Annotated in this window: 184 protein-coding genes, 3 tRNA genes and 3 pseudogenes (1 of these 190 cut by a window edge); 70 read left to right on the top strand and 120 right to left on the bottom strand. The window is 59.0% G+C overall.

The genetic code is table 11. The features are described 5' to 3' along the window. From HU743_RS05195 to HU743_RS05180, 4 genes are all read right to left on the bottom strand, one after another. A protein-coding gene (locus tag HU743_RS05195; RefSeq protein WP_186619076.1) for a microcin C ABC transporter permease YejB crosses the window boundary here: on the bottom strand, positions 1 to 16 show its start. Its footprint begins 1052 nt before the window's first position; 16 of the gene's 1068 nt are visible here — the first part of the coding sequence; its start codon is at positions 14 to 16; its stop codon lies off the left edge, out of view. Then, positions 16 to 1884, bottom strand: a complete 1869-nt coding sequence (locus HU743_RS05190) for an extracellular solute-binding protein (protein ID WP_186647361.1) — start codon at positions 1882 to 1884, stop codon at positions 16 to 18. The genes HU743_RS05195 and HU743_RS05190 overlap by 1 nt, the downstream gene beginning before the upstream one ends. 131 nt (positions 1885 to 2015) lie before the next feature. After that, positions 2016 to 2297 carry a peptidylprolyl isomerase gene (locus tag HU743_RS05185; protein ID WP_186546400.1) on the bottom strand — a complete coding sequence of 94 codons (282 nt, stop codon included), beginning with the start codon at positions 2295 to 2297 and terminating at the stop codon, positions 2016 to 2018. A gap of 89 nt (positions 2298 to 2386) precedes the next feature. Then, positions 2387 to 3256, bottom strand: a complete 870-nt coding sequence (locus HU743_RS05180) for a triacylglycerol lipase (protein WP_186647359.1) — start codon at positions 3254 to 3256, stop codon at positions 2387 to 2389. Between the two features lie 336 nt (positions 3257 to 3592). On the opposite strand from HU743_RS05180, the gene HU743_RS05175 reads away from it, so the two are divergent. Further along, a complete protein-coding gene (locus HU743_RS05175) occupies positions 3593 to 4672 on the top strand; it encodes a hypothetical protein (RefSeq protein WP_186647357.1) in 1080 nt (359 codons plus the stop codon). Between the two features lie 57 nt (positions 4673 to 4729). Here the strand turns inward: HU743_RS05175 and HU743_RS05170 are convergent, their stop codons facing one another. After that, positions 4730 to 5800, bottom strand: coding sequence for a 3-deoxy-7-phosphoheptulonate synthase (locus tag HU743_RS05170; RefSeq protein WP_186647355.1), 1071 nt, complete (start codon positions 5798 to 5800; stop codon positions 4730 to 4732). A 613-nt stretch (positions 5801 to 6413) separates the two neighbouring features. On the opposite strand from HU743_RS05170, the gene HU743_RS05165 reads away from it, so the two are divergent. From HU743_RS05165 to HU743_RS05130, 8 genes are all read left to right on the top strand, one after another. After that, the gene (locus tag HU743_RS05165; protein WP_186647353.1) at positions 6414 to 6857 is read left to right on the top strand and encodes a GNAT family N-acetyltransferase; all 444 of its coding nucleotides are present in this window, start codon (positions 6414 to 6416) and stop codon (positions 6855 to 6857) included. Positions 6858 to 6984: 127 nt separating this feature from the next. Beyond that, the gene (gene uvrY / locus HU743_RS05160) at positions 6985 to 7626 is read left to right on the top strand and encodes a UvrY/SirA/GacA family response regulator transcription factor (RefSeq protein ID WP_024012761.1); all 642 of its coding nucleotides are present in this window, start codon (positions 6985 to 6987) and stop codon (positions 7624 to 7626) included. 2 nt (positions 7627 to 7628) lie between these two features. Continuing rightward, positions 7629 to 9452, top strand: coding sequence for an excinuclease ABC subunit UvrC (gene uvrC, locus HU743_RS05155; protein ID WP_186647351.1), 1824 nt, complete (start codon positions 7629 to 7631; stop codon positions 9450 to 9452). Between the two features lie 32 nt (positions 9453 to 9484). Beyond that, positions 9485 to 10045 (top strand): CDP-diacylglycerol--glycerol-3-phosphate 3-phosphatidyltransferase, encoded by a 561-nt coding sequence (gene pgsA / locus HU743_RS05150; RefSeq protein ID WP_007950102.1) that lies wholly within the window; start codon positions 9485 to 9487, stop codon positions 10043 to 10045. Between the two features lie 60 nt (positions 10046 to 10105). Continuing rightward, a tRNA-Gly gene (locus HU743_RS05145) sits at positions 10106 to 10181 on the top strand. Between the two features lie 45 nt (positions 10182 to 10226). Then, positions 10227 to 10300, top strand: a tRNA-Cys gene (locus HU743_RS05140). A gap of 193 nt (positions 10301 to 10493) precedes the next feature. After that, positions 10494 to 10580 (top strand) — tRNA-Leu (locus tag HU743_RS05135). 278 nt (positions 10581 to 10858) lie between these two features. After that, the gene (locus HU743_RS05130) at positions 10859 to 11455 is read left to right on the top strand and encodes a trypsin-like peptidase domain-containing protein (RefSeq protein ID WP_186647349.1); all 597 of its coding nucleotides are present in this window, start codon (positions 10859 to 10861) and stop codon (positions 11453 to 11455) included. On the opposite strand, the gene HU743_RS05125 is transcribed toward HU743_RS05130, so the two are convergent. The 12 genes from HU743_RS05125 to cyoA form a co-directional block, all read right to left on the bottom strand. After that, positions 11456 to 12640, bottom strand: a complete 1185-nt coding sequence (locus HU743_RS05125) for an HlyD family type I secretion periplasmic adaptor subunit (RefSeq protein WP_186647427.1) — start codon at positions 12638 to 12640, stop codon at positions 11456 to 11458. Between the two features lie 8 nt (positions 12641 to 12648). Continuing rightward, positions 12649 to 14811, bottom strand: coding sequence for a type I secretion system permease/ATPase (locus tag HU743_RS05120; protein ID WP_186647347.1), 2163 nt, complete (start codon positions 14809 to 14811; stop codon positions 12649 to 12651). Further along, positions 14808 to 16244, bottom strand: coding sequence for a TolC family outer membrane protein (locus HU743_RS05115; protein WP_186647345.1), 1437 nt, complete (start codon positions 16242 to 16244; stop codon positions 14808 to 14810). The genes HU743_RS05120 and HU743_RS05115 overlap by 4 nt, the downstream gene beginning before the upstream one ends. A gap of 46 nt (positions 16245 to 16290) precedes the next feature. Beyond that, positions 16291 to 28014, bottom strand: coding sequence for a BapA/Bap/LapF family large adhesin (locus HU743_RS05110; RefSeq protein WP_186647343.1), 11724 nt, complete (start codon positions 28012 to 28014; stop codon positions 16291 to 16293). Between the two features lie 480 nt (positions 28015 to 28494). Next, complete coding sequence (locus tag HU743_RS05105) at positions 28495 to 29169, bottom strand: polysaccharide lyase family 7 protein (RefSeq protein ID WP_186647341.1); 675 nt, start codon at positions 29167 to 29169, stop codon at positions 28495 to 28497. Between the two features lie 25 nt (positions 29170 to 29194). Further along, entirely contained in the window at positions 29195 to 30343 is a 1149-nt protein-coding gene (locus HU743_RS05100; RefSeq protein WP_186647339.1) for an MFS transporter, read from the bottom strand. Between the two features lie 30 nt (positions 30344 to 30373). After that, entirely contained in the window at positions 30374 to 30616 is a 243-nt protein-coding gene (locus HU743_RS05095) for a DUF2934 domain-containing protein (RefSeq protein ID WP_186647337.1), read from the bottom strand. A gap of 45 nt (positions 30617 to 30661) precedes the next feature. Further along, positions 30662 to 31555 carry a heme o synthase gene (cyoE, locus tag HU743_RS05090; protein ID WP_186647335.1) on the bottom strand — a complete coding sequence of 298 codons (894 nt, stop codon included), beginning with the start codon at positions 31553 to 31555 and terminating at the stop codon, positions 30662 to 30664. Beyond that, complete coding sequence (gene cyoD, locus HU743_RS05085; RefSeq protein ID WP_186647333.1) at positions 31513 to 31851, bottom strand: cytochrome o ubiquinol oxidase subunit IV; 339 nt, start codon at positions 31849 to 31851, stop codon at positions 31513 to 31515. The genes cyoE and cyoD overlap by 43 nt, the downstream gene beginning before the upstream one ends. A gap of 1 nt (position 31852) precedes the next feature. Beyond that, positions 31853 to 32467: a cytochrome o ubiquinol oxidase subunit III gene (gene cyoC, locus HU743_RS05080; protein WP_186546385.1), complete on the bottom strand. Its 615-nt coding sequence runs from the start codon at positions 32465 to 32467 to the stop codon at positions 31853 to 31855. A 2-nt stretch (positions 32468 to 32469) separates the two neighbouring features. Further along, the gene (gene cyoB / locus HU743_RS05075) at positions 32470 to 34443 is read right to left on the bottom strand and encodes a cytochrome o ubiquinol oxidase subunit I (RefSeq protein ID WP_186630160.1); all 1974 of its coding nucleotides are present in this window, start codon (positions 34441 to 34443) and stop codon (positions 32470 to 32472) included. A gap of 2 nt (positions 34444 to 34445) precedes the next feature. Further along, a complete protein-coding gene (gene cyoA, locus HU743_RS05070; protein WP_186647330.1) occupies positions 34446 to 35375 on the bottom strand; it encodes a ubiquinol oxidase subunit II in 930 nt (309 codons plus the stop codon). Positions 35376 to 35777: 402 nt separating this feature from the next. Here cyoA and HU743_RS05065 point away from each other — a divergent pair, with 402 nt between their 5' ends. Beyond that, complete coding sequence (locus tag HU743_RS05065; protein ID WP_186619058.1) at positions 35778 to 36092, top strand: hypothetical protein; 315 nt, start codon at positions 35778 to 35780, stop codon at positions 36090 to 36092. A gap of 54 nt (positions 36093 to 36146) precedes the next feature. Here HU743_RS05065 and HU743_RS05060 read toward each other — a convergent pair whose 3' ends face one another. Together HU743_RS05060 and HU743_RS05055 are read right to left on the bottom strand one after the other, a co-directional pair. Then, the gene (locus HU743_RS05060; protein ID WP_186647328.1) at positions 36147 to 37316 is read right to left on the bottom strand and encodes a zinc-dependent alcohol dehydrogenase; all 1170 of its coding nucleotides are present in this window, start codon (positions 37314 to 37316) and stop codon (positions 36147 to 36149) included. Next, on the bottom strand, positions 37316 to 38146 hold the full coding sequence (locus tag HU743_RS05055; protein ID WP_186647326.1) for an SRPBCC family protein: 831 nt from the start codon (positions 38144 to 38146) through the stop codon (positions 37316 to 37318). The genes HU743_RS05060 and HU743_RS05055 overlap by 1 nt, the downstream gene beginning before the upstream one ends. A 710-nt stretch (positions 38147 to 38856) precedes the next feature. On the opposite strand from HU743_RS05055, the gene HU743_RS05050 reads away from it, so the two are divergent. Beyond that, on the top strand, positions 38857 to 39603 hold the full coding sequence (locus HU743_RS05050) for a gamma-glutamyl-gamma-aminobutyrate hydrolase family protein (protein ID WP_186647324.1): 747 nt from the start codon (positions 38857 to 38859) through the stop codon (positions 39601 to 39603). An 18-nt stretch (positions 39604 to 39621) separates the two neighbouring features. Here the strand turns inward: HU743_RS05050 and HU743_RS05045 are convergent, their stop codons facing one another. From HU743_RS05045 to xylA, 4 genes are all read right to left on the bottom strand, one after another. Continuing rightward, positions 39622 to 40758, bottom strand: a complete 1137-nt coding sequence (locus HU743_RS05045) for a sugar ABC transporter permease (RefSeq protein ID WP_186546379.1) — start codon at positions 40756 to 40758, stop codon at positions 39622 to 39624. Beyond that, on the bottom strand, positions 40759 to 42315 hold the full coding sequence (gene xylG, locus HU743_RS05040) for a D-xylose ABC transporter ATP-binding protein (protein ID WP_186647321.1): 1557 nt from the start codon (positions 42313 to 42315) through the stop codon (positions 40759 to 40761). Positions 42316 to 42474: 159 nt separating this feature from the next. Beyond that, a complete protein-coding gene (gene xylF / locus HU743_RS05035; protein ID WP_186546377.1) occupies positions 42475 to 43476 on the bottom strand; it encodes a D-xylose ABC transporter substrate-binding protein in 1002 nt (333 codons plus the stop codon). Between the two features lie 134 nt (positions 43477 to 43610). Continuing rightward, a complete protein-coding gene (gene xylA / locus HU743_RS05030; protein ID WP_186647319.1) occupies positions 43611 to 44927 on the bottom strand; it encodes a xylose isomerase in 1317 nt (438 codons plus the stop codon). A gap of 165 nt (positions 44928 to 45092) precedes the next feature. Between xylA and HU743_RS05025 the strand changes: the two genes are divergently transcribed. Further along, on the top strand, positions 45093 to 46274 hold the full coding sequence (locus HU743_RS05025; protein WP_186619051.1) for a XylR family transcriptional regulator: 1182 nt from the start codon (positions 45093 to 45095) through the stop codon (positions 46272 to 46274). On the opposite strand, the gene HU743_RS05020 is transcribed toward HU743_RS05025, so the two are convergent. From HU743_RS05020 to HU743_RS04985, 8 genes are all read right to left on the bottom strand, one after another. Beyond that, positions 46267 to 46497 (bottom strand): hypothetical protein, encoded by a 231-nt coding sequence (locus tag HU743_RS05020; protein ID WP_186546374.1) that lies wholly within the window; start codon positions 46495 to 46497, stop codon positions 46267 to 46269. The two genes, HU743_RS05025 and HU743_RS05020, sit on opposite strands and share 8 nt — an antisense overlap. A gap of 77 nt (positions 46498 to 46574) precedes the next feature. Then, positions 46575 to 46817, bottom strand: coding sequence for a hypothetical protein (locus HU743_RS05015; RefSeq protein WP_186546373.1), 243 nt, complete (start codon positions 46815 to 46817; stop codon positions 46575 to 46577). A gap of 87 nt (positions 46818 to 46904) precedes the next feature. Further along, positions 46905 to 47942, bottom strand: coding sequence for a DNA topoisomerase IB (locus HU743_RS05010; RefSeq protein ID WP_186647317.1), 1038 nt, complete (start codon positions 47940 to 47942; stop codon positions 46905 to 46907). Between the two features lie 68 nt (positions 47943 to 48010). Continuing rightward, positions 48011 to 49090, bottom strand: coding sequence for a molybdenum ABC transporter ATP-binding protein (gene modC / locus HU743_RS05005; RefSeq protein ID WP_186647315.1), 1080 nt, complete (start codon positions 49088 to 49090; stop codon positions 48011 to 48013). 3 nt (positions 49091 to 49093) lie between these two features. Further along, positions 49094 to 49774, bottom strand: coding sequence for a molybdate ABC transporter permease subunit (modB, locus tag HU743_RS05000; protein ID WP_186647313.1), 681 nt, complete (start codon positions 49772 to 49774; stop codon positions 49094 to 49096). Then, a complete protein-coding gene (gene modA, locus HU743_RS04995) occupies positions 49774 to 50544 on the bottom strand; it encodes a molybdate ABC transporter substrate-binding protein (RefSeq protein ID WP_186647311.1) in 771 nt (256 codons plus the stop codon). Before modA ends, modB begins: the two co-directional genes overlap by 1 nt. Positions 50545 to 50688: 144 nt before the next feature. Continuing rightward, a complete protein-coding gene (locus tag HU743_RS04990) occupies positions 50689 to 51753 on the bottom strand; it encodes a nitronate monooxygenase (RefSeq protein ID WP_186647309.1) in 1065 nt (354 codons plus the stop codon). 106 nt (positions 51754 to 51859) lie between these two features. Next, a complete protein-coding gene (locus tag HU743_RS04985; protein WP_186647307.1) occupies positions 51860 to 54304 on the bottom strand; it encodes an autotransporter in 2445 nt (814 codons plus the stop codon). Between the two features lie 176 nt (positions 54305 to 54480). Here HU743_RS04985 and HU743_RS04980 point away from each other — a divergent pair, with 176 nt between their 5' ends. Further along, positions 54481 to 55464 carry an MDR family oxidoreductase gene (locus tag HU743_RS04980; RefSeq protein WP_186647305.1) on the top strand — a complete coding sequence of 328 codons (984 nt, stop codon included), beginning with the start codon at positions 54481 to 54483 and terminating at the stop codon, positions 55462 to 55464. Here HU743_RS04980 and ada read toward each other — a convergent pair. The 5 genes from ada to HU743_RS04955 form a co-directional block, all read right to left on the bottom strand. Next, a complete protein-coding gene (gene ada, locus HU743_RS04975; RefSeq protein ID WP_186647303.1) occupies positions 55454 to 56521 on the bottom strand; it encodes a bifunctional DNA-binding transcriptional regulator/O6-methylguanine-DNA methyltransferase Ada in 1068 nt (355 codons plus the stop codon). The genes HU743_RS04980 and ada overlap by 11 nt on opposite strands. 86 nt (positions 56522 to 56607) lie before the next feature. After that, a complete protein-coding gene (gene alkB / locus HU743_RS04970) occupies positions 56608 to 57273 on the bottom strand; it encodes a DNA oxidative demethylase AlkB (RefSeq protein ID WP_186647425.1) in 666 nt (221 codons plus the stop codon). 5 nt (positions 57274 to 57278) lie between these two features. After that, positions 57279 to 57989: a 2OG-Fe(II) oxygenase gene (locus HU743_RS04965; RefSeq protein ID WP_186647300.1), complete on the bottom strand. Its 711-nt coding sequence runs from the start codon at positions 57987 to 57989 to the stop codon at positions 57279 to 57281. Between the two features lie 94 nt (positions 57990 to 58083). Further along, positions 58084 to 58254, bottom strand: a complete 171-nt coding sequence (locus HU743_RS04960; protein ID WP_186647298.1) for a hypothetical protein — start codon at positions 58252 to 58254, stop codon at positions 58084 to 58086. A 28-nt stretch (positions 58255 to 58282) separates the two neighbouring features. Then, positions 58283 to 58585 carry a DUF1883 domain-containing protein gene (locus HU743_RS04955; RefSeq protein ID WP_007912251.1) on the bottom strand — a complete coding sequence of 101 codons (303 nt, stop codon included), beginning with the start codon at positions 58583 to 58585 and terminating at the stop codon, positions 58283 to 58285. A gap of 210 nt (positions 58586 to 58795) precedes the next feature. On the opposite strand from HU743_RS04955, the gene HU743_RS04950 reads away from it, so the two are divergent. After that, positions 58796 to 59152 carry a hypothetical protein gene (locus tag HU743_RS04950; RefSeq protein ID WP_186546362.1) on the top strand — a complete coding sequence of 119 codons (357 nt, stop codon included), beginning with the start codon at positions 58796 to 58798 and terminating at the stop codon, positions 59150 to 59152. Positions 59153 to 59224: 72 nt separating this feature from the next. Then, positions 59225 to 59455, top strand: a complete 231-nt coding sequence (locus tag HU743_RS04945) for a hypothetical protein (RefSeq protein WP_186546361.1) — start codon at positions 59225 to 59227, stop codon at positions 59453 to 59455. A 4-nt stretch (positions 59456 to 59459) separates the two neighbouring features. Here HU743_RS04945 and HU743_RS04940 read toward each other — a convergent pair whose 3' ends face one another. Beyond that, the gene (locus HU743_RS04940) at positions 59460 to 59747 is read right to left on the bottom strand and encodes a hypothetical protein (RefSeq protein WP_186546360.1); all 288 of its coding nucleotides are present in this window, start codon (positions 59745 to 59747) and stop codon (positions 59460 to 59462) included. Positions 59748 to 59881: 134 nt separating this feature from the next. Beyond that, positions 59882 to 60067 (bottom strand): hypothetical protein, encoded by a 186-nt coding sequence (locus HU743_RS04935; RefSeq protein ID WP_016774922.1) that lies wholly within the window; start codon positions 60065 to 60067, stop codon positions 59882 to 59884. 258 nt (positions 60068 to 60325) lie between these two features. On the opposite strand from HU743_RS04935, the gene galU reads away from it, so the two are divergent. Continuing rightward, positions 60326 to 61165, top strand: a complete 840-nt coding sequence (gene galU, locus HU743_RS04930; protein WP_007912230.1) for a UTP--glucose-1-phosphate uridylyltransferase GalU — start codon at positions 60326 to 60328, stop codon at positions 61163 to 61165. A gap of 129 nt (positions 61166 to 61294) precedes the next feature. Next, positions 61295 to 62653 carry a glutathione-disulfide reductase gene (gene gorA, locus HU743_RS04925; RefSeq protein ID WP_186647296.1) on the top strand — a complete coding sequence of 453 codons (1359 nt, stop codon included), beginning with the start codon at positions 61295 to 61297 and terminating at the stop codon, positions 62651 to 62653. Here the strand turns inward: gorA and HU743_RS04920 are convergent. Further along, positions 62650 to 63666 (bottom strand): DNA-binding protein, encoded by a 1017-nt coding sequence (locus HU743_RS04920; RefSeq protein ID WP_186647294.1) that lies wholly within the window; start codon positions 63664 to 63666, stop codon positions 62650 to 62652. The genes gorA and HU743_RS04920 overlap by 4 nt on opposite strands. A gap of 176 nt (positions 63667 to 63842) precedes the next feature. Here HU743_RS04920 and HU743_RS04915 point away from each other — a divergent pair, with 176 nt between their 5' ends. The 3 genes from HU743_RS04915 to ahpF all read left to right on the top strand — a co-directional run bounded on the left by HU743_RS04915 (position 63843) and on the right by ahpF (position 67169). Further along, positions 63843 to 64781 carry a site-specific integrase gene (locus HU743_RS04915; RefSeq protein ID WP_186647292.1) on the top strand — a complete coding sequence of 313 codons (939 nt, stop codon included), beginning with the start codon at positions 63843 to 63845 and terminating at the stop codon, positions 64779 to 64781. A 137-nt stretch (positions 64782 to 64918) separates the two neighbouring features. Further along, positions 64919 to 65482 (top strand): alkyl hydroperoxide reductase subunit C, encoded by a 564-nt coding sequence (gene ahpC, locus HU743_RS04910; protein WP_186546356.1) that lies wholly within the window; start codon positions 64919 to 64921, stop codon positions 65480 to 65482. A gap of 124 nt (positions 65483 to 65606) precedes the next feature. Further along, positions 65607 to 67169 carry an alkyl hydroperoxide reductase subunit F gene (gene ahpF, locus HU743_RS04905; protein ID WP_186546355.1) on the top strand — a complete coding sequence of 521 codons (1563 nt, stop codon included), beginning with the start codon at positions 65607 to 65609 and terminating at the stop codon, positions 67167 to 67169. A 174-nt stretch (positions 67170 to 67343) separates the two neighbouring features. Here ahpF and gloA read toward each other — a convergent pair whose 3' ends face one another. After that, a complete protein-coding gene (gene gloA, locus HU743_RS04900) occupies positions 67344 to 67865 on the bottom strand; it encodes a lactoylglutathione lyase (protein ID WP_186546354.1) in 522 nt (173 codons plus the stop codon). A gap of 140 nt (positions 67866 to 68005) precedes the next feature. On the opposite strand from gloA, the gene HU743_RS04895 reads away from it, so the two are divergent. Beyond that, positions 68006 to 68524 (top strand): DUF4946 domain-containing protein, encoded by a 519-nt coding sequence (locus tag HU743_RS04895; RefSeq protein WP_186647290.1) that lies wholly within the window; start codon positions 68006 to 68008, stop codon positions 68522 to 68524. Between the two features lie 217 nt (positions 68525 to 68741). Here the strand turns inward: HU743_RS04895 and HU743_RS04890 are convergent, their stop codons facing one another. The 3 genes from HU743_RS04890 to HU743_RS04880 all read right to left on the bottom strand — a co-directional run bounded on the left by HU743_RS04890 (position 68742) and on the right by HU743_RS04880 (position 71857). Beyond that, positions 68742 to 69107 carry a histone-like nucleoid-structuring protein, MvaT/MvaU family gene (locus tag HU743_RS04890; RefSeq protein ID WP_123468398.1) on the bottom strand — a complete coding sequence of 122 codons (366 nt, stop codon included), beginning with the start codon at positions 69105 to 69107 and terminating at the stop codon, positions 68742 to 68744. Positions 69108 to 69333: 226 nt separating this feature from the next. Beyond that, positions 69334 to 70869: an EAL domain-containing protein gene (locus tag HU743_RS04885; protein ID WP_186647289.1), complete on the bottom strand. Its 1536-nt coding sequence runs from the start codon at positions 70867 to 70869 to the stop codon at positions 69334 to 69336. Positions 70870 to 70984: 115 nt separating this feature from the next. After that, entirely contained in the window at positions 70985 to 71857 is an 873-nt protein-coding gene (locus HU743_RS04880; protein ID WP_186647287.1) for a LysR family transcriptional regulator, read from the bottom strand. Between the two features lie 78 nt (positions 71858 to 71935). On the opposite strand from HU743_RS04880, the gene HU743_RS04875 reads away from it, so the two are divergent. Both HU743_RS04875 and hppD read left to right on the top strand, forming a co-directional pair. Then, complete coding sequence (locus tag HU743_RS04875; protein ID WP_186647285.1) at positions 71936 to 72883, top strand: DMT family transporter; 948 nt, start codon at positions 71936 to 71938, stop codon at positions 72881 to 72883. A 244-nt stretch (positions 72884 to 73127) separates the two neighbouring features. Continuing rightward, entirely contained in the window at positions 73128 to 74204 is a 1077-nt protein-coding gene (gene hppD, locus HU743_RS04870) for a 4-hydroxyphenylpyruvate dioxygenase (protein ID WP_186647283.1), read from the top strand. A gap of 144 nt (positions 74205 to 74348) precedes the next feature. Here hppD and rarD read toward each other — a convergent pair whose 3' ends face one another. Then, positions 74349 to 75230, bottom strand: a complete 882-nt coding sequence (gene rarD / locus HU743_RS04865; RefSeq protein WP_186647281.1) for an EamA family transporter RarD — start codon at positions 75228 to 75230, stop codon at positions 74349 to 74351. Between the two features lie 96 nt (positions 75231 to 75326). Next, positions 75327 to 77447, bottom strand: a complete 2121-nt coding sequence (locus HU743_RS04860) for an acyltransferase family protein (protein WP_186647279.1) — start codon at positions 77445 to 77447, stop codon at positions 75327 to 75329. 293 nt (positions 77448 to 77740) lie between these two features. Between HU743_RS04860 and HU743_RS04855 the strand changes: the two genes are divergently transcribed. Next, the gene (locus HU743_RS04855; RefSeq protein WP_186647277.1) at positions 77741 to 79687 is read left to right on the top strand and encodes an Ig-like domain-containing protein; all 1947 of its coding nucleotides are present in this window, start codon (positions 77741 to 77743) and stop codon (positions 79685 to 79687) included. 187 nt (positions 79688 to 79874) lie between these two features. On the opposite strand, the gene HU743_RS04850 is transcribed toward HU743_RS04855, so the two are convergent. Then, positions 79875 to 81185 carry an MFS transporter gene (locus tag HU743_RS04850; protein WP_186647275.1) on the bottom strand — a complete coding sequence of 437 codons (1311 nt, stop codon included), beginning with the start codon at positions 81183 to 81185 and terminating at the stop codon, positions 79875 to 79877. A 170-nt stretch (positions 81186 to 81355) separates the two neighbouring features. Between HU743_RS04850 and HU743_RS04845 the strand changes: the two genes are divergently transcribed. The 4 genes from HU743_RS04845 to HU743_RS04830 all read left to right on the top strand — a co-directional run bounded on the left by HU743_RS04845 (position 81356) and on the right by HU743_RS04830 (position 86863). Further along, entirely contained in the window at positions 81356 to 82474 is a 1119-nt protein-coding gene (locus HU743_RS04845) for a sugar diacid recognition domain-containing protein (protein ID WP_186647273.1), read from the top strand. A 217-nt stretch (positions 82475 to 82691) separates the two neighbouring features. After that, positions 82692 to 83831 carry a glycerate kinase gene (locus tag HU743_RS04840; protein WP_186647272.1) on the top strand — a complete coding sequence of 380 codons (1140 nt, stop codon included), beginning with the start codon at positions 82692 to 82694 and terminating at the stop codon, positions 83829 to 83831. 177 nt (positions 83832 to 84008) lie between these two features. Continuing rightward, positions 84009 to 85634, top strand: a complete 1626-nt coding sequence (locus tag HU743_RS04835) for a methyl-accepting chemotaxis protein (protein WP_186647270.1) — start codon at positions 84009 to 84011, stop codon at positions 85632 to 85634. Between the two features lie 41 nt (positions 85635 to 85675). After that, positions 85676 to 86863, top strand: a complete 1188-nt coding sequence (locus HU743_RS04830; RefSeq protein WP_186647268.1) for an aminotransferase class I/II-fold pyridoxal phosphate-dependent enzyme — start codon at positions 85676 to 85678, stop codon at positions 86861 to 86863. A 197-nt stretch (positions 86864 to 87060) separates the two neighbouring features. On the opposite strand, the gene HU743_RS04825 is transcribed toward HU743_RS04830, so the two are convergent. The 5 genes from HU743_RS04825 to HU743_RS04805 all read right to left on the bottom strand — a co-directional run bounded on the left by HU743_RS04825 (position 87061) and on the right by HU743_RS04805 (position 92379). Further along, positions 87061 to 88038, bottom strand: a complete 978-nt coding sequence (locus tag HU743_RS04825; RefSeq protein WP_186647266.1) for a D-glycerate dehydrogenase — start codon at positions 88036 to 88038, stop codon at positions 87061 to 87063. A gap of 11 nt (positions 88039 to 88049) precedes the next feature. Next, positions 88050 to 89348, bottom strand: a complete 1299-nt coding sequence (locus tag HU743_RS04820) for an MFS transporter (protein ID WP_186647264.1) — start codon at positions 89346 to 89348, stop codon at positions 88050 to 88052. Between the two features lie 56 nt (positions 89349 to 89404). Beyond that, on the bottom strand, positions 89405 to 90424 hold the full coding sequence (locus tag HU743_RS04815) for a sugar kinase (RefSeq protein WP_186647262.1): 1020 nt from the start codon (positions 90422 to 90424) through the stop codon (positions 89405 to 89407). Further along, positions 90417 to 91199: a TIM barrel protein gene (locus HU743_RS04810; RefSeq protein ID WP_186647260.1), complete on the bottom strand. Its 783-nt coding sequence runs from the start codon at positions 91197 to 91199 to the stop codon at positions 90417 to 90419. Before HU743_RS04810 ends, HU743_RS04815 begins: the two co-directional genes overlap by 8 nt. 151 nt (positions 91200 to 91350) lie before the next feature. Beyond that, positions 91351 to 92379 (bottom strand): LacI family DNA-binding transcriptional regulator, encoded by a 1029-nt coding sequence (locus HU743_RS04805; protein ID WP_186647258.1) that lies wholly within the window; start codon positions 92377 to 92379, stop codon positions 91351 to 91353. A gap of 212 nt (positions 92380 to 92591) precedes the next feature. Here HU743_RS04805 and HU743_RS04800 point away from each other — a divergent pair, with 212 nt between their 5' ends. From HU743_RS04800 to HU743_RS04790, 3 genes are all read left to right on the top strand, one after another. After that, positions 92592 to 93395 (top strand): hypothetical protein, encoded by an 804-nt coding sequence (locus HU743_RS04800; RefSeq protein ID WP_186647256.1) that lies wholly within the window; start codon positions 92592 to 92594, stop codon positions 93393 to 93395. A gap of 75 nt (positions 93396 to 93470) precedes the next feature. Then, positions 93471 to 95420: a hypothetical protein gene (locus tag HU743_RS04795; RefSeq protein WP_186647255.1), complete on the top strand. Its 1950-nt coding sequence runs from the start codon at positions 93471 to 93473 to the stop codon at positions 95418 to 95420. 299 nt (positions 95421 to 95719) lie between these two features. Next, positions 95720 to 97969 (top strand): autotransporter outer membrane beta-barrel domain-containing protein, encoded by a 2250-nt coding sequence (locus tag HU743_RS04790; protein WP_186647253.1) that lies wholly within the window; start codon positions 95720 to 95722, stop codon positions 97967 to 97969. A 42-nt stretch (positions 97970 to 98011) separates the two neighbouring features. Here the strand turns inward: HU743_RS04790 and HU743_RS04785 are convergent, their stop codons facing one another. The 4 genes from HU743_RS04785 to HU743_RS04770 form a co-directional block, all read right to left on the bottom strand. After that, positions 98012 to 98500, bottom strand: a complete 489-nt coding sequence (locus tag HU743_RS04785) for a hypothetical protein (RefSeq protein WP_186647251.1) — start codon at positions 98498 to 98500, stop codon at positions 98012 to 98014. 207 nt (positions 98501 to 98707) lie between these two features. Continuing rightward, positions 98708 to 99349, bottom strand: a complete 642-nt coding sequence (locus HU743_RS04780; RefSeq protein WP_186647249.1) for a DUF1345 domain-containing protein — start codon at positions 99347 to 99349, stop codon at positions 98708 to 98710. Between the two features lie 141 nt (positions 99350 to 99490). Beyond that, the gene (locus HU743_RS04775; RefSeq protein ID WP_186647247.1) at positions 99491 to 102589 is read right to left on the bottom strand and encodes an efflux RND transporter permease subunit; all 3099 of its coding nucleotides are present in this window, start codon (positions 102587 to 102589) and stop codon (positions 99491 to 99493) included. A 15-nt stretch (positions 102590 to 102604) separates the two neighbouring features. Further along, on the bottom strand, positions 102605 to 103762 hold the full coding sequence (locus HU743_RS04770; RefSeq protein ID WP_186551401.1) for an efflux RND transporter periplasmic adaptor subunit: 1158 nt from the start codon (positions 103760 to 103762) through the stop codon (positions 102605 to 102607). A 263-nt stretch (positions 103763 to 104025) separates the two neighbouring features. On the opposite strand from HU743_RS04770, the gene HU743_RS04765 reads away from it, so the two are divergent. Continuing rightward, positions 104026 to 104727: a response regulator transcription factor gene (locus HU743_RS04765; protein WP_186619020.1), complete on the top strand. Its 702-nt coding sequence runs from the start codon at positions 104026 to 104028 to the stop codon at positions 104725 to 104727. Positions 104728 to 104731: 4 nt separating this feature from the next. Continuing rightward, positions 104732 to 106033, top strand: coding sequence for an ATP-binding protein (locus HU743_RS04760; RefSeq protein WP_186647245.1), 1302 nt, complete (start codon positions 104732 to 104734; stop codon positions 106031 to 106033). 15 nt (positions 106034 to 106048) lie between these two features. On the opposite strand, the gene pncA is transcribed toward HU743_RS04760, so the two are convergent. The 3 genes from pncA to HU743_RS04745 all read right to left on the bottom strand — a co-directional run bounded on the left by pncA (position 106049) and on the right by HU743_RS04745 (position 107343). Beyond that, positions 106049 to 106678 carry a bifunctional nicotinamidase/pyrazinamidase gene (pncA, locus tag HU743_RS04755; protein ID WP_186647243.1) on the bottom strand — a complete coding sequence of 210 codons (630 nt, stop codon included), beginning with the start codon at positions 106676 to 106678 and terminating at the stop codon, positions 106049 to 106051. Positions 106679 to 106728: 50 nt separating this feature from the next. After that, positions 106729 to 106896, bottom strand: a complete 168-nt coding sequence (locus HU743_RS04750) for a hypothetical protein (protein WP_186647241.1) — start codon at positions 106894 to 106896, stop codon at positions 106729 to 106731. Between the two features lie 111 nt (positions 106897 to 107007). Next, positions 107008 to 107343, bottom strand: a complete 336-nt coding sequence (locus HU743_RS04745; protein WP_186647238.1) for a DUF2834 domain-containing protein — start codon at positions 107341 to 107343, stop codon at positions 107008 to 107010. Positions 107344 to 107592: 249 nt separating this feature from the next. Here HU743_RS04745 and ilvA point away from each other — a divergent pair. Continuing rightward, a pseudogene (ilvA, locus tag HU743_RS04740) lies at positions 107593 to 108582 on the top strand (threonine ammonia-lyase, biosynthetic); the annotation flags it as partial. Positions 108583 to 108624: 42 nt separating this feature from the next. Here the strand turns inward: ilvA and eco are convergent. Next, entirely contained in the window at positions 108625 to 109110 is a 486-nt protein-coding gene (gene eco / locus HU743_RS04735; RefSeq protein WP_186647234.1) for a serine protease inhibitor ecotin, read from the bottom strand. 366 nt (positions 109111 to 109476) lie between these two features. Here eco and HU743_RS04730 point away from each other — a divergent pair, with 366 nt between their 5' ends. Next, positions 109477 to 109746, top strand: a complete 270-nt coding sequence (locus HU743_RS04730; RefSeq protein WP_186551408.1) for a DUF1652 domain-containing protein — start codon at positions 109477 to 109479, stop codon at positions 109744 to 109746. Here HU743_RS04730 and HU743_RS04725 read toward each other — a convergent pair. From HU743_RS04725 to HU743_RS04630, 20 genes are all read right to left on the bottom strand, one after another. Continuing rightward, positions 109743 to 110141: a hypothetical protein gene (locus HU743_RS04725; protein ID WP_186647423.1), complete on the bottom strand. Its 399-nt coding sequence runs from the start codon at positions 110139 to 110141 to the stop codon at positions 109743 to 109745. The two genes, HU743_RS04730 and HU743_RS04725, sit on opposite strands and share 4 nt — an antisense overlap. An 89-nt stretch (positions 110142 to 110230) precedes the next feature. Continuing rightward, on the bottom strand, positions 110231 to 110500 hold the full coding sequence (locus HU743_RS04720; RefSeq protein WP_186647232.1) for a DUF2790 domain-containing protein: 270 nt from the start codon (positions 110498 to 110500) through the stop codon (positions 110231 to 110233). A gap of 350 nt (positions 110501 to 110850) precedes the next feature. After that, positions 110851 to 111822 carry a sel1 repeat family protein gene (locus HU743_RS04715; protein ID WP_186647230.1) on the bottom strand — a complete coding sequence of 324 codons (972 nt, stop codon included), beginning with the start codon at positions 111820 to 111822 and terminating at the stop codon, positions 110851 to 110853. A 137-nt stretch (positions 111823 to 111959) separates the two neighbouring features. Beyond that, a complete protein-coding gene (locus HU743_RS04710; protein WP_238351689.1) occupies positions 111960 to 112949 on the bottom strand; it encodes a sel1 repeat family protein in 990 nt (329 codons plus the stop codon). Then, positions 112946 to 116506 (bottom strand): LysM domain-containing protein, encoded by a 3561-nt coding sequence (locus tag HU743_RS04705; protein WP_186647228.1) that lies wholly within the window; start codon positions 116504 to 116506, stop codon positions 112946 to 112948. Before HU743_RS04705 ends, HU743_RS04710 begins: the two co-directional genes overlap by 4 nt. 28 nt (positions 116507 to 116534) lie before the next feature. After that, positions 116535 to 117392 carry a DUF4123 domain-containing protein gene (locus tag HU743_RS04700; RefSeq protein WP_186647225.1) on the bottom strand — a complete coding sequence of 286 codons (858 nt, stop codon included), beginning with the start codon at positions 117390 to 117392 and terminating at the stop codon, positions 116535 to 116537. Then, a complete protein-coding gene (locus HU743_RS04695; protein WP_186647223.1) occupies positions 117383 to 119431 on the bottom strand; it encodes a type VI secretion system tip protein VgrG in 2049 nt (682 codons plus the stop codon). The genes HU743_RS04700 and HU743_RS04695 overlap by 10 nt, the downstream gene beginning before the upstream one ends. Before the next feature lie 363 nt (positions 119432 to 119794). Next, the gene (locus HU743_RS04690; RefSeq protein ID WP_186647221.1) at positions 119795 to 120415 is read right to left on the bottom strand and encodes a hypothetical protein; all 621 of its coding nucleotides are present in this window, start codon (positions 120413 to 120415) and stop codon (positions 119795 to 119797) included. Between the two features lie 45 nt (positions 120416 to 120460). Then, positions 120461 to 121399, bottom strand: coding sequence for a carbohydrate kinase (locus tag HU743_RS04685; RefSeq protein ID WP_186647219.1), 939 nt, complete (start codon positions 121397 to 121399; stop codon positions 120461 to 120463). A gap of 13 nt (positions 121400 to 121412) precedes the next feature. After that, a complete protein-coding gene (xylB, locus tag HU743_RS04680; RefSeq protein ID WP_186647217.1) occupies positions 121413 to 122909 on the bottom strand; it encodes a xylulokinase in 1497 nt (498 codons plus the stop codon). A gap of 127 nt (positions 122910 to 123036) precedes the next feature. Next, entirely contained in the window at positions 123037 to 124509 is a 1473-nt protein-coding gene (locus tag HU743_RS04675; RefSeq protein WP_186647215.1) for a mannitol dehydrogenase family protein, read from the bottom strand. Between the two features lie 10 nt (positions 124510 to 124519). Beyond that, on the bottom strand, positions 124520 to 125623 hold the full coding sequence (gene ugpC, locus HU743_RS04670) for a sn-glycerol-3-phosphate ABC transporter ATP-binding protein UgpC (protein ID WP_186630219.1): 1104 nt from the start codon (positions 125621 to 125623) through the stop codon (positions 124520 to 124522). A gap of 165 nt (positions 125624 to 125788) precedes the next feature. Next, positions 125789 to 126619, bottom strand: coding sequence for a carbohydrate ABC transporter permease (locus tag HU743_RS04665; RefSeq protein ID WP_186630220.1), 831 nt, complete (start codon positions 126617 to 126619; stop codon positions 125789 to 125791). Positions 126620 to 126627: 8 nt separating this feature from the next. Continuing rightward, positions 126628 to 127554 carry a sugar ABC transporter permease gene (locus HU743_RS04660; RefSeq protein ID WP_186647213.1) on the bottom strand — a complete coding sequence of 309 codons (927 nt, stop codon included), beginning with the start codon at positions 127552 to 127554 and terminating at the stop codon, positions 126628 to 126630. A gap of 150 nt (positions 127555 to 127704) precedes the next feature. After that, entirely contained in the window at positions 127705 to 129015 is a 1311-nt protein-coding gene (locus HU743_RS04655; RefSeq protein ID WP_186647211.1) for a sugar ABC transporter substrate-binding protein, read from the bottom strand. Positions 129016 to 129397: 382 nt separating this feature from the next. Then, complete coding sequence (locus HU743_RS04650; RefSeq protein WP_186647209.1) at positions 129398 to 130303, bottom strand: AraC family transcriptional regulator; 906 nt, start codon at positions 130301 to 130303, stop codon at positions 129398 to 129400. A 75-nt stretch (positions 130304 to 130378) separates the two neighbouring features. Then, the gene (locus HU743_RS04645; protein ID WP_186647207.1) at positions 130379 to 131266 is read right to left on the bottom strand and encodes a phospholipase; all 888 of its coding nucleotides are present in this window, start codon (positions 131264 to 131266) and stop codon (positions 130379 to 130381) included. A gap of 134 nt (positions 131267 to 131400) precedes the next feature. Continuing rightward, positions 131401 to 132693 (bottom strand): glycosyltransferase, encoded by a 1293-nt coding sequence (locus HU743_RS04640; protein WP_186647205.1) that lies wholly within the window; start codon positions 132691 to 132693, stop codon positions 131401 to 131403. 85 nt (positions 132694 to 132778) lie between these two features. Then, positions 132779 to 136657 carry a hypothetical protein gene (locus HU743_RS04635; RefSeq protein ID WP_186647203.1) on the bottom strand — a complete coding sequence of 1293 codons (3879 nt, stop codon included), beginning with the start codon at positions 136655 to 136657 and terminating at the stop codon, positions 132779 to 132781. Positions 136658 to 136825: 168 nt separating this feature from the next. Continuing rightward, entirely contained in the window at positions 136826 to 137197 is a 372-nt protein-coding gene (locus HU743_RS04630; RefSeq protein ID WP_186618996.1) for a response regulator, read from the bottom strand. A 266-nt stretch (positions 137198 to 137463) separates the two neighbouring features. Between HU743_RS04630 and HU743_RS04625 the strand changes: the two genes are divergently transcribed. From HU743_RS04625 to HU743_RS04600, 6 genes are all read left to right on the top strand, one after another. After that, entirely contained in the window at positions 137464 to 140961 is a 3498-nt protein-coding gene (locus HU743_RS04625; RefSeq protein WP_186647201.1) for a response regulator, read from the top strand. After that, on the top strand, positions 140961 to 141785 hold the full coding sequence (locus HU743_RS04620; protein WP_186551427.1) for a protein-glutamate O-methyltransferase CheR: 825 nt from the start codon (positions 140961 to 140963) through the stop codon (positions 141783 to 141785). Before HU743_RS04625 ends, HU743_RS04620 begins: the two co-directional genes overlap by 1 nt. Further along, positions 141782 to 142375 (top strand): chemotaxis protein CheB, encoded by a 594-nt coding sequence (locus HU743_RS04615; RefSeq protein ID WP_186618994.1) that lies wholly within the window; start codon positions 141782 to 141784, stop codon positions 142373 to 142375. Before HU743_RS04620 ends, HU743_RS04615 begins: the two co-directional genes overlap by 4 nt. Next, on the top strand, positions 142369 to 143583 hold the full coding sequence (locus HU743_RS04610; protein ID WP_186647199.1) for a hybrid sensor histidine kinase/response regulator: 1215 nt from the start codon (positions 142369 to 142371) through the stop codon (positions 143581 to 143583). Before HU743_RS04615 ends, HU743_RS04610 begins: the two co-directional genes overlap by 7 nt. 44 nt (positions 143584 to 143627) lie before the next feature. Beyond that, positions 143628 to 144005, top strand: coding sequence for a response regulator (locus HU743_RS04605; protein WP_186618993.1), 378 nt, complete (start codon positions 143628 to 143630; stop codon positions 144003 to 144005). Positions 144006 to 144103: 98 nt separating this feature from the next. Further along, positions 144104 to 146992 carry an RHS repeat protein gene (locus HU743_RS04600; RefSeq protein WP_186647197.1) on the top strand — a complete coding sequence of 963 codons (2889 nt, stop codon included), beginning with the start codon at positions 144104 to 144106 and terminating at the stop codon, positions 146990 to 146992. Positions 146993 to 147123: 131 nt separating this feature from the next. Here HU743_RS04600 and HU743_RS04595 read toward each other — a convergent pair whose 3' ends face one another. The 3 genes from HU743_RS04595 to HU743_RS04585 form a co-directional block, all read right to left on the bottom strand. Further along, a complete protein-coding gene (locus tag HU743_RS04595) occupies positions 147124 to 148794 on the bottom strand; it encodes an ATP-binding protein (protein WP_186647195.1) in 1671 nt (556 codons plus the stop codon). Continuing rightward, complete coding sequence (locus HU743_RS04590) at positions 148791 to 150293, bottom strand: ATPase domain-containing protein (protein WP_186551433.1); 1503 nt, start codon at positions 150291 to 150293, stop codon at positions 148791 to 148793. Before HU743_RS04590 ends, HU743_RS04595 begins: the two co-directional genes overlap by 4 nt. Positions 150294 to 150425: 132 nt before the next feature. Then, positions 150426 to 151481 (bottom strand): tetratricopeptide repeat protein, encoded by a 1056-nt coding sequence (locus HU743_RS04585; protein ID WP_186647193.1) that lies wholly within the window; start codon positions 151479 to 151481, stop codon positions 150426 to 150428. A gap of 170 nt (positions 151482 to 151651) precedes the next feature. Here HU743_RS04585 and HU743_RS04580 point away from each other — a divergent pair, with 170 nt between their 5' ends. Genes HU743_RS04580 through HU743_RS04570 form a run of 3 tightly spaced genes read left to right on the top strand, consistent with a single transcriptional unit; the run spans position 151652 to position 154947 of the window. After that, positions 151652 to 153787, top strand: a complete 2136-nt coding sequence (locus HU743_RS04580; protein WP_186647191.1) for an FUSC family protein — start codon at positions 151652 to 151654, stop codon at positions 153785 to 153787. Further along, positions 153777 to 153977 carry a DUF1656 domain-containing protein gene (locus HU743_RS04575; RefSeq protein WP_186551436.1) on the top strand — a complete coding sequence of 67 codons (201 nt, stop codon included), beginning with the start codon at positions 153777 to 153779 and terminating at the stop codon, positions 153975 to 153977. Before HU743_RS04580 ends, HU743_RS04575 begins: the two co-directional genes overlap by 11 nt. Before the next feature lie 4 nt (positions 153978 to 153981). Continuing rightward, positions 153982 to 154947 carry an HlyD family secretion protein gene (locus tag HU743_RS04570; RefSeq protein ID WP_186647189.1) on the top strand — a complete coding sequence of 322 codons (966 nt, stop codon included), beginning with the start codon at positions 153982 to 153984 and terminating at the stop codon, positions 154945 to 154947. 200 nt (positions 154948 to 155147) lie between these two features. Here HU743_RS04570 and HU743_RS04565 read toward each other — a convergent pair whose 3' ends face one another. The 6 genes from HU743_RS04565 to HU743_RS04540 form a co-directional block, all read right to left on the bottom strand. Then, positions 155148 to 156569, bottom strand: a complete 1422-nt coding sequence (locus HU743_RS04565; RefSeq protein WP_186647187.1) for a TolC family protein — start codon at positions 156567 to 156569, stop codon at positions 155148 to 155150. Further along, positions 156566 to 159745: an efflux RND transporter permease subunit gene (locus HU743_RS04560; protein ID WP_186551439.1), complete on the bottom strand. Its 3180-nt coding sequence runs from the start codon at positions 159743 to 159745 to the stop codon at positions 156566 to 156568. Before HU743_RS04560 ends, HU743_RS04565 begins: the two co-directional genes overlap by 4 nt. A 15-nt stretch (positions 159746 to 159760) precedes the next feature. Beyond that, positions 159761 to 161014 (bottom strand): multidrug efflux RND transporter periplasmic adaptor subunit MexE, encoded by a 1254-nt coding sequence (gene mexE, locus HU743_RS04555; protein WP_186551440.1) that lies wholly within the window; start codon positions 161012 to 161014, stop codon positions 159761 to 159763. Between the two features lie 274 nt (positions 161015 to 161288). Further along, positions 161289 to 161741, bottom strand: coding sequence for a DUF805 domain-containing protein (locus HU743_RS04550; RefSeq protein ID WP_186647185.1), 453 nt, complete (start codon positions 161739 to 161741; stop codon positions 161289 to 161291). Positions 161742 to 161758: 17 nt separating this feature from the next. After that, on the bottom strand, positions 161759 to 162106 hold the full coding sequence (locus HU743_RS04545) for a DUF4190 domain-containing protein (RefSeq protein ID WP_186551442.1): 348 nt from the start codon (positions 162104 to 162106) through the stop codon (positions 161759 to 161761). A 178-nt stretch (positions 162107 to 162284) separates the two neighbouring features. Continuing rightward, a complete protein-coding gene (locus HU743_RS04540; protein ID WP_186647183.1) occupies positions 162285 to 163298 on the bottom strand; it encodes an aldo/keto reductase in 1014 nt (337 codons plus the stop codon). 100 nt (positions 163299 to 163398) lie between these two features. Here HU743_RS04540 and HU743_RS04535 point away from each other — a divergent pair, with 100 nt between their 5' ends. Next, positions 163399 to 164280, top strand: a complete 882-nt coding sequence (locus tag HU743_RS04535; protein ID WP_186647180.1) for a LysR family transcriptional regulator — start codon at positions 163399 to 163401, stop codon at positions 164278 to 164280. 91 nt (positions 164281 to 164371) lie between these two features. Here HU743_RS04535 and HU743_RS04530 read toward each other — a convergent pair whose 3' ends face one another. The 8 genes from HU743_RS04530 to HU743_RS04495 all read right to left on the bottom strand — a co-directional run bounded on the left by HU743_RS04530 (position 164372) and on the right by HU743_RS04495 (position 171371). After that, positions 164372 to 165187 carry a CoA ester lyase gene (locus HU743_RS04530; RefSeq protein ID WP_186647178.1) on the bottom strand — a complete coding sequence of 272 codons (816 nt, stop codon included), beginning with the start codon at positions 165185 to 165187 and terminating at the stop codon, positions 164372 to 164374. Further along, a complete protein-coding gene (locus HU743_RS04525) occupies positions 165184 to 166026 on the bottom strand; it encodes a MaoC family dehydratase N-terminal domain-containing protein (RefSeq protein ID WP_186647176.1) in 843 nt (280 codons plus the stop codon). Before HU743_RS04525 ends, HU743_RS04530 begins: the two co-directional genes overlap by 4 nt. Positions 166027 to 166051: 25 nt before the next feature. Beyond that, entirely contained in the window at positions 166052 to 167008 is a 957-nt protein-coding gene (locus HU743_RS04520) for an FAD-binding protein (protein WP_186647174.1), read from the bottom strand. After that, positions 167009 to 167758, bottom strand: coding sequence for an electron transfer flavoprotein subunit beta/FixA family protein (locus HU743_RS04515; protein ID WP_186647172.1), 750 nt, complete (start codon positions 167756 to 167758; stop codon positions 167009 to 167011). Between the two features lie 37 nt (positions 167759 to 167795). After that, positions 167796 to 168998: a CaiB/BaiF CoA-transferase family protein gene (locus HU743_RS04510; protein ID WP_186647170.1), complete on the bottom strand. Its 1203-nt coding sequence runs from the start codon at positions 168996 to 168998 to the stop codon at positions 167796 to 167798. A gap of 19 nt (positions 168999 to 169017) precedes the next feature. Further along, entirely contained in the window at positions 169018 to 170181 is a 1164-nt protein-coding gene (locus HU743_RS04505) for an acyl-CoA dehydrogenase family protein (protein WP_186647168.1), read from the bottom strand. Between the two features lie 66 nt (positions 170182 to 170247). Next, on the bottom strand, positions 170248 to 170844 hold the full coding sequence (locus HU743_RS04500) for a thiamine pyrophosphate-dependent enzyme (protein ID WP_008146637.1): 597 nt from the start codon (positions 170842 to 170844) through the stop codon (positions 170248 to 170250). Next, positions 170832 to 171371, bottom strand: coding sequence for a thiamine pyrophosphate-binding protein (locus tag HU743_RS04495; protein ID WP_053128405.1), 540 nt, complete (start codon positions 171369 to 171371; stop codon positions 170832 to 170834). The genes HU743_RS04500 and HU743_RS04495 overlap by 13 nt, the downstream gene beginning before the upstream one ends. Positions 171372 to 171701: 330 nt before the next feature. On the opposite strand from HU743_RS04495, the gene HU743_RS04490 reads away from it, so the two are divergent. Then, positions 171702 to 172703 carry a threonine/serine dehydratase gene (locus HU743_RS04490; protein ID WP_186647166.1) on the top strand — a complete coding sequence of 334 codons (1002 nt, stop codon included), beginning with the start codon at positions 171702 to 171704 and terminating at the stop codon, positions 172701 to 172703. A 26-nt stretch (positions 172704 to 172729) separates the two neighbouring features. Then, a complete protein-coding gene (locus tag HU743_RS04485) occupies positions 172730 to 173194 on the top strand; it encodes a RidA family protein (RefSeq protein ID WP_186647164.1) in 465 nt (154 codons plus the stop codon). 52 nt (positions 173195 to 173246) lie between these two features. On the opposite strand, the gene HU743_RS04480 is transcribed toward HU743_RS04485, so the two are convergent. From HU743_RS04480 to HU743_RS04435, 10 genes are all read right to left on the bottom strand, one after another. Next, entirely contained in the window at positions 173247 to 173981 is a 735-nt protein-coding gene (locus HU743_RS04480) for an amino acid ABC transporter ATP-binding protein (protein ID WP_186647162.1), read from the bottom strand. After that, a complete protein-coding gene (locus tag HU743_RS04475; protein ID WP_186647160.1) occupies positions 173978 to 174649 on the bottom strand; it encodes an amino acid ABC transporter permease in 672 nt (223 codons plus the stop codon). The genes HU743_RS04480 and HU743_RS04475 overlap by 4 nt, the downstream gene beginning before the upstream one ends. After that, the gene (locus tag HU743_RS04470; RefSeq protein WP_186647158.1) at positions 174649 to 175395 is read right to left on the bottom strand and encodes an amino acid ABC transporter permease; all 747 of its coding nucleotides are present in this window, start codon (positions 175393 to 175395) and stop codon (positions 174649 to 174651) included. The genes HU743_RS04475 and HU743_RS04470 overlap by 1 nt, the downstream gene beginning before the upstream one ends. A gap of 82 nt (positions 175396 to 175477) precedes the next feature. Next, entirely contained in the window at positions 175478 to 176392 is a 915-nt protein-coding gene (locus HU743_RS04465; protein ID WP_186647156.1) for a glutamate/aspartate ABC transporter substrate-binding protein, read from the bottom strand. 405 nt (positions 176393 to 176797) lie between these two features. Then, on the bottom strand, positions 176798 to 177460 hold the full coding sequence (locus tag HU743_RS04460; RefSeq protein ID WP_186647154.1) for an RraA family protein: 663 nt from the start codon (positions 177458 to 177460) through the stop codon (positions 176798 to 176800). 65 nt (positions 177461 to 177525) lie between these two features. After that, positions 177526 to 178875, bottom strand: a complete 1350-nt coding sequence (locus HU743_RS04455) for an MFS transporter (protein WP_238351688.1) — start codon at positions 178873 to 178875, stop codon at positions 177526 to 177528. A gap of 87 nt (positions 178876 to 178962) precedes the next feature. Continuing rightward, positions 178963 to 179628, bottom strand: coding sequence for an RraA family protein (locus tag HU743_RS04450; protein ID WP_186647152.1), 666 nt, complete (start codon positions 179626 to 179628; stop codon positions 178963 to 178965). A 123-nt stretch (positions 179629 to 179751) separates the two neighbouring features. After that, complete coding sequence (locus HU743_RS04445) at positions 179752 to 180648, bottom strand: LysR family transcriptional regulator (RefSeq protein WP_186647150.1); 897 nt, start codon at positions 180646 to 180648, stop codon at positions 179752 to 179754. A gap of 63 nt (positions 180649 to 180711) precedes the next feature. Continuing rightward, entirely contained in the window at positions 180712 to 181926 is a 1215-nt protein-coding gene (locus tag HU743_RS04440) for an aminotransferase class I/II-fold pyridoxal phosphate-dependent enzyme (protein ID WP_186647418.1), read from the bottom strand. A 23-nt stretch (positions 181927 to 181949) separates the two neighbouring features. Further along, positions 181950 to 182618, bottom strand: coding sequence for an RraA family protein (locus HU743_RS04435; protein WP_186647149.1), 669 nt, complete (start codon positions 182616 to 182618; stop codon positions 181950 to 181952). 103 nt (positions 182619 to 182721) lie between these two features. On the opposite strand from HU743_RS04435, the gene HU743_RS04430 reads away from it, so the two are divergent. Next, positions 182722 to 183615 (top strand): LysR family transcriptional regulator, encoded by an 894-nt coding sequence (locus HU743_RS04430; RefSeq protein ID WP_186647148.1) that lies wholly within the window; start codon positions 182722 to 182724, stop codon positions 183613 to 183615. A gap of 103 nt (positions 183616 to 183718) precedes the next feature. On the opposite strand, the gene HU743_RS04425 is transcribed toward HU743_RS04430, so the two are convergent. Continuing rightward, positions 183719 to 185095 carry an MFS family transporter gene (locus HU743_RS04425; protein WP_186647147.1) on the bottom strand — a complete coding sequence of 459 codons (1377 nt, stop codon included), beginning with the start codon at positions 185093 to 185095 and terminating at the stop codon, positions 183719 to 183721. Between the two features lie 497 nt (positions 185096 to 185592). Here HU743_RS04425 and HU743_RS04420 point away from each other — a divergent pair, with 497 nt between their 5' ends. The 3 genes and pseudogenes from HU743_RS04420 to HU743_RS04410 form a co-directional block, all read left to right on the top strand. Beyond that, positions 185593 to 186534: a LysR substrate-binding domain-containing protein gene (locus HU743_RS04420; protein WP_186647146.1), complete on the top strand. Its 942-nt coding sequence runs from the start codon at positions 185593 to 185595 to the stop codon at positions 186532 to 186534. Between the two features lie 135 nt (positions 186535 to 186669). Further along, entirely contained in the window at positions 186670 to 187779 is a 1110-nt protein-coding gene (locus HU743_RS04415; protein ID WP_186647416.1) for an MFS transporter, read from the top strand. Between the two features lie 113 nt (positions 187780 to 187892). Continuing rightward, positions 187893 to 188570: pseudogene (locus HU743_RS04410) on the top strand (KUP/HAK/KT family potassium transporter); the annotation flags it as partial. A 266-nt stretch (positions 188571 to 188836) separates the two neighbouring features. On the opposite strand, the gene HU743_RS04405 reads toward HU743_RS04410, so the two are convergent. Further along, complete coding sequence (locus HU743_RS04405; protein ID WP_186647145.1) at positions 188837 to 189748, bottom strand: magnesium transporter CorA family protein; 912 nt, start codon at positions 189746 to 189748, stop codon at positions 188837 to 188839. A 3-nt stretch (positions 189749 to 189751) separates the two neighbouring features. Beyond that, on the bottom strand, positions 189752 to 191332 hold the full coding sequence (locus HU743_RS04400; RefSeq protein ID WP_186647144.1) for a RimK family protein: 1581 nt from the start codon (positions 191330 to 191332) through the stop codon (positions 189752 to 189754). 94 nt (positions 191333 to 191426) lie between these two features. On the opposite strand from HU743_RS04400, the gene HU743_RS04395 reads away from it, so the two are divergent. Next, complete coding sequence (locus HU743_RS04395; RefSeq protein WP_186647143.1) at positions 191427 to 192521, top strand: GNAT family N-acetyltransferase/peptidase C39 family protein; 1095 nt, start codon at positions 191427 to 191429, stop codon at positions 192519 to 192521. A gap of 145 nt (positions 192522 to 192666) precedes the next feature. Then, positions 192667 to 193686 carry a chemotaxis protein CheB gene (locus HU743_RS04390; protein ID WP_186647142.1) on the top strand — a complete coding sequence of 340 codons (1020 nt, stop codon included), beginning with the start codon at positions 192667 to 192669 and terminating at the stop codon, positions 193684 to 193686. Between the two features lie 102 nt (positions 193687 to 193788). Here the strand turns inward: HU743_RS04390 and HU743_RS27120 are convergent. The 9 genes and pseudogenes from HU743_RS27120 to HU743_RS04350 all read right to left on the bottom strand — a co-directional run. Further along, positions 193789 to 193920 (bottom strand): annotated as a pseudogene (locus HU743_RS27120) (acyl dehydratase); the annotation flags it as partial. 190 nt (positions 193921 to 194110) lie between these two features. Continuing rightward, positions 194111 to 194800 (bottom strand): hypothetical protein, encoded by a 690-nt coding sequence (locus tag HU743_RS04385; protein WP_186647140.1) that lies wholly within the window; start codon positions 194798 to 194800, stop codon positions 194111 to 194113. Between the two features lie 65 nt (positions 194801 to 194865). Beyond that, complete coding sequence (locus tag HU743_RS04380) at positions 194866 to 195174, bottom strand: nuclease-related domain-containing protein (RefSeq protein ID WP_238351687.1); 309 nt, start codon at positions 195172 to 195174, stop codon at positions 194866 to 194868. A gap of 94 nt (positions 195175 to 195268) precedes the next feature. After that, positions 195269 to 195958: a DUF5710 domain-containing protein gene (locus tag HU743_RS04375; protein WP_202883916.1), complete on the bottom strand. Its 690-nt coding sequence runs from the start codon at positions 195956 to 195958 to the stop codon at positions 195269 to 195271. Positions 195959 to 196000: 42 nt separating this feature from the next. After that, positions 196001 to 196609, bottom strand: coding sequence for a His-Xaa-Ser repeat protein HxsA (gene hxsA / locus HU743_RS04370; protein WP_186647138.1), 609 nt, complete (start codon positions 196607 to 196609; stop codon positions 196001 to 196003). Continuing rightward, on the bottom strand, positions 196606 to 197841 hold the full coding sequence (hxsC, locus tag HU743_RS04365) for a His-Xaa-Ser system radical SAM maturase HxsC (RefSeq protein ID WP_186647412.1): 1236 nt from the start codon (positions 197839 to 197841) through the stop codon (positions 196606 to 196608). The genes hxsA and hxsC overlap by 4 nt, the downstream gene beginning before the upstream one ends. Then, positions 197841 to 199328: a His-Xaa-Ser system radical SAM maturase HxsB gene (gene hxsB / locus HU743_RS04360; protein WP_186647136.1), complete on the bottom strand. Its 1488-nt coding sequence runs from the start codon at positions 199326 to 199328 to the stop codon at positions 197841 to 197843. Before hxsB ends, hxsC begins: the two co-directional genes overlap by 1 nt. Further along, a complete protein-coding gene (hxsD, locus tag HU743_RS04355) occupies positions 199325 to 199624 on the bottom strand; it encodes a His-Xaa-Ser system protein HxsD (RefSeq protein WP_186647134.1) in 300 nt (99 codons plus the stop codon). Before hxsD ends, hxsB begins: the two co-directional genes overlap by 4 nt. A 346-nt stretch (positions 199625 to 199970) precedes the next feature. Continuing rightward, positions 199971 to 200885: a LysR family transcriptional regulator gene (locus HU743_RS04350; protein WP_016774850.1), complete on the bottom strand. Its 915-nt coding sequence runs from the start codon at positions 200883 to 200885 to the stop codon at positions 199971 to 199973. 270 nt (positions 200886 to 201155) lie between these two features. Between HU743_RS04350 and HU743_RS04345 the strand changes: the two genes are divergently transcribed. The 4 genes from HU743_RS04345 to pgm all read left to right on the top strand — a co-directional run bounded on the left by HU743_RS04345 (position 201156) and on the right by pgm (position 207402). Continuing rightward, a complete protein-coding gene (locus tag HU743_RS04345) occupies positions 201156 to 202178 on the top strand; it encodes a zinc-dependent alcohol dehydrogenase family protein (protein WP_186548384.1) in 1023 nt (340 codons plus the stop codon). A gap of 548 nt (positions 202179 to 202726) precedes the next feature. Continuing rightward, positions 202727 to 204199: a hypothetical protein gene (locus HU743_RS04340; protein ID WP_186647132.1), complete on the top strand. Its 1473-nt coding sequence runs from the start codon at positions 202727 to 202729 to the stop codon at positions 204197 to 204199. A 49-nt stretch (positions 204200 to 204248) separates the two neighbouring features. Then, entirely contained in the window at positions 204249 to 205649 is a 1401-nt protein-coding gene (locus tag HU743_RS04335) for an aminotransferase class I/II-fold pyridoxal phosphate-dependent enzyme (RefSeq protein WP_186647130.1), read from the top strand. Positions 205650 to 205755: 106 nt separating this feature from the next. Beyond that, positions 205756 to 207402: a phosphoglucomutase (alpha-D-glucose-1,6-bisphosphate-dependent) gene (pgm, locus tag HU743_RS04330; RefSeq protein ID WP_186647127.1), complete on the top strand. Its 1647-nt coding sequence runs from the start codon at positions 205756 to 205758 to the stop codon at positions 207400 to 207402. Positions 207403 to 207453: 51 nt separating this feature from the next. On the opposite strand, the gene HU743_RS04325 is transcribed toward pgm, so the two are convergent. Then, the gene (locus HU743_RS04325) at positions 207454 to 208149 is read right to left on the bottom strand and encodes a pirin family protein (RefSeq protein ID WP_186630254.1); all 696 of its coding nucleotides are present in this window, start codon (positions 208147 to 208149) and stop codon (positions 207454 to 207456) included. Between the two features lie 258 nt (positions 208150 to 208407). Here HU743_RS04325 and HU743_RS04320 point away from each other — a divergent pair, with 258 nt between their 5' ends. After that, positions 208408 to 210882, top strand: coding sequence for a UvrD-helicase domain-containing protein (locus HU743_RS04320; RefSeq protein WP_186647125.1), 2475 nt, complete (start codon positions 208408 to 208410; stop codon positions 210880 to 210882). Between the two features lie 188 nt (positions 210883 to 211070). Here the strand turns inward: HU743_RS04320 and HU743_RS04315 are convergent, their stop codons facing one another. After that, entirely contained in the window at positions 211071 to 211343 is a 273-nt protein-coding gene (locus HU743_RS04315; RefSeq protein WP_186548372.1) for a DUF1652 domain-containing protein, read from the bottom strand. 262 nt (positions 211344 to 211605) lie between these two features. Here HU743_RS04315 and HU743_RS04310 point away from each other — a divergent pair, with 262 nt between their 5' ends. From HU743_RS04310 to HU743_RS04255, 12 genes are all read left to right on the top strand, one after another. Further along, entirely contained in the window at positions 211606 to 212421 is an 816-nt protein-coding gene (locus HU743_RS04310) for a helix-turn-helix domain-containing protein (RefSeq protein WP_186548370.1), read from the top strand. Between the two features lie 52 nt (positions 212422 to 212473). Beyond that, a complete protein-coding gene (locus tag HU743_RS04305) occupies positions 212474 to 213880 on the top strand; it encodes an FAD-dependent oxidoreductase (protein WP_186647123.1) in 1407 nt (468 codons plus the stop codon). Positions 213881 to 213913: 33 nt separating this feature from the next. Beyond that, positions 213914 to 214258: a cupin domain-containing protein gene (locus HU743_RS04300; protein ID WP_186647121.1), complete on the top strand. Its 345-nt coding sequence runs from the start codon at positions 213914 to 213916 to the stop codon at positions 214256 to 214258. 53 nt (positions 214259 to 214311) lie between these two features. Further along, positions 214312 to 215397, top strand: a complete 1086-nt coding sequence (locus HU743_RS04295) for a polyamine ABC transporter substrate-binding protein (RefSeq protein WP_186647120.1) — start codon at positions 214312 to 214314, stop codon at positions 215395 to 215397. 461 nt (positions 215398 to 215858) lie between these two features. Next, positions 215859 to 217304 (top strand): serralysin family metalloprotease, encoded by a 1446-nt coding sequence (locus HU743_RS04290; protein ID WP_186548361.1) that lies wholly within the window; start codon positions 215859 to 215861, stop codon positions 217302 to 217304. A gap of 92 nt (positions 217305 to 217396) precedes the next feature. Next, a complete protein-coding gene (locus HU743_RS04285; RefSeq protein ID WP_186647118.1) occupies positions 217397 to 217825 on the top strand; it encodes an AprI/Inh family metalloprotease inhibitor in 429 nt (142 codons plus the stop codon). Positions 217826 to 218025: 200 nt separating this feature from the next. Then, complete coding sequence (locus HU743_RS04280; protein WP_186647116.1) at positions 218026 to 219801, top strand: type I secretion system permease/ATPase; 1776 nt, start codon at positions 218026 to 218028, stop codon at positions 219799 to 219801. Continuing rightward, the gene (locus tag HU743_RS04275) at positions 219798 to 221147 is read left to right on the top strand and encodes an HlyD family type I secretion periplasmic adaptor subunit (RefSeq protein ID WP_186618972.1); all 1350 of its coding nucleotides are present in this window, start codon (positions 219798 to 219800) and stop codon (positions 221145 to 221147) included. The genes HU743_RS04280 and HU743_RS04275 overlap by 4 nt, the downstream gene beginning before the upstream one ends. A 2-nt stretch (positions 221148 to 221149) precedes the next feature. Then, complete coding sequence (locus HU743_RS04270) at positions 221150 to 222520, top strand: TolC family outer membrane protein (protein ID WP_186647114.1); 1371 nt, start codon at positions 221150 to 221152, stop codon at positions 222518 to 222520. Between the two features lie 66 nt (positions 222521 to 222586). Continuing rightward, the gene (locus HU743_RS04265) at positions 222587 to 225526 is read left to right on the top strand and encodes an autotransporter serine protease (RefSeq protein WP_186647112.1); all 2940 of its coding nucleotides are present in this window, start codon (positions 222587 to 222589) and stop codon (positions 225524 to 225526) included. 265 nt (positions 225527 to 225791) lie between these two features. Next, positions 225792 to 228869, top strand: coding sequence for an autotransporter serine protease (locus HU743_RS04260; RefSeq protein WP_186647110.1), 3078 nt, complete (start codon positions 225792 to 225794; stop codon positions 228867 to 228869). Positions 228870 to 228926: 57 nt separating this feature from the next. Next, positions 228927 to 230615 carry a polyurethanase gene (locus tag HU743_RS04255; RefSeq protein WP_186647108.1) on the top strand — a complete coding sequence of 563 codons (1689 nt, stop codon included), beginning with the start codon at positions 228927 to 228929 and terminating at the stop codon, positions 230613 to 230615. Positions 230616 to 230686 lie beyond the last annotated feature (71 nt).

The following is a 230686-nucleotide window of genomic DNA, read 5'->3' as shown; positions in this document are numbered from 1 at the left end:
GAATGTAGGCCCACATCAGCGCGGCCCTCCGGGTCTGCCGCGAGCGATTTTCTCGGCGGTCATCTGCTGGTTGGTCAGCGCTGTGGTGCTGATTTCCCACCAGCTCTCGATGGCTTCGTCATTGCTGGCCTGAACCGACGGGATGCCGAAGCGGTTCCACCAGACCGTCGAGGAACCGGGCGGGTAGTAGTTGGGAATCCAGTAGTAATTCCACTGCAGGACCCGGTCCAGCGCGTGGGCATAGTGGAGCATGTCGGATTGCGTCGATGCGCGTATCAGGCCGTTGATCAGGGTATCGACGGCGGGGTTTTTCAACACCATGTAGTTGTTGGCCCCCGGATCGTTCGCCGACACCGAGCCGAAGTAATTGAGCAACTCGCCGCCCGGTGACGTCGACACGGGATAGCCCGTGACGATCATGTCGTAATCGCGGCTCATCAGTCGGTTGACGTATTGCGAGGAGTCGATCCGGCGGATGTTGAGGTCAATCCCGATCTGTTTCAGCGTGCGCTTGTAGGGCAGCAACAGGCGGTCCATGCCGTTCTGGCTGACCAGAAAAGTGAAGCTCAGCGGCTCGCCGTCGGCATTGACCAGTTGATCGCCGTCGGGCTTCCAGCCGGCCTGCTCAAGCAGTTCGAGGGCTTGCAGTTGTTTGTCACGGATGATGCCGCTGCCATCGGTCTTCGCGGCTTCGAAGACCTTGCTGAAGACTTCGTCAGGCACCTGGCCGCGCAGCGGTTCGAGGATTTTCAGTTCCGCTGCGTCGGGCAGTTCCCGGGCGGCGAGGGCGGTGTTGGAAAAATAGCTCTGCTGGCGAATGTACAGATTGCGCATCATCTGCCGGTTGCTCCATTCGAAATCCCACAGCATTGCCAGCGCCTGACGCACGCGGCGATCCTGGAACATCGGTTTTTGCAGATTGAACACAAAACCCTGCGCCGACTGTGGTGCCTCGGTGGCCAGATGCGCCTTTTGCAAGCGACCGTCACTCAGGGCCGGGCTGTCATAGCCGATCGAGTAACCGGTGGCGGAGAATTCGCGGTTGTAGTCGTACGCGCCGCCACGCAAAACCTGACGGGCGACGTCGGTATCGCCGAAGTACTCGATGCTGAAGTGGTCGAAGTTGTACAAACCGCGACTGACCGGCAGGTCTTTGCCCCACCAGTCGGGGTTGCGCTCGAAGGTGATACTGCGCCCGGAATCGACTTTGCCCACCCGATATGGCCCGCTGCCCAACGGGGGTTCATAACCTCCGCCGCCGGCGAAGTCGCGATGCTTCCACCAATGCTCTGGGAGTACCGGCAGGGTTGCGATATCGAGCGGCAGGGTGCGGTTTTCGTTGCTTTTGAAGTCGAAGCGCACAATCAGCGGCGCCTCGATTTCGACGCCTTTGACGTCGGCAAACTGGGTGCGATAACGCAGGCTGCCCTGGGTCATCAGCAGGTCATAGGTATAGCGCACGTCCTCGGCGGTGATCGGCTTGCCGTCGGCAAAACGCGCCTTGGGGTTGATGAAGAAGCGCAGCGACAGGCCATCGTCTGAACGCTCCATCTTCTGCGCCACCAGACCGTAGACGGTGTACGGCTCGTCCAGCGAGCGCTGGGCGAGTGGCGAATACAGCAGACCGTCGATCTGGGTAACGCCGATGCCTTTGTCTATATAGGGCAGCAGATGGTCGAAGTGGCCGATCTCCAGTGCCGAGCGGCGCATCGTGCCGCCTTTCGGCGCTTGCGGATGGGTGTAGTCGAAGTGGCTGAACCCGGCAGGATATTTGGCGGGTTCGCCGTATACGGTCAACGCGTGTTGTGGGGCAGCGTTCACGCTGGCGACACTCGAAAAGAGTGCGAGGGCGGTGAGCATCAATGTCGGGAAAACCAGTCGCATCGTCAGCCTTGGAACCGGGAAATCGATAAGCGCAAGTTGTACGCGAGAGGCGCGCCAGTCGCCAGTCGCATGTGTAACTGAAACACAACGGCCCACCAAAGGGCGGGCCGTTGCGCGCAATCAGTTCAACATCAGTCCTGACGGCTGGTCACTTCCAGCAGGTGATAACCGAACTGGGTTTTCACCGGGCCTTGTACGACATTGATCGGTGCGCTGAACACCACGGTGTCGAACTCCTTGACCATCTGGCCAGGACCGAACGAACCCAGGTCGCCGCCCTGACGGCTGGACGGGCAGCTGGAGTTGGTTTTGGCGACTTCGGCGAAGTCGGCACCGCCTTCAATCTGGGCCTTGAGTTCGTTGCACTTGTCTTCGCTGGAAACCAGGATGTGGCGGGCAGTGGCTTTAGCCATGGGAAAACTCTCCAATCATTTATCAGTAAAGTGCGGAGCCTACCGCAATCAGGGGACGAATTCTCTGCAAAGTTCCGTCCGCGTCTCGCTTACAGGCCGGCAGTCCGCAAGCGCTCGGCATGTTCGACGTACAGCTCGATCGGGTCGGGCGAAGAGCGAGTGGCGGTGACGGGACGACGCAGACTGGCCAAGTGGTCCAGTGAATAGTCGGAACGAATCACCTGTCCGAGATGAGAGCTGAAGCGGCCGACGAAGCCGTCATTCTGTTGCGGCTCGGTGGTGAAGTAGTGCGCCAGCAACCGGCACATGCCTTGGACCGGATCCAGTGTCGGCATCTGCTGGCTGGGTAGCACGCCGCTCCAGGAGTAATAGTGCACACCGTTGACCTTGGCCGGGCCATGTCCTCCCCACGTGTCGGGCAGTCCTTGCGGGTATTTGTCATTAAACGCGCCGACACCTTCCGTGGTCAGCGCATTGAGTGCCGCCACCGCGTTCTGCGGCAACGCCGTGGTCCCACTGAGCAGCGACAGGAAGTCGGCAAACTGTGTTGCCACATTCTGGGCCACCGCTTCCGGCAATTTGCCGGGAATCAGCGCCTTGCGCAGAAAGTCTGCAAGCTCCGAGCCGTGGTTCGGGCCGCTCACCGACGTCACTGATGCGACGCTGTCTGGCGTAACCGCCGCAGCGTAGCGAGCCGCCAATGCGCCCTGACTGTGCCCAATGAGATTGACTTTTTCTGCACCTGTGCCTCGCAGCACACAGGCGATCTGAGTCAGCAGCTGTTCGCCTCGCGTTTCGTTGTTGTGGGTGGCGGACAGGTGCGGAACAAACACTCGGTTGCCGACTGCTTTCAAGGCGTCCTTGACGTCATGAAACAGCTCGAATTGGCCTATCCGTTCGAACCCGAACAGACCGTGTACCAGCAGGATGGGGTAACGCGTCGGAGCATTCCGTTGCATGTTCTTACCTTTTTCGAAATGGTTCATCGGGGAAATCTGCTGGCCACTCTAAAACACTCATTGGATTGAAGAAGTACGAAGAGGCTTCATGTTTATGTTGAAACTGGACTAGGGCACGTAGGACGTTTCGGATCTCCATGAAATCCAAGTCGGAATATCTGGACGTCTTAAACCTCAATGACGCCCATTTGGGCTTGCTTGCCTACCCGGCGCGTAGCCTTTGCGCTGTAGTCGCGACGTATCGGGCTGACATTAAAAACTACGGGCAAAGCGCTCAATGCATAGTGTCGATATCGCCCATGAGGGCGCTACGTTATCCAGGGAATGGAGCCGAGAATGACTCATCACGAAGTTGGCTTTTGCTATTACACATGCCACTCGAATAATGTCCGCCCGGCGTCGGAGGCGTTGCCGGCGCCGATGATCGCCGGACTGCAAGGCGATGTGCTGGACCCCGCCCTGGCCAGGGTCGTCGTCCGTGTCGCCGCCTATGCCGGCATGGCTTGTGGCGATCAGGTGCGGCTTTATTGGGAGGGCCTGGACATCGAAGGCTTTGCCTACCAGCACGAGAGGGTCCGGTTTGTCAGCGAAGCCTTGGTGGGCCAGGACCTCGTGTTCGTTATCAAGGGCATGCACGTGTCCGCATTGGACGGCGGATCGCTGCAGGTTTTCTGGACACTGCTGAGCGCCGACCTGCCAGCACCGCTTGAATCCGGGCGCCTGCAATTGTCTGTCGGCGACGTCCGGACGCGGCTGTTGGCACCGCATATTGAAACCATGGTGGGCGGAACGCTGGACCCCTCACGCGTCGAGGAGGGCGTGCTGGTCACGTTGCAACCTTATGCGCGAATGTCGGCGGGCGACCGGGTGCTAATGGCGTGGCGTGGAACCCAGTCATCAGAAACGTTCAACGATGCGCTGACCGTGCAGCCATTTGCTGTCGGCGACATGTTGTCGTTCTGGATTCCAGCTCGGTACATCGAGGCGCACCGTGGCGATCGCGTCAGCGTGGACTATCGTGTCGAGTCAGTGTGCGGCGCGGTTCGGCTGTCAGACCCTGCCAGTGTCTTCATCGGTCCGCTTTTGCGCGGCGAGCTGGACGCTCCAGATGTGCTTGAAGCCCTCGACGATATGCTCTCCGTAGCGCATTCGACGGATGGCATTACTGTCGAAATCGGCAATGCACAAGCGCAGGAAGATGAGCTCGTCTATCTCAAGTGCGACGGCGATCTATTCAATCATCGCGATGATCGGGAAATTACCCGGGAAACGGCCGGTCAGCCGCTGATATTCATTGTGCCCCACCGGTTCTGGCGCGAGCACCAGGGGACCACCGTGCGGATTGCCTACACAGTCGAGCGTCTGGATGATGTCAGTCAGAACTCGGCGGTGAGACACCTGAGGGTAGAGGCGTAGCCTGGGCGCAACACCCGCCGGTTTCATTTGAAAGCGGCGGGCGATATGGCTGCTGCGTCAGCGGTGCGAAGCGAGGCGCCGGGCGGCATCAAGCAACAAGCGCTCGGTTGCCTCGAAACCAAGGCAGCCATCGGTAATCGAAACCCCGTAGCGCAGCGATGCGCTCAGTGGCTGACAACCTTCGAACAGATGAGATTCGAGCATCATGCCGATAAGCGAGTGATCGCCGCGCAGGCGCTGTTCAAGCACATCGTTGAATACCGCCGGTTGACGTAACGGGTCCTTGCCGCTGTTGGCATGGCTGCAATCGACCATGATTCGGCTGGGGATCTTCACGCGTTTCAGCTCGGCGTTGATGCTGGCGACGCTCGTTTCATCGTAGTTGGGGCCGTGATGGCCTCCGCGCAAGACCAGATGCGTGTCGGGGTTGCCGGGGGTTTGAATAATCGCCGGGTGGCCTTGGCTGTCGACGCCGAAGTGCCGATGCGCATGGGAGGCAGAACGCATTGCATCGACGGCTACCGCTGCGCCGCCATCGGTACCGTTTTTGAAACCCACCGGCAGGTTCAGGCCGCTGGCCATTTCTCGGTGTATCTGCGATTCGGTCGTGCGCGCGCCAATCGCAACCCAGCTCAGCAGGTCGTCGAAGTAGTGGGCGGCCATTGGTTGCAGCAATTCCGTGGCGATCGGCAAGCCGAGACGGATCATTTCCAGCATCAGTTCGCGCGACAGGTTCAAGCCAGCGGCCATGTCGTCACTGCCGTCCAGATGCGGATCGTAGGCCAGGCCCTTCCAGCCGACGGTCGTGCGTGGCTTTTCAATGTAGGCGCGCATCACCAGGAGCATTTCGCCGCTGACGTCATTGGCGAGGCCGGCGAGCTGGCTGGCGTATTCAAGCGCGGACTGAGGATCGTGGATGGAGCAGGGGCCTACGACAACCAACAGGCGCTGATCTTCGCCGTTGAGGATCGCGCGAACGGCCTGGCGATGAGCAGTGACTTGCTGGCTCAAGGCGTTGCTCAACGGCAATTGCTGCTTGAGTTGCAGCGAGCTTGGCAGACGCACGGTCAGTGCTTCGTTGGCGCAATTGAGGGAGGACAGCGGCAAAGCGGAAACGGACGAGTTCATATTCGGTCTTCCTGGGCCAGTGGCGGGGGCTTCCCGCGCACTCGACCCTACTGGGGTGTTCGACAATTGGCCGTACTGGCCACGACTGTGTGTTTGCCACCTGTGGGTGACCGATCGGAGGCGGCAGGCTGTCCCGAGCGGAGGCTGGTAAATCGCCAGGCGCTAAAGCTGTCGTAACGGTAATAAGTGGCGTAGTTCATGGTTTGATCCTCAAGGTGTCTGGTGTGCTGCTGAAAAACGGGCTCTGAAAAAAACAAAACCCCCGGTCGGGAGGCCGACCGGGGGTTGAGAAAATCTCTGGTTGGCGACCCGTTGTCTTGGGCGCCGTGTGGGTATCAGGCGCGCCAGTGGCTAAACCAATACCCAAAATAAAAGCTCACGTGAGCGCAGGCGTCATTCGCCCGGACAGCCGCAACCGAGCGCGGTGCGCTGGCGATCGATAGCTGTGAAGGGGCGTTGAACATGGTCTGTCTCCAGTGAATGCGCCGAGCTTACTAGAGGCCTGTACGCATCAGCAATCAGAAAATGCTATCGCCCGCCGTGTAAAACGCCTATCACTTGAGCGCAGCAAAGGTTGTGACACACTCCGCGTTTATCCAGGTGGGAGGGGTGAATGAGCTTCCAGATACGTCGCGCCACTGAAGATGACCTTGGTTTTGCGCGCGACCTGACGTGCGCAAACATGCTGCGCTATTACATTGACTACGATTTGTTGTGGCAGGACGCGGCGTTCGATGCCGGGTGGAGCGGTCGCGAAAACTGGCTCATCCTCCTGGCGGGTATGCCGATCGGTTTTTTCAGCCTCAGCCAGGATGCGCGGGCGCTGTACATTCGCGAGTTGCAGATTGCCGAGGATAATCAGGGGCACGGTGCGGGTTCCTGGGCGATTGATCAGATTATCGATATGGCACGTCAGGCAAGACACCCGGCCGTGCGTCTCACCGTGTTCGAGACTAATCCGGCGCAACGGTTGTATTGGCGCAAGGGGCTGCGAGTGCAGGGCAGGGACGAGTGTTTCCTGAGGATGCAGCTGGATTTAAGTACACCTGTGCGCTGAAACCCGCGCCGGGCAAGCTCCGGATGATGAATTGAAACTTTTTAAATGCAGCTTGCTGCTAGGTCTGTCAGGCACTTTTTGCTAAGGTGTCCGGCAACCCAATAAGACCATATCGCGAGGTGTCTGCTTGATTAGGGTGCTAGTGGTCGATGACCATGATCTCGTTCGTACAGGCATTACACGAATGCTGGCCGATATCGATGGCCTGCAGGTGGTGGGTCAGGCTGAATCAGGTGAAGAGTCCCTGATCAAGGCGCGAGAATTAAAGCCTGACGTGGTGCTGATGGACGTCAAGATGCCCGGCATCGGCGGACTGGAAGCCACGCGTAAGCTATTGCGCAGCCATCCGGATATCAAAGTGGTTGCCGTGACGGTGTGCGAAGAAGACCCGTTTCCCACGCGATTGCTCCAGGCCGGGGCCGCTGGCTATCTGACCAAAGGGGCAGGTTTGCCGGAAATGGTGCAGGCTATTCGCCTGGTCTTCGCGGGCCAGCGCTACATCAGCCCGCAGATCGCCCAGCAGTTGGCGATCAAATCCTTTCAGCCGACCAATGATTCACCGTTCGACGCCTTGTCCGAGCGTGAGATTCAGATAGCGCTGATGATCGTCGGTTGCCAAAAGGTGCAGATCATCTCCGACAAGTTGTGTCTGTCGCCAAAAACCGTGAACACCTACCGTTATCGTATTTTCGAGAAGCTCTCGATCAGCAGCGACGTCGAGTTGACACTCCTCGCGGTTCGTCACGGCATGGTGGATGCCAGCGCCTGACCATGACTGAAGTATTCGATTCCGGCGCTTTTCTATCGACCGTCAGCGGACGCCCTGGCGTTTACCGCATGTTCGACAGCGAGGCGCGCCTGCTGTACGTGGGCAAGGCGAAAAACCTCAAGAAGCGGCTGGCCAGTTATTTCCGCAAGACCGGGCTGGCGCCGAAAACTGCCGCGCTGGTCGGCCGTATCGCCCAGGTCGAAACGACCATCACCGCCAACGAGACTGAAGCGCTGCTGCTTGAGCAGACGCTGATCAAGGAATGGCGACCGCCGTACAACATTCTGTTGCGCGACGATAAGTCCTACCCCTACGTGTTTCTGTCCGACGGCCAGTTTCCGCGGCTGAGCATTCATCGCGGGGCCAAAAAAGCCAAGGGCAAGTACTTCGGGCCTTATCCCAGCGCCGGCGCCATTCGCGAAAGTCTCAGCCTCTTGCAAAAAACCTTTTTCGTGCGCCAATGCGAAGATAGCTATTACAAAAACCGTACTCGCCCGTGCCTGCAGTTTCAGATCAAGCGCTGCAAGGCGCCTTGTGTGGGGCTGGTCGAACCTGAAGTTTATGCCGAAGACGTACGCCACTCGGTGATGTTCCTTGAAGGACGCAGCCATGCGCTGACCAATGAGCTGTCTACCGCGATGGAGGAGGCTGCGGTCAATCTCGAATTTGAGCGGGCAGCCGAACTGCGCGACCAGATCGCGTTGCTGCGGCGTGTACAGGATCAACAAAGCATGGAGGGCGGCACGGGCGAGATCGATGTCATCGCAGCGTTTGTCAATCCGGGCGGCGCCTGTGTGCATTTGATCAGCGTGCGCGGTGGCCGGGTGCTGGGCAGCAAGAACTTCTTCCCGCAGGTCGGGATTGAAGAAGACGTCTCTGAAGTGATGGCAGCCTTCCTCGGCCAGTACTACATCAGCAGTCCCGAGCGCGATTTGCCGAGCGAATTGATTGTCAATGTGGTGCACGAAGACTTCCCGACGCTGATCGAAGCGATCCATGAGTTGCGGGGGCGCGAGCTGGCCATCAGTCACCGGGTGCGTGGCACGCGGGCGCGCTGGCAGCAATTGGCCGTGACCAACGCTGAACAGGCGCTGGGCGCGCGTCTGGCGAACCGACAGCACACCGCCGCACGTTTCGAAGCGCTGGCCGAGGTGCTCAATCTGGACGAGCCGCCGCAACGCCTGGAATGCTATGACATCAGTCACTCCAGCGGCGAGGCCACCGTCGCGTCCTGCGTGGTGTTCGGCCCTGAAGGCGCGATCAAGTCGGATTACCGCCGCTATAACATCGAAGGTGTAACGGCGGGTGACGATTATGCGGCCATGCACCAGGCGCTGACTCGACGTTTCAGCAAGCTCAAGGATGGAGAGGGCAAGTTGCCGGACATCCTGCTGGTCGACGGCGGCAAGGGCCAGTTGTCGATGGCCCGTGACGTGCTAAACGAACTGGCCGTGCCGGATCTGATCCTGTTGGGCGTGGCCAAGGGCGCAACGCGCAAGGCCGGCTTCGAAACGTTGTATCTGAATGATGCAGCGCACGAGTTCACCCTGCGCGGCGATTCGCCGGCCCTGCATCTGATCCAGCAGATCCGTGACGAGGCCCACCGCTTCGCTATTACCGGGCACCGCGCCCGCCGCGGCAAGACCCGCCGCACGTCAACGCTGGAAGGGGTGGCGGGGGTCGGTCCAACCCGCCGCCGTGACCTGCTGAAACATTTTGGTGGATTACAGGAGCTGTCTCGTGCAAGCATCGAAGAGATCGCCAAAGCCCCGGGGATCAGTAAAAAGCTCGCAGAGTCGATTTATGCGAACCTGCATAGCGAGTAGAATGCCCCCTCACCTCGTAGCCAGTTGTGCCGATGAATATCCCTAATCTGATTACCGTTCTACGCGTCCTGCTTATCCCGATCTTCATTTTGCTGTTTTACCTGCCGTACCAATGGAGTTACATGGCCTCCGCTTCGGTGTTTGCCTTTGCGGCGGCAACCGACTGGCTGGACGGTTATCTGGCCCGTCGTCTTGAGCAAAGCACACCGTTTGGTGCGTTTCTCGATCCGGTCGCCGACAAATTGATGGTCGCCGTTGCACTGGTGTTACTGGTGCAGGAGCACGGTAATCTGTGGCTCACATTGCCAGCGGCAGTCATCATCGGTCGCGAGATTGTGGTGTCGGCACTGCGTGAATGGATGGCCGAACTCGGCGCCCGTGCACATGTGGCCGTTTCGAACCTGGGCAAGTGGAAAACCGCCGCGCAGATGCTCGCGCTGGTGATCCTGCTGGCCAATCCGAAGGATTTCAGCTTCTGGGTTATTCTGGGTTACGCACTGTTGATGGTGTCCGCCGGCCTGACCTTGTGGTCGATGGTGCAATACCTTCGCGCGGCCTGGCCGCATCTGAAGACTGATGTTGAAAAGAAATAAAACTTTTTCGAATCAAGGGGTTGACGGGGCTTCTTAATTCTATAGAATGCGCCACACCAAGCGGGAATAGCTCAGTTGGTAGAGCACGACCTTGCCAAGGTCGGGGTCGCGAGTTCGAGTCTCGTTTCCCGCTCCAATTTGTACGTGTCTGTTGTTGTGCTACTGACAGCAGATGCTTTGAGGCCGAGTAGCAAAATGGTTATGCAGTGGATTGCAAATCCACCTACGCCGGTTCGATTCCGACCTCGGCCTCCACTTTAAACAAGCTCCGTAGATCCATGATTTACGGAGCTTTTTTATTTGCGGTGCGTTGCAAGACCTTGTCTTGAAATACAGCCATTGCGAACTTGCTTCACCGGGGAGTGATGTATATATTTCCCGCACTGCTGTCCGGCAGGATCCTGTCAGGATCGCTACCGACCGTGAAGCAAAGCAGTACCGCGCTACCGCCCGAATGGCGAAACTGGTAGACGCATGGGACTTAAAATCCCCCGCTCGTAAGGGCGTGCCGGTTCGATTCCGGCTTCGGGCACCATCTTTGAAACAAGGGTTTGCAGGCGAAAGCCAATGCAAACCCTTTTTTCGTTTCTGGGCCGAGCGTTGATCGCTTTACGGCCCCCAGTCACCTCCCCAGTGCTCTGGATCCAATTAGCTCACTTTATCGTCTGTCGACAAGCGGTAGGCTTAGTCTATTGCTTAAGATGATGGCGCAATGACATATTGCAGCTCCTTTCCCCACTTTACGATGTACCAGACATGCGCCCCCTCAAGTCAGTTGTTGCAGCGTCGTTGCTGCTCAGCGGGTGCAATGGAATGCCAGTCGCTTTCGTTCAGGATCCTGTTTTAGACCAAGCCTTTGTCGTTCACTCCGGCGCGCCTTTGCCTTACGTGCTGATGGGTTCGGCTGTGCAATGGAATGAAGATTTCGCCGTCACGGTGAAGCACATTCCTTATTTATCGGGCGCGGTGTTCAAGGGGCAGGCGGACGTGCAGTTCTTCCGCCACAAGGCCAGCAGTGTGCCGGCATGGCGCGGTTACAAGCCTGGCGAAGAGCTGACCTCGGTGGGGTTCAATTCGTTGTACCTGTCGGTCAAGGGCAGCGGCCAGGCGTTGCCGGCCATGGTTCGCCTCGACGTCAAAGAGGGCAACGTGCTTTACGGCACCCACAATGGCGCGTTGGCGAAAGGCATGTCTGGCGGCCCGGTGTTTTCCGCTGATGGCAAAGTCGTAGGCATCAACGTCGCGTTTCTGACCCGTGACGATGTCAGCCGGCTTAAACGCCAGGATTTGCTGGATCAGCCGCGCGTGAGCATTTTTCTGCCCTACGCGGAGATCAATCGCGAATGGTCGCGCTACTTGGCCAGCATCACCCCGACGGTGCCGCCGGCCACCAAGTTCGCCAGCCGCTGATCAGCGTTCGCGCAACGCTTCGCGCGCGCGGTTGAGCGGTTTGATCAGGTAGTCGAGTACGGTTTTTTCGCCGGTGCGAATGTCAACCGTAGCGATCATCCCGGGCACGATGGCGAAGCGTTTGCCGGCCTTGTTGCGTAGTTCGTCCGAGGCGGTGCGGATGAACACGCGGTAGTAGAAGATTTCCGGTTTGGCTTCGTCCTGGAGGGTGTCCGGCGAGATCGTCACCACTTCGCCGTCGAGGCTGCCGTAGATCGAATAGTCATAGGCGGTGATTTTGACTTTCGCCGTCTGTCCGGGATGGATAAAGGCGATGTCACGCGGCGAGATGCGCGTCTCGATCAGCAGTTGTTCATCGAGCGGCACGATCTGCATGACTTGACCGTTAGGCGCGATCACGCCGCCAATCGTGCTGACCTCGATGTCCTTGACGATGCCACGCACCGGCGAGCGCAGGGTCAGGCGCGACAGTGAATCGGTGCGACCACGAATCACCGCTTCAAGCATCTGCGCTTCGGCGTTGGCTTTGGCCAGATCTTCACGGGCGCGGACCATGTAATCGGAGCGCGCTTCGGTGGCCTTCAGTTCCAGCTCTGAACGCTGGCGGGTCAGGCGCAACACTTCGACCCGACTCGAGGCGCCGATCTTCGCCAGATTCTCTGTAATTGCCAGTTCGCTGCGCACCAATTTCAATGAGCTTTGAATACCGTCGAGGGTTTCCGCCAGGCCTTTGCGACGGGTCTGGTAGAGCTCGGTTTCGGCGCGGATCAGCTCGGGGAACGCTTGCAACGATGGATCGAACGCCAGCGGCTTTTCACTGACCTCGGCTTGCAAGCGATTAACGCTCGCCAGTGCCGCGCGGTACTTGGCCGCGCTTTCGCCGACGTTGGACTGGTTCTGCACCGGGTCGAGCTGGGCGAGGATCTGGCCGCGCTCGACCAACGCGCCTTCGCTGACGTTGAGCTGCTCAAGAATGCCGCCCTCCATCGACTGAATCACCTGTTCGCGTGAGCTCGGCACCACTTTGCCGGTGCCGGTCGAGACCTCGACGATCTCAAACCACGCCGCCCAGGCAATGAAACAGGCGAGCATCAGCGCGCACCCCCAAATCACCTTTGCGCCACCGGCAATCGCACGCTCATCGCGGCCGTCAAGGTAGGACATCGGGTCCGGTACGTCGGTCATGGTCGATTTCATACCGCTACTCCCTTGCCCGGTGCACGCAACCGCGCGAGTGCTGCGTCGCGATGGTCGTCAATGACGATGCGCCCGTTGTCGAGGACGATGATTCGTTCGACCAGTTGCAGCACACTGACCCGGTGCGTGGCGACCACCAGGGTCCGGCCCTGAGTCCAGGTCGCGAGTTTTTCCAGCAGCAGACGCTCGGTCACGTCGTCGAGCGCGGCCGTCGGTTCGTCCAGCAACAACACTTGTGGCTGACGGATCAACAACCGCGACAGCAACAGGCTCTGACGTTGACCGCCAGACAGACCGAGGCCACCCTCAAGCACCAGATGGTCCATGCCTTTGGGCAACTGGCGAACGAAGTCGAGGGCGCCGGTCACGCTCAGCGCGGCGATGATCTCCTGATCGCTGGCCTGACCGGCGCCAAGGGTGATGTTGTCGCGCAGGGTGCCGTGAAACAGTCGCGCCTGTTGCGACAGCAGGCCGACATCGCGGCGCAGGTCGGCGGGATCGAGATGCGCGAGGGCGATGCCGTCCAGCGTGGTTTCGCCGCTGCTCAGATCCATCGCGCCGCCCAGCGCCTGCAATAACGTCGACTTGCCGGCGCCGTTGCGGCCGAGCAGGGCGATGCGCTCGCCGGGCCGAATGCTCAGGTCGATGGCATTCAGCGCTGGCGTCGATTCCTCGCTGTAGCGAAAACTGGCCTGACGCAGGCGGTAGTCACCGCGAATCGCCGGCAGGTGTACGCGCTGACTGCCTTCGGGATGATCCACCGGCATCTGCATGATCCGGTTCAAGCCCTCCAGCGCGACCTTGGCTTGCTGCCAGCGGGTGAGGACGTGGGTCAGTTGCGCCATCGGCCCCATCATCCGCGACGACAGAATCGACGCCGCGACCAGGCTGCCGGTGGTCAGGTCGCCGGCAATCACCATCGGCGCGCCGAACACGATCACCACCGCGAACACCCCGCCTTGCACGTTCTGCGTCCAGGCCACCAGGCTGTTGGTCAAGGTACGCAAACGCAGGCTGCTGTCCGCCGAGGCGGCGTTGTATTGGTTCCACTGTTGCTGGAAACGCTGCTCGGCTTGCAGCGCCTTGATGTCGTCGAGGCCCTGGATGCTTTCCACAAGCATGGCGTTGCGCAGGGCGGCTTCGCGCATCGAGGCATTGGCCAGTCGGGCCAGGCGCGGTTGCGCGACGATGCCCGGCAGCAACATGAACACCAGCGCCACCAGCGGAATCAGCACCAGCGGCCCGCCGATCAAATAAAACACCAGCAGGAACAACAGAAAGAACGGCATGTCGGCCAGCGCCGTTGCGGTGCTGGAGGTGATCAGGTCGCGGATCTGCTCCAGTTCGCGCAGTTGCGAAATGAACGAGCCGGTGGATTTTGGCCGGGCGGAGTTGCGCAGGCGCAAGGCGTGGCCGAACACCAGATCGGAGACGCGCAGGTCGGCGCGCTTGCCCAGCACATCGGTGATGCGCAGACGCAGAATGCGCATGACGAAATCGAACAGCAGGGCGAGCATCACCCCGCCGAATAACACGTACAAAGTTGGCAGCGATTCGGCCGGAATCACCCGGTCGTACACCTGCATCGAAAACAGTACCCCGGCCATGCCCAGCAGGTTCGCCACCAGCGAGGCGATCATCACTTGGCTGTAGGGCCGCAAGTCGCTGAGGACGATACGGCGGAACCAGTGTTCGTCGTAGGGTTTGATGTAGTCATTGGTGCGCACGTCGGCAACAGGTTGCGTCGGTCGCAAAATCACCGTGCGCAATGCCTGCTCAGCGAGCGCTGCCGTGTCCATGCGGCTCTGCAAGCCCTGATCGCCACTGAAGCAAATCCCCAACTCGCCGGTTTCGCCGATGCTTTCGAGCACACCGACCTGACCGTCGCGCAGTTGCACCACCAGTGGCGTGCGCCAGCGGCTCAGACTCTTGTTATCGAACACGGCGAACTTGACGCTCAACCCGGCTTGCCGCGCCATGTGCCGGACCACTTCTTCCACGCGGCCTTCGCTGTGCACTGAAGCCAGACGCACGCTTTCCGGGGAGACGTCGAGGCGATAGTGCCGAGCAACTTTGAGCACCGCTTCCAGCCACGGCGAATAATCTTCTCGTGCCTCGGCAGCAACGGGTTCAGGAACAGTGATGCTGGCATCGGTCATGGCAGTATCTCGACATTCTGGATGGCGCTGTGGTCGATGCCGAAGACCCGGCGAATCGCACCGCTGTTATAGAAGCAGTCGATCTGCAGGCGTTGCAGATCGGCCTGGGTGTTGACCAGATCGAAGCGCGACTGGTGGATTTCCTGCTCGGCGTTCAGCAAATCCAGCAGCGGGCGCGTGCCCAGTTCCAGGTATTGGCGGCCATACAACATGCGCGCCTCGGTGATGCTGGTCTGACGAAATTCCAGCGAGCGCAGCCGGCGGTTCAGTCCCGACGTCTGCGCCTGGGCTTCAGCCAGACCCTGACGCGCTTGCAGCCGGGCGAAATCTTCGGCCGAATCGGCGGCGGTCAGCGCATGGCCGGCGGCGCGGCTGCGGGCGCTGATGGCGCCGCCCTGATAAATCGGCACTTCGAGGTTGAGAAAGATTCCGACCTGGGTGCGATCGGCTCGCGAGTTCTGGTCGTCGTAATTGTCATCCAGGTATTGATTGACCGAGGGTTGCAACGACAGGGTCGGGTAGGCTTCGGCTTTGGCCTGCGCCAGTTCGGCCTGGGCCTGGGTGCGTTGTGCGGCGGCTTGCAGGACGGCGGGCAGGGCATCGGAAATTTGCGAAGCATCGCAGGCCTGACTCAGCGTCGACGCGGCGGCGTCACTCAATGCCGGCGGCGTGCGCCGTCCGAGCAGGCTGGTCAGGGTTGCTTGCCAGCGCGCGTATTGCGCTTTGAACTCCTGCAACGTGGCCGTCGCGCCTTCAGCCCGGGACTGCGCCTGGACCACATCGGAACGGGTGCTGGCGCCCATGTCGTTACGCTGTCTGGCGAGGTCGACAATGTCGCCGATGCCCTGAATCTGCTCGCGGGCAACGTCGAGCAGACGCTGATAACGCTGCACTTCGATGTAGGCCTTGGCGGTGTCGCGGGCAATGTCGTCGATCGCCAGCAGAATCCCGGCCTGACTGCGCGCCACCCGGGCGCGGGCAGCGTCGACCGAGCTGGACACCTTGCCGAAGTCATACAGCATCTGCTTGAGGGAAATATTCACCGACTGGCTGCCGGCATCGCTGCCGTAACCGCTGGTGTAACCACCTTTGATGCCGCCCGTGACCTGTGGGTAATAACCGGATTCGGCGACATTCACGCCTTCGCCTTGCTGGAACAGGGTGCCGATGGCCTCGCCGATACGTGGGTGCCAGTCCACGGCCAGCCTGACCGCTTGTTCCAGTCCCAGCGCCTGCTCATCGGCGGACGCCCTGGAAGCAGGGGCAGGGCGCTGACGACTGTCGTTGCCTGCTGGTTGTTGCAGTTGCGACGGGCTGATGCTGCGCAAGCTGCTGTCGAGGTTGTCGTCGGCGCGAACGCCGACGGTGAAAGCGGGGTAGAGGCCGATGGTCAACACGACCACCGGCCATTGCTTACGAAAAACTGACTCCACAGACTTCCCTTACTGTTGAGAGACGGACATTGCCAATGTTGCGTTTTCAGACGACTTGAATGCCGTTCTGCACCCATAGGTGGTGGCTCGGATCCTCCTGTGCCGTGTATTGGACATAGTCGATGCCGTCGGCTTGCTGCGTACCCTCTGCGGTCCAGCCATCGGTCATGTGCACGCTGTCCTTTTCGTCACCCTTGATCAGCAGCGTGTTGTTGTCAGCAGATGTGATCGCCAGCAGATCGCTGAGGTTCAACGTCAGCGCAACCGCACTGGAATGGTTGAGGTCGAGGGTTTCAACGTTGTGGATCTTGCTCTGCAAATCGCCGAGGTTGATCGCCACGTCGCCGCCAGCCCAGAGCAGGGTGTCGGTGCCGCTGCCGCCATCGACCGACGTGAACTGTTGGTCGGCGATGATCAGCGTGTCGTCGCCGACGCCGCCTTGCAGCGAAATGGCGCCACCGTGCGAACCGTCGAGGGTGTCGTTGCCGTCGGTGCCCTGGATCAGCTCACTGCCAGTGGCGTGCGCCAGACCGAGGTCATCGCTGGCCAGTGCCGAGAACGCGGTGGTAGCGAACGCACCGGCCCTGTTCAGGTCGATGGTCAGGGTGGCGGTATCGACGCTGCCGTTGGGGTGGGTCAGTTGGTAGGTGAAGGTGTCTTCCTGACCAATGACCGCATCGGTCAGTCCCGCCTTGAGCGTGTAGGTGTAGTTGCCGTTGGCCTGGACCAGCAAGGTGCCGTAGTTGCCGACCAGCGAGACGCCGTTGTAACCCGGCGCCACGTAACTGCCGGCGACCAGCACGCTGAGCAAGGTGTAGACCGAGCCCAACACATCGGCGCCGCCGCCCGCGGTGTCGGTGAGCAGGTTGCCCGACACGGGCGTGTAGCTGCCCACCACAAATTGATTGGTGTAGGTCGCCACGTTGATCAGGCTGGTGTTGACGCTGGTGAGCAGGCCGAGGCCGCCCACCGCTACCCGCACCTGATAACTGCCAGCGGTCTGGTCGTCGAACTTGATCCCGTAGTTGCCGCCGCCCAGATTGAGCAGCGCATTGCCGCCGTAGCTCTTGACCAGCACGTACTGGTTGGTGGCGGTGTTGAGTTTGTACAGGCCCACCGTCATCGAACCCAACAGCGCCAGCAGGTTGCTCGAATTGACCACCACGGTGAGATCGCTGACCGTGTCCGCCGCCACCACGGTGTTGTAGTTACCGCTGCCGCCGCCCAGCAGCACGTTGAAAGTGCCGAGGTTGGAGTTGGTGGTGACTTCACGGTTGACCAGAGTGACGTCGGTTGCAGCGACATCCGCGGTGGCGTCAAGCACCAGCGCGGGGCTGCCGAGGTTGGCGTCATTCCACACTTCGGTGGCTTGTGGGCTGTCGATACGCACGTACAGATTGGCGGTGTCGCTCAAGCCGTTCGGGTGCACCAGTTGGTAGCTGAACACATCGACCTTGCCGACACTGCTGACGCTGCCGTTGGGCGTGTAACTGTAGTTGCCGCTGGCATCGATGGTCAGCGTGCCGTACAGCCCTTGCACCGTGGTGCCGGCGCCGGCACTGACGTAGGCGCCGTTTTTGAAGATCTGCAGTTGCGCGCCGTTGTCCGGGCCGGTCTGGTCCGCTGTGCCATCGACGCCGACGTTGGTGATGACGTTGCCGGTCACGGCTGGCCCGGCAATGCCGTTGAACTGGGTCAGGCTGCTGACGTCCAGTTGCAGTTGCGTATTGACCGTGGTCAGCACGCCGATGCCGGTGCTCGCCACTGTCAGTCGGTAGTCGCCCGCCAACAGGTTAGCGATGTCGACCCGCACGCCCTGGCCGGCCAGGGCAATCAGGTCGAGCAGGCCAGCGCTGCCGTTGGCGTCGAGTGTGACCCAGACGCCGCTGGCGTTTTTCACTTGCAGCGTATAGACCACGCCATCGATCAGCGAGATCAGGCTGCTGGTGGTCAGCGTCAGGGTGGGGTCAAGGCGCGTGCCACTGGACACCGTGAACGTAAAGGTTTTCGAGAAACCCGACAGCAGCGTGGTGAACGAGTCGTTGAACGTCTGCGTCGCAGTGGCCGGCGTGAGGGTGACGGTGCCGACGGCGAGGTTGTCGCTGGCCACCACCGGCGCGTTGACGTCGATGTCTGGCGCCGTGACGTTGGCGGCTACCGAGACGTTGCCGCGAGCGTCGCTCAGGTTAACGGTGAGTTTCTCGCCATTGATCTGCGCGCTGTTCAGGGCAATGGTAAATACCCCGAGGTTATTCACCGTGCCGGTGCTCAGGACCGTGCCGGTGGCCGACTTGATGGTGACCGTCGCTCCGGCCTCACCGGTGCCCGTGACGGTCAGACCGTCGGCGCCGACCAGCAGCGCCGTAGCGGCCGCGGGCGGAGTCAGGTCTGGCGCCGTCGCGGTGGCCGGCGCCGAAACGTTGCCGCTCGGATCCGCCTGGGTCACGCTGAGAACCTGGCTGTTGATTTGTGCCGAGGCGAGCACCACGGAGAAACTGCCGTTGGCGGCGACGGTGGCGGTGCCCAGCACCACACCGCCAGCGCCGCGCACGCTGATCGTCGAGCCGGGCACACCGACGCCAGTGAGCAAAGTGCCGCTGCCATTGACAGTGACGCCGGTCGGGGCGCCGGGCGCGATGACGTCCGGCGCCGTCAGGCTGGCGTTGGGCGACAGGTTGCCAGCCGGATCGACCAGGCGCACGGTCAACAACTGTCCATCCAGTTGCGCGCTGTTGAGGTTGAAGCTGAACGTGCCGCCACTGCCTACCGTGGTGGTGCCGATCAATGCGCCACCGGGGCCATAGACATTGACCGTTGCACCGGCTTCACCGGTACCGCTCAAGGTCAGACCGTTCGCGGCAAGCGTCAGGCCGCTGGCCGCGACGGGCGCCTGCACATCGCTCGCCGTCAGGTTGAACACCGGTGAGAGATTGCCCGCCGGGTCTGCCTGTTGCACGTTGAGCTGCTGGCCGTTGAGCTGGGCGCTGGACAGTTGCACGGTGAAGGTGCCGCCGGCATTGACCACGGCGGTGCCCAGCACGGTGCCGGCCGCATTGGTCACGCTGACCGTGGCGCCGGCTTCACCCGTGCCGCTGACCGCCAGCCCGGTACCGTTCAGGGTCACGTTGCTCAGCGGCGCCGGCAACGTGGTATCGGCGACGCTGAAGTTGGTGGGTGGTGAAACATTTCCCGCCGCGTCACTTTGCGTGACGCTCAGTTGCTGGCCATTGAGCTGTGCGGACGACAAGGTCACCGAGAACGTGCCGTTGCCAGCCACCGTCGCGGTGCCCAGCAACGCACCACCGGCACCGCGTACGGTGACGGTGGCCCCGGCTTCACCGAGCCCGCCCAGTACAAGGCCGGCGCCGCTCAGCACCAGTGCCGTCGGTGCCGCCGGGGCGGTGATGTCTGGCGCCGTTACGGCAAGACCGGAAGAGGTGTTGTTGGCCGCATCGGTCTGTACAGCATTGAGTACCTGACCGTTGACCTGTGGCGCATTAAGTTGTGCGCTGAAGGTGCCATTGGCGCCAACCACCGCGTTGCCCAAGACCACGCCGCCAGCGCCGGTAATGATGACCGACGCGCCGACTTCGCCGCGCCCGGTGACCAGCGTGCCGCTGGCATTGACCACCAGATCGCTGAGCGGTGCCGGTGCCGAGGTGTCGGCCGCGGTAATTTCGCTTGGCAGCGAGGCGCCGCCCAGCGGGGTGTTGGCGGTGACTTCGAGACTTTCGCCGTTGGTTTGCGCAGGCGTCAGCACGACGCTAAACGTGCCATCCGGGCCGGTGATCCCCGTACCAATCAGGCTGTTGTCAGCCCCGAAAACGTTGATCGTCGTGCCGATCGCCGCCGTGCCGGAAAGCGTCACGCCATCGGCCGAGAGGGCCAGGTTGTCCGGCGCATCCGGCGCCGGAACCAACGGAACGGTAAGGAGGGTGTCCTCGGACACGTTGGTGGCGACGTCCGTCTGGTTCACCGTCAGCACTTGGCCGGCAGTGATGCCCGGATCGAGATCGATCAGGAATGTACCGTTGGCCGCGACGGTGCCGCTGCCGACGACATTGCCGAGCGCGTCGGTGACCTCGACGCTGGCGCCGGCTTCGCCGCGACCGGCGAGTTGGCTCAAGTCGCCGCTGATGGTGAGGCCGGTGACGGCATCCGGTGCAGTAATGTCATCCACGGGGTAGAGCAGCGTTGGCGATGCGTTAAGCGCCTCATCCGTCGCGATGACCGATAACAACTCACCGTTGGCCTGGGCCGGATTGAGTGTGACCGTGTAGGTGCCATTGCCCAAGGCCACTGTCGTGCCCAGCACGGTGCCGGTGGACGACAACACCGTCACGGTGCTGCCTGCTTCGGCAGTTCCCGCGAGCAAGGTGCCCGCGCCGGTCAACGAGGTGACCGTTGGCGCGACCGGTGCAGTGGCGTCCGGTGCGTCGACCAGTGCTGGCTCGGACAGGTTGTTTTGCGCGTCCGCCTGGACCACCGACAGTGTCCGGCCATCGAGTTGCGCAGCCGCGAGCGTGACGCTGAAACTGCCGTCTGCGCCGACTGTTGCCGTGCCGAGCACGACCGCGCCGTCACGGACGGTGACGACCGCGCCGGGCTCACCGGTACCGGTCACGGTCAGGCCGTCCTGGCTGACGCTGAGGTCGGCGACTTCCAGCGGATCGGTGCTGTCGCCCGCTTGCACGGGCGCGGCTGGCGAAGTGTTTGAGGCCAGGTCGGTCTGATTGACGCTCAACACCTCACCGTTCACCTGCGCCGGATTGAGGGTCACGCTGAACGTGCCATTGGCGGCCACTGTCGCAGAGCCGAGCAAGGTGCCGGCGGCGCTGGTCACGCGCACGGTGGCGCCGGCTTCACCGGTGCCGGTCAGCGTCAGCCCATCGGGACTGAGGTCGAGGCCGGCGGGAGCGGCGGGCGGCGTGATATCCGGCGCGGTGACAGGCGTGACGGGCGAAGGGTTGCCCGCGGCATCGCGCTGGATCACCGACAAGGCTTCACCGTTGAGCAACGGCTGATCGAGGGTCACGCTGAAATTGCCATCGGCCGCGACGGTGCCAGTACCGATGATGGTGCCAACGGCGTTGGTCACCACCACCTGCGAACCGGCCACACCGGACCCGGTGATGAGGCTGCCGCTGGCGTCGATATCGACCTCGGTCAACGCAGCAGGCGGCGTGCTGTCAGGCGCTGCCAGCGTGCCGGCAGGCGAGGCATTGCCCGCGGCATCGGCGAGGACCACGAAAACCGCCTGGCCGTTGGTCTGTGCCGGCGTCAGAGTGATCTGGAAGCGACCGTCGCTGCCCACCGTGCCGGTGCCCAGTTCCGTGCCGTCGGCCAAGGTGACACGGACGCTGGCACCGACTTCGCCGCTGCCGGTGAGCGAGTTGCCGTCGGCATTGAGTTGCAGATCAACCGGCGTCGCCGGAGGCGTCAAATCCGGTGCGGTGACCGTTACCGGCGCACTGACGTTACCGGGTGGGTCGGCCTGCTGAACGCTGAGGATTTGTTCATTGATCTGCGGCGGGCTCAGGGTGACGCTGAAGGAGCCGTCGGCGAGGACCACGCTGGTGCCGAGCAAGACGCCATTGGCATCTTGCACCGTCACGGTCGCGCCAGGTTCGCCGGTCCCTGTGACCAGCGCGCCCGCGCTGTTGATGTCGACATTGGCCAGCGGGTCGGGCGGGGTGAAGTCCGGCGTGGTCAGGCTCACCGCCGGGGAGTCATTGCCCGCGGCGTCAGCCTGGACCACAGTGATGACTTCGGCGTTGCTCAGCGCTGGCGTCAACGCCAGCGTGAACGTACCGGTCGGGCTGACGACTGCAGTGCCGAGCACGTTGCCGTCACTGTCGATCACCCTGACCTGGGCGCCGGGTTCGCCGCGACCGGTCACGGTTGCACCGTCGCCGCCGATGCTCAGTTGTGAAACCGCCGTTGGCGGTGTGCTGTCGACCGACGTGAACGGTGTGGCTGCCGAGGTGTTGCCCGCTGCGTCGGTCAGCGAAACCGTCAGGGCCTGGCCGTTGGCTTGCGGTGTGGTCAGGGTGAGTGCAAACGTGCCATCAATGCTCACGGTGCCGGTGCCGACCAGTGTTCCGGCGGCGTTATACACGTTGATCGTGGTGCCGGCCTCACCGGTACCGGACAACACGCTGCCGTCATTGCTGACCGCGAGCGCTGCCGGTGGGTTGGGGGCAATCAGGTCGGGCGCGATCAGGCTGACGCTGTTGGATTCATTGCCGGCGGCGTCGGCCTGACTCAGGCTCAGCGTCTGGCCCGAGGTTTGCGCCGGGCTGAGGGTAACGCTGAAGGTGCCGTTGGCGGCCACCACTGCGCTGCCGAGAATAGCGCCACCAGTGCCGAGCACGGTCACGGTGGCGCCGGCTTCACCGCGTCCGGTCAGAGCGGTGCCATTGGGTGCCAGACTCAGTTCACTGAGCGGCGCCGGTGCTGCGATGTCAGCAGCGGTGTAGTCGGTCGGGGACGAGTTGATGCCCGTACTCGACGTCGCCACGGCAGACAGTCGCTCGCCGTTCAGCTGCGCGGCATTGAGCGTGACACTGAAGGTGCCGTTGGCCGCCACCAGCGCGCTGCCGAGCAATCCTCCCGAGGCATTGCGAATACTCACGGTACTGCCAGCCGTGGCAGTGCCGGTCAGGGTCAAGCCGTCGGCGCTGAGCGTCAGATTGGTCGGCGCACTTTCCGCCAGGTTGCCCGGGGCGGTTACCGGTGTCGCCGGCCCGGTGTTGCCCGTGGCATCGATCTGCAGGACCGAAAGGGTCGAACCGGCCACTGCGGCGGGGGACAGCGTCAGGCTGAAGCTGCCGTTGTTGCCGACGGTGGCGCTTCCCAACAGGGTTGCGCCGGCGTCGCGAACTTCAACGGTGGCGCCGGCTTCGCCGGTACCCGTCAACGTCGCGCCATTGGCGCTGACCGCCAGATTGCTGGCCGCCAGGGGCGCCGTGGTGTCGGCGGCATTGATCAGTGCCGGGGCGGATGGATTGCCCGCCGCGTCACGGGCCGTCACGTTCAGCACCTGGCCGTTGGCTTGCGGGCTATTGAGGGTCAGTTGGAACGTGCCATTGGCGGCCGCGGTCGTGGTGCCGAGGATATTGCCTTGGCTGTCGCGCACGGTCACCGTGCTGCCAGCCTCGGCGTTACCGGCCAGTTGCACGCCGGCTGCGTTTAGGCTCAATGCGCTCGGAATGGCCGGCGCCGTCAAGTCCACCGACACCACTTCGATTGCAGTGGAAACGTTGCCCGGCGGATCTTCCTGAGTGACCGTCAGCACTTCGGCATTGAGCTGTGGCGTGTTCAAGGTGACGCTGAACGTGCCACCGTTGCCGACCTGCGCCGTGCCCAGCAATGTGCCGTCGGCGCTGCGTACCGACACCGTGGCGCCGGGTTCACCGTGACCGGTGACCGTCACGCCATCGGCATTCACCGCGACTTGCGTCAGGGCGGCCGGTGGGCTGATGTCGGGCGCGTTGACACTGGTCGACGGCGAAATGTTGCCGGTCGGGTCGGTCTGGCTGATCGCCAAGGCCTCGCCATTGGTCGGCGCGGGCGCCAGCGTCACGCTGAACGAACCGTCTGCGGCAACGACAGCGCTGCCCAGCAAGACCCCGCTTGCGTTACTGACGTTCACGGTCGCACCGGCTTCACCGGTCCCGCTGAGGGTGCTGCCATCGACGCTGATCAGCGGGTTTTGCACGGCGGCGGGCGGGGTGCTGTCGACAGTGGCGACGCCGGTGGAAGTCGAGGTATTGCCGTTCGCGTCCGTCAGCGTGACCTGCAAGGTTTCACCCGAGTTCTGCGCGTTGGGCAGGGTGACCTGGAAGTTGCCGCTTTGATCGACCAGACCGGTCGCCAGTACATTGCCAGCGGCGTCACGAATCGTCACGGTGCTGCCGGCTTCGCCCTGGCCTTTGACCACGGTGCCGACGTCATTGATGCTGACACCGGTCGCGGCGGCAGGTGGCTGCAGATCCGGGGCGATAATGCTGGCGGGCGGCGACGGGTTGCCGGCGGCATCGCTTTGCGTCGCGGTGAGCGTCTGGCCATTGAGCTGCGCCGGCGTCAGCGTCAGGCTGAACGTACCGTTGCTGGCAACCAGTGCCGTGCCCAGCACGGCGCCATTGCTGTCGGTCACGGTCACCGTAGCACCGGCTTCGCCTCGGCCGGTGAGTGCGCTGCCATTGGCATTGAGCAGCAGATTCGACACAGCGTCCGGCGCCGTGCCATCGCCCGCCGTAACGGTGCCTGGCACCGACACGTCACCGTCAGGGCTGGTCGCGGTGACTTGCAGCACTTGCGCGTTGATCTGTTTGGCATTCAGCACCAGTGTGAACCGACCGAAGCTGTTGATCAGCCCCGATCCGAGCACATCGCCATTGCTGTTGGTCACGGTCACCGTGCTGCCAGGCGTGCCCGCGCCCGTCAGGGTGAAACCGTCGGCGCTCAATGCCAGTTCGCTTGGGGTCGCGACCTGCGAGCCATCAGGGCCTGCGAGCGGCACCGCCGACGAGTCGTTGCCACCGCCGTCAGTGCTGATCACTTCGAGGCTACTGCCCGTGCCTGCCGCAGGGTCGAGCGGGACCACGAAGCGGCCGTCTGCCCCAGCGGTGGCGGTGCCCAGCACGCTGCCGCCGGCAATGCTGACGGTGACGACCGTGCCGGGCTCGGCAAGCCCCGACACCTGATCACCCGCCGGGTTGACCGCCAGATCGCTGACCGGCGCAGGCGGCGTGCTGTCCGGTGCGGTGACATTGCCCGGCAGCGAGCTGTTAGTACCGTCGGAGGCTACCACCTGCAAGGCTTCGCCGTTGTTCTGAGTGGTATCGAGATTGGCCGTGAAAGCGCCACTGCCGTCAGCGGTCGCGCTGCCAATGACGTTGCCGTTGGCATCCAGCACCTGCACCGTGTTACCAGGCTGCGTCGTGCCGGTCACTGTCGCGCCTGCCGGATCGATGATCAGACCGGTCGGCGCGGGTGGGGCGGTGATGTCCGGCGCGGTGACCGGGGTGACCGGTGAGGGCAGGGCGCTCGCATCGGTCTGGATGACACTCAATACCTGGCCGTCAAGTTGTGCCGGACTCAGGTTGACGCTGAAGCTGCCGTCGCTCGCAACAACCGTGGTACCCAGCACTGTGCCGTCCGGCGCGCTGACCGTGACCGTGCTCCCAGCTTGCCCGGTCCCGGTCAATGTCACGCCATTGCTGCCAAGCACGACGTTGTCAGGTGCCAGCGGCGCCGTGGTGTCCGCCGCGGTCAGCGGTGTCTCGGGCGAAACGTTCACGCCATCCGATTGGCTCACTTGCAGCGCTTGACCATCAGTCTGCGGGCTGTTCAGCGTTACCGAAAATGCACCGCTGCCGTCGACGATCGCGGTGCCTAACGTATTGCCGGCCAGATCCTTGACCGACACGGTGGCGCCAGGCTCACCGCGGCCGGTGAGTGTTGTACCGGCCGCATCCAGCGCCAGATCCGCAGGGGCGGCGGGGGCCTGAATATCAGGTGCCTGGACCGGCACCGCCGGAGCAGCGGAGGGCGAGCCGTCCGTCTGCACGACGCTCAGATTCTGGCCGTTGGTCTGTGGCGACGACAGATTGATTTCGAAGCGGCCGTTGCTGCCGACGATGGCCGTTCCCAAGACGACGCCAGCTGCGTCGGTCACGGTAACGGTCGCGCCGACCTGGCCCGCGCCGGTGACGATTGCGCCGTTCGCCGAAATTGACACATCAGAGACTGCAACCGGTATCGTCAAGTCCGGTGCGATCACATTGACTGGCGCCGACGGGTTGCCCTCAGCGTCGGTCTGGATCACTTGCAGTTGTTGCGCATCGGTCTGCGCCGTCGCGAGGTTGACGGTGAAGTTGCCATCGGCGCCCACCGTGCCAGTGCCGATAATATTCCCGGCCGGGTCACGGACGGTGATCGAGGCGCCCACTTCGCCCTTGCCGGTCAGCGTCTGGCCCTGGGCATCGAGTGTGAGGCCCGTGAGCGGCGCAGGACCTTGGGTATCAGGCGTCACATAAGTCAACGGGGCAGAGGTGTTGCCGGCACTGTCGCTGGCACTGACCAGCAGCGTTTCGCCATTGTTCTGCGGGCTGCTCAGCTGCACGACGAACGTGCCGTCTGCTGCGACCACGGCCGAGCCGAGTACGTTGCCGTTGGCATCGCGTACCGTAACGGTTGATCCGGCCTGTCCGCGCCCCCTCATTTGAGCGCCATCGACGCTCAGGACGAGGTCGCTTGGCTGAGTCAGGCCGTCGAGGTCAACCGTTATGAGGGTCACCACCGGCGACGGATTGGCCGCCGCGTCAGTGAGCTGCACGTTGAGTGTTTCCCCGTTGATCTGCGCAACGTTGAGTTGCACCGTGAACGAGCCATCAGCTGCGACGAGCGCTGTGCCGAGCACCGTCCCTTGAGCATTGGTGACGCTGACGGTGCTGCCCGGTTCGCCACGACCTGTGATCGAAAGACCATCGCTGCTGATCGCCAGATCAGTCGCGGCGCCTGGGCCGGTGATGTCCGGCGCATTGAACGTGACCGCTGGCGATTGCGTGCCAACGCTGTTGATTGCCAGGACACTGAGGACTTCGCCGTTGGCCTGCGCACGGATGAGCGTCAGGAGAAAGGTGCCGTCGGCGCCCACCACCGCGCGCCCGAGCAACTCTCCGTTGGCCGCGCGAACTTCAATGGTTGTTCCCGCTCTGGCGGTGCCGGTCAGTTGGCTACCGTCACTGCTCAAACCGAGATTAGCCGGGGTTTGCGGTTCGACAATTTCCGGTGCGCTGACCGTGGCACCAGAGGATGTATTGCCGGCCGCATCGGTGGCACTGACGATCAGTGGCTGTCCGCCGGTCTGCGCCGGGCTGAGTGCGACATTGAAAGTGCCATCCGCCGCCACGACGGCGCTGCCGAGCAGGGTGCCATCGGCGGCACGCACCTCTATGGTGGCGCCGGCTTCCCCGGTCCCGCCCAGTTGCGTGCCATCGGCGCTTACGCTCAGATTGGCGGGCGGCGTGGGCGCGGTGGCATCCGGCGCAGTGACGGAGCCGGGTGTGGAAACATTGCCCGCAGCGTCGGTGAGCGTGACGTCGAGCGGTTGGCCATTGGTCTGCGGCGTACCCAGTTCAACCTGAAAGCGCCCATCGGCCCCTACGGTTCCCGTGCCTAGAATATTGCCCGCCGCGTCACGTATCTGCACCAGACTGCCGGCTTCGCCAAAACCACTCAGCACTCGGCCATCGGCCGATAAGGTCAACCCGGTCGCAGGCGCGGGAGGCGTCGCATCACCGCTGCTTGCGCCACCACCACCGCCTCCACCACCACCTCCACCCGCGGCCGCCGCAGCGCCCCCCGCACCCAGCAGGCCGAGCCCGGCGATCGCCCAGGCGGGCGTCGCACCTTCGACCACGCCGACGCCGGCAATCAGTTCGTCCAGCGAACCGATTTCGTCGAAGGTAAAGCCATTGAACGGTTCGGCGTTGTAGCGCGCCTGCCACAGCGTCGCGTCATCGCCTTGAAAGACGATGTCGTTGGCAACACCGTCAGGGCTGGTGACAAAGAAATTGGAAATTTTGATCTGCTCGCCGCTTTTCAGATTGACGATCAAATCTTGACCGCTCCGGCTGGTTGAAGCCAGCTGGTCGGGGCTGACGGGCATTTGTACAACTGAAGGCTGGTTGAGCTGAACATTGCCCCAGTTTTGGGCAGTGAGCTGAGAACTGGATTTGTCGGCGATGACGATGTTGTCCATTACTTCTCCCTGAGAGTGCATGGGTGGACGTCCACGGGTATGTCCAGAACCATAGATAACGCACGTCAGTTGGGGGCGTCTGATATCTGGCGATAAACCAAAGGTCTTCAGGCGGATCAAATATCTTATTGATTAAAAAAGAGAAACAAGGACTTATCCGTTGATCGGAATGTTGGATCCAACCAAGTTTTGAATGAAACAAAATGTGTCGCCTTCACCGTTTGCCCAAGGCGTAGGCGATTCTCCTGTCACCGGCGTCGGCGATAACGGCTGCGCCATATCCAACCGCGTGATTCACCTTCAACGGGTGTGCCTACCAAGGAATTAATGCCTGAGGAAGGAGAGCGAGACAGGCTTGTACAAGAAAACCGGGTCATCGGTTTTCTATGCCTGCGTACCCTCTTTTTGCTGATCTACAAGTTGATGCGCTAGCTATCTAACCTCGAAATGATCGAGCGTGACGATAGCTAGCGGCCCCTGTCAGGCGTGGGTGATAGACAGGTCGGTGATAATGCACATCGAGCCGTCGTTCGGGTCGGTGGTGGCGGAGTAATCGATCTGGTTATACACCCCGCCGTGGAAAGCCAGGGTCTGGGTGCTCCAGGTGTCGTCGAAGCGCAGGATGGCGGAGGTGGACTTAACCCCGTTGCAACTGGCCGACACAGACACGGCACCGTTTGCGTTGGCGTGGATGTTGAGTTGGAACAATGCGCCGAGCGGCACATTTTCCAGCACCGTCGTGTTGACCGGATCCGCTTGCAGAAAGCTCGCGCGGAATCCCAGAGTGATCTTGCCCTTGTTCCAGAACACCTTGAGCGGAGGCTGTTGGGAACCCTTCACGTGTATCTGGCCGATGACCACTTTCTGCAAGGCGTTGACTTTCACCAGGCGCATTTGCTGACGGCACCAGTGGTCAGGCGCACTGGATATCAGCCAGTACCCCGGCTCTTTCCATTCACAGCGGGTGCGCTTGGTGCTCTTGCTGGAGGCACCCAAGGTGGGCGCCGTCATCTGCAACGAGCCGTCCGGCAGCATTGCGATGACTTCAGGGCACTCGAGCAGTGCTCGCGAACCGATCAGTTCCAGCGCAATCGGGTTGGTCGGCGAAATGGGCAGGGGGGTGGTGATGGTGAAATTGCTGATGTCCACAGTCATTGTCGAGCCCTCACTTCATTGGATGTCACCTGTCGGCCCTGTCGAGCCGTGATTGATTCGGCGGCAAGAAAATGGCGCAGCAAGCGGCCACTGCACACGCCATCAAAGCAGTGAAAACCCCGGTCGCCTCCAGCAACGTGCCAAAAAGCGGTGTGCCGGCGGTCTGGCCGAGCGCCAGAACGAGGAAGGGAATACCGAGGCCCAGGTCCGGGCGATCCGGGAACAGACCGATGCCCTGAATCAGGTAAGCGCCAGACGAAACAATGTAAGCCGCGCCGAACAGGCACAGGGCTGCGAAGCCGTACATCGGCGCGACTGCGGCCGCCGCCAGGGCAAGCGTGCCAAGGGCAATGCCGAGCAGGGCGAGTCCATGGATTCTGGCGATGCCGAATCGACGGGGCAGCACGCCCGTGAAGCCGCCACCGAGACCGGCCACGCCGAGCACTATCCAGGCCCAGGCAATCGCCCCTTCGGTGAAGCCGGATTCACCACGCAGAATGTCGGCGCCGAATGTCCAGACCGCCGTGCTCGCCAGCCCCATCAGAAACGCGCTGCCACTGAGGGCAAGCAAACCGGGCCGTGCCAGCATGGGCCAAGAGACGCTCGGTGCAGCGTCACTCGCAGCGTCTGGCGCTACGGCGAACCACAGCCAGAGCGTTATCGCGACGCCGATCATCGCGAACAGCGCATACAGTTCACGCCATTGCCCGGCGGCCAACATCGCCGCCACGCCGGAGAATACGATGCCGGCCGCCGTTCCGGCGTTGATGACACCATTGGCCCGAGGACGCTGATCGTCGGCGAACTGCGCAGCGACGGCGCTGGCCAGCGGTGGTGACGTCAGGCCGGTGCTCAAGCCGGCGAGCGCGACGCCACAACCCAGCATCCAACCGTTCGAGGCCTGGACCATCACGGCCATCCCCAGCGACGCCATGGCGCCGGCAATCACTGCCAGCGCACGCGCGCTCAGCCGGCCGTTGCCCAAAAACGTCGCGACGATGCCGACACAGTAAGCGGCGAAGGCACTGCCGCCGATCCATCCAGCGGCCGATACGCTGAGCCCCAGATCCACACGAATTCTTGGCAGCAGCAGTCCATAGGCAAAGCGCGCCAGGCCATACGACAGGGCGGTGAGGGCGAACGCGGCCGCAACCAGATTAATGCCGCGTTTCATCCGTTCGCCGCCCGGTTGTGCGCAACGGGGTCATTTCTTCGCCGAAGACGTTTTGGCGCGAGGCTTTTTCTCCGCTGACGCAGGCGTATCTCTGGATTTTTTCTGTGGCGCAGGCGGCGCTACGCTGCTGGCGATAGAGCCTGGCAAGCCGTCCGAATCGAACGCATCCAATTCCGCTTGTGCCTGGAACCAATGCTCGAAATCCTGACCGTGGGGACGGCCTTGTTCTTCCCAGATGCGGTAGGCGGTTTTTCTGAGGGTTTCTTCGTCCATTTCAGTTCTCCTGCGGATGGAATCGTTGCATGCGCTGACCGCGCGTCACCCCAGCGTCATGGCGAGGTTAAGCCCGAGCACCACCATGATCGACACTGCGAAAATCTTTCGCGCCCAGGCTTTTTGCTCGGTTGCCGGAGGGCTGCGCAGCGCGAGCCAGAGCCAGTAGCCGCCAAGGCTCGCCACGAGCAAAAAATACGCCACGCCGAGTCGGCTGATCAGGCCCAGCAAGAGGCTGGCGGCAAGGAACGCAATCATGTAACCGAGGATCTGCTTGCGCGCCTCGGCGAGCGTCAAGGTCGGTAATCCGGCGGCCTTGAAATCGTCGCGGCGCATCAACGTGATGGCGTGGGAGTGCGGCATTTGCCAGCAACAGAACACCACGATCAGCATCCACGCCGTCGCATCCAGGCGTGCCGTCACGGCGCAATAACCGATCACCGGCGGCATCGCACCGGACAGACTGCCGACCAGCGTGCCCCAGTGCGAGCGGCGCTTCATCAGGCACGTGTAAACCCCCGCGTAAATCAGCAGACCGACCGCCGCCGCTGCGCACGCGACGGCATTGGTGCGTGTCCACAACAGGCCAAAACCGATCAGGCCGAGCGTCAGGGCATAGCACAGCGCGGTCGGGACCGAGACGGCGCGAATCGCCAGCGCACGGTGGCAGGTGCGTACCATGCGCCGGTCGATGTCGCGGTCGACGCAATTGTTGATGACGCAGCCACAACCGATGACCAGCGCCGTTCCCAGTAACGTCGCGAGCAGATGCCCTGGCGCAATCGGCTGCCCGGCGCCGGCCAGGCAATACGCGCCGAACACCGACGCAAGATTGCCGAAGATGATCCCGGGCTTGGTCAGTTCGATACCGACATTGAGCGGCAGCAGCCATTGCTTCAGTGCGCCAGCATGTTGTGATGAATGCTGTTCATGATCCATAACGAGAGCCCCACGAGCAGCACAATGATGACAACGGAAAAGATCAGCGCGATCAGGTTCCAGCGCTGCTCTGCGGCGGTGTCCAGGTGCAGGAAATATTTCAGATGGACGAAAATCTGCACCACACCCAGCGCGACAACCACCCACGCGGTGAGGTGTCGCGGCAGCGTGGGATACATCACCAGCGCAAACGGGATCGCGGTCAGGACTACCGAAATGATGAACCCGATCAGGTACGAACGGGCGGTGCCATGGCTGGTGCCGGCACTGCTATGAATCGGACTTTGGTTATACATGTCAGACCACCCCCAGCAGATAAACCACGGTAAATACGCAGATCCACACCACGTCGAGGAAGTGCCAGAACAGGCTCAGGCAACTCAGGCGCGTGGTGTTGGTATTGGTCAGGCCGCGGCTGCGGATCTGCGCCATCAGCACCGCCATCCATACCAGCCCGCTAAGCACGTGGGCCCCGTGGGTGCCGACCAGAGTGAAGAACGCGGTGAGGAAACCGCTGCGGTCCGGCCCGTAGCCTTCGGCGATCAGGTGATGGAATTCGTTGATTTCCATCGCGATAAAGCCGCAACCCAGAACGAACGTAACCCCCAGCCAGCGCAGCACATGGCCGGTGTGATTGCGGTTCATCGCCAGCATTGCGTAGCCGTAGGTGATGCTGCTCAACAACAGCAGCGCGGTTTCGACCAGCACATACGGCAGCTCGAAAATGTCCACCGTCGACGGACCGCCCGCCACACTGTCGCGCAACACCGCATAGCCGGCGAACAGCGTGGCGAACAGGATGCAGTCGGTCATCAGGTAGATCCAGAAACCGAACACGCGCATCGAACCCGCATCTTCGTGGCCCTGCTCATGGCTATGGGCGATGTCTTTATCCAGCACGATATTGGACATGATCAGGCCTCCGCCAAGTCTTTGAGACGCGCTTTTTCAATCCGCGCGACTTCTTCAGCCGGCACGAAATAGTCAATGTCTTCGTCGTAGCTGCGCACGATCATCGCCGCCACCGAAGCGACCAGCCCGAAGATCGCCAGCCACCAGATGTGCCACACCAGGGCGAAGCTGCAGATCAGCGCGAACACGCTGATCACCAGACCGGCCGAGGTGTTGCGCGGCATATGTATGGCGCGGTAGTCAGTGTGATTGAGCGTACTGACGCCGCGCTCCTTCATGCCCCAGTAGGCGTCGAGGTCGCTGACTTTCGGTTGCTCGGCAAAGTTGTAGAACGGCGGCGGCGAGGCCGTGGCCCATTCCAGCGTGCGCCCGTCCCACGGATCGCCGGTGAGGTCGCGGTATTTGGCGCGGTTGCGAATGCTGACGAACAGTTGCAGCGCCTGCGCGGTGACGCCGCAGAGAATGATGCCCACCCCCAGCAATTCCAGGAGCAGCCAGGGCTGCCAGTCCGGATTATCGAAGTGATTGAGGCGCCGGGTCATGCCCATGAAACCGAGGACGTAGGAGGGCATGAAAGCGAAGTAAAAGCCGATCAGCCAGCACCAGAACGCGATGCGCCCGAGCTTGTCGTTGAGACGGAAGCCGAAGGCTTTGGGGAACCAGTACGTCAGCCCGGCCATGTAGCCAAACACCGCGCCACCGATGATGACGTTATGGAAGTGGGCGATCAGGAACAGGCTGTTATGCAGCAGGAAGTCGGCACCGGGCACGGCGAGCAGCACACCCGTCATGCCGCCGATGCTGAACGTGACGATAAAGCCGAGGGTCCACAACATCGGCGTTTCAAAACGCACCCGACCACGGTACATGGTGAACAGCCAGGTGAAGATTTTCACCCCGGTCGGCACCGCGATGATCATCGTCATGATCCCGAAGAACGCGTTGACATTGGCCCCGGCGCCCATGGTGAAGAAGTGATGCAGCCAGACGACAAACGAGAGAATCGTGATCGCGATCGTCGCCCACACCAGTGAAACGTAACCGAACAGGCGCTTGCTGCTGAAGGTCGCGGCGATCTCGGAAAAGATCCCGAACGCCGGCAGGATCAGGATGTACACCTCCGGATGGCCCCAGGCCCAGATGAGGTTGACGTACATCATCGGGTTGCCGCCGGCCTCGTTGGTGAAGAAGTGCATGCCCAGATAACGGTCGAGCGTGAGCATCAGCAGCGTTGCGGTGAGGATCGGGAATGCCGCAAGAATCAGCACCGAGGTGCACAACGCATTCCAGGTGAACACCGGCATTTTGAACAGGGTCATGCCCTCGGTGCGCATCTTCAGGATGGTCACAAAGAAATTGACCCCCGTCAGTAGCGTGCCGATCCCGGATATCTGTAATGACCAGATGTAGTAGTCGACGCCGACCCCGGGGCTATAGCCCAGTTCGGACAAGGGCGGGTAGGCGACCCAGCCGGTGCGGGCAAATTCGCCGACGCCCAGGGAGATGTTCACCAGCGCCGCGCCGACCACGAACAGCCAGAAACTCAGTGCGTTGAGAAACGGGTAAGCCACATCGCGCGCTCCAATCTGCAAGGGCACGACGATGTTCATCAGGCCGACCACGAACGGCATGGCCATGAAGAAAATCATGATCACGCCATGGGCGGTGAAGATCTGGTCGTAGTGTTCCGGTGGCAGATAGCCCGGCCCGCCACTGGAGGCCATCGCCTGCTGAGTGCGCATCATGATTGCGTCGGAGAAGCCACGCAGCAGCATGACCAGCGCGACGATGATGTACATGCAGCCGATTTTCTTGTGGTCGACTGAGGTGAACCACTCACGCCAGAGGTAACCCCACTTGCGCTTCCAGGTAACGGTGCCGATCAGGGCAAAACCCATCAGGCCCACGATGGCCAGGGTGTACATGACAATCGGCTCGTGCAATGGAACGGCGTCCCACGAAAGTTTCCCGAACATTATTAACGCTCCTCGGCCAGCAGACTCGGTTGTTGATCAGCGCGCTTGTCATCGCTGTTACGTTGCACCTGACTGTCTTTGGCACGGGGTGCCTTGTTCATGCCTTCATACTTGTCGACGATGTCCAGAAACAGCCGATCCTGAACGGCCGAGTAATAAGTAATCCGGTGGGCGACGGAAGGTTTGGCCAACTGCGCATAACTGGCGTGATCAAGTTTTTGTGACGCGCTTTTGACTTTGTTGACCCACGCTTCGTAATCCGCGCCAGTGAGCGACAACGTACTGAAGTGCATGTCGGAGAAACCATGGCCGTTATAGTTGGCGGCAATCCCGCGAAACTGGCCGGTTTCGTTGGCAATCAAATGCAACTTGGTCTGCATGCCCGCCATTGCATAAATCTGGCCGCCCAGCGCCGGGATGAAAAACGAAGTCATCGCCGCATCTGACGTTACGGTAAAACTCACCGGGGTATTCACCGGCACCGCCAGTTCATTGACCGAAGCGATGCCCAGGTCGGGGTAGATGAACAACCATTTCCAGTCAGTCGCCACGACCTGCACGTTGAGCGGTGGTGTGTCCGAATCCAGCGGTCGATAAGGGTCCAGCGAGTGCGTGGTTTCCCACGTCACCCAGCCCAGCACGCAGATGATCAGGAACGGCACGCCCCAGACCACTGCCTCGATCTTGTGCGAGCTGGCCCAGCGCGGCGAGTACTTGGCCTTCTTGTTGGTGGCGCGGTAACGGTAGGCAAACACGAACATCATGACGATCACCGGTATCACCACCAGCAGCATGAGGCCCGTTGCGAGAATGATGAGGTCGCGCTCGTCCCGGGCAACCTGGCCCTTGGGATTGAACACGATCAGATTGCAACCGGCGAGCAGAACGCTGGTAGCGAGATAGACCAGGCAATAGCTGATTGTTCGCTTCATATAGGCTCCTGTTCTAAGTATCGATCCTTTTAACGTCGTAACGGCGACGCGTGTTTATCCCGGGGTAATAGCGCTTCACTTGTTTGGCAAGCGAAGCGAAGTGGGCCCGCTCTATTCTTTCGGCAACAGTTTGCCGTGGACAGAAAACACTGTTTCTGTACCGGTTTATTACTGTGGGGCTGACTAACGAGTAGTAGTTGAGCTCGCCTGGGCCTCGAAATTTTTGAATAAGCGCTCAGGCATTGGTTTGACAAAATGTTTCGCAAACTGACGAACGGTTGAACTAGCGAAACGGCGGAGAGGAACTAGCGAGTTATGCTGAAAATGCCTCTCGGCAAACCGGGAATCATCCAGCGAGAGGGTGGGTCTTTGAAGAGAGCGGATTCACTTCAGGAGTACGACATGTTCATACGCGGCGAAACCTACAGGAAATGGAAGGCGACGGAAAAGGACGAAAAGTGCCATACGGAAGAAGTCGAAAACGGCTGTCACATCGAAGTGCGGACACGGGAGGCGGAGGATGGCGACATTGAAATGTTCATCAGCGTCTACACCGCGACCGGTGAATGCGCCCACGAGCGAATCAAAAAACTGCCCGGCATCGAATGGACCGTTGAAGACGCGCTCAAGCGCGGTATCGACCAGGCGGAGCGAATTGCCGGTGGCGAGTCAGGCCGGTTGCCGTGCGCCGATGCGCATAATCACGCGGACGACTAGGTTGGCAACGCCACTGCTGCCGGCAACGCCTGCCGGCGTCAGTGGCGCTGTGCTTCATGGTTTGAATACGGCCCGCAGGCACTGGTCGGTTTTGTCCTTGAACATCTGATAACCCTGCGCGCCATCCTCCAGGCTCATGGGGTGGGTAAGCAACCACGAGGGGTCGAGTTCGCCTTTCTGGATGTGTTCGAACAAGGTCGGCGCGTAGCGTTGCCCCGGCTGCTGCCCGGACTTGAGCGTCAGGGCCTTGTTGACAATCGCGCCCATCGGGAATTTATCGAGCAGGCCGCCGTACACACCGACCACCGACACCGTGCCGCCCTTGCGGCAGGCGCGAATGGCCTGACGCAGCACCGTGCCGCGCTCGGTGTGCAGGCGCAGCATCTGCTTGGTTTTGTCGTAGGCGTAATCGATCTCGGTGCCGTGGGCCTCCATGCCGACGCAATCGATGCAACGATCCGGCCCGCGTCCGCCGGTCAGTTCCAACAGGGCCTCGTGGACGTTGGTGCGTTCGTAGTTGATGGTGATCGCCTTGCCACGTTCTTCGGCCAGACGCAGGCGGTCCGGGTAGCGATCGATCGCAATCACCCGCTCTGCACCGAGCAGATAGGCGCTGCAGATCGCCATCAGCCCGACCCCGCCGCAGCCCCACACCGCCACCGTGTCGCCCGGCTGGATCCGTGCGTTGTCGGCGGCGAAATAGCCGGTTGGCGCGGCGTCGGAAACGAATAACGCCTGTTCGTCGCGTACGCCTTCAGGCACTTTGAACAGGTTGGTGTCGGCGTACGGCACGCGCACGTAGGTGGCGTGGCTGCCCGGATAGCCGCCGAAGGCATGGCTGTAGCCGATGATGCCGCAGCACGGTTGGCCGTAGGCGAGGTCGGTGGCGGAGGGGTTGGGATTGGAGTTGTCGCAGCAGGAAAAATCGCTGCGCTGACAGTGTTCGCAATGTCCGCAGCCGATGATCGAAATGGTGATGACCTTGTCACCTTTGCGCAGGCCGTTGACGCCGGGCCCGACTTCGACGATCTCGCCCATGAACTCATGACCGATGATATCGCCCGGCTTCATCGCCGGAACGTAACCGCCGAGCAAATGCAGATCGGAGCCGCACACCGACGACAGTGTCACGCGAATGATTGCATCGCGCGGGTTGAGGATCGCCGGATCGGCCACGTTGTCGACTTGCAAACGGTTGGGGGCTTGCCAGGTAAGTGCGCGCATCAGTGAATCCCTCCTTCAATCACCACGCCGGTCTTGACCGATTGCTGGCCGGCGGTGTCCGTGCTTTCGCCGTGGACATAAAAGAAATCATCGTCGCCTTCGGGGCGCAGTCGGTTGTTGCTGACTTCGCCAGTTTCCATTTGCTGTTTTATCGCTTGCAGGCCGTTGAGCAAGGCCTTGTCGCTGAACAGGCTGATGGCCCGGGCGAGACCGTAGCCGAATTTGCCCATCGCCGGTTTGCAGGCGATCACGGCTTTGACTTCGGTGCCGCGACCGGCCGGCGCAGGCGTGAGCGATACCGAGATATCGTGCTGCCAGCGCGACTCGGCCGAGGTCTGCCAATGCAGTGAATTGCCGTTCTCGGCAGGCTGACGGACCAGCGTCCAGTGCAGGCGCCGCCCGGCGGGCGCGCGGACCGTCCAGCGCGTGGTGTCGGGCGTCAGTTGCTCGACGCTGTCGACCCAGCGCAGCAGCGGGCCGATATTGTCGACACGGGCGATAAAGTCCCAGACTTCTTCCAGCGGTCGCATGATGGTCACGCTGCGGGTAATGGCTTCGCTGATCGGCCAGTGGTGCTCACGGCTGAACTGCTGCTCGAACGGCGTGGGCGTCAGCGCCTGTTTCAAACGGCAATGGCCGACAACGCCGCGCCACACGCCATACGCCCCGGCCACGATTTCCAGAGCACCGGCCAGGCCACCCTTGCGCCAGCCATGCGTTAACAACGCGGCCCCGGCCGTCAGCGACAACGCACGCTCGGCGCCGGTCATCGCCCCGCGCTGCTGGCTGTCGTTTCGGGAGTGAGTCGCTATCAGCGGATGGTCAGTCATGTTGCAATCCTCCATCGGTGTGTTAGCGATAGAAAAAACGCCGCCGTTTGAGGTTCAACTGTATTCGTGCGTGACGGGATGAGAGGTCGTTTGCCAGTGGCTGGATCCAGAAAAGACCATGTGGAAGCGAGCTTGCTCGCGAAGGAAATCTGTCAGTTGGAGAAGTGCTGACTGACCCGACGCTTTCGCGAGCAGGCTCACTCCTACAGGTGTTTTTGTGGTGTCAGCAGGTTGTGTGTGCGGCGGCAATCCATGTGGGAGCGAGCCTGCTCACGAAGGCGATCTGTCAGTTGGAGAAGTGGCGACTGACCCGGCGCTTTCGCGAGCAGGCTCACTCCTACAGGTGTTTTTGTGGTGTCAGCAGGTCGCGTGTGTGCGGCGGCGATCCATGTGGGAGCGGGCTTGCTCGCGAAGGCGATCTGAAAGTTGGAGAAGTGCTGACTGACCCGGCGCTTTCGCGAGCAGGCTCACTCCTACAGGTTTTATTGTGTGTCAGCAGGTTGTGTGTGCAGCGGCAATCCATGTGGGAGCGAGCTTGCTCGCGAAGGCAATCTTTCAGCCAGAGCAGTGCTGACTGACCCAGCGCTTTCGCGAGCAAGCCCGTTCCCGCAGGTGGGATCGGCTGCGGTCGAAATTAAAGGAACGCACCGGCTCGCAGCGCAATCCACATAGGGACAAAGCACTGATAACAGCACAACGGGGGTGTTCATATGTCTCGTCTGCCCATCATCGGGGTCACGGCCTGTTCCTCGCAGATCGGTCCGCACGCCGTGCAAATGAATGACGACAAGAATTCGCAAGCGGTGGCCACGGCGGCGAAGGGGTTGCCGCTGATTCTGCCGATGTTTCCTGACTTGCTCGACCCGGCGCAGATCATCGCCAGCCTCGACGGTCTGTTGTTCACCGGCGCGCCGTCGAACATCGAACCGCATCACTATGGTGGCCGCCCGAACCCGCCGGGCACCGAGCACGATCCGGCGCGCGATCAATTGGCGCTGCCGCTATGGCGCGCCGCCGTTGACGCCGGTTTACCGGTGCTCGGCCTGTGCCGGGGGTTGCAGGAACTGAACGTGGCGTTCGGCGGAACGCTTGATCAGCAACTCGACGAACCGGGGCCGGAACACGAACCGCCCAGCGACGAATCAATCGAGGAACAATACGCTCGCACTCACGACGTGACCGTGCAGCCGGGCGGTGTGCTGTCGCGGCTGGGCCTGAACGGGGTGATCAAAGTCAATTCAGTGCACGGACAAGGCATCGGGCAAGTCGCCGAAGGCCTGCGTATCGAGGCGATCGCCGAGGACGGCTTGATTGAAGCGCTGTCGGTGGAAGGCAGCGAGGGCTTTGCCCTGGCGGTGCAATGGCACCCGGAATGGCACGTCATGGACAATGCCGATTACCGGGTGATTTTCCATGCCTTCGGCGAGGCCTGCCGCCAGCGCGCCCAGTCACGCTAGCGGGCGGCCCGGCAACGCTCAGCGCCGGGCGGTGCGGGTGCTGACATCGACCCACACGGCGAGTACCAGGATGCTGCCCTTGACGATCATCTGCCAGTAACTGTCGACGTCGAGCATCGACATACCGTTGTCGAGGCTGGTGATCACTAGGGCTCCGAGCAGCGCGCCGTACACCGTGCCCGATCCGCCGCGCATCGAGGTGCCGCCGATAAAGCACGCGGCAATGGCGTCGAGTTCGCCCATGCTGCCCGCCGACGGCGAACCGGCCGCCAGGCGCGCGGTATTGACCATCCCGGCCAACGCACACATCACCCCCATGATGCCGAAAATCCACAATTTCACTGCCTGCACATTGATGCCCGACAGGCGTGTCGCCTCCATGTTGCTGCCCACCGAATACACCCGACGGCCGAACACGGTCTGGCTGGTGACGTAGCTGAACACACCGAGCAGCACCAACAGCAGCAACACCGGCACCGGAATCCCGTCGTAGCTGTTGAGGGTCACGACGAACCCGGTGATTACCGCGCCGATCAGCACCACCCGCAGTCCATCCCGCACCCGTGAATGCGCGGCCAATCCATGCAGCGCGCGGTTGCGGCGTTGCTTCCAGGTCAGGAACAGCGTCAGTGCGAACAGCACAATGCCCAATCCGCTGCCCACCGCGTGCGGCAGATAACCCTGGCCGACATACACCAGTTCCGGCGACACCGGGGCGATGGTCGTGCCGCCGGTAATACCCAGCAAGATGCCGCGAAACGCCAACATGCCGCCCAGGCCGACGATGAACGAAGGGATGCGCAGATAGGCGGTCATGTAGCCGTTGGCCAAGCCGATCATCAAGCCACACAGCGCGACCAGACTGAGGTTGGCCAGCAGCGGAATGTGGTAGACGACGTCCAGAATCGCCGCCAGCCCGCCGAGCAAACCCAGCAACGAGCCGACCGACAAATCGATCTCGCCGCTGATGATCACCAGCACCATGCCGCAGGCGAGAATCCCGGTGATCGACATTTGCCGCAGCAGGTTGGAGAGGTTGCGCGGGGTGAGGAAACCACCCTCGGTCTGCCAACTGAAGAACAGCCAGATCAGCGCCACGGCGATGACCAGCGCGAGCATTTTGTAGCGGGTGAACAGTTGTTTGACCTGATTCATCTACGCGGACTTCCGATCATTATGGTGATGCCCATCGGGTTGGCTGAGCGCGGCGGCGAGCACCTGTTCCTGGGTCAATTGCTGGTTGATGAAGTCGCCGCGCAGGCGGCCATCGCCGATCACCAGCACGCGGTCGGACACCCCGAGCACTTCGGCCAGTTCCGACGACACCATGATGATCGCCACCCCTTCGGCAGCCAGCGCGCCCATGAGCTTGTAGATTTCGTACTTGGCGCCGACGTCGACGCCACGGGTCGGCTCGTCGAGAATCAGCACCTTCGGTTTGGTCAGCAGCATCTTCGCCAGCACCGCTTTTTGCTGGTTGCCGCCCGAGAGGCTGGTGATTGGCAGAAACGGACTGGCGGTTTTCAAGTGCAGGCGCGAGATTTCCCGCTCGATGCTGCCCAGTTCGGCTTCGGCGTCGATGCGTGTCAGTTTCGAATAGCTGTCGAGGACCGCCAGGGTGATGTTCTGCCCGACGCCCAGATCCGGAATGATGCCTTGGCGCTTGCGGTCCTCGGGGACCATGCACAGGCCGGCGCGGATCGCTTTGAGCGGCGTGCGCGTGTCGATGCACTGACCCTCCAGCCACACCTGCGCTTCGTAGCGCCCCGGATAGGCGCCGAACAGCGCGGACACCAGCTCTGTGCGCCCGGCACCGACCAGGCCGGCAATGCCGAGTATTTCGCCACGCCTGAGAACGAACGACACGTCGTCGACGCGTTTGCGCTTCGGGCTGTCGACGTCATAACAGGTGACGTGGCGTGCCTCGAAAATGACCTCGCCGACCTCGTGCGGTTCGGTGGGGTAGAGGTTGGCCATTTCGCGTCCGACCATTTGCGTGATGATCTGCGCAATGTCCATGTCGGCCATGGCCGTGGTCGCGATATGCCGACCGTCGCGGATCACCGCAATGGTGTCGCACACCGCAGCCACCTCATCGAGCTTGTGCGAGATGTAAACACAGGCGACGCCCTTGGCCTTGAGGTCGCGGATGATGTCGAGCAGCACCTCGATTTCCGAGCGGGTCAGGGCAGAGGAGGGCTCGTCGAGAATCAACAGGCGCGCCTGTTTGTTCAAGGCCTTGGCGATTTCCACCAGTTGCTGGTAACCCCCGCCGTACTGCGAAACCGGCAGCGAGACGTTCATGTCCGGCACTTTCAGCTCGCGCATCAGGGCTTCGGCGCGGTGGATCATCGCCGGGTAATTCATGCGCCCGCCGGGCAAGGTCAGTTCATGGCCCATGAAAATGTTTTCGGCCACGGACAGGTCGGGCACCAGGGTCAGTTCCTGGTGAATGATGACGATGCCGGCCGCTTCCGTTTCGCTGATCGATTGCGCGCGCAGCGGCTGGCCATCCCAGAGAATTTCACCGTCCCAGGTGCCGTAGGGATAGACCGCCGACAGCACCTTCATCAACGTTGACTTGCCGGCGCCATTCTCTCCGCACAGGCCCACGCATTCACCGGGCCTGACCTTGATATCAATGCCATTGAGGGCTTTGACACCGCCGAAGGATTTGACGATGCCGTTCATTTGCAGCAGATAGTCGGACATGGGAGAGGCTCACAGACCAAGACTCGGACACTGGACCTGTGGGAGCGAGCCTGCTCGCGAAAACGTCAGTCCAGACACTGCTTTGCTGACTGACATACCGTCTTCGCGAGCAGGCTCGCTCCCACAAGGGTTGTGCATGATCAGAACGTTACGGTCTGATCACTTCCCGGCGATCTGTGCCTTGGTGTAGAAGCCGTCCTGTTCGAGCAGGTCGATGTTGTCCTTGGTCAACGCGGTGGGCGTGAGCAGGATGGTGTCGACTTTTTTGCTGCCATTGTCGTACTGCGAGCTATAGGTCGGTTTTTCGTTGCGCGCCAGTTGTACCGACAGCTTGGCGGCTTCGGAGGCGATCAGTTTCAGTGGCTTGTAGACGGTCATGGTCTGCGTGCCGTCGATGACTCGCTTCACAGCGGCAAGGTCGGCGTCCTGACCGGAGATCGGCACCTTGCCGGCCAGCTTCTGCGCGGCCAGCGCCTGGATTGCGCCGCCGGCGGTGGCGTCGTTGGAGGCGACGATGCCGTCGATTTTGTTGTTGTTACGGGTCAGTGCGTTTTCGACGATGCTCAGCGCCTCGGTCGGGTTCCATTCCTTGACCCACTGCTGGCCGACGATTTTGATGTCGCCTTTGTCGATCGCCGGTTGCAGCACTTTCATCTGGCCTTCACGCAGGATCTTCGCGTTGTTGTCGGTCGGTGCGCCACCGAGCAGGAAGTAGTTGCCCTTCGGCGCAGCCTTGAGCACACCGCCGGCCTGCATCTCGCCGACTTTTTCGTTATCAAAGGAAATGTAGGCGTCGACATCGGCGTTAAGAATCAAGCGGTCATACGACACCACTTTGATCCCGGCCTTCTTCGCCTCGGCGACCGCATTGGTCAGCACGGTGGCGTTGAACGGCACGATGACGATCACGTCGACGCCACGGGAAATCAGGTTTTCGATTTGTGAAATCTGCTTCTGCTCGTTGGCATCGGCCGATTGCACAAAGACCTTGGCGTTCATTTTCTCCGCCGCCGCGACGAAATAATCGCGGTCGCGCGACCAGCGTTCGAGGCGCAGGTCATCGATGGAAAAACCGATTTTCGGGTTGGCCGAGTCGGCCATGACCGGTAACGAGAGCAGGGCGAGGGCGCCGGCGAGCAAGGTACGTTTGGCTTTGTTCATGGTGGTGCGTCCTTTTATTGTTGTTGGAAGACACTGCCTGACGAGGCGCATGGTGCGCCAGAAACTGTAGATCGTTGATCGAGGTTCGCGGCGACAGAATTGTCATGGAAATGTCACCGCGACCCGCGTCGTGCTCAGGAATAAATGAACCGGTTGACGACGTTCTCGAGCATCTCCTGGCGGCCGCTGACGGCGTGTGGGTTGAGCTCGTTGCTGAAGGCGTGTTCGGCCAGTGATTCAAGACTGAACTCACCGGCCAGCAACGCCTGCCCTAACGGCTGTTGCCAGCCGGCGTAACGCTGATCCTTGAATTTTTGCAGACGGTCGTCCTGGACCATCGCAGCGGCACGTTCCAGCGCCAGGGCGAGCACGTCCATGGCGGCAACGTGGCCGTGGAACAGGTCGATGTCGTCGAGACTCTGGCGGCGCACCTTGGAGTCGAAGTTGAAGCCGCCATGGGTGAAACCGCCGGCCTTGAGGATTTCATAAGTGGCCAGAGTCATCTCCTCGACGCTGTTGGGGAATTGATCGGTGTCCCAGCCGTTCTGTGGGTCGCCGCGGTTGGCGTCGATGCTGCCGAAGATGCCCAGCGACGTCGCCGTGGCGATTTCGTGGTGGAAGCTGTGCCCGGCGAGCGTTGCGTGGTTGGCTTCGATGTTGACCTTGATCTCGTTTTCCAGACCGAACTGCTGGAGAAAGCCGAACACCGTGGCGGTGTCGTAATCGTACTGATGCTTGGTTGGCTCCTGCGGTTTCGGTTCAATCAGCAGGTCGCCCTTGAAGCCGATCTTGTGCTTGTGCTCGACCACCATGCGCATGAAACGCCCGAGTTGTTCGCGCTCGCGTTTGAGGTCGGTATTGAGCAAGGTTTCATAGCCTTCGCGACCGCCCCAGAGCACGTAATTCGAACCCTTGAGGCGCTGTGTCGCGTTCATTGCGCTGAACACCTGGGCGGCGGCGCAGGCGAAAACCTGCGGGTCGGGATTGCTCGCGGCGCCAGCGGCGAAGCGCGGATTGCTGAAGCAATTGGCGGTGCCCCACAGCAGCTTGATACCCGACTGCTCTTGATGACGCTCCAGATGATCGACCATCTGCGCGAAGTTATGGCGGTACTCGCGCAGGGAGTTGCCTTCGGGCGCGACGTCGGTGTCGTGGAAGCAGTAATAATCGATGCCCAGTTTGCTGAAGAATTCGAACGCCGCCTCGGCCTTGCCGATCGCCAATTCCATGGGATCGCCACTTCGCTGCCAGGGCCGCTTGAACGTACCGGCGCCGAATACGTCGGAACCCGGCCAGACGAACGTGTGCCAGTAGCAGACCGCCATGCGCAGGTGCTCGCGCATCGGTTTGCCGAGGACGATTTTATCGGCGTCATAGTGGCGGAAGGCGAGGGCGGATTCGCTGGCGGGGCCCTCGTAGCGGATCTTGTCGACATCGGGGAAAAACGACATGGGGCGGTCCTTTGTTGTTCTTGGTGTGCCTCGATACTAGCAACGGCGCAGGGGGGGCTGATTATGAAAATCACCAACCGGGTGTGCGATTTTGACTATTGAGCTTCGCCGCGCGCGGGCCTAGTCTGTGCCGATCGCTTCGGCATCGATGGCCCGGATCTGCCCATGAAAACCGTCCCGCCCGTGCACCGCATCGCCCTGTTGTTCAACGGCAACAAGATCTACGACCGCGGCATCATCAGCGGCATCGGCAACTACCTGAGCAGCACGCGCGCGTCCTGGGATCTGTTTCTCGAGGAGGATTTTCTTTGTCGCCTGAAAGGCATCGAACGCTGGCAGGGCGACGGGATCATTGCCGACTTCGACGATCCGCTGATCGGCGAAGCACTGGCCGGCATCAACAGGCCGGTGGTCGCGGTGGGTGGTTCTTATCAGGATGCGCGGGCGTACCCCAAGGGCATTCCCTACGTCGCGACCGATAACGACGCCCTGATGAAAATGGCCTACGAGCATTTGATCGAGGCAGGGCTGACGCGATTTGCCTGCTTCAGCCTGCCCGAGGCGCAAGCCAACCGCTGGGCGCAGGAGCGCGAAAAAGCCTTTCGCCGTTTGATGCAGCGCGATGGCCTGGAGGTTGAGATCTATCGCGGCATGGGCACCAGCGCGCCGCTGTGGGACAGCGCCGTCGAACAACAGATCGCCTGGCTGCAAAGCCTGCCCAAGCCGGTGGGGATTATCGCCGTCAGTGACGCCCGGGCGCGGCAGTTGCTCCAGGCTTGCCTGACCGCCGGCATCGCAGTGCCCGAGCAAGTCGCGTTGATCGGCATCGATAACGATCCGCTGACCCGCAGTCTGACCCGGGTGCCGTTGAGTTCAGTGATTCAGGGCACCGAGACCATGGGCCGCACCGCTGCGCATCTGCTCCATCAGATGCTGCACGGCATGCCGTCCACGGGGACACAGATCCTCATCCCGCCGGACGCGATCAATGTGCAGACGTCGAGCCTGCATCAGCCGTTGGGCAATCCGTATGTGATGCAAGCGCTGCTGTTCATTCGTCAGTACGCGTGTCAGGGCATCAAGACGGCGCAAGTGGCCGGGTATGTCGGCATTTCGCGCTCATCCCTGGAAGCGCATTTTCGCAAGGTCCGTGGCTGCAGCGTGCACGACGAGATCCTGCGCTTCAAACTGGCGGCCGCGGCCAGTGGCCTGAACCATACCGGCGCGGCCATTGCCGACATCGCGCGCAGTTGCGGTTTTAAATCCGCGCAATATCTGCACACGGTGTTCCGCCGTGAATTTGGCTGCACGCCGCGCGAATATCAGCAGGGCGATCGGCCTATCTAAAACGTGGCAGCGGCCGGTCGACGGGCTTGAGCGACGACAGCGTGTTGCGGATCAGCGGCGTGTCTTTTTCGATATCGTTCAGGCGGTCGCGGATGCGCAGCGCGGTGGGGTGGCCGCCTTGGTGATCGACCCAGTCGGCGATCTCCTTGCAAGCGGCGGCGAGGCGCGCCTGGCGGGCGTCGAGCAGGGTGAGGAGGGTGGTGATGGACTCTTTTTCGGACATGGAACACCTCCATTCAAGAACAGCAGTGAGTGGTAGCCAAAGGCCGGCGAGTCACAGCTGCTTTCAGTATAGACCCGCTAATCGCCGGCCTCCGCCCGGTGACGGTGGGCCGCTGACACAGAACTGGCTGCGTTGAGTCGCTGGCATTCGCGTTGCGCATCGAGCTGATCGTCGTAGCCGTCACCGATGAAACCGTTGGTACGCGCATCGCAGATACGGAACCAGGCCGTGGCTTCGGCCGGTGGCTGCGGGCGCTCCCCGGCGCGGCGTCCATGAATGACGATCTTGTTGCAACGCTTCACGATGAAGGGGTCTTCCATGGCGTCACCGCAGTTGATTCGTGTCACATCAACTATAGAAGCCTATGGCGATTGTGCAAAAAATAGACAACTTGCGCCTATGCCTTCTCAGGAGGCTTGCGCCATCTCGCTCATTCGCTCCAGAAACATCGCCAGCGCCACTTCTTCTTCACGCAGGCCCTTGCGCGTACGTGGCCGTGGCAGTTCGGCGAGGGCGCCGCGCATGAAATGCTCGACCACGGCCGGATGGATGTAGCATTTGCGGCACACCGCCGGCGTGTTTCCCAGTTGTTTGGCGACACTCTTCACCATGTCCACCACGTGCCGCTTGGCTTCGCTGTCCGATTCATGGCGGATCTCGCGCAGTGTCGCCAGTGCCAACGCACTGCCTGCCCAGGTGCGGTAATCCTTGGCGGTGAAATCGGCACCGGTGAGGGTTTTCAGGTAGGCGTTGACGTCGGACGAGGTCACGGTGTGGCGCTCGCCGTTTTCATCCAGATACTGAAACAGGTTCTGCCCTGGAATCTCCAGGCACCGCTTGATCACTCGTGCCAGGCGCCGGTCCTTGACGGTGATCTGATGTTCGATGCCGCTCTTGCCGCGAAACTGGAACAGGATCGCGCTGCCGTTGACCTCGACGTGGCGGCTGCGCAGGGTGGTCAGGCCGTAGGAGCGGTTGTCGCGCGCGTATTGCGGGTTGCCGACGCGGATCAATGTCGCATCGAGCAGCAGAATCACCGTGGCCATGACTTTGTCGCGGCTGAAGCCGGGCGCGGCGAGCAAGGTCTCCAGCTGTTTGCGCAGTTGCGGCAAAGCCATGCCGAACTCGCGCAGGCGCGAATATTTGTCGGCATCGCGCACTTCGCGCCAACGCGGGTGATAGCGGTACTGTTTGCGCCCGCGGGCATCGCGGCCGGTGGCTTGCAAATGCCCGCACGGATCGGCGCAGATCCACACGTCGGTGTACGCCGGCGGCACGGCGAGGGCGTTGATGCGTTTGATTTCCTCGGGATCGCTGATGCGTTGACCGGACGGGTCGAAATAACAGAATTTGCCTCGCAGCTTCTTACGCGTGATGCCGGGCTGGGTGTCGTCGACGTAATGCAGGTCGGCTGGCAGTGCAACGGTCAGCTCGGTATCGGACATGGCAGGTTTCCTTGGCGGCAGATCAGTAAAGCGATTGACCGCACGCCATGGCCGTCGTGCCAACGGATTCAGGCCAGCACGGCAACCGCCTTGATTTGCGCCCAAAGCGCCTGCCCTGGGTGCACGCCCAAGTGGTCCCGGGAAAACCGGGTGATGCGCGCCAGCAGCGGCGTGCCGCCGGCGTCGAGTCGAATCAGCACGTGCGCGCTGTTGTCCGCCGCCTGTTCACTGACCACCGTGACCGGCAGCCGATTGAGAATGCTGCTCGACTCGGCGTTGTCCAGAGACAGGCTGACGTCCCGCGCATGCACCTTGCAGCGCAAGGCCTGGCCCAGCGCCAGCGGTGCGTGGGTGACGCGGATGTGCATCGCGGTGGCGGGCAGTTGCAGGCTCAGCAGTTGGTAGTCGGCGTCATAGGCGCTGACCTGGCCTTCAATAATGACGCCGGCGTCATCGCCCATCGCCATGGGCAAATCCAGCCGCGCCAGCGTTTCGCCGATCGGGCCACTGGCCAGAGCCTTGCCGGCGCTGAGCAGCACCAGATGATCGGCCAGTCGTGCGACTTCATCCTGAGCATGGCTGACGTACAGCACCGGAATGTCCAATTCATCGTGCAGGCGTTGTAGATACGGTAAAATCTCTCGTTTGCGCTGGCTGTCGAGTGCGGCCAGCGGCTCGTCCATCAACAGCAATTCGGGGCTGGTCAGCAGCGCGCGAGCGATGCCCACGCGCTGGCGTTCGCCGCCGGACAAATGCTGCGGATGACGCTCCAGCAAATGGCCGATGCCCAGCAGCTCGGTGGCTTGCGCCAGGTCGACGCGGCGTTCCGCACGGGCAATACGCTTGAGGCCGAATTGCAGATTGGCCCGCACCGACAGATGCGCAAACAGGCTGGCTTCCTGAAAGACATAGCCGAGCGCACGCTTGTGCGGCGCGACGAAAATGCCCTTGGCGCTGTCCTGCCAGACTTGGTCATTGACCCGAATCACGCCGTGGGCGGCGCGCTCAAGCCCGGCAATGCAGCGCAGGCAGGTGGTTTTGCCGGAACCCGAGTGACCGTACAAGGCCGTCACCCCCCGTCCCGGCAAATGAAGATCGACGTCCAGATTGAAATCCGGCCAGACCAGGTTCAGACGTACATCGATCATCAATCAGCTCCAGCCCATGCGGGTTTTGCGGCTGGAGTACAGCGCCAGCAACACCACAAACGAAAACACCAGCATCGCGCCTGCCAGCCAATGGGCCTGAGCGTATTCCATCGCTTCGACGTGGTCGTAGATTTGCACCGAGACCACGCGAGTCTTGTCGGGGATGTTGCCGCCGATCATCAGCACTACACCAAACTCTCCGACGGTGTGAGCAAAACCGAGGATCGCCGCGGTGATAAACCCCGGGCGTGCCAGCGGCAGGATCACGCTGAAAAAAGTGTCCCAAGGCCCGGCCCGTAAAGTGGCAGCCACTTCCAGCGGGCGATCGCCGATTGCCGAAAACGCGTTCTGCAAGGGCTGCACCACGAACGGCATGGAATAGATCACCGAACCGATCACCAGCCCGGTGAAGCTGAACGTCAGGGTGCCGAGGCCGAGCCACTGGGTGAACTGGCCGAGCGCGCCATGGGGGCCCATCAGCACCAGCAGATAGAAACCGATGACCGTCGGCGGCAGCACCAGCGGCAGCGCGACGATTGCGCCGACCGGGCCGCGCAACCATGAGCGGGTCCGCGCCAGCCACAGCGCAATCGGCGTGCCGATCAGCAGCAGGATGACCGTGGTCAGCGCTGCCAGCTTCAGGGTCAGCCAGATTGCGGCGAAATCCGCGCTCGTCAGCGACATCAGCGCTGGTAGCCGAAGGACTGAATCAGCGCCGTGGCTTTTGCGCCTTTGAGGTAATCAACCAGCGCCTTGGCGGCGGGGTTGTCCTTGCCTTTGTTGAGTATCACGGCGTCTTGCCGGATTGGCTGGTGGAGGTCGGCAGGGACGATCCAGGCCGAGCCGCTGCTGACTTTGCCGTCCTTGTAGATCTGCGAGAGGGCGACAAAGCCCAGTTCGGCATTGCCCGTCGAAACGAACTGATAGGCCTGGGTGATGTTCTGGCCCTCGACGATTTTCGCGCGGGTTGCCTCAGTCAGCTTCAGCTTGTCCAGAACCTGGGTGGCGGCGAGGCCGTAGGGCGCGGTTTTCGGGTTGGCGATGGCCAGGTGCTGAAACTGGTTCTTCGTCAGCACTTCGCCCTTGGCGTCGACATAGCCTGCTTTGGCCGACCACAGGGCGAGGGTTCCGATGGCGTAGGTGAAACGCGAGCCTTTGACGGTTTCGCCTTCTGCCTCAAGCTTCTGCGGGGTGCTGTCGTCGGCCGCCAGAAACACTTCAAACGGCGCGCCGTTTTTGATCTGCGTATAGAACTGGCCGGTCGCGCCGTAGGCGGCGATCAGTCTGTGTCCGGTGGCTTTTTCAAAATCGGCAGCGATGGCCTGAATCGGCGCGGTGAAATTAGCGGCGACCGCCACTTGCACTTCGTCAGCCTGGACGGCAGCGACGGTAAACATCGACAGCAAAGAAGCGAGGCAGGCACGCAGAATCATTGAACAGCTCCGTGTTGGCATATGCCGGGCCGGTGTCCAAAAGAACAGCCGTGTCGACAACATTGGCGAAAGCGCTATGTAGTGAAATATATAGCGGAACGCCGGGCAACAGGAAGTGCTGATATTCAACCGGACAAGAACACTCGGCTCTCGCCCGGTTGCTGCTCAATGCCGTTGCAACCTGGCGAGGCCTTCTTCGGCGAGTTGTCGCGTCAGTTCCGCGCAACCCAGCTCTTTGCCCAGCGTGAACGCCTGGCCCGCCCAGAGATTGGCGAACTGCTCTTCGTTTTTTGCCCGCAGCGGCATCAGTGCGCCACCGGCCAAGGGGAATGCCGGCGCCTTGTCCGACATCGGCCCGAGTTCCCGCATGACGCGATTGAGAATGCCCCGCGCCGGTCGCCCGGTGAAAAGATTGGTGATTGCCGTCTCGCTCTCTTTGGCCGCGCGCAACGCGCGGTGATGGGCGGCGCTGACTTTCGCTTCGGGCGTAAACAGATACGCGGTGCCAACTTGCACCCCGGCCGCGCCGAGCATGAATGCCGCCGCGACACCGCGCGGGTCGGCGATCGCGCCGGCCGCGATGACCGGCACGCGCACAGCGTCGACCACTTGTGGCACCAGGGCAAACGTACCGACCTGGCTGCTCAAATCCTTGCTGAGGAACATCCCGCGGTGACCGCCCGCCTCATAGCCCATGGCGATGATCGCGTCGCAACCGTTCTGCTCCAGCCACACGGCTTCATCCACCGTGGTGGCGGACGAGAGAATTTTTGCGCCGGTGGCTTTGACCCGATCCAGTAACGACTTTTCAGGCAAGCCGAAGTGGAAACTCACCACTTCAGGCCGAAACGCTTCCAGCACTTCGCAGGCGGCAGCATCGAACGGCGCGCGGTTGGACACCGGGGTGGGCGCGTCGAAGTCGACGCCCAGTTCGCGGTAATAAGGCTCCAGCAGGTTTTTCCAGTCGCGGGCGCGTTGCTCGTCGGCCGCCGGAGGCTGGTGGCAAAAAAAGTTGACGTTGAACGGTTTGCTTGTGTGCTGACGAATCGTTTTAAGTTCGTCGCGCAATTGCTCGATGCTCAGCATTGCTGCCGGCATTGAGCCGAGTCCACCGGCATTGCACACGGCAATCACCATGGACGAGTTCGTCGCCCCGGCCATCGGGCCTTGAATGATTGGCAACTCAATGCCGAGCAGATCAATAAGACGGGTGTCTGGCCATTGGCTCATGGGGGTTCTCCGAACGACGGAACGGGCAAGAACGGCTGAGCCGGTTTTTTAACAGCAAACCCCGATGTTCAGCCAGTTCGAAATTCAGAACATCTTGTGCAGGTTTTCAGCGCCGGTGTAATCCGCCGCCTCCGCCGAAAGAGCGATTCATGACTTGCGAAGATCGATGGACATTCTGGGTGCGCTGGTTGCCCAAATGGCGTGCAGCGGATTCCCGGTTGAGGTTTTGCAATTGCGCGTTGTTGTTGATTGACGCCGGTCGTGCGGCGGCGCCCTTGGGCATCGCTTGCCAGCCATTGTCGGTCTTCTTGTACACGTTGCCGTCGTGCCCCGCATACACATTGTCGTTGACCCGTGCGGCGCCGCTGTTGCGTCCGCGTACGCCGGCATATTGCGTGTTGTTGCCGGTATTGGGGTTGTACACCGCGCCGCGGTTGGCCGTGACCTGGGTGCCGTTGCGCACGTTGCCGACGGTGACACGCTCGCCGGCAATCGCCGCGCCTTTCGGTCCGACGGCGACGCCGCTGCGACCCGCCGCGTAATTGCCGGTATAGACATTGTGCACGGCGGCGCGTTGACCGGCCGCCGCGACACCGGTGCGCGAGTTGTAGGAAGACCCCACTTGCCCGGCCCAGCGATTCCCCGTCCAGGCGTTGTAACCGGCGCCATAGCGACTGACCGTCGCCCGATCACCCCATTGATGATAGAGATTGCCGGTAGTACCCGCCCAGCCGCCGGGGCCCCAGGCGATGGCGCCGCCGCGATAACCATAGGCCGCGCCGCCCCAGGCCAGCGGCGCCGGATACAAACGTGGCCCCCAGGCGTAGCCCCAACCGTAATTGCCCCACCATGGATAAGCGCCCCAGCCCCAGCCCATCGCCACGGTGCTGCCGCCCCAGCTCCAGCCGAAGCCGAAACCGAACGTCCATCCGGTCCAGGGGGTGTAGCGAATCGCGACGCCAAAACCGTAAGTCACCGGTGGCCCGTACCAGACGCTTCCGACCCAGGGTGTGTAGGGATAACCGGTGCCATACACCACTACACCTGTGGTTGGGTCAACGTTCGAACCCTGGTAACCCGGTGTATAGCCGACCACCACCGTATCGCCGCTCGATTGGTAGACCTTGACGTAGGTGAGGTAATGCATCGGCGAGCTGGGGGGAATCGAATAGATCACCGCCGGTACCGACCCTGCGACCGCCCACGGTCCGTTGAGTGTCGTGGCGGTGAACCAGATGCCGTTTTCCACGGCGTACCAACTGTTGTTGTCGACCCTGATGATTGGTGTCGCACTGTTGACCACGTATTGCAGCGATGTAGGGCTGATGGCTTTGAGCTGCGGTTCGCCATCGAACTGCGGCGCGGTCATGTTCACCGCGCTTTTTTTGATGACTGAGGTTTGCGCAATCGTCGCCGCGATGGCCGCTTCTTGCGCCTGCGGTGTGCCCGCGACCGAGGCCTTGACGTTTTCTTTTGCGCTGTCGTCGGGAATGGCGGCGAAGTCGGCGGGTAATTTGTCGGCCGGGACAAACGTCCACGGGCCGTTCATGTCACTGGCGCGAAACCAGCGCCCGGAGATCAGCACGTAGCTGTTCTGATCGCCGATTTCCTTGAAGATGTGGCCGGTGGTGTTGCTGACGTATAGCAGGCTTGTGCCTTGAATCGGCAACCACTGCGCGGCGCCGTCCATAACGATCAGTTCGGTGGGCGTGGTGGCGATGAAAATCTTTGGCTGCGGCGGTTTGGCCAGGCTCGGCACTGTGTCCTGCGGGTCGCTCTGCCCGGTCAACAGGTCGACCTGGCGGCTCTTGATCGCCGCTTGCCTGGCCTTTTCAAGCTCCGCAGGCGGTGCCGCGAGGCGCTGATAATCGCCATCGAATCGCTCGGCCACCATCCAGCCATCGAAGACATGCAGATAGTGTCGACCTTGCGCGTCTTTGAGTAACAGCGGGCGGGTATTGATGACCCGTTGCAGCGCGGTGCCGTCGACCGCTCGATACGCCGGATCGCCATCGATATAGACGAGCAGGGCGGGCACCTCGGAGGTGAGAATGCTCGGTGGCGTGTTTTCCAGCGGCGCGCTGTCTGCCTGGTGTTCCGCTGAGAGCACGCTGACGGCCGCTTCGAGCTGGTCGAGGGAAATGGTTTTCTTGCGGTTGCCGGCATCTTTTTGCAGCGCCGCTATCCAGATGTCTGCCTGCGCGGCGTCGGCGGGAAAGTCGGCCTTGGTGACCTGGTATTGATCCAGCGCGACCCAGCGGGTGGCCTTGTCGACCAGGGTGTGTGCGCTGAACTGCACGATGCCATAGGTAGATTGGCCGTCGGCGCTCGTCGCTTCCACCGCTGCGCGTCCGTTGAGTGTGTAGCCATCCCAGCTGTCCGGTTGAGGTTGGTAAACGGTGAGTTTGGCCGTGCCGCTGGTGATGACTTGCGGCCATGTCGGCTCGTCCGCCACGGCGGTTTTTTTGCTGGCTGCGGGCGCCGCCCAAGCGTTGCCGAACACCAGTGTGCAGAGCATCAACAGCATCGGTAACGCGCGCGGGTAAGACATTGTCAGCTCCATCGACAGGGCTGTTTTTGAAGGGATGACAGCCGTCGAAAAAGCATAGTCGCCCGCGATGGAAACGCCCGGCGGATACCCCGATTGGCGCAAAGTCGAGTGTGGCAACGTGTTGCGATGTGGTATTTGAAGGCACGCTATCTTCACAACAGCAACGAGAGGCCGTCATGTTCAACGCCATAGTGATCGATAAAGACGACAGCGGTTATCGCGCCAGCCTGCAGCAACTCCATGACGCGCAATTGCCCGAGGGCGATGTGACCGTGCAGGTTGCGTACAGCACGCTGAACTTCAAGGATGGCCTGGCAATCACCGGCAGCAGCCCGGTGGTGCGCAAGTTTCCGATGGTGCCGGGGATCGACCTTGCCGGCACCGTCGAAGCCAGTTCGCACCCGGACTACAAACCGGGCGATCAAGTGTTGCTCAACGGCTGGGGCGTCGGCGAACAACATTGGGGCGGTCTGGCGCAGAAGGCACGGCTCAACGGCGACTGGTTGATTGCGTTGCCCGAGGCGTTTACCCCGGCACAAGCCATGGCCATCGGCACCGCGGGATACACGGCCATGCTGTGTATTCTGGCGCTGGAGCGCAATGGCGTGACGCCGGACCGGGGGGAGGTGCTGGTGACCGGCGCCAACGGCGGTGTCGGCAGTTTTGCCATCGCGCTGTTGAGCAAGCTGGGTTATCGGGTCGTGGCGTCTACCGGTCGTGTGTCGGAGCATGAATACCTCAAGCAACTGGGCGCTGCTGAAATTATTGATCGTGCCACTCTGTCCGCGCCGGGCAAGCCGCTGGCCAAGGAGCGCTGGGCCGGGGTCATCGATTCGGTCGGCAGTCACACGTTGGCCAATGCCTGCGCCAGCACGCGTTCGGAGGGGACCGTGGCGGCGTGCGGTCTGGCCCAGGGCATGGACTTTCCCGCCTCAGTGGCGCCGTTCATTTTGCGCGGGGTCACGCTGGCTGGCATCAACAGCGTCACTCAGCCCAAGGCGCGTCGCCTGCAAGCGTGGGATCGCCTGGCGACAGACCTTGACGTTGCTCTGTTGGCGCTGATCAGCCGCGAGATCAGCTTGAGCGAAGCCCTCGACGCCGCACCGCAGTTGCTGGCTGGACAGCTTCGCGGGCGCGTGGTGGTCGACGTCAATCGCTGAGTTCACGGTCGAGTAACTGGCGTTTGCGTTCGACGCCCCAGCGATAGCCGGACAGGTTGCCATCGCTGCGCACCACGCGGTGGCAGGGAATCGCCACCGCGAGCTTGTTGGCGCCGCACGCCTGCGCCACGGCGCGCATTGATGTCGGTGCGCCGATGCGTTGGGCAATTTCAGCGTAACTGGCGGTGCTGCCGCTCGGAATCTCCCGCAGCGCCTGCCATACGCGTTCCTGAAACGCAGTGCCTCTGACGTCCAGCGGCAGATCGAGGCCGATCGCCGGCGCTTCGACAAACCCGACGACCTTGGCGATCAGCTGTTCGAAGTCGGTGTCGGCACCGATCAGGTTGGCTTGGCGAAACTGATCCTGCAGATCGCACACCAGCTGATGCGGGTCGTCGCCCAGCAGAATCGCACAAATGCCGCGCGCGCTTTGCGCCACCAACAGCGCGCCGAGTGAGCATTGGCCGACGGCGAAACGAATGTCATTGTTGTGCCCGGCCGAGCGGTACTCAGCCGGCTTCATCCCCAGCAACCGATCGGCCGATTCATAGAAGCGACTATTGGAATTGAAGCCCGCCTCATAAAGAGCATCGGTAATCGAACCACCGCCCGCCAGACGCTCACGCACCCGGCGCGAGCGATGGGCGGCAAAGTAGCCTCTGGGCGTCAGCCCTGTAGCCGCCTTGAACACACGGTGAAAATGAAACGGGCTCAACCCGGCTGCCGCGGCCAGTTCATTGAGCGACGGCAACGTCTCGGCGGACTCGATACGACGACAGGCGATCGCCACGGTGGCGGCACGTTGCGCGGCGACTTCACTCTGGTCCTTGCTGGCGCGCCTGCTCGGACGATAACCGGCGGCTTCTGCCTGTTCGGCCGTGTCGAAAAATTCGACATTCTTTGGCTTCGGCAGCCGTGCAAGGCTGCTCGGGCGGCAGTAGATGCCGGTGGTTTTCACGGCGTAGACAAATTGCCCGTCCGCCTGCGGGTCCCGCGCCACCACAGCGGCCCAGCGAGGGTCAGCTTCGGTGTCGAGAGTGTAGGACTGCGTTTTCATGAGAGGACATCCGTTGGCCTGTTTGACTCAGGTTAACCAGCCTTGATGATCGCAACACTCCGGGCCTTGCGCTCAAATTCTTGCGCTTATCCGGCAACGCGGAACGTCAGATTGATTCGTTGTTCGCCAAGTTGCGGATGCCGGCCGTGTCTGATCGGCAGCACCCCATGAAAACGCAGGCGATCGACGCCGCCCCAGACCACCATATCGCCGTGCAGCAGGGGGATGCGCTGGCTCTTGTCACTGCGTGCGAAACCGCCGAACAGGAACATCGCCGGCAATCCCAGCGACAGCGAAACGATCGGCGCGGCGTAGGCCTTTTCGTCTTTGTCCTGATGCAACGACATCTTGGCACCGGGGACATAACGATTGATCAGGCAGGAATCAGCGTGGAAATCAGCAAAACCGGCCCACTCGGCGGCGGCATGCGCCAATTCGGCAAACACCGTCGGCATCGGCGGCCAGGGTAACCCGCTGAGAGGATCGACACGGGTGTAGCGATAGCCGCTGCGATCGGTTATCCAGCCCAGCGCGCCGCAACTGCTGGTGCCGACCGACATGCTGAAGCCCCCCGGCGTAACCATGTGCCGCAACGGGGCTGCGGCGAGAATAGCCGCCAGCTGCGTCAGCAACGATTCGATGCGGGGCAAGGCGAAACCGCGCAGCACCCACGATTGCTCGCCGATCTGCTCGTTACGCGGTTGCTGTACGGGTTCGTGATCGCTGAACAGATCAAAAGGATTCGGTTGCATGGCGCTCATGACGCATCGTGGAAAATGATGCCTAGAGTATGCCGATTGCCACTGTGCAGGCGACTGACGCCGTGACGCATGGTCACCCGATAATCGCCCCGTACACCTTTGACCGGCCGTTGATTGACAGCAAAAATCACCGCGTCACCTTTCTGTAAATCCAGCACTTGCGGGCGCGATTGCATGCGCGGGCGCTGTTCGGTCAACACGAACTCGCCGCCTGTGAAGTCCCGCCCCGGTTGCGACAGAAGCAGCGCCACTTGCAGCGGGAACACCTGCTCGCCGTAGAGATCCTGGTGCAGGCAATTGTAATCCTGCGGGCCATATTGCAATAACAATGGGGTAGGGCGCTGCTGGCCGGCAGCATGGCAGCGCTGGAGAAATTCGGCATGAGTCGCGGGGAAGCGCTGCGCCAGACCCATCCGCTCGTACCAACGGTTAGCCAGCGGCACCAGTCGCGGGTACAGCGCTGTGCGCAGACGTCCGACCGGGGCAGGAAGGGGATAGCTGAAGTATTTGTATTCGCCGCGACCGAATCCGTGGCGGGCCATGACGACCTGCGAACGAAACGGTTCGGTCTGCGGATACAGAGCACTCAAGCGCTCGCAGGTTTCGGTCCGTAGCAACGAGCGGATAATCGCACAGCCGTGCTGATCCAGTTGCTGCTCCAGGCTTGCCCAGTCGAGTGCATCCAGCCGGGAAGGTGACAGTGTCATGCCGACTCCTTGATGGTCATCGAGGGGGCAGTCTAGGCAGGCCTTGGCGGTGGAACACTCCGCCACTAGCGGTCGAACTCTATGACAAGACGACTTACAGCGCTTTGCTGACTTTGATGTCAGTGATTTTTTCGTCGGTGTGCAGCTTCTGCAGCGCCGCTTTCGCTTCCTCGTCGGTGCCGGTCTTAAGTTCCGCGAACTCGAAACGCCGTTCACCGTCGAGCTTGTACTTGATGACGTATTTGGTCTTTTGCGCCACGGTCATGGTTTCCTTTCAGAATAGGCTACGTGTCTCAGCTCAGTTTAGTGCTGGAGCGACGGATGATCTTGATCGAGTGAGTCAGCGTCGGCTTGCGCGTCACGCTGATTGCGCGGCGATTGACGGTGTCGATGGTGATGTTCCAGAAGCCGGTGCTGGGCGCGGTGATGCGCGCCGGAAACGTGTCGAAGGCGCCGCCGTGGTAAGTGTGACGGCCGCCATTCTTGAAGCTGCGGAAGTTGGCGTCGTTCATCAGACGAATGTTGCACATTTGCGAGCATTGGATGACGACGATGTCGTCTTCGTTAAGGTGTTCGCGCTGGTGAATAAATTTCATGGGCGCCTCCAGAAGGGCTTTTTCTACAAAATCAAAACGATAGCTTGTCGATGAGCGCAGTTTATCAGCCCGCACGGGTTATTATCTGGCCGTCGGGCGTCGCTTTGACAATTTTGAACAGATATTCGCGATTGGATGCGGGTTAAATGCAAAAGGCTCCGGATAAAAACGGCATTTGTGCTGTCGGACGGTCTTTAACGGAGGTTAGGTATGAAGTGGGGTGTGGTGTGTGTGCCGTGGATTCTGGCTCTGGCCGGTTGTGCGAATGTTGCCGAAATCAATGAAACACTGCCGACCATGAGCGTGATCTCCGGAAAGAAGCCCCTTGAATACGCGCAGTGCCTGTCCGATAAGCTTGCCGACAGCCGCGGCGCGCTGCAGTTGCAGCCGCACAAGGAAGGCGTGCGGGTGATCGTTCCGGGCAAACTGTCTTCAGGCCCGGCGGCTGTGTTTGATATCGAAGACCGCTCCGGCGGCAGCAGTATCAAGCTGCATGAGCGCATGTCCAACGTGCCGGTTCGCCCGCATGATGTGCAGAAAGCCGCAAACGCCTGCATTTCCGGCTGATAGACTATCGGTCATCAGTATCGAATGCCGTCACAGTCACGCTGTGACGGCATTTTCATTCCGGGAGTCGCGATGAAGCGAGAGCACGTGCGGGAGCGCCACGCAGAAGGCCTTATTTCTGCCACCCATGTCATCCAGAACCCGGCGAATCCTGGGGAGTGGATCGTGTTTTTCAAGAAAAGCGCCGGGCGCAGTTACTTTTTGGTCGACGAGAACGACGAAGTCGAATCTTTCAACCGGCTCGACGATCTTATCGACGTCGTGCGCGGTCTTGGCATCAAGTTCGCCGAAATTCACATGTAAGCTGTTATTTGCAGACCACGACGACCGAACGATTCTTGTAATTGCCGACATCGACGCCGAGGGTCTTGTCGCTTTCCGCTGGCGCAGGCGTGCCATCGGTGCCGACGATGCGATAGCCGGTGCCAGCGCAAGAAGCATCGGCTTTTTCGTAGCACATCGCCCAGGAGTTGGCTTCGCCGGAGCAATCGATGCTCAGGCCCTGTTCGCCATTTTTAAGGTAGGTGGGTTGCGAGGTGGCACAACCGCCGACCAGCAGAAGTGCAAAAAGGGGCAGCAACGTTTTCTTGGTCATATCAGGTCTTCAGCGAGGGGGACTAGACGCTCTGACAGCGCCGCGGTGAAAAGGTTATAGCGTTTTGCCACTTGTTTGTATGCAGGCACAAAAAAGCCCTGCGCATGGCAGGGCTCTGTGTTTCCTGGCGCCGATCAGTCTTGATCCTTGCCACGGCGTTTTGACGATGCCGGAGTGTCTGTGAACACCGATGCCACGTCTGTCGCCATCTGTTCGCTGTCGAACGGCCCGGCGATGTGTTCGCCGTTGGTGGTGGTCAGCGTCCATTTGCCGTCTTTCTTGTCGATCACGTACCCGTTGATGATTTTTACCGCGGCCATCTAGTCTGTCTCGTTCGCTGGTTCAAAAGCCGCCATGATACCGGCAATTGCTCGCATCCGGGTCTGAAAAGCGTATGGTAGTGCCGTTTGCCGGCGTCTTGCGCTACGCTGACTGCGCCGCCCGAAACACCGATGGAACTATCGGCAAGAATATTTCTCTATGATGGCATCGGTTAGCCAGTGCGGGGCATTGTAAGGTGCACGCCGCCTGATTAGACTGCGCCGAAACTCGTACACACAGCCTTTTCAAGGACTTATATGATCAAGAAATGCTTGTTCCCAGCAGCCGGTTACGGTACTCGCTTCCTGCCAGCGACTAAAGCCATGCCTAAAGAAATGCTGCCGGTGGTAAACAAGCCACTGATCCAGTACGGCGTTGAAGAAGCGCTGGACGCCGGCCTGACGGAAATCTCCATCGTCACCGGTCGTGGCAAGCGCGCGCTGGAAGACCACTTCGACATCAGCTACGAGCTGGAAAACCAGATCAAGGGCACTGACAAAGAGAAATACCTGGTCGGTATCCGCAAGCTGCTCGACGAGTGCTCGTTCTCCTACACCCGTCAGACCGAAATGAAAGGCCTGGGCCACGCGATCCTGACCGGTCGCCCGCTGATCGGTGACGAACCGTTCGCCGTGGTCCTGGCGGACGACCTGTGCGTCAACCTCGAAGGCGACGGCGTCCTGACCCAGATGGTCAAGCTGTACAAGCAGTTCCGCTGCTCGATCATCGCCATCCAGGAAGTCGACCCGCAGGAAACCAGCAAATACGGCGTGATCGCCGGCGAGATGATCCGCGACGACATCTATCGCGTGCACAGCATGGTTGAGAAGCCAAAGCCGGAAGATGCACCGTCGAACCTGGCGATCATTGGTCGTTACATCCTGACTCCGGACATCTTCGACCTGATCGAACAGACCGAGCCAGGCAAGGGCGGCGAAATCCAGATCACCGACGCCCTGATGAAACAAGCCCAGAACGGCTGCGTCATGGCCTACAAGTTTAAAGGCAAGCGTTTCGACTGCGGTGGTGCTGAAGGCTACATCGAGGCGACCAACTTCTGCTTCGAGAACTTCTACAAGACGGGCAAGGCTTACTAAGTCCGTTTGAGCTGTCTGCAAGATAGAGCCACCTTCGGGTGGCTTTTTCGTTTTCCGCCCTTATATGGATGGCAGCGCTTGCCCAATGGATGGCTGCAGGTATGCTGATCGCCTGCCGAGGAGATAGAAATGGCCTACGATTTTGACCTTTATGTGATTGGCGCCGGTTCTGGCGGTGTGCGGGCGGCACGGTTTGCGGCCGGTTTTGGTGCGAAGGTGGCGGTGGCTGAAAGCCGTTATCTGGGTGGCACCTGCGTCAACGTCGGCTGCGTGCCGAAAAAGCTGTTGGTGTACGGGGCGCACTTTGCCGAAGATTTCGAGCAGTCGTCCGGTTTTGGCTGGAGTCTGGGCGAGGCGAATTTCGATTGGGCGACGCTGATTGCCAACAAGGATCGCGAGATCAATCGCCTCAACGGTATCTACCGCAACCTGTTGGTCAACAGCGGCGTGACGCTGCATGAGGCGCACGCGAAGATCGTCGGGCCGCACGAGGTTGAGGTCGATGGCCAGCGTTACACTGCCGAGAATATTCTGATTGCGACCGGCGGCTGGCCGCAGATTCCGCAGATTCCAGGCCACGAACATGCCATTGGCTCGAACGAAGCATTCTTTCTCAAAGAGCTGCCCAAGCGTGTGCTGGTGGTCGGCGGCGGTTACATCGCCGTCGAGTTCGCCGGGATTTTCCACGGCCTTGGCGCCAACACTACACTGCTGTACCGCGGCGATCTGTTCCTGCGGGGCTTTGATGGTGCGGTGCGCAAGCATTTGCAGGAAGAACTGACCAAGCGCGGTATGGACCTGCAGTTCAACGCTGACATCGCGCGGATCGACAAGCAGGCCGACGGCAGCCTGAAAGCGACCCTCAAGGATGGCCGTGTTCTGGAAGCAGATTGCGTTTTCTACGCCACAGGTCGGCGTCCGATGCTGGACAACCTGGGGTTGGAAAACACCGATGTTCAGCTCGACGATAAGGGCTTTATCAAAGTCGATGAGCAATACCAGACCACCGAACCTTCGATTCTCGCTCTGGGCGATGTCATTGGTCGCGTGCAACTGACGCCAGTTGCATTGGCCGAGGGCATGGCGGTGGCGCGGCGCTTGTTCAAGCCCGAGCAGTATCGTCCGGTCGACTACAAGATGATCCCGACCGCGGTATTCAGCCTGCCGAACATTGGCACTGTGGGTTTGACTGAGGAAGAGGCGCGCGAGGCGGGCCATGACGTGGTTATCTTTGAGAGCCGTTTCCGCCCAATGAAACTGACGTTGACCGATTGTCAGGAGAAAACCCTGATGAAGCTGGTGGTGGATGGCAAGACCGATAAAGTACTCGGTTGCCACATGGTCGGCCCGGACGCTGGCGAGATCGTCCAGGGCCTGGCGATTGCGCTGAAGGCAGGTGCCACCAAGCGCGACTTCGACGACACGATCGGGGTCCACCCGACGGCCGCCGAGGAATTCGTCACCATGCGTACGCCGGTCGGCGCTTAAGCGTCCTTCGGTTTGGCCAGGTCTGGCGCCGCCGCAACGGTGGCTGCCAGACGCTGGCTTTCTTCAAGATTTGCCTGCGCTTTGCTTAATTCCTTTTCCAGCGCCTGATTGAGTTGCGTCTGCTCCTCGACGTTCTGTTTGAGCACTTGGCTCTCCAGTGAGATCACGCGCAGGCGTTCCTGGAGGAGGGTGCGCTCGCTGTCGACGCGAGTGGCTTGCTCCAGCAACTGATCCTGACGCAGGTTGCTCTGTTTGAGCTGGTCCTGCATCAGGCTCAGTTCGCGCTGGGTGCCGCGGTTTTCGGTGAGCAGACGCTCATTGTCGCGGTGCAGTTGGGTGATTTCGTCCTGGCGTACGAGGGCGCTTTGCTGGGCTTGGCGCAGTTCGGCTTGCAGTTGCTGAGCCTGGGCTTCGTGGCGACTCTGCTCCTGTTCGCGTTGTTCTCGGGCAGCGTTGCGGTAGTGCTCCAGCGCATCGCGGGCGTGCAGGTGCTTTTCTTCCAGGGAGCGAATCTGCTCATCCTTGTCCTGCAGGCGCAATTCAAAGTCCGCCAGCGCCTGATTCAGCCCGGCGTTGCGGGTCTGTTCGGTTTGCAGCATCGAGCGCGTATTGCTCAGGGCTTCGGACTCACGCGCCAGGGCGGCGCCCTGAATGTCGTGCTCGTGTTCGAGTTTCTCCAGGGCCAGACGTGTCTGCTTCAGCTCGGATTCCAGCGCCTCGCGCTGCTCCTCGAATTGTTCACGCGCCTGTTCGATGGGCTCCTGCGCCTGTTCTTTCAGGCGTTGCGCGAGGCGCGAGACCAGTGCGGCCAGCTCGTCATCGATCGGTTGCGCCGAGGCTTCGACGGGCTGTGCACCGTCATCCAGTTCCTTCAAATAGCGATGGATCGTGGTTTTCGAGCCGGTGTTGCCCATTTCAATGCGTACCGCATCGATGCTCGGGTGTTCGCCGCGAGCCAGAATCGCGGTGCGCGCAATCTGCACCAGGGCTTTAGTAATGCCGCCACGGGCCATGTGAACTCCTACGGTTACGTACTGTGGTACATGCCACTAAAGTACGCAGTGTACCACGCCGAGAATAAAGTTAAATCTTTGATATAGAAGAGGCGGGATATACTGGTATTACCCAGTGTCAGGCGGCAAAATGCCGATTTGCATCCCTGAATCAGTACACCGAGAGAAAACCGCCCATGAGCGATCTGGATCGCTATCTGCAAGCTGCGACCCGTGACAACACGCGCCGCAGCTATCGCGCCGCCATCGAGCATTTTGAAGTGGTCTGGGGCGGCTTCTTGCCTGCAACAGCCGACAGCGTTGCGCGCTATCTGGTGGAGCATGCAGGAGTGCTGTCGATCAATACGCTGAAGCTGCGTCTGTCAGCGCTGGCGCAGTGGCACAACAGTCAGGGATTTGCCGACCCGACCAAGGCGCCGGTGGTGCGCAAGGTGTTCAAAGGTATTCGCGCATTGCACCCGGCTCAGGAAAAACAGGCCGAGCCGTTGCAATTGCAGGATTTGCAGCGTGTGATCGATTGGCTGGAGCACGAAGCTCAGACTGCCCGACAGCAGCAGGATCGCCCTGCGTTGCTCAAGGCTTATCGAGATCGCGCACTGATTCTGCTGGGTTTCTGGCGCGGCTTTCGCAGCGACGAGCTGTGCCGCTTGCAGATCGAACATGTGCAGGCTCACGCTGGCCGCGGCATCACCTTGTACCTGCCGCGCAGCAAGGGCGATCGCGAGAATCTGGGGCAGACCTATCAGGCGCCGGCGCTGTTGAAGCTTTGTCCGGTCCAGGCTTACTTCGACTGGATCACCGAAGCGGCGCTGGTCCGTGGCGCGGTTTTTCGCAGCATCGACCGCTGGGGCAATCTGAACGAGGAGGGCCTGCACGCCAACAGCATTATCCCGCTACTACGCCAGGCCTTGCAGCGCGCGGGGATCGCCTCTGAGAACTACACCAGCCACTCATTGCGTCGCGGCTTCGCCACTTGGGCTCATCAAAGCGGCTGGGATTTGAAGTCGCTGATGAGTTACGTCGGCTGGAAGGACATGAAATCCGCAATGCGTTATGTTGAGGTCAGCCCATTCCTGGGAATGGCTCGGATCATGGATAAGCCGGATCAAGCGTAGAGATCGTTTTCTTCTATTAATACAGTCACGTAATAGCGAAAACAAATCAGCAGTATCAGGTTTGCCAATGAGCCTTCCGTCCAGTGAATGGGTAGGATTCACCCATCAACTTCATAACCCCTGACGGAGAGTCATCGATGCCTATCATCAACAGCCAAGTAAAACCGTTCAAAGCTACCGCGTTCAAAAACGGCGATTTCGTTGAAGTTTCGGACGCTGACCTGAAGGGCAAGTGGTCGGTCGTGTTCTTCTACCCAGCCGACTTCACCTTCGTCTGCCCAACCGAGCTGGAAGACCTGGCCGACAACTACGCTGAGTTCAAGAAGCTGGGCGTAGAAATCTACAGCGTCTCCACCGACACGCATTTTGCCCACGCTGCCTGGCACAACACTTCGCCAGCCATCGGCAAAATCGAATACACCATGATCGGCGACCCGACCCACGTCATCTCCCGCAACTTCGACGTGCTGATCGAAGAAGCCGGTCTGGCGGATCGTGGCACCTTCGTGATCAACCCTGAAGGTCAGATCAAAATCGTTGAACTGAACGACGGCGGCGTCGGCCGTGACGCTTCCGAGCTGCTGCGCAAGATCAAGGCTGCTCAGTACGTTGCTGCACACCCAGGCGAAGTTTGCCCAGCCAAGTGGAAAGAAGGCGAGGCCACTCTGGCTCCGTCCCTGGACCTGGTCGGCAAGATCTAAGTCTGTGAGACGCAACGCAGGGCGGTACGCCGCACCTTCTTAAGTTAGCTGCACCGCCCAATAAAAATGCCCGGGCGAGATTCGCTCGGGCTTTTTTTTGCCTCAAATATAGGAAATCGCCCGTATGTTGGACGCCAATCTTAAAGCCCAGTTGAAATCGTACCTGGAACGGGTCACCCAACCGATCGAGATCGTTGCATCCCTCGACGACGGTGCGAAATCCCGTGAAATGCTCGACCTGCTCAAAGACGTTGCCAGTCTTTCGAGCCAGATTACTTTGATCGACAGCGGTGACGATGCACGCAAGCCATCGTTCTCGATCAACCGCCCGGGCGCTGACATCAGTCTGCGTTTCGCCGGTATTCCGATGGGCCACGAATTCACTTCGCTGGTACTGGCACTGCTGCAAGTCGGCGGCCACCCATCCAAGGCCAGTGCTGAAGTCATCGAGCAGATTCGCTCGCTCAAAGGCGAGTTCAGCTTCGAGACCTACTTCTCGCTGTCTTGCCAGAACTGCCCGGACGTCGTTCAAGCGCTGAACCTGATGGCTGTGCTCAACCCGAACATTCGCCACGTCGCCATCGACGGCGCGCTGTTCCAGGATGAAGTCAATGATCGCAAGATCATGGCGGTGCCGAGCATTTACCTGAACGGCGAAAACTTCGGTCAGGGCCGCATGGGCCTGGAAGAAATCCTCGCCAAGCTCGACACCGGCGCCATTGAGCGTCAGGCCGAGAAGATCAGCGCCAAGGAAGCCTTTGACGTGCTGGTCGTCGGCGGTGGCCCAGCCGGCGCTTCGGCCGCCATTTATGCAGCGCGTAAAGGCATTCGCACCGGCGTTGCCGCTGAGCGCTTCGGCGGTCAGGTGCTGGACACCATGGCCATCGAAAACTTTATTTCCGTGCAGGAAACCGAAGGCCCGAAACTGGCCACGGCGCTGGAAGAACACGTCAAGCAGTACGACGTCGACATCATGAACCTGCAACGCGCCGACAAGCTGATTCCTGGCAAGAACGGCGAACTGCACGAAGTCCGCTTCGCCAGTGGCGCGTCCCTTAAAGCCAAAAGCGTGATTCTCGCGACCGGCGCACGCTGGCGTGAAATGAACGTGCCGGGCGAGCAGGAATACCGCAATAAAGGCGTGGCGTACTGCCCGCACTGCGACGGTCCGTTGTTCAAGGGCAAGCGCGTGGCAGTGATCGGCGGCGGTAACTCCGGCGTTGAAGCGGCCATCGATTTGGCCGGTATCGTGTCGCATGTAACGTTGCTGGAATTCGACGTGCAACTGCGTGCCGACGCCGTGCTGCAACGCAAGTTGCACAGTCTGCCGAACGTGACAGTCATCACCAGTGCGCAAACCACTGAAGTGACCGGCAATGGTGAGAAGGTCAACGGCCTGCGTTACAAGGATCGCAACACCGATGAATTGCGTACGGTCGAGCTGGAAGGGATCTTTGTGCAGATCGGTCTGCTGCCTAACACCGATTGGCTCAAAGGCACCATCGAATTGTCGCCGCGCGGGGAAATCATCGTCGATAACCGTGGCGAGACCTCGATCCCGGGCATCTTCGCCGCCGGTGACGTCACGACTGTGCCGTACAAGCAGATCGTTATTGCCGTGGGCGAGGGCGCCAAGGCTTCGTTGAGTGCTTTCGATCACTTGATCCGGACTTCGGCGCCGGCGTAATTGCCAAGTCGGAAATGAAAAAACCCATGAGTGATCATGGGTTTTTTTATGCCTGACACAATTCAACTGTAGGCCTTCGCCTGCTCGCGATGGCGGTAGCGGATTCAATACTTCATTGACCGACAAACCGCTTTCGCGAGCAGGCTCGTTCCCACAAGTAAACCAGTCAGTCAGTTACAGCGGCGCAGGCTGGATGATCTCGACCCAGTAACCGTCCGGATCCTTGATAAACGCCAGGCTTTTCATGCGGCCATCGCTCAGGCGCTTCTGGAAATCACAGCCCAGTTCTTCAAAGCGTGCGCATGCGGCAACAATATCCGGCACCGAAATGCAGATGTGGCCGAAACCACGCGGATCAGTGTTGCCGTTATGGTAGGCGAAGTCGGCATCGTTTTCGGTGCCGTGGTTATGGGTCAATTCGAGAATGCCGGGGATCGACTTCATCCATTGCGTGCGGGCAGCGGCATCGGCGGGGATCTGCGCTTTATCCACCAGGGCGAGGAAGTACAGGCTGAACTCGGCTTCCGGAAAATCGCGCTTCTCGACCAGCGAAAACCCCAGCACGCGGGTATAGAAATCCAGCGACCGGGTGATGTCCTTCACACGCAGCATGGTGTGGTTGAACACGAAGTTACGGGTTGCGCTGTCTGGCGTGGCGGTAACGCCGGGGAAAGTGTTCAGTTCGTTGAGGCTCATGGGCCCTCCAATAACTATGGGCGAGTGGATGGACGCAATGATACGCAAGCCTGCCAGCATCACCAAATGAAAGGGCAAGCTTGCTCTGCGCACGGGCGAGGCTCAGACTTTGCAGCTCATCTCTGCGAGTGCGTGCGCTAATGATCCGAGTGTTCAAGTCTGGGTTGGTTCTATTGGCCATGGTTGCGGTCGGCACTTCGGTGTTCGCCGCCGAACCGCAAATTACCTGGCCAGCGGGCTGGGTAGTCGCGAAGCTTGCCGACGCGACGCCGTCGGTTTCCCGTCAGCGAGCCGTGAAAAATGATGCCGATGGCAATCAGGTAATGGTGATGGAGTTGACCATGACGCCGGTTGAAAGCGGGCATCAAGTCAACTTGCAGGGCGTGTTGATGGAAATGCGCAAATCCATCCAGAAGGATTTTTTCCAGAGCGGTTACCAAAGTGTGTGCAACAAAGTGCATGCGTCAACGCTGGGGTCTTTGCCAGCGCTGGAGACGACCTGCACCATCACTGAGAACGGTCGCCATGTGCTGTCGCAAACACTGGTCGCGGCAGTCGAGGCGGGCCGGGCTTATGTTCTTTCCTATGCCGGGCAGGCAGAGGTTTATAAGGCGAGCGCCGAGGAAATAATCGCGGCAAGAAACAGCCTGAAACTTTAGCAGAGTGTTATTTTGTGACAGGGTTAAATAGCCGAAGGGATTAAGCACAAAGTTGGACGTTGCGCCGCAATCGCAACATTGCGCAGCAAAATGTTTAGCGGTGCACCGCCCTTACGCTAGCAAATGCTGGCAACTTGCAGGATGAAAATCATTTCATTTGTTAAATATTGTCAATAAAAAAGCCCTGCTTCTGGCAGGGCTTTTTGTTGGCGGAAGATTAACCGCGCAACCAGGAATCAACGGTAGCTGCACCGTATTGTTCCTTCCAGGCCTTCAGGCCGCGGTGGTTGCCGCCCTTGGTTTCGATCAACTCGCCGGTGTGCGGGTTCTGATAAACCTTGACCACGCGGGCGCGACGGGTTTTAGGCGCTGCGGACACTTGCAGGCCCGATTTTGCCGGGTTCGGATCGAGAATGGCGATGATGTCTTTCAGGCCTTTGCCGTAGGTTTTCATCAGCCCCTGGAGCTTTTCTTCGAATTCGATTTCTTTCTTGAGCCCGGCATCGTTCTTCAGCGATTCCAGCTGCTTGAGCTGTTCCTGAAGGGCCTTTTCAGCTGCACGAAATTCAGCGAGTCTGGACAATATCTTTACTCCAATAGTGTGTTTAGCTGATACCAACCGCAAACAAAGCTATAAGCCGGGAGCCTTGAAGCGACTCGGTGATAAATGGCTTACCCGCCAGTTTTGCTCAGGTTGAAAAAATTGTAGTAGTTAATCGCCCCAGAGTAAATCCTGATCTTGTCTTCATGTAACAACAGCGCTTTTTTGTATCAATTTGGTGCGCCGGTCCGGTCGTTGTGTCATGTAGTTAATGGTGACTTAATGCGCTGATGAAATCCGCGGCCGGCATTGGTTTGCCGAACAAATAGCCTTGCAGGAAGTTGACGTGGTTCGCGGTCAGATAATCAGCCTGGGCCTGAGTTTCGACACCTTCGGCAACAATACCCAGGTCGAGCTTGGCCGAGAGTTCGATAATCGTGTCCAGAATATGCCGCGACAACGCGTCGATGCCGATCATCGCGACAAAACTTTGATCGATCTTGAGGAAGTCCACATTGAATTTGCGCAAGTAGCCGAGGCTGGAGTGGCCGGTGCCGAAGTCGTCGATCGCGATCTTCACGCCCAGCAAGTGCAGTTGCTCAAACAATTGACGGGTAATGTCGGTGGGTTCAATCAGCTCTCGTTCCGTCAACTCCAGCACCAGGCTTACGCTGCCGGCGACAAAAGCGTCGAGGAATTCGCGGCAGTCCTCGACCAGATCCAGATCACGGCAATGGCTGGCGGTAATGTTGATACCGATGTGAAACGGTGTGGCGAACGTTGCCGAGTGCGGTCCCAGCAGGGCCGCGGTCTGCTGCATCAGCGAACGCGTCATGGGCACGATCAGCCCCGAATGCTCGGCGAAGGGAATAAACAGGTCCGGGCGCACCAGGCCCTCCTTGGGGTGATTCCAGCGCATCAGGACTTCGGCGCCTGACCATGCCTTGCTGTCACCATGAACCACGGGCTGGAAGTACGGGACGAACTCGCCGGCCTCCAGCGCACGGAGCATTTCGTGGCTCGGCGAGGTCGAGCGCTTCTGCACGATATGGCCAATGGCACCCGAGACCACGCCGAAAAAAATCAGCAGACTGAACAAGGGCGGGTATTCGTCCGCCATGTAGCGCCAGACTTGTCCCTGCGGGAAACCCGCTGCGACGCTGAACGCGTAACGGGCGGAGTTCAGCGTGCTTTGCGCAACGGGCAGAGCGGGAAGCTCGCCCTGGTGCACGCTGCCGTCGGCGGACAGCCAATTCTCACCGACTTGCAGCACGAGCAAGGTCTGCCGCCCGATCAGACGCAGGATGTTGCTCAGGTGATAACCATCGAGCGTGGTCAGCGCGCCGCCGCGACCGTCGCTGAGGCGGTACACCAGCAGCGCGGTGTTGGGGGTTACCGGGTTACCGTTCATGAGCCACAGTTTGCCGGCGTGATAATCGCCCGCGTTGACCGCTTCCTTGAAATCGCCGAACAGCGAGCTGCAATACAGGTCGTTGTCCCACACCAGATTGGTCGAGCGCACGAAGGGGCGGCGGGTGACTTGTTCGCGCAAGGCCAGCTTCACCTCTTCACAGGTTTTTCCGGCCAGTGGCAGCAGATCCCGGGCGGCCTGCGCGGTGTTGTCGAGCATCAACTCGAACTGGCGCAGCGCTTCCTCGGCGGTGTGCTGCGAACTTTGCTGCAACGTGCGCTCAGCCTGCATATACAGAATCACGCTACCGAGCACGATGGGCAGCAGGCCACTGAGCAATGTCACGATGATGCGCGTGCTGCGCTTGCGGCGGGGTCTCACGGTGAGCGGCATGGACGCATCCTGTTGCGATGAAGTGGGGCGCTTGAGTTCAGGCCTGCCGATGGCGCGGCGCCGGACAAACGTTGAAGCAAAAGGGAGGATAGATGGCAGATGACGCTTGTGCCGCTCATTGTTGGGAGACGGTTGTCGCCAGTTTGATAAAGGCCAGCGCTGCCGGTGAGGCCTGGCGCTGATCAAGCACGGCCAGACCGACCTGACGCTTGACGGCCGGCAGCAAGGGCCGTTTCTCGTAACCCGCGCTGGCGTCGTTCGGTAATGAGCTTGCAGCAACAATTGTGATCGCGTCGCCCCGGCTCACCGTGTCGAGGGTGCTGAGCAGTTGCGAGCAACGATAACGGATGTTCGGTTGCAACCGCGCCGCCATGAACAGTCGCGACACCAATTCTGCGGAACCTGCCTCGGTGAGCACAAACGGGTCGTCGCACAGGTCCTTGAGTCTCAACGCTGACTGCGCCGCCAGTTGATGTCCGCGTGGGAGCAGCGCGACCATTTGATCTTCGAGCAAGGCGAAGGTGTCGAAACGCTCTTCGGGCAGCACCACGAATCCGACGTCGATGCGCCGCTCCTCCAGCCATTGAATAACTTGCCGGTCCGGCCCTTCATCGATGTGCACTTCGATGCCCGGATGCGCCTGGCGAAAGCGCTGCAGAATCTTCGGTAACAGCCTGATCGACGAGGTCGGGCCGAACGAGCCGATGCGCAGGGTGCCGGTTTTCATGCCGCGTGCATCCGCCGCTTCCTGGCGCAAGGTGTTGGCGAGGCCAAGCATTGCCCGGGCGCGCAGCAGCAGTTGTTCGCCGATATCGCTGAGTTCGACGTGGGATTGATGGCGGCGCAGCAGCTCGACACCCAATTCCTGCTCAAGAGATTTCATCGCGTGAGACACCGCAGACTGCGAGATCCCCAGGCGCTGGGCGGCGAGGGTAAAGCCACGCAGTTCGGCCACGCGCGAAAATATTTCCAGTTGCGTGAGGGTCATGAGTATTTGCTCATTTTACGATGACGGATAATGAGCGGGATGATATGCCATCCCTTAACGGTATGGGTCTGGAGTGTCATGCGTAACCTTGAGCAAGCCCATCGGGGCGAATCCGCTATGCCGGTGTACGTGACGCTGGCGGCCGTCACCATGATCTGGGGCGGGACCTTTGTCGCCGGGCGTTTTCTGGCGGGCAGTCTCAGTCCGATGTTCGCCGCCAGTCTGCGCTTTTTGCTGGCCAGTGCCGCGTTGCTCGGCTTCCTGTGGCTGGCGCGCATTCCACTGGCGCGGCCAACGGCACGGCAGTGGTTGCAGCTGAGTCTTTTGGGCTTGTTCGGGATTTTCTTCTACAACCTGTGCTTCTTTTATGGTCTGCAGTACATCAACGCCTCACGCGCCTCGTTGATAGTCGCGTTGAACCCGGCGGTGATCGGGTTGGCTTCCTGGCTATTGTTCAAGGAGCGTCTCGGGCGAGTGAAAGTCACCGGCATCGTCCTCTGCATCGCCGGTGCCAGTCTGGTCATCGTCAGTCGCAACCCGCAGTTGCTGGCGGCAACCGCGGATGCGTGGGTCGGCGACCTGTTGATATTGGGTTGCGTGGTGGGTTGGGGCGTTTATTCGCTGTGTTCCCGCAGCCTCAATCAGAGCCTGGGGCCGCTGCAGACGGTCACTTACTCAATCCTTATTGGCACTGCCATGTTGTGGGTTCTGGCGGTCGTTCGTGGCGAACTGAACTGGACTGCACTGATCGAGCTTGGCACTGCGCAATGGTTGAGCCTGAGCTATCTCGGCGTCTTCGGCTCGGCGCTGGCCTACATCGGTTATTACGATGGCATCCGTAAAATCGGCGCGACGCGCAGCGGCGTCTTCATCGCCCTGAACCCGCTGACGGCGGTAATGCTGGGTGCGTTACTGCTCGGCGAGCAACTGACCCCCGCCATGTATCTGGGCGCAACATTGATTCTGCTGGGCATTTATCTGTGTAACAAAACCCTTGCACCGATGGCAAAAAAGCGGATTTTATAGAGGCAGCAGACAAGCCAGGTTACGCTGTGTAGAATCGGTTTACGCATACAATAATAATCCTCTTCTGGCAGCAGAAGCCTCGCCCGCAAGAGCCTTGGGTCGACAATGAAGATATTCGGGTTTCAACTGATCTACGGTGACTTCCTCGCCCGCAGTGTGCGTGGCATCTCCTGCGCGCCACCCCAGACCTCACATGACTGACAAATAACCCTGGTTAATTGATAAGAAATGATGAGGCGCCACCATGGCAGATTTATACGAAAACCCAATGGGCCTGATGGGCTTTGAGTTCATCGAGTTCGCATCGCCGACGCCCGGCACGCTGGAGCCGATCTTCGAGATCATGGGCTTCACCAAGGTCGCGACCCACCGCTCCAAGAACGTGCACCTGTACCGCCAGGGCGCGATCAACCTGATCCTCAACAACGAACCCAACAGCGTCGCCTCGTACTTTGCCGCCGAACACGGCCCGTCAGTGTGCGGCATGGCGTTCCGCGTCAAGGATTCGCAAAAGGCCTACAGCCGCGCACTGGAACTCGGCGCGCAGCCGATTCACATCGAAACCGGTCCGATGGAACTGAACCTGCCGGCGATCAAAGGCATTGGCGGCGCGCCGTTGTACCTGATCGACCGTTTTGGCGAAGGCAGTTCGATCTATGACATCGACTTCGTGTTCATCGAAGGCGTTGACCGCAACCCGGTCGGCGCCGGCCTGAAGATCATCGATCACCTGACCCACAACGTGTATCGCGGCCGCATGGCCTATTGGGCGAACTTCTACGAGAAGCTGTTCAACTTCCGCGAGATCCGCTACTTCGACATCAAAGGCGAATACACCGGCCTGACCTCGAAAGCCATGACGGCACCGGACGGCATGATCCGCATCCCGTTGAACGAAGAGTCGTCCAAGGGCGCCGGCCAGATCGAAGAGTTCCTGATGCAGTTCAACGGCGAGGGCATCCAGCACGTTGCGTTCCTGACCGACGACCTGATCAAGACTTGGGATCAACTGAAGAAAATCGGCATGCGCTTCATGACCGCACCGCCAGACACCTACTACGAAATGCTCGAAGGGCGTCTGCAGAACCACGGCGAGCCGGTCGATCAACTGCAATCGCGCGGCATCCTGCTGGACGGTGCGTCGGAGCAGGGCGACAAGCGCCTGCTGCTGCAGATCTTCTCGGAAACCCTGATGGGGCCGGTGTTCTTCGAGTTTATCCAGCGCAAGGGCGATGACGGTTTCGGCGAGGGCAACTTCAAGGCCCTGTTCGAATCCATCGAGCGCGATCAGGTGCGTCGTGGTGTGCTTGCCACCGAGTAATCGGCAACTGAAATGAAAAATCCCGGCCTGCAGCGATGCAGAGCCGGGATTTTTTCAGAATCAAAAGATCGCAGGCTTCGGCAGCTCCTACATTTGGAATGCATTTTTCCTGTAGGAGCTGCCAAAGGCTGCGATCTTTTGCTTTTAAGGGCGGCGCTGGCGCATCAGGTGTTTAAAACCCTCGAAAACCAGCACCAGCACCGCCAGCCAGATCGGTATGTACGTCAGCCATTCGCCCGGCTTGATGCTCTCGCCCAGCAGCAGCGCTACCGCCAGCAATAGCACCGGCTCGACGTAACTCAACAGACCAAACAGACTGAAAGGCAATAAGCGGCTGGCAATGATGTACACCACCAGTGCCGACGCGCTGATCAGGCCGAGCAACGGGATCAGCCACATCAGTCCCGGGTACTCAGCAAACACCGCCAGGCCTTGCTCGCCACCCCGCACAAACCACCAGGCGACCGGCAGCATCAACGTCATGTCCACCCACAAGCCGCCCAGGTTGTCGGTGTTCAGGTGTTTACGCAGTACGAAATACAGGGGATAGCCGACCACGACCAGCAGCGTCGCCCAAGAGAAACCGCCGACCTGATACAACTCGTTCAACACGCCAAGGCAAGCAAGAAACACCGCGACTTTTTGCAGATACGACAAGCTTTCGCCGTAGGCGATCCGCCCGGTCAGCACCATCGCCAGTGGCAGCAGGAAATAGCCGAGCGACACGTCGAGGCTGTAGTCATTGAGTGGCGCCCACATGAACAGCCACAACTGCACGCCCAGCAGCGCAGACGACATGATCAGGCCCGCGAGCCGCTTTGGTTTCGCCACCATCAGCCGGACCAGTTCCAGCACCCGCCGCCATTCGCCGGAGACCAGCATGAACACGGTCATGCAGGGCACGGTCAACAGCATCCGCCAGCCAAAGATTTCCACGCCGCTCAACGGGGTGAGCAGCGAAGTGTAGTAATACATGACGGCGAACAGCACCGAGGCTGAAACCGATAGAGCGATACCTTTAGACAAACTGTCCTCGCGGGTAGGAGATCAAACGGGGCGCGCAGGATACGTGGTTTCTGTGCTGAATATTGGCCGGATGCTCATTATTTTCAACATGGCGCGCTAGGGCTTGGCTTTAAGAGGATTGCCAAAACGCCCAAGGTACAACTCGCCAAATTTATACGACGCGTAATCGGAAACGTGGCCAATGTCACGATACACCGGCACGCCATCTAGGGTGGTCCTGCACGTGCCGTCCTGGCACTGCACATCTTTCGGGTCGATAACGACAAGGCTCGGATACTCGGCCTGCAATTCGCTGAACAGTTTTGCCATGAAAGGATCCTCAAGACCTGACCATGGCACCGAAGCACAAAAGCGGCTGTGCCCGGCGCTGCCCATCAGTCCGCGCAGCTTCACCTGTTTGAGCAGGCATTCATTAATCCCCGTCGGCATCGGTAAGGTGTTCATCAACAGGATTGGCGTGGCGCCGCTCTTGACGATGATAGCCAATGCTTCGCGAATCGCTGTGCCGAGGCGTTGCTGCGACAGTTCGAGGCTGCGCGGGTCATCCAGTCTGGTAACGATGGAGTCGGTGAGGTACGCCTCCCAGAACTGGCCAATGATCACGTATTGAAATTGGCCGTTCGCGATAAGCTCGTAATAGCGCTGCGCGGCGGCGTGGCATTTTTCATAGAGAGCGTTCCTGGCCTTGTACCAGTTGTAGAGATAAATCCCGGGCAGCGCCAGACAGGCCGGATGTCCCTGCGCCAGTACCGAAAGGCCGGCATCCTTGGCCAGTGTTTCGACAAATCCCCAATAGTGATTTGAATAGGAATCACCCATCAGCAATACCTGCGGTTTTGCCTGCGCTGCGCCCATGATGCAGCCGGGATTGCTACCGTCGCTGGCACCCAGACAGTCTTCACGATTAGCCGGTACAAACGCTTTCAAGGTACTGAACATAGCGACGGAGTCTTCACCAAAACGGTTCGGCCATCCTTCGTGGTTTCTGCCAGCCGAGTGCAACAGCGACAGACCCAACGCGGGCACAATCATCAGCAACAGCATGGTCTTGCCGAAACCGGCCCGCGCCTTGCGATAGCGGTTTTCGATAAGCACAAAAGACAGGTAGCCCATCACGAACGTCAACACGAAGTAGATGACTGTCACTGTCGGCGTCAGGGCGATACCCAGATAAGCCATCACCGCGAGGATCGGCCAATGCCACAGATACAGCGAGTAGGAGAGGGTGCCGATAAAGACCAGCGGCTTGAACGCCAGGATTCGCGACGTGAGGCTGGCATCGCCAATGCCTTGAAACAACAACACAGCCGTCGCGACGCAGACCGCGATAGCGTGGTAGCTGGGGAATCCGGCAAGAATGTCGTCTTGGACGGCACAGTAGCCAATCACCGCGAGCGCCAGTGCGCAAATCAGCGATGCGCTCAAACGGTTCAATCTGAATCGGTCTGAACTGAAAATGACCGCGCAGGAGCCGATCATCAATTCGAAGATGCGTGCCGTGAAGTAATAGTAGTTAAGGTCGGGATGCGCCCGAGACAGGTACAGCGCCAGTGCCACGGCCGTCAGGGTCAGGCCGAGAACCACAGCCTTGAACGCATGTTTGGCCACATAGCGATCAAGCAGCCAGATACCCAGCGGCAGCACCAGATACCACTGCCATTCGATGGCCAGCGACCAGGTGTGCAATAACGGCAGACTGGCGGCGTCAGCGGTCGCGTAGCCCGTTGTCACCTTGGAAAAGTACTGATTGGAAATGAGTAGCGAGGTGTACTTCTCGCTTTTCAGAAAATCAATGAAGTCATCGGGCAAGTACAACAGCGTGGCGACCAGCAGGCTCACCAGCAACAACGCAATGACCGCCGGCTGCAAGCGCCATATGCGACGGGTGTAGAACCCGGTGAAGCTGAACGTGCCATTCTCCAGCGACTTCATGATGATCGACGTGGTCAGGTAGCCCGAAATCACGAAGAAAATGTCGACCCCGATAAATCCGGAAGGAAAAACGGCAAGTCCGCCGTGAAAGATCAGTACGAGCAGAACGGCAATCGCGCGCAATCCGTCGATATCCGCACGGTACTCAATAGAGGATTTGCGATGGCCGACAGCGGCGCTCGCCACGGCTGCCGCGGGCGGATGCTGATCCGTTTCGTCAGCAGGATTTTTCAACAGCAGCCCGCGCGAAACCTTTGCGGATACGTCAGCGGGGCGATTGAACATTTTTTATCCCTGGCCGGTGTCGAGCGATCAATCCATTCATTCCCTGACCGCGCTCGATTCAATGAAAAACAGCCGATTGTATCGGCTGTTTGACACTTAGGGGAAAACCTCATGTTCGGCGCGGTGTACGCCGCCAGCCACGCGCGCTCCCGGTCAGTGCGCGCTCAGCCATTAACCGTTCGTCGTGACTGTCAGATCTGACAGTAGGCAGAAACACGCCTGCTCGGGCCTGATCATGACCGACGGCGAGAGCCAAACCGGCCCAACACCACTCGTCGTCTCAGGAGTGTTTAATGACCTCGCAACCTTTCGACCACGAGCTGTCAGACGAATCCGTGCTTGCGCTCTATCCACCACACCTTCCTGATAGCAACAAGTCGGTGGCCGGCGCGGATTGTGGTATTGCAATAGCGTTTTATGACCTGACGCCAAACGGCGCTACCGTCATCGTGGATGCCTATTTGGGCCAAGCTCCGCTGGACACTATCCAGCTCAATTTGAACGGCATAGACAACATCGCCAGCACCCAGACCCAATCCACAGATGATTCGGTGGTGCTCTATATCCCTAAAAACGCACTGAGGTCGGATCCTGGCTACCTCAATGAACTGACGTACACAGTCATTCGAGGCAGCAATAACGAAGGGACTTCGCAACCATTAACGATCGTGTACAACGCCATTCGGCCCGGCATGGAGGACAAGATCGGGGGCGATGAAGGACATTCCGAACTTGAGCTCGTGTTGCCTCAAGATGTGATTGACGATGGCATCGATGCCGATCGGGCAGCGCAAAAGGTGCAAGTCTACGTCTCCTACCCGTATTGCCGGGCCTATGACAGAATTTTGCTCAACTGTAACGGTCATGATGTTTTGCGAGAGGTTCATCCCGATGAGGCTCCCGCTGCGCCGACCAGCGTGCCAACCCGGCTCGGTCTGCTACTTGATAAAGCCGTCTTCGATGCGGCGGGCGATCATCCGCAGTTTTCCTTTTCCTTCACGGTGACTGACCAGATCGGCAACGGCGCGGATTTGAATTCGCCGTGGTCAGCACCCATTCGGGTGGTTGTTGATCTAAAGGGCACGCGGATGGCGGCACCCGATATCGCCGAAGATCCGGATGACCCCTATGACGCTCCCGACACCATCGACCTGAACAAACTGGGCAGCAAAGACCTGACCGTCCAGGTGCATGTACTGGAGTCGCGGTGGGCAATCAACGATACCGTCCGGGTGACATACCGCGCGACGCCTGGGACCGGAGCCGTGGTGGAACATATTGTCGAAGAGCCTGTCGGCAGACTTCCGTTCGTGCACAAGTTGATGATTCCCAATGCCAAGGTGATTGCTGACAGCGCGGTTGCCGTGACGTACGAGCAAGTGCGTGGTGGAAGTGTTTTTGCAACGTCGAAAGTAGCGCGGGCACGGGTGATCGTGAAACCGGTAATCACTTCATTGAAGAACTCGTTTGGGGTTGAACTTAAGAATGGCGGTACGGTTTCTGATAACAAGGTTGGCTTGTCAGGTTCGGCGTTGGCGGGAGTGGTACTGCAGATTTTTAATGGCACAGTGTTTGTTGAAGAAGTGCGTGCCGGTTCAAACTATAAGTGGCAGAGCAAGTTGATACCGATTTCGGTTGGGCAGCACAGCTTTACCATCAAGGAAAAAACCGGTGATCAAATTGAATCTGATCCTTGGCGAATCGAACGCTTGGTTTTCAGTATCGTCCGCACGCAAATGAAATTGGACGGCTTCTCGGTCAAGGTGCCACAGTGGCCGACAACCGGAGAGGATTCGGTTAGCAATACTGCTATCCGTGTGCCGACGGGTGGGCTGCCGCCGTATGACTATGCGTCATCGGATCCATTGACTGCTTCGGTTTCTTCAGCGGGCAAAGTGACGGGGCTGAAACAGGGAGTGGCGACTATTTATGTCACGGATCAGGAGGGTACGACTCTCAATTATTTGGTGGCTGTCACAAATGTTTATAGGCTACATATCAGCACAGAGAAGTTGTATGCGTATGACGCTATCGCCTGGATGAATGCCTTGGGAGGCCAGCCTGTTTATAACTATGCGTTTATACGAGATGTGCGTCGGGTTTACTTTGCTGTTTTCCCGGAGACGATAAATACGTGTCATGCCAGTGGCCGCTATTATACATATATGAGGCCAGACCTTACTCTCTATGGGATAGAGGGGGCGCAATATCTCAACGCGTGGTGTCTTACCGCCCTATAAGCTGTGCCGGAAGGTCAAAATATCACGGGAAAACAGTTTTTATCGCTCCACGCTTTGCGTGGAACGCGTCAACGGACGCTCGGCTTTGACGAGACGGGGTAAAACCTCTACGAAGGACCACAAAGACTAGACCGGTATTCAATAACAAACGGCCCTGAAAAGGGCCGTTCTCCTGTGCTTCAATAGCTCAACCTCGCAACGTTCGCGTCATCCGCAACGCCAGCAAACTCCCGCCGACAATCACCGCCGCCAGCAGATACAACGCCGCATCGGTCGACCCTGTACTGTCCTTGACCCAACCCACCAGGTACGGGCTGAGGAAACCGGCCATCTGCCCCATCGAGTTGATCAACGCCAGGCCACCGGCCGCAGCGCCGGCGCTCAACATGGCGGTCGGCACTGGCCAGAACATCGGCAGACCCGTCAGCGCGCCCATGGTGGCAATGGTCAAACCTAGAATCGCAATCGCCGGGTTAGCGGCGAAATTCACCGCGATGACCAAACCGATCGCGCCCATCAACATTGGCACCACCAAATGCCAGCGGCGCTCTTTGCGCAAGTCTGCCGAACGCCCGACCACCAGCATGAACACCGCAGCCAGCAGATACGGAATCGCACTCAACCAGCCGATCACCAGGTTATCGCTGAAACCCAGGTTCTTGATGATCGACGGCAGCCAGAAGTTGATCGCGTACACGCCGCTCTGAATGCAGAAATAGATCAGGCCAAACGCCCAGATCGCCGGGTTCTTGAACACCGCGAGCAGCGAGTCGGTCGCGGTTTTCGGTTTGTTGGCGAGGTCTTCGGCATGGTCGGCTTCGAGTACCGAGCGTTCGTGCGCGGTCAGCCATTTGGCATTGGCGAAGCTGTCGCTGAGCAGGAAATAGGCGAGGGCGCCGAGGATTACCGTCGGAATGCCTTGCAGGAGAAACATCCACTGCCAGCCGGCCAGACCGCCTTGCCCGGCGGCGAAGTGATTGAGAATCCAGCCGGAGAACGGGCTGCCGAGCAAGCCCGAGACCGGGATCGCCGACATGAACAGCGCCATGATCCGCCCACGGCGGAAGGTCGGGAACCACTGCGACAGGTACAGCACGACACCGGGGAAGAACCCGGCTTCGGCCGCACCGGTAAACAGGCGCAGGGTGTAGAACTCGGTGGGCGTGGTGACGAACAACAGGCAGGTCGACAGCGTGCCCCAGGTGATCATCATCAGCGCAATCCAGCGCCGTGGACCAAACTTCGTCAGGGCCAGGTTACTCGGCACGCCGCACAGCACGTAGCCAATGAAGAAAATACCAGCCCCGAGGCCGTACACGGTTTCGCTGAATTTCAGCGCGTCGAGCATCTGCAGTTTGGCAAATCCGACGTTGACCCGGTCGAGGTAGTTGAACAGGTAGCAGATGAAGATGAAGGGGATCAAACGCAGGGTGATGCGTTTGTAGACGGCGTTTTTACCGTCGTCGATGGTCTGGGTAGCAGCGGCGCTCTGCGACATGGCGGCTCTCTCTTTATTATGATTTTTTGCGATGCAAAGGGTAACGTTGATCGCCCTGAGAGTCTCGGCCACCTCTGGCCGGATTGTCTTTGTGCCAGCGCACAGCGATTGCCGCCAAGCCCTGTGCCGGTGAACAACCGCGTGCCGTATTTTTCAAGGATCTGCCCACCATGTTCGAACTCGATCACGACCTCGCTCAGGACATCGTCGACCGGGCGATGGCCATTTTGCCGTACAACGTCAACGTCATGGACAGCCAAGGCTTGATCCTCGGCAGCGGCGAACCGGAGCGCATCAACACCCGCCACGAAGGCGCGCAACTGGTGCTGGCGAACGGGCGGGTGGTGGAGATCGACGCGCAGACGGCGGTGCACCTTAAAGGTGTGCAGCCGGGCATCAACCTGCCGTTGTTGCTCGACCAGCGCTTGATCGGGGTGCTTGGCATCACCGGCGAACCGGAGCAATTGCGCACGTATGCCGAACTCGTACGCATGACCGCCGAAATGCTCGTTGGCCAGCGCAATCAGCAGGCCGAGCAGCAATGGCGGCGGCAGCGTTGCGATGATCTTTTGGCGTTGCTGTTGAGTGAGGCGGGCGATTCGCCGCGTCTGGTCGATGAGGCACAACAGCTCGGGCTCAAGCCACAATTGACGCGGGTGCCGTATCTGTTTGAGCTGGGCCTGGAACACGGGCCGGGGCAAACCGTCGAGGCGCTGAGTGCCTGGCTGATGTCGCGTTACCCGGACAGCTGGTGCGTGAGTTCGGCCAAGTCATCGCTGCTGTGGTGTCGGCCGGCGAGTCAGCACGTCGAGCATGACCGTCTGCTGGAAAAACTCGACGGCCTCGGCTGGAAGATTCTGCGCATTGCCGTCGGCGGGCAGGCTGATGGCCTGGCCGGGTTGCGCCGCTGTTATCGACGGGTCGGCGACTTGCTGGCTTATGGTCGTGATGTGCTGCCGCACTCGCGTTTGTTGACGCTGAACCGTTATCGGTTGCCGGTCATGTTGTGGCGCCATCGTAACGATGATGCACTGGACGAATTGCTCAAACCACTGCGCAAGGTGATCGCCAAGGACAGCAACGGGCAACTGCTGGCGACCTTGCGTAGCTGGTGCGAGCACGACGGGCAGAGTCAGGCCTGTGCCGAGGCGCTGGGCATCCATCGCAACAGCCTGCGCTATCGCATGGAACGGATTGCTGAGCTGAGTGGTGTCGATCCTTTGAAGCTGGACGGGATGTTGGCGCTGTATCTGGGGGTGCAGTTGTTGCCGCAGACAGATCCGGATTAATTGGGCGTCTTCAAAGACGCCATCGCGAGCAGGCTCACTCCTACATGTGGAATGCGTACCCCCTGTAGGAGTGAGCCTGCTCGCGATAGGGCCGGAACATCCACCGCAAGGCTTTTGTGAAAATGAACAACAATCATCTCCCGCGGTTGTGCATTCGACAGGCGTCAACGCCCATGCCGACTGGCAGCATGAAGGCCAATGCAACCGGAGAATTCGCATGAAGATCGTCATCGCCCCCGATTCGTTCAAGGACAGCCTGAGTGCCCAAGGCGTTGCCGAGGCCATTGCCCTGGGTTTGGCGCAGGTCTGGCCACACGCCACGCTGGTCAAATGCCCGATGGCCGACGGCGGCGAAGGCACGGTCGAGTCGATTCTGGCTGCGTGCGAAGGCCAATTGCGCCGCACCCGCGTGCGTGGCCCGTTGGGGGCGCCGGTCAACGCCGGCTGGGGCTGGTTGCCGGACAATCACACCGCAATCATCGAAATGGCCGAAGCCAGCGGGTTGCAGTTGGTGCCGCCGGGCCAGCGTGATGCGTGTATCAGCAGTACATTTGGCACCGGTGAGTTGATCCGCGCGGCGCTGGACGCTGGCGCGCAGCGGGTGATCCTCGCCATTGGCGGCAGCGCCACCAACGATGGTGGTGCCGGGGCGATGCAAGCGTTGGGCGCGAAGCTGCTGGATGCGCAGAATCAGTCGTTGGTGCCCGGTGGCCTGGCCCTGGCGCAACTGGCGCGGCTGGACTTGAGTGAGCTTGACCCGCGCTTGTCCAGCGTGCGCTTCGACATCGCCGCCGACGTGAATAATCCACTGTGCGGCCCACACGGCGCCTCGGCGATTTTCGGTCCGCAAAAAGGCGCTTCGCTCGCGCAGGTTCAGCAACTCGATCAGGCACTGGGACATTTTGCCGAACTGTGCGCTCAGGCGCTGGGCAAAGATGTGCGCGATGAGCCGGGCAGCGGCGCGGCGGGTGGTTTGGGTTTTGCCGCCAAGGCGTTTCTCGGCGCGCAGTTTCAGGCCGGTGTCGAGGTGGTGGCGGAACTGGTTGGACTCGCTGAGGCGGTCAAAGGCGCGGATCTGGTGATTACCGGCGAAGGCCGCTTCGATGCGCAGACCTTGCGCGGCAAGACGCCGTTCGGTGTCGCGCGTGTCGCCAAACAATACGCCGTGCCGGTGATTGTCATCGCCGGCACCTTGGGTGAGGGCTATCAGGAGCTCTACCAACACGGCATCGACGCGGCGTTCGCCGTGACCAGCGGACCAATGACGCTGCAACAAGCCTGCGCCGAAGCCCCGCGTCTGCTGCGTGAACGCGCCACCGACATCGCCCGGGTCTGGCAACTCGCCGCTAAGCGCTGATCCGCGAGCCTTCTACGAAAATATTTGCGACGAACCCGAAACCTTCCTCAAGCCTGGCCGATACAACGATCAGGCGCACACAAAATTCGCATAACAGTGACGCCGGACTGCCGCCCGCCCAGGGGCCAGTGATCATGGCATGGACGCTCGTAGTTTCTTTCTTTCGAGAGTCCGACCATGTCCCTGCGTAATCTGAATATCGCGCCCCGTGCGTTCCTCGGTTTTGCCTTTATCGCCTTGCTGGTGATTGTCCTCGGCGTGTTCGCCGTCAGTCGCATGACGGTCATTCGTCAGGCGTCGATCGACATGGACACCAACCAGTTGCCAAGCGTGACCCACCTCAGCGTGGTCACGGAAAACGTCCTGCGCATGCGCATTCTCTCGTTCCGAGTGCTGGTCAATCGCGAACCGGCCAGCCTGCAAGAGGCGCAGACCCGCATCGCTGTGCTGGTCGACAAGGTGCGCAAAGCGCAGGCCAGCTACGCTGCGTTGCCGGCAGGCCCTGAAGAACGCGCGGTCTTCCAGACATTTTCGACCACTCTCGACAACTACCTGCAAGCGCAGAACCAGATGCTTGAGCTGTCGCGCCAGGGCGATCTCGAAGCGCTGCGTGCGTTGATCAACACGCGCATCAAGGAAGGCACCGACCAGATGGGCGAGCAGCTCAACAAGCTGATCGGCATGAACACGGCCGGGGCCAGAGCGGCGGCGACACACGCCGGTGAAAACTATGACAGCGCCATCACCGGGATCATCATCGTTGCCGTGATAGCGGCGCTGGCCACGGTGTTGCTCGCCTGGTTACTGACCCGCAGCATCGTTACACCGCTTAACCGCGCCGTGCAGGCCGCGCAAACCATTGCCGGTGGCGACCTGAGCAAAGCCATCGAGATCGACGGCAAGGACGAACCGGCGCGTCTGCTGGAAGCCTTGGCCGCGATGCAAACCAATTTGCGTAAAACCATCGAACAGATTGCCGGTTCCGCTACACAACTGGGCGCCGCCGCCGAAGAGCTCAGCGCTGTCACCGAAGAAGCCTCGCGCGGCCTGCAGCAACAGAACAATGAAATCGAACAAGCCGCCACCGCCGTCAACGAGATGACCGCTGCCGTCGAGGAAGTCGCACGCAATGCCGTGTCCACTTCCGAAGCGTCGAACCAGTCGACTCAAGCCGCCCGCGAAGGCCGCGACCAAGTGGTAAAAACCGTCGACGCGATCCAGACCATGACCCACGACGTGCAAAACACCGCGCAAATGATCGAAGGCCTCGCCGCGCAAGGTCGTGACATCGGCAAGGTACTGGACGTGATTCGCGCCATCGCCGAACAGACCAACCTGCTGGCGCTCAACGCCGCCATCGAAGCTGCCCGCGCGGGTGATGCCGGGCGTGGTTTCGCCGTGGTCGCCGACGAAGTGCGGGCCCTGGCCCATCGCACCGCGCAATCGACCCAGGAAATCGAGAAAATGGTCGCTGGCATTCAGAACGGCACCGGCGAAGCGGTTTCGTCGATGCAGCAAAGCAACCAGCGCACCCAGTCCACTCTGGAAATGGCCCGCGCTGCCGGTGTGGCGCTGGAGCAGATCACCCAATCGATTCACTTGATCAACGAGCGCAATCTGGTCATCGCCAGTGCTTCGGAAGAGCAGGCGCAAGTCTCCCGCGAAGTCGATCGCAACCTGGTCAACATCCGCGACCTCGCCACGCAATCCGCCGCCGGCGCCAACCAGACCAGCGCCGCGACCCACGAGCTGTCGCGACTGGCGGTGGATTTGAACGCCATGGTGGCGCGTTTCGTGATTTGAGATACGGTGAAGGCTGGAAACCGCGCAATCAGGAGAAGTACATGCGCTATTCAGCCTTGACCCAACGAATCGCCGGGGAGGGTGCCGCGGCCTGGCAGATTCACGACCGAGCGCTGGAACTGCGCGCCGAAGGTGTCGACGTTTTGTTGCTCAGCGTGGGCGATCCGGATTTCGACACGCCGTTGCCGATTGTGCATGGCGCCATCGACAGCTTGTTGGCCGGCGATACGCATTATGCCGACATTCGTGGCCGGCTCGAGCTGCGCAGGCTGATTGCCGAGCGCCATTGCCAGCGCAGCGGTCAGCGCGTTGATCCTGACCAGGTGATTGTCCTGCCCGGGGCGCAATGCGCGGTGTATTCGGTGGCGCAGTGTCTGCTCGATCCGGGCGACGAAGTGATCGTTGCCGAACCGATGTACGTCACTTACGAGGGCGTGTTTGGCGCTTGCGGGGCCACGGTGATTGCGGTGCCGGTGCGGCCGGAAAACGCTTTTCGCGTCGACCCTGTAGATGTTGCTGCGCGAATCACATCAAAGACCCGCGCCATACTGCTCAACAGTCCGAACAACCCCAGTGGCGCAAGTCTGTCACTGCCGATCTGGCAGGCGCTGGCGGCACTGTGCATTCGTCACGATTTATGGCTGATCAGCGACGAGGTCTACAGCGAGCTTTTATATGAAGGCCAACACATCAGCCCGGCGAGCCTGCCGGGCATGGCCGAACGCACGGCGACGATCAACAGCCTGTCGAAATCCCATGCGATGACCGGTTGGCGCATCGGCTGGATGATCGGGCCGAAACCGTTGGCTGAGCATTTGGTGAACCTTTCGCTGAGCATGCTGTTCGGTCTGCCCGATTTTGTGCAAAAGGCTGCGCAGGTTGCCTTGGAGAGTGACTTGCCCGAGGTGGCGCAGATGCGTGAGGAGTACCGCTTGCGCCGGGATCTCGTCTGCGAGCGTTTGCGCGATTGCCCGGGGCTGCGGCCGATTCGTCCGGATGGCGGCATGTTCGTCATGGTCGATGTGCGTCAGACCGGCCTCGGCGCGCAGGCGTTTGCCGAGCAGTTGCTGGAGGGCTATGGCGTGTCGGTGCTCGCCGGCGAGGCATTCGGGCCGAGCGCGGCGGGGCACATTCGGATCGGGCTGGTGGTGGATCGGGTGCAACTGGCCGATGCCTGCGCGAGGATTGCGTTGTGCGCGGTGCAGCTGTTGCAAGCGCGTAGTGCCTGATGGTTTTGTGTTGCCTGCATTGGCCTCTTCGCGAGCAGGCTCGCTCCCACAGGTGACCGCATTCCAATGTGGGAGCAGGCTTGTTCCCACAGGTGACCGCATTCCAATGTGGGAGCGGGCTTGCTCCCACAGTTGAAATGCATTCCCCTGTGGGAGCGAGCCTGCTCGCGAAGGCGGTTTAGCAGACGCCGAAAGTCTCAGCCCTGCCAAGCGGTGGGATTCACCAGATTCGCCGGCCGCTGCCCACCCAACGCCGCCAACAGATTCTCCACCGCACACCGCGCCATCGCCTCACGCGTCTCATGCGTTGCCGAACCCATGTGCGGCGTCGCCACTACATTACTCAACTGCAACAACGGCGAGTCATGGTTCAACGGCTCGCGCTCAAACACATCCAGCCCCGCCGCGCGAATGCGCTTATTGCGCAACGCCTCGATCATCGCCGTCTCATCGACTACCTTGCCCCGGGAGATGTTGATGAAAATGCTCTCTGGGCGCATCAGTGCAAACTGCTCGGCGCCGATCAGTCGTTCAGTCTGCGCCGTCAATGGCAAGGTCAGGCAAATGAAATCGGCCTGCTTGAGCAAATCCTCAAGGCTGCGATATTGCGCGTCGAAACGCTCCTCGACCGCCGGTTTGCGCGACTGGCTGTGGTAGATCACCGGCATGCCGAAGCCGAAATGCCCGCGCTGAGCCAGGGCCTCGCCGATACGGCCCATGCCGATGATGCCCAGCGTCTTGCCGTGTACGTCGGTGCCAAAGTGCGCCGGGCCGATGTTGCGACTCCATTGCCCGCCACGCACCATATTGGCCAGTTCGACCACACGCCGGGCAGCGGCGAGGATCAGCGCGAAACCGGTGTCGGCGGTGGTTTCGGTGAGCACATCAGGAGTATTGGTGAGCAGGACGTTGCGTCGGCTCAGGTAATCGATGTCGTAGTTGTCGACACCTACCGAGACGCTGGCAATCGCCTCCAGTTGCGGCGCCAGATCCAGCAGCGCCGCATCGAGTTTCAGGCTGGCGCCGAGCAAACCGTGGGCGCGGGGCAGGGCATCGCGCAGTTGCATGAGGCCGTCGGCGTCGAGGCTTTCGATCAGCGTCACGTCAAACTGCTCTTGCAGCCGCGCCATCAGCGCTGGTGAGAGTTTCTTGTACAGCACGATGTGTTTTTTCATGGCAAATCCCTTCAGGAGTGCACCGGCACGCGCGGCGTGGCGACGGCGTTGGCGACGACGCGATCACTGGCGCCGGGCTTTAGGAAAATGGTCAGCACCACCGACAGCAGTAACGCGCCGCTCATCAACAGATACGACGCGCCAGGCGAACCGGTGGAGCTGTTCAGGTAGCCGACCAGATACGAACCGCCGAAAGAGCCGAGCGCGCCCATGCTGTTGATCAGCGCCATCGCGCCGCCGGCGACGTTGGCCGGCAGGATTTCCGGGACGATGGCAAAGAACGGCCCGTACGGCGCGTACATGCAGGCGCCGGCGATCACCAGTAGCGTGTATGACCACCAGAAATGCTCGGCACCGAGCGCGTAAGAACCGTAAAACGCGATCGAGGCAATCAACAGCGGCGGCCAGACGAAGCGTTTACGCTTCTGCAATTTGTCCGAACCCCACGACACCGCGAGCATGCCGATCACCGCCGCCAGATACGGCAGCGCCGACAGCCAGCCGGCCTCGATCATGTCCATTTGCGCGCCGGCTTTAAGGATCGACGGCAGCCACAGGACGAAACCGTAAACGCCGATGCTCCAGCAGAAAAACTGCAGGGCCAGAATGATCACCTTCGGCGAACGGAACGCCTCGGCGTAATTCTTCACCGCTTTGATCCCGACCTGCTCAGCGGCAAGGGCGCTTTCCAGGTCTTGTTTTTCCCGCTCATTGAGCCACTTGGCCTGGGCTGGACGATCATCGGCCAGACGCCACCAGATAAACGCCCAGAACACCGCCGGCAAGCCTTCGATGATGAACATCCAGCGCCAGCTGAAATGCTGCACCAGATACCCCGAAACCACGGACATCCACAGCATGGTCACCGGGTTGCCGAGGATCAGAAAAGTGTTGGCCCGCGAGCGTTCGGCGCGGGTAAACCAATGACACAGGTAGACCAGCATGGCCGGCATCACCGCCGCTTCGACCACGCCGAGCATGAAGCGGATGACGATCAGCCAATAGGCGTTGGACACCACGCCGGTCAACGTGGCGAGACCGCCCCAGAGAATCAGGCTGACGAAAATCAGCTTCTTCACGCTGTGCTTTTGCGCGTAGATCGCCCCTGGTACCTGGAAGAAAAAGTAACCGAGAAAGAACAGCGCCCCGAGCAGCGAGGACAGGCCCGGAGTGATCATCAAGTCTTCAGCCATGCCCGACGCGGCGGCAAAACCGTAATTGGCACGATCCAGATACGCCAGGCTGTAGGTGATGAACACAATGGGCATGATGTACCACCAGCGGCGGGTGGCAAGGGTTGCGGTTTTCATGGTGTGACTCCTGAGCTTGTTGTTTTTGTCGCAGCAGGTTCAATGATTTACGGTGGCTATGCGGGCCTCTTCGCGAGCAGGCTCACTCCCGCAGGGGAGTGCATTTCAAATGTAGGAGCGAGCCTGCTCGCGAAGGCGGCCTCAAAATCAACGGATAACTCCAGACGGGTCGGCAACCCCTCCATATCCCCACGACTCTGCACCGCGCGACTGCCAATCCAGTTCGCTCGCTGCACCGCCTCGGCAAAGCTCTGGTGTTCCAGCAGGGCGCTGATCATCCCCACCGCGAAGCCGTCACCGGCGCCCACCGTATCGACGACGTTGGTCACCGGCACACCCGCGACAAAGCCCTGATCCAGATGCGTGCGGTAATAGGCGCCCTCCGGCCCGAGCTTGATCGCCACCGCCTCGGCACCCTGGTCCAGATAAAACGCGGCAATGTCCGCCGGGTCGTCGAAACCGGTGAGCAAACGGCCTTCACTCAATCCCGGCAGCACCCAATGGGCGAGCGCGGCGAGACGGTTGATCTCGCGGATCATCTCGCCCTCGCTGGCCCACAGGCTCGGGCGCAGATTGGGGTCGAATGACACGCTGCGCCCGGCATTACGCATGCGGGTCATCAACTCAAAGGACATTTCCCGTGCCGACGCCGACAGCGCGGGCGGAATCCCCGTGGCATGCAGATGGGGGGCACTGAGCAGCGATGGCGTAATCGATTGCGGCGACAGATGACTGGCTGCCGAACCGCGACGGAAATACTCAACCTGCGGGTCGCTGCCATCGTCGTTGCGCGATTTGAACTGGAAACCGGTCGGATGCTGTTTATCGACCTCGACGTGACTGCAATCGAGTCCTTCGTTGACCAACGTCTCGACCACAAAGCGTCCGAGCGAATCGTTGCCGACCCGGCTCAGCCACGCCACGTTGAAACCCAGGCGCGACAGCCCGATCGCGACATTGCTGTCGGCCCCGGCGATGCGCTTGTGAAAATGCTCGACCGCGGCCAGATCGCCGGTCTGCTCGGCGACCAGCATCGCCATGGTTTCACCGAACGAGAGAATATCGATCTCAGACATGGGCAGGCTCCAGGCACGATTGACCGAGGCGGGCGAGGGCGGCGACGTGTTCGCGGGTCAGTTGCACCAGGTCATCGCCCTGCAGTGGATATTCGGCGGCGCGCATAACGCCTTGGTCCATGTGCCTTAGCAGTTGTTCCCACAGATGCAGGTCGCTGATGGCCGGCGGTACGGCGACCAGTTTGCCGTCGGCGCGACGGGCCACGGCTTTGCAATGCACATAACCCACGTGACGGCCGAGCGCGCGGGCGGCGCTGGCGGCGGACTGATCCTGCCAGTGCCAGTTGCCAATATCAAAGGTCATTTTGATCGGCAGATTGTGCTGCTCGACGGCGTCGAAGAAACGCTGAAACGGCTCGATGCGCCCGCCCTGCAGGGTCTGGTCGTTCTCCACCAGCAACTGCACAGGGCTGTGTTTGAGCCGCTCGGCCAGTGCGTGCAAATCAGAGTTGTCAGTGAAATAACCGAGCGACACCTTCAGCCATTTCGAGCCGAACGCCTGGGCTTGTTGCAGCGCCGTGATCAATTCGGGATTCGGCTGCGCCTGACCGGCGAGCCACAGCTCGGTGGGCGAGGAATAGATGCTTTGCAAACCCTGCGCCTGGGTGGCCGCAGCCAATTGCGCCGGGTCTTCACGGGTCAGCAGCTCTTCGCGCCACTCGATGCGATTGGCGCCGGCCGCGGCCAGGATATCGATGAAAGAATCTTGCCCACGCTGGCGCACAAGCTCGGCGCCGTAGCTGGACAGACTGATGGAAACGGCGGGTTTATTCATTGTTATTGACCTCTGAAACCGGTTTCATTTTTGTTCAAAAAAATATCAGATGTTTTGTGTTGTTCTTTTGGGCCTCATCGCGAGCAGGCTCACTCCTACATTGGAAGGCATTTCAAATTGTAGGAGTGAGCCTGCTCGCGATGGCGTCATTTCAAGCGCCACGGACCCCAAGGGTCGACCCCCGCTCAATCAGCACCGGCGCAAAATCCACCACCCGCGCCATCTCATCATCGCCGCGCAAACGCCTAAGCAGACACTCAAACGCCCGCGCGCCAATTTCCTGGGTCGGTTGCGCAAGAGCAGTAATCCCGCTGCCCACCAAGGGATACCAGTCCAGATCATCCAGCGCGATCAGTCCGACATCCTCAAACAGGCGCACACCGAGCGCGCACAACACACGAGTCGCCTCCAGCGCCGCCACGCCATTGGCGCAAAACAGCGCTTTCGGCCCTGCATCGGTTCGGTTCATAAACGTCTGAAGTTGGCTTTCAAGATTATCACCGGTTTCAATAACTTCACCGGTTAACCCCGAGCGTTGCGCAACCTGCGCCTGAAAACTGCTGACCCGCTCAATCCGCGAACTGGTGCCGTCGAACGGTTCGGTGACCAGCAACAGATCGCGATATCCGCGCTGCTCAAGGTGTGTGAGTGCCATTTCAATCGCTTGCGGGTTGTTCAGCCCGACCATGTCGCTGTCGAGCCCATCGACCTTGCGGTCCACCAGCACCATCGGCATCTCGCGGCGCAACGCGTGTAACTCGTCACGGTGATGGCCAAGCGTGTTCACGATCAGCCCCTCGATGTTGTACGAGCGCAACAGCGCCAGATGCTGGCGCTCCTGCTCATCATCGCGGTCGGTGTTGCACACCACCAGGCTGTAACCGTGCGCACGGCAGGCGGTTTCCACGCCGTGCATCACTGCGATCGAATAAGGGTTACGGATATCGGCGACCAACATGCCGATCAGACGCGTACGGCCTCGTTTCAGGCCTCGCGCCATTTGGTTGGGGCGGTAGCCAAGTTCGCTGATGGCCTGTTCGATGCGCAGGGCAATGGCATCGGAGAGCAGGGCGCGGTCTTCGCCAATGAAGCGCGAGACGCTGGCCTTGGACACGCCTGCCCGTTCGGCGACGTCGAGCATGGTGACGCGGCTGCGTTGGGCGGCGGAGAAGTCGTTCATCGAAAAACCTTGTTGTTATTCAGGTACTGCTGAAACCGGTTTCAGGGAAGCCGATTTAGCGGAACGTCGTCAAGCGTCTTGATCAGAAAACAAAGAACAATTCCGACAGGCGGTCGTTTTACCTGTCAGATCTGACAGTAGGCGGCATGCCTGACATGGCGTTTAATCTTATGAGTACTCATTAAAATGAAAGCAGGGTAGGGACTTGGTGTATGTCTAACTCAGGGCCGCTGGACTTCAAACCGCCGAGAGTCATCGGAGTGGAGGATGCGGATGTTGATCCGGACGGTTACATACCGCTGGATTTATTATTGGCGGGAATTGATGTGGTGGTTCCACTTTGGCCCAGTTATGCAACATCGCCCGACGATAGAGATCGATTGACTGTCTTTTTCGAGCAGCCGGGTCAACCGCTTGTTGAAATAATTAATGATTACACAGCAGCGGACATCCAGCCGGAGTTTGTTATTCATATCGATGCTCAGTTTTTGCAGGTCGATGGCGTGGGGCAATTGTGGTATCAGGTGCTCGATACTGCGGACCACCCCTCAAACTCGGAACAACGCAAACTGACAATCGACCATACTCCTATTCCAACCGACCTGGAGGCGCCAGACTTCCCTGGTAAAGACTTTTACGGCTATCTCCATTGCAACACTAAACCGCCTCTGTCAGAGGGCGTAGAAATATCGGTCCCGCCTTTGGCCGGATTCAGAGTCGGAGATCGAGTCGAGTTACTGTGGAGAGGCTATTCAAGTTTGAATGGAAGCGGGGTGGAATATGTCAGAGCACGTAAAAAAGACATACGCTCCGCCTTGGATGATACCGATATCAAGCAAGGCTATTGCTTGTGTATCCAACCTTACGACGTCCATATCAAGCCTATGTTCGTGAAGGCTTCGGCGTCTGCTGTGTACCGCATTTTTCGGGGGCGCAAACTTGTCGGTGTTTCCAGGCTTGGCTGGGTAAAGATCGATCAAGTAATTCCTGGCGATGAACTTCCTTTGAGACCGTAAATCGCTAATCGAAGATGCTTGGCTACAAGTGTTTGAAGAGAAGACATACCTAACTGAAAAAGCAGGGAGAAAAGAATGAACGCTATAGTTGAAAAAGCCAATCTTTCCAGACTGGCAGCGCTGAGGAGAAAATCCATCGTCGAAAATGCTGACGATACACCACTAATAAGTGCTGCTACTTTTCCTGCGCAAACACTGCCCTCCGATTTGCGCATTCCAATTGCTGCTCTTGCTGGTGATCTGGATTATGTGGTTCCGAAACCAGCACTTGAAGACGATTTAGATTCATTTTTACCGCAGATTCGTGTGAAAGGCACCACAGCGTGGATTGATATTGTTGATTCAGGTGACGACGCTCCGTACATTTTACCTGGGCCTGTTAGTGGTCGAGACTGGACGATACCCTACAAAATCCGACGCAACCTGTTCGGAGAGGAACTTACTCCCGAAAAGCCTACGGAATGGGAATTTCGGTATATCTACTGGGCAGGCGGTATTAACGATACCGAGTCCGATATCAGTACTTTTGCAATTGATCTGACGCGACCCTATCAAATAAAAAACCCGCCTACCGATCGGACTCCTGGTGCTGCAACGTGGCCAGCCGATTTGCCCCCGGCTACCCCTATCGATGAGGCATACCTCGAAGGCAAGACTGGAATTGTTGTCAATCCGGCAATCCCTGCAAATTACGAGGAAACTGATGTTTACCGGTTTTATTTCGGTCCTGCGCCCGATCCGGTTCGCGATACCCCTGTGTTCGAAGGGGTGCTGTCGGCCACTCGGGATGCTGAAATTCCAACAAAGGCATTCGTCGATGCCCCGGATGGGCCGAATCAGCTTATTTATACAGCCCAGGATTTGGCCGGAAATTTAGGAAGACGTTCGAATTTCAGTCAGCGCACTGTTCAGCACGCCAAGGATCCTGATCCCGCCACGGTACTGCCTCCCACAGTAACGTTGGCCAACGGAACAGACGGCGACAACTTGATCGATCTTGCAGATACTCGGTTTGATACAAAGGGTGTGGAGTTCAAGGTCAAGGTTCCAAACCCCAATGCTCAAGCTGACACTATTGCCGGTTATTGGGGAGGCCAAGCCGCAGGCGCTGAACAGCGAGTGGGGGCCAACACTGAACTGACGTTCTACGCCCCTTACGATCTAGTCAAGCAGGTTTACGGGAATACCGATGGTATCGTCAAAACCGTTGTGAGTTTCAAGATGTTTCGTGGTACCAGATTGCTCGCTGAGGAGGATGTGGAAATTGATGTCGACATTTCGTATATCGGTCCGGATCCAATTACTATTGGCCTCGATCCTCCAACGTTGACAACAACTGCGGGCAGCGACGACGAAATCAAGGAAGGTGATTATGGCGATGCCGGTATCAACGCGCATATTGTCCTTTTCACAACGCCACCGACCGAAGAAGGCTGGTTGATTGATGTGTTCTATGACGACATAAAAATAGGCGAATCGATTCCACTGACATCAGGGCAGGAAGGCGACCCACTGGACCATCCGCTGCCTTGGTCTATTGTTGGCGCGCAAGGTAGCGGGACCAAGGTTCTGCGCTACACGCTTTATACCCCGGGCGCTGTAAATCCGACTGCGTCCAAAACAAAAGATATCGTTGTGGAACCTTTTCCGATTGAAATGGCAGCACCAGTAATATTGGGTCTTGCCGGGTCGAGAAGAAGGATTGGGTGTTCCACTTTGAACTTCCCGACGGCGACCGTTCCAAATGATGGTACGGAGAGGCGAAATATGCTTGTGCGTGTATTGCCGAATACGTACACGGTTGATGGAGAAACTATTACTCTAAAGTACCAGGCATATGAACTGGCGGATCCTACCACGCCGATCCCTGGTACCGATGCAGAGGCTACATTCCCTATTAGCGGGACATTCCCTACTGACGGCGCGATTATCGGAATTGGTACTTACGCCGAGGATTTCAAACCGGCTCATCTACAAAAGGCGCGTGTGACTTATTCCATTTCCCGCGGGGGGGGCTGGCAATAATCCAACCCCGGACTCATTGCCTGCTGAAAACGAATTAGATCTGGACGATAGCCAAGGTCGGTTTTGTGAGGAGTTCAATATCCCATAATCGTTGATTAATCACAGGGGGGCGTGAGCAAATAATTTTGTCAGCGCCCCTATTCAGTAATCTTGGATGTTGAATCTTTCGGTCTGAAAGAAGTTTCTCCTTCCATCTTAGGATAAGTCCTACAGAAATTCATAAGTTCTCTCTATAGCCTAGCGCCCCTCGAAGGATGGCTACTACCGCCATTCCATTAAACACAAGGCAGGTATTCATTATGCGGGGTAAGTCGTTTTCGGTTTTGGGCCGTTTGGGGCATTTCATGATGGTCAGCCCTTCATTGTTGGCGGTGCTCAGCGCCTCCGTCAGCGCAGCGCCGGTCGTTGGGCGGGAGGAAACGGTAAATGGCGGCGTGCCAGAACGATGGGATCTCGCTCAGAATGCAACGCTGACCGTGAATGGCGCACAAACGCTGGCCATCAACTCTGAAAACTCTACGTTGATCGTGAATCCCGGTAGCACGATACAGCAGATATCGGCTCGCCAAGGGTCAACGGTCACTCTGCGTGGTTCGACAGTTTCTTCTGCGAGCGGCCTGGCAGCGGTCTTATTGAGTAGCACGCAAGCGACGATTGACAGCAGTACGATTACCGGTAATCGAGTAGGACTCCAAATAGTACGTGATTCCCGAGGACAGGAAGGGTCGAGCGTCTCAGTTGCCAATGGCTCGCTGATCACCGGTGTGACCGGTGGTGCTCTGGTCAGTGCTTTCAGCGTCCTGAACCTCAGTGACTCCGACCTTATTGGCACCGGGGCCACCAGTTACGGACTGCGGCTGAGTAGCGGCCAGGCAAATGCCCAAAACAGCACGATCACGGGAGGTCGCGAGGGCGTGGTCATCAACTCCGATCCGAATCGGGTGCAACCCGCGATGCTGAACCTTGAAAACACTACCGTGCAAGGCATAACCGGCTCAGCGATTCTGGTCAACCAGGCCAACGCCGAAGTTTCGCCAACGGCCATCACCCTGACCAACTCTCGCTTGCTCTCTGGCAATGGCACTTTATTGGATGTCCGAGGTGGGGCTGATGCCTCTCTGGTGGTCAACGACAGTACACTGAAGGGTAACATCGTCACGGAGCAGGGCAGCACCACGAGACTGACTCTGCAAAACAACGCGACGCTGACAGGCCAATTGCAAAATGTGACGAGTGCCACGATCAATGACAGTTCCCGGTGGGTGCTGACGAGTAACAGCAGCATTGATCAACTGAACCTGAATAGCGGTGGCTCCGTGGTCTTCGGTACCTCCGACGCCTTTTATCAACTCAACGTGGCGTCGCTCTCTGGCAACGGCCGCTTTGAAATGGGCACCAATTTCACCACGGGTGAGACGGATGTACTGAATATCACCGGAATCGCCCAAGGTACGCATGAACTGTTCATCGAGAGCAGCGGTAATGACCCTGCTAGCGGGCAACCTGTCCGTGTGGTGCAAACAGCGGGTGGTGAAGCCGTTTTTCTTATGAATCGCGACGTTGATCTTGGAACGTATTCCTACGGCCTGGTGAAAAGCGGCAACGACTGGATACTGGATCCCAGCACCCGTACGATCAGTCCTGGAACTCGTTCCGTGCTGGCGCTCTTTAACACGGCGTCGACGGTATGGTTGGGCGAATTGACTTCGTTGCGCTCCCGTATGGGGGAGTTGCGCTTCAATGGACGTCAAGCGGGCGCGTGGGGGCGTACTTACACGAACAAGTACAATATTGCTGATGGCTCTGGTGTTGGCTATAAGCAACGTCAGAGTGGCTTCACTCTAGGGGCGGATGCGCCGCTGCCATTGGGTGACGGCCAATGGTTGATCGGAGTCATGGCAGGCCAAAGTCAATCAGACCTGGACCTCGATGCGGGCACGTCCGGGAGTGTCGACAGTTACTACTTGGGAGGTTATGTAACCGGGCTAAATAAGCAAACGGGCTATTACTTCGATGGCGTTTTGAAAGCCAACCGTTTCAACAATAATACAAAGGTTGGGTTGAGTGACGGGAAGCGCGCCAAGGGTGATTACGACAATTCCGGCATCGGTGGCTCGGTGGAAATCGGCAAACACATTAGCCTCGTTAATGGAAATTTCGTGGAACCCTACACTCAGTGGTCAGCGGTGGTAATTGAGGGAAAAAATTACTCTCTTAGTAATGACTTGGAAGCAGAAGGGGACCGTACCCACTCATTTATAGGTAAAGTTGGCGTCACTGTCGGCCGGAATATCGAATTCGATCAAGGACGGACGATACAGCCTTATATTCGCGTTGCGTGGGCTCATGAATTTGCAAAGAATAACGAAGTGCGGGTGAACAATAACGTATTCAACAATGACCTTTCAGGTTCCCGTGGGGAATTGGGCGCTGGTGTGGCCGCCGCAATAGCGAAAGATCTCAGCGTGCATGTTGATGTCGAGTACAGCAACGGGCGATACATTGAACAGCCTTTGGCTGCAAATTTCGGTATACGTTACGCATGGTGATACAGAGAAAAAGGAAGCTCAAGCTTCCTTTTTTTTTCCGAACTACGCGGCAATAGAAAGGTATCTGCGTAATTTTACTATATCTCCCGCTGCTGCGAGTGCAACCTCAAGCGTCAATAGCTTCAACTCGTCGTCGTCGTTGTTCTCGACGACAACGTTGTTCAAGTTTCCGGAAAGAATGGCTGAATCGCGGTCATAGGTAATTATGGCAGTGCCTGAACGCTGCGTGTACGTCACAAATCTCGCTGGATCGCTAGTATCAAGGAATGTTACGCGAACCTGGTGGGAGGTTGGTGTCAATACGTAACTGTCATTTGGCAGGCTTTTAGAGAACGACAGTACGATCTCTTTGGTCGTGGAGTCCATATTACGCTGTCGAGCAAACATAACGTAGGCTTCACCATGAGGCGGATCGAAAGTATCCTCGTATAGCTCAACCAGTCCTGCATTGAACTGCTCAACGGTATTGATTGTTCCTTTGCACATACCTGAGCCAATTGCGTTTCTGCGCTGGCGAATGTTAGATAGCATTTTTGCGGTCTCCATGTTGTGACGAGATATCCCGCTATAAAGGGAAACTTCCGGGATGAGCTATGAGAGCGCTAATGGGGGGGGTTGTAAACTGTAATACTTGACAGTTTACAATGGCTGAAAAGTATGGGTTTTCTTTTCCGGATTTGACATGAGGCGTGAGTGAGGAGTGTTTCAGCCCTGAATTGACGCATCCGGGGGGCAACATCAGCCAAACAATCCTGCCGCAAGATTTATCGAGAATCCCAGAATCGCGGTATTGAATACGAAACCGATCAACGATTGCACCAGTACAATTTTCCGTATGTCCCGAGTCGCCACGCCGACATCCGATGTTTGCACAGCCACACCAATGGTGAACGAAAAGTACAGGAAGTCCCAATAATTGGGGGCGGTCAGTCCATCGGCGAAACGCAGTGCGGGCTCCTTGCCGTTCCAGGTGTAAAACAACCTCGCGTAGTGCACGCAGAAGATTACCCCGATCAGCAGCCATGAGCCGACCACCGTCAGGGCGGTAAAACCGTAGTGCAACAGTTTGCGCGTGGTTTCCAGGTCTTTGCTGCCGGCCATTTCGAAGGTGATTGCAGCCAGGCTGGCCAGCGCGGCGATGCACACCATTAGCAGCACCAGCCCCGCGTTCTCGTCTTCGATCTCGGCGATGCGGCGGACGTCAGGGGCCTTGGCGCGCACGGTCAGCCAGAACATCAGGATCAGGTAAGTCCACACACCGACGTTCCAGCCGATGAGGATTTTGCTGACGATCGAATCGGCGGGGACCAACAGGCCGGTGGCGAGTCCGAGCACGGCGGCGGCTGAAAGGCGAGGGTGGGTGCGGGCGAGGAAGCGCATGGGGACTCACGTCGGTGAACTGTCAGTGCACCATAGCGTACGCAATCAGGCTTTTGTAGGAGCTGCCGAAGGCTGCGATCTTTTTGAACTTCTGAAAGCAAAGTCAAAAGATCGCAGCCTTCGGCAGCTCCTACATTTGGGTCAGCGGGGTTTGGTGAATCTTTGTACGAGCTTCATTACAACGACAAAGAATACCGGCACGAAGATCACCGCCAGCGTTGCTGTAATCATCCCGCCGATCACGCCGGTGCCGATGGCCTGTTGGCTGGCCGAACTGGCACCGGTAGCAATCGCCAACGGCACTACGCCAAGAATGAACGCCAGCGACGTCATCACGATCGGCCGCAGACGCAAACGCGCTGCCTGCAACGTTGCGTCGATCAGATCGTGGCCTTCGTCGTACAGACTCTTGGCGAACTCGATGATCAGGATGGCGTTCTTCGCCGACAACCCGATGATGGTAATCAGGCCGACCTTGAAGAATACGTCGTTGGGCATCCCGCGCATGGTCACCGCCAGTACGGCGCCGAGCACACCAAGCGGGACAACGAGCAACACCGAGGTCGGAATCGACCAGCTCTCATAAAGCGCCGCCAGACACAGGAACGCCACCAGCAACGACAAACCGAGCAGTATCGGCGCCTGGTTGCCGGACAAGCGTTCCTGCAACGACAAACCGGTCCATTCCTGGCCCAGACCTGTCGGCCCCTGCGCAACCAGACGTTCGATTTCCGCCATGGCCTCACCAGTGCTGTGCCCCGCAGACGGTTCGCCGGAGATCGCAATCGCCGGGTAGCCGTTGTATCGGGTCAACTGCGCCGGGCCTTGAATCCAGTTGGCCTGGACAAATGCCGACAGCGGCACCATGTTCCCGGCGTTGTTGCGCACGTGCATTTTCAGCAAGTCATCGACCTGACTGCGCTGGTCGCCCTCAGCCTGCACCACCACGCGCTGCATGCGGCCCTGATTGGGAAAGTCGTTGATGTAGCTGGAACCCACAGCAGTGGACAGCACGTTACCAATGTCGGCGAACGATACGCCCAAGGCGTTGGCCTGCTTGCGATCGACGATCAATTGCACTTGCGGTGCTTCGGCCAGCGCACTTTCACGGACATTCATTAACACCGGACTCTTTTCCGCGGCGGCGAGCAGTTCCGTGCGCGCCTGCATCAAGGTCGCGTGGCCGAGGCCGCCGCGATCCTGTAAGCGAAACTCGAAACCACTCGAGGTACCGAGACCGTCCACGGGCGGCGGCAACACCGAGAAGGCCATGGCGTCCTTGATCTGGCTCAGCGCGACGTTGGCGCGATCGGCAATCGAACTGGCGGCATCGTCGCTGCCACGTTCCGACCAATCCTTCAGCGTAGAAAACGCCAGCGCCGCGTTCTGCCCGCTGCCGGAGAAGCTGAAACCGAGAATCACCACACTGTCGCTGATGCCCGGTTCGCCGGCGTTGTGGGCTTCAAGCTGTTCGGCCACTTGCACCGTGCGGTTCTTGGTTGCGCCGGGCGGCAATTGAATATCGGTGATGGTGTAACCCTGGTCTTCCGTCGGCAGAAACGAGGAGGGCAGACGCGCAAAACACAGCCCCAGACCCACCAGCAGCACAACGTAGATCAACAGGTAGCGACCGGTGCGTTTCAGTGCATACCCGACCCAGCCCTGATAGCGATCGGTCAAGTGCTCGAAACGCCGGTTGAACCAGCCAAAGAACCCGGTCTTCTCGTGATGCTCGCCCTTGGCGACAGGCTTGAGCAATGTCGCGCACAACGCTGGCGTCAAGGTCAGGGCGAGGAATGCCGAGAACAGAATCGAGGTCGCCATCGACAGTGAAAACTGCTGATAAATCACCCCGACCGAACCTTGCATGAACGCCATCGGAATAAACACCGCGACCAGCACCAGGGTGATGCCGATAATCGCGCCGGTAATCTGTGTCATCGCTTTGCGCGTCGCTTCCTTGGGCGAAAGGCCTTCGGTAGCCATGATGCGTTCGACGTTCTCGACCACCACAATCGCGTCGTCCACCAGAATGCCGATGGCCAGCACCATGCCGAACATGGTCAACACGTTGATCGAGAACCCTAGCGCCAGCATGGTCGCGAACGTGCCCATCAGCGCCACCGGCACCACCAGCGTTGGGATCAGCGTATAGCGCACGTTCTGCAGGAACAGGAACATCACCGCGAACACCAGCAGCATCGCTTCGCCGAGGGTGTAAACCACTTTGGTGATCGAGACCTTGACGAACGGTGAGGTGTCGTAGGGGATCTTGTATTCCACGCCTGCCGGGAAATAACGCGCCAGCTCATCCATTTTTGCCCGCACCAGCGTTGCGGTGTTCAGCGCATTGGCGCCCGGCGACAGTTGCACGCCGACGGCCGTGGACGGCTTGCCATTCAAACGGGTGCCGAATTGGTATTCCTGACTGCCAATCTCGACTCGCGCGACATCGCCGATGCGCACGGTAGAGCCGTCGCGATTGGCCTTGAGCACGATGTCGGCGAACTCTTGCGGCGTCGACAACTGGCCCTTGACCAGAATGGTCGCGGTGATTTCCTGCGACGAGGGCGACGGCAGATCGCCGATGCTGCCCGCCGAGACCTGAGCGTTCTGCGCAACGATGGCTTCGTTGACGTCAGCCGGGGTCAGGTTGAAGGCAATCAGTTTCTGCGGATCGATCCAGATGCGCATGGCCCGTTCGGCGCCATACAACTGCGCCTTGCCGACGCCGTCGAGACGCTTGATTTCGTTCATCACGTTACGCGCCAGATAATCACTGAGCGCGACGTCATCGAGCTTGCCGTCGCTGGAGGTCAGGGTGATCAGCAACAGGAAGCCGGACGAGACTTTCTCGACCTGCAAGCCTTGCTGATTGACCGCTTGCGGCAGGCGTGACTCAACCACTTTTAGGCGATTTTGCACATCCACCTGCGCCAGTTCCGGGTTGGTGCCGGGCTGGAATGTCGCTTTGATCGTCGCGCTGCCAAGGCTGCTCTGCGATTCGAAGTACAACAGGTGATCGGCGCCGTTGAGTTCTTCTTCGATCAGGCTGACCACGCTTTCATCGACGGTCTGCGCCGAAGCGCCCGGGTACACGGCATAAATTTCAATTTGCGGCGGCGCGACATCGGGGTACTGCGCCACCGGCAACTGCGGGATGGCCAGCGCACCGGCCAGCAGGATGAACAATGCGACAACCCAGGCGAACACCGGGCGGTCGATAAAGAACTGCGGCATAAAAAAGCGTCCTGCTTACTGACCAGAAGTCTGGGCGAGTGGAAGAGGGGTTTCGTCGATCTGCACTTTTTCGCCGGGACGGGCATGTTGCAGGCCTTCGGTGATGATGCGGTCGCCGGGCTTGAGGCCGCCGGTAACAATCCAGCGATTGTTCTGCACCGCGCCCAGTTGCACCGGTTGCAGCGCCACACGCAGTTGCTCATCAACCGTCAGCACCTGGGCAACGCCGGCGCTGTCACGCTGTACGGCCCGTTGCGGCACGGTGATGCCGTTCTGGATAGTTGCTTGCTCGAGACGTACACGGATGAAACTGCCCGGCAACAGGTCGAGATCCGGATTGGGGAATTCGCTGCGCAGAATGATCTGCCCGGTGCCCGGATCGACCGTGATGTCGCTGAATAGCAGTTTGCCCGGTAGCGGGTAGAGGCTGCCGTCATCCTGAATCAGCGTGGCTTTGACCTGATCCCGGCCGACTTCCTGCAACTGCCCGGAGCGGAATGCGCGGCGCAGCTCGTTGAGTTCACGGGTCGATTGAGTCAGGTCGGCGTGGATCGGGTCGAGCTGCTGGATCAGTGCCAGCGGCGTGGTTTCGTTCTGCCCGACCAGCGCGCCTTCGGTGACCAGTGCGCGACCGATTCGGCCTGAAATAGGCGCGGTAACAGTGGCATAACCCAGGTTGAGCTTTGCCCGCGCCACCGCGGCTTTGTTGGCCGCAACGTCGGCGGCAGTCTGCCGTGCATTGGCGCGGGCGTTGTCGTAATCCTGAGCACTGATGGCCTTGTCGTCGATCAACTGCGCATAGCGCTGCTCCTGCAATTTTGCCTGGAAGGCGTTGGCCTCGGCCTTGCGCAGCGCTGCTTCGGCGCTATCGAGGTCTGCCTTGAATGGCGCCGGGTCGATGCGAAACAGCACCTCGCCCTGTTTCACGTCGCTGCCTTCGCGGAACACGCGTTGCAACACCACACCGGCGACCCTTGCACGCACTTCGGCGATCCGTGGCGCGGCGATGCGCCCGCTCAGTTCACTGCTGATGGACAGGGGGCGGGCCTGGAGGGTCTCGATGCGCACGGTCGCTGGCGGCGTCTGTTGTTCGGCGTTCGAGGATGAATCACAGGCGCCCAGCGACAACGCCATTGCGATCAGGCCGAGCCCGGCCAGCAGTTTCTTCGACATGTACAACCCCCAATATTGATGGCCGCATCCTACGGCCAGACGAGGAGGTTAGCGGTGAAGCTTTGTAGCTGCTGTGTGAAATTGTGTAAGGGTTTTGCTCAGGGGCGGGTGAGGACGTATATCCTGCAGGCCTGAAATTTATTGCGACAGTTCGATGGCTTTCGCGAGCAGGCTCGCGCCCACATTTGTCTACGATGTCCTGTGGGAGCGAGCCTGCTCGCGAATGAGCCCTGACTGTCGCCACTGCATCTTCTGGAACACCCATGCCCAACATCCTCCTGGTCGAAGACGACACCGCCCTCGCCGAACTGATCTCCAGCTACCTGGAACGCAACGGTTACTCCGTCAGCGTCATCGGCCGTGGCGACCACGTGCGCGAGCGGGCGCGGATCAATCCGCCGGATCTGGTGATCCTCGACCTGATGCTGCCGGGCCTGGATGGCCTGCAAGTCTGCCGCTTGCTGCGCGCGGATTCGGCGATGCTGCCGATTCTGATGCTCACCGCCCGCGACGACAGCCATGATCAGGTGCTGGGCCTGGAGATGGGCGCCGACGATTACGTTACCAAACCATGCGAGCCGCGGGTGTTGCTGGCCCGGGTGCGGACGTTGTTGCGCCGCAGCAGCCTCGGCGAACCGATGACGGTCAACGACCGCATCGTCATGGGCAACCTGTGCATCGACCTGTCCGAACGCACCGTCACCTGGCGCGAGCAAGCGGTGGAACTGTCCAGCGGTGAGTACAACTTGCTGGTGGTGCTCGCCCGGCACGCCGGCGAGGTGCTCAGCCGCGACCAGATTCTGCAACGCTTGCGCGGTATCGAATTCAACGGCACTGACCGCTCGGTGGACGTGGCGATTTCCAAGCTGCGGCGCAAGTTTGACGATCACGCGGGCGAGGCGCGCAAGATCAAGACTGTGTGGGGCAAAGGCTATCTGTTCAGTCGCTCCGAATGGGAATGCTGAGCTGATGTTTCGCATTCTGTTTCGCCTTTATCTGGTGACGATCGTTTCGTACAGCGCGGCGATTTATCTGGTGCCGGATCTGGTGGTGATGGCCTTCAGGGATCGGTTCGTCACCTATAACCTGGATTTTTCCCGTGGCCTGCAATCGCTGATCACCAAACAGTTTCATGCTGCACCGCAGGATCAGTGGCCAACCATTGCGGAGACGATGGATAAGGAATTCCAGCCGCTGCACATTGTGCTGACGCGTATCGACGACGCGGTGTTCACGCCCATCGAGCAGGAGCGCCTGCACCGCGGTGAAAACGTGGTGCGCATCGGCGACTGGGGCTGGCGCACGTTGGCGGTCACCCCGCTGAATGATGAGATGGCGGTGCGCATGGTCGTTCCGCCCGATCCGGTGGACGTCGATTTGTTGTACTGGAGCATCAACGTGCTGATCGGCGCGACACTACTCGGCTGCCTGCTGCTCTGGCTGCGTCCGCACTGGCGCGATCTGGAGCGCCTGAAAAGCACCGCCGAGCGCTTCGGCAAGGGCCATCTGAGCGAACGCACGAACATTGCGCCAAGCTCCAATATCGGTAGCCTGGCCAAAGTCTTCGACACCATGGCGGGCGACATTGAAAACCTCCTGAACCAGCAACGCGACCTGCTCAATGCTGTTTCCCATGAGCTGCGCACGCCGTTGACGCGTCTGGATTTCGGACTGGCGCTGGCACTGTCCGATGATTTGCCGGCCCCTAGCCGCGAACGCCTGCAAGGGTTGGTCGCGCATATTCGTGAGCTGGATGAATTGGTCCTGGAGCTGTTGTCTTACAGCCGCTTGCAGAACCCGGCGCAATTGCCCGAGCGAATCGAGGTGGCGCTGGATGAGTTCATCGACAGCATCCTGGGCAGTGTCGACGAGGAACTCGAATCGCCGGAGATCGTTATTGACGTGTTGCTGCATGGTCAGTTGGAACGCTTTGCGCTGGACCCGCGTTTGACGGCGCGAGCGATCCAGAATCTGCTGCGCAATGCCATGCGCTATTGCGAAAAGCGCATTCAGATTGGTGTACAGGTCAATGTCGACGGCTGTGAAATCTGGGTGGACGATGACGGGATCGGTATTCCCGACGACGAGCGCGAGCGGATTTTCGAGCCTTTCTATCGGCTCGACCGCAGTCGCGACCGGGCGACCGGTGGTTTTGGCTTGGGGCTGGCAATCAGCCGCCGGGCTTTGGAAGCTCAGGGCGGAACCTTGACGGTAGAACACTCACCACTGGGTGGGGCGCGATTCAGGCTGTGGTTGCCGGCCACGGCCTGAATCCGCGGAGCGCTATCAGGTCGGCAGATCCGAAGATTGAATCAGGCCGACGCCGGCCGCTTGCATCCGGGTGATCGCATTCGCCAGCGAACCGTCCAGATCAATCGCCCGGCAGGCATCCAGCACCACAAACGCATTGAATCCTGCCGCGCGAGCATCAAGCGCCGAAAACATCACACAGAAATCCAGCGCAAGCCCGACCATGTAGACCGTGTCGATGCCGCGCTCTTTGAGGTAGCCAGCCAGCCCGGTGGTGGTGCTTCGATCCGCTTCGAGAAAGGCTGAGTAACTGTCGATGTCAGGATTGCAGCCTTTACGAATGATCAATTGAGCTTGAGGCAAATCGAGCTGCGGATGAAGCTCGGCCCCGGCGCTGGCTTGCACGCAATGCTCGGGCCACAGCGTTTGTTCGCCGTATGGCAACTCGATGACATCGTAAGGCTGACGCCCGGCATGACTTGACGCAAACGAGATGTGGCCGCGCGGGTGCCAGTCCTGAGCAATGACGACCTGTCTGAATTGGCGTGCAATGAGGTTGACCAGCGGCACAATCTGATCACCTTCAGGCACCGGCAGTTGTCCGCCGGGAATGAAGTCGTTTTGGACATCGATCACCAGCAATGCGGTGCGGGATGCAATGGGCACAAGGCAATCCTCGTTGGAATAAAACTCGGCCCAGTTTAGCAGGATGGACGTCAGCCGCTGGTCTGTAACACGCATTGCTGGGTCTTGCTGTCCCAGACCTGGCCTTTAGGGCATTCAGGCTTTTTGACCGCGTCGGTTTCATCGCTGGCAAGGATTGAAGGGCTGGACAGGGTGGCGACCAGCAGTGGGACGACGAACAGCACTTGGCGGATATTCATGATCAATCTCCACTTTCTTATGCCTGGAGCGGGATTTGTCGTTCTCCTTTTCAGTGACTGTTCAATGTTGAAGAAGATTCAAAGGTTGTGTGGCTGGCCTGCTACCGTTGATCAACTCACCGAAGCGGTCTTACCCACTCTGCGCCGCTCCTGAATTCCACGAACCACCAGATACAACAACGGCCCCACCGAGACGAATACCACCGTCAGCACCAGATAAGGCACTACCGACCAGACCGATCGCCCGCGAGCCCTGGCATCCTTGAACATCCACACCCCGGCCAATGTCGCGAGCAGATACAGATCAATCACCACCTGCGCCGTGTCTGGGCGCGACATCAGGCTGATCCCGAAGTCGATCAATGACTGTTCCGCCTGAATCATCACTGAAAGGGTGTAACCGCTAAAAGCGAGCAAGGCGGTGAGGGGCAGGGCGATGGACATCATGGATTCCTTCCTTGGGTGATAAGCAGAACGCCAGCCTACCGGCAGCTCGCAAAATAGGCCATTGACTTGTCAATCGCCCGCAGGCTAATTTCCAGCCCATGACTTTCACCGTATTGCGCCACCAGCCAAGCATTATTACCGCCATTCCTCATTTGGCGGGCTAGCGCACGGCTGCAGCACCCAACCCGCCCCTGGAGGCGGGTTTTTACTTTCCGTCTCCCGGGTTCTGAAAAACGTCAGGAGACGACCATGCCGTATAGCCCCGCCCAGCAAGCCCTGCTTGAACACTATGTGAAACAGATTCTGGCAGCGCCGGTGTACGACATTGCCGTGCGCACGCCGTTGCAGGCAGCGCCGGCACTCTCTGATGCGCTGGGCAACAACGTCTTGCTCAAGCGCGAAGACCTGCAACCGACGTTCTCCTTCAAGATTCGCGGCGCCTACAACAAGCTGGTGCAACTGAGCGATGAGCAAAAGTCCCGTGGCGTCATCACCGCATCAGCCGGTAATCACGCCCAAGGTGTGGCGCTGGCCGCGCGCGAGTTGGGCATTGCAGCGACGATCGTCATGCCGTCGATGACACCGGAGCTTAAAGTTCTTGGGGTTCGCAGTCGCGGGGCCGAAGCGCTGCTGCACGGTGAGAGTTTTCCGTTTGCCCTGGCCCACGCGTTGCAACTGGCACAGCAAACCGGGCGCACCTTCGTTTCACCCTTCGATGATCCGCAAGTGATCGCCGGGCAGGGCACCGTGGCGATGGAGATCCTCCGCCAGCATCAAGGCGCTCTGGATGCGATCTTTGTTCCGGTCGGCGGCGGTGGCTTGATCGCCGGCATTGCGGCCTACATCAAATACCTGCGCCCGGAAATACGCATCATCGGGGTCGAGTCTGAACACTCGGCCTGCCTGCAAGCGGCGATGGTGGCGGGCGAACGCGTGGTGTTGCCCTGCGTCGGTACGTTCGCCGACGGTGTGGCGGTGGCGCAGATCGGGGAATTCGGTTTCGAGGTTTGTCGTTTTTGCGTGGATGAGGTCATCACTGTCAGCAACGATGAACTGTGCGCTGCGATCAAGAACATCTATGACGACACCCGTTCGATCACCGAGCCTTCCGGTGCATTGGCCGTGGCTGGAATCAAGCGCTATGTGGCGCGAACCGGCGTGCGCGACCAAACCTTTGTCGCCATCGATTCGGGCGCCAATATCAACTTCGACAGTCTGCGCCATGTCGCCGAGCGCGCCGCTGCGTGCGGCGTCCCGGCGTGATGAGAGCAGAAGCGGCGGTTATTGCTGAAGGGCGGTGCCGACTTTGTCCGATGCCGACCAGATGCGATAGCGCACCTCAACGTCAGTAGGTGCGTACACCACGACCGGCAGTTTGCTGTTGTAGCGCAACATGAAGCCATCCCCGACGACCGGCACGAACGCGCGTTTCTTCTCGCTGCCGGGCGGACAGGCCATCATCGTACTCATCGGGCCGATAACCGTCTCCAGGCGATAGAAGGGATAACCCCAGCCCTCAAGATTCTTTTCATCCAGAACGCCGCCCAGGCGCTGACGGTTGCAATCCACTTCAAGGGTCTTGCCTGCGAGAATTTCGACCTGGAAGTTCTCTTCCTGCTCCTGTTTGGGCAGATGAATGACTTGGCGGGTGAATCCAGCTTCTGCCTTGGGGTACGGCGCGACGTCTTCAAGCTTGGCGGCGTGGGCGAGGGTGGACAGGCTGGCGATGATCAGGCCAGTCGTCGCATAAAGACGTAAAGAACTCATGGAAGCCTCCGTGCAGGTGAGATTGCAATGCAGGCATTCTTGCCGCCATGGCCTCCGAAAGCAAATTCGTCGGGGATTGCATATTGCAGGAGACGGGTGGTCGATTCATGCATTTTGCAAATAGCAAAGTACTGGCCCCGTCGCCAAGTCTTTGATTTCGCTAGGCTCAAAATGACCTGACCAAAGGCATGGTTTATGCGTCGTAATAGTGCAGCGCACCGGGTTTGGGCGCCTACACTCCAATGAGCATTTCGCAGTACCGCCCGTTGCCGACCAGGGAAAAGCGGGGAGCACACCCGTGCAGGATCGGCAAAAGGTCAGTGTGAATAGTTGATTGGCAAACGCATAGAAAGGAGAGGGTTCGCCATGTTTTTATCTGCCTTGGAACTTCGTAACATCATCGAAAGCAGCTTTCTGCCGAAACGCTGCCAATGCACGTTATCGCCAGACCTGTCGATGACCGTCAAAGTGTTCGGCGACCATCGAACCGATCAAGCCGATTTGTACGTCAGCGGAATCGACGCAAGCCGACTCAACAGCTGCCGTGAAATCAACAACCTGGTCGCGGGCCTGCGTTCGGATCTCGCCCAGCAGACAGCCTCGCATCAGCACAGCCCACGATCCCGAGCCATTTAACTCACCGTTTCAACCTGTTCGACCGTCACGCGCCGGGCCTGCACAAAGCCAAGGCCCAGCGCGAATTCGACCAGCACCGCAAGTAAAATCCCGGGGCCGGCATGGCCGTTGAGCCATTCGCCAAAACCGAGCGCCGCCAAGCCGAAACAGCCCATGATAAAGCCGTTGCTGAGTGCATTGCGTGCCACTGACGGCGGAGAATTGCGCAGCAGATAAAACATCACCCCCAACGCCACAAACAACACCGCACTACGTCTTCCGACTACGCCGGTGCCTTCCGAATAGCCGATACTCCAGATCGCCAGCAATACATCCGGGAAAAAGCCCCAGACCAGCGCCAGCAGAAAACACAACATGGAAGTGAAGGTCGACAACGTACGAAACGACAACTGCATGGCCAGTCCTTGCGGCAGTAGGGAAGGCCTGAGCATACCTGCTGAAAACAGCTTAAACCTACCGCCAAACCGCAAATCAGAATTTTCTGTCAGTTCTGCAGACTGCACGCGTCAGACAATTTCCTGTAACTGATCTCTGCGGGCTTGCCGGTGTTGTCGATGTACTTCATATCGGCCGTAATCACCTTGCACTCCTGCGTCGGCGGCTCGGTTAACGAAAGCACCTTCGCCACGTGTAGTGGCATGCCGTATTGGTAGGGCACAGCGTTGGACAGGGTAGTGCTGTCATTGGCCTGGGCCAGCCCGGCGAATGCGCTGAAGGCGAGGGTGGCCGTCAGCAGGTAGGGACGGATGTTCATGAGGGGACTCCCGTGTGGCGGATAGGCGCCCGGCGTGAAACCGAACGAGCCTGCCGCACAGCCTCAGCGCCCGAGGAGCTGAGGCTGTGCGGCTTGGGAGATTTTTTGACTGTGGAGTTAAGGGAGGGTTAACTCGGGTCCATCGTGTGGAGAAGACAGCTACAGAAGGCTCATGCCCGGTCTGCAATTTCTAGTATTTTCCCCTTGATGGTGTCGTAAGCAAGTGGGCCTATTCTGATCCCTAGCCCTATACCGAAGTAGCAAACCCTGCTCATGCAGGCTGTTCATTCCAGTATCAGTCCGGCGGTGGCATCAAAGATCACGCTCAAATTAGCGACTATTCATAGTAATCAACGGCTAAGTTTGTCAGGGAAGAAAGAGAGCGGAGGGTGCGACGCAGCCCACTCTTGAGAAAACCTTTTGGCTGCTTCAATCTGTTCAGCAGTCATTTTTGCGGCGATTCGAGGTAGCGTATATTCAACGTTTTCCTTCATGCCACCACCCCCATCTAGCTCGGACAACCAGTATATAAGCGCATAGCCTTTTATGAGGTCGAGGGGATATCCGAACGTATTAGGCTCATGTGCCAGGTCAGAACCGTATCCGAAAACAGTAGTTGCGTACCCGGTAAGTGCTGTCTTTTCAACCCAGTGGCGATATCCCTCCATATCGCCACGTTCATACAATATTGCGGCGTATTCCATCATCGACTTAGGGTAGCCGCTTTCCGCCGAAAGCTTAAACCACTTTTCAACTGCTTCGCTTCTTTTCCAAGGCAGGAAAAAACCATCGCCTTGCTTGAGAGAGACCGCCATCCAATATTGCGCAAATGCATTTCCCGCAGAGGCGGATTTTTCCAGCCACCTATCATCTAGCGTGATTTCATACATTATGCACATTGCCTCCGCATCTCCAGCGTCGGCTTTTCCTTGAGCAATTTTTTTTGCCTGATTTAACCATTCTATCGGTGACTTCTGAGAAGGGGCGCAGTCGTTGGATATTTCACAAATATCACGCTCAATACGACCCAGTTGGATCATGGCATAAAGATTGTTCTGATCTGCTGACGCTTCATACCATTTCTTTGCCTCCTTGTTCATGTAATGATTTTTCTTGCGAAGAGCTTCTCCTAAATAATATTGAGCTTCGTGGTCGCCAGCATCTGCTGCGATTGTTAACAAGGATATGGCTGAGGTTGCCTTGTATTGGTTGTAGAGCATAATGCCGTTGTATTTGGCAATTTCCTGCTGTGTATTTAGTTGGGCTTCCCCACATGAAGGAAGCAGTGTTATGAATAGCAGGATATTTGCTAGGTACTTCATGGGCTTCATTAATTTAATTCATCAAAAGAAGATAGTGCCAATTAGTCTTCAGCGGCTTGGTTTGTCGGAGTAGAGTATAGGCGTGACACCTATAAAGATTGTAGTGACAAAGAAGTATGTGAATAGTCTCACTGGCGCTAATATCCTAGCTTGTCAGGGAAGAACGAGAGCGGCGGGTGGCTGGTCTTCCACGTTTTTGCTACTTCTTTTGCTTTTTCTATTTGCTCTTTTGACATCTTTTTTTCTATGTCCGGCAAGGTATCATTGACATCTCGTATAACATTGCCTCCGCCATTAAGTTCCGTCAGGTTTGAAAGTAAAGCGTATGATTTTACTGGGTCGAACGCGAAGCCATATTTTGAATTTTCTTCGCCTATGTAGGATGCATATCCAAATACACCTTCTACGTAGCTCGATTCCGCTGCTTTTTCGTTCCAGATTCTGAATGAGGCTAGATCATTTTTCTCGATCATGATGGCGGCTAATCCCATCATTGCGAGCGGATAGCCATTTTCAGCAGACGCCTTCATCCATTGTTCGATAGCTTGTTTTCGTCTTGAAGGTAGTAAAAAAGAACCATTTCCTTCTTGGTACTTCGTCGCCAGACGGAACTGAGCAAATGCGAATCCGTTTTCCGCCGACTTCTCCAACCAGTCATCGTTGCCTGTCATTTCATATAACAGGTACATCGATTCGCTATCTCCCTGCTTTGCCCGTTGAATTGCAAGGCTTTTGGCCTTAACTACCCAGCTGCCAGCAGAATTTTCACCTTGAGGACAATTTTTCATGGTTGAACACAAATCTTCTTCAATTCTCCCAAGGCGAATCATTGCGTAGATATTTCCTTTTTTTGCGGAGCTTTCGTATGCTTTTTTAGCCTCCGGAGTCATGTGGCGGTTATTTTTTCTTAACGCTTCACCCAAATAGTAAAGTGCTTCATTGTCACCGCCTTCGGCTGCTATTTCTAGTGGTTCGATCGCAGAAATAGCCTTATATTGATTGTAAAGTTCTATTCCTTTTTGCTTTGCCGCCCTTTGTTGTGGGTTAAGCTCGGCATGCGCGGTTAAGCACATCAAAAGTAAAGTTGCGTAGAAGGGCGTCCGAATTAGGATTGTCTTTATTTTCAATTTTCTGCGCTCGCTGCGGGTAAGTATTTTATGGATGTTTTCGGTATATAATTATTTTCGCCCATCACAATTTTGCAAGCCCCGTCAATACGCTGACCTAAAATTTTGGAATTTTCCTTATAGCGAGCTCTTGCTTTATTTCCCCTTGGATCGGTAAAACTGAGTACCGCATCACTCATGAAATTATCAAGTAAATAACGGTTTTCGCAGTATTTCTGGCCGATATCAACGGGTTCGATGCCAAATTTATTCATGCTTGCACAGGCGAGTTCGAATTGTTTCTGAGCCTCTTCCAATGTGTTCTTTTCTTTCGCGTTAGTGACTATGTGGTCGATAATTATCCCGATTGCCAACTGCTGAGCTAAATGCGCTTTATCTTTTGGGTAGACTTGCTTGCTGAAAGCTGACGACGTGTCGCTTTCATTTATCGCGGCGATTGAAAACTCCTCAGGGTTAGACATAAGAGTCATTAAGATGGGCCCTAGTGCTGCCGGAGTGGCTTCTACTACCCAAGCTCTTAGTTCGTCTGGATTTTCGTATTCAACGATCGCATGAGCAATCGGACCACCTTTTCCTCCGCTGGTCATCGCGTCATACAAGTCCATGACCACACTCCAACCCATCAGATAAGACATTTCCACACTAAGTCCAGCTGCTCCTAATGCGTTTAGCGCCGATGCAAACTGTCCCGCTTCAGTTTCCATCCATTCCACTTTCCTGCCTTTGGCTCTGTGCAACTCCTTGCGATACAAGTTGATAAGGTCAACCACCGCCTCATAACCAACTTCGAACTTGAAGCTACCATTTGCACCTGGGCCGAGTACCACAGCCGCTTTCAAGTTCAAAATAAAACGCCCCTTATCCAGAGACACCTGCGCCGTTCCCTGAAAGCCCGCGCCAAACGCCACCCCAACTGAACCGCTCAACTTGGCCAGCGTCAACCATGGATTTGCATTTTTCGCGTCTTTAGCGCTCCCGATCCCTACCGATGGCGCGGTGCGTAAGGCGACGAGTTCTTTTGGCGGTTCCCAGTTCAATACGCCGGTGAGCTCAATGGCGGCTTGCAAACCCCCAAACACATTGAAGCTGGCCTTTGCGCCGTTTTCGATTTGTACTTTGGCGAAACGTCCGTCGCGCAGTTGCTCTGTGCTCTTGGAGTCGGCATAGGTGCCGGATCTCGAGTTGTGTTCAAGATCTGGAGCAGGACTATCGTCACCGCTGTCGGCTTTCGCTTGCTTGGCGGCTGCGTGATCGGCGCGTTCTTCTTTTGCAGAAGCGTCTTCACGTTGTGCGCGTTTTACCGGGCTCAGTGACGCTCCGTATTTGACGTTACCGAAGATAGGGCTCAGCTCGACGCTGCCTGCTAACAATAACGACGCCCCGGCGTAACCCCATGCCTTTACGCCAAAGTGGAAGGAGAAGCGGCCGAAACTCATTTGTCGCGGGCTGCCGTCCAAGAGATAGTCAAGCATGATTTCTTGAGCGCTGGCTTTGGCAGGCATGTCCACTTTCATCAACTGAACTTCGCCGCGTGCCAAGTCCAGGCTCAATCCCATCTCGCCAGATATCTGAAATCCCTCGGCTGCGGACATCTTCGGGCCTTCGAGTTTCACTTCACCGTGAATGCTTGGCTGTGGAGGTGTCAGGCAGCGAACGAACTGCGCCTGAGGACTGGCATCGAAGAGTCTCACTTTACCGCGTACACTTTTCTGGAACACCAGTTGCTGAAGATGCGTGCCCCAATTGGTAAGAGCTGCCTCGTCCTCTAGTTCAGTGACCTCATAGCCTTCCTTTTTTAAGTGAGCGTAAAAGTCTTTGGCTTTGAACCAACCTTTTTCATCGAAACAGTCGCCAACCTGATCGCTGAATTTTACCGCGCCCTGAGCCAGCAGCCATTGGCGGAACGAACTGAGCTCGCTATTTTTTTCAGAGCCTTCGGTGGCATCTGCCGGGGGGCTTTTAAAGGCCTTGCCTATAGAGCCAGGGACTTTTTTGAAGTCCTCTTTTATGATCTTTTTTGCGTCTTTCAAGTTCGTCATACTGAACCAGCCCAAGGGAGTGCCCTTGGCGTCCGAAAGGCTGACTTCGCGCAGTGGAAAGCCTGGCTTTACCATACGGTCGATTGGTTTCGGTTGGAACTCTTCTGGTTCCCAAATTAAATAGCGCCCAGGTTTACTGGTGCTGACATTTTTTTGGGCTGTGGCCTGCAGGTCATCTTTGATTTTTTGTAGTTGATCCCATTTGGCACGTTCTGCATCAACGAGGCCGGCTGGCGCCTGGGCATTTTGGCCGGTTGCCTCGATCCAGCGTTTGTATTTTTCCTGAAGCTGCGCTGTGACTTCTGCCTGCTTTTTCTCTGTGTCCAGATACAGTTTGAACTGCTCGATACCGGAAGGGAGTCCGTCGCTGATCAAGGCGAATTCCGGAAGTGCAAGACCATACTCGGACGCTTTGATGATGGATTCAGTGTAAGCGTGGTAATCAAGCGCATCGGCGTTTTTGTGTAGCGTGTAGACATAGCCGACCAGATCGGCGGTGCAGTCAGTCATGCCACTGCAGATATTGTCGTAACTTTTCTTCTTTTCCGCCAAAGCTTTGGCGACGTCTTCCAGCGGTATCTGCTTGAAATCCTTGTTGCTCAGGAATTTCTTGCGAGCCTCCAGATAAGCCTGCACACGTGCCCGCGCTTCAATCGCCTCCTTGGAGTACAGCGAGCCGCTTTCGTAGGTGTAGCCTTCCAATTTAGCGGCCGCTACCGCTTCTTTTTTTAGCGCGACCCACTCAGCCCGCCGCTTGTAAAAGTCGGCATATGCTTTGTGAACGCGCTGGTCAGTAGCTATGTCTGCCGTTAGACGATCGAGGCGAGATACCGGCGTGTCCTCTTCCGTGGACTGAGCAGGAGCGACTGCCGGTTTGTTTCCATTAGCTTCGTTTTGCCTTTTTTTAGCGGTGGCAGGATCGATTTCGATCTCATCCCCCATCGCTTCAAACTCTTCCATGCGTGCACGCTGCGCCCCCGTGAGGAAGTTGCTCAACTTGGGTTCAAGGAAGTATTCCAGCAAACCAGATTCCTGTAGCCCGTTGAGGCGTGCATCACGTGGTTTGCTCGGCGCAACCATTTTATCCAGGGCGAACATGGATTCTTTGATGGCGGACTTTGCCCTTTCGGGAAGCAGCCAGAACTCTTGCTCTTCGGTGGCATATATCGCGCTGGCAAACTTTTTCGAGCATGGAGGCGCATGGGGTTTGAAGGTTTTCGAGTTCTGATCTGGGGTGTCTTTGACAGGCTCCAGTTCAACCAGATCCTCCGCAGAGCACTGAGTTGCAGCCTCCGGTGTTGCCTGCGCAGGAGGTTGAGCTGCGGCGGGTGTCTGAGTGGCAGGCGCAGCGGGCGATTGTTCGCCTTTCGGAACGCTCAGGTTCCATCCGACTTTGACATTGTCCGGATGGGTGATGAAGGGGTTCATCTGACGAAGTTGCGCCACAGTGGTGTTGTAGCGCGTAGCGATCTTGCCCAGAGTTTCGCCAGGCATCACGGCGTGATTTGTAATTTCCATGGTGATTCCGTTCTGTTGTCGCGTCGCCTTAATGTTGGGCGACGGCGGCTGATTCCAGGAGCCGATCTACTTTGATAAACGACTCGTCCTTTGATTGCAGGATCGCCATGATCCCAAGCTGGGTCTCGAACAGCGGACCGTTCACGACAGGGCCAAGCTTGAGCAGGTGATCGCCATCATAAATGTTGTGTTTGAGCAGCAAGTCGAGGTTGTCCGCAATGTCATTCAAGCGGTCATCGTCTGGCTCATTGAATGCTGCGTACTCTTCATCGACCCAATACACCCAGCCCAGGCGCGCTTGTACTTTCGCAGCTGCCTCAGGCAGATTGAACGCCGCTCTATCACCTGACCATGTCGATTCACCGTTGGTCGTCCAGACCAGCCATCGACCACGTTCTTGACCGAAATGAATCGGCGCCGGGCTGTAGACCGCATTCCAGCAGCCTAGTAACTGGTCGAATGCTTTATCGGCGGTGTATGCCAGCGCTGCCCACAGACTCGGCTTGTGGAAGCTCAACAGACTTTGGCCACCCGAACCGTCATTTGCTCTAAGCAACCAGCGTGCATGAGCCAGGGCTTTTTCAGGATCCGGGGTTGAGATTGCAATTCCCGAAAAGCGTTCCTCACAAAGTTCCGCAGCGACCTTTGCCACTTTGCCGCCCATTGGCGCCACCAGCCACAATGGCTCTTCAGGAATCTCTGCGAGGTCTGTCCCGACAAACAGACCGTGGGCAACAACGGGTTCGCCTACTCGATAAAGACGGCCCAAAGCGTCTGGCTGGAGCCCTTGGTCGATGATGAAACACAGCGATTCGCTGGTAACGGGCAAGTCCGAAAAATTATAACGAGGCTCCGAGAGGAGGGCGCTCAGCGCTTTTACATGCATGTGCAATCCTTACGGCTGCAAGCGCCGTTACTCTGTTTTCCACACAGCGGGGTAATACCTGACTCATTAAGACGGGCAGGGAGCGGTGCTTTCCCCGCCTTATCCGCATCCACAACCTTCATCGGCCCCGGCAGCAACGGCGCCGCCGGCGTGCCCACCCCCGGCGAGCCGCCAGTATTAACCTTCACCTCAGCCCCGCTGATCGTCACGCCACCCGCATCGACCTTGACGAAGCTGCCCCCAGCCTTGGCGGTCAGTTCCATGGCCCCTTCGATCACCACTTTCTGGCCGGCGTAGTAGTGAATCTCTGTCCCGGCCTCTACAAACTGCCCAGTCCCCACCTTCACATGCTGCATAACCCCCACCGTCAGATGGTCATCCGCGCGCATCTCACTGATCCGGTCCAGATGCGTAATCCGGTGTTCTTCCACCTTGAATTCGCTCAACACGTTGGCTTCCACGGTGTCATGCCGTTCATTGCCGACGCGGATTTTCTGGTCGTGTTCGATGTTTTCGTCCCAGTCGCGCTGGGCGTGGATGTAGATTTGTTCGGCGCCTTTTTTGTCTTCGATGCGGAATTCGTTGTAGCCCTTGCCGCCCGGGGAGCTGAGGGTTTTGAAGGTGCTGCGGGTTTTGTTCGCCGGCAGGTCGTAGGGGACGACGTTTTCCTTGTGGTACAGGCAGCCGGTGACGAGTGGCTGGTCGGGGTCGCCCTCGAGGAAGGTGACGAGGACTTCCATGCCGATACGCGGGATGGCGATGCCGCCGTAGGCTGCGCCGGCCCAGCCGCTGGCGACGCGCATCCAGCAGGTGGTTTTGTCGTCGGACTGGCCGTCGCGGTCCCAGTGGAATTGCACTTTGATGCGGCCGTACTGATCGCAGTGGATCTCTTCACCGGCGGGACCTGTGACGACGGCGGTCTGGCTGCCGAGGACTTTCGGTTTCGGGTGTTCGAGGGCAGGGCGGTAGTGCGCGTCCCAAGGGGTGGCAATGAAGCTGTTGCGGTAGCCCTGGTGGAAATCGCTCTTGTTGTCGGTGACGTCGCTGGTGACGTTTTCGCCGAGTACTTGCGGCTGTTTGCCTTCGTGGAGGACTTCCAGTAGCAGCCACAGGTCGTTCCACTCGGCGCGCGGGTGTTCGGCGAGGCTGAGGAAGTGGCCGCTGGCGAGGGTCGGTTCGTCACCTTTGCCTTCGGCGAGTTTGTAGTCGCTGCGATGGCGTTCGAGGGCGCGGGTCGAGAGGAACTTGCCGCGCTCGCGGGTGGTGAAGCGGCCGGGGTAGTCGTAGTCCTCCAAGTCCGGGGCGAACTCGGATTTGGCGGCGCCTTCGGGAAGGATCTTCGGTTTTTCGAAATCGTAGTCGCGGCGGCTGACGCGCGTGGTGCGGGTTTCCAGACGCAGGTTGAAGCGCTTGATCACCGGTTTCTCGGCAGCCATGCCGGAGTCTTGCTGGTAGCTGACCGGTTTCAGTTTGCGGAACACGGTCTGGTCATCGCCGAACACCAGTTTGTGCCCGTTGCTGCTGTGCTGGAAATGGAAGTGAATGCCTTCCTCTTCGCACAGGCGCTGGATGAAATGCAGGTCGGACTCGTCGTACTGCACGCAGTATTCGCGTTCCGGGTACTCGGCGCCGAGCTGGAAACTGTAGGCGTCCGCGAGAATGCCGCGGTCTTCCAGCACCTGGGCGATGATTTTCGGCACCGTCAGTTGCTGGAAGATCTGCTGATCGTGGTTGTGTTGCAGATAGGCCAGTTGCGGCATCAGGCTGATGCTGTAGCGGGTCAGCGTTTTGCCGGAATCGCCTTGCTCGATGCGGTAGACCTGGCCATGAATCTTGCCTTCGCCGGTGGCCCCGAAAGTCAGGCAGGCGCGCTTGTGCAGCAGCTCTTCGAGTTTCAGGTCGGGGCGGGCGCTGACCAGTTCGAGGTCGAAACGGAACGGTTCGTTGAGGGCTTCGCGACCGGTGAAGCTGAGGACTTGCAGGTCGGCGTTGGCGCCTTCGATCGTGAGGGTGATGTGGGTTGCATTGGCGTCCAGCATGCCTTGAATTCCGTCCGTTGAATAAGCAGGTGATGGATGTTGCAGGATTAGACCGCCTCATTCAAGGCGCAAATGGCGTAGGCGTGGGCGCCGCATCACATAGGGAAAACCCTTAGAGGGCCGTTTCGGTGCCGTAAAACCGGGCATTTCATTAACATTGCTGGAGGCAGAACGCCGATATTGATGCGCCAGTATGGTCAGTGATGACCGCTTGGTTTCAGACCAAAGCGATTGGCGGTGCCCGAAAGATTGCCTTCGCGGGCAAGCCCGCTCCCACAGGTTTCTCGGGTGAACACGAAATCTGCGTTTACTGAGGTTCCTGTGGGAGCGGGCTTGCCCGCGAATGCGTCGTCAGCATCACCGCTACAACCAATGCCAGAACCGGCTCCAGAACCCGCGATTCAAATCCTCCTTGCACCCGGCATACTGCCGCGCATACATATCTGAACGATTCTGCACCTTGCGCGCCGTCGGCGGCAGCCAGGCTTTGCTCGCGTAGGTCTTGTTGCGAAAGCCGCCCCAGCCTTCGTGATAGTTGAGGTACTGGTTATAGGCGTCGTATTTGTAGACGCCGTTGATTGAGGTGGTCTTGTCCATGTACCAGCCGATGAAGTCGATGGCATCATCGAAGTCTTCGCGGTCGGCCCAGTTTCTGCCGGTGCTTTTCTGGTAATCGGACCACACTTCATCTTTGGCTTGCGCGTAACCCGACGCCGTCGACACCCGACCCCACGGAATCACCCAGAGCAGATATTTGCGCGGCGTCTTCGCGTCGTAGCGATAGCCGGACTCCTGATACATGATCGCGAAGGGCACCTGGATCGGCACGCCCCAGCGGTTTTGCGTGACTTGCGCGGCGTCGTACCAGTCGCTTTTTTCCCGGAAGATCTCGCAGATGTCTTCCGGCGAGCGGGGCGGCGAGGTGCCGCAACCGCTCAGCAGGGTCGCCAGTGTCAGTAGTGCAAAGGTCTGCCGGTCATTCAAAAGCGGTTATCCCGTCATGCGCGAAAAGGCCGACAGTCTACGCGCTCAGCGCAATTGATGACGATAGGGCAGATCCGGACCGGTTTTGCTGCAGGTCAGCGCGGCGGCTTGCACGGCGAACCTGAGCATGGCGTCGATCTGCTCGCGGGCCAGATGCTGCACGCCCTCCACCGAATCCAGAGCATTCTCGCTCAGCCAGGTAATCAGCGCCGCCTGAAAGGTATCGCCGGCACCGACGGTATCGGCGATGTTCACCGAGGCGGCCGGCACCGACCATGTGCCGTGTCGGCGACTGAACACACTCGCACCGTCGCCTCCGCGGGTGAGAAAGACGAGTTGGCAGCGATGTTCGAGCCAGCCCTCGATCACGTTCTGCGGGTCCTGCTCGGGGTAGAGCAGGCTCAGGTCTTCGTCGCTGACCTTGATCAGGTCGGCCAGTTTTACCAGCGTGGCGATGCGTTCGCGCCACAGGTCGATGTTCGGCTCGGGATTGAGGCGCACGTTCGGATCAAGGCTGATCAGGCGTTTGCCGCTTTCGCGCTGGACCAGTTGCAGCAGGGTGTCGCCGACTGGCTGCACCACCAGCGAGTACGAGCCGACGTGCAAGCCGCGCACCTCAGGCCCCAGCGCCGGCAAATGCGCCGCGCTCAGTTGTCGGTCTGCACAGCCTTCGCCGCGAAAGCTGTAGTGAGGCGAGCCGTTGGCGCCCACGGCAACCATCGCCAGGGTGGTGGGCGCGGCAAATTCCACGAAATAGTCCGGGCACACACCTTCCTCGCGCAGCACTTGTTGCAGACGCCGCCCCAGGTAGTCGGTGGACAACCCACCGAACAAGGCTGAATCCACGCCGAGCCGGCGCAACCCCACCGCGACGTTGAACGGCGAGCCGCCGGCAATCGCCTTGAAATTCACTTTCGACGCCAGACCGCTGGCATCGTCTTCGCTGAAGAAATCAAACAGGGCTTCGCCACACACCAGGTACATAGTTGTTTGCTCTTTATAGGGTTGCGACATGCTGTTGATAGCGTTCGTAGGCCTGCTGGAACGCCGCGACATTGGCCGCGATCGGCAGGGTTTCACTGTTCGGGTCAAGCTTGACACAGCGCTGACACAGGTCGGCAAGGCTGACTTCGTGTCCGTCAGCCCACGATTGGCACCACGCCGCCTGGATCGCCGCGCCCAGTGCCGCCGCTTCGCTTTGCTCGGTGCAGATCACCGGGGTGTTCATGATGTCGGCGACGATCTGCCGCCACACGGCGCTTTTCGAGCCGCCGCCGATCAGGCAGATGCGCTGGCTTTGTAAACCATTCTGGCGCAGCAGATCCAGCCCGTAACGTAAACCGAAGGTCGTGCCTTCGACGGCGGCGCGGCACAGATTGGCCTGGGTCAGGTTGTCCAGCGTCAGCCCGTGCAGGCTGCCGGTGGCATGGGGCAGGGCGGGCACGCGCTCACCGTTGAAAAACGGCAGCAGGCTCACGCCGTCCGCCCCGATGGGCGACTGCGCGACCAACTGGTTGAACTGAGGAAGATCGAGATTGAACAGCTCGCGAATCGCACCGGTGGCATTGGTCAGGTTCATGGTGCAGATCAGCGGCAGCCAGCCGCCGCTGGACGAACAGAAGGTTGCAACCGAGGCATCCGGGCTTACGCTGGGTACGTCGCCATAGGCGTACACCGTGCCGGAGGAACCCAGGCTCATGGTGATCGCGCCGGGCCGGATGTTGGCGGTGCCGATCGCGCCCATCATGTTGTCGCCGCCGCCACTGGCGACCACTGCATCGGGGTTGATACCCAGATGTTCGGCAATCGACGGCAGCAGCGTGCCGACCGCTTCATGGGCGTCGATCAGCTCTGGCAGCGCGGCTTGCAGGCGTCCGCTGGCGTCGATATCGCGCAGCAGCTGCAAGTCCCACTGGCGGGTGCGCACGTTGAAGTAGCCGGTGCCGGATGCATCGCCGTATTCGCTGCAGCAACGCCCGGTCAGCCAGAAATTGAGGTAGTCGTGGGGCAGCAGGATCCGCGCGATACGTGCGAACACCTCGGGATGTTGCTCTTTGGTCCAGAGCAGCTTGGACACGGTATAGCCCGGTGCGATGGCCACGCCGAGGCGTTCCAGCGAACCTTTTTCGCCACCCAGATGTTGCAGCAAACGGTCGTTTTCAGCGCTGGTTTCGGTGTCGCACCACAGCTTGGCAGGGCGCAGGACTTGCCCTTGATCGTCGAGCAGGACCAGGCCGTGCTGCTGGCCGGAGACGCCGATACCGAGAATCGACTGGCCGTCGACCTTCGCCGATTGCAATGCCTGACGCGTGGCGATGGTGAACGCGTCCAGCCATTGCTGGACGTCCTGTTCGCGGCGACCGTTGGCGCCGCTGATCATCGTGTGTGGCGCCGCGCCCTGGCCGAGTACCTGACCGCTGACGGCGTCGAGGATGATCGCTTTGGTGCCTTGGGTGCCGCAGTCGATGCCCAGGAAGAGCTTTGTTGTTGTCATGGAAACTCCACGGCTGCTCGTTCCCATGCTCTGCGTGGGAACGCCTCAATGGACGCTCTGCGTCCGCTTTTGATGGGACGCGGAGCGTCCCGGGCTGCATTCCCACGCAGAGCGTGGGAACGATCAATCAGGCCAGGACCCGCTCCAGAGTCCGCGAAACCCCCACCTCGCGCAAACTCTCGCAGCACCACTCAAACGCCGCAACAAATTCCGCCGAGTTCGGTATCGCCGTGCCGAAAATCTCTTCGACGCCCAACAACCGTTCCGTTATCGCCCCGTCCTCCGCCACCAGTCCCTGGCAAAAAGCCGCCCGCGGATCCGGTATCGAATAGGTATCGCCATTCTCGTCTATCCCCTTCAGATACAACGCCCACGCCGCTACCACCAATGCAGCGCGTCTGGTCTCGCGTCCATCGGCGATCAATCGGTTGATCGTCGGCACGGTGAACTTGGGGAATTTCGACGAGCCATCCGAACACACCCGCTCAAGTTGATCGGCAATCGCCTGATTGGAAAAGCGCGCCACCAGCGTGTCCTTGTAGTCGCTCAGGTCGATGCCCGGCACCGGTGCCAGTTGCGGGGTAACGTCGAGATCCATATAGGCGCGCATGTATCGCACGAACAACGGATCGTTCATGGTTTCGTGGACGAAGCGATAGCCTTTCAGAAAGCCCAGATACGTCAGGGCCAGATGGCTGCCGTTGAGCAGTTTGATTTTCATCTCTTCGTAGGGCGTTACATCGTCGGTGAACTGCACGCCGACCTTTTCCCACGCCGGACGGCCGTTAACGAATTTGTCTTCCAGCACCCATTGCACGAACGGCTCGCAGACCACCGGCCAGGCATCGTCGACGGCGTGTTTGTCGGCCAGTTGCAGACGGTGCGCGGTGCTGGTCATTGGCGTGATGCGGTCGACCATGGCATTGGGGAAGCTGACGTTCTGCTCGATCCAGTCACGCAGGTCGGGATCGCGCAACGCGGCGAACGCCAGCAGCGCCTTGCGGGTCACCGCGCCGTTGTGCGGCAGGTTATCGCAGGACATCAGGGTGAATGCTGGCGTGCCCGCGCCACGGCGTTTGGCCAGGGCAGCACAGAGGAAACCGAACACGGTTTTCGGCGCGTCCGGGTGGGCCAGGTCGTGTTGAATCTGCGGCAAGTGCGCCATGAATTCGCCGTTGCTGTCGTCGATGCAGTAACCGCCCTCGGTGATGGTCAGCGAGACGATGCGGATCTGCGGATCGGCCAGTTTGTCGATCAGCGCCCGCGCGCCGTCCTCGGCCAACAGCATGTCGCGTATCGCGCCGATCACACGCACTTCGGTGTCGTCGCTGTCACCCAGTTCGAACAGGGTGAAGAGGTAGTCCTGCTCCTTGAGATCGTCACGGGCACGGCGGTCTTCGGCACGCAGGCCGACGCCGCAGATCGCCCAGTCGAGTGCCTCGCCGCGGTTCATCAGCGCGTCGGTGTAATACGCTTGATGGGCGCGATGAAAGCCGCCGACGCCAATGTGGGCGATGCCTTGGCGCGTGTCGCGCAGCTCATAGCGCGGCAGTTGCACTTCGGGGGCGAGGCGGTTGAGGTTGTGTGAGTTGAGTTTCATCGCAAAAGTCTCAGGCGGCCGCGCGCAGTGGGCGGGTCAGCGCCACGCCGTCGGCATTGAATAAATGGCAGTGAGTCGGGTCCAGACGCAGGCTCAGTTGTTCACCGTAACGGCTGGCCAGATCGCCGCGCACGCGCATGGTCAGGGCTTCGCCGGCCGCGGTGGTGACGTGGCAGAAAGTGTCGCTGCCCAGCCGTTCGCTGACGTCGGCCGTGACCTGCAAAGTGCAGTCGCCCGGTTGCGCCAGTTCCAGATGCTCCGGACGAATGCCCAGGGTCACGGCGCTGCCGACACTCAGCTCGCCGGCATTGAACGCCAGGACGATGCGGCTGCCCGCGTCCAGGGCCACTTCACAACTGTGGCCGTCAATGCGCGCAATCTTGCCCTTGAGGAAACCCATTTTCGGCGTGCCGAGGAACCCGGCGACAAACAGATTCGCCGGTTGGTGGTACAAGTCCAGCGGCGAGCCGACCTGTTCGATCTTGCCGCCATTGAGCACCACAACCTTGTCGGCCATGGTCATCGCTTCGACCTGATCATGGGTGACGTAAATCATCGTCGCTTGCAGGTCTTTATGCAGGCGCAGCAGTTCCAGACGCATCTGCACGCGCAGCGCGGCGTCGAGGTTGGACAGCGGTTCGTCGAACAGGAAAATCTTTGGGTTGCGCACGATGGCGCGGCCGATCGCCACACGCTGGCGCTGACCTCCGGACAGTTGTTTCGGTTTGCGCTCAAGCATCGGGCCGAGTTCAAGAATGCGTGCCGCTTCGCCGACCTTCTTTTCGACTTCAGCTTTCGGTACGCCGGCCAGGTCGAGGGCGAACGACATGTTCTTTTTCACCGTCATGTGTGGGTACAGCGCGTAGGTCTGGAACACCATCGCCAGATCGCGCTTGGCCGGGCTGACTTCGGTGATGTCGCGGCCGTCAAGTTCGATGGTGCCGCCGCTGACTTCTTCCAGGCCGGCGATCAGCCGCAGCAGCGTGGATTTACCGCAGCCGGACGGGCCGACGAAGACCACGAATTCCTTGTCGTGCACTTCCAGGTCGATGCCCTTGATGATGGAAAAACCTTCGAAGCCTTTTTGCAGATTCTTGATTTTCAGGTTGGCCATGAGATGGGCCTCCGCATTGTTGTTATTCGTCTGAGCCGAACATGCTTTTTTGTGGGAGCGAGCTTGCTCGCGAAAGCGGACTGTCATTCACCATTGATAGCGACTGATATGGCCTCTTCGCGAGCAAGCTCGCTCCGACAGGGAATCGCATTCGGTTAGGAATAGTCATTTCACGGCACCAAACGACAGGCCGCGCACCAGTTGTTTCTGGCTGATCCAGCCAAAGATCAGGATCGGCGCACAGGCCAGGGTCGAGACCGCCGACAACTTGGCCCAGAACAAGCCCTCGGGGCTGGAATACGAGGCGATCAACGCGGTCAGCGGCGCGGCTTTCGATGAGGTCAGGTTGAGCGACCAGAACGCTTCGTTCCAGCACAGGATCAGCGACAGCAGCACGGTCGATGCCAGTCCGCCCTTGGCAATCGGCAGCAGCACGCGAACCATTTCCTGCCACAGCGTCGCACCGTCGAGGCGGGCGGCTTCGAGAATGTCTTTAGGGATGTCTTTGAAGTAGGTGTAAACCATCCACACCACAATCGGCAGGTTGATCAGCGTGTAGATCACGATCAGCGCCAGGCGCGTGTCGAGCAGGCCGAAACTCTTGGCCAGCAGGTAGATCGGCATCAGCACGCCCACCGGCGGCAGCATTTTCGTCGAGAGCATCCACAGCAGGGTGCCTTTGGTGCGCTGGGTTTCGTAGAACGCCATGGAGTAGGCGGCCGGCACCGCGATCAGCAGGCACAGCGCCGTGGCGCTGAAGGAAATCACCACCGAGTTCCAGGCGAAACTGAAGTAATCACTGCGCTCATTGATGTGCAGATAGTTTTCAAGCGTCGGCGCGAAGATGAACTGTGGCGGCGTGGCGAACGCATCGATTTCGCTCTTGAAACTGGTCATCACCATCCAGAAGATCGGGAAGAAAATCACGATCGCGATGGCCCAGGCCAGCGTGCCGAGCAACAGGCTTTGCAAGCGGCGGGATTGTTGGAGAGTCATGGCAGGCCTCAGGCTTTGTCAGTCAGGTTTTTGCCGATCATCCGTACCAGAATGATCGCGGCGATGTTGGCAATGACCACGGCAATCAAGCCGCCTGCCGAAGCCATGCCGACGTCGAACTGCACCAGCGCCTGGTTGTAGATCAGGTAGGCGAGGTTGGTCGAGGCGTAACCGGGACCGCCGTTGGTGGTGGTAAAAATCTCGGCGAACACCGAGAGCAGGAAAATCGTCTCGATCATCACCACCACGGCAATCGGCCGTGCCAGGTGCGGCAGGGTCAGGTACCAGAAAATCGCGATCGGACCGGCACCGTCCAGGCGTGCGGCTTCTTTCTGTTCCTGATCCAGCGACTGCATGGCGGTCATCAGGATCAGGATCGCGAAGGGCAACCACTGCCACGAAACAATGATGATGATCGACAGCAGCGGGTAGTGCGCGAGCCAGTCCACCGGTTGCGCCCCGAACAGTTTCCAGATGTAGGCGAGGATCCCGGAGACCGGATGGAAGATCAGGTTCTTCCAGATCAGCGCGCCAACCGTGGGCATGATGAAAAACGGCGATATCAGCATCACCCGGACGATGCCGCGACCGAGGAATTCGGAGGCCTCCAGCAAGGCGCTGATCAACACGCCGCACACCACGCTGATCAGCAACACGCTGCCAACCAGCAGCAGGGTGTTGGTCGCGCCGGGCATGAATCCCGAATCGCTCAGGAAGTAAGTGAAGTTTTCCAGCCCCACGAACTGGTTTTCACCGGGGTAAAGCAGGTTGTAGCGGATCATCGAAAAGTACACGGTCATGCCCAGCGGCACGATCATCCACAGCAGCAACAGCGCCACCGAAGGGCTGACCAGAAACCAGCCGGGATTGCGCACGCGGATTTTGCGCTGGGGTGGCGCAAGGTCGAGGTGGGCTTTGGCAGTTGAAGTATTCATGGCAGTAACCGATTTCCGACAGGCAAATGAAGATCCCCTGTAGGAGTGAGCCTGCTCGCGATAGCGGTGTGGCAGTCACCACTTGGCTGGATGGAAAACCGCTATCGCGAGCAGGCTCACTCCTACAAAAGGCAAGAGCGAACCGTGGAATTACTTGGGATAACCCGCGCGCTTCATCTCGCGCTCAGTGGTTTGCTGGGCCGCGGTGAGGGCTTGATCCACCGAACTCTGGCCGATCAGCGCCGCCGAGAACAGCTTGCCGACCTGGGTGCCCACGGCCTGGAACTCAGGAATGGTCACCAGCTGAATACCGATGTAAGGCACCGGTTTTAGCGTCGGTTTGCTCGGGTCGGCTGCTTTCAGCGATTCCAGCGTCACCTTGGCAAACGGCGCGGCGCTCATGTACGCATCGCTGTAGGTCGAGGCGCGGGTGCCCGGCGGCACGTTAGCGATGCCGTCGGTCTTGGCGACCAGTTCGCCATACGCTTTGGAGGTGGCCCAGGCGCTGAAGACTTTCGCCGCGTCTTTGGACTTGGAGCTGGTCGGAATCGCCAGCGCCCACGAATACAGCCACGCTGAACCTTTATCGGTGACCTGATGTGGGGCAAAGGTGAAGCCGACGTGATCGGCGACCTTGCTTTGGGTTTTGTCGGTGACGAATGACCCCGCCACGCTGGCATCGACCCAGATCGCGCATTTGCCGCTGTTGAACAGCGCAAGGTTCTCGTTGAAACCATTGCTGGAGGCACCCGGCGGGCCGGATTTTTTCATGGTATCGACGTAGAAGTTCAGCGCGTTTTTCCACTCGGGACCGCTGAATTCGGGTTTCCACTGCTCATCGAACCAGCGCGCGCCGTAAGCATTGGCGACCGTGGTAATCAGCGCCATGTTCTCGCCCCAACCGGCCTTGCCGCGCAGGCAGATGCCGTACTGCTCTTTGTCTTTCTGAGTGAGCTTTTCCGCGAACCCGGCAATCTGTTCCCAGGTCGGCCGCTCCGGCATGGTCAGCCCGGCATTCTTGAACAGGTCGGTGCGGTAATAGGTGATCGAACTTTCCGCGTAGAACGGCAGGGCATACAGCGAACCCTTGACCGACAAGCCTTCGCGCACCGACGGGAACACGTCGTCGAGGGCGTAATCGGCCGGCAGATCCTTCATCGGCTCCAGCCAACCCTTGCCGCCCCAGAGTGCTGCTTCGTACATGCCGATGGTCAGCACATCGAACTGCCCGCCCTGAGTGGCGATATCGGTGGTCAGGCGCTGACGCAGGACATTCTCTTCCAGCACCACCCAATTGAGCTTGATGTCCGGATGCTCGTTCTCGAAGGTTTTCGAGAGCTTTTGCATGCGGATCATGTCGCTGTTATTGACGGTGGCGATGGTCAGCGTCTGGGCGCCAAGGCTGACGCTGCTGAGGGTCATGCAGGTGAGGGCCAGCAGAGCTTTTGCAGTGGGTTGCATCGTGCACTCCTTTTCTGCACCCGGCGGGTCGCAGAAGGACAGTTATTGTTTTTGTGTCTTCCGAATGCAGGAAGAATCTGCGCTGATTACAACGGTCAATCGCTTGGGTGACAAATCATCCGTCGCACTTTTGTTGATACTTTTTTGCACTGGGCTTTGGCGACGGGAACGCAGGGTAGGGGATTGCAGCGGCCAGGGCTTATCCGATGTGTACAGGTTTCGGATACCCACAGCCCCCTGTAGGAGTGAGCCTGCTCGCGATAGCGGTTTGTCAGCCAACGCATTTCAAACTGACACACCGATAGCGGTGTGTCAGTTTGAAATGCGTTGGCTGACAAACCGCTATCGCGAGCAGGCTCACTCCTACAGGGAATTTGCGGTGTCAGTGGTGGTTCTGTTCAGTCAATCGCTGCACCGCCAATCGCCGATAATGCGACGGCGTCATGCCCTTGAGTTGCTGAAAGCGCCGGTTGAAGTTGGAAATATTGTTGAAGCCCGATTCGAAACACACCTCGGTGACCGGCTTATCACCGTCGGCCAGCAGTTCGCAGGACTTGCTGATGCGCAGGCGATTGACGAATTCGATGAAGTTGCGTCCGGTGGCCTGTTTGAACACGCGGCTGAAATAGGTGGGGGTCATGCCCAGATGGTCGGCGACTTCTTCCAGGGAAATGTCCCGGGCATAGTGGCTGAAGATGTAATCGACTGCACGGTTGGTGCGGTCGATGTTGTGCTCGTCCGCCAGTTGCGGCGTGGTGGCGCCGGACAACAGCTGAAAATCATCGCTGGCCGCCAGCAACTCCATCAAGATGAAAAAGTGTCCGAGGCGGGTGATGCCCTGACTGTCGGCGATGCGTTGCATCATGGTCATGGCTTGACGGATCGTGCGCTTGCAGCGGAATTCGATGCCGTACTGGGCACGCTCCAGCAACGGCGCCAGGGATTTAAGCTCGGCGAAGACCTGGTGACCGCTTTCAAACAACTCATCGGTGAAATTGACCAGCATGTCGCGCTTTTCCACCACTTCATCCTCGGCCACCTGGCTGATCCAGTTGTGCGGCAGATTCGGGCCGGTAAGAAACAGCGTCTCGGGATAGAAGTTGCCGATGTAATCGCCGATGAACACTTTGCCGGAACTGGCGACGATCAAGTGCAGTTCGTATTCCTTGTGGAAATGCCAGCGCACCAGCGGGCAAGGGAAACCATGCTGGCGGTAGATGATGGATAACCCGTTGTGGTCATCCATCAACTCGTAAGAAGGGTCGGTCACACGGGCGGTTCGGGTCATGGCTCGGTACTTTTCTTGTTATCGCCTGCCGATCATGCCTCGTTCCGCGCGCCTTGTGCCAGCGCACCGTGACGGTCAACGGCCCTGTCGGTTGCGTTCGAGCGCCGATTTATCCATGGCTTTCTGCCGATTGACCTCCAGGCAGAACTTCACGATGTTCGAATTTTTGATGAAGTCGAAGTTGATGATGTTGCACTTCTTCGCCCAGCCTGTTCTGGCCGGATCGAACCAATCGTCCAGTTCGTCGAGAATTCGCTGCGGACCCCCGAGGGTGTAGCAGGTCGCTGACAGGGACCACATGTCCCATGTGCCCGGCGGATTGCTCATTACTTCGGTGATGAAGCGCTGCAGTTCCGAGGTGCTGACCTGCGACTGCCCGATCCAGCGATGATCAATCTGCCTGTCGAATGTGCCTTGGTCAACTGTCCAAGGCACGGATGCCGCCACCAACACTCTTTGCCTACGACTGATGTCTTTCAGCTCGCCAAGGGTCAAGCGGCGATGGTCCGGCGGGATCATCCGTTCGCCCAGATGTTGCAGCATCAGTTGTTTGAACTCGGCGTGATTGAATTTGGTGCTGCCATCGGCAAGTTCATGGAAATCCAGAACGATAAACTCGTCGCTGCTTCGCTCCAGAAAACCATTAATGTCGCGAACAAGATCACCCAAATGTCGAGTAGAGCGGTAATTGCTGTGTTGGAAGCGAAACTTGTTGAAGCCTGAAGCTTTCGCGTCATAAATGAGTCGGACGTCAAGTGCCCTTGCGCCGCGATTCAATTGCGAATAAAACGGCACGTCCTGACACGCGAGCCAGTTGGCTCCAGGAATCAGCGGGTAGGAAGCTTCCCAGTCGCAGCCCGCGTTGTGTGTGCCGGGTAATGTCAGTTCCATCAGCGATAAGTTATCGATGTGCGGCGTATCAGCCATCCATTGGTGTACCTGGATACTTGTTCCATTGTTCATGTGGTTGTTCCTGCGTTGTTTTGTGCGGAGGCAGAAGTTGTTTTCGCAGGAACGTTATAGTGGTTGTTTCTTGTTGAGCCAATGCTTGTTTTAATGCGAGTTATATGTAAATGGATATACCAGAATTGCTGTATTCAATCGCGCTGGTTTTTTGCTTCAATCCATTGCGCCATATATTGCGTACTCTTGTGGAGATGATGTCGTAAAATGCTGCCGGTAAAATTATTGTTTCTACGGGTTTGTAAGTGCTGCCGGCAGAACTGCAACTTTTCAACCAGCGCGGGGCCGTGTATCGCTTGCTGATAGCGTTCGGCGAGCAAGGCATCACCGGTCGCTTGGGCTGCTTGCCAGCGTGATTCGTCCCGATAAAGCTGGACGGCCGCGTCGGCCAGCGCCGATGCCGAGCTTTCGACCGCGCCAGGCCAGGCATGCGGGCCATGCATGGCCTCGGCACCGACAGGCGTGGTCACGCTTGGAGTGCCACAGAGCATGGCATCGATCAGCTTGCCTTTGATGCCCGCACCGAAGCGCAAGGGCGCCAGACAAATGCGCGCCTCGGACATCACCTGCAAGGCATCTTCCGCCCAGTTCATCACGTGAAACCCTTGAGCGGCATTGTGCAGGGCTGTGGCTTTCGGCGGTGTATAAGCGCCATAAACGTGCAACCGGGCGTCGGGAAGTCGCTGACGGATCAACGGCCAGAGTGTGGTTTTCATCCAGAGTACGGCGTCCCAGTTCGGCGCGTGGCGGAAGTTGCCGATGCTGAGGAAATGCGCACGCTGGGCAAATGCGCGGTGCGCCGTCGCCGGCGGATCAATCATCAGTGGGCACCAATGGAGCAAGTCGCGTGGCAAGCCGAATTGCTCGACCAGCAGTTCGATTTCGACTTCAGAAATCATCAGGTTCAAGTCGCAGCGATACAGTGCGGCGATTTCGCGCTTGGCCATATCGGTGTCGGCCATCCGTTCAAACTCTTCGCGCAGGGCAGGACGGAACAACTCACTGAAGTCATCCTGATCAGTGTTGGCTTTCAATCGTTCTTTGAGCCGTTGATGTCGCGCATGTCGCAGACTTTGCAGATCGGAGGTTTCCAGTACGCGTAACGCGTTCGGGCAGTGCTTTTCCACGCGCCAGCCGAACTGTTCTTCCATCATGAATTGGTCGAACAGCACGATGTCCGGTGCAAGTTCTGTGATGAACGCGTCGAAACTGCTGTTGTTCAACTCGATGGCGACTTCGCGGATGCCCAGCGAGGCGAGATCGGCCTTGTGTTCACCGGGCCCGGCCGGACTGCTGAAGGTAATGTCCCAGCCTTGCCGCTGGAACGTTTCGAGTATTTGCATGACATGCCCACTGGCCGCCGAAGAGCGGGGTTCGGGCCAGACATAACCGATAACCAGAACTTTGGTGGCGCAGGGGCGAGTCATGTTTGGATCCTTGAGTACTGGCGAAAAAAGGCGCAATTAAACCACAGTGAAGGTGGCCGGATGCGCCTTGATTCAGGCTAGTGGATCATGGGAGCGGGCGAGGCGTTTTCGAGAGACCGAGCAGCACCGGGCCATCAATGAAACCCAGCGTTGTGGTGTTTTTCACACCCTGTTCAATGGATTGCAAATTAGCGGCGAACCGGTCAGGAAGGGTCTTGCGTTGGTCAAGCAATGCGACGGCCAATAAATAGGATTCCGCATTCGCCAGCGCGGGGTAGTCCTGGACAACCTGTGGAAAGCTGCTCTTGGCTTTTTCGAACAACTCAAAGTGAGGCCGGTGGAAACTTGTGTGAGGATTGAACAGGTTGTTGGGGTGGGCTTTGTGCGGGTTCCGCGCAAAGTCGAGCAATGCGGCAGCATCAAATTCGCCTTTTAACGAGTCCGTGAAGTTGACTGCATAATACATATCAAAGGTATTGGGGCCGCCGTGTGACATCTCATGCACCAACACGTCACCGATAGCGGCATCGTCATATCTGTTTAGCTTGTAGTGGTCGTCCAGATTAGTTGGAAACACGCTTAGAAAGCGTGTCGCCGACTTGTCGTATTTAACCCCGCCCGCGAGTCCTTCCTTCCAACGCATATAGGCCGGCGGTGACAGAGCCGCAACGGCGCTATCCGTCGCCGGGCGAAACTCAATATTAGACAATTTCAACGAATCAAGGTCTGAGCGCATGACACGCATGTTATCGACCAGATTCTCCGCGGCGGCGGCGGAGTCAGTGCCGAATACGTGTTTCAAAACGGCACGTACTTCTTCGTCAGGTGCATTCGACAGTGTGCTGATCGCGTTATCCAACTTGCTTTTGGCGTGTGGAATCGCCTTGGTCAAATATCCTCGCGTGTAGCTGTGCGGCTTGCTAAGCCCCAATAGCTGTCTCAAACGTGAAAAGTCACCCAGGCCCTGGATTTTCAGGCGCGGCCCCCACGCACCACCGGTTTTGATATTCAGCGCGTGCCATTCCTTGTTACGCGGGAGCACTGCAAGATCAATTGCATCGCCCAGATCATCGGCATGACGCCACGCAGCCACGCGCACATCGCTCAGACTGCCGGCCTTGATCAACGGATGAATATCGGTGCCGATGGCGAGTTTCTTCAACTGGCCGGTTGCCGTGCTGATAGCGTTCAGGGAGTGCTTGCCCACGTAAACGATGCCGCGCTTGGCATAACGAAAGCCTCCCTGTGCCAACGCCGGGAGCCCGTCGAGGGGGTTGAAAACAGACACGGCAGCACGGGCGACAGTGCTGGCGATCTTCAATATTTTCGCTGTGGTCGAACCGGTTTTGGCGATGATGCTCGCCACCGACGCCCCCACGCCGATCATCAATCCGATGATGGAAAGTCCGTCGAGCACACATCCACCAATGCCTTCAGCGACCCGGTCCGTCCGCCCCGAGCGGATATCCTCGATACATTGCTTGAAGGGGACGACGATGTTGATCAGCAGGGTTTCTACCTTCTCTTTTGTGGTGCGCCACTCCTCAAGTTCAGTCGGGACATTCAGCGAGCCATATATTTCCTCCCGGCTGGCCACCGGATGATGGGTCAGCAGCAACTCAGCGATATCGTTGACTTGGGGGGAAAAGAATAAAGGCACGGGCTGCACGCTGGCAGTTTCAAGTCTCAAGTGCCAAAGTTTTTCAACGACTATATTGGAAGTGATGCCGTTTCGTGCTTCGCTTCCTTCGTTGTACGCAGCATAATCCAGTGGCCAGTTGCGGGCCTTGTTCTTGGGTTGGAAATCGAATTTGCTGCCGGTAAAGGAAAGCTTCGGGTTGTCATTGATGATACCCGTACTGTTTAGCAGCGCAGCCAGTTCCGGGCGCTCGCGAAACAGGCCGCGCAGTGTGAAAAATTCATAGGCCCGCAACGAAGTGCGATTTTCGCAGCAGACAATAATACCGTGGCGGCTTATCGCTTCGTCACGGGCGTTCTGTGTTTCCTGATTAGGATTGAGGGGGTTGACTTCTTTTCGCACGGTATAAAACGACAGCTTGCCGTTGGTCAATGCGTAGCGGTCGCGTTCAGGCAGGCTCGTGATAGCCATTTTGATAATAGAAGACAGAGCTGTTCGTACACTGTCGTAGTAATTATCGACAGCTTGCTTGAACACGTCATTGGCGGGTTTTAGTTGTGATAGCTTCTCAAACGCTTGGGCTGGCGGACGGAAGTCGCTCAGGGCCTCGAATCGCTGCGTGAACTTACCGTTTTCGATCAAGTCGCCGGAAAGATAGAGATCCAGGATCGAGAAGCGCATGCGTAATAAAAGGTTAATCGCATCTTGATTATTGTCGGTCTTGCTTAACTGGTAATCATGATACAAGGCCCAATGGCCAAGCGGATTTGAATGGCCTAGGAGTGCCAGCCAGCCATTCTCGCTTAAACCTTCGACAAATTTCAGTTTATAAGCTTTCTTTTCCAGATAATCGCCGGCAGGCATTACCTTTTGCAGTTCCTCAAGTCCGACTTTCCTTCGGCTGGGGGGCGGCGTCGACAAGCCGGTTTCGGATTGCGCTAAGGCTTCCATGTATCGCTTGAAGCAAGCCGTGGCCGTCACCACTTGGGCCTGGTCGTAATCCTTTGCTGCACGGTGGGGTATAACGCTGTTGAGAACTGCCCAGTTGATCACCGGCATAACGCCCGCTTGCTGATGCAGTTGAATTTGCTCGGGTGACACCGGCGCCAGCTCGGAAAACGCCATGATTTGCGCGTATTTCATCAGTCGCGATGAGCCGGGCGAAGCCTGTTCGATCAAGGCCACTGCCCGGGAAAGAGCCATCCAGCCAGGCTTTCCCAAGGTTAGCCCGGGAGGCACGTCTCGTATCAGTAGCTCAGGCGCTGCTCCGGCCAGCAGAAGGTGCGCCGCCAATGCCGCACTGTCCGGATCGGCCATGCCGGCAGCAACCAGATGATCCTCAAAGTTCTCGCGCACCTGGGTCGCATGTAACGGTGCATTGGCAGGTTGGTACGGATCGAAGCCGGCCAGACTCGATTTGGCTTGCATGTCGATGACCAGCGCAGCCACAACCATCTCTTTAAGTTGACGTGAGCGTACTTGTTCGTCCACCTCCAGTTGCCAGTTGAGGCGCTCGTGCAGCGTCTGCCCCAGGTTGCTGGCGACTTTGCCGCTCAAGAATGTTTTCAGGAATCTGTCGGCGTGTTCGCGTTTATCGACAACCGCAATAGCATTGAAATTGGCGAAGACCAGCTTTTGCAAGAGGCGTGTCTTGCCCTGTGTGACCTCCTCAATGACGCCTGTAATTACCTCGCGATCAGCGGTCGACAAATGAAACGGCGAATCCTCTGGGGCGTTCAGTAGTTCATGGTAATCGCCGGCATCAGGCGCGGCGGGGATCTCGGACTGCAAGTAGCTGATCAGCTCGTTTAACTCGTCGAGTGATTCAGGTGCAGTCAAACCTTCGAACGCCAGCCATTGTGCGAGTTGAATGACCTCGCCGGTATAGACATAACCGCCGGTTATTTTTGCGAACGCAGCAAGCGTTTCAAGTTCGCTGTTCGCTGCACCGGGTACGTCGCGTCGACCGGTGATTTCGAGTGCAAACAGTACGCCGCTGCCATCGACGCCAAATCGGGCATCGAGGGTGAGGTCGTACTGCTTTGGGAGGTATGAAAACTCTTCCTTCGCGATCATTTTTTGCAACAGGTTGCGTGCCGGGTCGTACACTTCGTCAAAGGTGCTGTCAGGCACGCGCGGAATGAAAATGCTGCCGAACCTGGATTTGCCATGCAGGTGCGAAAACCAGCCGGTAGTGGACCAGAAGTCCTCATCGTGAGTCATTTTGGAGCAGGTAATTAAAGCTTCAATGACTTTGGCTTTTTCATTTTTATCGAAGTTGGAGCGATCAATAATGCGGGGTTTATCTGTAAAAATCAGGCGCATGCCGTTCTTCCTGAGTTGGATTGGTTTCAACTTTTGTTGGTTATGGCGTCACGATAGAGTGACGCCTTAATTAGCAAGTTGACTCAGGATAAGCAGGCGCGGTTAGTGATTGAAAGCGTTTAAGCATTGCAAAGAGTGCTTGAATATAACAAGGTGCTTCGACGTCATTTAACTTTTCAAGATGCCGTTTACTTTATCGCGTAGTTGATCAATCGAAAACGGCTTGCCGATCATGTACATGTCTTTCGGGACATCAATCGATTCGGCATAGCCACTGGCGAACAGTACAGGCAGTTCCGGGCGTGACTTTCGTGCTTCGGTGGCAAGTTCACGACCGTCCATGCCGGGTAGCCCCACATCCGTCATCATCAGATCGATGCGGGTGTCCAGATTCTTGAGGATTACCTGCGCCTCAGCGCTACCATCAGCCTCTACAACCGTGTATTCCAACTCCTCAAGCACATCGACAATGAGCATGCGCACGATGTCGTCGTCTTCTACGACGAGGATGGTGGCAGGGGTGGCAGGGTTGGCAGACATGACAGGACTCTCGGAAGAAGGAAATCGGGGGGATACCGGTTGATCAAAATCACCGGACTCTTGCATGAGTAAATGGCGCATAGCCACAAGTTCCCGTTCTGATACAAAAAAAGAGCGGGGCCGTGCGCGACGACAAGGATAACTGCTGCTGCCACCACAAAGGGCAGGCGTGTAGGAAAATGCCATCAATATTGTCAGAAAAATGGATCCAGCCCGTGGTTTTGGGGCAAACTCTCGGGTTTTCAACAGTTCGACAAGGCTGCCCCATGTCCTCTCCGTCTTCGGTTGATGAACAACGGTTTCGTAAACTTCTGAGTCGCAACATCAGCCTGCCGCTGGGTGTTGGCGCGATCAGTGCGGTGTTCTTCGTGTCGCTGATTACCTATCTGCTGTCGGTGATCCAGTGGGTCGAGCACACCGACCGGGTCATCAATAACGCCAACGAGGCGGTCAAGTTGACCGTCGACCTCGAAACCGGGATGCGCGGTTACCTGCTCAGTGGCGATGAGCATTTTCTCGATCCCTACGAAACGGCCAAGCCGCGTATTGCCGTCGCGCTCAACACGCTGCTCGAATTGACGGCGGACAATCCGATTCAGACCGATCGCCTGCGTCGTCTTCAGGCATTGCAGGTCGAGTGGGCCAACTACGCGCAGTCGATGATTGATTTGCAGCGCAGCAGCGGCGATTACCGCGGCGCGGTGAAAGCGGGGCGGGGCAAGCGCCTGACGGATGAGATTCGTAAACAGTTTGAAGACGTGATCGAAACCGAGCAGGTCCTGCGCGCCACGCGCAACGAGGATGTACGCCGCACGACGGTCTGGAGTATCAGCCTGTACCTGCTGTTCATCGCCGGGATCAGCGGCTTGCTTGCCTATATAGGCCGCCGCGATCTGGTCAACCTGTCCCAGAGTTACTCCGCCACCCTGTCGGCACAGGAGGCCAGCGCCCAACGCCTGGAGCGCCAGGCTTGGCTGCGCAATGGGCAAACGCAGTTGGCCGAGCAGGTGTTGGGGCAACTCACGCTGAATCTGCTGGGCCGCAATATTCTGCAATTTTGCGCGCAATACCTGGGAAGCGCCGTCGCGGCGCTGTATGTGCGTGAAGAACACGGTGGCCTTAAGCGCGTCGCCACTTATGGCTTTTCCCGTGAGCAGGAAGACCAGGAACAGGTTATCTACAGTGGCGAAGGTATCGCCGGGCAAGTCGCCCAGCAGGCGCGGCTGATTCGTCTTGACTCAGTGCCGGCCGATTACTTCAAGGTCAGCTCAGGCCTTGGCGAAGGTCTGCCGCACAGCGTGCTGGTGGTGCCGACCAGCGACGACGATCGGGTCAACGGTGTGATTGAACTGGGCTTTCTGCGCCCATTGACCGATCGCGACATCGACCTGCTGGAACTGATCGCCGGCAACATCGGTACGTCGATCGAAGCGGCACGTTACCGCCAGCGATTGCAGGAAGTGCTCGCTGAAACCCAGCAACTCAACGAAGAGCTGCAAGTGCAGCAGGAAGAGCTGAAAACCGCCAACGAAGAGCTGGAAGAACAGTCGCGCATCCTCAAGGAGTCCCAGGCGCACCTGGAAACCCAGCAGGTCGAACTGGAACAGACCAACGAGCAGCTTGCCGAGCAGGCGCAGACCCTGGCCGAGCAACGCGATGCCATGGACTTGAAGAACAACTTGCTCAACCAGGCCCAGGTGCAGCTCGAAGAGCGCGCCGAAGAGTTGCAGCGTTCGAGCAAGTACAAGTCCGAATTCCTCGCCAACATGTCCCACGAACTGCGCACGCCGCTGAACAGTTCGCTGATTCTGGCCAAGTTGCTGGCGGAAAATCCGCACGAAAACCTCACCACCGAACAGGTCAAGTTTGCCGAGTCCATCTACTCTGCGGGCAATGATCTGCTCAACCTGATCAACGACATTCTGGATATTTCCAAGGTTGAAGCCGGCAAGCTCGAAGTGGTTCCGGAGAACACCAGCGTCGCCCGGCTGGCCGACAGCCTGCGCAGCCTGTTCGAACCGGTGGCCGCCGACAAGCACCTGACGTTCAGTGTGGATTTGCTCCCGGGCGCGCCGTCGGTGCTGTTTACCGATCGCCAGCGTCTGGAGCAGGTGATCAAGAACCTGCTGTCCAATGCCGTGAAGTTCACCGAACAAGGCGCCGTCAGCCTGACCATCAGCGGTCAGCCGAACGACAGCATTGCCTTCGTTGTGCAGGATTCGGGGATTGGCATTGCGGCCGATCAGCAGGAAAGCATTTTCGAAGCGTTCCGCCAGGCCGACGGCACCACCAATCGCAAGTACGGCGGCACCGGACTGGGGCTGTCGATTTCCCGCGATCTGGCGACCTTGCTCGGTGGTTCGATCAGCGTCTCCAGTACACCGGGGCAGGGCAGCGTCTTCACGCTGGTATTGCCGCAACACTACAGCGAGTCCAACCAGGTCGCATCGCTGCCCTCGACGTTTACCCCGCCGGCCCCGAGCGCGGCCGTCGCACCTGCGCCCACGCCCGTGGTTTCGCCGCTGGCGCCAGTACACATTCCGCGCTTCGCCGACGACCGAGACAAGGCACCGTTTGCCACGCGGTGCATTCTGGTGGTGGAAGACGAGCCGAACTTTGCACACATCCTCTACGATCTGGCGCATGAACTCGGTTATCACTGCCTGGTAGCCCATGGCGCCGATGAGGGCTACGACCTGGCCCGTGAGTTCGTCCCGGACGCGATCCTGCTCGATATGCGCCTGCCGGATCACTCTGGTCTCACGGTGTTGCAACGCCTGAAGGAGCACGCTGGAACCCGACACATTCCGGTGCACGTAATCTCGGTCGAGGACCGGGTTGAGGCAGCGATGCACATGGGCGCGATCGGTTACGCCGTCAAACCCACCACCCGCGAGGAGCTAAAGGATGTATTCGCCCGCCTTGAAGCCAAGCTGACCCAGAAGGTCAAGCGCGTGCTGCTGGTCGAGGACGATGATTTGCAGCGCGAGAGCATTGCCCGGCTGATTGGCGATGAGGACATCGAAATCACCGCTGTAGGCCTCGCCCAGGATGCGCTGGAGCTGTTGCGCACCACGATCTACGACTGCATGGTGATCGACCTGAAGCTGCCGGACATGCTCGGCAACGACTTGCTCAAGCGCATGTCCACCGAAGACATCTGTTCATTCCCGCCGGTCATCGTCTACACCGGCCGCAACCTGACCCGCGATGAAGAGGCCGAACTGCGCAAGTATTCGCGTTCGATCATCATCAAGGGGGCGCGTTCGCCAGAGCGACTGCTGGACGAGGTCACACTCTTTCTGCACAAAGTCGAATCGCAGTTGTCCCATGAACGGCAGAAGATGCTCAAGACCGCACGCAGCCGCGACAAGGTCTTCGAGGGTCGCAAGGTGCTGCTGGTGGATGACGATGTCCGCAATATTTTCGCCCTGACCAGTGCACTGGAGCACAAGGGCGCCGTGGTGGTGATCGGCCGTAACGGCCGCGAAGCCATTGAGAGACTCAACGAAGTCGAAGACATCGATCTGGTGTTGATGGACGTGATGATGCCGGAAATGGATGGGTTCGAAGCCACTGTCGAGATCCGCAAGGATCCGCGCTGGCGCAAGCTGCCGATCATTGCGGTGACGGCCAAGGCCATGAAAGACGACCAGGAACGCTGCCTGCAGGCCGGCGCAAATGACTATCTGGCCAAACCGATTGACCTCGATCGCCTGTTCTCGCTGATTCGCGTGTGGTTACCGAAGATGGAACGCATCTAGTGGAACGAAGTGAACGAAACAGCGAAATTGAATTGCGCTTGCTGATCGAGGCGATCTATCTCAAGTACAGCTACGATTTTCGCGATTACTCCGGCGCATCGATCAAGCGCCGGGTGCTGCATGCGTTGAACCAGTTCGAGTGCGCGACGATTTCAGCGTTGCAGGAGAAAGTCCTGCACGATCCGACGGCATTCATGCAGCTGCTGCAATTGCTGACGATCCCGGTCAGCGAGATGTTTCGCGATCCGTCGCACTTTCTCGCGATTCGCCAGGAAGTGGTGCCGTTGCTGCGCACCTATCCGTCGCTGAAGATCTGGATTGCCGGATGCAGCACGGGCGAGGAGGTGTACTCGATGGCGATCCTGTTGCGCGAAGAAGGCCTGCTTGACCGCACGATCATCTACGCCACCGACATCAACCCGCGCTCGCTGGATAAAGCCAAGCAAGGGATTTTCTCGATGGAGAACGTGCGCGCCTACACCGCCAATTACCAGCAGGCCGGCGGCCAGTGTTCGTTCGCCGACTATTACACGGCGGCGTACGGTTACGCGATTTTCGACAAGAGTCTGTGCGAGAACGTGACCTTCGCCGACCACAGCCTGGCCACCGACAGTGTGTTCTCCGAAACCCAGTTGATCTCTTGCCGTAACGTGTTGATCTATTTCAACAAGAAGCTTCAGGACCGGGCGTTCGGGCTGTTCCATGAATCGCTCTCGCACCGTGGCTTTCTGGTGCTGGGCAGCAAGGAAACCCTGGATTTTTCCAGCTACGCCAACCAGTTCGAGCCGCTGGTGAAACAAGAACGGATTTACCGCAAATCATGAACGGCACCCCAAGCCTGCCTCGAATCGAGGCTGTTGTGATCGGCGCGTCGGCCGGCGGCGTTGAAGCGCTGCTGACGCTGCTTGGCCCGCTGCGCCAAGGGTTTGTGCTGCCGATCATTATCGTCCTGCACCTGCCTGAAGAACGCCGCAGTCATTTGGCCGAAGTGTTTGCCCGGCGTGTGGCGCTGCCTGTGGAAGAAGCCCGCGACAAGCAAGACATCCTCCCCGGCACCGTCTATTTCGCCACGCCGGGTTATCACCTGTCGGTGGAGCAGGACCGCAGTCTGTCGTTGAGCCTGGAAGAGCGTTTGCATCATTCCCGGCCATCAATCGATTTTCTGTTCGAGTCCGCCGCCGACACGTACGGCCCGGCGCTGGCCGCCGTGCTGCTGACCGGGGCCAACCACGACGGCGCACGTGGCCTGGCCGTCGTCAAACAGCGGGGCGGACTGACCATTGTCCAGGACCCCACAGAAGCACAAGTCGCCACCATGCCCCAGGCTGCGCTGAATGTTCACCAGCCGGATCATGTCCTAACCATTCACGGCATCGGCCGTCTGCTTGTCGAGCTGGAACGAATCGCATGCTGAGTAATATCCAAGCCAAATTGCTGATCGTCGACGATCTGCCGGAAAACCTGCTGGCCCTTGAAGCGTTGATCAAGCGTGAAGACCGCACCGTCTACAAGGCGCTGTCGGCAGATGAAGCGTTGTCGCTGCTGCTGCAACACGAATTCGCCATGGCCATCCTCGACGTACAAATGCCCGGCATGAACGGCTTTGAACTCGCAGAGTTGATGCGCGGTACCGAGAAAACCAAGAACATCCCGATCATCTTCGTCAGCGCCGCCGGCCGTGAACTGAACTATGCGTTCAAGGGCTACGAAAGCGGTGCGGTGGATTTCCTGCACAAGCCGCTGGATATCCATGCGGTGAAGAGCAAGGTCAACGTCTTTGTCGATTTGTATCGCCAGAGCAAGGCGATGAAGCAGCAGGTCGAAGCACTGGAGCAGGCGCGCCGCGAGCAGGAAGCCTTGCTCCAGCAATTGCAGAGTACCCAGCTTGAGCTGGAGCAGGCCGTGCGTATGCGCGATGACTTCATGTCAATCGTCGCCCACGAAGTGCGCACGCCACTCAACGGGCTGATACTGGAAACCCAACTGCGCAAGATGCACCTGGCGCGGGACAACGCCTCGGCGTTCACGCTCGACAAGATGCACGCGATGGTCGACCGCGATGAACGGCAGATCAAAAGCCTGATCCGGCTGATCGAAGACATGCTCGACGTGTCGCGCATTCGCACCGGCAAGCTGTCGATCCGGCCGAGCCATTTCGATCTGGTGCAGTTGGTGAGCAATCTGCTGCAAAACTTTGCGCAACAGATCGAGGCGGCGGAAACCGAAGTGTCTTTCACCGCAGCGGAGCCGGTGGAGGGGCACTGGGATGAATTCCGGATCGAGCAGGTGGTGTCCAATCTGCTGACCAACGCCTTGCGTTACGGTGGTCGCAGTCCGATTCAGGTACGCGTTTACCGCGTCGATGATGAGGCGCGCATTGAGGTGCAGGACCACGGTATCGGCATCAGTGCCGAGAACCAGAAGCGTATTTTTCAACAGTTCGAACGGGTCTCCGCCAAGACGGTAGTGGCCGGGCTCGGACTGGGTCTGTTCATCTCCGAGCAGATCGTCGCCGCCCATGGCGGCTCCATCGTCGTCGAGAGTGAAATCAACGAAGGCGCCCTGTTTCGCGTTTGTCTGCCCATCCAGGAAAGCGGCACATCCGACGCAACCTCTGAGTGACCACACGGTCGTATCAGCAGCTATTGACCGAACAAAGGCTTCCCATGAGCGTAGATGCGCAAGATGTTGTACTCGTCGTCGAAGACGAACCGGTTATCTTGATGGTTCTGACCGATTACTTGTCAGGGCAGGGCTATCGCGTACTGCAAGCGGAAAACGGCGAGCAGGCATTCGAAATCCTCGCCAGCAAACCGCACCTGGACATGTTGATCACTGACTACCGTTTGCCGGGCGGCATTTCCGGCGTGCAGATCGCCGAACCTGCCGTGAAGTTGCGACCTGACCTCAAGGTGATTTTCATCAGCGGCTATCCGCAGGAAATCCGCGAGACCGGCAGCCCGATTACCAGCAAGGCGCCGATCCTCGAAAAACCATTTGATCTCGACGTGTTGCAGGAAAAGATCCAGGAATTGCTGGCCTGAAAACGCGGCAAATGGCGCGATACCTGTAATTTCTGACAGTTGACACAAGCGGCTTCAGAGCTAATAAAGACCTCGTAACCACCGCGAGGTCACTGTTCATGCATCGTCACACGCCAATGCTTGCCGTCATTGAACCTCGTGGTGCCGCGGTACGCGAGGTCTCGTACTTTCGGCGATCGGGCCTGGACGAGCTTCAAACCTATGTCTGGCAAACGGTTCATGACCTTCCGCGCCGCGCGAGTCACACGCGTGATCCGCGGCTGTTTTTGCGCTTTCAAAACGACGATACCTCTCCCGCCAACCAGACCAGCATCACCACTCTGTCCGGAGCATCCTTGCTATCGGTCAACGTGGATGCCGGTTGGCGTTTGACGTTGACGGGAGCGTCTGGCCAGCCTCTTGAAAGCTGGGATCAAAAGCTCAATCACCGCCGCGTGCAATACGATGCGTGGCTGCGCCCGACGTTCGTGTTCGACCGTTCGGCCGGCGAGTCCGAGCACCGAAGCGAATGCCTGTCTTACGCCGACGCCAGCCTCGAGTCTGCCCGGCATAATCGCTGCGGGCAGTTGGTCCGTCATGACGATGCGGCGGGTTCGGCGTACTTTACTGAGTTTGGCCTCAACGGTGCGCCTATCGAGCAATCTCGGCGATTCCTCAAAGAGCTGAATGAGCCGGACTGGCCTGAAGAGCCAAGTAAGCGCGACGCCCTGCTGGAAGATTGGAATGCCATCACTGGCATGGGCTATAACGCTTCAGGTGACCTGATCCGGCACGTTGATGCGCAGGGCAATCAACAATTGTTGCGACAGACCGTGGCCGGGGAATTGGCCCGGGCGTGTCTGAAACCGGTCGGCGCCAACGGATACACCACGTTAGTGGCTGATATCCGCTACAACGCGTCTGGTCAAATAGAACAGCAAACTGCCGGTAACGGGGTCGTCACTCGCAGCGTTTTCGACTCGCAGAATGGACGGCTCAATAGCCTGGCCGCGCAAGCGGCCAACGAGCCGGTGCTGCAGGATCTCGCGTATGACTATGATCCGGTGGGCAAGTTGCTAAGCATCACCGACAGCGCTCAGTCGATCCACTATTTCCGCAATCAACGAGTCGCGCCTCTCACCGCCTATGGGTACGACACGCTTGGGCAATTGATCAAAGCCTCTGGTCGGCAACGAATCCGGGCCCTGAGCGGGCCGCAGCTGCCCGAGTTCATCTCACCGGCGGATCCGCTGCAACTGGAAAATTATCAGCAGACATTCGACTACGACAGCGCTGGCAACCTGTGTACGCTGCAGCACACCGCCGACAGTGGTTCGCGCTGCGAACGCACGGCTGTCGCGCTGACAAGCAATCGCAGTTTGCCGTACACCGTCGCAAGTGAGCGACCGGATGAGGAAGAAATCGCCAGGCGTTACGACGCCAACGGCAACCTCAACCTGCTGCAAACAGGCCAGAATCTTCTTTGGGACAAGCGCAACCAGTTGCGCCAGGTCCATCAAGTGATTCGTAAAAACGGTCCCAACGATAGCGAGTGCTATTTTTATGACTGCACGGGTCAACGTCTGCGTAAAATCCGCACGGCACATACCCCTCAACTGACCCGCACCCATGAAACCCGCTATTTGCCGGGCCTGGAAATCCGCACTACACCTGAAGAAACCCTGCACATCATCACTGTTCAGGCTGGCCGCTGCACTGTGCAGGTCCTGCACTGGGAAAGAGGGCGGCCCTCGCGTATCGCCGACAATCAACATCGCTACATCCTCACCGATCATCTGGGTTCCAGCAGCCTGGAGCTGGATTTCGAGGCGCACCTGATCAGTCAGGAAAGTTACTATGCCTATGGCGCCACAGCTTGGTGGGCCGGGCGTGACGAGGTCGAGGCCAGTTACCGGACGGTGCGCTATTCAAGGCAAGAGCGCGACGCCACCGGTCTTTATTATTACGGGTTTCGTTACTACATGCCGTGGCGACAGCGATGGCTGAGTGCCGACCCAGGGGGCACCCACGATGGGCTGAATCTGTACGCGATGGTCGGTGGCAACCCGGTCGGGTATGTCGATTTGCAGGGCTTGTCGCGATGGGAGACGGCAAAGGCGATGATATGGGCCGGTGGCTTTGACTTTGCAGCAAAAGTGCCTGCGGCGGCTATCGGCTATCTCATAAAGGCTGCGAATCCGGCGAGTTGGGTGTTGGCAGTTGCAGGCGGGGCTTCGGCAGCGATCAATGGGGCGATCACGGGAGCAGCATGGGTCGCTCATAATCAGAATGAAGATATCGGTCGTTTACGGCGATATGCAGAGCGTTCCGCGGGAGCCTTGGGAGGCGCAGTATTAACGGCTGCTCCTGTGGCGGTTGAGCATTTTTTCACCCCGGGATTGAATCTTGCGGCAATCGATCAGATCACGTCATTAGGGGATAACTTCGGGTTTGAATTTTTTTCCCAATTCGAAGCAAGCCGGCCGAACAATGATTGGACGGGGACGCCTCCAAGAGCCGGTATTAACGCTGAGATCGGCGCTACGGTGCTGACTAAAGGGGTTTCCAAATTAATTGATTACAACCTGTTTGGTCCTGCGCAATCCCTTTCTGTAAGCCTTGCCCAAGAGGTTTTGTACCCCGCAGCTACCAAAGGGGCGGTGGCCATGAGTATGAGTTTTTCCCGCAGTTATTTCCCGGAGGAGGCGCCATACCAGGAAAGTCGAGATCTCTCGCAGTTTTCAGTTGTAAAACAGCTCAGCAATGTGGCCGGCCGAGATTCTTTTAGCGCGGTCCCTCGACTGGCGGCGCAAGGGCTGCAGCTTGAGGGCGTGAGCGCCGTAATCAGCGACGGCGTACGAGAAACCGTGAATTACGCTGTAAACTCCGGGTTTCAGATAATGCGAAATGCTTATAAACGCGACATAAAGTCCGGCCTGCAGAAAATGGTGAAAACGAATCGCCCACCGCTTGCTGACACAAAGGTTCAAAACTATGGGGCCGTTTGAGATTACCTGGCGCTTCTTTAGATCGTTTACCAGGCTGCGCAGCAAAGGCGGTTAACTTCAAATCAGCGCGAAGCAACTGCCCTGTTGATATAAATGGCGTGACCTGCTGTTGATGGGAGCTGATCATCAGATCATCCCCGGATCATCTCCCGCACCTTGGCGGTCAGCAGGTCGAATGTGAACGGCTTGGTGATCATCTGCATCCCTGAGTCGAGGAATCCGCCGCGCACCGCCGCGTGTTCGGCGTATCCGGTAATGAACAATACCTTCAGGCCTGGTCGATACTGGCGGCCAACCTCCGCCAGTTGCCGGCCATTCATGCCCGGCAGGCCGACATCGCTGATCAACAGGTCGATGCGCTGCGAAGAGTTCAGGATCGGCATGGCGCCGTCGGCATCACTGGCCTCGACGAAGGCATACCCCAACTCACTGAGTACAGCGCTGACCAGCACGCGTACGGCCGGATCGTCTTCGACGATGAGCACGGTTTCGCCATCCATGGCATAGGGAGCTTGCTGCGAATCCGACACAGGGAGTGCGATTTCCTCACCGCGAAAGCGCGGCAGGTACAGTTTGACGGTGGTGCCCTGGTCAATCTCGCTGTCGATCGACACATGGCCGCGTGATTGTTTGCTGAAGCCGTAAATCATCGACAGGCCCAGCCCGGTGCCCTGGCCGATGGGTTTGGTTGTAAAGAACGGGTCGAAGGCGCGGCTGACCACACTTTGCGGCATGCCGCTGCCATTGTCGGTAACGCTGAGCATGACGTAATCACCAGGCTCCAGATTGCTGTAGGCCTCGGTGAACTCCGGGTGCAGCACCTCATTGCTGGTCGCCACCACCAGTTTGCCGCCTTCGGGCATGGCATCGCGGGCGTTGATCACCAGGTTGAGCAGGGCGCTTTCCAGTTGATTGGGGTCGGCTTCGGCGACCCAGAGGTCGTCATCCAGGCGCATTTCCAGATGAATACTTTCGTTGAGACTGCGTTGCAGCAGTTCACCCATCGACAGCACCAGCGTGTTCATTTGCACGGCTTTGGGGTCGAGCGACTGGCGCCGGGAGAACGCCAGCAGGCGGTGGGTCAGGCCGGCGGCGCGGTTGGCTGAGGTCACGCCAAGGTCAATCAGGCTGTCGAGGTCTTCGGTACGTCCCCGGGCCAGACGCCGGCGCAACAGTTCCAGGCTGCCGATAATGCCCGTCAGCATGTTGTTGAAATCGTGTGCGATGCCGCCGGTGAGTTGGCCGACCGCTTCCATCTTCTGCGACTGGCGCAACGCTTCTTCGTTATGACGAAGTTGCGCGGTGCGTTCTTCGACCTGTTGTTCGAGGGTTTCCAGGGTCGATTGCAGGCGCCGTTCGCTTTCGCTCAGATCAATCAGGCGGTCGCGGGCTTCATATTGTCGTCGCCGTCCGCGCAGGGCTGCGGTGACCAGACTGACCAGTGTCGCCGGGTGGAAAGGGCGCTCGAGAAACGTCACGTTGCCGAGCAATTCGCTCAGGCCGGACGGCGGGCCTTGTTCCTGGCCGCCGTGATGGGTCAACAGCACGATGGGCAGGTCGGACCAGGCGGGCTGCTGATCGAGGTAGAGGATCAGCCCTTCCAGCTCTGGCCCGCGCAAGGCTTCCGCAGCGATCAACAGCAGCCCGGCGCCGAATTCCAGTTCGGCGCACAGGGCACCGAGACTCGCCGTGATCTGACCCTCGTAACGTGCTTCGTTGAGGATCTTCAGCGCGATCTGACTGTCCCGACCCAAGGGCGCCAGAATCAGGACCCGTTCGGCCAGCGGCGTGTTGACCGTCACAAGCTTTCATCCTCGAGCAATGGATTGCTCGCTCCCATGTAAGTCGGCACGCCACGCAGTACGCCCTGAAAAGACTCCAGCGGTTGCCCGATGGTCATGCCGCGCGCGGAAATCCGGTATTCACGAATGGTCGACTCATGGTTGCCGGTGCGTTTTTTGATGATCGAGATGGCCCGACGGACTTTGCCCAGGGCTTCGAAGTAACGCAACAGAATCACCGTGTCGGCCAGGTAAGTGATATCGACCGGCGCCTGCATGTCGCCGACGAGGCCATGCTGCGCAACGGTCATGAAGGTCGCCGCGCCTTTACGGTTCAGGTACAGCAGCAATTCGTGCATGTGCAGCACCAGCGCGTTTTCTTCCGGCATTGCCGCTTGATAGCCGTTGATGCTGTCGATGACCACGGTCTTGATGTCGCGCTCATCGACACACCGCCGAACGCGGTATGACAGCTCGCCTGGCGACAATTCGGCGGCGTCGACTTGTTCGATCAGCAAATTGCCGGTCGCCTGCAAGGCTTTGAGGTCGATGCCGATATGACGCATGCGTTCGAACAGCAGGCCCAGCTCTTCGTCGAAAATGAACAGCGCGGCCTTCTCGCCACGGGCCACGGCGGCGGCCGCGAAAATCATCGAGATCAGCGATTTGCCGGTACCGGCCGGACCCAGGATCAGGGTGCTTGAACCGGTTTCGATACCGCCACCGAGCAGCGCGTCGAGTTCCTTGATGCCGCTCGATAATTGCAGTCGCGCATAGTCGCCGCGATGCTCGGCAGCGACCAGGCGCGGAAACACGTGCACGCCATCGCCCATGATGGTGAAGTCGTGAAAGCCGCCACGGTATTTCTGCCCGCGATACTTGACCACGCGCACCCGGCGGCGCTCCGCGCCGTAGCTCGGCGTCAGCTCTTCAAGGCGAATCACGCCATGGGCCACGCTGTGCACGGTTTTATCGAGGGATTCGGTGGTCAGGTCATCAAGCAACAGGACGGTGGCGTCATAGCGCACGAAGTAGTGCTTGATTGCGAGGATTTGTCGGCGATAACGCAACGAGCTCTGCGCCAGCAGACGGATCTCCGAGAGGCTGTCGAGGACGACGCGCGTCGGTTTGAAGCGTTCGACCACCTCGAAAATCTGCCGGGTTGCCTCGCCCAGTTCAAGATCCGAGGAATACAGCAGGCTTTGCTGGTGCTCGGCGTTGAGCAGGCTTTCCGGCGGCGTCAGCTCGAATATTTCGATTTTTTCGTTCAGCTCCCAACCATGGGAGAGTGCGCCCTGGCGCAGTTCCTTCTCGGTTTCCGAGAGCGTGATGTACAGGCAGCGTTCACCTGCCAGCGCGCCGGCACGAAGGAAATGCAGGGCCACCGTGGTTTTACCCGTACCGGGTTCACCCTCGAGCAGGAACACGTGGCCACGAGACAGTCCACCGGCCAGAATGTCATCGAGACCTTCAACGCCGATGGCGGCTTTCGCACTGATCAACTCGTTTGATGTAGTCAAAAAACGCCCTCTTATGACTAGGGAATCAGGCGACTGGCTTAAGTGAGCCGCCTGAGTTACTTGACCTCATGGCGTGTTCACGGTTCCGCTTTTTCTTTCGATAGATGGCAGATTGCACTCACTGAGCCTTGATCAGAGGCCTTGCTGCAGGGCCGGGTCGTCCGGGTTCAACTGCTCAAGTTGCGCCAACAGAATCTGCACGTTTTGCAACTGGCCGCTTTCTTTCCAATAGTTGATCAGCAAGACCCGCGCCTTGCGATCCGCGGGGTGGCGCTGGACGATTTCCTGCAATTGCTTCTGCGCCGCTTCCAGCTCTTCTGCGCTGTGCAAGGTGGTCGCCAGGTCGTAGCGATAATCCTTGTTGTCCGGTTCCAGCTCAACGGCTTTGGACAGGCCGAGCAGGGCGTATTCACGCTGGCCATGGTGCAACAGCCACAGGCCGAGGGCGTGTTGCAGATAGGCCGAATCGGGTTGCGCCTTGAGTTGTTGGGCGAGCAATTGACGCGCGGCATCGCTCTGGCCCTGACGGTCGAGCACGTCGATCTGCATCACCAGCGCCGGCAGGTTGCCGGGTTCCAGCCGCAGGGTATTGTCCAGTGCCTGTCGGGCCTGCTTGTATTCAGCGTTATGAATGTAAAGACGCGCCAGTTGCGCCTGATTGGCAGCGCTTTCCGGCTGTCCTTCAAGCGCCTGTTGCCAGCCATCGATCGCTTGCTGCAACGGGGCGAAGTACAGCCCCAGCTCGTCAGGCGTCAGACCGAGCAGGGCATTGATGGCGGCGAAGCGGACCGTCTGATCCCCATCGTCCAGCAACGGTCCGAGCAGCAGACTGCGTTGCCCGCCGGGCACCAGACCGACGACACTTTTAATCGCAGCCACGCGCACTTGTGGCGCTTCGTGGTGTAAGTCCGCGTCGGCCAGTTTCAAGGCCTGTGGACTCGGATAATTAGCTAATTCACCATGTAGCCAGACCCGACGCTTGACCGAGATGTCCGGCCGGCCCATTTGCTGGTACAGCTGACGCGCCGCGCCGGGTTCGCCGGTTCGGGCTGCGTTCAGCGCTTCGCTGTAGCCATGTTTGATAGCGTCGGGGATGGTCGGGGTGGTGCTGCGCAAAGATAGCCAGACGACACCGAGGATCAGTACAAGGCCAAGGCCGATCAGCAGGTTGCGGCGGGACTGAGTCATGCGGGTTTCCGAAAGCTTCGAACTTGAGCAGAGCGGCAAGCTTCGGTCAGCTTGGCGTGTGAGTCAAACCCTTGCCGGCGAATCGTCCTACGCGTCGTGTCGACTGTGAAATCCGTCAGGCTTTTGAAGCAGTGTCTACGCTTGCAGAAGTCGTTTTAAAGAGTGTGCCCATGCCAGCGCTGTTTGCTTACTTCAAGGCTTTGATCCATCCCGGCCAGGCTGTTTTGCTGTTTGCCCTGCGCACCATCGCCGCCGGGCTGTTGACCCTTTATCTGGCGTTTGTGTTCGATCTCGAGCAACCCAAGTGGTCGATCATGGCCGTGGTCATTGTCAGTCAGCCGCTGGCGGGGATGGCGCTGGCGCGCAGCTTTGGCCAAGTGATTGGCACCACTGTCGGCGCGGCGGTGGCAGTGCTGATCATGGCGATTTTCCCTCAGGCGCCGTTGCCGTTCATTATCACGCTGGCCCTGTGGCTCGCGCTGTGCACGGCGGGCGGCACCTTGCTGCGCTACACCAGCTCCCAGGCGTTCGTGCTCAGCGGATACACTGCTGTGGTCGTGGCCTTGCTGGCGATTCCGGATCAGGACGGTACGTTTCTGCTCGCCGTCACTCGCGTCACTGAAACCCTGCTGGCGGTCGCTTGCGTTTGCGTGGTCAGTCTGTTGACGGCCCGGCCGGAAGCCGTCGCCAAAGGTTATTTTTCCAAGGTCGATCAGGTGATCAAACTGGCCGCCAGCCACGCCGCCGAGGTTCTTCGCACGGAAGAAAGCGAAGCCGATTTCCAGCGTCGGCAAATGCAGCTGCTCGGTGAAATCAGTGCGCTGGAAGGGTTGCGGCGCCATTTGTATTTCGATGCGCCACGGTTGCGCAGCGCCGATAACCTGGTATTGCTGCTGGGCAACCAACTGATGTTGCTGACCTCGCGACTTACCGCACTGCGTCATCAACGCGAACTGCTCATAGAGCGCTGGGAGGGCGATTTGCCGCCGCAGGTTCAGCAACTGCGGGCCGAGGAGCTGGCATTACTGGATCAGTTGGCGCAACAGGGCCGTGCACTCTCTGGTGAGGACCGGCAGCGCTTCGTCACCTTGCAGCAACAGTTCGAAGCGTTGGCGTACAAAGCCGAGCAACAGACCGAGAACATGAGCGCGACCCTGCGCTCACTGGCCTGGGCCTTACGCTGGGAGCAGGCGCGACTGCTGCAGCAACTGGAGCAGATTCTTGAGCTGAGCGACGCCATTCAGCAAGGGCGACCGGCGAGTTGTCTGTATCGGGGCCAGTCCAGTCCGCTGCATCTGGATTTCACCCTGGCCTCGATGAACGCCATTCGAGCCTTTACTGCGCTTCTGGTCGCCGGGCTGATCTGGATCGAAACGGCATGGGACGGCGCGCGGGGCGGGATGATTCTGGTGGGGATTCTCTGCTCGCTGATGGCGACCTTTCCACGTCCGCTAATGGCTGCGCAAAGCTATGCCAGAGGGTTGGGACTGGCGCTGGTGGTGTCGGCGATCTATCAATTCATGCTGGTGCCGGCGATCAGTGATTTCGAATTGCTCGCCTTGCTGCTGGTGCCGCTGTTGTATGCCATTGCCGTCGGTATTGCCAGTCCGGCGACTGCCGGGATCGGCATGGGGCTTGGCCTGTCGAGTTTCCTCATGATCGGGCCACAGAACTTCGGCACCGGACAGAACACGGCGATCCAATGGTTCGAATTCGCCGGCGCCTACGTCAGTGCAGCCATGCTGGCGCTGATCGTCTATGCGCTGATCTTTCCGTTCCGCCCAGGCTTGCGAATTCGTCGGTTGTACGGCGAAGCGCGGGAGCAGGTATATCAACTGAGCAAAATGCCGGCGACCGATGAACAACAATTCGCCTTCGAGAGTCGGATGACCGACCGACTGACCAGCATGCTCGGTCTGTTGCCAGCGGCAAATGAGCGCGCCGTGCAGCGATTGTATGAAATCAGTCTGGCTTGTGTAGCGTTGGGCGTGGCCATGCATCAGTTGCGTCAGCAGGCACAAAGCAATGCCTTGTTGACCGAGGCATTCACTCAGCGCCTGGCGTCGGCGTTACGCCAGACCGGTCGTTTCGTCGCCGGGCGTCAGGATGTACAACTCGCAGGGTTGCTGGCCATGCTGCACGAACTGGGCGATGAACTGGATGATTTGCATGCCGCCAGTCATGAGCATTTATGGTCGGTGTTCCGCATGCGCGTGGCGCTCCTGATCGTTGTGTCGTTCCTTGAACGCCACGGCGAGTATTTGCAACCTGAAGCTCTGGAAGGAGAACCGCAACTTGCCCATTGATTTCGAGATTGGCGGCGTCTATCTGCCGCCGATTGCCCAGGCGCTGTTACTGGCAATCCCCATCTTCATGCTGCTGGACGGGTGTTTGCGGCGTCTGGGCGTGCTGCGTCTGGTCTGGCATGAGGCGCTGTTCGAGGGCGCGCTGTATGCCTGCGTCTGTGCCACGCTGATTTTGTTGATGGGAGCCTGATGCCTTGAAAGCGCTAGTTGCACGAATGACGACCGTGGCGGTGGTGATCCTGGCGATCATCCTTGGCTGGTTCGCCTGGGAGTATTACACCCGTGCGCCGTGGACCCGGGATGCCCGGGTGAGGGCGGATGTGGTGACGCTGTCGGCCGATGTCTCCGGGCGTATCGTCAAGCTGGCGGTGCAGGACAATCAGCATGTCGACAAGGGCCAGTTGCTGCTGGAAATCGATCCGGCGCGTTATCAATTGGCCGTCGAACATGCCCGGCGTTCGGTCGAGGTGTCCAAGGCTTCGCTGGGGCAATCGCAAGCGGCGATTGTTGCCAGTGAAGCGTTGCTCAAACAACGCCAAAGCGAGGAGCGCCGGCGACGCACGCTGAAACAGGGCTTCGCCATTTCCGGCGAGGAATGGGAAAAGTCGAGCACTGACGTGGCTGTCGCTCAGGCTGACCTGTTGCGCAATCAGGCCAACCTCGGACTGGCCGAGGCCAATGTGCAGCTGGCGATTGCCGCCCTGACCCAGGCCGAACTCGATTTGCAGCGTACCCGCGTCGAGTCGCCGGTCAGCGGTTACGTGACCAACCTGCTGACCCGTCAAGGCGATTACGCGCAGGCAGGCGGCGCCCTGCTGGCGCTGGTCGACAGCGATTCGTTCTATGTCAGCGGTTACTTCGAAGAAACCAAGCTGCCGAGAATCGAGGAGGGCGACCGGGTGCGCATTCAGTTGATGAGCGGAGAACGTTTTGGCGGAACGGTCGAAAGCATTGCTTTTGCCATCGCCGACCGCGAGAACGCCCCCGGCAGCCGGCTGCTGGCCAATATCAACCCGAGCTACACCTGGGTGAAACTGGCGCAACGAGTGCCGGTGCGCATTGGCATTGACGGTGATTTCGCCGGCAAGAATCGCTTGCGCGCCGGTACAACCGCGACCGTCACCGTCCTGGAAGATCACAACTCTCAAGACCAGCCCTGATCCACTGTGGGAGCGAGCCTGCTCGCGAAGGCGGAGTGTCAGCCACCGGTGATTTGCCTGACAGGGTGCTGCGAGCAGGCTCGCTCCCACAAGGGACCTCATTAACCGAAAAAAAGCATAAAAAAACCCCGCGACCGAATGATACGCGGGGCAAAAGAATTGGTTGGTTGCGGCCAACCAAAGGAGCTCTTTAACAATCTTTACTTGCTGGCGACGGTCTCCGGTTGCCAGCCACCGCCGAGGGCTTTGTAGATCGCGACGATGCCGCGATACAGATCGACTTCGGCCTGGGCCTGGCTGTCTTCGGCGTTCAGGCGCTCGCGCTGGGCGTCGAGCAACACAAGGAAATCGGTCGTGCCTTCGCGATAGCGGATCTCCGCGAGATCGGCGGCCTTGCGGCTCGATTCACTCTGACGAATCAGCGAGATCAGCCGTTGCTGGCGTTTGCCGTAATCGCTGAACGCGTTTTCCGACTCTTCCAGGGCCAGCAAAACCTGTTGCTCATAGGTCGCCAGCGCACCTTCGGCTTCTGCATCGGCACCGCGCAAACGGGCGCGCACGCTGCCCAGATCAAACGCTGCCCAAGTGATGCTCGGGCCGAGCGCCCAGGCATTGGCGGCTGAGGAGCCGATTTGCGAACCACGCCCGGCGGTCCAGCCAAGGAAGCCGCTGAGGCTCACCCGTGGGAACAGATCGGCTTTAGCCACACCGATGCGCGCCGTGGCCGATGCCAATTGGCGTTCGGCGCTGAGGATGTCCGGACGACGTTGCAGCAGCTCGCCCGGATCGCCGATCGGCAAGGCCTTGGCAATGGCCGGCAGGTCTTTCGGGCTCAAATCGACAGTCAGCTTGTCCGGACGCTCACCGAGCAGGGTGGCGATACGGTTTTTCTGCCGAACCTGCTCCGCTTGCAACTGCGGGATGGTCGCTTCGACATTGGCCAGGCGCGCATCGGCCCGCTCGACGTCCAACTGATCGCCGACGCCGGCATCACGCAGGCTGATGGTGATCTTGCGCGACTCCTGTTGGTTGTTCAGGTTGGCCACGGCGATCTTCTCGCGCAACTGGGCGCCGCGCAGTTGACCGTAGGCATCGACCAGTTCGGCAATCATGGTGACCTGCAACTGGTACAGATCGGCTTCAGCCGCTTGCTGGTCGGCATCGCTGGCTTCCAGATTGCGCTGGATGCGCCCGAACAGGTCGAGCTCCCAAGCCATGTCCAGACCCAGGTCATAGCGTTCGCTATTGACCCGGTCGGTGGTCTGGCCGGGAATCTGACCCTTGCCCAGATCACTGCTGGCGCGGCTGGTGATGGTCGGCATCGCGTCGTTGCTGGCGTCGTCGCGGATCGCCCGGGCAGCTTTCCAACGGGCGAACGCCACGCGCAGTTCACGGTTGCCTTGCAGCGATTGCGTTACCAACTGGTTGAGGGTCGGATCGTCGAACTGCTGCCACCAGATGCCTTCGAATTTCGACCGGTCGAAGTTCTTCTGGCCGGCGGCGCCATCGGTGGCGGCCGTGATATTGGCCGCCTCTGTGGCTGGGGTCTTGTAGTCGGGGCCGACGGCGCAGGCGCTGAGGGCCAGCACCAGCAGGCTCGGCAGGAAGACTTTCAGACTCATTGTTGCGCCTCCAGTTTCAGCGCCTTGGCCGTCTTGCGGGCCTCGCTGCGTTCAACGAAGTTACGGATCAGCACGTAGAACACGGGGGTCAGCAACAGACCGAAGAAGGTCACGCCAAGCATCCCGGAGAACACGGCTACACCCATGGCATGACGCATTTCGGCACCGGCACCGCTGGAGAACACCAGTGGCACTACACCCATGATGAACGCGAAGGAAGTCATCAGAATCGGCCGCAGACGCAAGCGGCAGGCTTCCAGAACCGCGGCGAGAGGGTCGAGGCCTTCTTCCTGTTTGTCCTTGGCGAACTCGACAATCAGAATCGCATTCTTACAGGCCAGTCCCACCAATACGATCAAGCCGATCTGGGTGAAGATGTTGTTGTCACCGCCCGAGATGATCACACCGGTGATGGCCGACAGCAGGGTCATCGGTACGATCAGGATCACCGCCAGTGGCAGGCTCCAGCTTTCGTACTGCGCAGCGAGTACCAGGAACGCCAGCAATACGCAGAGCGGGAACACGAACAGTGCGGTGTTACCGGACAGAATCTGCTGATAGGTCAGGTCGGTCCACTCGTAGGTCATGCCGTTCGGCAACTCGTCCTTCAGCAGTTTTTCGATGGCTTTTTCGGCCTGGCCGGAGCTGTAGCCGGGGGCGGCGGCACCGTTGATTTCAGCGGTAATGAAGCCGTTGTAATGCATCACGCGATCCGGCCCCGAGGTGTCGCTGACCTTGATGAAGGTCGCCAGCGGGATCATTTCGCCTTTGTTGTTGCGTACTTTCAGTTGGCCGATCTGATCGGATTCGAGGCGGAACTGCTGCTCGGCCTGAACGTTGACCTGATAGGTGCGCCCGAAGCGGTTGAAGTCGTTGGCATACAGCGAACCCAGGTAGATCTGCAGGGTGTCGAAGATGTCACTGACGGCCACGCCGTGGGTCTTGGCTTTTTCACGGTCGATGGCGGCATCGACCTGCGGAACGTTCACGGTGTAGCTGGTGAACAGGCCGGCCAGTTCTGGCACGCTGTGACTCTTGTTGATGATGTTCATGGTTTCCTTGTACAGCTCGTCGTAGCCGAGGTTACCCCGGTCTTCGATTTGCAGACGGAAACCGCCAATGGTGCCCAGGCCTTGTACCGGCGGTGGCGGGAAGATCGCCATGTACGCTTCCTGAATGTTGGCGTACTGGCCGTTCAAGGCACCGGCAATCGCCCCGGCCGACATGCTCGGGTCTTTACGCTCGTCGAACGGTTTCAGGGTGACGAACACGATGCCGGCGTTCGGGCTGTTGGTGAAGCCGTTGATCGACAGGCCCGGGAAGGCAACGGCGCTTTCCACGCCTGGCTGTTTCAGGGCCAGGTCGGACATGCGTTTGATCACGTCTTCGGTGCGATCCAGGCTGGCCGCGTCCGGCAGTTGGGCGAACGCCACCAGGTATTGCTTGTCCTGGCCGGGCACGAAACCGGTCGGTGTGCTGGAGAAACCGAAGAACGTCAGCACCATCAGGCCGGCATAGAGGAACAGCGCAATGCCACTGCCGCGGATTACCCGGCGCACGGTACCGACATAACCATGGCTGGCGCGATCGAAGAAGCGGTTGAACGGGCGGAACAGCCAGCCACCGAAGAGTTTGTCGAGCACCCGGGAGAAGCGGTCTTTCGGTGCGTCATGGGCCTTGAGCAGTACCGCAGCCAATGCCGGCGATAGGGTCAGCGAGTTGAACGCCGAAATCACGGTCGAGATGGCAATGGTCAAAGCGAACTGCTTATAGAACTGTCCGGTGAGGCCAGAAATGAACGCTGCGGGAATAAACACCGCACACAGCACCAGTGCCGTCGCGATGATCGGCCCCGTCACCTCACGCATGGCGCGTTTGGTGGCCTCGACCGGGGTCAGTCCCAGTTCGATGTTGCGTTCGACGTTTTCCACCACGACGATGGCGTCGTCAACCACGATACCGATGGCCAACACCAGGCCGAACAGCGACAGAGCGTTGAGCGAAAAACCGAACAGGTGCATGACCGCAAACGTACCGATCAACGATACCGGCACCGCCACCAATGGAATGATCGAGGCGCGCCAGGTCTGCAGGAACAGGATTACCACCAGCACCACGAGGATCAGCGCTTCGAAGAGGGTGTGAACCACCGCTTCGATCGAGCCGCGCACGAAAATCGTCGGGTCATAGACGATGCTGTAGTCCATGCCCTGCGGGAAGCCTTTCTTCAGCTCGTCCATCTTCGCGCGCACTTCGTTCGAAATGTCGATGGCGTTGGAGCCAGGGCGCTGGAAGATCGGGATCGCGACCGCAGGCTGGTTGTTCAGCAGCGAACGCAGGGCGTATTGGCTGGAGCCCAGTTCTACGCGAGCAATGTCCTTGAGACGGGTGATTTCACCATCGTCGCCTGCACGAATGACGATGTTTTCGAACTCTTCCTCAGTGACCAGACGGCCCTGAGTGTTGATCGACAGCTGAAAACTCTGCGCCGTCGGGGCAGGGGGCGCGCCCAACTGGCCGGCGGCGACTTGACGGTTCTGCTCACGAATGGCCGTCACGACATCGGTTGCGGTCAGGTTGCGCGAAGCGGTCTTGTTCGGATCGAGCCAGACCCGCAGCGAATAGTCGCCCATACCAAACAACTGCACATCACCGACACCGCCCAGACGGGCGAGCTCGTCCTTGATGTTGAGGATCGCGTAGTTGGACAGATAGAGCATGTCGTAGCGCTTGTCCGGTGAGGTCAAGTGCACAACCATGGTCAGGTCGGGCGATGCCTTGTCGACGGTGATACCGATGCGCGTCACTTCTTCAGGAAGTTTCGGCTCGGTACGGGTCACGCGGTTCTGCACCTGCACCTGCGCGTTATCCAGGTCGGTGCCCAGCGCGAAGGTGATGGTCAGGGTGATCTTGCCGTCAGCGGTCGATTGCGAGGACATGTACAACATGTTCTCGACACCGGTGATGGCCTGCTCCAGCGGAGCCGCCACGGTTTCACCGATGACTTTCGGGTTGGCGCCCGGGAAGTTGGCGCGGACCACTACGGTCGGCGGCACGACTTCGGGGTATTCGCTGATCGGCAACTGGAACAGCGAGATCGCACCGGCAATCAGGATCAGCAGCGACAGCACCGCTGCGAAGATCGGCCGGAATATGAAGAACTGGGAAAAATTCATCGGAGTTGTCGTCCCTTAACCGCGTGGGGTCGTAGCAGCCAGCTTCGCAGCCGGACCCGAGGCGCCTTTGGCAGGGGCGACTTTAGGCAGGTTGCTGGCTTCCAGCGCTTGACGTTGTTGAGCGAGTGCCGCAAGGGTTTGTTCGCTGGCCATCGGGATCACTTCAGGGGTCACTGGCGAGCCAGGACGTACCCGTTGTAGACCCTTGACGATAATGGTGTCGTCCTTGTTCAGACCGTTGCGCACGATCCGCAGGCCCTCGATTTTCGGCCCCAGCTCGACGGCGCGATAAACGGTTTTGTTGTCCGCATCCATGACCAGAACGAATTTCTTGCCCAGGTCCGTGCCGACGGCTTCGTCGTTGATCAGCATCGCGTTGTAGGTGCCGCTGCCGACCAGTTTCAGACGTGCATACAGACCCGGGGTGTAGGTGCCGTCGCTGTTGTCGAACACCGCGCGGCCACGGATGGTGCCGGTTTTCGGGTTGACCTGGTTGTCGACGAAATTCATCTGGCCCAGGTGCGGATTGCCGTCTTCGTTGGACAGGCCCATGTACACCGGAGTTGTCGCGCCGCGCTGGCCGTTACGAGCCAGTTGGGTGTATTTGAGGAAGACACGCTCGTCGGCGTCGAAGTAGGCGTAGACCTTGTCGGTCGACACCACGCTGGTCAGCGCGGTGGTATCGGCGGTCACCAGGTTGCCGGCGGTAATTTCGGCACGGCTGACGCGACCACTGATCGGCGCAGTGACACGGGTAAAACTCAGGTTCAGCTTGGCCAGATCGAGTTGCGCCTGCAGGGCACCGACAGCGGCGCGGGCTTCCTGGGCGGCGGTGGTGCGCGAGTCGGCGAGTTCGGCGGAAATCGCGTTGCTGGCGCGCAGACGTTCACCGCGGCTCGCTTCGTTTTCATTGCGGCTGGCGGTGGCACGGGCCTGGGCGACCAGCGCTTCGAGGCGGCGCACCTCAGCCTGGAACGGTCGTGGGTCGATCTGGAAGAGCAGGTCGCCTTTCTTGACCAGCGCGCCTTCGGTGAACGCGACTTGATCAATCTGGCCCGACACCCGTGGACGAATCTCTACGGTTTCCGGCGCTTCGAGGCGCCCGGTGAATTCGTCCCACTCGTTGACCGGTTGTTCCAGCACCTTGGCCACGCTGACTTTTGCCGCAGGCATCGTGGCGGCAGTCTCCGGAGTCTTGCCGCAGGCGCTCATCACCAGTACGGCCAACATGGCCAACGGGAAGCGCAAATGTTTGAGTGACTGTTCCATGGAATGCATCCGCCAAAGTATTGAAGATGGGCGGATGATGCTCGGCGGGGTGTGATGGCACGAATCGAATGAAGCAAAGGTAACTATCATTCGGAATGATATAAGCACCAGATCAGCCCTCTAGCATGGGCCTTTCGTTAGGGCGCTATCAATTGTATCGGTGACAAAAGTGTGTTGCGAGAACCGCAACGATTCCGATCAGCCGTGAATGCGTCAGCCAGAAACAAGGAAACGGCCATGAAGGCCGTTTCGATCAGCGGGTCGCCGCTGTTTGTCAGTTGATGCCTTTGCGGTTGGCACCGAAGCGATTCGGCCCCGGCTGGCTGTCTTGTGCCAAGAATACGATATTAACGATCGGCAGCAGCAACCACCAGCCGCTGCGATCAGTATCGTGCATACGGCGCACACCGACGGCAATGCTTGGCACCAGCAACGCGAGATTATAAAGGCCCTGCAAGACCCCACCGGTGTTCAAAAAGCCATCGATGACCCCCATCACGATCGCGATGCCCATGTTGATCAGAAAGAACAGCCAGTATTCACGACGCGTAGCGCGACCGTTGAACACGGCGTAATTCTTCAGCGCCTCAAGGTAGGGGTTGCCTGTGGTGATGGCAGGGCCGCTTGCGTAGGTTTGCTGAGCTGCCTGAGGCGCGCCGCACTGAGGGCAGGCCAGGGCCAGCGTACTTATTTCCTTGGCACAACCGCGGCAGAAAACCATGCTCATGTTTTTTTCCCTAAAAATTATTGAATCGATAGACAGCAAAGAATCAACGCGGTGAAGCCTGACAATATGATGCCGGCGATCGCGAGGTTTCTTCCCGAGTGTTTTTCGTTGATGCAGACGATGCCGCAAGTGAGACCTGCGACGCTGAACAGTCCGACGCCGAGGATCGTTTCGATGTCCCATTCGGAATCATCAAAAAGGGTGAGAGCGCCGATAATTCCGCAGATCAGCGAAACGATGGCGAGCCAGGGAACCCCGGCTTGCGTGGGTGGCACGAAGGCCTGTTGGCTCGCCCCGCATTGGGGGCAGGTGAGCGCCGTTTCATGAAGCTCCTTGGCGCAAGCACGACAATAGACCATTGCCATCGTTTTCCTTAACTGAGTGCGAATGCCCGACCCTCCATCGGCGGGGCGGCGGTAATTTAATCTCTATTAGAGGATTTGTCACGGCTCTTTGCCATCATTGGGGCGGCCATCGCCACTCTCAGTCAGGCGGCGACGGGGCGGGGACGTGGTCATCGTGAGCGCAGTGGCAAATTTCCGCTCAGGAGCTAGCTGCCTCGGGCACGTTGGTGCCCATACCCTCGGGCAACAATGGCGCGATCTCGGCCAGTTCATCAGTGCTCAGGCGAAATTCAGCCGCGCTGAGCAGCCCGTCGACTTGCGCCGGCCGGCGTGCGCCGACGATAGCGCCGGTCACAGCGGGTTGCCGCAGCACCCAGGCGATCGCCACCGCCGCCGGTGTCAGCCCGTGACGCTCTCCGATACGGCGAAAGGCTTCAACCAAGGCCAGATTCGCGGTCAGGCGTGGTTCCTGAAAGTCTGGGCTGCGGGTTTTGCGCCAGTCGTCGTTCGGCAAGCCGGCGATGCGTTGACGCGTCATGGCGCCGCTGAGCAGGCCCGATTGCAAAGTGGAATAGGCGATGACGCCGATATTGGCCTGCTCACAGAACGGCAGGATGTCGTCCTCGACCTCGCGCATCAATGCCGAGTACGGCGGCTGGAGCGAGGCGATCGCCGTCACCGCCTGAGCGCGTTTGAGTTGGGCCACGTCAAAGTTCGATACGCCGATGGCGCGAATTTTCCCCAGTCTGCGCGCCTTGTCCAGCACTGAGAGTGCAGCTTCGATGCCTTCGTCCGGGCCACCCGGCGGAAAGGTCGGCCAGTGGATCTGGTACAGGTCGATGGTCTCGACCTGGAGGCGGCGCAGACTGTCGTCAATTTCTTGCGCCAGCGACGCCGGTGCCAGCGAATGCGAAATCTGCCGACTCGCGCGATCCCAGACCAGACTGCCTTTTGTAAACACCAGCGGACGGCGCGAGGCAGGCACGCGACGCAGCAGCTGCCCGACGACTTCCTCGGCGTGGCCCAGGCCATAGACGGCGGCGGTGTCTATCCAGTTCACCCCGCGCTCCACCGCGTATTCCAGCGCGGCAAGGCTCTCAGCGTCGTCTTGCGCGCCCCAGCCAAATTCCCAGCCGGGCCCCGCGATGGCCCAGGTGCCCAGCCCGATCGGTGAAATCATGAAGTCGGTGCTGCCGAGTCGTTGCTGCTGCATTGTCAAATCCCTGCATTAGTGAGAAGGCGCCAGTGTCACTTGGTCGATAGAAGTTGATAAGCTGGGTTTTGCTTGATTGGTTACTGAGAAAAATTCATCAATGACGCCTGACCTACATGATCTGGATGCCTTCGCGGCGGTGGCGCGGCATCGCAGCTTTCGCAAGGCTGCGGCTGAGCGCGGCGTGTCCGCTTCAGCCTTGAGTCATGCCATGCGCAGTCTGGAAGAACGGCTGGGCATGCGTTTGCTTCACCGCACAACGCGCAGCGTGACGCCGACCGAGGCGGGCGAGCGGCTGTTGGAGCGCCTCGACCCAGCCTTGCGAGAAGTGGCCGACGCGCTAGCGGCCCTGACCGCCTTGCAGGCCGAGCCGAGCGGCACGCTGCGCCTGAATGTGCCGCGCCCGGCAGCACGGCTGGTGCTGGCGCCGATGCTGGCGGGATTCGTGGCGAAGTACCCGCGCATGCAAGTAGACGTCGTGACCGACGACGGCCTGGCTGACATCGTCGGGGATGGTTTCGATGCGGGCATCCGTTTCGGCGAGAGCCTGGCCGGGGACATGGTGGCGGTGCCGGTGGGGCCGCCGCAACGTTTCGCCTGTGTGGCCGCGCCGGCCTATCTTGCCTTGCGCGGCACGCCACAGACACCGCGTGAGCTACTCGGTCACGCCTGCATTGGCCGCCGTTTCCCAAGCGGCAAGCGATATGCCTGGGAGTTTCAGGCGAATGGCGAGCCGCTGACTATTGAAGTCAGCGGCCCCCTGACGTTCGACGACGACGCGGCGATGATCCAGGCCGCGTGCGACGGTGCAGGCGTGGCCTACGTCTACGAGGCGATGGTGCGCGACGACTTGGCCGCAGGCCGGCTGGAGGCGATATTGGGAAGTTACGCTGCGCCGCCGGGCCGGTTCTTTCTCTATTACTCCGGACGGCGGCACCTGCCCGCCGCGCTGCGGGCGTTGGTGGATTTCATTCGGGTGTGATGGAACGTGCTGCGCCGTCAGGCGCTTCGACTTCGATCCTTCATACCCGTGATGGAAAGAGGCGGAAATGATCAGGCATGTTGCTGTTGAGTCAGGTCGCGCGCGCCAGGATGGCCTGTGCTCGGGCTATGACAGGCGCATCGACCATTTGGCCATCGAGCACGAATACACCTTCCCCCGAACGGGCGGCGTCCATGATGCGTTGCGCCCAGTGCAGCTCCTCCAGACCGGGTTTCAGCGCTTGGTGGATAATCGCCACTTGGCTCGGGTGGATACATAAAGCGCCACCGAACCCCATGTCGCGGGCAAACTGAACGGTGCTGTGCAGGCCGACGGTGTCCTGTATGGATGGAAACACGCCATCCAGCGCCGGAGCGAGGCCGGCCACCCGCGTCGCGAGCAGTACAGCATAGCGAGCGTGACTCAGGATTTGTTGGGCAGCATGGCTGCCGGTGGTCAAGTTCAGGTCCAGGCCCAGATCAAGGCTTCCGAACGACAAGCGTTCAACGCCCTGGGTCTGGGCAATCACCTGGAGTTCGGCCAGACCCTTGGCGCTTTCGATGATGGGCCAGATCGGCTTTCGAGTATTGGCCGCCGTGAGGACATGCTGCGCGCTTTCTGCTTTGGGCAGCAAAACGCCGGTCACGGCGGCGTGTTGTCGACAAAGCTCCAGATCTGCCACGTGGGCCCAGTGATCCGGGGCATTCACTCGTACCAGGATCGGGGCGTTCGGATTGTCACTCAAGAAGCGCTCCAGGTTATCCCTCGCCTGTTCCTTGAGATTTTCCTGCACCGCGTCCTCTAGATCGACAATGACCCGGTCTGCACCGGTTGCGATGGCTTTAGGTATCCGCTCTGGACGAGTGGCAGGCACAAACAGGGCAGAGCGAACGATGGACGTATTCATGGCGCTTCTCCCGCGCTGAACTCGACTTCGCCGATTTGCGCTGCACCGTCCTGATTACCCGCCCAGAGCTGTGCCTTGCCGCTGTCGATCAGACGTCCGCCGACCTCGAAAGGGTGAGGTGAAATCAAAGGTCGGACGCCACGGAAGGTGAAGCGCTTCAAGCGCACGTTCGGGTGCGCTTTGGTAAAGGCACGCAAATTCAGGGTGGCGATCAAAGGACCATGCACGACCAACCCCGGATAACCTTCAGTCTCTGTGACATATGGCCAGTCATAGTGAATTCGATGGCCATTGAACGTGACGGCAGAGTAGCGAAACAGCAGCGTAGCTGAGGGCTCGACCCGTGCCTGCCATTGGCCTTCAGGAAGTGCTTCGGTGCCGCCTGGTTTGGGAGGAGTGGGTTCCCGATAGACGATGTCCTGCTCGTCCTGAAGGGCGCGCTTGCCGTCCTGGAAATATTCATGGCGTACCGTGACAAAAAACAAGGAACCTGTGCGACCGTGTTTCTCTTCGACATTGAGAATGGTTGAGACACAGGTCACCTCAGCCTCCACTTTCAACGGCTGGTAAAACTCCAGCCGACTACCTGCCCACATGCGGTTGCGGTTGTGGGCGGGCGGCAGGAATCCCCCGAGCGCCGGATGACCGTCCGGGCCCAGTTCGTCGGCGGTAACCGGTTCCTGAAAAAAAGCCCAATGCCACAAGGGGGGAAGCGGTTCACCAGGCTGCGGCGCCACTTCGCTCAACGTCGCGGCGATTCGTTTCACCAAGTTGAAACTGATCCGGTCCTGGCTTTCCTGACGACGTCCAATCCAGGCTGAAAAATCGGTACTGTTCATATTCATCGCTCCCGTCGGTCGGTGATCAGGCCAGGGCGGCCATTTCCGGAATCGCTTCAAACAAGTCTGCCACCAGGCCGTAATCAGCCACCTGGAAGATCGGCGCTTCTTCATCCTTGTTGATCGCAACGATCACCTTGGAGTCTTTCATACCGGCCAAATGCTGGATCGCGCCGGAAATGCCGACGGCGATGTACAGCTGTGGCGCAACGATCTTGCCGGTCTGGCCGACCTGCATGTCGTTGGGCACGAAACCGGCGTCTACCGCCGCGCGGGAAGCCCCGACGGCAGCGCCCAGCTTGTCGGCCAGGGCGTACAGGTGTTTGAAGTTGTCGCCGTTCTGCATGCCTCGACCGCCGGAAACGATGATCTTGGCAGCGGTCAGTTCAGGACGATCGGACCTGGCCAGTTCTTCGTTGATGAAGCTGGAGATACCGGCGTCATGAGCCGTAGCGAGCGCTTCAACGGCAGCCGAACCACCTTCGGCGGCAACGGGGTCGAAACCGGTGGCGCGGACGGTAATGACTTTGACCGCAGCGTTCGACTGCACGGTAGCGATGGCGTTACCGGCGTAGATCGGGCGCTTGAAGGTGTCGGCGCTTTCTACCGAAATGATCTCGGAGATCTGGTCGACGCCCAGGGCAGCGGCCACGCGCGGCAGAATGTTCTTGCCGTTGGACGTGGCCGAGGCGAGGACATGGCTGTAGATCGTGTTTTGTTCGATCACCAGACGGGTCACTAACAACGCGACGTTTTCAGGGAGTTGATTGGCATACGCGACGTTGTCGGCCAGCAATACTTTGTTCACCCCTTTGATATCCGCTGCCGCCTCAGCCACGGTGCCCACAAAAGCGCCCGCCACCAGCACGTGGATATCGCCGCCAATTTTCGCTGCGGCGGCCAAGGTATTCAGGGTGGCTGGGGCGAGCACTTTGTTGTTCTGCTTATCATTTGAGTAGTCAGCAATCACCAGGATCGTCATTCAGATCACCTTCGCTTCATTCTTCAGTTTCTCGACCAGTTCAGCCACCGACTTGACCTTGATGCCTGCGCTGCGTGCAGCCGGCGCTTCGACCTTGAGGGTCTTGTTGGTGGAGGCGGTGGAAACGCCCAAAGCGTCCGGAGTCAGCACTTCGAGAGGCTTCTTCTTGGCTTTCATGATGTTTGGCAGGGACGCGTAGCGCGGCTCGTTCAAACGCAGGTCAGTGGTGACGATGGCCGGCAGTTTCAGCGAAACGGTCTGCGCGCCGCCGTCGATTTCGCGGGTCACGGCAACGCTGTCGCCGGACACTTCGACTTTCGAGGCGAACGTGCCCTGACCGTAGCCGCTCAATGCAGCGAGCATCTGGCCGGTCTGGTTGTTATCGCTGTCGATGGCCTGTTTGCCGAGGATCACCAGTTGAGGCTGTTCCTTGTCGACCACAGCCTTGAGCAGCTTGGCCACGGCGAGCGAGGTCAGGTCTTCAGCGGATTCGACGAGGATGGCGCGGTCGGCGCCCAGAGCCAGTGCAGTGCGCAGCTGTTCCTGAGCGGTGGACGGGCCGATGGAGACGACGACGATTTCAGTCGCAACACCTTTTTCTTTCAGGCGTACGGCTTCTTCCACTGCGATTTCGCAGAACGGGTTCATCGACATCTTGACGTTGGCGAGGTCGACGCCGGAGTTGTCCGCCTTGACGCGAACTTTCACGTTGTAATCAACCACGCGTTTCACAGCTACCAGGATCTTCATGGGGCAGTGTTCTCTCGAAAATCTTTGATCGTTGCAGTCAGATGGCTCCGGCGGAACGCATTTGTTCAATGCGATCCGTTCCCAGTCCCAGCTCCCTTAACACCTGCTCGGTGTGTTGGCCCAGGCCCGGTACGGCGTCCATACGAGGCTCGAACGCGCTGTTGCTGCCTGGCGGTATCAAGCTCGGGACGGTACCGGCAGAGGTCTCGACTTCCCGCCAGCGATCACGGGCCTGAAGTTGTGGATGGTCCCAAACCCCTTGCATGTCGTTGACCCGCGCGTTGGCGATCTGCGCATTTTCCAGCCGATCAAATACAGCAGCGAAGTTGAGCGTGGAGAACGATTCAACGATCAGCGCGCGCAACGCATGACGGTTTTCGACGCGTTTGAAGTTGGCCGAGAAACGGTCGTCTTTCGCCAACTCGGGCATCAGCAGCACCTTGTCGCAAAACAACTGCCACTCACGCTCGTTTTGCAAACCGAGCATCACGGTGGTGCCGTCACCGATGGGGAAAGGACCGTAGGGGTAAATGGTGGCGTGCGCGGCACCGGCGCGAGGTGGCGGGGGCGCGCCGTCGTAGGCGTAATACATCGGGTAGTTCATCCACTCGACCAGGCTTTCCAGCATCGACACATCGAGGTGGCTGCCTTCGCCAGTTCGTTCACGCAATAGCAGCGCAGACAGAATCCCGGTGTAGGCGTACATGCCGGCCGCGATGTCGGCGATTGAGCAGCCGGCCTTGGCCATTTCTTCCTCGCCCGGGCCGCCGGTGACCGACAGAAATCCACCCTCACTCTGGATCAACAGATCGTAGGCCTTCTTCTTTTCATAGGGGCCACCGATGCCATAGCCTGAAATGTCACAGACAATCAGGCGCGGAAATCGCTGATGCAACGCCTCAAATGATAGTCCCATTCGCGCGGCGGCACCGGGCGCGAGGTTTTGTACGAGCACATCGGCAGTGGTCAGCAAACTGTCCAGCACCTCGGTGGCCGACTCATGCTTCAAGTCGAGGGTCAGGCTTTCTTTCGAGCGATTGGTCCAGACGAAGTGCGAGGCCAGGCCGTTGACACGTTGGTCATAACCTCTGGCGAAATCACCTGTGCCTGGACGTTCGACCTTGATCACCCGAGCACCGAGGTCGGCCAGTTGTCGGGTGCAGAAGGGCGCTGCAATGGCGTGTTCAAGGCTGACGACGGTAATGCCATCGAGCGGACGGAGACCGTTGGGCTGGCTCATGATTTTTTCTCTCTTGTTTTTAGAAAGAGCGCGGCAGCTCGAGCAGGTGTTCGGCGACGTACGACAGGATCAGGTTGGTGGAAATGGGGGCAACCTGGTACAGGCGGGTCTCACGGAATTTTCGCTCGACGTCGTATTCGCAGGCGAAGCCAAAGCCGCCGTGAGTCTGCAAGCAAGCGTTGGCAGCTTCCCAGGAAGCTTTCGCCGCGAGGTACTTGGCCATGTTGGCGCTGGCCCCGGCGTTGATCCCGCTGTCGTATTCCTCGCAGGCGCGCCAGCGCATCAGGTCGGCCGCTTCGATCTCGATGTGCGCTTCAGCGATGGGGAATTGTACGCCCTGGTTCTGCCCGATCGGGCGTCCAAACACCACGCGGTCACGGGCGTAAGCGCTGGCCTTTTCGATAAACCAGCGACCGTCTCCGATGCATTCGGCGGCGATCAGGGTGCGTTCGGCATTCAGTCCATCGAGGATGTAGCGGAAGCCTTTGCCTTCCTCACCGATCAAACTGTCAGCGGGGATTTCCAGGTTGTCGAAGAACAATTCGTTGGTTTCGTGGTTGACCATGTTAGCGATCGGCTGCACGGTCAGGCCGTTACCGATGGTTTCTCGCAGATCAACGAGGAAGATCGACATGCCTTCCGACTTCTTCTTCACGTCGGCCAACGGCGTGGTCCGCGCCAGCAGGATCATCAGGTCGGAATGCTGAACGCGTGAGATCCACACCTTCTGCCCGTTGATCACGTACTTGCCACCTTTGCGCACGGCGGTGGTTTTTATCTTGGTGGTGTCGGTGCCGGTAGTAGGCTCGGTCACCGCCATCGATTGCAGGCGCAATTCACCGCTGGCCAGTTTCGGCAGGTAATAACTTTTCTGCGCCTCGCTGCCGTGACGCAGCAGGGTGAACATGTTGTACATCTGCCCGTGCACAGTGCCGGAATTACCGCCGCAACGGTTCACCTCTTCCAGGATCACCGAGGCCTCGGCCAACCCCAGGCCGGAGCCGCCATATTCGGTCGGAATCAGCGCGGCCAGCCAACCTGCGTCGGTCAGGGCCTTGACGAAGGTTTCCGGAAAGCCTTTTTCTTCGTCGATCTTGCGCCAGTAAGTGGCATCGAATTCAGCGCACAGAGCGCGGACACCGTCGCGGATGGCATTGAGTTCTTCAGAGTTGCGGTCAGTCATTATTATTCTCCTCAACGCGTCACGCACGGCATCAGCCCTGCGTGACCAGGTCCGGGCAAAGAGCAATCAGATCGGGTTGAAACCCAAGGCGGCACGAAAGCGATTCTTGACGTAATGACCATCGCGCGGTGGCAGCACCCGTGGCGGGTTTTCCGCTTTGATCTTGATCGTCGCGAGCTTGACGCCATCGCGGGTCGCAAAGCGCTCGCGCAGATCATGTACGCCTTCCATGTCGCGGATTTCATCGGTCCAGCTGAAGCCGCAAGTCTTCGCCACCTGGTCCAGGGAAATACCGAAACCGGCGTGGCTGACTTGCATGCCGGTTTCACCAAAGTGACCGTTGTCCAACACCGCGATGGTCAGGTTGGCAGGCTTTTGCAGTGCTACCGTGGCCAGTGCGCCGAAGCCCATGAGCAACTCGCCGTCACCGGTGACCACCACCACCGACTTGTCTGGTTGCGCATTCGCCAGGCCCAGACCCACAGTGATCGCGCTACCCATGGCAGCCCACAGGTAGTAATTGAGATCATTGTCACCGGCAGCCATGACGTCGTAGGACGCCGAACCGAGACCCGTCACGACCAGCACGTCTTTGCGGTCGGCCAGCAAGGCCTTGACCACTTCGCGGCGGCACAGGGTGTGGTTTGCGCTTACTTGACCCATTTCTTTTCTCCAATCAGGCGCTGGCCGAGCAGCAGGGCAGTGGACGAATCACCGTTGAAGGCCATGGTCGCGGCGCCGTGCAGCAGCGGGGCGACATCTTCCGGGACGTCTGCACGCCAAGTCATGACCTTCATCAGATTCAGGGACGCTTCGGTGGCTTGGCCCATAGGGTTTTGCCACGCGTTGAATTCGGCCCAGTCGCCGCGCATGGTGACCACCATCAACAGCGGAAAGCCGGCGCAGACTTGGAGCGCGAGGGTGTTGATGCAGTTACCGACACCACTGGATTGCATCAGGAGTGCACCGCGCTCGCCGCCAAGCCATGCGCCAGCGAGGTAGCCGATGCCTTCCTCTTCGGTCGTAAGGACGACGGCCTTGATATCCGGGTCGGCATATGACATGCGGATCGCTGCCGAGTGGCCTGCATCCGGTACGAAGACCACGTGTTTGACGTCGTGGGCCTTGAGGACGCGGAACACGTCCTCCTGCCAATCCTGCCCTGCGGTTTGTTCAGCTTCTGTTGACATGCCTATCTCCCAAGCAGTGCTGCTTTTGTGTTTTCACACATTCTGGGAGCGTGGAAAGCGAACGACGACTACCGTTTTTGTCTATTAGATATGCCTCATCGCTATAGCTGGGCCTTGATTATGATTGGAATGCCGACATTCCATAACAAGGTTGGATAGCAGCACGGCGGATAGAAAACCGGCATATCAGCTATGCCTTTTCAGTGCGTACGGGGCAGTGAGCCGCTGGGGTAACGTGCTTCTGGTGTCTGTCTGATTTTTTTGCCGGTAGCGGCAACTCGTTCATCACTTGTTTATGCCTTGATCACCGGTATCCGCTGGAGGAATAAAATGACGATATTTAGTCTGGACTTGATAAGGGAGGCTGCAGGGCAGCTGTCTTCTCACATAATAAAGACGCCTTTGCTCAACTCGCCGGCCCTGGATTCCTTGGTCGGTGCAAATGTATACGTCAAAGCGGAATGTTTGCAAAAGACGGGAGCGTTCAAGATTCGTGGCGCACTGTTCAAGATGATGTCGCTCACACGTCAACAGAAAAAGAACGGAGTGATTACTTACTCCGCCGGCAACCATGGAAATGCAGTGTCCGCAGCGTCAAAAATGCTGGGTTGTTCAGCCGTTATCGTCATGCCAAGCGACGCCCCGAGAATAAAACAGGATAACTGCAGTTGGTGGGGAGCAGAAATAGTGTTGTATGACAAGCACACTCAAGATCGGGAGGCGGTAGCGGCAAAGCTCATCGAAGAGAGAGGCTTCACTTTTATTCCTCCTTTTGACGATCACTTTGTAATGGCTGGGCAGGGCACCATTGGAATCGAGATTTCCGATCAACTTACAGCGTTGGGTAAAGAGCCGGACTCCTTACTTTTAGGCTGTAGTGGTGGAGGCCTCGCTGCGGGTGTGATCACGGCCATCAATGCTCAGTATCCGATGACTCAATGCTATTTGACGGAAGCGCAAGGCTATGAAAAGTGGGCGTTGTCCTTTGAAAGTGGACGGGCTGAGAAGCTGAAAACCTTGTCGCCTACAATCATTGATGGCATTGCCGGCCCGTCTGTTGGATCCAAACCGTTTGAAGTGTTGAGAACAAAAAAACTGAACTGCACCGTTGCTACCGAACATGATGTATTTGTGGCAATGAGCGCGGCGTTCCGTCATCTGAAAGTGGTTGTAGAGCCAGGCGGTGCGGCTGCCCTTGGTGTCCTGATCCGAGAAAAGGAAAAGTTCCGTGGTCAGAATGTCGTCGTCGTATGTTCAGGAGGTAATGTCGATCCTGATGTGTTCACCAAGGCTCTAGGTCTTGGGTGGGCTGCTTCCACTGTATGTCAATAATTTTATAAAAAATCCCGGAGAATTAAATGGATGACGTGCTGCTTCGAATGAAAGAGTTGGGTCTGCAGTTGCCAGCGTTCAATGTAAAGGGTGGGAACTATAATCTGTTTACAGTGCAGGGGGATCTGCTCTTTGTATCAGGCCAAGTAAGTTTGAAGGACAATGTTTTGCACTACAAAGGGACCGTGGGCGTTGATCTTTCAATAGAAGAAGCTCAAGAGGCTGCGTCTATCTGCGCGCTGAACCTGCTTGCAATCGTCAATCTGGCTTGCCAAGGGGATTTTAGTACAGTGCGGGTTTTGAAAGTAAATGGATTTATAAAGTGCCTTCCAGACTTCGAACAGCAGGCCAAAGTGCTGGATGGTGCGTCCAATCTATTTGTCTCGGTTTTTGGCGAAGAACGCGGCAAGCATGCCCGTGCCGCGGTGGGTGTTGCGGCATTGCCCCGTGGTGCCCCTGTGGAGGTCGAAGCGGTATTTGCCTTGCGCTAGCGGCTCTATGTTGTGATCGCCGCCCTGTATCGGGCGGCTTGTTAGCAAGGGCTTAATGTTGCAGGATTTTGCCTAAAAACTGCTGCGCCCGTTCAGATCGCGCGCTGATGTTGCCGAAGAATTCCTCTTTGGGGCAGTCTTCGATGATCTGGCCTTGGTCCATGAAGATTACCCGGTTCGCCACTTTTCGGGCGAAACCCATTTCGTGCGTCACGCACATCATGGTCATGCCTTCCTGGGCCAACTGCACCATGACGTCCAATACTTCGTTAACCATTTCAGGGTCCAGTGCCGAGGTCGGTTCGTCGAACAACATGACGATTGGGTCCATCGCCAGTGCGCGGGCAATTGCCACACGCTGCTGCTGTCCACCGGATAACTGGCCAGGATACTTTTCAGCATGGGCGGCCAGCCCGACTCGATCAAGCAGTTGCAAGCCTTTCCTGATGGCTTCTTCCTTGCTGCGGCCCAGCACTTTGATTTGCGCGATAACCAGATTCTCGGTGATGGTCAGGTGTGGAAACAGTTCAAAGTGCTGGAACACCATGCCGACCCGCGAACGCAGCATTGGCAGATTGGTCTTCGAGCAGCTGATAGAAGTACCATCAACGGTAATATCACCTTTCTGAAAGGCTTCCAGCGCGTTAACGCATTTGATCAACGTGGACTTGCCTGACCCCGATGGGCCACAAACGACTACCACTTCACCTTGCTTGACCTCCGTGCTGCATTTGGTAAGCACCTGGAAGTTTCCATACCATTTGTCGACGTTTTTTATAGAGATCATACCGCGAACCTTTTTTGCAGACGCTTGACCAGCAGTGAGGTGGCAAAGCTGATAGTGAAATACACGAGGCCGGCAACGATCAGGAATTCATTGGCGCGGCCGATAATGTCGCCACTCGAACGAGAGGCATTGAGGAAGTCCACCAAGCCAACGGTGTAAACCAGCGAGGTGTCCTGAAACAGAATGATGCTTTGCTGCAACAGCAACGGGGTCATCTTACGGAACGCTTGCGGCAGGATAATAAGGCGCATGGTCTGGTCGTAACGCATGCCCAGTGCCTGAGCGGCGCTCATCTGGCCCTTTGGAATCGCCTGCACACCCGCGCGGACGATCTCGCAGAAATACGCGGCTTCGAACATCATGAAAGCCACGACACACGAGGTGAACGCACCGATCGGGGTGTCTTCGCCGGTAATCCAGCGCAGCGCGAACGGAACAGCCAGGTAAAACCACGTGATCACCAAGAGCAACGGGATTGAGCGGAAGTAGTCCACGTAGGTGCTGGCGATGCGCGACAACAATTTGCTGTGGGACAGGCGCATCAACGCCAGGATCGTACCGAGGATGATTCCGCCAGCAACGCCCATGGCCATTAACCGCAAGGTCATGACCATGCCGTTCCACAGACCGGGTAGGGAAGGCGTGATGCCGCTGAAATCGAGTTCCATCATTTGCCTCCTATCGAAATCAGCCCGGGCACGGCGACTTTCTTCTCGATTCTGCGCATCAAATGCATCAGGCCCATGTTCAGAATGAAATAGATCAGCGTCGCCAGGGTGAAGGCTTCAAATAGGCTGGCGGTGAATTCAGCTGTTTGTTTGGTTTGCGCCAGCAGTTCCATCAGGCCGATCAGGGACGCCACCGAAGAGTTCTTGAACACGGCCAGGAATTCGGTGGTCAGCGGTGGAATGATGACCCGGTAAGCCTGAGGCAGCAGCACGTTCCAATAGATCTGCGGCAGCTTGAAGCCCATCGCACGAGCAGCGGATTCTTGGCCCAGAGGCAGCGCCTGGATGCCGGTACGGACTTGTTCACAGACACGAGCAGCCGTGAAAAGACCGAGGCAGACGACGACACTCAGATAGGCCGAGGTGGTTGGGTTAAGGTCCTGTTTGTACCATTGCTGCAGGTGCTCAGGCAGTAAATCCGGTACTAGGAAATACCAGATAAACAGCTGTACCAGTAGCGGGACGTTGCGGAACACTTCTACATACAGGCTGGCAATACTCGACACGATTCTATTTGGCACGGTTCGCATAACACCGAGTACCGACCCCAAGAGCAGGGCTATCATCCAGGCGACTATTGCAATAGCTATGGTCCAGCCCAGGCCTGAAATAAACCAATCTAAATACGTTTCATGTCCCACTCCGGTGGACTTGAAGAATACGCCCCAATCCCAGTTGTAATTCATGGAAATGCCTTCCGAACAATAGTTACGTGCATGCAGCTGCCTCATGTCCGCGCGTGGCGGACATGAGCAGATCAGTGAATGGCTAAAGAGTTTTGGCAGGCGCCGGCTTGTCGACAGGGTTGGCAATGAGTTCTTTGAGCGCAGGGCTCATTGGGAAGTTAAGGTTCAGACCTTTTGGGGGAATGGGCTGATTAAACCACTTGTTGTAAATAACATTGATGTCGCCCGAGGCAAAAATAGCCTTGATAGCTCCATCCACTACTTTTTTGAACGGCTCATCGCCCTTGCGCATCATACAGCCGTATAGGTCCTGTGATTGGGCAGTGCCTGTTACTGCCCAATCATCCGGGTTCCTGGCTTTCGCCCGCTCACCGGCCAATAGGGCATCGTCCTGCATGAATGCAACGGCACGACCGGTCTCCAGCATTTGGAATGATTCACCAATGTCTTTCCCTGAGATGATGTTCATGCCCATCTGCTTGTCAGCATTCATCGCCCTGAGCAGCCGCTCGGAGGTACCGCCGGCCGTGGTGACCACGTTTTTGCCTTTGAGCTGGTCAAAGTCCTGATACTCCGAATCCTTCTTGGACAGCAGGCGGGTGCTTACTTCAAATATCCCTATAGAAAAGGCAACCTGTTGTGCGCGCTCAGCGTTGTTTGTCGTCGAGCCACATTCAAGGTCCACTGTGCCATTCTGAACCAACGGGATACGGTTCTGAGCGGTAATCAGGTTGTAATTCACTTTCAGGTTGGGGATGTCTAATTCTTTCTTGATGGACTCAATGATCTTAAGTTGGATGTCTTGGGAATAACCGACCGGCATCCCGGAGGCGTCCGCGATGTAGGAAAAAGGTATAGATGAGTCGCGGTGGCCAACGGTGATAGTGCCAGACTCTTTGATTTTTTTTAGCGTGCCGGTAAGTTCTGCGGCCATTAATGAAGGGCTGATGATTGTTACTGCAAATGCGATACTCAACATCGTCGGAAAGGCGCGCATCAAAAAATCCTCAAATTAGTTAAACGGGATCTGTTCGAACCATGCGTCAGAGAGTGCGGCGTTTGGATTCAGCCGGATTCCCTAATGTCGATTCTGTTTAATTTTTGGCAGGCTTTAATGATGTGAGCGAAACGCTGATTCAGGTCGCTGGGGTATTTACTCAACGTGGTCATCGCCGTGTCCTATTGTTTTTGTTTTGACATATGACGGATTCAGGCTACCACCGCCAGGCAGGACGTGACATGGGCCCTAAGGGATATCAGCTATAGCCATCCGCTATAGCTTGTAGCTGCGGGAACTGAAAAGTGAAACCTTGAATAGGCCGGCAAAAAAAAGCCCTCACATTGCACTGTCGTGGGCAGGCTGTGAGGGCAAAGGGAAGGGGACGTCAGGCGGACGGGACGATCAGGATTTGCGTTGCAGGGTGTGGTAACCCAACAGATCCCTGGCTTCTCTGAGGGACTTGCCCTCGGCGATCAGTTCACGAATACGGCTTTCCACGGTTTCAATCGAGCGGGCGCAGGCCGCCACCTCGCGGGCCCTGTTTCGGGGAACGACCACCACGCCGTTGGCGTCGGCGACTACGATGTCCCTGGCACAGACCCGGGCCTGGCCGATCGAGACCGGTTGATTGACCGCGGCGACTTCGACCCGATCCTTGCCGGTACGCATGAACCGGCCTTTGCTGAAGACCGGATACCCGTCGCCCAATGCCTTGCTGACGTCCCGGCACACGCCATCGATCACCGTCGCGGCGATGCGTTTACTTCCGGCATATTGGGTCATGATGTCGCCCCAGACCGTGCAGTCGGTGCGCCCGTCATTGTCGATGACCACGACATCGCCTTCGGCGACATCCTCGATGAAATCGCCGACCGTTCCCGGTGGGCTACTGGCGCTGACGTAGCGCACGGTGAATGCCGGGCCGATCACCACCTGACGGTAGTTATCCAGCGGCATGACCCCGAGGCATTGTCCGGGCAGATCGAGTTTGTCAAGGGCATCGGACACGCCGGGTGTATCCAGGCCTTCAAACAGGGCAACCAGTTCCTGGTCTTCGGGAGACATAAATAATTCCTCTTGTTCTTCAAATCAGCGCAGCTCAAGGCGCTGCGCACGGGTGGTTGGATGCGTCAATCGGTACGGGCGGCGGGCCTTGGCTCGGCGATGGTCAGCAGGATGATGAAGCTGATGAACGAGCCGATCGCCAACCAGGCGAACACATAGTTCCAACCATAGTTGTCCAGCAACAGGCCGGTAATGAATGGCGTCGCGGCCGCGCCCAGTTGCCCGATCATGTTCACCACGGCGTTGGAAATGGGGAACGTTTTCTTGGTGGTAAGCCCCATCGGATAAACCATGTAGGAGGAAAACCCGAGGCTGAGGACCACGCCGGTCAGCATCAGCAGCAGCCCATAGGGCAGGGGCTCGGCGGGGGAGTTGATCAGCAGGTACATCATGACCGAGGTGCCCAGCGCTGACAGGAGCATGCCGGGTTTGCGCCGACCGCCCATCAACCGGTCCGAGCAGAGGCCGCCGAGCAGGTTGCCCAGTACGGCGCCCACCCACGGCGCGGCCGACACCAGTCCCATGTTCATGATCGAGAACTGTTTGACGGTCATCAAGTAGGTCGGAATCCAGGCCAACAGCACGCTCGAGACACCGAGCTGGAAACAATAGCTGGTGGCGCAGCCCCAGATATTCCACGACTTGAACACCTGCCGGTTGGTTTCAAGGGCAACCACGTCACGGGTGCGAATGAACCGATCGAGTTTCTTGACCCACGCCGGCGGTTCCGGTGGACGCACGGCCTCGGCGGCCAGGGCAACGGGTTTGTCGTCGGCGATGTAATTGAGTTCGGCTTCGTTGACGAAGCGGCTGCGGGACGGATGGTCCGCCACCATGAAATACCAGACCACGGCGAGGACGATGCCCGGTATGGCGAAGAAGTAGAAAATCTCTCGCCAGCCCCAGACCGAAATGATCACCGCGCAAAGTGGCGGCACGATCACCGGGCCGAATTTTACGGCGGACAGGAAGATGCCCGACGCCGTGCCTTTTTCCCGCGGTGGGAACCAGTTGTTGATGGTGGTCGTCATGCTGATGGGCAATGGACCTTCGGCCAGGCCGAGGCCCAGGCGATACAGTTTCAACGCCAGCAACGAACCGGCGGTGCCGACCAGCCCGGTCATCACCGAGGTCAGGATCATCGCGCCTGGGAGAATCTTGCTGACGCCAAACCGTCCGAAGGCGAAACCGGAAGGAATCTGTGCCATGGCATAAGCCAGCAGGAACAGGCTCATCAAGCCACCTGCTTCGGCGTTGCTCATCTCGAACTCTTTACGGATGAACGGCAGCGCCACGCCGAGGTTGGCGCGGTCGGCGGCGGCAATGGTGTAGATCAGGAAAATCAGCGTGGCAACGACCCAGCGGTATCTGCTGCGCACGGCAGGCTTCAGGACTTCGGGCATGGAAATGGACATGGAAGTGGACCTTGTTTTTATCGGTTGTCTGGTCAAGCGGTTCTTGGTGCGGCTGGGGGCATCGCCAGCGCACCGGTAAACCGGGCGTCAGTTCGCCAGCCCGGCTTTTTCCAGCACCCTGTCCAACCAGGACTGATCGATCGCCCCAGTGGCGATTTCGGCTTTGACTTCCTGTTCATGGGCGTCGTGTTCGTGGGCCTTGCGCAGGAGCTCCTCGGCGACGTCTGGAGAAAACGCCACCAGGCCGTCTTCGTCGCCGACCAGGATGTCGCCGGGGTTGACGATCATTCCGCCGATCGACACCGGCACGTTGATCTCGCCCGGGCCGCTTTTGTAAGGGCCGCAATGCACCACGCTGCGCGCATAGCAGGGGGTGTCCTGGAAGCTCGCGACGTCGCGAATAGCACCGTCGACGACGAAGCCGACACAGCCGCGCTGCTGGGCGTAGAGCTTGATCAGCTCACCGATCACGGCGTTGGTGTCGTCTCCCTGAGCGTCGATCACCAGCACATGGCCCGGTTCGATCAGGGTCAATGCCTTGTAGATGTACAGGTTGTCGCCAGGGCGGGTTTTCACCGTCAGCGCGGTGCCCACCAGCTTGCCGGTGAGGTTGTAGCGCGTCAGGCCCCGGGCGCCGATGTGGCGTCCCAGGTTGTCGCTGATATGGGGCGTGACAACGGACCGGAAGGCATCCAGTAACGAGCCCGGAGCCTGGGGTGGAGAAGGGTGGATGCGTGAACCGGGCAATGACATGGCGACCTCACTTACGAATAACCCTGGCGGGCGATAAGCGCATCTTAAGAAAGGTCGCTGACTAGGATTAGCGATATTTATCTATGCAATCCCATCACTTTTTTTCTTCTTTCGGGTGTCGGATCACCAGACCATCTTGCTGAAATCACACAGCTCGGCGGCGAGGCGCGTAACTTCGACGCTCAGCCCTTGAAGCCGGTCGGCGCGGTGTGCGGCGATGTAGTGGATCGGCGGCAATGCGGGCTCGATTTCGATTACCTGAAGCCGTCCCTGATCGACCAGCGGCGAGAGGCATTGGCGCGGCAAATAGCTGATGCCGACGCCGGAGAGGGTCAGGCCCAACTGGGCGATCAGGTAGTTGCTCTTGAGGGTACGGTTCAGGCGCACGTCGTTCTGGGCAAGCCAGCGATCATAGATCAATCCCGTGCCGGAACTGCCGCCCTGGGTGAGCACGGTGTACGACGACAGGGTCTGCATGTTCACACTGGCGTCGCCCTGATGCAGCGAGGGCGCGCACATCCAGGCGTTCTCCACCGAGCTGAGGGCGGTGCTGACAAAACGTGCGTCGGCGAAAATGTCGGGCACGATAATCAAGTCGAGCTGATCGTTCTCCAGCTTGGCCACCAGTTCAGTGCTGAGCTCCACCGAAGGTTCCAGCACCACTTTCGGGTAGGCGCTGCGAATGGCTTCGATCAGCGCCGGCAACCAGGTGATGGCGGTCAGTTCGGTCACGCCGATACGAAAGCGCCTGACCAGCACTTCCTTGGCGCTGATGCGCTCAAGCAGAAAGTCGCGCTGGCGCAGGATCTGCGACGCTTCCTCGAACAGCTCGGCGCCTTTCTCGGTGAGCCGGGCGCTGCGCCTGGAACGGTCGAAGATGGGCATGTCGAACACCTCTTCCAGTTCCTGGATACGCTTGGAAATGGCCGACTGGGACATGTTCAGCTTCATGGCCGCCGACTCGAAATTGCCCAGTTCGACGATCCAATAAATGGCTTCCAGTTGTTTGAAGGTAATCATGCGCAGTCTGGCCTGGTGGAAGTGATTCGATGCTGATCTGCCGAGTCTGTTCGTCCGGCCCGGTCAGCGCAAGGCCTCGCAAAAACGCCGGATTGCCTCGCAGGCCTGGCGCAAGGAAGCATCATCCAGGGCGTAAGCAATACGAAGGTAAGGGCCGAGGCCGAACGCGCTGCCATGGACCACTGCCACGTTCGCTTCATCGAGCAAAGCGTGGGCGACGTCTTCATCGGTGAGCAACCGCCGCCCTGCAGGCGAGGTGCGACCCATCAGGCCGGCACAGGAGGCGAACGCATAAAACGCGCCGCCAGGGCTGGCGCATTCCAGGCCCGGGGTGGCATTGAGCAGCGCGACCATCATGTCACGACGCTCCTGGAACGCGGCGCGGCTTTGCTGAATGAAATCCTTCGGGCCGCTCAGCGCGGCCAGTGCCGCTTGCTGGGAAATGGAGCAGGCCCCCGAGGTTTGCTGGCCCTGGAGCTTCTCCATGGCTTGCAGCAGCCAGCGCGGCCCGGTGGCAAAACCGATGCGCCAGCCGGTCATGGCGTAGGCTTTGGAAACGCCGTTCATGGTCAGGGTTCGCGCGGCCAGTCGCGGTTCTACCGCCGCCAAAGTATGGAAGACCTGATCGTCGAAGATCAGGTGCTCATAGATGTCATCCGCCAGTATCAGTACGTGGGGATGGGCCAGTAGCACTTGCGCCAAGGCGAGCAACTCATCGCGGCTGTACACGGCCCCGGTCGGGTTGGACGGTGAATTGAGGAGCAGCCATCGCGTCTTCGGCGTGATCGCCTGGGCCAATGCCGCAGGCGTCATCTTGAAGCCGCTGTCGGCGTGGCAGGTCACGATCCGCGGCTCGCCACCGCACAACTGGACCATTTCGGGATAACTGACCCAATAGGGCGCCGGCACGATGACTTGATCGCCCTCGTCCAGCGTTGCGGCCAGCGCGTTGTAAATCACCTGCTTGCCGCCGTTGCAGACCAGGGTGTCTTGCCAGTCAACGTTCAGGCCGTTTTCGCGACGGAACTTGGCAGCCACCGCTTCACGCAGTGAGCGCACGCCGGCCACCTGGGTGTAGCGAGTGTGGCCTTGCTCAATTGCCCTGATCGCCGCTTCGCGAATGTGCCCTGGCGTATCGAAATCCGGCTCGCCGGCGCACAGGGAGATAATGTTCGCGCCTTGCGCCCGGCGCTCCGCCACCCGATCCATGATGCGGTAGGTCGCCGAAGGCTGGGCACTCGCCAGGCGTGGATTCAAGCGTTGGATATCGATGTTCACGTCGACGGCCTCGTTTGTGACATTCATCGTGCGTGCTCCACCTGGATGGCTTCGAACTGGCTGTCATGCATGACCTCGGCGACCGAGCGGCCGCCGCGGACGGCCTCGACCATACCGTCCTGCCGGCGGGCGATGCGTTCGCCCAGGTCTAGCACTTTTTCGATATGGGCCTGGGGCACGAAGACGGTCCCGCAACTGTCGGCGATGACAAAGTCGTCCTCGCTGACAGGCACGCCGGCGATGTCGAGGGTCACGGCCGAATCGATCTGGATAACCCGATTGCGCGCGCTGACCATGGTCACGCCCCGGCCATACACGGGATACCCAATCGTCGCGCTGCCGTCGATGTCACGGCTGTAGCCATCGATCACCGTGCCGCGTATCTGCTTGCCCACCGCCGCGTTGGCGAGGATGTCGCCCCAGCAGGACACGCCGTCGAGTCCGCCGGCGATCACCAGCACCCGATCATCGCTGTCGACCCGTTCGATAACCGGGGTGATCAGGTGCACCGTCGGGGCGTTGTCGGTCTTTGCCGCCAGTAGCACGGTACTGGCGCGGCCGACGATCTTCGGGCAGCTCCAGAGCGGGCGCAGCCCGACGGTGGCGCCGGGCAGACCAAGGAAGTCGAGTGCATCGGAGACCGTATTGGTGTCCAGCAATGCCAGGCGTTGGAGTAAATGAGCTTGATTCATGGAGGAGCCCCTTGTTAGCGAAGGCGTCCAGTGTCAGTGAGAGGGTTTGATAGGTATATTACGAATCACGGATGTATTACATACGTTGAACCTATGGAATTCCATGATCAATTTTCGCCTGATTCGTCATCTGTGGCTGTTTCTGGCGGTGGCCGAGGAACAGAATTTCGGCCGCGCCGCCAAACGCCTTGGCATGTCGCAGCCACCGTTGAGCGAGCAAATCCAGATCCTTGAACAAGCACTCAAAGTCACGCTGTTCGAACGTTCGCGCCGTGGTGCCCGGTTGACCCCGGTCGGCGCGGCGATTCTGCCAGCCGTGCGCAAATTTGCCGACCAACTGCAGCGTCTGGAGCTCGCGGTGGAAGAGGCGGTGGCGGGGCAGTCCGCAATGCTGACCATCGGCGCGATTTCCACGGCGATGTTCGATGTTCTGCCTGGCGTGATCGAGCAACTGAAAAACCAGTATCCGCAGCTCACCGTATCCGTTCGGGAAATCGACAGCGTCGAGGCGATTCCGGCGCTGGAAGCGGGAGACATCGATCTGGCCTTTGCTCGCCTCGACGGTGACTTTGGCGCGTCGATCCAATCATTTCCGTTAACGGAAGATCGCCTGATGGTCGCGCTGCCCGTCGATCATCCATTGGCATCACGCAAGCGAATCAGCCTGGCCAGCCTGGCTACCGAACCGTTAGTGATGTTTTCTCGCAAGGTCAGCCCGGTGTATTTCGACAGTCTGATCGCCACCTGCCGCGCCAGCGGATTTTCTCCGCGGGTCCTGCACGAAGTCCGTTCGGTGGCATCGCAAATCGCGTTCGTCAGTTGTGGCCAGGGTATTGCGTTGGTACCGGCGTCGCTAAAGAAACTGGCGCCCGGCAATGTGGTATTGCGCCCGCTGAGCCAGAAACTCAATGTCGTCACGACTGCCGTGGCCTGGAATACGCTGCGTCCGAATCCGCTGGTGGAAGCGTTGGTCAACCAGCTGAAAGCCAGGGGGTGATACGTTTGGCCTATGGAAGCTCTCCTGGATAAGGAAATCCAAGCGGGCTGCTAACTCTGGCGCTTCGCGCCTTGCTAGCAGCCATGCCTATCGTGCTGTTTAACTAGATTCTCGCCACGCGGCTCTTCGCGTAGCACCTCAAACCGGTGCGCTCTTCGATTTCGCCTGATCCGCTGATGTAGCCGTATCGCGACAGGTTCGGCATCAGCATTGCGGCAATGAAAGTGATCGTCACAACGGCGGCGACGTAGAAGAAGAAATAGTCTTCAATCCCTTGGGCGCGCAGCGACAGTGCCACGTATTCGGCGGTGCCGCCAAACGCCGCATTACCCACTGCATATGGAAACCCGACGCCTAGTGCGCGAACGGCGGGAGGGAACAGCTCTGCTTTGACGATACCGGCAATGGGTGTGTAAAGCGAAGCGATAGCCAGGCCGCCAAACACCAACAGAAACGCAGTGAATGGGCTGCTGACCGTTTTCAATGCATACAGCAGCGGGATGACGAACAGCAGGGCCAACCCCGAAAACATCAGCATATGCGCTTTGATGCCCACACGGTCTGCGAGGAGACCGAAAATCGGCTGGCAGAACATGAAGCCGACCAGCGCGGCGGTCATGATGAAACTCACCGTTTCAGGACTGAAGCCTGCCGAGATCACCAGAAATTTCTGCATGTACGTGGTGAAAGTATAGAAATACAGCGATCCACCAATCGTAAACGCCACCACCAACGCAACTGCGCGCTTGTGTTTGAACATACCGCGCAGCGAGCCAGCGTCCTTGTGCTTCATGTCTTTCTGGCTGGCGGTTTCATGCATGGCTCGACGCAGGTAGACCACAACGATCGAGCTCAGCGCACCAATGAAAAACGGAATGCGCCAGCCCCATTCGCGTAATTCATCCCCTGTGAGGGTTTGCTGGAGGATAACCACGGTCATCAGGGCCAGCAGTTGCCCGGCGATAATGGTGAAGTATTGAAAGGAACCATAAAAGCAGCGTCGGCCGGGTGTCGCAATCTCACTGATATAGGTGGCGCCAGTGCCGTACTCAGCCCCTACGGAAAGGCCCTGAATCAACCTGGCGATTACGAGCAGGATCGGGGCCGCAACCCCGATGGTCTCGTAGGTTGGCATGATCGCAATCAGCAATGAGCCCGCGCACATCATGAACACCGAGATTACCATTGATACTTTGCGTCCACGAGTGTCGGCAATCCAGCCAAAGATCCAGCCACCGAGCGGACGCATGAAAAAGCCGACCGCGAATACGCCTGCGGTAGCGAGCAGTTGACTGGTAGTGTTCCCTTTGGGAAAAAACGAAGCGGCGAAGTAAATGGCGGTGTAGGCGTAAATGAAAAAATCGTACCACTCCACGAGATTGCCGGAGCAGGCGCCCATGATCGCTTTGACGCGATTGGGTGCCTTGTCCTGATTGCTCGTGGTGGGTTGGTGTGTAGTTTCTGATTTTGTTATGGACATGATGTTCACCCTTTCTTCAAGGCGAGGCGATACGAGGAACGCGCTAATGCGTGTCCGACGTGGCTGGCTAGAGGGGTTGCTGGGCTTAACGAAGAGGCGTGATCCCGCTCACCGTCGGGTTTTCTGAAAGGATGGTGGCGGAGGGGGGCACGAGCGTGGCGAGCTGTACGTGGCCAGGGGAAATTGGATAGGTCAGGTAATAAAAAGCATCAAACATCATGGCGTGAGCCCTCGAATCTTATTCTTGTAGTGGGCCGAGCGCTCTCTGGCGCCGACGTTGACTGCACGCTACCGCAGAGTCAAAAGCGTAATAAGCCATCAGGCAGGCCTAACTGATATGCCTAAATTTTATAGCTTGGCGCGCAGCCCCGGCAGGCTGGGGCACACAGCCGGCGCGGAAGCCTTGAAGCCTCACGATTAGCGGTTTGCGTGGCATTCCAAGGTGCGCAAATGCGATTACACTCACAGAACTTTCGACGCATATCGCGCCGAGCTCGATGCTGACTGGCCTGGTAATGGATGTCGTTCAACTCAAAACCCTGATTCATGTGGCGGAGCTGGGCAGTCTCAGCAAAGCCTCCGATCGGCTACACATCGCACAACCGGCGCTCAGCCGACAAATTCGATTGTTGGAAAAAGAGCTCGGCACCTACCTGTTTGATCGACACGGGCGAGGCATGGAAATTACCGATGCCGGCCGCGAGGTATTGGCGCATGCCACGCGCATCATGGAAGAGATGGAGTCCATTCGAAGTTCAGTGGCCGGGGGGAAAACTTCTTTTCGAGGAACGGTCGTCATCGGTACGACGCCGACGGTAGCGGAAATTGCCACCGTCCCACTCGTACGCAAGATCAAAGAAATGCACCCCAATCTTGCTATCAGGTTTTCCTCGGCCTTCAGCGGCTACCTACTGGATTGGGTGCAGCGTGGCGAGTTGGAACTGGCGATTTCTTACGATCCTCAACCCCTGCATACGCTGCGTATCGTACCGGTGATGATGGAAAATCTGCTATTGGTAGGTCCCGCCAGCGCCAACCTGCGGCTTGATACGCCGGTTTCTTTCGAGTCGTTGGCTGAACAGCAATTGGTATTGCCAAGCGCTCGACACAGCCTTCGCGTGATTCTGGATGATTGTGCACGTGAAGTCGGGATCAAGCTCAAGACTAGCGTTGAAGCTGATTCCTTCGGTGCGATGATCGCCTTGGTCTGCAATGGCTTCGGTTTGACCGCTTTACCTTTGGCTTCGATTTACACGCAAATCGAATCTGGCGTGCTAAGTGCTGCGCCCTTGGTCGATCCCGTTCCGATGCGCAAATTGGTTCAGGTATTTCCCGCAGATAGACGGGTCAGTCCGGCCGCAAAATTCGTCGGCGATGCCTTCATCGAGATTGCTGCCGATCTGGTCGATCGCAAGATTTGGGCTGGACACATGCTTTGAACCCCCGGCCAATCTGTTCCCGTTGGGCCCTGGTTCCCAATTGCTCTCGACTTCCGCTTTCTTCTCACCGCTGATGACACTGTCTTGAACTATCAAACGCGACTGCCTGGCGTCTTGGGCATTTTTATATTGGGTATGCTGCAAGTTCTGGTCTGGGGAGGCTCATTCTTTCTGATGGCCGTCATGGCCGATCCGATCATGAAGGAGACTGGCTGGCCCAGCCAATGGGTATATGGCGCGCTGTCCCTGAGTATTCTGGTTTCCGCTATGTTGGCGCCATTGACCAGCCGACTTATCGCCCGGTACGGCGGTCGTGCCATCTTGGCCAGTAGCGGCCTGGGCGTCGCCATTGGCCTGTTTCTGATGGCCATCTCGGCCTCGATACCCATGTTTCTTTTGTCTTGGGCAGTCATTGGCATCGGTATGGCGCTGGGGCTGTATGAGGCGCTTTTCGCCGCTTTAGGTTCTCTCTACGGGGAGCGGGCGGGCAATGCGATTACCGGGATTACGCTTATTTCTGGATTTGCGACCACACTGTCGTGGCCAGCTGTTGCATGGGTCATCGAGCATGTTGGTTGGCGCACGACGTGCGTGGCCTACGGGGTGTTATTGGTCATTGTTGTGGCACCGCTTTATCTGTGGGTATTGGCGCGTGGCGCGGGGCCGCTTGCGAAAAGCCAAACAAAGAATGATGAAAATCCACCAATTGACCGGCGGATCTATCTATTGCTCACGCTGATCTTTGCGTTGGGCGCTGTAATCATGACTGCGATGTCGGTTCAATTGATTTCATTGTTGCAGGGGCAGGGTTATTCGCTAGCCGCCGCCATCGGACTAAGTGCCTTGCTGGGACCGAGCCAGGTAGGCGCACGTCTTCTACAAGTGTTCTCGCGAAAACGACACCCTATTCTGACGACCTTGATATCGGTGGTATTCGTGGCAATCGGTCTGCTGTTTGTAACCGTCTCGCCGGGAATGACTGCACTGGGGCTGGTGATCTACGGTGCGGGCAATGGCTTGCGCGCGATCGTTCGAGGCCTGCTGCCACTGGCCCTGATGTCGCCTACCCAATATGTTTTACTGATGGGCCGTATGGCTCGGCCTTCGCTCATCGGCCAAGCAATGACCCCTCTTGCGGGCGGTTACCTGTTGCAGACCTGGGGCTCTGGCGGCGTGCTTGCGGGTTTGAGTTCGTTGGCAGTGCTCAATGTGATTCTGGTCTTTTTGCTCATTCGGGTGATATGAATCGGTACCTTGCGTTTCCGACGACGCCTATAGACTCGCGGCGTCCCCGAAGAACATTTTTGACTCGGCTCTGGCACGGCAGTTACAGCCTTAAAAAATAGAATTGTGCCCCGATCCCGATGCTGCTTGGCTTCTTGCTTGTCGATAGCTTGTATTTTGCGGCCAACGCTCCGAAGATTTTCCAGGGAGGTGCATTCCCGGTCATTGCCGGGGTCGCTCTGTTCATCCTGATGACCACGTGGAAGCGGGGCCGAAAAATCATTGTTGAGCGGCTGGATGAAACCGCACTCCCGTTGCCCTTGTTTATCAGCAGCATTCGCTCGCAGCCTCCACATCGTGTGCAAGGAACAGCAGTCTTTCTGACGGCGAGGGCTGATGCGGTACCTCATGCGCTGTTGCACAATTTGCTGCATAACCAAGTCTTGCATGAGCAAGTGGTGCTCCTCACCGTTGTGTCTGAAGACAGCCCGCGCGTACGCCCTGAGCGTAGGTTCGAGGTAGAGGCGTATGGGGAAGGTTTTTTCCGAGTGAGCCTTCACTTCGGCTTTATGGAAGAAGCCGACGTTCCTCTTGCATTGAGTCTTTGCCACCTGGCTGACCTTGATTTCAGTCCAATGCGCACAACGTACTTCTTGAGCCGAGAGACCGTTATTCCGACTAAACGAATCGGCATGGCGCGGTGGCGAGAGAGTCTTTTTGCCTTCCTGCTGAAGAACGCGAACAGCAATCTCAAATATTTCAAATTGCCCATCAACAGGGTGATCGAACTGGGCACACAAGTAGAAATGTAAAAGCCAGCCTGGAGCCGCATGTGCCATTTAAAAAAAATGACGCGGCTCTGGTGCGGGAAGCGGCTCCTCACGACTTGTTCGTATGGATGCGGCCGGCGCCTGTTTTTGATGGAGACTTTGGCTTGCCGCATCTGAATAGGGAGCGATGGTCAAGAAAACTGATCACGCTACCTACCGCCGCAATCGCAACCCGCATCAACATACCGATATCCGAAGATTGCATCGTTTGCTCCTGAACAAATGCACATTAATGAACAGCGACTTCGTCAGGCCATTCGCCGCAATGCGAAAACCATTCCCGCGCCCACGAATCCCATGCATGCGATCAGCGCGGGAAAAGAGACCCACCAAGGAATGCCGGACGTCGCCATGCTGAATTCCGACATCCCACCAATGCCGGCGATGAGGTTCAACGGAAGGAACACAACATTGATGAGCGTGAGCTTGCGCAAGGCCCGATTCATGCTGTTGTTGGCAAGATTGCCATGCGACTCGATCAGGTTGGCGAACACCTTCGCGTGAATTTTGGCCTGCTGATAGCTTTGTTCGTTTTCCACAATCAGGTCGTTTAACGAATCCAGTTGGCTGTCACTGAAGCCTTGTCGCTGGCCGTGGTTTCTCAGCAGGGTCAGAACGGCTCCGTTACTCTGAATCGCATTCACGTAGTACACGAGGCTTTCGCTCAGGTTGTACATCTGCGCCAGTTGCTGGTTGTCCATTGCCCGGGTGAACTGATGTTGAATCTCCCGGGCAATCTGTTTGACCACGCGCAAATGACCCAGGTAGTGATGAACGCTTTCAGCGAGCAACGCCATCAGCACGTCCAGCGGCCCAGTCATTTGCCGATCGTGCTCAAGGCTGGAGAGCAGCGAGTTGCTCGCGCAAATCACCACCAGCCGCTTCTCACTCAACACCACGCCGAACGAAGAGACGTTGAATGCTCGCCCATCAAAGCTTTCCGGGCGCTTCCAGATCAGGAACAGGTGATCTGGTTTGATTTCGATTCGAGCCACCTCATCAGGATCCAGGGACGATTCGATCGCTTGAGCGCCAATGCCCACGCATCTCTGTAACTCGGATTGCTCGGCTGCGTCCGGGGCGACAGACAGCCAAATGTTCGCACCCTCTTTTGAGGCGCAGCGCAGGGAGCCAGACTGGATAGCGTAACCTTCAATCATCGGTCACCACGCCTGGCCACGGTGTTTCAGTTCCAGCCTTTGCGTGAAGGCCTGGAGTACACGCAGATAGAGTTCGTTTCCAAGCACTGCGTCCTCGATGCCGGCGTCCAGGTTAGGGTTGTCGTTCACTTCGATTACCAGTACCCGATCACCCGCCTGCTTGAGGTCTACGCCGTAGAGGCCATCCCCGATGAGGCGGGCCGTTTGTACGGCAAGCAGGACGACTTCGGGCGGGGCTTGATCCACGGGCACCGCCTCGCACATCCCGTTGATTTCCCCAGGAACTGCCTTGTGGTTGTAAATCTGCCAATGCCCTTTGGACATGAAGTATCTACATGCGTAAAGCGCCTCGCCGTTGAGCACACCGACGCGCCAATCGTATTCGGTGTAGCAATATTCCTGGGCAAGCAGCAGCACGGAGTGCTCGAACAACTCCTGGGCAGCAGTGGCCAATGCTTGCGCGTCGATGACTTTGATGACGCCTCGTGAGAAACAACCATCGGGAATCTTCAGCACCAAAGGGAAACCCAGACGACGCCCGACATTCTCAAGCTCCTGGGGACGATCCTTGTAGAGTATCTCCGTCGCTGGCATGCCCAGACCTCGACGCTTCAGCAAGTCGGCCAGGTAAACCTTGTTGGTGCATCGCAGAATTGACGACGGATCGTCAATGACCACGAGTCCTTCGCTTTCAGCCTTCTTCGCAAACCGATAGGTGTGATCATCCACTCGTGTCGTTTCGCGGATGAACAGCGCGTCGAATTCAGCGAGGCGCGCATAGTCCTTTTTCTCGATCAGCTCGACATCGATACCCAGTTGTTTGCCGGCGTCGATGAAGCGCTCCAATGCCATCGGATTGGAAGGTGGTAACGCCTCAGCAGGATCATGCAGGATGGCCAGGTCGTATCGGGCAACGCGTTTGGATGCAGGCTGTCGCCAAGTCCTGCGGTTGAAGGCATCCAGCGCGTCAGCGAAGACATGCTGTTGTTCGTCCCGAAGCTTGTGCAGCGCCCCGGCTTTGATACCTGCGATCTGCCACGTCTCACCCCTGCGAAATTCCACCAGCAGGATGGGGCAGGGGAAGGCCTCGAACAGTTGGCGACCGATCTCTTGCAGCGGTTCAATCGACGCCTTGCCGAAGTACAACGAGAGCGTGAAGGCTTCGGTTTCGCCGTAGGGATGGTTTGCCAGCGCTCCCTCCAGGGTACGCTCAAGATCATTCAGCCCGACGCCGTAAAGCGCTTTGCGTGCCAACTCGCTGACGGTGCGTACCGAGGGGAAAACCTTGTGCCCGCGGGCCTCGGCCAGCAATGAGCAGTAGTAACCCTGGCCGAGGTATTTGTAATTGCGGCAGAGGTTGATGACTTGGGTACGGTGAGGAAAATCATCACTGTGTTCAAGGTAGTCCTGAGCGAGCATCAGGCTCTCGCTGGGTAAGTAATCGGCCCAGTCGTCCTTACGCTCGACGAGGATCAGCAGTCGACTCCCTGAGTGTTTGAGACTGGGAGGTTCCTCGCTGAGGGAGATTGTCGAATGCTCGGTTTTGTCTAATACTTCGTTCACGTTGGCTTGCACCGCTGACATGAGTAATGGATCCCTGTTGAAGAAGGCGCCGCTTCAATAAATCACGGGCTTCTCGGCCTGTCCCGGTTCGTTACTCAAAAATTACGGTGTTGCCATGTCTTTTGATTTTCGCTTTGCATCGATGGACGATATCGACGATCTGGTCGAATTGGAGCAGGAGTGTTTTACGCTTGACCGATTGAATCAGCGCAACTTCAACTGGATGCTCAGTCGAGCCAATGCATCTCTGATCGTCGCCACCTCGGGCGAAAAACTGGCCGGATATGTCTTGGTGCTTTTTCACCGAGGCACTTCGCTTGGACGCTTGTATTCCATTGCCGTCAGCCCCGCATGGCGAGGGCATAACCTTGGCCAGCGTCTGCTGGATGAAGCCCAGGCCTGCGCGTTAGCGCGCAATTGCGCATGGCTGCGGCTGGAGGTGCGCGCTGATAACCCCGCCGCCATTCGGCTCTATGAAGCGAATGGGTTCCATCGATTCGCAATCGTCGAGAACTACTACGAAGATCACGCTGAGGCGGTGCGCTACGAGAAACGCATCCTGTGTGATGCTCCAACACCCGCACGCCAGGTGCCCTATTACCAGCAGACCACCGATTTCACGTGCGGCGCTGCGTGTCTGCTAATGGCCATGGCAGCGATCGACGCGAGCCGTCCCATGAGTCGCTCGGAGGAGATACAACTCTGGCGCGAGGCGACCACCGTTTTCATGACAGCAGGGCACGGTGGCTGCAGCCCCCAAGGAATGGCGTTGGCGGCATGGCGACGCGGTTATGACGTGCGTCTGGAAGTCAGTCATTCGGGCTCGCTTTTTCTGCACGGCGTACGTAGCCCGCAGAAGAAGTCCATCATGAAGCTGGTGGAGGAAGGGTTTGCCCAAGACTTGGCTGAAACAAGTGTTAAACAGGTTCTCGCCTCTTCTCTGGACGTCGGCGCTGCATTGAAAGCCGGATTCAGGCCAGTGGTGCTGATCAGCAGCTATCGATTCACCCGATTGAAAGCCCCGCACTGGGTGATCATTACAGGCTGCGACGATGAGTTCGTGTACCTGCATGACCCAGATATCGACCATAGCAAGCTGAAACGCGGCCTGGACTGCCAGCACTTGCCGGTTAGCCATGAGGAATTCCTTCGCATGACGGTGTTTGGTATTCAGCGCGTTCGTGCCGCCGTAATGCTGCGCGCACGCTGAACCTTCGTAAACGCTCACCTGTCAGAACAAAAAAGCGGGTCGCTAAATGGGACCGCACGAGATATGTGGCATACCGGAATGTTCAGAAGGTGCCCGCAGTTTCGACATTTTCATAGGCGGCACAGTTACCAGCAGGGACGTTCCGATGCAGCAAGACAGCTCTGTGGACCAAATCATTGTGATCGGTGCTTCCAGCGGTGGATTAGAGGCGTTGCGAACATTGCTTGAACAGCTTCCAGCCGACCTGGACGCTTCGGTTTTTATAACGATGCACATAGGCGACCAACCGAGTTTGCTGCCACGTCTTCTTGCTACGGCGACCTCCCTGGATGTCGACTTCGCCTTGTCCGGAGAAAAAATAAAGAGCGGTCGTATTTATGTTGCACCACCGGATCGACACCTACTGATCAAACGCGGAACGATACGGCTGGTCCGGAGCGCTAAAGAAAACCATTCTCGCCCTGCAATTGATCCCATGTTCCGATCCGCTGCCATCAGCTACGGGGACAGAACAATAGGAGTGATCCTCACGGGTGAGCTTGATGATGGGGTCGTCGGCCTTCAGGCGATCAAGGCTTACGGAGGCATGGCGTTTGCTCAAGATCCAAAGACAGCTGAAGCTCCTTCCATGCCTGCGAGCGCTCTCCGTCATGTTGAGGTGGATGTCTGCTTGCCGCTGGGCGAACTGGGCAATGCTCTGGGGCGAACTATCCAGCAGCGCGCTACTGAAGCTCCGCCAGCCCGGACGTTTAGTCGCATCGAACCGTATGCTACTGAACACGACCTTACTGAAGATCTAAGTTCAGGTGGAGCATATGCTTTAGATGCGATAGGTAAGGTCTCAGGATTGTCTTGCCCAGAATGCGGGGGCTCATTATGGGAGCTGGGAGCTTCGCCCCCGCGCTTTCGTTGCCACACTGGGCATGGCTATACCTCCACCGCATTATTACAAGCCCAAAGCGAAACGATTGAAGAGGCTTTATGGGTGGCAATTCGGGCAATGCACGAAAAACAGTTACTGCTAGGTAGACAGATTCAAAATGGCAGAGATTCCGGGCGAACCAGCGCCGTACAAGAGTACGAACTCGCAAGGGAGGGGCTTGAAAGCCACAAGGAGACGCTTCGAGTTTTGGTGACGAAGCTACGCCCTGTTTCAGGCTCGTGATCCAGGCGCCCCCATGTCGAGTCTGCACACGATGCTGCTACAAACTGAACGTTGGGCATCCATTGACTCATTTCAGGCGATCAAGTCGTGGGCCGCGCAACACTGGTCTCCCGGGTACACCGGACGTCTGAACTCGAAACACATTCCTGGAGCCAGCCAACCAATTTGCCCACCCACTTCGGTGATGAGACTGGCAGTGAGAAGGTCATGGGCAATGGGCGCCGCGAACCGGCGAGTGCAAAACGGCGGCGCAAGGCGTCACGTCCGACCATCTTCGGATAAACGGCCTATTCTTGAACTTTCGGTCTCCATACGGTGTAGTTCAACGAGGAAAAATACCCGCGGGCGGCGGTCCGCGCGGGCGAGGGGCTGCTGCGGATAGCAGGCACGCGGTGTCCTGCGAAAACAGAGAAAGTTAGTCAGGTCAAGGACTTGGGTCCGATGAGTTGTTGTCAGGACTACGTGGCTGGATCTGAAATGCTCTTGCCTGTGCGGCCCAGGAAAATAGATCGTTGTATGTAAGAAACGTTTGCTCCTCGATGCCATCCGTGTAGCTGTAGCCAAACAGTTTAAGCCCGATCTTGTCGTCTTTTATCGCATCACTCGGCTGCATAAGCAGCCACCTCAGATAACGTGAAAAATTTTCGGCGGTGAGACCTATGCTTTTGATATTTTTTCTGAGGTAGCTTTCTGCTTCGTGGTGCTGACCTTCTGATGAGAGATCCTTCACGGCATCGCAGAAGGCGAGAACCTCTCTGCAACAAACAAGAGACCGGTAGACTCCCATTTCGCATCGCAGGTTTGATAAACGTTGTTTGACGCCCCAGGCCACGAAGTGGGCCTGATCGTGCAGGGCTTTGAAGTTTGTGCTTGTTCTCAGTCGAGCACAGAGGGTGCAGGCCGACTGCTTCACGGATTCGCTTTTCAACGTGTGTTTTGCAGATTTGAACTCGATGAGAAAGAAGTGCTCCCCGACGGCGAAAAACTCATCCGCATTCAGTTTCCTGTCGGCTGCATTGACCGGCGCATTCATGTCAACATGCCCCATCGATTGACAAGCCGAGCGCAGGTTCTTCCTGAAGCGCTCGATTACGCTGTCTTCAACGCCTTCCATTCATAACTCCTGATCAAGGTAAAGGGCAAATCTACGTTCTCAACCGCTTGGCAACAGCATTTGCATCAACTGTTGCAATAGAGATCGATTCTTCGTTGATTCTTTTTTCGTCTGCAACAGAATTTCCTAACGCCGTATTCGCCGCTCTTCACTTCAAGCACGAGCAGCCCTTTTTTCGGATGGCCGATCAAAAAATCGATCTCTCCAGACGGCTTTGCTTGAGGGGCATCCTTGTTCACAGCTGAGCAGAGCCAAGGAAGGCTATGGATGACAACGTAGTCGTCCGGTAGCTCCGTTTTGAAGCTGGTGTAGAAATCTCGTTCACCCTTGCTGTTAGTGTCGCAAGGTCTGTGGTCAGGAATCATCCTTGCCATCAATGCAGCGCCTTCTACTGATTTTTACTCAATACTCCGCAGGTGGGCCTGAGGCGCGTGAGGTCCTCGGGCGGCACGGGATTGGATAGGGTAATTAGGGTTCTTCGCGAACCTGCATCCAGTCGAAAAAATCTTCGGATGCAAAGCCGACGCTGCAGTTGGCGTCGAACCGCTCGTTGATTCTTATGAGAGTCATCCGCTGAGCTTCTTGTGGTGAGGTTGGGAAGAAAGCTCCACCAGGTTCGCTGTGCATGAAGCAATCGCCGAGCTTGGCTCCGCAGTTTTCGCAGTGATTCATCAGGTAACGGCTGCCTACCGTTTTGCTGTAGGCCTGCTTGAACTTGTTGGTGAAGTGATGGATCTGCTTCGTGACCAAGGGAGAGAGGCTGGCGATGTTGGAGACTGTTCCGCGATATCCATGGCACTTCCATTCGCCGAGGTTGCTTGTGAGCGCGAAATCTTCGTCCTCATCCTCGTAGTAATCGAACTCTTCGTGTTGCTCGGGCAGCTTAAATGAAAACACGCGGGTCAAATTAGAGCAGCCCCAGCAGTCGCACACGGACTCCATGACGTAGTAATACGGTGCTCTTACACAAAATTCAGGTCCGTGCTCCAAGTCTGCGTGTTCTGTTACGGGCAGCCATTGAGCCAAGGGGGCGATGTCGACCCCCTCGGGGATGTACCAAGTCTTCAGGCTTGGGTCCCATCTGGCACCGAGTGATTTCGCTTCATCTTTTTCTGAGAAGGGGACTTTCAGGTCAATCCTTGCCATTTCTGTATCCATACGTATTGCTCATCAGTAAGCGCAGCTTTAACCTAAATCGACTTATGGAATCTTGATACCCAACGCATTCAGCGATGGCGTATCCATCCGGCCATTCACGGTCAGCCCACTGTCCATCTGAAAGGCCATCAAAGCACCACGTGTCGCTTTGCCCATCACACCATCAATGGTGCCTTGGTAATACTGGCGGACCATGAGCGCCGTCTGCACACGGGTGACCAAGTTGCTTTTCTGTTCATTGGTCGCGCGGCTTTTTGAAGTGCTTGAACTTGTCCCGCTGGTAGTGCCAGACGACTGATAAAGGCTGTTGCCACTTGAGGTGCTGCTCGAAGCACTCGGCGCGCTGTAGCTTCGGGTGCTGGTAGCGGGTGGGCTGTAGTAGCGAGGTGCGCTATAGCCACCCGAGCCGCTGTAATGAGAACTGTGCGAACTGTGGGACCGGTGAGAACTGTGCGAGCGATGTGCCGCATAGATGTTGACGGTGTCTGGCGCATTGAGCGTATCGGCAAATACTGGGGGCTGTAGCTTGTCGTTGGGTTGCCAGTTCGCATCGGCGAGTGACAGATGGCCCGTCTGTGCCAGGGTAGTACCAGCCATTGGCAGCAAGCTGATCCCACTGATCAGGACTTTCCAGCGGTCGAGCAATTTCAATGTGCACTCCTTGCATAGGCGCTAAAGGCCTCGGTCGATAGTAGTTGTACGCCGCGGCTCTGCCAGCGGTCAGTATGGGATTTGAAGAAGCCAGAGCAATGTTCGACGGCAGCGCATTGCTGGCAGGTATCGATGAACAGGTTCTTCCAGTCCGAGATGCTCTGGCGGGCGAAACGCGAGAGGTGGGCGGGGATGAGGCACAGGGGCAAGTTATAGATCGAAACCGGCACTCCGCGGTTGAACAGGAAATACACGGCCTGGCTCAACGACTCCTGATAGTCCAGCGGGTCGATCCACAGTTCTTCGTAGTTCTTCCTGGCCAGGCCGGTACTTTCGATACCCATTAGCGCAACATGCCGCACGAAGGGCAGGTTCCTGAACACGTAGTGGGCGAGCTCTGGCAAACGTGGCGTGGTCAGGCGATTGAGTACCACGCGTATCTCGATGATCTGGTTGGCGCGCGCCAGGTTGTAAAGACCTTGCAGCGTTTCGCTGAACGCGCCTGGAGCCTGCACCACATGGTCATGGTCTTCGGCATTGTCGGCATACAGCGGGATGCCCCAGCTCAACTGAGGGTGGCCAATGGCTGAGAGCGCTGCGATCCAGCTCGGGTCTTGGAACAGACGCCCGTTGCTGAGCACATGAATGGATTTCTGCGGCAAAACGGTTTTGCACTTGGCCAGGATTTCGAGCAGGCCGTCGCGATAAAGCGTGGGTTCTCCGCCGCTGATTCCCAGATTTTCCTCGCCCGGGTCCATCAGGTCGATCAGCCGTAGGTTCTCCTCGATGTGCCAACGGTCATCGATATCTTTTGGCGGCTGCGAGCACATCAGACAGAGGCTGTTGCAACGATCAGTCATGAACAGCAGGTTGCTGTCTGAGCCTCGTCGATAGAGCACTCGCACCATCGCGTTGTCTGGTGTGATGGCAATGACATCTCCGGGCTGAACGACATCCGCATCTTTAGGCGTGTGCAGGTGTGGCCGCGCGCTGTCGAAGTCGCCGATCAATGGCTCCGGGATCAGGAATCCACCTACTGGTAATGAGAGCAGATGCGGGCTCCGTAGCCGCTCTTCGTTTGGCAGCCAAAGCAGCAGGTCACCGAATTCAGCGCTTCCGGCACAAACAGCCAGGCCTTGTTCGATGAACTCATCCAGAGTGATGACCTTGAGCAGTTTCGGCTCATTCAGGTGATGGATTTCGAAGTGGGTCTCTTTGCGAAGCATCGCCATCAGCCCCGATAACCCGGAAACCGGACATCGTTGTAAGAGCGCCTGTTCAACCAAGACAGCAGTACCCTCTGCACGTTGTCGTCGCCATCGTAAAGCAAGCCGAAAAGATGCTTCAGCAGCCCCATGTTCTTCTCGCAGAAGCTGCTGAACACTCGGTGTCCGATCGGGTCAGCTTGGCGGGCATAGTGTTCGACGGGGTCAGCACCACAGTACGGGACAAGTGCGCAGTCGGAGCAGCCCGGCAGCGCCTCTGCTACACCACTGGCGAGCAACGCATTCATAACGGGCGATGCGAGTAATTCAGACAAAGGTTGCTGCACGGTGCCGAGCCTCAAGCCGTCTTCACCCATCTCCAGCAACATTCGGGCTTCGTCCGAGGGATAGACGTAACCGTCATAGTTGTAAACTAGCGCCGCAGTGCCTGCGCCAGCAGGGGAGCGCAGGTCTACATAGCCGGAGGAGAAGGGTGTCAGGATATTCTTCAGCAACAGGCTCGTATAACTCTCTGAGAGGTATACGCCCTGTTGGTTGACATGCAGCAAATAGGCCAGTGCCTTCTTGTAGAAGGCCAGGTATCGCTCAATAGGGTAATCAAGTCGATGGGCACTCTTGGTGGCAAACCCATAAGGGCTCAGAGGCCGAAGCGAGATGCTGGAGAAGCCCTGGTTTACATACTCATCGATGATCGCTTCGGGTTGTTCGAGGCTTCTTGAAGTCAGCGTGGTCAGCGCGGAAACTGCATCATGGCCAAGGCGCTCACGGACCCACTGGATGCCTTTTACAGTGCGTTCGTAGGAGTCTCGTGACGGAGTAGGGCGGTTGGCATTGTGCAAGGGCGCCGGCCCATCGAGCGAGGTCGAAAACTGGATGCGATTTTGTTCTGCGAAGTCGAGTATTTCCTCCGTCAGGTGGTGCAGCGTGGTGGTGATGACGAACTGGATATCCCGTTGTTCGACCACGTTCCGGTCAACGACCCATTCGACAATCTGGCGGACGCGCTCGAAGGCTAGAAGCGGCTCGCCACCCTGAAACTCCACAGCCAGGGCGGGAGCGTTCGATTCGAACAGGCGATCGACCGCCGCCTGTGCATCCGCTTCCGACAGGTCGTGGCCGGATCCTCCCAGAGGGGCCCGCGACACCTGGCAGTACTGGCAGGTGTGGTTGCAGCGCAATGTAACCACGAACAAGTGCAGTGCAGGGCCCTGGAAGAGGAAGTCCTTGCGGCTGCGATACTGCGCGGCCATTTCCGGGAACGGGTCGTGGCGGCCTGGTTCGTAGATGAAGTGGCGGGCCAGCAGGTCCTTGTAAAAAGGCGTACTTGCTTGAACGTCGAAGTAACTGAGGGCTCGTAATTGCGCGTCGTTCACGTGCATGTACTCACCGGTATCGGAGGTGAGCAGGATGTCACGGTCATGTCCCGTGTTCATGCGCATGAATCGAAAAGGCAGCAAGCGGTAGTGCTTGGCGTCTGTCGCGATCAGTGTCACTGCGAAATCCCACATCCAGCGAGCGCGGCTCGAGCCAGGACTTCGCGCAACGCTGCTGTTTCGCGGTTGATATGGTCGCGTAGGGCGAAGTCGTTCAGATGCTGGAGGATCAGCGAGTGAGCCTGCTCCGGGGAAAGCGTTAGCCTTGCTTCAGCGGGGTGGGCCGTGAGGCTTATCTGATTGGCTTCAATACCGACCTGGATCGCGACAGTGTCGGCCAGGGAGTAAGCGGCGCGTTGCACCACGCTGAGCGGGTAGGCTGCGCTGTCGAGTTTCAGCGTGACTGGCCATGTCATCGGAAGCGGTCCTTCAAATCCGTTGGGAACGTGTGGATTTTGCCGGTTGCCGAGGCATTATGCCATCATAATTTTTTACATTTGCACGCATTTGTCCAGCGTGGTGGGTGGTGGGCTCACTACGGCTCGGCCATTGATACGGGGTAGGGCCGAGGGTTCATATCTCCCTCCGTGCATCCATCCTCATCAATAGCCCACTTGGCCTAAGGCTGGGGGCATCCTTTTCAAACCATCCAAAGCATGCCCTCAGATGTGCCCCCAATGTAGCAATCCACTGGAAGTGAATGGAGCTCCATGGTTTGTGGAAAGGCAGAAATGACCAGCTAAACAGTCTGCCCGACGACGCCTAAAGACTATCAGGATCCCCAAAAAACATCTGAATCCGCGACCGCAACCAACGCTCGCCCGGATCGTTATCCTGCGAGCCGCGCCATGCCATGTGCAGTTCGAAGGTGCGCGTGGGCAGCGGTGGATCCTCGGCGCGCAGACCGCCAGCCGCGGTCAGGGCTTCTGCTGTGTAATCCGGGACAGTCGCGACGATGTCTGTGCCCGCCAGCAGTGTCCCCAACCCGTTGAACTGTGGCACCGCCAGCACGACGTGCCGTTTGCGTCCGAGCTTTTCCAGTTCTTCATCGACAAAACCACTGAGATCGCCGGCGAACGACACCAGCGCATGCGGCCGCGCGCAGTAATCATCCAGGCTCAACGGGCCCGGCACCGTGTCGGCGCGCAGCAGTTTCGGGGCGCTGCGGCGCAAGACTTTGCGTTTGGCGTTGGCCGGCAGGTCGGTGGTGTAGCTGACGCCGATGGAGATCTCGCCGGAGGCCAGCAGGCCCGGCATCAATATGTAATTGACCCGCCGCACGACGAGCACGATGCCCGGCGCTTCGGCGCGCAGACGTTTGAGCAGCATCGGCAGCAGGGCGAACTCGACGTCATCGGACAGGCCGATGCGGAACACCGAGGTGCTGGTCGCCGGATCGAAATCCGCGGCGCGGCTGACCGCAGTGGAAATCGAATCGAGGGCAGGCGAGAGCAGGGCGAAGATTTCCACCGCGCGGGCGGAGGGCTCCATGCTGCGCCCAGTGCGCACGAACAGCGGATCATCGAACAGGCTGCGCAGGCGAGAAAGCGCCGCGCTGATGGCCGGTTGGCCGAGGAAGAGCTTTTCCGCGGCCCGAGTCACACTGCGTTCGTGCATCAATGTTTCGAACACGATCAGCAGGTTCAGGTCGACACGACGCAGGTCATTACGATTCATCTGGAGTCCTGGCAGAGTCATCAAGCTTGACGAGAGCGGCCATATGAGAACAATGGCCGGCATGAATCTTACGGGGAAAGGCTGGTACTCTGCACCGGAAAATTCAGCTTTACCGAGACGGCGACCACAGTTTTTTCAACGTTTGTGCCCGTGCCGCTTCTGCTGCGGAATCAATGACAGGCATGTCGACTATTAATAGCCACTGATGGTCTTGGGTCAAAAGCCCAGATAGAGTTCATGGCATTAGAGGTTACTTTGACGAGGTTTGCGATGTCCCGCACGATCCGTTTTCACAAGTTTGGTCCGGCCGAGGTGCTCAAATGCGAAGAGCATGCGGCCGCTCAGCCAGGTCCTGGCGAAGTGCAGGTGCGTGTCGAGGCGATCGGCATCAGCTGGTACGACACGTTATGGCGTCAGAACCTGGCCTCGTCACAGGCACGGCTGCCTTCGGGCCTGGGTCATGAAATGGCGGGGGTGGTCACTGCCGTCGGCGCCGATGTCGAAGACCTCAGCGTCGGTGACAAAGTCGCCAGTTTCCCGGCCGAAAGCCCGAACGACTATCCGGTTTACGGCGAGTCGATCGTGTTGCCGCGTACCGCGCTGACCCGTTACCCGGATGTACTCAGCCCGATCGAAGCCAGCGTGCATTACACGCCGCTGTTGATCGCCTACTTTGCCTACGCCGATCTGGCGCGGGTCAAGCCCGGGCAGTTTGCCCTGGTCACCGACGCGAGTCATTGCGCCGGCCCCTCGTTTGTCCAGTTGGGCAAGGCGCTGGGCGTGCGGGTCATTGCCGCGACCAAAACGGCGGAAGAGCGCGAGTATCTGCTGTCCCTCGGCGCGGAAAAGGTGATTGTCACCGAGGAAGAAGATCTGTTGATGCGCATCAACAAGATCACCGACAACCGTGGCGTCGATGTAGTCTTCGATGGCCTTGGCGGCCCGCAGATGTCATTGCTTGGCGATGTTCTCGCACCGCGCGGCAGCCTCGTCTTGTACGGCCTGCAGGGTGGTAACCAGACGCCATTCCCGGCGTGTGCAGCGTTCCAGAAGAACATCCAGTTCTTTGTGCACTGCATCGGCAACTTCACTGGCAAGCCGGAACTGGGCATCACTCAGGATCACGTCGCCCTGCAACGTGCCCTGCGCGACATCAACCAGTTGACCGCTGACCGTGTGTTGCTGCCGCTCAAGACTCGCGTGTTCGCGTTCAACGAGTTCGTCGAAGCTCACCGCTACATGGACGAATGCCCTTGCCGCGAGCGGGTTGCCCTTCAAGTCGAACCGGCGTAACGCCGGCTACCAGAGTCCGTGGCCCCACGGACTCTTTTGCGTTTATGCCGCGTTGAAATACACTCCTCTCTGATCCGGGATTTTCTCGCCGCTCAGCAACTGAGCTGGTTTTTCCTGTTGATCTGTATCTACTAATCACAATGTAAGCCCTGATAATTGAGTGATTACTTTCATCTCAAGGAATGAGCCATGGCTGTGCATTCAATTTGTCTCCGGCAATATCAAACGGCTAGCGTTATTCGCTTTGTCAGGTTCTGTTTAATTGCTGTAGGCATATTCCGAAACTGCTTCTCTTTTTCTTGTACTCATTTGGCGTCGGACCTTGTCGGAAGTTTACTAGGATATTTTCGCGATATAAAAAACACATAAAAAACAAATAGATAGAGCTAGGAGATGGCTGATTTTCGAGCTTTTCTGCGCTCAAGTGTTTCAAGTGACTACAACTTTGTAAGTGTTAGCATTTGGGCGTCTATTACTTATTGATGAATTGCCATGCAGCAGAGACTCCAGTCTGCATGGCGTGAAATTTCGATTCCGGGTAAATACTGATGAGCACGATCCATGATCAGGCAATGAACTATGTCTACCAGCAAGTGTTACAACGCTTGCTGGGTTTCTTCTCGCGCGCAGAACGCACTGCATTGCAGTTATTGATCCAGCGCCTGGTCGCAGCGGCTGGCGGCATGGATAACATCGGGCATTTCAAGGTGCTGGTGAATCAGTCCGGGTCTCGCGACAGCTGCTACACGCTGGCCTTGCTTCGGGCGGCGCAGTTGAGTATCGCTGGGCGTGCCCCGGCGACCTTCCAGCTGCGCGTGGCAACGCTGCGTTGGAATGGCGAACGTCCCGCGGCCTTGCAGAACATGCACCGCAGCTACAGTGCGCTGTTCCTTTACGACGATCCTCGGGTCGAATTGCTGATGGTGGACCACTGCGAGGTTTTGCCGTTCGACCATCGTGCGCCCGTCAGCGAGGCGGGGCGCGAGGCCAGCCGCATCAATCTGATGCTGGTCGGCCATTGCCGCAACTGGATTGAAACGCTGGAACTATGGGATGACGCTTACCTGGCAGCGGCCGATTATTACGGCCAGATTGCCCGCTGGAATAACGGCGTCGATGCCATGGTCAGTACCGAATCGACAGCCAGCCAGCAGCACTTTATCGACGGATTGAATCGTGCAGTGCAGCGGGTAGGGCTGGCCGGTCCGCTGCCGGGTGGCGCCGGATTCGACATGCTGTTCGCGCTGCTCGACGGGCTGGGTAATGACTTTTACCGTGGGTTCAATATCGAGGAAGAACGTGCGCAATGGCGTCCCGAAGGCCAATTTGAAACCTGCCGGCGTGCCCACTTCATCGACATCATCGACATCAACGACATGATCGTCGGCGGGCCTGAGGAGCGCTGGCCGCTGCTTGGCGATTTTCTCGAGTTCGATGCCGATGACCTGACGCTTTACCCCTGTGACGAGCCCTTCGCGGACCCGTTGGTTTCGGCGCATTTGCGCGGGTTGCATGCACAGTTCATTGAGGGGCGGACGTATCAGGCGGGCGTCAGTGATTACCTCGAGGCGCGGTTGGTCAGGATGCGTAAGGAGTCAGTGCCCGAGCCGGTTTGCGAGCAGTTGCTGGCATGCCTCGGCAATGTGCAGCCATCTGACCATTTGCACGCGGCAGAGAGTTATCTGTTGAAGAGCTTCGACCTTAATGAAGTGCAGCTGACGTGCCTGCTGTTCGCGCCGTTCATCGATGCAGGTGCCGGTCTTGAACGGTTCCTGCGCAATTGCCATCCGGGGATGCTGGTCGCGATGCCGGAGCTGCACCGTGCAATGCAGGGCTTGCAGGCACCGGAGCAAGTTCTGAAGTGGATGACCGACGTCAGCGGATTGCCGACCGTCTTGATCGAACGTCTCTATGCAATGGGGCCGGTGCAAATCTCGGCCGTGCGCGAAAGTGCATCACGCGATGGTTGCCAGGGCGGGACGGGGACTGTGCCGGCAGTCGAGCGGTCGACGGAAAGCTGAGTGTGAGCCATTTGTCAGGATTTGCGTCGGTGTTTACGGAACCGGCGTTGTGAAAGCGCCGCGGGAAAATGACTTCGTTTATCAGGCGGTCTACCGGTATCTGACGATGCTGATTGAAGAAGCGGGAAGTCATGCGCCGGTGCGCATGCCTTCATTGCGGCAATTGGCAGACCGGCTGAATGTGTCGATCTCGACCGTGCAGTACGCGTACTCCTTGCTGGAAAAAGAGGGCCGGGTGTACTCAATCGCCAAGTCGGGCTATTACGCACCAGCGCTTTTGGCGACAGACACGCCCGACAGTGGTAGTGATCTGCTCGAAACCGTGTACGTCAACGCCCGTCGCCCAGGGATGTGTGTGTTGAGCGCCGACGAGCCGGCTTCGCTGCAACCGTTGGATAGCCCCTTGTTGACGCTTGAGCGAGAACTCTTGCGTCAGTATCCACGACAATTGCAAACGATCGCGCAGCCCTGCGGCGAGCTGGAATTGCGCACGGTGCTGGCCGCACGCTACACCACCTCCACGGCCAACTGCTGGTATGCCGATGACGTTTACGTTGGCGCCGACCTGCGTGGCGTACTGGAAATCCTGATCTCGGTACTGCAATTGCGTCAGGCGACTGTGGTGGTGGAGTCGCCTTGCGACTGGGTAATCCTGCGCCTGCTGGATGCGGCCGAAGTGCGGGTCATCGAGCTGCCCGTGCTGGCCGAGGGTGCGCTGGATCTGATGGCGCTGGAGGGGTTGCTCAAACGTGAACCGGTCAAGCTGGTTCTGTTGTCATCCGCGCTGAGCATGCCTCAGGGCAATCTGTTATCTGCGGCCAACTGCCAGGCTATCGCCCATCTGCTGGGCTGCCACGGCACTTGGGTGCTGGAGAACGATTGTTATAGCGAACTCGATGAATCGGGCAGCGGCCAGCGTCTGCGTGACTGGCTTGATCCTGATCGCCTGCTGGTGTTTTCAACATTCGAGAAATTCATGGGTGCCGAGGCGCCGTTCGGTTTTGTGCTATCGCGCCACTGGCGCAGCGAGCTGCAGCGACATTTTCTGCTGCGTGCGTTTCGCCTGTCGCCGATCCGCCAGAAAGCCATTGCCAGACTCCTGGGAAGCGGACGGCTGGACCAACATCTGGCCGTCCTGCGGCGAATGCTCAAGGAGCGTCGCACGCAGTTGATTCAGTTATTGCGCGAGCGCCTGGTGGACGCGCTGCACATGGTCGAACCGCAGGGTGGGGCGACCGTCTGGGTGGGGTCGTTACGTCCGGTGGACATGGAACGTGTGTTTCATCGTCTGCTCAGGCAGCAAATCATCGTTGCGCCGGGATCGCTGTTCAGTCTCGAGGGATTGCACAGCGATTACCTGCGTTTGAGCTCGCTGGGGCATGGCGAGCGCGATCTGGGCACTGTCATCGGCTTGCTGGGCGATGCCTTGCGCTTGTCCCAGCGTGGATAACGTTAAAAAACATCGGGCGCACTTCGGAAACATCCCTTCGCCCCGCGGTCAAACTGCCAGTAAACTGCGCTGTATTTCCTGAACCACTCGATTTCAGAGGTTTTGCATGACACTCAGTCCTTTTGCGGGCAAACCGGCACCGGCAGACTTGTTGGTCGACATCCCGCGACTGGTTACGGCCTATTACACCGGCCAGCCTGATGCATCGGTTTCCACCCAGCGTGTGGCGTTCGGTACATCCGGCCACCGGGGCAGCTCCTTCGACTTGAGTTTCAATGAATGGCACGTGCTGGCCATCAGCCAGGCGATTTGCCTGTACCGCGAAGCCCAGGGCATCACCGGTCCGCTGTTCGTTGGCATCGACACGCATGCACTGTCGACCCCGGCCGGGGCGAGCGCACTGGAAGTACTTGCTGCCAACGGTGTCACCGTGATGATTGCCGAAGGCGATGAGTACACGCCAACGCCGGCGATCTCCCACGCCATTCTTTGCTATAACCGTGGCCGTACCTCGGGTCTGGCTGACGGTATCGTCATTACACCGTCGCACAACCCGCCACAAAGCGGTGGCTATAAATACAACCCGACCAATGGCGGTCCGGCTGATACGCACATCACCAAGTGGATCGAAGCCAAGGCCAACGAATTGCTCGCCAACAAACTGGCGGGTGTAAAGCGCATCAGCTACGAGCAGGCACTCAAGGCCAACACCACCCATCGTCACGATTACCTGAACACCTACGTTGCCGACCTGATCAACGTCATCGATTTCGACGCCATCTGTGACGCCAAACTGCGTCTGGGCGTCGATCCGCTGGGCGGAGCAGGGGTGCGCTACTGGTCCGCCATTGCCGAGCACTATCGTCTTGATCTTGATGTGGTGAACAAAGAAGTCGATTCGACGTTTCGTTTCATGACCGTCGACTGGGACGGGCAGATCCGCATGGACCCGTCGTCCAGCCATGCCATGCAAGGTCTGATCGGCCTCAAAGAGCGTTTCGACGTCGCGTTCGCTTGCGACCCTGACCACGATCGCCATGGCATCGTTACGCCATCCGGTGGCTTGCTCGCGCCGAACAATTACCTGGCCGTGTCCATTGATTATCTGTTCCAGAACCGTGAGCAATGGCGCGCCGATGCGGCGGTGGGTAAAACCGTGGTCAGCAGTGGCCTGATCGATCGCGTTGCCAAGCGTCTGGGGCGTCGCCTGTACGAGGTGCCGGTCGGCTTCAAGTGGTTCGCTGACGGTCTGTTTGACGGTTCGCTCGGTTTTGGTGGGGAAGAGAGCGCCGGCGCATCGTTCCTGCGCAAGGACGGCGGTGTCTGGAGTACCGACAAGGACGGTCTGATTCCGGCATTGCTCGCCGCCGAAATGACCGCGCGTACCGGTCGCGATCCAAGCCAGGCTTACCGCGCGCTGACCGATGAACTGGGCGAGCCGTTCTCGGTTCGCGTCGACGCCAAGGCCAACCCACAGCAGAAAGCCCTGCTGAGCAAGCTGTCGCCCGAGCAGGTGACCTCGACTGAGCTGGCCGGTGAGCCGATCCAGCGCATTCTCAGTCATGCGCCGGGCAACGATCAGGCCATCGGAGGCCTGAAGGTGATGACTGAAAACGGCTGGTTCGCGGCGCGTCCATCGGGTACCGAGGACATCTACAAGATCTACGCCGAAAGCTTCGTCGGTGAGGACCACCTCAAGCAATTGGTGGCAGAAGCGCAAACACTGGTGGATGGCGCCATTTCCGGCCAGTGACAGCACAAAAAAAGGGGCGACCTCAAGGTCGCCCCTTTTTTTGCCTGCGATTTACGCCAGATCCACCAGCACGATTTCGCTGTCCTCGATGGCTGTGACTGTCAGCACCTGCTCATGGGCCACCGCCACGCCATCGCGCGCCTGAGCGCGTAAACCGTTGACGTCGATCACGCCGGTCGCCGGAACCAGGTAGGCGCGACGACCTTCATCGAGCCGATACTCTGCGGTTTCGCCAGCCTTGATGTTGGCCGCGACCAAACGAGCATTGGCGCGAATGCGCAGGCTTTGATCGTCGCCAGCCTTGCCGCTGGCGAGTGTCACGAAGCCTTCACGCTGCCCCTTGGGGAAAGGTTTCGCGCCCCATGACGGCGGTGCGCCGGTTTCGGTAGGAAGAATCCAGATCTGGAAGATTTTCGTGTGCTTGTCTTCCAGGTTGTATTCGCTGTGAGCGATGCCGGTGCCAGCACTCATCACTTGCACGTCGCCCGCTTCGGTTCGGCCCTTGTTGCCCAGGTTGTCCTGATGGGTAATCGCACCTTCGCGGACATAGGTGATGATTTCCATGTCGCGGTGCGGATGCTGAGGGAAGCCAGTGCCGGGGGCAATGATGTCGTCGTTCCACACCCGCAGGTTGCCCCAACTCATGCGGTTCGGGTCGTAGTACTCAGCGAAGGAAAAGTGGTGATGGGCATCCAGCCAGCCGTGGTGAGCACCGCCCAGGGAGTTGAAAGGTCTGAGTTCCAGCATCTTCGTCGCCTCGAAAAGTTCGCCATGGGCTGTGTCCCATGGTTGATGGAGGCGATCATCTATCAGTTAACCATCGATAAAAAGCGTAAAAACTGCGGCATGATGATCCGGTTTTTTGATCAGTTGGGCGCTGGTAATGGTCTTATCTCACCTTCACTTCGTCACCTAAACCAATGACCCGTAAGCATTTCGCTAGAACTTGCCGGCGAATACAGACACCATAGCCGCCAACAGCCTCAGACACTGGAGCCCGTCAGCGTGGCGCAACACACCCCCGAACTGCCCCCCGAACTTCGTTCACTGGCCGAGATGCCTTGGTTCAAGCGTCTGGCCGCACGCTTCTTCGGCCACGGACTGACCCGTCTGCGCGCCCAGCACCGTGCGTCCTGGCTGCACGGCCAAGCGGATGGGTTTCGCAGCGGCCACACGGCCGGCGTCGAGTACGGTTTCAAGGAGGGTAAGCTCGAGGGGCTGGAAGAGGGGCGTCAGGTCCTGTTGATCCGCGACAGCCGCAGCACCGAACATCGGCCGCCCAGTGTTGATAACCATTTGTTCGACGACTGGCGCCTGCCGCTGACGGCTGAACTGAAAAAACGCATGAAAGCGGATGTCGGCCGTTTGCTGCCCGGACACGCTCAGCCCAGCGCCGCGCAATGGAAGATGATTTTCAGCGATACGCCGTCGACTTCCGTGGTGGCCGGCGCGGGTGCCGGCAAGTCGACCACGCTGGTGTTGCGCATTCTGCTGCTGAGTCATTACCTGGGTTTTGAGCTGGATTCGATGACCGTGGTCACCTTCACCCGCGAGTCGCGCAAGGACTTCATCGATAAACTGATTGAAGTGTTTGCGCTTTGGGGATTGACGTTGAGCCTCAGGCAAGCGCGGGAGCTGGTGCGCACGTTCCACTCGCGAATTTTGCCCATGGTGCGCAGCTTGGCGGGATTCGAGCGTTTGCAGGCCTTCGAAAATCTCAGCCAGCGTTCACCCGCAGGCGAAGAGGAGGCGGACAGCAATCCGTTCGACCTGCGCATCAACGATGCGCAGCGCCAGCAACTCAATGCCTGTTACCACCGTTTATTCACCGAGGACGAGCGGTTTCGTCAGTTGATTCAGCCGCTGTCGCGTGCCGGTTTGCAGCTCAAGGAGCTGGAACGAGACCATCCTGATGTGCAGAAGCGCATGGCCGTCACCGAACTGGCGTCCAGGCGCGATGAGGAACTGTGCGATGCGATCGAAGACCTCTGGTTTCGCGCGGGCGCCTGGCCGATCAAAGGCATCGAGCCGAATCGGCAGACGTTCGACATCAATGGCTCGACCTTCCACTGCCATGGTTACATCCCCAGTCTGGATGCTTGGGTGGTGCTGGGTTTTGACCCCCGGGAAAACCCGCAGGTCTGCCGACCCAACGCCAAGCTCAGCTTGCGTGCAGAGTGGGCGGTCAAGCGCACCCTGTTTCAAGCTTTCTGCCGTAAACCTTTGATTTGGTTAGATAGCTACGAATCTTCTCGCCGGGTTCTGGCGACCCTGGCCGGTGATGCCAGTGCTGGCCCCGGCTTCGATTACAAGGTCAAGGGAGAACTGGCCTCGGCGCCATTGCTCGACTGTTTCGTCGCGGCCGCAGGCTTTATCGAGAATCTGGGCCTGGATGTGCCGGATGCCGTCGGGCGCATGAGCTTCGCCAAGGATGATCCGGACCGGTTTTTCTTTGAGGCACTGAGCCTGTTCTGGCGGGCGTTCGAAGACCACCTGCTGGACCAGAAACCTCCTGTGATGACTTACAACCGCATGTTTGCGCTGTTCAGCGAGCATTCGCCGGAGAATCTCAAGCTGCTCAGCGACGAACTGCTCAGGCCTTTGTCGCACCTGATGATCGACGAATTTCAAGACGTTTCACCACAAATCGTCTCCTGGGTCCGCGCCAGCCTCAGCGAAATCCGCAGCCGCGGCCCGGCCATGCACATCGGCCGCGGTGCGCAGCGCTCGTCGCTGCTGTGCGTGGGGGATGACTGGCAATCCATTTATGGCTGGCGCGGCAGTTCGCCGAGTTACTTCATGGAATTCAACAAAGAGTTCCCGTCGCCGAGCACCACCCGAGTGATGCTCAGCGACAATTACCGCAGCCACCAGTACATCATCGACGCCGCCGAACACATCGTCCGTGCAGCACCGGCGATCGCGGGCAAGAAAGCCAAGGCCAGCGGTGAGCCGAAGACGCCGCACCCGGTCAATGTGTTGGAGCGCGATGATCAGGCCATGGGCCAGCGCCTCGCCGAGCATTACCGGCAGGGTCATTCAATCTTGATGCTTTATCGAAAAAGCAGCGATAAGCTATTGATACAAGAGCATATTCAGCCTGTAGTTAATGTTGATTCGAGCTTGCCGTACGAAGCCCGACGGCTCAAACAGCTCACTTATCACAGCGCAAAAGGCCTACAGGCCGATGCCGTGTTTCTGCTTGGCGATTGTCAGCACCTGACCAGCTCACCTTACAAAAATCAGGTTTACCGCATGGCCGGCCTGGGCAAGAACGGCGACAGCGAACCCTACGACAGCGCGCAAAAGGACGAAATCCTGCGCCTGGCCTATGTCGGCATCACCCGGGCGGTGAGCCATTGCTACTGGTACGTCGATCCTCAGGAAGCACCTGCGGCCAACATGCCGCGTGCGTCCGATCGGGTGGCGAGGGGCAAGCCGTTTTTTGCCGACCAGCGACCTGAAAAGAAAATCGGCTGAACGACAAAGCCCCGGCTTTTGGGCACGGGGCTTTTTGCATTGGAGCTTGGGCGGCGCTGGAGCGCGGTTATCGGGATTAGGTGTGTTCAGTCATGGATGAGGCGGCTGTCAAACCGCTATCGCGAGCACTTGCTTTCACAAATAAAAAAGCCCGCATCGCTGCGGGCTTTTCAAATTAAATCAATACATTACGCGTAGCTCTTAAACAACTCCGGAGGAGTAAAAGCCTCCAGCTCAGCCTCGATGGCCTCGATGATCAGCTCGACATCCGCCGCATTCATCACCGTGGCACAAGGAATGCCCGCGATTGCAATCAAGGTTTCGCCGCTCTTTCGATCGAACAAACGAGCCACCAGGCTGCCAGGCGCATCCATCGTGGCCTCAAACCCCATTGGATGAAAATGCCAGCGCATCAGCTGGCAGGCATTGGGAAACGTGACTTTGCTAAACCCTTTGTTCATGTGTTGCCCGCCTTCTTCATCGAGCGCTTCCGTTTGCTCATGTTAGGAGGGAAGAGCCTTCATTGGCTCAACCGGTGACAGGTATTAAAAGTAGCATCCGTATGTGAAAAAGCTGTGAGTTTTTTCAGTCCGTTTGGCGATTGAACTGATTTTTTTGATGTGGATCACGTCACCTTCATTAATCGCCAAAATGCCACTACGGTTTTGTCATTGAAGCCGGCGGCGATCTTGGGCAAGCTCGGTTCTTTTCGCCGAGCCTCCTATGCACGCCGACGACGACGGCCCAGAACAGACCCAGGCCACGGCCGCCACGGTCATGCGCTACCATTTGAGCTGGAAGCACCGGGACCTGGACAGCGTCATGGCGCTCTACCATCCGGCCATCCAGTACAACGATTTCTTTCAGAATCGCGTGTTGGGCCTTGATGAGTTGCGCGAGTACGTGCGTGTCAGCATGCCGCGAGAATCCGACGAACTGCTGGAGCACTGCGACCGCATTCGTGTGGATGGCAACACTGCGTTCATTCAATACGAAGTCACCCTGCGCGGTGGTGAAGGGTTGGTGTCGTTCCGTTCCAGCGAGGCGATTACGGTCAGGGACGGGCTGATCTGGCGGGTCAATGAATATGCATCGTTGCTGCGCGCCCAGGCCAGCGGCACGGCGCCGGCGAGCCAGCGTCCGGCGGTGAGTCGTCTGGGCCTGTCCCCACGGCAGTTAAGCTTCATGGCGCAAGACCTGCAGCAATACTTTGAGCAACAACAACCCTACCTCGATCCCGAGCTTGACCTGCAACGGGTGGCGAAGGAGTGCGGGTATAGCCGTAACCAGATCTCGTATTTGCTCAATCAAGTGTTGGGCCAAAGCTTCTATCGTTACGTCAATCAGGCGCGCTTGCAGCATTTATTGCGCTCGCTGGACAGCGCCACATTGCCGGTGCGCATCGATGAGCTGGCGTTCGCCGCTGGCTTCAACTCGCTGTCGGCGTTTTACAGTTGTTTCCGCCAACACACCGGGCAGTCGCCAAAGGCTTACGCCAAACAAATTTCTTTGCGGACACGCGCGCAAGACATCGGCTAACGCCCGCCGCTAGGATCGACGTCATCGAAAGTTCTCAGTGGCGGAGTCCTGCATGCCGGCGTGGCGCACTATCAGTTTATGGATGGACCAACTCGATGAGCCGCTGATCGCGCGTCCGGCGCTTGAGCAGGATCTGGACGTTGACGTGGCGATTATCGGTGCCGGTTACACCGGGCTGTGGACCGCCTATTACCTCAAGCAACACGCTCCCGGACTCGATATCGCTATCGTCGAAGCGCAAACCGCCGGTTTCGGCGCGTCCGGGCGCAATGGCGGCTGGCTGATGGGCAATCTGCTTGGCGAAGATCGCCTGCTGGCCGGGTTGTCGCCAGAGCAGCGTCGAGCGTCGTTCGATTTGCTGCACAGCATTCCCGATGAGGTAGAAATCGTCGTCGAAAAAGAAGGCATCGATTGCGATTATCGCAAGGGCGGGGTGCTTTATTGCGCGGCGCGCTATCCAGAGCAGGAGACAGCCCTGCGCGACTATTTGAGCAAGCTGTACGGCCAAGGCCTGACCGAGGACGATTATCGCTGGCTCAGCCCGGAGCAACTGGGGCAACAGATTCGCGTGGCGAAACCCTATGGCGGCATTTTTGCGCCGCACGTTGCCACGATTCAGCCGGCAAAACTGGTGCGGGGGCTGGCGCGCACCGTGCAGGGCATGGGCGTGAGGATTTACGAAAACAGCCCGGTCACCCATTGGCAATCGGGCCATTTGCGCACCGTCAAGGCAAGCGTGCGCAGCCGCTGGGTCGTCCCAGCCGTCGAAGGCTATTCGGTGACGCTGCCGCCATTGGGTCGCTATCAGTTGCCGGTGCAAAGCCTGATTGTTGCCACAGAGCCTCTACCTGCCGCGATCTGGGACGAAATCGGCCTGAGTCGCGGCCAGGCCTTCAGCGAGTTCAGCCGCCAGGTTACCTATGGTCAGCGCAGCGCCGACAATCGTTTGGTGTTCGGTGCGCGCGGCGGCTATCAGTTTGCCGGCCGCTTGCGCCACAACTTTGATCTGGCACGCGATGAAGTCGAACTGCGCCGCTACCTGTTTGGTGAGTTGTTCCCGCAACTGAAAAACGTGCGGATTACTCACGCCTGGGGCGGCAACCTCGGCATGTCCCGACATTTCAGGCCGCACATGCTTTGTGATCGCGCCGAAGGCATTGCGCTGTCCGGCGGTTACGGCGGCGAGGGCGTTGGCGCCAGCAATTTGGGCGGGCGCACCCTGGCCGATCTGATCCTTGAGCGCGAGACCGAACTGACGCAACAACCGTGGGTGCTGCCGGACGGCGGTATTCAAGCCTTGCGCGCGTGGGAGCCGGAGCCGTGCCGCTGGCTTGGCTACAACGCAATCATCAAAAGCTTCGTGCACGAAGACCAGACCCTGGCCAATCCGGCGACGCCACCCTGGCGGCGCAAACTGGCCAGCCGCGTCGCCGGGTTCATGGAAGGTTTCATGCACTGAACGTCGTCCCCCTCCAAAAAACAGGTCATGCCCATGAGCATCACGCAATTCAAGCACACCGCGACATTGTCGCTCGATGAATCCGCCCCGGTGGCCGTGCCGCTGGGCGAGCCGGTCGCTATCGCTTCGACCACCAGCGTGGAGCGCGACGACGGCGTCGAAACCGGCGTCTGGGAGTGCACGCCAGGGCGCTGGCGTCGGCAGATCACCGCGCAGGAGTTCTGCCATTTCATTGCCGGGCGCTGCACGTTCACCCCGGACGGCGGTGGTGAAACCCTGCACATACAAGGCGGCGACGCACTGATGTTGCCAGCCAACACGCTCGGCACCTGGGATATCCAGGAAACCGTGCGCAAGAGCTACGTGCTGATTTTCTGATTGCTTGATCTTTGATTGCCTGCCAACAAAAAAGCCCATACAGGAATCGCCCCATGATCCAGAAAACCCTCACATTGGCGCCGCTGTTGCTGGCCGCTTCCGTCAGTCATGCGGCCGAGACGGTCAAGGTCTACAACTGGTCTGACTACATCGCGCCGGACACGACAAAAAACTTCACCAGGGAAACCGCGATCGGCGTCACCTATGACGTTTACGACAGCAACGAAACCCTCGACGGCAAGCTGATGACCGGCAAATCCGGTTACGACGTGGTGTTTCCCTCCAACCACTTCATGGCGCGACAGATTGAGGGCGGGGCACTGAAGACACTCGACAAAAGCCAGCTGCCCAACTGGAAAAATCTCAATCCGGTGCTGCTCAAGGCGTTGCAGACCAATGACCCGAACAACGAGCACGGCTTTCCGTACCTGTGGGGCAGCACCGGCATCGGTTACAACATTGCCAAGGTCAAAGCGGTGCTGGGCGAAGATGCGCCGGTGGATTCGTGGGACTTGATCTTCAAGCCCCAATACATGGAAAAGCTGCAGAAGTGCGGTGTGGCGATACTCGATAACGGCCCGGAGTTGCTCCCGGCGGCGCTCAACTACCTCGGCCTGCCACACCACAGCAAGAATCCCGAGGACTACAAAAAAGCCGAAGCGCTGCTGATGAAAGTGCGGCCCTATGTCAGTTATTTTCATTCCTCGAAATACACCAGTGACTTGGCCAACGGCGATATCTGCGTCGCGGTCGGCTTCTCCGGCGACATCCTGCAAGCGGAGAATCGCGCCAAAGAGGCGAAGAACGGCGTCGACATCGGTTATGCGATTCCCAAAGAAGGCGCGGCGATCTGGTTTGACATGGTCGCCATGCCCGCCGACGCGCCGGACGAGAAGGCCGGTTATGCCTTCATGAATTACCTGCTGCGTCCCGACGTCATGGCCGCCATCAGCAACCACGTGCACTACGCCAACGGCAACGAACAGGCCGACAGCCTGATCGACCCGGCGATCAGAAACGACACCAAGGTTTATCCGAGTCCGGAGATGATGGGCAAGCTGTTTGCTCTGGAGGCGATGCCGTTGAACATTGACCGGATTCGCACGCGGGTGTGGAACAAAATTCGTACGGGTAGCTGATTTTTTCAGGCAAACACACGGCCCTGTGGGAGGGGGCTTGCTCCCGAAGGCGGTGGGCCAGCGAACACAGTTATCGACTGACAGGCCGCCTTCGCGAGCAAGCCCGCTCCCACAAGGGGGAGCGGAAGACCTGATATTAGTTGATGCCAAAGCGCTGGCACTGCCATGTGAAAATGAGACTTTGCTAACAAAACCAAACTCACCGATATTTAATATTTAAATAGAAAATCGTCAGACAATTTCCAATCTTCCCGCAACTAAAAACAATATTCCCTCCCCACACGCTTTGTTTACGGCAGTTTCCTGATACAGCCAAATTGGATCGCAAAAAAATCCTTTACGACAGATTTCAAATTGTGTCAGGTTCGTTACGCCTTCATTGGGCGAGTGATAGGACGATCTCGCCAAAGATCGTCCTGTCGGACAAAAACTGTTCCATTGCTAAACAAGGAAGTGTGTTTATGTCGAAAGTTAAAACCAACGCTGTTGATTCCGCCGAACAGGCTTTTCAGCTGGCTGCCTTCAGCTCGGCGTACAACCAGATCAATAGCTTCAGCCATCAGTATGATCGTGGCGGCAACCTCACGGTAAATGGCAAACCTTCGTATTCCGTCGACCAGGCAGCTACGCAATTGCTGCGCGACGGCGCTGCCTACCAGGACAAGGACGGCAGCGGCAAGATCGAACTGACCTACACGTTCCTGACGTCGGCATCGTCCAGCACGATGAACAAACACGGGATCAGCGGGTTCAGTCAGTTCAGCGCGCAGCAACAAGCCCAGGCCAAGCTCGCCATGCAATCCTGGGCGGATGTGGCCAACGTGACCTTCACCGAGAAAGCCTCGGGTGGTGACGGCCACATGACCTTCGGTAACTACAGCGGTGGCCAGGACGGTGCCGCAGCGTTCGCCTATCTGCCAGGCACGGGTGCTGGTTATGACGGCACCTCGTGGTACCTGATCAACAGCGGCTACACGCAAAACAAGAACCCGGACCTGAACAACTACGGCCGTCAGACCCTGACTCACGAGATCGGCCACAGCCTGGGCCTGGCCCACCCCGGAGACTACAACGCCGGCAATGGCAACCCGACCTACAACGATGCGTCCTACGGGCAAGACACCCGCGGTTACAGCATCATGAGTTACTGGAGCGAGAGCAACACCAACCAGAACTTCAGCAAGGGCGGCGTCGAAGCCTACGCGTCCGGTCCGTTGATGGATGACATTGCTGCGATCCAGAAACTCTACGGTGCCAACACCACCACCCGTACCGGTGACTCCACCTACGGTTTCAACTCCAACACCGGTCGCGATTTCCTTAGCGCTTCGTCGTCGAGCGACAAAGTGGTGTTCTCGGTGTGGGACGCCGGCGGCAAGGACACCCTGGATTTCTCCGGTTTTACCCAAAACCAGAAAATCAACCTCAATGACGCCTCGTTCTCCGACGTTGGCGGCATGGTGGGTAACGTGTCCATCGCCAAAGGCGCGATCATCGAGAACGCCATCGGCGGTTCCGGCAGCGATTTGCTGATCGGTAACAGCATTGCCAACGAGCTCAAGGGCGGTGCCGGCAACGACATCCTCTTTGGCGCCGGCGGTGCCGACAAACTGTGGGGCGGGGCGGGTTCGGACACGTTTGTGTTTGCGGCGAGTTCCGATTCCAAACCGGGTGCGATCGATCAGATCCTCGATTTCGTCAGCGGTCTGGACAAAATCGACCTGACCGGCATCACCAACGGTGCCGGCCTGCACTTCGTCAGCAGCTTCACCGGTGCGGCCGGCGATGCGGTGTTGACTTCGTCGGGCGGCAACAGCCTGTTGTCGGTGGACTTCACCGGGCATGGCGTGGCTGACTTCGCTGTCAGCACGGTTGGCCAGGCAGCGTACAGCGACATCGTGGCGTGATGTGAACGGGAAAGCGGCGCTTGATGCGTCGCTTTCTTTGCTTGCATCGGTACGCGCTGTACGCAACGCTACAGGCTGGAGCGAATTTTCTTATGGTCAATAAAGCTTTTACCTACAGGGCAGCGGCGTGGCTTTGTGCAGCGTTCCTTGTGATTTCAGGAGAAACAGGTATGGCCAGCAGCCTCAGGCTCGAACAACCTTCAGTGTTTGCCGGAAAGTGGCTGGCAACGCTGTCCACCACACGTGATGACCCCAAGGCGCAAAAGCTGCAGGACAAGCCCTCGAATACGTGTGACGTTGAACTGCTTGCCAACCAGACTTTGGGTCAAGGGACCAATTGTCTGGGCGCATGGCTGGAGCAGGCGCCGATTGGCTGGTTTGCCGACCCCGACGGCTTATCCATGACCGGCAACGAAGGCTCAAGAATCCAGTTCTTCAGCCGACAACGTGATGGGTATTATCTGGCGACTTTGAAGTCCGGCCTTGTGGTGACGCTGAAGCGTGTAGCACCCGACAAATGATCGAGGTTGCCAATCAAGTTGGATATAAGGATTCACCCACTGGTTATAAAAAGATTTTTGAGGACAACTGCACTGCATTGAGCAGCGCTAGTTGTTATGAAAGTGTAAGCGGCCCCTCGCGAAACAGTGTTGACGCATGGCCCGCTTGATTAATTGAAGTCCCGTCAGCGCATGACGAGCAATAATTCCAGGAAGAACCAATGAAGATGGCGAAGGCCCCAGCCACCGCTCCGTTAATCAAGGCACTGGGTGACTATAAGAGCATCCTGATCAGCGTCGGTTGTTTCACCGCGCTGATTAACGTGCTGATGCTGGTGCCCTCCATTTACATGCTTCAGGTCTATGACCGGGTGCTCTCGTCGCAGAACGAAACCACCCTGGCGATGCTGTCGCTGATGGTCGTCGGTTTCTTCGCCTTCATCGGTCTGCTGGAAGTGATCCGCAGTTTTATCGTGATCCGCATCGGCAGCCAGTTGGAGCGCCGCTTCAACCTGCGCGTCTATCAGGCCGCGTTCGAACGCAATCTGTTCAAGGGCGAAGGCAACGCCGGGCAATCGCTGGGTGACCTGACCCACATTCGCCAGTTCGTCACCGGGCCGGCGCTGTTTGCTTTCTTCGATGCGCCGTGGTTTCCGGTCTACCTGTTTGTGATTTACCTGTTCAACGTCTGGCTGGGCGTACTTGCTACGGCGGGGGCGCTGCTGTTGATCGCACTTGCGTGCCTGAATGAATACATGACGAAAAAGCCGCTGGGCGACGCCGCTGGTTTTTCCCAGAAGTCCAGCCAGTTGGCTACCAGCCACTTGCACAACGCCGAAACCATTCAAGCCATGGGCATGCTCGGCTCGTTGCGCAAACGCTGGTTCCAGGTGCATTCACGCTTCCTCGGTTTGCAGAACCAGGCCAGCGACACCGGCGCGGTGATCAGCTCGCTGAGCAAGACCCTGCGTCTGTGCCTGCAATCGCTGGTGCTGGGACTCGGTGCATTGCTGGTGATCAAGGGCGATATGACCGCGGGGATGATGATCGCCGGTTCCATTCTGATGGGGCGCGTGTTGAGTCCGATCGATCAATTGATCGCCGTGTGGAAACAGTGGAGCGGGGCGAAACTGGCGTACCGCCGTCTCGATGCGCTGTTGCAGGCATTCCCGCCGAGCGACGAGGCCATGGCCCTGCCGCCGCCGAAAGGCCAGATCACGTTCGAACAGGTCAGCGCCGGGCCGCCGGGGCAGCGGACAGCGACCCTGCACATGGTCAATTTCAACCTGGGCACCGGTGAAGTGTTGGGCGTGCTGGGCGCTTCTGGCTCCGGCAAATCGACGCTGGCGCGGGTGCTGGTGGGTGTGTGGCCGACCCTCGGCGGCACGGTGCGTCTGGACGGCGCCGACATTCACCGTTGGAACCGCGATCAACTCGGCCCCTACATCGGTTATCTGCCTCAGGACATCGAGCTGTTCAGCGGCAGCATTGCCGAGAACATCGCTCGTTTCAGCGACGCCGACCCGCAAAAGGTTGTCGCCGCCGCGCAGCAGGCCGGCGTTCACGAGATGATTCTGCGCCTGCCGCAAGGCTACGACACGCAATTGGGCGAGGACGGCAGCGGCTTGTCCGGCGGCCAGAAACAACGGGTGGCCCTGGCCCGCGCTCTGTACGGCAACCCGAGCCTGGTGGTGCTGGACGAACCCAACTCCAACCTCGACACCGTCGGTGAAGCGGCACTGGCCAGTGCCATTGCGCAACTCAAGGCGCAAGGCACCACCGTCGTACTGGTGACGCATCGCTCCTCGGTGCTGGCCCAGGCCGACAAGCTGCTGGTCCTCAATGACGGCCGCTTGCAGGCGTTCGGTCCGAGCCAGGACGTGCTCAAAGCACTCTCCGGCCAGCAGGAACAACCCCGTGAAAAAGCTGCACCAGCACCGGGCGGGCTCAGCATGAGTCGGCAGTATCAGCCCACGACAAGGAATTCGGGTGTATGAGCAGCGCCAGCATGAACACTGAAAACGAAGCGAACATGGAACACGCCTACCTCACCGAACGCCCGGAACGCGATGCGAAATTCTTCGCGCGCCTGGGCTGGATCCTGGCCATCGTCGGCGCCGGCAGCTTCTTCACCTGGGCCGCGCTGGCACCGCTCGATCAAGGCATTCCGGTGCAGGGCACCGTCGTGGTGTCGGGCAAGCGCAAAGCCGTGCAATCGATGAGCAGCGGCGTGGTCAGCCGGATTCTGGTGCGCGAAGGCGAGATCGTGAAACAGGGCCAGCCGCTGTTTCGGCTCGACCAGACTCAGGTCGCTGCCGACGTGCAATCGCTGCAAGCGCAATACCGCATGGCCTGGGCCAGCCTCGCGCGCTGGCAGGCGGAGCGCGACAACCTCAAGCAAGTGACCTTTCCCGCCGAGTTGAGCAACGACCCGGACCCGCGCCTGGCGCTGGTGCTTGAAGGCCAACGCCAACTGTTCAGCAGCCGTCGCGAAGCGTTCTCTCGCGAGCAAGCCGCGCTGCGCGCCAATATAGAAGGCGCCACCGCACAACTGGCGGGGATGCGCCGCGCCCGCAGCGACCTCAATGCCCAGGCCAGTTCCTTGCAGCAACAACTGAGCAATCTGCAACCGCTGGCCGACAACGGCTACATCCCGCGCAACCGCTTGATGGACTACCAGCGACAACTGTCGCAAGTGCAACAGCAACTGGCAGAGAACACCGGCGAAAGCGGGCGTGTGGAGCAGGGCATTCTCGAGTCGCGCCTGAAGTTGCAGCAGCACAGCGAGGAATACCAGAAAGAAGTCCGCACGCAACTGGCCGACGCACAACTGAAAAGCGTCACCCTGTCCGAGCAACTGACATCCGCCGGTTTCGACCTGCAACACAGCGAGATTCTCGCCACTGCCGATGGCGTCGCGGTCAACCTCGGCGTCCACACCGAAGGCGCCGTGGTGCGTCAGGGCGAAACCCTGCTGGAAATCGTGCCGCAAGGCACCACCCTGGAAGTGGAAGGGCACTTGCCGATCAACCTGATCGACAAGGTCGGCACGCATTTGCCCGTGGACATTCTGTTTACCGCCTTCAACCAAAGTAAAACGCCGCGTGTACCCGGCGAAGTCAGCCTGATTTCCGCCGACCAGATGGTCGACGAGAAAACCGGCGTGCCGTACTACGTGTTGCGCAGCAGCGTCAGCGATCAGGCCATGGAAAAACTCAACGGCCTGGTGATCAAGCCCGGCATGCCTGCGGAAATGTTCGTGCGCACCGGCGAGCGTTCACTCCTCAACTACCTGTTCAAGCCGCTGCTCGATCGAGCCGGTTCCGCGTTGACCGAGGAATAAGGATGTTCGGCTGTATGAATAAGCTTTCAATGCTGGGGGCAGCGATGATGCTGCTTGCAAGCCACTCGGCAGTCGCGGCGATGGGGCCGTTCGAGATCTACGAACAGGCGCTGCGCAATGATCCGGTGTTCCTTGGCGCGATCAAAGAGCGTGATGCCGGTCTTGAAAACCGCGCCATCGGCCGCGCCGGACTGTTACCCAGAATTGGCTATACCTACAACAAGGGGCGCAACTCTTCGAAAGCCACGTCCCTTGATGAGCGCGCGCGCAACCGTACCGACGAGCGCAACTACAACAGTTACGGCTCGGCACTGACGGTGCAGCAACCGCTGCTCGACTATGAGGCTTACGCCGCGTATCGCAAGGGCGTGGCGCAGTCGCTGTTTGCCGATGAAGCGTTTCGTGGCAAGAGTCAGGAACTGCTGGTGCGGGTGCTCGATAACTACACCAAGGCGCTGTTCGCCCAGGACCAGATCGACATCGCCCAGGCGAAGAAAAAGGCCTACGAGCAGCAGTTCCAGCAGAACGAACACATGTTCAAGCAAGGCGAGGGCACACGTACCGATATTCTCGAAGCCGAGTCACGTTATGAACTGGCGACGGCCGAGGAAATCGAGGCGCGCAACGAACAGGACGCGGCCCTGCGTGAGTTGGGGGCGCTGGTCGGCGTGCCGGCCGTGGACATCGGCGATCTGGCACCGCTCGGTCCGCAATTCCAGACCTTCACCTTGCAGCCGGCCAACTTCGACACTTGGCACGAGCTGGCGATCAGCAACAACCCGAACCTGGCTTCGCAGCACCAAGCGGTTGAAGTGGCTCGCTATGAGGTCGAGCGTAACCGCGCCGGGCACCTGCCGAAAATCAACGCCTACGCCTCGATGCGCGATAACGAGTCGGAGAGCGGCAACACTTACAACCAGCGCTATGAAACCAACACCATCGGCCTGGAAGTCAGCGTGCCGCTGTACGCCGGTGGCGGGGTGTCGGCCTCAACCCGTCAGGCCAGCCGCACCATGGAGCAGGCAGAATACGAACTCGACGGCAAGACCCGCGAAACCCTGATCGAACTGCGCCGCCAGTTCAGCGCGTGCCTGTCCGGGGTCAGCAAATTGCGCGCCTATCAAAAGGCGTTGAAGTCGGCTGAAGCGCTGGTGGTCTCGACGAAGCAGAGCATCCTGGGCGGTGAGCGGACCAATCTCGACGCGTTGAACGCTGAGCAGCAGCTGTTCACCACTCGCCGGGATCTGGCCCAGGCGCGCTACGACTATTTAATGGCCTGGACCAAATTGCATTACTACGCCGGGACCTTGAACGAGCAGGACCTGGCGCGGGTGGATGAGGCTTTTATGGTCGCTCAGCAGCCCTCTCCCTAAGCCTCTCCCGAGGAACACGCAACACCGCAAAAAGACCCGATAAAACAAAAAAAGCGAGTGATGAACATGGACGTACGCATCAAGCCGATCCCGGTCGGCACCCTGTTGCTTGTGATTTCTGCTACCTCGGCTCAGGCGCAGTATCTTGAGTCCGGCCAGCCCGGCGACCCGGCCAGTTGGCGCAGTGCCGAATTCCTCCGGGACTGGGGCCTGGGCCGCATGCAGGCCGAGCAAGCGTATGCCGCCGGCATCACCGGCAAAGGCGTGAAAATCGGCGCTCTCGATTCAGGCTTCGATGCGGCCCACCCCGAGTTCGCTACGGATCGCTATCACCCGGTACTCGCCAGCGGCAGCTACGTCGACGGTACGCTGTTCAACGTTAACGGCACCCTGAATCCCAACAACGATTCCCACGGCACCCACGTGGTCGGCACCATGGGCGCTTCGCGCGATGGCACAGGCATGCACGGTGTCGCTTACAACGCGCAGATTTTCGTTGGCAACACCAACAAGAACGACAGTTTTCTGTTCGGTCCCAATCCCGATCCGCGCTATTTCAAAGCGGTGTACGACGCCCTGGCCGACGCTGGCGTACGAGCGATCAACAACAGTTGGGGCAGTCAGCCGCCGGACGTCAGCTACCGCACGCTGGCGGACTTGCACGCCGCCTATGCCCAGCACTGGAATAAAGGCACTTGGCTCGACGCGGCGGCCGACGTTTCGCGCCGGGGTGTGATCAACGTGTTCAGCGCCGGTAACAGCGGCTACCCGAATGCCAGCGTGCGTTCGGCACTGCCGTATTTTCAGCCAGATCTGGAAGGGCACTGGCTGGCCGTGTCGGGTCTGGACCAAAGCAATCAGCAGAAGTACAACCAGTGCGGCATCGCCAAGTACTGGTGCATCAGCACACCGGGCGCGAAGATCGACAGCACCATTCCCGGCGGTGGTTATGCGATCAAGTCCGGCACCTCGATGTCCGCGCCGCACGCGACCGGCGCGTTGGCGCTGGTGATGGAACGCTATCCGTACATGAGCAATCAGCAAGCGCTCGAAGTGCTACTGACCACCGCCACGCAGCTCGACGGGTCTCCGACCGAGGCGCCGAGCGAGCGGGTCGGTTGGGGCGTGGCCAATCTGAACCGGGCGATGCGCGGCCTGGGACAACTGCTTGGTGCCTTCGACGCCAATCTGGCCGCCGGCCAGCGCGATGTCTGGAGCAACGACATCTCCGACACCGCGCTGCTCCAGCGTCAGCGCGAAGACGCCGCTGAACACAGCGCCTGGCAGCAAACCCTGCAAGACAAGGGCTGGCAGAACGGCGTTCCAGTCGGCGCCAGTCAGCAGGAGCAGACCGATTACGCGGTCGGCACGGCCCGCGATGCCGCAGCGGCGAATCGCGTGTATCAGGGCAGCTTGATCAAGTCCGGTGGCGGCCAACTGGTGCTTGCCGGCAACAATACCTATCGCGGCCCGACCACCGTCAATGGCGGTCTGCTGACGGTCAATGGTTCGCTGGCCTCAGCCGTTACCGTGAACGCCAACGGCACGCTTGGCGGGTCCGGGCGCATCGCAACGTTGCTGGCCAATAACGGCGCTCGCGTGGCGCCGGGCAATTCCATCGGCACCCTGAACGTGGCGGGCGATGTCACCTTCGCGCCTGGCTCGACCTACGCCGTGGAACTGTCGCCCACCGCCAGCGACCGCCTTGTGGCCGGCGGCAGTGCCAGCGTCAGCGGGGCCACGGTCAGCCTGGCGCTGGAGAACAGTCCGACACTGCTCAGCACCCGCGAGGTGCAAAGTCTGCTCGGCACGCAGTACCACATTTTGCAGGCGGCCGATGGCATTCAGGGCCGCTTCGCTGCGGTGCTGCCGAACTACCTGTTTATTGGCGGCCGTCTCGACTACGCCGCCACCGGTATTCAACTGAATATCGAGCGCAATTCGAACAGTTTCGCCAGTGTCGGTCTGACGCCGAATCAGCGCTCGGTTGCGGCCGCCGCCGAGGGCTTGGGCGCTGGCAATCCAGTCTATGAAAGCCTGCTGCGTTCGCCGACAGTGGCCACTGCGCAACAGGCTTTCCAGCAATTGAGCGGCGAAATCTATCCGGCCCTCGGATCGATGCTGATCAATGACAGTCGTCAGGTGCGCGACGCCGTTGGCGAGCGTCTGCAGCAGCCTGTGGCGGCGCAGAACAATGGCTGGATCAAAGCCCTTGGCGCTTGGGGGCGCACCGATTCGGGCAACGACACGGCGGGCTACAACACCTCGATCGGCGGCTTGCTGGCCGGCGTCGACGGCGCGCTCGACGAGCAGACCCGCGTCGGTCTGGTCACCGGTTACAGCGACAGTTCGCTAAGCATGGGTTCGGGCACGCGTTCTTCGGCGAAGGTCGACAGCTATCACCTCGGCGCGTACGCCGGTCATGCCATCGGCGCCTGGCGCTTGAGCACCGGCGGCGCGTACAGCTGGCATCGTGGCGATGTGAAACGCGAACTGCAATACGGCGATGTCAGTGCCAGGCAGAAAGCCAAAGTCGATGCGGCAACCACCCAGGTCTTCGGTGAAGCGGCGTATCGATTCAACGTGCTGGAGCCGTTCGCCAACCTCAGCTATGTGCATCTGGACACTGAAGGCTTTCGGGAGAAGGGCGATGGCGCAGCGCTGAAAAGTTCTGGCGATCAGCGTGACGCGGTGCTCAGCACCCTCGGCGTGCGAGCGGTCAAGACGATCAACCTGACGAACCGGCAGTCGCTGGATGTCAGCGGCCACGTCGGCTGGCAGCACAGCCTGACGGACATCGAATCGCAGCAACACCTGCGCTTTGCCAGCGGCGGCGCGCCGTATGCAGTCGAAAGCTCGGCCCTGGTGCGCGATGCCGCACTGGTCGGCGTGCAGGCCAGTCTGGCGTTGAGCAAAGACGTGCGGGTCAACCTCGATTACAACGGCCAGTTGGCGAGCCGCGAGAAGCTGCACGGCGTTGGTTTGAGCTTGAACTGGCAGTTCTGACCGGCCTGTGGCGAGGGAGCTTGCTCCCGCTGGGGCGCGAAGCGGCCCTCTGCATTCTTCAGGCAGATCGCATCGACTGTTTTGAGCCTGAACTGGCAGTTCTGTGGCGAGGGAGCTTGCTCCCGCTGGGGCGCGAAGCGGCCCTCCGCTTTCTTCAGGCGGATCGCATCGACTGTTTTGACGGCTGCTGCGCAGCCGAGCGGGAGCAAGCTCCCTCGCCACAGGCAAACGGATTTTTCGCAACAACACTAAGGAAGGTCGCTGGATGAAAAACAACAATACCCCCGCGCAAACGGGCGGCTGTTTTGCCCTGAAAACCCTGACGCTGGCGATGCTGTGTGCCAGCGCCATGGCGCAAGCCGCACCGTATGTCGAAAATGGCCGCACGGGTGATCCGTCGAGTTGGCGCAGCAGCGAGTTTCAGGCCGACTGGGGCCTGGGAGCGATTGGCGCCGATCATGCCTACGCCGCCGGCTACACTGGCAAGGGTGTGAAACTGGGGATCTTCGATCAGCCGGTATACGCCGCGCACCCGGAATTCTCCGGCGCGAATAAAGTCGTCACTCTGGTCACAAGCGGCATCCGCGAATACACCGACCCGTACATCCCGGTGAAGGCCGGCGATGCGTTCCTGTATGACGGTTCGCCTTCGGTCGGCTCCAACGGCAAGCTTGGGGCACACGGCACTCACGTCGGCGGTATCGCCGCGGGCAGTCGTGACGGTGGGGTGATGCACGGCGTCGCGTTCGGTGCGCAGATCATCAGTGCCGATAACGGCGACCCAGGCCCGGAAGACGGCATCGTCCGCGGCAACGACGGCGCGGTGTACAAGGCCGGTTGGGACGCGCTGATCGCCAGCGGTGCGCGGATCATCAACAACAGTTGGGGGATCGGCATCACTGATCGCTTCGACCTCGGCGGCCGTGATCCGGCGTACCCACACTTTACCGTCAACGATGCGCAGTTGCAGTTCAACGAGATTCGCACGCTGCTCGGCACCAAACCCGGTGGCGCCTATGACGGCGCGATAGCTGCTGCGCGCAGCGGCATCGTGACCATCTTCGCCGCCGGCAACGACTACAACCTCAACAACCCGGATGCCATCGCCGGCCTCGGTTACTTCGTGCCGGACATCGCGCCGAACTGGATCACCGTGGCCGCGCTGCAAAAGAATCCGGATCTGGCCAGCGCCAATCCGTACATCATGAGTACCTTTTCCTCGCGTTGCGGCTATACGGCGAGTTTCTGCGTCTCGGCACCGGGCACGAAAATCTACAGCGCGATCATCGAAGGCACCAACGCCGACAACCTGACCACCAGCTACGCCAACTACAACGGCACCTCCATGGCCGCGCCGCATGTGGCCGGTTCCATGGCAGTGCTGATGGAGCGTTTCCCGTACATGACCGGCGATCAGGTCGCCACGGTCTTGCGAACCACCGCCACTGACCTCGGTGCACCGGGCATCGACGCCTTGTACGGCTGGGGCATGATCAACTTGCGCAAGGGCATCGACGGCCCGTCGATGTTCGTCACCGAGCAGGACATTCCCGAGGAGTTCCGGATTCAGGGCGCTTACGGCTCTGGCCAGTTTGTCGCCGATCTGCCGGGTATTGGTGCGATCATCGATCAAGGCAAACCGACTGAACGCGTGTGCACCGACATCACTTGCGGCCTCGACACCTGGCGCAACGACATTGCCGGCCACGGCGGCCTGACCAAGCAAGGCATCGGCACGCTGGTGCTGACCGGCAACAGCAGCTACAGCGGCCCGACCCTGATCAACCAGGGCCGCCTGGCCGTCAACGGTTCGCTGCAATCGGCGGTCACGGTCAATGACGGCGGCATCCTCGGTGGCAACGGTCGCATCGGCGCGCTGGCAGTGAACCGCGGCGGTACGGTGGCGCCGGGTAACTCGATCGGCACTCTGAACGTGGCTGGCGACGTCACCTTCGCGCCGGGTTCGACCTACGCCGTAGAGTTGTCGCCAACCAGCAGCGACCAGATCAATGCAACCGGCAAAGCGGTGATCGAGGGCGCCACGGTGAGCATGGCGCTGGAAAACAGTCCGACCTTGCTCAGCACCGGCGAAGTGCAAAGCCTGCTCGGCACGCGCTACAACATTCTGCAAGCGGCCGGCGGCATTGAAGGGCGCTTCGGCCAGGTGTTGCCGGATTATGCATTCCTCGGTGGCACGCTGGACTATTCGGCTGACGGCATCCAGCTGGCGGTGGGGCGTAACGCCGCCTCGTTCGCCAGCGTCGGCCTGACGCCGAATCAGCGTGCGGTCGGTGCCGCTGCCGAGCGCCTGGGTGCGGGCAACGCGTTGTTCGAAAGCCTGTTGCTGTCGCCCAACGCGGCGTCGGCGCAACAAGCCTTTCAACAGTTGTCCGGCGAGATCCACCCGGCCATCGGCACGCTGCTGATCAACGACAGCCGCTACCTGCGCGAGGCCGTCGGTGAGCGCCTGCGTGAGCGCGATCTGTTCAATGCCGACGCGCCCACCGACGCGGGCAGCAATGCCTGGGTCAAGGTGCTGGGTTCGTGGGGAGAGAGCGACGGCGGGCATAAGAACGCCGATTCCAACAGCTCCATCGGCGGCCTGCTGGCCGGTGTCGACGGCTTGATTGCTGAAGATACGCGGCTGGGTTTTGTCACCGGTTACAGCGACAGCTCATTGAGCATGGGCAGCGGCACGCATTCTTCGGCGTCGGTCGACAGCTACCACTTGGGCGCGTATCTGGGCCATGAAATCGATGCCCTGCGCCTGACCGTCGGCGGCGCCTATAGCTGGCACCGCATCGACGTGAAGCGTGACCTGCAAATCGGTGCTGCCGGCAGCAAACAGAAAACCAAGCGTGACGCGACCACGGCGCAGTTGTTCACCGAGGCCGCTTACGATCTGGGCTTGCAACCGATGAACCTCGAACCGTTCGCCAACCTGTCCTATGTTCACCTCAACACCGACAGCTTCACCGAAAAGGGTGATGCCGCGGCGCTGAAGGGCGGTGAAGACAATCGCGATGTGGTGCTCTCGACCCTGGGTGTTCGGGCCAAACGCAGCTTCGCCCTGTCGGATCAACATCAGCTGGAACTGGGCGCCAGCCTCGGCTGGCAGCACAACCTGAGCGACGTCGATGCCGACAGTCATTTGGCCTTCGCCAACGGCAACAGCGCATTCACCGTGCAAAGCGTGTCAATGGACCGCGATGCTGCGGTGGTTGGCGTGCGTGCCGGCCTGGCGCTGAACCGCGATGTGCGGGTCAACCTGGATTACAACGGGCTGATCGGTTCGAATGAGAAGGACCACGGCGTGGGTCTGACCCTCGACTGGCAGTTCTGACGCGTAACCGGCAGCTCTTGCCGAGCTGCCGGTTTTGAAGAAAAGGGAGCGCAGCACATGGGATTGTTCGATTACAAAAACGCCGATGGCAAAGGGGTGTACAGCGATGCCATCGCGCTGACGCTGTATGCCTACACGCCAACGGGCAAGCCTTTGCCCTCTACCGCATGGGCGCCGGTCACCGCGACGGCGCTGGGCTATCAGGGCAAGGTCGGGTCGCAGGGCACGTTCTTTGGTGAGCAGGAAGGCTTTACCAGCGCCGAGGCAGAAGTGCTGGGCAAATACGACGCCGCTGGCAAATTGATCGGCCTCGGCATTGCCTTCCGCGGCACCGGCGGACTGGGTTACAGCGACACTTTCGGCGACCTGAAAAACAATCTGCTGGCAGCGGTGGGGCCGTCGGATTACGCGAGCAATTACGCGAAAAACGCTTTCGACAACCTGCTCAAGGCTGTCGCCGCCTTCGCGGTTGCCAACGGCATTGCCGCCACGGACGTGCTGATCAGTGGCCACAGCCTCGGCGGGCTCGGGGTCAACAGCGTCGCCGAGTTGAGCGCGGACAATTGGGGCGGTTTCTTCAGGGACGCCCATTACATCGCGTTCGCCTCGCCGACCCAGAGCAGCACGGGCAGCAATGTATTGAACATCGGTTTCGAGAACGATCCGGTGTTTCGCGTACTCGACGGCACTACGTTCAGCACCGCGTCGCTGGGCAAGCACGATAAGCCGCACGATTCGACCACCGACAACCTCGTCAACTTCACCGACAACTATGCCTCCACCGCGCAGAACCTGGTGCCGTTCAGCATCGCCAATCCGCTGAACTGGTCAGCGCACAGTTCGCTGGGCTATGCCGACGGTTTGAACAGGGTGATCGATTCGAAATTCTACGACCTCACCAGCAAGGACTCGACGATCATCGTCTCCAATCTGGAAGAGGCGTCCCGAGGCAAAACCTGGGTCGAGGATCTCGGTCGCAGCGGCGAGCCGCACACCGGCAGCACCTTCATTATCGGCACCGACAGCAATGACTGGCTCAAGGGCGGGGCGGGTAATGATTTCCTGGAGGGGCGTGCCGGCGATGACCGGTTCCGTGATGATGGCGGCTTCAACATCCTCCTCGGCGGCCAGGGCCACAACATCTTCGAACTGCAAAAACCGCTGCAGAATTTCAGCTTCGCCAACGACGGTGACGGCACGCTGTACGTGCGCGACGCCTACGGCGGCATCAGCCTGACCCGCGACATCGGCGCACTGGTCAGCAAGGAATCGGGTTCGTGGTGGGGCAGCAAAGAGATCACCTGGGGCATCACCGGCAAAGGTTTGAGCAACGGCAGCGAACTCACCCCCTACAGCCACTCACTCAATGGCGATGGCTACGGCAATGCCTTGCACGCGAGCGGCGACGGTGACTGGCTGTTCGGCCTCGGTGGCGATGACCAACTGATCAGCGACAAGGGCCAGGTGACGTTCGTTGGCGGCGCCGGTAACGACGTGATGACGGCAACGGGCGGCAACAACACCTTTTTGTTCAGCGGCGCGTTCGGCTTTGACGCGATCAACGGCTATCAGGGCAGCGACAAACTGGTGTTCATGGGCGTCGAAGGCGCGGGGCAGGGCTACGACTACAAACAGCACGCGGCGCAGTCCGGCGGCGATACCGTGCTGAAGATTGGCGATTATGCCGTGACCCTGATCGGGGTTGGAGTGGCTAATCTGTCGGATTCAAGTTTCATGTTCGCCTGATAACCCATGTAGGAGTGAGCCTGCTCGCGATAGCGGTGTCCCAGCTGCGGATGTTGCAACTGACAGACCGC

Origin of the sequence: Pseudomonas sp. SWRI99 (assembly GCF_014270125.1) — a bacterium.
In the GTDB taxonomy this organism is placed as follows: domain Bacteria; phylum Pseudomonadota; class Gammaproteobacteria; order Pseudomonadales; family Pseudomonadaceae; genus Aquipseudomonas; species Aquipseudomonas hamedanensis.
This window is presented reverse-complemented; position numbering and strand designations above follow the sequence as displayed.

What these genes read in the sequence shown, in the direction of transcription:
- HU743_RS05190 (WP_186647361.1), bottom strand. Translation starts at nt 1,884, where the DNA reads ATGCGACTGGTTTTCCCGACATTGATGCTCACCGCCCTCGCACTCTTT.
- HU743_RS05185 (WP_186546400.1), bottom strand. Translation starts at nt 2,297, where the DNA reads ATGGCTAAAGCCACTGCCCGCCACATCCTGGTTTCCAGCGAAGACAAG.
- HU743_RS05180 (WP_186647359.1), bottom strand. Translation starts at nt 3,256, where the DNA reads ATGCAACGGAATGCTCCGACGCGTTACCCCATCCTGCTGGTACACGGT.
- HU743_RS05175 (WP_186647357.1), top strand. Translation starts at nt 3,593, where the DNA reads ATGACTCATCACGAAGTTGGCTTTTGCTATTACACATGCCACTCGAAT.
- HU743_RS05170 (WP_186647355.1), bottom strand. Translation starts at nt 5,800, where the DNA reads ATGAACTCGTCCGTTTCCGCTTTGCCGCTGTCCTCCCTCAATTGCGCC.
- HU743_RS05165 (WP_186647353.1), top strand. Translation starts at nt 6,414, where the DNA reads ATGAGCTTCCAGATACGTCGCGCCACTGAAGATGACCTTGGTTTTGCG.
- uvrC (WP_186647351.1), top strand. Translation starts at nt 7,629, where the DNA reads ATGACTGAAGTATTCGATTCCGGCGCTTTTCTATCGACCGTCAGCGGA.
- pgsA (WP_007950102.1), top strand. Translation starts at nt 9,485, where the DNA reads ATGAATATCCCTAATCTGATTACCGTTCTACGCGTCCTGCTTATCCCG.
- HU743_RS05130 (WP_186647349.1), top strand. Translation starts at nt 10,859, where the DNA reads ATGCCAGTCGCTTTCGTTCAGGATCCTGTTTTAGACCAAGCCTTTGTC.
- HU743_RS05125 (WP_186647427.1), bottom strand. Translation starts at nt 12,640, where the DNA reads ATGACCGACGTACCGGACCCGATGTCCTACCTTGACGGCCGCGATGAG.
- HU743_RS05120 (WP_186647347.1), bottom strand. Translation starts at nt 14,811, where the DNA reads ATGACCGATGCCAGCATCACTGTTCCTGAACCCGTTGCTGCCGAGGCA.
- HU743_RS05110 (WP_186647343.1), bottom strand. Translation starts at nt 28,014, where the DNA reads ATGGACAACATCGTCATCGCCGACAAATCCAGTTCTCAGCTCACTGCC.
- HU743_RS05105 (WP_186647341.1), bottom strand. Translation starts at nt 29,169, where the DNA reads ATGACTGTGGACATCAGCAATTTCACCATCACCACCCCCCTGCCCATT.
- HU743_RS05100 (WP_186647339.1), bottom strand. Translation starts at nt 30,343, where the DNA reads ATGAAACGCGGCATTAATCTGGTTGCGGCCGCGTTCGCCCTCACCGCC.
- HU743_RS05095 (WP_186647337.1), bottom strand. Translation starts at nt 30,616, where the DNA reads ATGGACGAAGAAACCCTCAGAAAAACCGCCTACCGCATCTGGGAAGAA.
- cyoE (WP_186647335.1), bottom strand. Translation starts at nt 31,555, where the DNA reads ATGGATCATGAACAGCATTCATCACAACATGCTGGCGCACTGAAGCAA.
- cyoD (WP_186647333.1), bottom strand. Translation starts at nt 31,851, where the DNA reads ATGTATAACCAAAGTCCGATTCATAGCAGTGCCGGCACCAGCCATGGC.
- cyoC (WP_186546385.1), bottom strand. Translation starts at nt 32,467, where the DNA reads ATGTCCAATATCGTGCTGGATAAAGACATCGCCCATAGCCATGAGCAG.
- cyoB (WP_186630160.1), bottom strand. Translation starts at nt 34,443, where the DNA reads ATGTTCGGGAAACTTTCGTGGGACGCCGTTCCATTGCACGAGCCGATT.
- cyoA (WP_186647330.1), bottom strand. Translation starts at nt 35,375, where the DNA reads ATGAAGCGAACAATCAGCTATTGCCTGGTCTATCTCGCTACCAGCGTT.
- HU743_RS05065 (WP_186619058.1), top strand. Translation starts at nt 35,778, where the DNA reads ATGTTCATACGCGGCGAAACCTACAGGAAATGGAAGGCGACGGAAAAG.
- HU743_RS05060 (WP_186647328.1), bottom strand. Translation starts at nt 37,316, where the DNA reads ATGCGCGCACTTACCTGGCAAGCCCCCAACCGTTTGCAAGTCGACAAC.
- HU743_RS05055 (WP_186647326.1), bottom strand. Translation starts at nt 38,146, where the DNA reads ATGACTGACCATCCGCTGATAGCGACTCACTCCCGAAACGACAGCCAG.
- HU743_RS05050 (WP_186647324.1), top strand. Translation starts at nt 38,857, where the DNA reads ATGTCTCGTCTGCCCATCATCGGGGTCACGGCCTGTTCCTCGCAGATC.
- HU743_RS05045 (WP_186546379.1), bottom strand. Translation starts at nt 40,758, where the DNA reads ATGAATCAGGTCAAACAACTGTTCACCCGCTACAAAATGCTCGCGCTG.
- xylG (WP_186647321.1), bottom strand. Translation starts at nt 42,315, where the DNA reads ATGTCCGACTATCTGCTGCAAATGAACGGCATCGTCAAATCCTTCGGC.
- xylF (WP_186546377.1), bottom strand. Translation starts at nt 43,476, where the DNA reads ATGAACAAAGCCAAACGTACCTTGCTCGCCGGCGCCCTCGCCCTGCTC.
- xylA (WP_186647319.1), bottom strand. Translation starts at nt 44,927, where the DNA reads ATGTCGTTTTTCCCCGATGTCGACAAGATCCGCTACGAGGGCCCCGCC.
- HU743_RS05025 (WP_186619051.1), top strand. Translation starts at nt 45,093, where the DNA reads ATGAAAACCGTCCCGCCCGTGCACCGCATCGCCCTGTTGTTCAACGGC.
- HU743_RS05020 (WP_186546374.1), bottom strand. Translation starts at nt 46,497, where the DNA reads ATGTCCGAAAAAGAGTCCATCACCACCCTCCTCACCCTGCTCGACGCC.
- HU743_RS05015 (WP_186546373.1), bottom strand. Translation starts at nt 46,817, where the DNA reads ATGGAAGACCCCTTCATCGTGAAGCGTTGCAACAAGATCGTCATTCAT.
- HU743_RS05010 (WP_186647317.1), bottom strand. Translation starts at nt 47,942, where the DNA reads ATGTCCGATACCGAGCTGACCGTTGCACTGCCAGCCGACCTGCATTAC.
- modC (WP_186647315.1), bottom strand. Translation starts at nt 49,090, where the DNA reads ATGATCGATGTACGTCTGAACCTGGTCTGGCCGGATTTCAATCTGGAC.
- modB (WP_186647313.1), bottom strand. Translation starts at nt 49,774, where the DNA reads ATGTCGCTGACGAGCGCGGATTTCGCCGCAATCTGGCTGACCCTGAAG.
- modA (WP_186647311.1), bottom strand. Translation starts at nt 50,544, where the DNA reads ATGCCAACACGGAGCTGTTCAATGATTCTGCGTGCCTGCCTCGCTTCT.
- HU743_RS04990 (WP_186647309.1), bottom strand. Translation starts at nt 51,753, where the DNA reads ATGAGCCAATGGCCAGACACCCGTCTTATTGATCTGCTCGGCATTGAG.
- HU743_RS04985 (WP_186647307.1), bottom strand. Translation starts at nt 54,304, where the DNA reads ATGTCTTACCCGCGCGCGTTACCGATGCTGTTGATGCTCTGCACACTG.
- HU743_RS04980 (WP_186647305.1), top strand. Translation starts at nt 54,481, where the DNA reads ATGTTCAACGCCATAGTGATCGATAAAGACGACAGCGGTTATCGCGCC.
- ada (WP_186647303.1), bottom strand. Translation starts at nt 56,521, where the DNA reads ATGAAAACGCAGTCCTACACTCTCGACACCGAAGCTGACCCTCGCTGG.
- alkB (WP_186647425.1), bottom strand. Translation starts at nt 57,273, where the DNA reads ATGCAACCGAATCCTTTTGATCTGTTCAGCGATCACGAACCCGTACAG.
- HU743_RS04965 (WP_186647300.1), bottom strand. Translation starts at nt 57,989, where the DNA reads ATGACACTGTCACCTTCCCGGCTGGATGCACTCGACTGGGCAAGCCTG.
- HU743_RS04960 (WP_186647298.1), bottom strand. Translation starts at nt 58,254, where the DNA reads ATGACCGTGGCGCAAAAGACCAAATACGTCATCAAGTACAAGCTCGAC.
- HU743_RS04955 (WP_007912251.1), bottom strand. Translation starts at nt 58,585, where the DNA reads ATGAAATTTATTCACCAGCGCGAACACCTTAACGAAGACGACATCGTC.
- HU743_RS04950 (WP_186546362.1), top strand. Translation starts at nt 58,796, where the DNA reads ATGAAGTGGGGTGTGGTGTGTGTGCCGTGGATTCTGGCTCTGGCCGGT.
- HU743_RS04945 (WP_186546361.1), top strand. Translation starts at nt 59,225, where the DNA reads ATGAAGCGAGAGCACGTGCGGGAGCGCCACGCAGAAGGCCTTATTTCT.
- HU743_RS04940 (WP_186546360.1), bottom strand. Translation starts at nt 59,747, where the DNA reads ATGACCAAGAAAACGTTGCTGCCCCTTTTTGCACTTCTGCTGGTCGGC.
- HU743_RS04935 (WP_016774922.1), bottom strand. Translation starts at nt 60,067, where the DNA reads ATGGCCGCGGTAAAAATCATCAACGGGTACGTGATCGACAAGAAAGAC.
- galU (WP_007912230.1), top strand. Translation starts at nt 60,326, where the DNA reads ATGATCAAGAAATGCTTGTTCCCAGCAGCCGGTTACGGTACTCGCTTC.
- gorA (WP_186647296.1), top strand. Translation starts at nt 61,295, where the DNA reads ATGGCCTACGATTTTGACCTTTATGTGATTGGCGCCGGTTCTGGCGGT.
- HU743_RS04920 (WP_186647294.1), bottom strand. Translation starts at nt 63,666, where the DNA reads ATGGCCCGTGGCGGCATTACTAAAGCCCTGGTGCAGATTGCGCGCACC.
- HU743_RS04915 (WP_186647292.1), top strand. Translation starts at nt 63,843, where the DNA reads ATGAGCGATCTGGATCGCTATCTGCAAGCTGCGACCCGTGACAACACG.
- ahpC (WP_186546356.1), top strand. Translation starts at nt 64,919, where the DNA reads ATGCCTATCATCAACAGCCAAGTAAAACCGTTCAAAGCTACCGCGTTC.
- ahpF (WP_186546355.1), top strand. Translation starts at nt 65,607, where the DNA reads ATGTTGGACGCCAATCTTAAAGCCCAGTTGAAATCGTACCTGGAACGG.
- gloA (WP_186546354.1), bottom strand. Translation starts at nt 67,865, where the DNA reads ATGAGCCTCAACGAACTGAACACTTTCCCCGGCGTTACCGCCACGCCA.
- HU743_RS04895 (WP_186647290.1), top strand. Translation starts at nt 68,006, where the DNA reads ATGATCCGAGTGTTCAAGTCTGGGTTGGTTCTATTGGCCATGGTTGCG.
- HU743_RS04885 (WP_186647289.1), bottom strand. Translation starts at nt 70,869, where the DNA reads ATGCCGCTCACCGTGAGACCCCGCCGCAAGCGCAGCACGCGCATCATC.
- HU743_RS04880 (WP_186647287.1), bottom strand. Translation starts at nt 71,857, where the DNA reads ATGACCCTCACGCAACTGGAAATATTTTCGCGCGTGGCCGAACTGCGT.
- HU743_RS04875 (WP_186647285.1), top strand. Translation starts at nt 71,936, where the DNA reads ATGCGTAACCTTGAGCAAGCCCATCGGGGCGAATCCGCTATGCCGGTG.
- hppD (WP_186647283.1), top strand. Translation starts at nt 73,128, where the DNA reads ATGGCAGATTTATACGAAAACCCAATGGGCCTGATGGGCTTTGAGTTC.
- HU743_RS04860 (WP_186647279.1), bottom strand. Translation starts at nt 77,447, where the DNA reads ATGTTCAATCGCCCCGCTGACGTATCCGCAAAGGTTTCGCGCGGGCTG.
- HU743_RS04855 (WP_186647277.1), top strand. Translation starts at nt 77,741, where the DNA reads ATGACCTCGCAACCTTTCGACCACGAGCTGTCAGACGAATCCGTGCTT.
- HU743_RS04850 (WP_186647275.1), bottom strand. Translation starts at nt 81,185, where the DNA reads ATGTCGCAGAGCGCCGCTGCTACCCAGACCATCGACGACGGTAAAAAC.
- HU743_RS04845 (WP_186647273.1), top strand. Translation starts at nt 81,356, where the DNA reads ATGTTCGAACTCGATCACGACCTCGCTCAGGACATCGTCGACCGGGCG.
- HU743_RS04840 (WP_186647272.1), top strand. Translation starts at nt 82,692, where the DNA reads ATGAAGATCGTCATCGCCCCCGATTCGTTCAAGGACAGCCTGAGTGCC.
- HU743_RS04835 (WP_186647270.1), top strand. Translation starts at nt 84,009, where the DNA reads ATGTCCCTGCGTAATCTGAATATCGCGCCCCGTGCGTTCCTCGGTTTT.
- HU743_RS04830 (WP_186647268.1), top strand. Translation starts at nt 85,676, where the DNA reads ATGCGCTATTCAGCCTTGACCCAACGAATCGCCGGGGAGGGTGCCGCG.
- HU743_RS04825 (WP_186647266.1), bottom strand. Translation starts at nt 88,038, where the DNA reads ATGAAAAAACACATCGTGCTGTACAAGAAACTCTCACCAGCGCTGATG.
- HU743_RS04820 (WP_186647264.1), bottom strand. Translation starts at nt 89,348, where the DNA reads ATGAAAACCGCAACCCTTGCCACCCGCCGCTGGTGGTACATCATGCCC.
- HU743_RS04815 (WP_186647262.1), bottom strand. Translation starts at nt 90,424, where the DNA reads ATGTCTGAGATCGATATTCTCTCGTTCGGTGAAACCATGGCGATGCTG.
- HU743_RS04810 (WP_186647260.1), bottom strand. Translation starts at nt 91,199, where the DNA reads ATGAATAAACCCGCCGTTTCCATCAGTCTGTCCAGCTACGGCGCCGAG.
- HU743_RS04805 (WP_186647258.1), bottom strand. Translation starts at nt 92,379, where the DNA reads ATGAACGACTTCTCCGCCGCCCAACGCAGCCGCGTCACCATGCTCGAC.
- HU743_RS04800 (WP_186647256.1), top strand. Translation starts at nt 92,592, where the DNA reads ATGTCTAACTCAGGGCCGCTGGACTTCAAACCGCCGAGAGTCATCGGA.
- HU743_RS04795 (WP_186647255.1), top strand. Translation starts at nt 93,471, where the DNA reads ATGAACGCTATAGTTGAAAAAGCCAATCTTTCCAGACTGGCAGCGCTG.
- HU743_RS04790 (WP_186647253.1), top strand. Translation starts at nt 95,720, where the DNA reads ATGCGGGGTAAGTCGTTTTCGGTTTTGGGCCGTTTGGGGCATTTCATG.
- HU743_RS04785 (WP_186647251.1), bottom strand. Translation starts at nt 98,500, where the DNA reads ATGCTATCTAACATTCGCCAGCGCAGAAACGCAATTGGCTCAGGTATG.
- HU743_RS04780 (WP_186647249.1), bottom strand. Translation starts at nt 99,349, where the DNA reads ATGCGCTTCCTCGCCCGCACCCACCCTCGCCTTTCAGCCGCCGCCGTG.
- HU743_RS04775 (WP_186647247.1), bottom strand. Translation starts at nt 102,589, where the DNA reads ATGCCGCAGTTCTTTATCGACCGCCCGGTGTTCGCCTGGGTTGTCGCA.
- HU743_RS04770 (WP_186551401.1), bottom strand. Translation starts at nt 103,762, where the DNA reads ATGTCGAAGAAACTGCTGGCCGGGCTCGGCCTGATCGCAATGGCGTTG.
- HU743_RS04765 (WP_186619020.1), top strand. Translation starts at nt 104,026, where the DNA reads ATGCCCAACATCCTCCTGGTCGAAGACGACACCGCCCTCGCCGAACTG.
- HU743_RS04760 (WP_186647245.1), top strand. Translation starts at nt 104,732, where the DNA reads ATGTTTCGCATTCTGTTTCGCCTTTATCTGGTGACGATCGTTTCGTAC.
- HU743_RS04750 (WP_186647241.1), bottom strand. Translation starts at nt 106,896, where the DNA reads ATGAATATCCGCCAAGTGCTGTTCGTCGTCCCACTGCTGGTCGCCACC.
- HU743_RS04745 (WP_186647238.1), bottom strand. Translation starts at nt 107,343, where the DNA reads ATGATGTCCATCGCCCTGCCCCTCACCGCCTTGCTCGCTTTTAGCGGT.
- eco (WP_186647234.1), bottom strand. Translation starts at nt 109,110, where the DNA reads ATGAGTTCTTTACGTCTTTATGCGACGACTGGCCTGATCATCGCCAGC.
- HU743_RS04730 (WP_186551408.1), top strand. Translation starts at nt 109,477, where the DNA reads ATGTTTTTATCTGCCTTGGAACTTCGTAACATCATCGAAAGCAGCTTT.
- HU743_RS04725 (WP_186647423.1), bottom strand. Translation starts at nt 110,141, where the DNA reads ATGCAGTTGTCGTTTCGTACGTTGTCGACCTTCACTTCCATGTTGTGT.
- HU743_RS04720 (WP_186647232.1), bottom strand. Translation starts at nt 110,500, where the DNA reads ATGAACATCCGTCCCTACCTGCTGACGGCCACCCTCGCCTTCAGCGCA.
- HU743_RS04715 (WP_186647230.1), bottom strand. Translation starts at nt 111,822, where the DNA reads ATGAAGTACCTAGCAAATATCCTGCTATTCATAACACTGCTTCCTTCA.
- HU743_RS04705 (WP_186647228.1), bottom strand. Translation starts at nt 116,506, where the DNA reads ATGGAAATTACAAATCACGCCGTGATGCCTGGCGAAACTCTGGGCAAG.
- HU743_RS04700 (WP_186647225.1), bottom strand. Translation starts at nt 117,392, where the DNA reads ATGCATGTAAAAGCGCTGAGCGCCCTCCTCTCGGAGCCTCGTTATAAT.
- HU743_RS04695 (WP_186647223.1), bottom strand. Translation starts at nt 119,431, where the DNA reads ATGCTGGACGCCAATGCAACCCACATCACCCTCACGATCGAAGGCGCC.
- HU743_RS04685 (WP_186647219.1), bottom strand. Translation starts at nt 121,399, where the DNA reads ATGTACCTGGTGTGTGGCGAAGCCCTGTTTGATTTCTTCAGCGAAGAC.
- xylB (WP_186647217.1), bottom strand. Translation starts at nt 122,909, where the DNA reads ATGACAACAACAAAGCTCTTCCTGGGCATCGACTGCGGCACCCAAGGC.
- HU743_RS04675 (WP_186647215.1), bottom strand. Translation starts at nt 124,509, where the DNA reads ATGAAACTCAACTCACACAACCTCAACCGCCTCGCCCCCGAAGTGCAA.
- ugpC (WP_186630219.1), bottom strand. Translation starts at nt 125,623, where the DNA reads ATGGCCAACCTGAAAATCAAGAATCTGCAAAAAGGCTTCGAAGGTTTT.
- HU743_RS04665 (WP_186630220.1), bottom strand. Translation starts at nt 126,619, where the DNA reads ATGACTCTCCAACAATCCCGCCGCTTGCAAAGCCTGTTGCTCGGCACG.
- HU743_RS04660 (WP_186647213.1), bottom strand. Translation starts at nt 127,554, where the DNA reads ATGAATACTTCAACTGCCAAAGCCCACCTCGACCTTGCGCCACCCCAG.
- HU743_RS04655 (WP_186647211.1), bottom strand. Translation starts at nt 129,015, where the DNA reads ATGCAACCCACTGCAAAAGCTCTGCTGGCCCTCACCTGCATGACCCTC.
- HU743_RS04650 (WP_186647209.1), bottom strand. Translation starts at nt 130,303, where the DNA reads ATGACCCGAACCGCCCGTGTGACCGACCCTTCTTACGAGTTGATGGAT.
- HU743_RS04645 (WP_186647207.1), bottom strand. Translation starts at nt 131,266, where the DNA reads ATGAACAATGGAACAAGTATCCAGGTACACCAATGGATGGCTGATACG.
- HU743_RS04640 (WP_186647205.1), bottom strand. Translation starts at nt 132,693, where the DNA reads ATGACTCGCCCCTGCGCCACCAAAGTTCTGGTTATCGGTTATGTCTGG.
- HU743_RS04635 (WP_186647203.1), bottom strand. Translation starts at nt 136,657, where the DNA reads ATGCGCCTGATTTTTACAGATAAACCCCGCATTATTGATCGCTCCAAC.
- HU743_RS04630 (WP_186618996.1), bottom strand. Translation starts at nt 137,197, where the DNA reads ATGTCTGCCAACCCTGCCACCCCTGCCACCATCCTCGTCGTAGAAGAC.
- HU743_RS04625 (WP_186647201.1), top strand. Translation starts at nt 137,464, where the DNA reads ATGTCCTCTCCGTCTTCGGTTGATGAACAACGGTTTCGTAAACTTCTG.
- HU743_RS04615 (WP_186618994.1), top strand. Translation starts at nt 141,782, where the DNA reads ATGAACGGCACCCCAAGCCTGCCTCGAATCGAGGCTGTTGTGATCGGC.
- HU743_RS04610 (WP_186647199.1), top strand. Translation starts at nt 142,369, where the DNA reads ATGCTGAGTAATATCCAAGCCAAATTGCTGATCGTCGACGATCTGCCG.
- HU743_RS04605 (WP_186618993.1), top strand. Translation starts at nt 143,628, where the DNA reads ATGAGCGTAGATGCGCAAGATGTTGTACTCGTCGTCGAAGACGAACCG.
- HU743_RS04600 (WP_186647197.1), top strand. Translation starts at nt 144,104, where the DNA reads ATGCATCGTCACACGCCAATGCTTGCCGTCATTGAACCTCGTGGTGCC.
- HU743_RS04585 (WP_186647193.1), bottom strand. Translation starts at nt 151,481, where the DNA reads ATGACTCAGTCCCGCCGCAACCTGCTGATCGGCCTTGGCCTTGTACTG.
- HU743_RS04580 (WP_186647191.1), top strand. Translation starts at nt 151,652, where the DNA reads ATGCCAGCGCTGTTTGCTTACTTCAAGGCTTTGATCCATCCCGGCCAG.
- HU743_RS04565 (WP_186647187.1), bottom strand. Translation starts at nt 156,569, where the DNA reads ATGAGTCTGAAAGTCTTCCTGCCGAGCCTGCTGGTGCTGGCCCTCAGC.
- HU743_RS04560 (WP_186551439.1), bottom strand. Translation starts at nt 159,745, where the DNA reads ATGAATTTTTCCCAGTTCTTCATATTCCGGCCGATCTTCGCAGCGGTG.
- mexE (WP_186551440.1), bottom strand. Translation starts at nt 161,014, where the DNA reads ATGGAACAGTCACTCAAACATTTGCGCTTCCCGTTGGCCATGTTGGCC.
- HU743_RS04550 (WP_186647185.1), bottom strand. Translation starts at nt 161,741, where the DNA reads ATGAGCATGGTTTTCTGCCGCGGTTGTGCCAAGGAAATAAGTACGCTG.
- HU743_RS04545 (WP_186551442.1), bottom strand. Translation starts at nt 162,106, where the DNA reads ATGGCAATGGTCTATTGTCGTGCTTGCGCCAAGGAGCTTCATGAAACG.
- HU743_RS04540 (WP_186647183.1), bottom strand. Translation starts at nt 163,298, where the DNA reads ATGCAGCAGCAACGACTCGGCAGCACCGACTTCATGATTTCACCGATC.
- HU743_RS04535 (WP_186647180.1), top strand. Translation starts at nt 163,399, where the DNA reads ATGACGCCTGACCTACATGATCTGGATGCCTTCGCGGCGGTGGCGCGG.
- HU743_RS04530 (WP_186647178.1), bottom strand. Translation starts at nt 165,187, where the DNA reads ATGAATACGTCCATCGTTCGCTCTGCCCTGTTTGTGCCTGCCACTCGT.
- HU743_RS04525 (WP_186647176.1), bottom strand. Translation starts at nt 166,026, where the DNA reads ATGAACAGTACCGATTTTTCAGCCTGGATTGGACGTCGTCAGGAAAGC.
- HU743_RS04520 (WP_186647174.1), bottom strand. Translation starts at nt 167,008, where the DNA reads ATGACGATCCTGGTGATTGCTGACTACTCAAATGATAAGCAGAACAAC.
- HU743_RS04515 (WP_186647172.1), bottom strand. Translation starts at nt 167,758, where the DNA reads ATGAAGATCCTGGTAGCTGTGAAACGCGTGGTTGATTACAACGTGAAA.
- HU743_RS04510 (WP_186647170.1), bottom strand. Translation starts at nt 168,998, where the DNA reads ATGAGCCAGCCCAACGGTCTCCGTCCGCTCGATGGCATTACCGTCGTC.
- HU743_RS04505 (WP_186647168.1), bottom strand. Translation starts at nt 170,181, where the DNA reads ATGACTGACCGCAACTCTGAAGAACTCAATGCCATCCGCGACGGTGTC.
- HU743_RS04500 (WP_008146637.1), bottom strand. Translation starts at nt 170,844, where the DNA reads ATGGGTCAAGTAAGCGCAAACCACACCCTGTGCCGCCGCGAAGTGGTC.
- HU743_RS04495 (WP_053128405.1), bottom strand. Translation starts at nt 171,371, where the DNA reads ATGTCAACAGAAGCTGAACAAACCGCAGGGCAGGATTGGCAGGAGGAC.
- HU743_RS04490 (WP_186647166.1), top strand. Translation starts at nt 171,702, where the DNA reads ATGACGATATTTAGTCTGGACTTGATAAGGGAGGCTGCAGGGCAGCTG.
- HU743_RS04485 (WP_186647164.1), top strand. Translation starts at nt 172,730, where the DNA reads ATGGATGACGTGCTGCTTCGAATGAAAGAGTTGGGTCTGCAGTTGCCA.
- HU743_RS04480 (WP_186647162.1), bottom strand. Translation starts at nt 173,981, where the DNA reads ATGATCTCTATAAAAAACGTCGACAAATGGTATGGAAACTTCCAGGTG.
- HU743_RS04475 (WP_186647160.1), bottom strand. Translation starts at nt 174,649, where the DNA reads ATGGAACTCGATTTCAGCGGCATCACGCCTTCCCTACCCGGTCTGTGG.
- HU743_RS04470 (WP_186647158.1), bottom strand. Translation starts at nt 175,395, where the DNA reads ATGAATTACAACTGGGATTGGGGCGTATTCTTCAAGTCCACCGGAGTG.
- HU743_RS04465 (WP_186647156.1), bottom strand. Translation starts at nt 176,392, where the DNA reads ATGCGCGCCTTTCCGACGATGTTGAGTATCGCATTTGCAGTAACAATC.
- HU743_RS04460 (WP_186647154.1), bottom strand. Translation starts at nt 177,460, where the DNA reads ATGTCTCCCGAAGACCAGGAACTGGTTGCCCTGTTTGAAGGCCTGGAT.
- HU743_RS04455 (WP_238351688.1), bottom strand. Translation starts at nt 178,875, where the DNA reads ATGTCCATTTCCATGCCCGAAGTCCTGAAGCCTGCCGTGCGCAGCAGA.
- HU743_RS04450 (WP_186647152.1), bottom strand. Translation starts at nt 179,628, where the DNA reads ATGTCATTGCCCGGTTCACGCATCCACCCTTCTCCACCCCAGGCTCCG.
- HU743_RS04445 (WP_186647150.1), bottom strand. Translation starts at nt 180,648, where the DNA reads ATGATTACCTTCAAACAACTGGAAGCCATTTATTGGATCGTCGAACTG.
- HU743_RS04435 (WP_186647149.1), bottom strand. Translation starts at nt 182,618, where the DNA reads ATGAATCAAGCTCATTTACTCCAACGCCTGGCATTGCTGGACACCAAT.
- HU743_RS04430 (WP_186647148.1), top strand. Translation starts at nt 182,722, where the DNA reads ATGATCAATTTTCGCCTGATTCGTCATCTGTGGCTGTTTCTGGCGGTG.
- HU743_RS04425 (WP_186647147.1), bottom strand. Translation starts at nt 185,095, where the DNA reads ATGTCCATAACAAAATCAGAAACTACACACCAACCCACCACGAGCAAT.
- HU743_RS04420 (WP_186647146.1), top strand. Translation starts at nt 185,593, where the DNA reads ATGCTGACTGGCCTGGTAATGGATGTCGTTCAACTCAAAACCCTGATT.
- HU743_RS04415 (WP_186647416.1), top strand. Translation starts at nt 186,670, where the DNA reads ATGCTGCAAGTTCTGGTCTGGGGAGGCTCATTCTTTCTGATGGCCGTC.
- HU743_RS04405 (WP_186647145.1), bottom strand. Translation starts at nt 189,748, where the DNA reads ATGATTGAAGGTTACGCTATCCAGTCTGGCTCCCTGCGCTGCGCCTCA.
- HU743_RS04400 (WP_186647144.1), bottom strand. Translation starts at nt 191,332, where the DNA reads ATGTCAGCGGTGCAAGCCAACGTGAACGAAGTATTAGACAAAACCGAG.
- HU743_RS04395 (WP_186647143.1), top strand. Translation starts at nt 191,427, where the DNA reads ATGTCTTTTGATTTTCGCTTTGCATCGATGGACGATATCGACGATCTG.
- HU743_RS04390 (WP_186647142.1), top strand. Translation starts at nt 192,667, where the DNA reads ATGCAGCAAGACAGCTCTGTGGACCAAATCATTGTGATCGGTGCTTCC.
- HU743_RS04385 (WP_186647140.1), bottom strand. Translation starts at nt 194,800, where the DNA reads ATGGAAGGCGTTGAAGACAGCGTAATCGAGCGCTTCAGGAAGAACCTG.
- HU743_RS04380 (WP_238351687.1), bottom strand. Translation starts at nt 195,174, where the DNA reads ATGGCAAGGATGATTCCTGACCACAGACCTTGCGACACTAACAGCAAG.
- HU743_RS04375 (WP_202883916.1), bottom strand. Translation starts at nt 195,958, where the DNA reads ATGGATACAGAAATGGCAAGGATTGACCTGAAAGTCCCCTTCTCAGAA.
- hxsC (WP_186647412.1), bottom strand. Translation starts at nt 197,841, where the DNA reads ATGGCGATGCTTCGCAAAGAGACCCACTTCGAAATCCATCACCTGAAT.
- hxsD (WP_186647134.1), bottom strand. Translation starts at nt 199,624, where the DNA reads ATGACATGGCCAGTCACGCTGAAACTCGACAGCGCAGCCTACCCGCTC.
- HU743_RS04350 (WP_016774850.1), bottom strand. Translation starts at nt 200,885, where the DNA reads ATGAATCGTAATGACCTGCGTCGTGTCGACCTGAACCTGCTGATCGTG.
- HU743_RS04345 (WP_186548384.1), top strand. Translation starts at nt 201,156, where the DNA reads ATGTCCCGCACGATCCGTTTTCACAAGTTTGGTCCGGCCGAGGTGCTC.
- HU743_RS04340 (WP_186647132.1), top strand. Translation starts at nt 202,727, where the DNA reads ATGAGCACGATCCATGATCAGGCAATGAACTATGTCTACCAGCAAGTG.
- pgm (WP_186647127.1), top strand. Translation starts at nt 205,756, where the DNA reads ATGACACTCAGTCCTTTTGCGGGCAAACCGGCACCGGCAGACTTGTTG.
- HU743_RS04325 (WP_186630254.1), bottom strand. Translation starts at nt 208,149, where the DNA reads ATGCTGGAACTCAGACCTTTCAACTCCCTGGGCGGTGCTCACCACGGC.
- HU743_RS04315 (WP_186548372.1), bottom strand. Translation starts at nt 211,343, where the DNA reads ATGAACAAAGGGTTTAGCAAAGTCACGTTTCCCAATGCCTGCCAGCTG.
- HU743_RS04310 (WP_186548370.1), top strand. Translation starts at nt 211,606, where the DNA reads ATGCACGCCGACGACGACGGCCCAGAACAGACCCAGGCCACGGCCGCC.
- HU743_RS04305 (WP_186647123.1), top strand. Translation starts at nt 212,474, where the DNA reads ATGCCGGCGTGGCGCACTATCAGTTTATGGATGGACCAACTCGATGAG.
- HU743_RS04300 (WP_186647121.1), top strand. Translation starts at nt 213,914, where the DNA reads ATGAGCATCACGCAATTCAAGCACACCGCGACATTGTCGCTCGATGAA.
- HU743_RS04295 (WP_186647120.1), top strand. Translation starts at nt 214,312, where the DNA reads ATGATCCAGAAAACCCTCACATTGGCGCCGCTGTTGCTGGCCGCTTCC.
- HU743_RS04290 (WP_186548361.1), top strand. Translation starts at nt 215,859, where the DNA reads ATGTCGAAAGTTAAAACCAACGCTGTTGATTCCGCCGAACAGGCTTTT.
- HU743_RS04285 (WP_186647118.1), top strand. Translation starts at nt 217,397, where the DNA reads ATGGTCAATAAAGCTTTTACCTACAGGGCAGCGGCGTGGCTTTGTGCA.
- HU743_RS04280 (WP_186647116.1), top strand. Translation starts at nt 218,026, where the DNA reads ATGAAGATGGCGAAGGCCCCAGCCACCGCTCCGTTAATCAAGGCACTG.
- HU743_RS04275 (WP_186618972.1), top strand. Translation starts at nt 219,798, where the DNA reads ATGAGCAGCGCCAGCATGAACACTGAAAACGAAGCGAACATGGAACAC.
- HU743_RS04270 (WP_186647114.1), top strand. Translation starts at nt 221,150, where the DNA reads ATGTTCGGCTGTATGAATAAGCTTTCAATGCTGGGGGCAGCGATGATG.
- HU743_RS04265 (WP_186647112.1), top strand. Translation starts at nt 222,587, where the DNA reads ATGGACGTACGCATCAAGCCGATCCCGGTCGGCACCCTGTTGCTTGTG.
- HU743_RS04260 (WP_186647110.1), top strand. Translation starts at nt 225,792, where the DNA reads ATGAAAAACAACAATACCCCCGCGCAAACGGGCGGCTGTTTTGCCCTG.
- HU743_RS04255 (WP_186647108.1), top strand. Translation starts at nt 228,927, where the DNA reads ATGGGATTGTTCGATTACAAAAACGCCGATGGCAAAGGGGTGTACAGC.